Source organism: Methanohalophilus levihalophilus, assembly GCF_017874375.1.
GTDB lineage: Archaea > Halobacteriota > Methanosarcinia > Methanosarcinales > Methanosarcinaceae > Methanohalophilus > Methanohalophilus levihalophilus.
Genome location: NZ_JAGGLK010000003.1, coordinates 57,672 through 288,357, shown reverse-complemented (window position 1 = coordinate 288,357; position 230,686 = coordinate 57,672). Strand labels below are relative to the sequence as shown.

At 42.3% G+C, this 230,686-nt stretch carries 248 protein-coding genes, 5 tRNA genes, 1 other RNA gene and 3 pseudogenes (2 of these 257 only partly in view); 137 read left to right on the top strand and 120 right to left on the bottom strand.

Annotated features, from left to right (window positions below):
* Window positions 1-894, bottom strand: the 5' portion of a protein-coding gene (locus tag J2755_RS08845; protein WP_209682151.1) for a deoxyguanosinetriphosphate triphosphohydrolase family protein. 318 nt of this gene lie to the left of the window's left edge; the window shows 894 of its 1,212 coding nt (coding positions 1-894); its start codon is at window positions 892-894; the stop codon falls past the left edge of the window.
* 373 nt (window positions 895-1,267) lie between these two features.
* Between J2755_RS08845 and J2755_RS08840 the strand changes: the two genes are divergently transcribed.
* Window positions 1,268-1,708, top strand: a complete 441-nt coding sequence (locus tag J2755_RS08840) for an SRPBCC domain-containing protein (RefSeq protein ID WP_209682144.1) — start codon at window positions 1,268-1,270, stop codon at window positions 1,706-1,708.
* A gap of 73 nt (window positions 1,709-1,781) precedes the next feature.
* On the opposite strand, the gene J2755_RS08835 is transcribed toward J2755_RS08840, so the two are convergent.
* From J2755_RS08835 to J2755_RS08815, 5 genes are all read right to left on the bottom strand, one after another.
* Entirely contained in the window at window positions 1,782-2,612 is an 831-nt protein-coding gene (locus tag J2755_RS08835; RefSeq protein WP_209682142.1) for a protease inhibitor I42 family protein, read from the bottom strand.
* A gap of 88 nt (window positions 2,613-2,700) precedes the next feature.
* Window positions 2,701-3,909 carry an ABC transporter permease gene (locus tag J2755_RS08830; RefSeq protein WP_209682131.1) on the bottom strand — a complete coding sequence of 403 codons (1,209 nt, stop codon included), beginning with the start codon at window positions 3,907-3,909 and terminating at the stop codon, window positions 2,701-2,703.
* A gap of 12 nt (window positions 3,910-3,921) precedes the next feature.
* Complete coding sequence (locus J2755_RS08825) at window positions 3,922-5,136, bottom strand: ABC transporter permease (RefSeq protein WP_209682129.1); 1,215 nt, start codon at window positions 5,134-5,136, stop codon at window positions 3,922-3,924.
* Window positions 5,137-5,140: 4 nt separating this feature from the next.
* Entirely contained in the window at window positions 5,141-6,397 is a 1,257-nt protein-coding gene (locus J2755_RS08820) for a COG1361 S-layer family protein (RefSeq protein ID WP_209682126.1), read from the bottom strand.
* Between the two features lie 15 nt (window positions 6,398-6,412).
* Window positions 6,413-7,129 carry an ABC transporter ATP-binding protein gene (locus tag J2755_RS08815; RefSeq protein ID WP_209682124.1) on the bottom strand — a complete coding sequence of 239 codons (717 nt, stop codon included), beginning with the start codon at window positions 7,127-7,129 and terminating at the stop codon, window positions 6,413-6,415.
* Window positions 7,130-7,305: 176 nt separating this feature from the next.
* Between J2755_RS08815 and J2755_RS08810 the strand changes: the two genes are divergently transcribed.
* Together J2755_RS08810 and J2755_RS08805 are read left to right on the top strand one after the other, a co-directional pair.
* The gene (locus J2755_RS08810; protein ID WP_209682122.1) at window positions 7,306-8,394 is read left to right on the top strand and encodes a hypothetical protein; all 1,089 of its coding nucleotides are present in this window, start codon (window positions 7,306-7,308) and stop codon (window positions 8,392-8,394) included.
* Between the two features lie 8 nt (window positions 8,395-8,402).
* Window positions 8,403-9,566 carry an ABC transporter permease gene (locus J2755_RS08805; RefSeq protein ID WP_209682120.1) on the top strand — a complete coding sequence of 388 codons (1,164 nt, stop codon included), beginning with the start codon at window positions 8,403-8,405 and terminating at the stop codon, window positions 9,564-9,566.
* 227 nt (window positions 9,567-9,793) lie between these two features.
* Here the strand turns inward: J2755_RS08805 and cofD are convergent, their stop codons facing one another.
* Window positions 9,794-10,732: a 2-phospho-L-lactate transferase gene (cofD, locus tag J2755_RS08800; RefSeq protein WP_209682118.1), complete on the bottom strand. Its 939-nt coding sequence runs from the start codon at window positions 10,730-10,732 to the stop codon at window positions 9,794-9,796.
* Between the two features lie 61 nt (window positions 10,733-10,793).
* On the opposite strand from cofD, the gene J2755_RS08795 reads away from it, so the two are divergent.
* The 9 genes from J2755_RS08795 to J2755_RS08755 all read left to right on the top strand — a co-directional run bounded on the left by J2755_RS08795 (window position 10,794) and on the right by J2755_RS08755 (window position 15,161).
* Window positions 10,794-11,987 carry an HD domain-containing protein gene (locus J2755_RS08795; RefSeq protein ID WP_209682116.1) on the top strand — a complete coding sequence of 398 codons (1,194 nt, stop codon included), beginning with the start codon at window positions 10,794-10,796 and terminating at the stop codon, window positions 11,985-11,987.
* A gap of 10 nt (window positions 11,988-11,997) precedes the next feature.
* Window positions 11,998-12,354: a prenylated flavin chaperone LpdD gene (gene lpdD / locus J2755_RS08790; RefSeq protein ID WP_209682113.1), complete on the top strand. Its 357-nt coding sequence runs from the start codon at window positions 11,998-12,000 to the stop codon at window positions 12,352-12,354.
* Complete coding sequence (locus J2755_RS08785; protein ID WP_209682111.1) at window positions 12,355-12,906, top strand: UbiX family flavin prenyltransferase; 552 nt, start codon at window positions 12,355-12,357, stop codon at window positions 12,904-12,906.
* A gap of 70 nt (window positions 12,907-12,976) precedes the next feature.
* Window positions 12,977-13,054, top strand: a tRNA-Pro gene (locus J2755_RS08780).
* Between the two features lie 52 nt (window positions 13,055-13,106).
* Window positions 13,107-13,379 (top strand): ubiquitin-like small modifier protein 1, encoded by a 273-nt coding sequence (locus J2755_RS08775; RefSeq protein ID WP_209682108.1) that lies wholly within the window; start codon window positions 13,107-13,109, stop codon window positions 13,377-13,379.
* A 24-nt stretch (window positions 13,380-13,403) separates the two neighbouring features.
* Complete coding sequence (gene crcB, locus J2755_RS08770) at window positions 13,404-13,772, top strand: fluoride efflux transporter CrcB (RefSeq protein WP_209682105.1); 369 nt, start codon at window positions 13,404-13,406, stop codon at window positions 13,770-13,772.
* Window positions 13,773-13,774: 2 nt separating this feature from the next.
* Window positions 13,775-14,137, top strand: coding sequence for a fluoride efflux transporter FluC (locus J2755_RS08765; protein WP_209682102.1), 363 nt, complete (start codon window positions 13,775-13,777; stop codon window positions 14,135-14,137).
* Between the two features lie 20 nt (window positions 14,138-14,157).
* Window positions 14,158-14,490: a DUF190 domain-containing protein gene (locus J2755_RS08760; protein ID WP_245312864.1), complete on the top strand. Its 333-nt coding sequence runs from the start codon at window positions 14,158-14,160 to the stop codon at window positions 14,488-14,490.
* Between the two features lie 50 nt (window positions 14,491-14,540).
* Window positions 14,541-15,161, top strand: coding sequence for a hypothetical protein (locus J2755_RS08755; RefSeq protein WP_209682099.1), 621 nt, complete (start codon window positions 14,541-14,543; stop codon window positions 15,159-15,161).
* Window positions 15,162-15,189: 28 nt separating this feature from the next.
* On the opposite strand, the gene J2755_RS08750 is transcribed toward J2755_RS08755, so the two are convergent.
* The 3 genes from J2755_RS08750 to J2755_RS08740 all read right to left on the bottom strand — a co-directional run bounded on the left by J2755_RS08750 (window position 15,190) and on the right by J2755_RS08740 (window position 16,913).
* Window positions 15,190-15,450, bottom strand: a complete 261-nt coding sequence (locus J2755_RS08750; protein ID WP_209682097.1) for a YhbY family RNA-binding protein — start codon at window positions 15,448-15,450, stop codon at window positions 15,190-15,192.
* A 68-nt stretch (window positions 15,451-15,518) separates the two neighbouring features.
* Complete coding sequence (locus J2755_RS08745) at window positions 15,519-16,223, bottom strand: RAD55 family ATPase (RefSeq protein ID WP_209682095.1); 705 nt, start codon at window positions 16,221-16,223, stop codon at window positions 15,519-15,521.
* Between the two features lie 156 nt (window positions 16,224-16,379).
* A complete protein-coding gene (locus tag J2755_RS08740) occupies window positions 16,380-16,913 on the bottom strand; it encodes a MogA/MoaB family molybdenum cofactor biosynthesis protein (protein ID WP_209682092.1) in 534 nt (177 codons plus the stop codon).
* Window positions 16,914-17,120: 207 nt separating this feature from the next.
* On the opposite strand from J2755_RS08740, the gene J2755_RS08735 reads away from it, so the two are divergent.
* Genes J2755_RS08735 through pheS form a run of 5 tightly spaced genes read left to right on the top strand, consistent with a single transcriptional unit; the run spans window position 17,121 to window position 22,337 of the window.
* The gene (locus tag J2755_RS08735; protein WP_209682089.1) at window positions 17,121-17,639 is read left to right on the top strand and encodes a 50S ribosomal protein L16; all 519 of its coding nucleotides are present in this window, start codon (window positions 17,121-17,123) and stop codon (window positions 17,637-17,639) included.
* A gap of 18 nt (window positions 17,640-17,657) precedes the next feature.
* Window positions 17,658-18,269: a translation initiation factor IF-2 subunit beta gene (locus tag J2755_RS08730; protein WP_209682087.1), complete on the top strand. Its 612-nt coding sequence runs from the start codon at window positions 17,658-17,660 to the stop codon at window positions 18,267-18,269.
* 42 nt (window positions 18,270-18,311) lie between these two features.
* Window positions 18,312-19,502 carry a radical SAM/SPASM domain-containing protein gene (locus J2755_RS08725; protein WP_209682084.1) on the top strand — a complete coding sequence of 397 codons (1,191 nt, stop codon included), beginning with the start codon at window positions 18,312-18,314 and terminating at the stop codon, window positions 19,500-19,502.
* A gap of 52 nt (window positions 19,503-19,554) precedes the next feature.
* A complete protein-coding gene (locus J2755_RS08720) occupies window positions 19,555-20,853 on the top strand; it encodes a tryptophan--tRNA ligase (protein ID WP_209682081.1) in 1,299 nt (432 codons plus the stop codon).
* Between the two features lie 11 nt (window positions 20,854-20,864).
* Window positions 20,865-22,337: a phenylalanine--tRNA ligase subunit alpha gene (pheS, locus tag J2755_RS08715; RefSeq protein ID WP_209682078.1), complete on the top strand. Its 1,473-nt coding sequence runs from the start codon at window positions 20,865-20,867 to the stop codon at window positions 22,335-22,337.
* Here pheS and J2755_RS08710 read toward each other — a convergent pair.
* From J2755_RS08710 to J2755_RS08700, 3 genes are read right to left on the bottom strand one after another with little or no spacing between them, the layout of a single operon-like run.
* Complete coding sequence (locus J2755_RS08710; RefSeq protein ID WP_342591071.1) at window positions 22,334-23,455, bottom strand: DUF362 domain-containing protein; 1,122 nt, start codon at window positions 23,453-23,455, stop codon at window positions 22,334-22,336. The two genes, pheS and J2755_RS08710, sit on opposite strands and share 4 nt — an antisense overlap.
* 11 nt (window positions 23,456-23,466) lie before the next feature.
* On the bottom strand, window positions 23,467-24,024 hold the full coding sequence (locus J2755_RS08705) for a DUF531 domain-containing protein (RefSeq protein ID WP_209682076.1): 558 nt from the start codon (window positions 24,022-24,024) through the stop codon (window positions 23,467-23,469).
* A gap of 3 nt (window positions 24,025-24,027) precedes the next feature.
* Window positions 24,028-24,483 carry a GNAT family N-acetyltransferase gene (locus J2755_RS08700; protein ID WP_209682074.1) on the bottom strand — a complete coding sequence of 152 codons (456 nt, stop codon included), beginning with the start codon at window positions 24,481-24,483 and terminating at the stop codon, window positions 24,028-24,030.
* Window positions 24,484-24,619: 136 nt separating this feature from the next.
* On the opposite strand from J2755_RS08700, the gene hpt reads away from it, so the two are divergent.
* The 10 genes from hpt to J2755_RS08650 all read left to right on the top strand — a co-directional run bounded on the left by hpt (window position 24,620) and on the right by J2755_RS08650 (window position 32,918).
* Window positions 24,620-25,192 (top strand): hypoxanthine/guanine phosphoribosyltransferase, encoded by a 573-nt coding sequence (gene hpt, locus J2755_RS08695; RefSeq protein ID WP_209682072.1) that lies wholly within the window; start codon window positions 24,620-24,622, stop codon window positions 25,190-25,192.
* Window positions 25,179-26,165 carry a diphthamide biosynthesis enzyme Dph2 gene (gene dph2, locus J2755_RS08690; RefSeq protein ID WP_209682070.1) on the top strand — a complete coding sequence of 329 codons (987 nt, stop codon included), beginning with the start codon at window positions 25,179-25,181 and terminating at the stop codon, window positions 26,163-26,165. Before hpt ends, dph2 begins: the two co-directional genes overlap by 14 nt.
* Window positions 26,166-26,172: 7 nt before the next feature.
* Entirely contained in the window at window positions 26,173-26,775 is a 603-nt protein-coding gene (locus J2755_RS08685; protein WP_209682062.1) for an METTL5 family protein, read from the top strand.
* A gap of 96 nt (window positions 26,776-26,871) precedes the next feature.
* Complete coding sequence (locus tag J2755_RS08680; protein WP_209682061.1) at window positions 26,872-27,528, top strand: exosome complex RNA-binding protein Csl4; 657 nt, start codon at window positions 26,872-26,874, stop codon at window positions 27,526-27,528.
* A gap of 20 nt (window positions 27,529-27,548) precedes the next feature.
* Window positions 27,549-27,824 carry a DNA-directed RNA polymerase subunit L gene (locus tag J2755_RS08675; RefSeq protein ID WP_209682060.1) on the top strand — a complete coding sequence of 92 codons (276 nt, stop codon included), beginning with the start codon at window positions 27,549-27,551 and terminating at the stop codon, window positions 27,822-27,824.
* Window positions 27,825-27,844: 20 nt separating this feature from the next.
* Entirely contained in the window at window positions 27,845-29,002 is a 1,158-nt protein-coding gene (gene pscS, locus J2755_RS08670) for an O-phospho-L-seryl-tRNA:Cys-tRNA synthase (protein WP_209682058.1), read from the top strand.
* A gap of 172 nt (window positions 29,003-29,174) precedes the next feature.
* Window positions 29,175-31,130, top strand: a complete 1,956-nt coding sequence (locus tag J2755_RS08665) for a methyltransferase domain-containing protein (RefSeq protein ID WP_209682057.1) — start codon at window positions 29,175-29,177, stop codon at window positions 31,128-31,130.
* Window positions 31,131-31,328: 198 nt separating this feature from the next.
* The gene (locus tag J2755_RS08660; RefSeq protein ID WP_209682056.1) at window positions 31,329-31,562 is read left to right on the top strand and encodes a hypothetical protein; all 234 of its coding nucleotides are present in this window, start codon (window positions 31,329-31,331) and stop codon (window positions 31,560-31,562) included.
* Between the two features lie 60 nt (window positions 31,563-31,622).
* Window positions 31,623-32,348, top strand: a complete 726-nt coding sequence (locus J2755_RS08655) for a hypothetical protein (protein ID WP_209682055.1) — start codon at window positions 31,623-31,625, stop codon at window positions 32,346-32,348.
* Between the two features lie 117 nt (window positions 32,349-32,465).
* Window positions 32,466-32,918: a hypothetical protein gene (locus J2755_RS08650; protein WP_209682053.1), complete on the top strand. Its 453-nt coding sequence runs from the start codon at window positions 32,466-32,468 to the stop codon at window positions 32,916-32,918.
* A gap of 29 nt (window positions 32,919-32,947) precedes the next feature.
* Here the strand turns inward: J2755_RS08650 and J2755_RS08645 are convergent, their stop codons facing one another.
* Window positions 32,948-33,115 (bottom strand): DUF6293 family protein, encoded by a 168-nt coding sequence (locus J2755_RS08645; RefSeq protein WP_209682050.1) that lies wholly within the window; start codon window positions 33,113-33,115, stop codon window positions 32,948-32,950.
* A gap of 120 nt (window positions 33,116-33,235) precedes the next feature.
* Window positions 33,236-33,967: a hypothetical protein gene (locus J2755_RS08640; RefSeq protein ID WP_209682048.1), complete on the bottom strand. Its 732-nt coding sequence runs from the start codon at window positions 33,965-33,967 to the stop codon at window positions 33,236-33,238.
* Window positions 33,968-34,205: 238 nt separating this feature from the next.
* Here J2755_RS08640 and J2755_RS08635 point away from each other — a divergent pair, with 238 nt between their 5' ends.
* The 3 genes from J2755_RS08635 (at window position 34,206) to J2755_RS11380 (ending at window position 37,979) form a co-directional block, all read left to right on the top strand.
* A complete protein-coding gene (locus J2755_RS08635; protein ID WP_209682045.1) occupies window positions 34,206-34,886 on the top strand; it encodes a recombinase family protein in 681 nt (226 codons plus the stop codon).
* 237 nt (window positions 34,887-35,123) lie between these two features.
* Window positions 35,124-35,717, top strand: a complete 594-nt coding sequence (locus J2755_RS08630; RefSeq protein ID WP_209682043.1) for a hypothetical protein — start codon at window positions 35,124-35,126, stop codon at window positions 35,715-35,717.
* Between the two features lie 654 nt (window positions 35,718-36,371).
* Window positions 36,372-37,979: a sensor histidine kinase gene (locus tag J2755_RS11380; RefSeq protein ID WP_245312862.1), complete on the top strand. Its 1,608-nt coding sequence runs from the start codon at window positions 36,372-36,374 to the stop codon at window positions 37,977-37,979.
* A 337-nt stretch (window positions 37,980-38,316) separates the two neighbouring features.
* Here the strand turns inward: J2755_RS11380 and J2755_RS08620 are convergent, their stop codons facing one another.
* From J2755_RS08620 to J2755_RS08600, 6 genes are all read right to left on the bottom strand, one after another.
* The gene (locus J2755_RS08620; protein WP_209682041.1) at window positions 38,317-38,505 is read right to left on the bottom strand and encodes an SHOCT domain-containing protein; all 189 of its coding nucleotides are present in this window, start codon (window positions 38,503-38,505) and stop codon (window positions 38,317-38,319) included.
* Window positions 38,506-38,850: 345 nt separating this feature from the next.
* The gene (locus J2755_RS08615; RefSeq protein ID WP_245312860.1) at window positions 38,851-39,672 is read right to left on the bottom strand and encodes an NAD(P)/FAD-dependent oxidoreductase; all 822 of its coding nucleotides are present in this window, start codon (window positions 39,670-39,672) and stop codon (window positions 38,851-38,853) included.
* Between the two features lie 12 nt (window positions 39,673-39,684).
* A complete protein-coding gene (locus J2755_RS11375) occupies window positions 39,685-40,002 on the bottom strand; it encodes an NAD(P)/FAD-dependent oxidoreductase (RefSeq protein WP_245312858.1) in 318 nt (105 codons plus the stop codon).
* Between the two features lie 78 nt (window positions 40,003-40,080).
* A complete protein-coding gene (locus tag J2755_RS08610) occupies window positions 40,081-40,308 on the bottom strand; it encodes a multiheme c-type cytochrome (RefSeq protein ID WP_209682039.1) in 228 nt (75 codons plus the stop codon).
* Window positions 40,309-40,577: 269 nt separating this feature from the next.
* Window positions 40,578-40,907, bottom strand: a complete 330-nt coding sequence (locus J2755_RS08605; protein ID WP_209682037.1) for a YnfA family protein — start codon at window positions 40,905-40,907, stop codon at window positions 40,578-40,580.
* On the bottom strand, window positions 40,904-41,284 hold the full coding sequence (locus J2755_RS08600) for a YnfA family protein (RefSeq protein ID WP_209682035.1): 381 nt from the start codon (window positions 41,282-41,284) through the stop codon (window positions 40,904-40,906). Before J2755_RS08600 ends, J2755_RS08605 begins: the two co-directional genes overlap by 4 nt.
* Window positions 41,285-41,731: 447 nt before the next feature.
* Here J2755_RS08600 and J2755_RS08595 point away from each other — a divergent pair, with 447 nt between their 5' ends.
* The 7 genes from J2755_RS08595 (at window position 41,732) to J2755_RS08565 (ending at window position 48,783) form a co-directional block, all read left to right on the top strand.
* Window positions 41,732-41,977, top strand: a complete 246-nt coding sequence (locus J2755_RS08595) for a hypothetical protein (RefSeq protein ID WP_209682033.1) — start codon at window positions 41,732-41,734, stop codon at window positions 41,975-41,977.
* A 19-nt stretch (window positions 41,978-41,996) separates the two neighbouring features.
* Window positions 41,997-44,030 carry a heavy metal translocating P-type ATPase gene (locus J2755_RS08590; protein ID WP_394357566.1) on the top strand — a complete coding sequence of 678 codons (2,034 nt, stop codon included), beginning with the start codon at window positions 41,997-41,999 and terminating at the stop codon, window positions 44,028-44,030.
* Between the two features lie 94 nt (window positions 44,031-44,124).
* Complete coding sequence (locus tag J2755_RS08585) at window positions 44,125-45,435, top strand: APC family permease (protein ID WP_209682029.1); 1,311 nt, start codon at window positions 44,125-44,127, stop codon at window positions 45,433-45,435.
* Window positions 45,436-45,679: 244 nt separating this feature from the next.
* Entirely contained in the window at window positions 45,680-45,856 is a 177-nt protein-coding gene (locus J2755_RS08580; RefSeq protein WP_209682027.1) for a YHS domain-containing protein, read from the top strand.
* Window positions 45,857-45,897: 41 nt separating this feature from the next.
* Window positions 45,898-46,086, top strand: a complete 189-nt coding sequence (locus J2755_RS08575) for a YHS domain-containing protein (RefSeq protein ID WP_245312856.1) — start codon at window positions 45,898-45,900, stop codon at window positions 46,084-46,086.
* Complete coding sequence (locus J2755_RS08570; protein WP_209682024.1) at window positions 46,086-47,045, top strand: 2-hydroxyacid dehydrogenase; 960 nt, start codon at window positions 46,086-46,088, stop codon at window positions 47,043-47,045. The genes J2755_RS08575 and J2755_RS08570 overlap by 1 nt, the downstream gene beginning before the upstream one ends.
* Window positions 47,046-47,511: 466 nt before the next feature.
* Complete coding sequence (locus J2755_RS08565; RefSeq protein ID WP_209682022.1) at window positions 47,512-48,783, top strand: multiheme c-type cytochrome; 1,272 nt, start codon at window positions 47,512-47,514, stop codon at window positions 48,781-48,783.
* A gap of 131 nt (window positions 48,784-48,914) precedes the next feature.
* Here J2755_RS08565 and J2755_RS08560 read toward each other — a convergent pair whose 3' ends face one another.
* Complete coding sequence (locus tag J2755_RS08560) at window positions 48,915-50,549, bottom strand: ABC1 kinase family protein (protein ID WP_209682021.1); 1,635 nt, start codon at window positions 50,547-50,549, stop codon at window positions 48,915-48,917.
* A gap of 157 nt (window positions 50,550-50,706) precedes the next feature.
* On the opposite strand from J2755_RS08560, the gene J2755_RS08555 reads away from it, so the two are divergent.
* The 3 genes from J2755_RS08555 to J2755_RS08545 all read left to right on the top strand — a co-directional run bounded on the left by J2755_RS08555 (window position 50,707) and on the right by J2755_RS08545 (window position 51,865).
* On the top strand, window positions 50,707-50,946 hold the full coding sequence (locus tag J2755_RS08555; protein ID WP_245312854.1) for an SHOCT domain-containing protein: 240 nt from the start codon (window positions 50,707-50,709) through the stop codon (window positions 50,944-50,946).
* 2 nt (window positions 50,947-50,948) lie between these two features.
* On the top strand, window positions 50,949-51,191 hold the full coding sequence (locus tag J2755_RS08550) for a hypothetical protein (RefSeq protein ID WP_209682020.1): 243 nt from the start codon (window positions 50,949-50,951) through the stop codon (window positions 51,189-51,191).
* 116 nt (window positions 51,192-51,307) lie between these two features.
* Window positions 51,308-51,865, top strand: a complete 558-nt coding sequence (locus J2755_RS08545; RefSeq protein WP_209682019.1) for a c-type cytochrome — start codon at window positions 51,308-51,310, stop codon at window positions 51,863-51,865.
* A 26-nt stretch (window positions 51,866-51,891) separates the two neighbouring features.
* Here the strand turns inward: J2755_RS08545 and J2755_RS08540 are convergent, their stop codons facing one another.
* From J2755_RS08540 to J2755_RS08510, 7 genes are all read right to left on the bottom strand, one after another.
* Window positions 51,892-52,182 carry an ArsR/SmtB family transcription factor gene (locus J2755_RS08540; RefSeq protein ID WP_209682018.1) on the bottom strand — a complete coding sequence of 97 codons (291 nt, stop codon included), beginning with the start codon at window positions 52,180-52,182 and terminating at the stop codon, window positions 51,892-51,894.
* Window positions 52,183-52,211: 29 nt separating this feature from the next.
* On the bottom strand, window positions 52,212-52,421 hold the full coding sequence (locus tag J2755_RS08535) for a hypothetical protein (protein ID WP_209682017.1): 210 nt from the start codon (window positions 52,419-52,421) through the stop codon (window positions 52,212-52,214).
* 72 nt (window positions 52,422-52,493) lie between these two features.
* Window positions 52,494-52,712: a hypothetical protein gene (locus tag J2755_RS08530; protein ID WP_209682015.1), complete on the bottom strand. Its 219-nt coding sequence runs from the start codon at window positions 52,710-52,712 to the stop codon at window positions 52,494-52,496.
* Window positions 52,713-52,833: 121 nt separating this feature from the next.
* A complete protein-coding gene (locus J2755_RS08525) occupies window positions 52,834-53,280 on the bottom strand; it encodes a PepSY domain-containing protein (protein ID WP_209682011.1) in 447 nt (148 codons plus the stop codon).
* 1,270 nt (window positions 53,281-54,550) lie between these two features.
* A complete protein-coding gene (locus J2755_RS08520) occupies window positions 54,551-56,644 on the bottom strand; it encodes a DNA primase family protein (RefSeq protein WP_209682010.1) in 2,094 nt (697 codons plus the stop codon).
* A gap of 212 nt (window positions 56,645-56,856) precedes the next feature.
* Window positions 56,857-57,126, bottom strand: a complete 270-nt coding sequence (locus tag J2755_RS08515; RefSeq protein ID WP_209682009.1) for a hypothetical protein — start codon at window positions 57,124-57,126, stop codon at window positions 56,857-56,859.
* A gap of 614 nt (window positions 57,127-57,740) precedes the next feature.
* Window positions 57,741-58,742 (bottom strand): hypothetical protein, encoded by a 1,002-nt coding sequence (locus tag J2755_RS08510; RefSeq protein WP_209682008.1) that lies wholly within the window; start codon window positions 58,740-58,742, stop codon window positions 57,741-57,743.
* A gap of 198 nt (window positions 58,743-58,940) precedes the next feature.
* Between J2755_RS08510 and J2755_RS08505 the strand changes: the two genes are divergently transcribed.
* Window positions 58,941-59,015 (top strand) — tRNA-Gly (locus J2755_RS08505).
* A 231-nt stretch (window positions 59,016-59,246) separates the two neighbouring features.
* Here the strand turns inward: J2755_RS08505 and J2755_RS08500 are convergent.
* From J2755_RS08500 to J2755_RS08465, 8 genes are all read right to left on the bottom strand, one after another.
* Window positions 59,247-59,972 (bottom strand): M48 family metallopeptidase, encoded by a 726-nt coding sequence (locus J2755_RS08500; RefSeq protein ID WP_209682007.1) that lies wholly within the window; start codon window positions 59,970-59,972, stop codon window positions 59,247-59,249.
* 319 nt (window positions 59,973-60,291) lie between these two features.
* Window positions 60,292-60,978: an ABC transporter ATP-binding protein gene (locus tag J2755_RS08495; RefSeq protein ID WP_209682004.1), complete on the bottom strand. Its 687-nt coding sequence runs from the start codon at window positions 60,976-60,978 to the stop codon at window positions 60,292-60,294.
* Window positions 60,963-61,895 carry an ABC transporter ATP-binding protein gene (locus tag J2755_RS08490; protein ID WP_209682001.1) on the bottom strand — a complete coding sequence of 311 codons (933 nt, stop codon included), beginning with the start codon at window positions 61,893-61,895 and terminating at the stop codon, window positions 60,963-60,965. The genes J2755_RS08495 and J2755_RS08490 overlap by 16 nt, the downstream gene beginning before the upstream one ends.
* Window positions 61,895-62,782 carry an ABC transporter permease gene (locus J2755_RS08485; RefSeq protein ID WP_209681997.1) on the bottom strand — a complete coding sequence of 296 codons (888 nt, stop codon included), beginning with the start codon at window positions 62,780-62,782 and terminating at the stop codon, window positions 61,895-61,897. The genes J2755_RS08490 and J2755_RS08485 overlap by 1 nt, the downstream gene beginning before the upstream one ends.
* A 6-nt stretch (window positions 62,783-62,788) precedes the next feature.
* Entirely contained in the window at window positions 62,789-63,733 is a 945-nt protein-coding gene (locus J2755_RS08480) for an ABC transporter permease (protein ID WP_209681994.1), read from the bottom strand.
* A gap of 71 nt (window positions 63,734-63,804) precedes the next feature.
* Entirely contained in the window at window positions 63,805-65,367 is a 1,563-nt protein-coding gene (locus J2755_RS08475; protein WP_209681992.1) for an ABC transporter substrate-binding protein, read from the bottom strand.
* 14 nt (window positions 65,368-65,381) lie between these two features.
* On the bottom strand, window positions 65,382-66,140 hold the full coding sequence (locus tag J2755_RS08470; protein WP_209681988.1) for a class I SAM-dependent methyltransferase: 759 nt from the start codon (window positions 66,138-66,140) through the stop codon (window positions 65,382-65,384).
* Between the two features lie 308 nt (window positions 66,141-66,448).
* Window positions 66,449-69,346 carry a PKD domain-containing protein gene (locus J2755_RS08465; protein WP_209681985.1) on the bottom strand — a complete coding sequence of 966 codons (2,898 nt, stop codon included), beginning with the start codon at window positions 69,344-69,346 and terminating at the stop codon, window positions 66,449-66,451.
* A gap of 588 nt (window positions 69,347-69,934) precedes the next feature.
* Between J2755_RS08465 and J2755_RS08460 the strand changes: the two genes are divergently transcribed.
* The 7 genes and pseudogenes from J2755_RS08460 to J2755_RS08430 all read left to right on the top strand — a co-directional run bounded on the left by J2755_RS08460 (window position 69,935) and on the right by J2755_RS08430 (window position 73,881).
* Window positions 69,935-70,192 carry a hypothetical protein gene (locus J2755_RS08460; RefSeq protein ID WP_209681981.1) on the top strand — a complete coding sequence of 86 codons (258 nt, stop codon included), beginning with the start codon at window positions 69,935-69,937 and terminating at the stop codon, window positions 70,190-70,192.
* Between the two features lie 293 nt (window positions 70,193-70,485).
* Entirely contained in the window at window positions 70,486-70,692 is a 207-nt protein-coding gene (locus tag J2755_RS08455) for a hypothetical protein (RefSeq protein WP_209681979.1), read from the top strand.
* A 56-nt stretch (window positions 70,693-70,748) separates the two neighbouring features.
* Window positions 70,749-70,946 (top strand): annotated as a pseudogene (locus J2755_RS08450) (cytochrome b5 domain-containing protein); the annotation flags it as partial.
* Window positions 70,947-71,070: 124 nt separating this feature from the next.
* Complete coding sequence (locus J2755_RS08445; RefSeq protein WP_209681975.1) at window positions 71,071-72,312, top strand: cysteate synthase; 1,242 nt, start codon at window positions 71,071-71,073, stop codon at window positions 72,310-72,312.
* A gap of 26 nt (window positions 72,313-72,338) precedes the next feature.
* Window positions 72,339-72,836 (top strand): sulfopyruvate decarboxylase subunit alpha, encoded by a 498-nt coding sequence (gene comD, locus J2755_RS08440; protein WP_209681972.1) that lies wholly within the window; start codon window positions 72,339-72,341, stop codon window positions 72,834-72,836.
* Window positions 72,833-73,387 (top strand): sulfopyruvate decarboxylase subunit beta, encoded by a 555-nt coding sequence (gene comE, locus J2755_RS08435; RefSeq protein WP_209681969.1) that lies wholly within the window; start codon window positions 72,833-72,835, stop codon window positions 73,385-73,387. Before comD ends, comE begins: the two co-directional genes overlap by 4 nt.
* Before the next feature lie 44 nt (window positions 73,388-73,431).
* Window positions 73,432-73,881: a hypothetical protein gene (locus J2755_RS08430; RefSeq protein WP_209681966.1), complete on the top strand. Its 450-nt coding sequence runs from the start codon at window positions 73,432-73,434 to the stop codon at window positions 73,879-73,881.
* Window positions 73,882-73,948: 67 nt separating this feature from the next.
* Here J2755_RS08430 and J2755_RS08425 read toward each other — a convergent pair whose 3' ends face one another.
* The 6 genes from J2755_RS08425 to J2755_RS08400 all read right to left on the bottom strand — a co-directional run bounded on the left by J2755_RS08425 (window position 73,949) and on the right by J2755_RS08400 (window position 80,553).
* The gene (locus J2755_RS08425) at window positions 73,949-75,232 is read right to left on the bottom strand and encodes a methanogenesis marker 16 metalloprotein (RefSeq protein ID WP_209681964.1); all 1,284 of its coding nucleotides are present in this window, start codon (window positions 75,230-75,232) and stop codon (window positions 73,949-73,951) included.
* A 13-nt stretch (window positions 75,233-75,245) separates the two neighbouring features.
* Complete coding sequence (locus J2755_RS08420) at window positions 75,246-77,255, bottom strand: cation:proton antiporter domain-containing protein (protein WP_209681963.1); 2,010 nt, start codon at window positions 77,253-77,255, stop codon at window positions 75,246-75,248.
* A gap of 67 nt (window positions 77,256-77,322) precedes the next feature.
* Window positions 77,323-78,456, bottom strand: a complete 1,134-nt coding sequence (locus J2755_RS08415) for a hypothetical protein (protein WP_209681961.1) — start codon at window positions 78,454-78,456, stop codon at window positions 77,323-77,325.
* 80 nt (window positions 78,457-78,536) lie between these two features.
* Entirely contained in the window at window positions 78,537-79,490 is a 954-nt protein-coding gene (locus tag J2755_RS08410; protein ID WP_209681960.1) for a tyrosine--tRNA ligase, read from the bottom strand.
* A 55-nt stretch (window positions 79,491-79,545) separates the two neighbouring features.
* A complete protein-coding gene (locus tag J2755_RS08405) occupies window positions 79,546-80,277 on the bottom strand; it encodes a tRNA(His) guanylyltransferase Thg1 family protein (protein ID WP_209681959.1) in 732 nt (243 codons plus the stop codon).
* Window positions 80,278-80,286: 9 nt separating this feature from the next.
* Window positions 80,287-80,553, bottom strand: coding sequence for a PRC-barrel domain-containing protein (locus J2755_RS08400; RefSeq protein ID WP_209681958.1), 267 nt, complete (start codon window positions 80,551-80,553; stop codon window positions 80,287-80,289).
* A 177-nt stretch (window positions 80,554-80,730) separates the two neighbouring features.
* Here J2755_RS08400 and J2755_RS08395 point away from each other — a divergent pair, with 177 nt between their 5' ends.
* The 4 genes from J2755_RS08395 to J2755_RS08380 all read left to right on the top strand — a co-directional run bounded on the left by J2755_RS08395 (window position 80,731) and on the right by J2755_RS08380 (window position 84,530).
* Window positions 80,731-81,483 (top strand): ribonuclease H-like domain-containing protein, encoded by a 753-nt coding sequence (locus J2755_RS08395; RefSeq protein ID WP_209681957.1) that lies wholly within the window; start codon window positions 80,731-80,733, stop codon window positions 81,481-81,483.
* Window positions 81,484-81,501: 18 nt separating this feature from the next.
* Window positions 81,502-83,292, top strand: coding sequence for an excinuclease ABC subunit UvrC (gene uvrC, locus J2755_RS08390; protein ID WP_209681954.1), 1,791 nt, complete (start codon window positions 81,502-81,504; stop codon window positions 83,290-83,292).
* Between the two features lie 75 nt (window positions 83,293-83,367).
* Window positions 83,368-83,790 carry a universal stress protein gene (locus J2755_RS08385; RefSeq protein WP_209681952.1) on the top strand — a complete coding sequence of 141 codons (423 nt, stop codon included), beginning with the start codon at window positions 83,368-83,370 and terminating at the stop codon, window positions 83,788-83,790.
* Between the two features lie 35 nt (window positions 83,791-83,825).
* Complete coding sequence (locus J2755_RS08380) at window positions 83,826-84,530, top strand: YkgJ family cysteine cluster protein (protein WP_209681949.1); 705 nt, start codon at window positions 83,826-83,828, stop codon at window positions 84,528-84,530.
* 7 nt (window positions 84,531-84,537) lie between these two features.
* On the opposite strand, the gene J2755_RS08375 is transcribed toward J2755_RS08380, so the two are convergent.
* The 7 genes from J2755_RS08375 to J2755_RS08345 form a co-directional block, all read right to left on the bottom strand.
* The gene (locus J2755_RS08375; protein ID WP_209681946.1) at window positions 84,538-85,641 is read right to left on the bottom strand and encodes a TIGR04013 family B12-binding domain/radical SAM domain-containing protein; all 1,104 of its coding nucleotides are present in this window, start codon (window positions 85,639-85,641) and stop codon (window positions 84,538-84,540) included.
* A gap of 9 nt (window positions 85,642-85,650) precedes the next feature.
* Window positions 85,651-86,760 carry a site-2 protease family protein gene (locus tag J2755_RS08370; RefSeq protein WP_209681944.1) on the bottom strand — a complete coding sequence of 370 codons (1,110 nt, stop codon included), beginning with the start codon at window positions 86,758-86,760 and terminating at the stop codon, window positions 85,651-85,653.
* Between the two features lie 2 nt (window positions 86,761-86,762).
* Window positions 86,763-87,167 carry a DUF126 domain-containing protein gene (locus J2755_RS08365; protein WP_209681941.1) on the bottom strand — a complete coding sequence of 135 codons (405 nt, stop codon included), beginning with the start codon at window positions 87,165-87,167 and terminating at the stop codon, window positions 86,763-86,765.
* The gene (locus J2755_RS08360) at window positions 87,157-88,347 is read right to left on the bottom strand and encodes an aconitase X (RefSeq protein WP_209681939.1); all 1,191 of its coding nucleotides are present in this window, start codon (window positions 88,345-88,347) and stop codon (window positions 87,157-87,159) included. The genes J2755_RS08365 and J2755_RS08360 overlap by 11 nt, the downstream gene beginning before the upstream one ends.
* 9 nt (window positions 88,348-88,356) lie before the next feature.
* On the bottom strand, window positions 88,357-89,625 hold the full coding sequence (locus J2755_RS08355; protein ID WP_209681936.1) for a UbiD family decarboxylase: 1,269 nt from the start codon (window positions 89,623-89,625) through the stop codon (window positions 88,357-88,359).
* A 192-nt stretch (window positions 89,626-89,817) separates the two neighbouring features.
* On the bottom strand, window positions 89,818-90,315 hold the full coding sequence (locus J2755_RS08350; protein ID WP_209681933.1) for a DUF5806 family protein: 498 nt from the start codon (window positions 90,313-90,315) through the stop codon (window positions 89,818-89,820).
* A gap of 92 nt (window positions 90,316-90,407) precedes the next feature.
* A complete protein-coding gene (locus J2755_RS08345) occupies window positions 90,408-91,208 on the bottom strand; it encodes a sugar phosphate isomerase/epimerase family protein (protein WP_209681930.1) in 801 nt (266 codons plus the stop codon).
* 89 nt (window positions 91,209-91,297) lie between these two features.
* On the opposite strand from J2755_RS08345, the gene J2755_RS08340 reads away from it, so the two are divergent.
* The 10 genes from J2755_RS08340 (at window position 91,298) to mtrH (ending at window position 97,778) form a co-directional block, all read left to right on the top strand.
* Window positions 91,298-92,281 carry a peptidase U32 family protein gene (locus tag J2755_RS08340; RefSeq protein WP_245312852.1) on the top strand — a complete coding sequence of 328 codons (984 nt, stop codon included), beginning with the start codon at window positions 91,298-91,300 and terminating at the stop codon, window positions 92,279-92,281.
* A gap of 23 nt (window positions 92,282-92,304) precedes the next feature.
* A complete protein-coding gene (locus J2755_RS08335; RefSeq protein WP_209681926.1) occupies window positions 92,305-92,682 on the top strand; it encodes a DUF5402 family protein in 378 nt (125 codons plus the stop codon).
* Window positions 92,683-92,858: 176 nt separating this feature from the next.
* On the top strand, window positions 92,859-93,764 hold the full coding sequence (mtrE, locus tag J2755_RS08330; RefSeq protein WP_209681924.1) for a tetrahydromethanopterin S-methyltransferase subunit E: 906 nt from the start codon (window positions 92,859-92,861) through the stop codon (window positions 93,762-93,764).
* The gene (gene mtrD / locus J2755_RS08325; protein WP_209681921.1) at window positions 93,761-94,480 is read left to right on the top strand and encodes a tetrahydromethanopterin S-methyltransferase subunit D; all 720 of its coding nucleotides are present in this window, start codon (window positions 93,761-93,763) and stop codon (window positions 94,478-94,480) included. Before mtrE ends, mtrD begins: the two co-directional genes overlap by 4 nt.
* Window position 94,481: 1 nt before the next feature.
* The gene (gene mtrC, locus J2755_RS08320) at window positions 94,482-95,297 is read left to right on the top strand and encodes a tetrahydromethanopterin S-methyltransferase subunit MtrC (protein ID WP_209681919.1); all 816 of its coding nucleotides are present in this window, start codon (window positions 94,482-94,484) and stop codon (window positions 95,295-95,297) included.
* A complete protein-coding gene (locus J2755_RS08315) occupies window positions 95,294-95,620 on the top strand; it encodes a tetrahydromethanopterin S-methyltransferase subunit B (RefSeq protein WP_209681917.1) in 327 nt (108 codons plus the stop codon). Before mtrC ends, J2755_RS08315 begins: the two co-directional genes overlap by 4 nt.
* Window positions 95,621-95,624: 4 nt before the next feature.
* Window positions 95,625-96,347 (top strand): tetrahydromethanopterin S-methyltransferase subunit A, encoded by a 723-nt coding sequence (gene mtrA / locus J2755_RS08310; RefSeq protein WP_209681915.1) that lies wholly within the window; start codon window positions 95,625-95,627, stop codon window positions 96,345-96,347.
* A 5-nt stretch (window positions 96,348-96,352) separates the two neighbouring features.
* Entirely contained in the window at window positions 96,353-96,580 is a 228-nt protein-coding gene (locus J2755_RS08305) for a tetrahydromethanopterin S-methyltransferase subunit F (protein ID WP_209681913.1), read from the top strand.
* Between the two features lies 1 nt (window position 96,581).
* Window positions 96,582-96,809 (top strand): tetrahydromethanopterin S-methyltransferase subunit MtrG, encoded by a 228-nt coding sequence (gene mtrG, locus J2755_RS08300; RefSeq protein ID WP_209681911.1) that lies wholly within the window; start codon window positions 96,582-96,584, stop codon window positions 96,807-96,809.
* A gap of 12 nt (window positions 96,810-96,821) precedes the next feature.
* Complete coding sequence (gene mtrH, locus J2755_RS08295) at window positions 96,822-97,778, top strand: tetrahydromethanopterin S-methyltransferase subunit H (RefSeq protein ID WP_209681909.1); 957 nt, start codon at window positions 96,822-96,824, stop codon at window positions 97,776-97,778.
* Window positions 97,779-97,821: 43 nt separating this feature from the next.
* On the opposite strand, the gene nth is transcribed toward mtrH, so the two are convergent.
* The 6 genes from nth to J2755_RS08265 form a co-directional block, all read right to left on the bottom strand.
* Entirely contained in the window at window positions 97,822-98,448 is a 627-nt protein-coding gene (nth, locus tag J2755_RS08290) for an endonuclease III (RefSeq protein WP_209681906.1), read from the bottom strand.
* A 57-nt stretch (window positions 98,449-98,505) separates the two neighbouring features.
* Window positions 98,506-99,399, bottom strand: coding sequence for a CoB--CoM heterodisulfide reductase subunit B (hdrB, locus tag J2755_RS08285; protein WP_209681904.1), 894 nt, complete (start codon window positions 99,397-99,399; stop codon window positions 98,506-98,508).
* A 3-nt stretch (window positions 99,400-99,402) separates the two neighbouring features.
* Window positions 99,403-99,885, bottom strand: a complete 483-nt coding sequence (gene hdrC, locus J2755_RS08280) for a CoB--CoM heterodisulfide reductase subunit C (protein WP_209681902.1) — start codon at window positions 99,883-99,885, stop codon at window positions 99,403-99,405.
* An 89-nt stretch (window positions 99,886-99,974) separates the two neighbouring features.
* The gene (locus J2755_RS08275) at window positions 99,975-100,565 is read right to left on the bottom strand and encodes a class I SAM-dependent methyltransferase (RefSeq protein ID WP_209681900.1); all 591 of its coding nucleotides are present in this window, start codon (window positions 100,563-100,565) and stop codon (window positions 99,975-99,977) included.
* A gap of 59 nt (window positions 100,566-100,624) precedes the next feature.
* Window positions 100,625-101,398 carry a CPBP family intramembrane glutamic endopeptidase gene (locus J2755_RS08270; protein WP_245312850.1) on the bottom strand — a complete coding sequence of 258 codons (774 nt, stop codon included), beginning with the start codon at window positions 101,396-101,398 and terminating at the stop codon, window positions 100,625-100,627.
* 61 nt (window positions 101,399-101,459) lie between these two features.
* Window positions 101,460-101,906, bottom strand: coding sequence for a hypothetical protein (locus tag J2755_RS08265; RefSeq protein WP_209681898.1), 447 nt, complete (start codon window positions 101,904-101,906; stop codon window positions 101,460-101,462).
* 422 nt (window positions 101,907-102,328) lie between these two features.
* Between J2755_RS08265 and glnA the strand changes: the two genes are divergently transcribed.
* The 8 genes from glnA to J2755_RS08225 all read left to right on the top strand — a co-directional run bounded on the left by glnA (window position 102,329) and on the right by J2755_RS08225 (window position 111,033).
* Window positions 102,329-103,675, top strand: a complete 1,347-nt coding sequence (glnA, locus tag J2755_RS08260) for a type I glutamate--ammonia ligase (protein WP_209681896.1) — start codon at window positions 102,329-102,331, stop codon at window positions 103,673-103,675.
* Between the two features lie 69 nt (window positions 103,676-103,744).
* Window positions 103,745-104,797 carry a class II glutamine amidotransferase gene (locus J2755_RS08255; protein WP_209681894.1) on the top strand — a complete coding sequence of 351 codons (1,053 nt, stop codon included), beginning with the start codon at window positions 103,745-103,747 and terminating at the stop codon, window positions 104,795-104,797.
* Window positions 104,794-106,305 (top strand): glutamate synthase-related protein, encoded by a 1,512-nt coding sequence (locus J2755_RS08250; RefSeq protein ID WP_209681892.1) that lies wholly within the window; start codon window positions 104,794-104,796, stop codon window positions 106,303-106,305. The genes J2755_RS08255 and J2755_RS08250 overlap by 4 nt, the downstream gene beginning before the upstream one ends.
* A 2-nt stretch (window positions 106,306-106,307) precedes the next feature.
* Entirely contained in the window at window positions 106,308-107,048 is a 741-nt protein-coding gene (locus tag J2755_RS08245) for a GltB/FmdC/FwdC-like GXGXG domain-containing protein (protein WP_209681890.1), read from the top strand.
* A 5-nt stretch (window positions 107,049-107,053) separates the two neighbouring features.
* Window positions 107,054-108,064 (top strand): Coenzyme F420 hydrogenase/dehydrogenase, beta subunit C-terminal domain, encoded by a 1,011-nt coding sequence (locus J2755_RS08240; RefSeq protein ID WP_209681888.1) that lies wholly within the window; start codon window positions 107,054-107,056, stop codon window positions 108,062-108,064.
* A 78-nt stretch (window positions 108,065-108,142) separates the two neighbouring features.
* Complete coding sequence (gene xseA / locus J2755_RS08235) at window positions 108,143-109,369, top strand: exodeoxyribonuclease VII large subunit (protein ID WP_209681876.1); 1,227 nt, start codon at window positions 108,143-108,145, stop codon at window positions 109,367-109,369.
* Complete coding sequence (gene xseB, locus J2755_RS08230; RefSeq protein WP_209681871.1) at window positions 109,359-109,595, top strand: exodeoxyribonuclease VII small subunit; 237 nt, start codon at window positions 109,359-109,361, stop codon at window positions 109,593-109,595. Before xseA ends, xseB begins: the two co-directional genes overlap by 11 nt.
* 73 nt (window positions 109,596-109,668) lie before the next feature.
* A complete protein-coding gene (locus J2755_RS08225) occupies window positions 109,669-111,033 on the top strand; it encodes an ATPase domain-containing protein (RefSeq protein WP_209681870.1) in 1,365 nt (454 codons plus the stop codon).
* Window position 111,034: 1 nt separating this feature from the next.
* Here J2755_RS08225 and J2755_RS08220 read toward each other — a convergent pair whose 3' ends face one another.
* Window positions 111,035-111,277: a transcriptional regulator gene (locus tag J2755_RS08220; RefSeq protein WP_245312848.1), complete on the bottom strand. Its 243-nt coding sequence runs from the start codon at window positions 111,275-111,277 to the stop codon at window positions 111,035-111,037.
* 126 nt (window positions 111,278-111,403) lie between these two features.
* On the opposite strand from J2755_RS08220, the gene J2755_RS08215 reads away from it, so the two are divergent.
* Window positions 111,404-112,261 (top strand): YihY/virulence factor BrkB family protein, encoded by an 858-nt coding sequence (locus J2755_RS08215; protein ID WP_209681869.1) that lies wholly within the window; start codon window positions 111,404-111,406, stop codon window positions 112,259-112,261.
* A gap of 22 nt (window positions 112,262-112,283) precedes the next feature.
* On the opposite strand, the gene J2755_RS08210 is transcribed toward J2755_RS08215, so the two are convergent.
* Entirely contained in the window at window positions 112,284-112,934 is a 651-nt protein-coding gene (locus J2755_RS08210; RefSeq protein ID WP_209681865.1) for a YggS family pyridoxal phosphate-dependent enzyme, read from the bottom strand.
* Window positions 112,935-113,465: 531 nt separating this feature from the next.
* Here J2755_RS08210 and ffs point away from each other — a divergent pair.
* The 3 genes from ffs (at window position 113,466) to J2755_RS08195 (ending at window position 114,206) form a co-directional block, all read left to right on the top strand.
* Window positions 113,466-113,780: signal recognition particle sRNA (gene ffs / locus J2755_RS08205), an RNA gene on the top strand.
* Between the two features lie 53 nt (window positions 113,781-113,833).
* Window positions 113,834-113,918: transfer RNA gene (locus J2755_RS08200), tRNA-Ser, on the top strand.
* Between the two features lie 54 nt (window positions 113,919-113,972).
* Window positions 113,973-114,206, top strand: a complete 234-nt coding sequence (locus tag J2755_RS08195; RefSeq protein ID WP_209681862.1) for a hypothetical protein — start codon at window positions 113,973-113,975, stop codon at window positions 114,204-114,206.
* On the opposite strand, the gene J2755_RS08190 is transcribed toward J2755_RS08195, so the two are convergent.
* Both J2755_RS08190 and J2755_RS08185 read right to left on the bottom strand, forming a co-directional pair.
* On the bottom strand, window positions 114,207-114,521 hold the full coding sequence (locus tag J2755_RS08190) for a ribonuclease P protein component 4 (RefSeq protein ID WP_209681860.1): 315 nt from the start codon (window positions 114,519-114,521) through the stop codon (window positions 114,207-114,209).
* Between the two features lie 17 nt (window positions 114,522-114,538).
* Complete coding sequence (locus tag J2755_RS08185; protein ID WP_209681858.1) at window positions 114,539-115,210, bottom strand: MBL fold metallo-hydrolase; 672 nt, start codon at window positions 115,208-115,210, stop codon at window positions 114,539-114,541.
* 242 nt (window positions 115,211-115,452) lie between these two features.
* Between J2755_RS08185 and J2755_RS08180 the strand changes: the two genes are divergently transcribed.
* Window positions 115,453-115,851, top strand: a complete 399-nt coding sequence (locus J2755_RS08180) for a DUF1699 family protein (RefSeq protein WP_209681856.1) — start codon at window positions 115,453-115,455, stop codon at window positions 115,849-115,851.
* 27 nt (window positions 115,852-115,878) lie between these two features.
* Here J2755_RS08180 and J2755_RS08175 read toward each other — a convergent pair whose 3' ends face one another.
* Together J2755_RS08175 and J2755_RS08170 are read right to left on the bottom strand one after the other, a co-directional pair.
* Window positions 115,879-116,298: a secondary thiamine-phosphate synthase enzyme YjbQ gene (locus J2755_RS08175; protein WP_209681854.1), complete on the bottom strand. Its 420-nt coding sequence runs from the start codon at window positions 116,296-116,298 to the stop codon at window positions 115,879-115,881.
* A 14-nt stretch (window positions 116,299-116,312) separates the two neighbouring features.
* Window positions 116,313-116,510: a hypothetical protein gene (locus tag J2755_RS08170; RefSeq protein WP_209681844.1), complete on the bottom strand. Its 198-nt coding sequence runs from the start codon at window positions 116,508-116,510 to the stop codon at window positions 116,313-116,315.
* Window positions 116,511-116,616: 106 nt separating this feature from the next.
* Here J2755_RS08170 and J2755_RS08165 point away from each other — a divergent pair, with 106 nt between their 5' ends.
* The gene (locus J2755_RS08165; RefSeq protein WP_209681841.1) at window positions 116,617-117,120 is read left to right on the top strand and encodes a hypothetical protein; all 504 of its coding nucleotides are present in this window, start codon (window positions 116,617-116,619) and stop codon (window positions 117,118-117,120) included.
* Between the two features lies 1 nt (window position 117,121).
* Window positions 117,122-118,504, top strand: coding sequence for a single-stranded-DNA-specific exonuclease RecJ (locus tag J2755_RS08160; protein ID WP_209683298.1), 1,383 nt, complete (start codon window positions 117,122-117,124; stop codon window positions 118,502-118,504).
* Here the strand turns inward: J2755_RS08160 and J2755_RS08155 are convergent.
* Together J2755_RS08155 and J2755_RS08150 are read right to left on the bottom strand one after the other, a co-directional pair.
* On the bottom strand, window positions 118,497-119,255 hold the full coding sequence (locus J2755_RS08155; RefSeq protein WP_209681839.1) for a DUF128 domain-containing protein: 759 nt from the start codon (window positions 119,253-119,255) through the stop codon (window positions 118,497-118,499). The genes J2755_RS08160 and J2755_RS08155 overlap by 8 nt on opposite strands.
* A gap of 59 nt (window positions 119,256-119,314) precedes the next feature.
* Window positions 119,315-120,043, bottom strand: coding sequence for a glucose-6-phosphate isomerase family protein (locus tag J2755_RS08150; protein ID WP_209681836.1), 729 nt, complete (start codon window positions 120,041-120,043; stop codon window positions 119,315-119,317).
* 113 nt (window positions 120,044-120,156) lie between these two features.
* Here J2755_RS08150 and J2755_RS08145 point away from each other — a divergent pair, with 113 nt between their 5' ends.
* The 15 genes from J2755_RS08145 to J2755_RS08080 all read left to right on the top strand — a co-directional run bounded on the left by J2755_RS08145 (window position 120,157) and on the right by J2755_RS08080 (window position 136,926).
* Entirely contained in the window at window positions 120,157-121,512 is a 1,356-nt protein-coding gene (locus J2755_RS08145; RefSeq protein ID WP_209681832.1) for a metallophosphoesterase family protein, read from the top strand.
* Window positions 121,509-124,178: an AAA family ATPase gene (locus J2755_RS08140; protein WP_209681830.1), complete on the top strand. Its 2,670-nt coding sequence runs from the start codon at window positions 121,509-121,511 to the stop codon at window positions 124,176-124,178. The genes J2755_RS08145 and J2755_RS08140 overlap by 4 nt, the downstream gene beginning before the upstream one ends.
* Window positions 124,179-124,257: 79 nt before the next feature.
* A complete protein-coding gene (locus J2755_RS08135; RefSeq protein ID WP_209681828.1) occupies window positions 124,258-124,956 on the top strand; it encodes a hypothetical protein in 699 nt (232 codons plus the stop codon).
* Window positions 124,957-124,981: 25 nt separating this feature from the next.
* Window positions 124,982-128,503 carry a chromosome segregation protein SMC gene (smc, locus tag J2755_RS08130; protein ID WP_209681826.1) on the top strand — a complete coding sequence of 1,174 codons (3,522 nt, stop codon included), beginning with the start codon at window positions 124,982-124,984 and terminating at the stop codon, window positions 128,501-128,503.
* A complete protein-coding gene (locus J2755_RS08125) occupies window positions 128,503-129,333 on the top strand; it encodes a segregation and condensation protein A (RefSeq protein ID WP_209681823.1) in 831 nt (276 codons plus the stop codon). Before smc ends, J2755_RS08125 begins: the two co-directional genes overlap by 1 nt.
* Complete coding sequence (scpB, locus tag J2755_RS08120; RefSeq protein WP_209681821.1) at window positions 129,326-130,444, top strand: SMC-Scp complex subunit ScpB; 1,119 nt, start codon at window positions 129,326-129,328, stop codon at window positions 130,442-130,444. The genes J2755_RS08125 and scpB overlap by 8 nt, the downstream gene beginning before the upstream one ends.
* A gap of 77 nt (window positions 130,445-130,521) precedes the next feature.
* Window positions 130,522-131,073, top strand: a complete 552-nt coding sequence (locus tag J2755_RS08115) for a TATA-box-binding protein (protein WP_209681810.1) — start codon at window positions 130,522-130,524, stop codon at window positions 131,071-131,073.
* 4 nt (window positions 131,074-131,077) lie between these two features.
* Window positions 131,078-131,995, top strand: a complete 918-nt coding sequence (aglJ, locus tag J2755_RS08110; protein ID WP_209681808.1) for an S-layer glycoprotein N-glycosyltransferase AglJ — start codon at window positions 131,078-131,080, stop codon at window positions 131,993-131,995.
* A gap of 259 nt (window positions 131,996-132,254) precedes the next feature.
* Entirely contained in the window at window positions 132,255-133,541 is a 1,287-nt protein-coding gene (thiC, locus tag J2755_RS08105) for a phosphomethylpyrimidine synthase ThiC (protein WP_209681805.1), read from the top strand.
* A gap of 196 nt (window positions 133,542-133,737) precedes the next feature.
* A complete protein-coding gene (locus J2755_RS08100) occupies window positions 133,738-134,169 on the top strand; it encodes a peptidylprolyl isomerase (RefSeq protein ID WP_209681802.1) in 432 nt (143 codons plus the stop codon).
* A 21-nt stretch (window positions 134,170-134,190) separates the two neighbouring features.
* A complete protein-coding gene (locus J2755_RS11475) occupies window positions 134,191-134,319 on the top strand; it encodes a hypothetical protein (protein WP_280954402.1) in 129 nt (42 codons plus the stop codon).
* An 84-nt stretch (window positions 134,320-134,403) separates the two neighbouring features.
* Complete coding sequence (locus tag J2755_RS08095) at window positions 134,404-135,210, top strand: DUF166 domain-containing protein (RefSeq protein WP_342591085.1); 807 nt, start codon at window positions 134,404-134,406, stop codon at window positions 135,208-135,210.
* Window positions 135,211-135,212: 2 nt separating this feature from the next.
* Window positions 135,213-135,545 (top strand): CGGC domain-containing protein, encoded by a 333-nt coding sequence (locus tag J2755_RS08090; protein WP_209681801.1) that lies wholly within the window; start codon window positions 135,213-135,215, stop codon window positions 135,543-135,545.
* Window positions 135,546-135,558: 13 nt separating this feature from the next.
* The gene (locus J2755_RS08085; protein WP_209681798.1) at window positions 135,559-135,957 is read left to right on the top strand and encodes an ATP-binding protein; all 399 of its coding nucleotides are present in this window, start codon (window positions 135,559-135,561) and stop codon (window positions 135,955-135,957) included.
* Window positions 135,958-135,963: 6 nt separating this feature from the next.
* A complete protein-coding gene (locus J2755_RS08080; protein WP_209681795.1) occupies window positions 135,964-136,926 on the top strand; it encodes a formylmethanofuran dehydrogenase in 963 nt (320 codons plus the stop codon).
* A gap of 21 nt (window positions 136,927-136,947) precedes the next feature.
* On the opposite strand, the gene J2755_RS08075 is transcribed toward J2755_RS08080, so the two are convergent.
* Genes J2755_RS08075 through J2755_RS08055 form a run of 5 tightly spaced genes read right to left on the bottom strand, consistent with a single transcriptional unit; the run spans window position 136,948 to window position 140,213 of the window.
* Window positions 136,948-137,238 carry a FeoC-like transcriptional regulator gene (locus tag J2755_RS08075; RefSeq protein ID WP_209681794.1) on the bottom strand — a complete coding sequence of 97 codons (291 nt, stop codon included), beginning with the start codon at window positions 137,236-137,238 and terminating at the stop codon, window positions 136,948-136,950.
* A 39-nt stretch (window positions 137,239-137,277) separates the two neighbouring features.
* On the bottom strand, window positions 137,278-137,715 hold the full coding sequence (locus tag J2755_RS08070) for a hypothetical protein (protein WP_209681791.1): 438 nt from the start codon (window positions 137,713-137,715) through the stop codon (window positions 137,278-137,280).
* A 16-nt stretch (window positions 137,716-137,731) separates the two neighbouring features.
* Window positions 137,732-139,726, bottom strand: coding sequence for a ferrous iron transport protein B (feoB, locus tag J2755_RS08065; protein ID WP_209681788.1), 1,995 nt, complete (start codon window positions 139,724-139,726; stop codon window positions 137,732-137,734).
* Window positions 139,723-139,971, bottom strand: a complete 249-nt coding sequence (locus J2755_RS08060; protein WP_209681786.1) for a FeoA family protein — start codon at window positions 139,969-139,971, stop codon at window positions 139,723-139,725. The genes feoB (J2755_RS08065) and J2755_RS08060 overlap by 4 nt, the downstream gene beginning before the upstream one ends.
* Window positions 139,972-139,976: 5 nt before the next feature.
* Window positions 139,977-140,213, bottom strand: coding sequence for a FeoA family protein (locus J2755_RS08055; protein WP_209681784.1), 237 nt, complete (start codon window positions 140,211-140,213; stop codon window positions 139,977-139,979).
* 137 nt (window positions 140,214-140,350) lie between these two features.
* Between J2755_RS08055 and J2755_RS08050 the strand changes: the two genes are divergently transcribed.
* Window positions 140,351-140,767, top strand: coding sequence for an HIT family protein (locus J2755_RS08050; RefSeq protein ID WP_209681781.1), 417 nt, complete (start codon window positions 140,351-140,353; stop codon window positions 140,765-140,767).
* Window position 140,768: 1 nt separating this feature from the next.
* On the opposite strand, the gene J2755_RS08045 is transcribed toward J2755_RS08050, so the two are convergent.
* Window positions 140,769-142,115 carry a PAS domain-containing sensor histidine kinase gene (locus J2755_RS08045; protein WP_209681780.1) on the bottom strand — a complete coding sequence of 449 codons (1,347 nt, stop codon included), beginning with the start codon at window positions 142,113-142,115 and terminating at the stop codon, window positions 140,769-140,771.
* A 310-nt stretch (window positions 142,116-142,425) separates the two neighbouring features.
* Window positions 142,426-142,767, bottom strand: coding sequence for a cupin domain-containing protein (locus J2755_RS08040; RefSeq protein WP_245312846.1), 342 nt, complete (start codon window positions 142,765-142,767; stop codon window positions 142,426-142,428).
* Window positions 142,768-142,900: 133 nt separating this feature from the next.
* Between J2755_RS08040 and J2755_RS08035 the strand changes: the two genes are divergently transcribed.
* From J2755_RS08035 to J2755_RS08020, 4 genes are all read left to right on the top strand, one after another.
* A complete protein-coding gene (locus J2755_RS08035) occupies window positions 142,901-144,055 on the top strand; it encodes a S1C family serine protease (RefSeq protein WP_209681779.1) in 1,155 nt (384 codons plus the stop codon).
* Window positions 144,056-144,133: 78 nt separating this feature from the next.
* Entirely contained in the window at window positions 144,134-144,484 is a 351-nt protein-coding gene (locus J2755_RS08030; protein ID WP_209681778.1) for an ArsR/SmtB family transcription factor, read from the top strand.
* Complete coding sequence (locus J2755_RS08025; protein ID WP_209681777.1) at window positions 144,481-145,596, top strand: SO_0444 family Cu/Zn efflux transporter; 1,116 nt, start codon at window positions 144,481-144,483, stop codon at window positions 145,594-145,596. The genes J2755_RS08030 and J2755_RS08025 overlap by 4 nt, the downstream gene beginning before the upstream one ends.
* A gap of 70 nt (window positions 145,597-145,666) precedes the next feature.
* On the top strand, window positions 145,667-147,751 hold the full coding sequence (locus J2755_RS08020; RefSeq protein ID WP_209681776.1) for an adenosylcobalamin-dependent ribonucleoside-diphosphate reductase: 2,085 nt from the start codon (window positions 145,667-145,669) through the stop codon (window positions 147,749-147,751).
* A gap of 29 nt (window positions 147,752-147,780) precedes the next feature.
* Here J2755_RS08020 and J2755_RS08015 read toward each other — a convergent pair whose 3' ends face one another.
* A complete protein-coding gene (locus J2755_RS08015; protein WP_209681774.1) occupies window positions 147,781-148,851 on the bottom strand; it encodes a hypothetical protein in 1,071 nt (356 codons plus the stop codon).
* Window positions 148,852-149,015: 164 nt separating this feature from the next.
* Here J2755_RS08015 and J2755_RS08010 point away from each other — a divergent pair, with 164 nt between their 5' ends.
* Complete coding sequence (locus J2755_RS08010) at window positions 149,016-149,444, top strand: DUF61 family protein (RefSeq protein WP_209681773.1); 429 nt, start codon at window positions 149,016-149,018, stop codon at window positions 149,442-149,444.
* Between the two features lie 7 nt (window positions 149,445-149,451).
* Here the strand turns inward: J2755_RS08010 and J2755_RS08005 are convergent, their stop codons facing one another.
* From J2755_RS08005 to J2755_RS07990, 4 genes are read right to left on the bottom strand one after another with little or no spacing between them, the layout of a single operon-like run.
* Entirely contained in the window at window positions 149,452-149,859 is a 408-nt protein-coding gene (locus tag J2755_RS08005; protein WP_209681772.1) for a SufE family protein, read from the bottom strand.
* Window positions 149,856-151,037 carry a cysteine desulfurase gene (locus tag J2755_RS08000; protein WP_209681771.1) on the bottom strand — a complete coding sequence of 394 codons (1,182 nt, stop codon included), beginning with the start codon at window positions 151,035-151,037 and terminating at the stop codon, window positions 149,856-149,858. The genes J2755_RS08005 and J2755_RS08000 overlap by 4 nt, the downstream gene beginning before the upstream one ends.
* Window positions 151,034-151,996, bottom strand: a complete 963-nt coding sequence (gene egtD / locus J2755_RS07995) for an L-histidine N(alpha)-methyltransferase (protein ID WP_209681770.1) — start codon at window positions 151,994-151,996, stop codon at window positions 151,034-151,036. The genes J2755_RS08000 and egtD overlap by 4 nt, the downstream gene beginning before the upstream one ends.
* The gene (locus J2755_RS07990; RefSeq protein WP_209681768.1) at window positions 151,993-153,255 is read right to left on the bottom strand and encodes a rhodanese-like domain-containing protein; all 1,263 of its coding nucleotides are present in this window, start codon (window positions 153,253-153,255) and stop codon (window positions 151,993-151,995) included. The genes egtD and J2755_RS07990 overlap by 4 nt, the downstream gene beginning before the upstream one ends.
* A gap of 224 nt (window positions 153,256-153,479) precedes the next feature.
* On the opposite strand from J2755_RS07990, the gene J2755_RS07985 reads away from it, so the two are divergent.
* A complete protein-coding gene (locus tag J2755_RS07985) occupies window positions 153,480-156,272 on the top strand; it encodes a cation-translocating P-type ATPase (protein ID WP_209681765.1) in 2,793 nt (930 codons plus the stop codon).
* A gap of 29 nt (window positions 156,273-156,301) precedes the next feature.
* On the opposite strand, the gene J2755_RS07980 is transcribed toward J2755_RS07985, so the two are convergent.
* The 11 genes from J2755_RS07980 to J2755_RS07930 form a co-directional block, all read right to left on the bottom strand.
* Entirely contained in the window at window positions 156,302-156,517 is a 216-nt protein-coding gene (locus J2755_RS07980) for a winged helix-turn-helix domain-containing protein (RefSeq protein ID WP_209681763.1), read from the bottom strand.
* A gap of 10 nt (window positions 156,518-156,527) precedes the next feature.
* The gene (locus J2755_RS07975; RefSeq protein WP_209681761.1) at window positions 156,528-157,700 is read right to left on the bottom strand and encodes a glycosyltransferase family 4 protein; all 1,173 of its coding nucleotides are present in this window, start codon (window positions 157,698-157,700) and stop codon (window positions 156,528-156,530) included.
* Between the two features lie 350 nt (window positions 157,701-158,050).
* Window positions 158,051-160,009 carry an amylo-alpha-1,6-glucosidase gene (locus J2755_RS07970; RefSeq protein WP_209681759.1) on the bottom strand — a complete coding sequence of 653 codons (1,959 nt, stop codon included), beginning with the start codon at window positions 160,007-160,009 and terminating at the stop codon, window positions 158,051-158,053.
* A gap of 67 nt (window positions 160,010-160,076) precedes the next feature.
* Entirely contained in the window at window positions 160,077-162,011 is a 1,935-nt protein-coding gene (locus tag J2755_RS07965; RefSeq protein WP_209681756.1) for a glycoside hydrolase family 15 protein, read from the bottom strand.
* A 21-nt stretch (window positions 162,012-162,032) separates the two neighbouring features.
* Window positions 162,033-163,235 (bottom strand): glycoside hydrolase family 57 protein, encoded by a 1,203-nt coding sequence (locus J2755_RS07960; protein ID WP_209681754.1) that lies wholly within the window; start codon window positions 163,233-163,235, stop codon window positions 162,033-162,035.
* On the bottom strand, window positions 163,232-164,362 hold the full coding sequence (locus tag J2755_RS07955; RefSeq protein WP_209681752.1) for a glycoside hydrolase family 57 protein: 1,131 nt from the start codon (window positions 164,360-164,362) through the stop codon (window positions 163,232-163,234). The genes J2755_RS07960 and J2755_RS07955 overlap by 4 nt, the downstream gene beginning before the upstream one ends.
* Window positions 164,363-164,439: 77 nt before the next feature.
* Complete coding sequence (locus tag J2755_RS07950; RefSeq protein WP_209683289.1) at window positions 164,440-165,597, bottom strand: glycosyltransferase family 4 protein; 1,158 nt, start codon at window positions 165,595-165,597, stop codon at window positions 164,440-164,442.
* Window positions 165,598-165,650: 53 nt separating this feature from the next.
* Window positions 165,651-166,628 (bottom strand): galactose-1-phosphate uridylyltransferase, encoded by a 978-nt coding sequence (locus J2755_RS07945; protein ID WP_209681750.1) that lies wholly within the window; start codon window positions 166,626-166,628, stop codon window positions 165,651-165,653.
* A 57-nt stretch (window positions 166,629-166,685) separates the two neighbouring features.
* On the bottom strand, window positions 166,686-168,491 hold the full coding sequence (locus J2755_RS07940) for a glycogen synthase (RefSeq protein ID WP_209681746.1): 1,806 nt from the start codon (window positions 168,489-168,491) through the stop codon (window positions 166,686-166,688).
* Window positions 168,492-168,643: 152 nt separating this feature from the next.
* Complete coding sequence (locus tag J2755_RS07935; RefSeq protein WP_209681744.1) at window positions 168,644-169,501, bottom strand: mechanosensitive ion channel family protein; 858 nt, start codon at window positions 169,499-169,501, stop codon at window positions 168,644-168,646.
* On the bottom strand, window positions 169,498-170,277 hold the full coding sequence (locus tag J2755_RS07930) for a DUF432 domain-containing protein (RefSeq protein ID WP_209681741.1): 780 nt from the start codon (window positions 170,275-170,277) through the stop codon (window positions 169,498-169,500). Before J2755_RS07930 ends, J2755_RS07935 begins: the two co-directional genes overlap by 4 nt.
* Window positions 170,278-170,322: 45 nt before the next feature.
* On the opposite strand from J2755_RS07930, the gene J2755_RS07925 reads away from it, so the two are divergent.
* The 4 genes from J2755_RS07925 to J2755_RS07910 all read left to right on the top strand — a co-directional run bounded on the left by J2755_RS07925 (window position 170,323) and on the right by J2755_RS07910 (window position 173,318).
* Window positions 170,323-171,378 carry a calcium/sodium antiporter gene (locus tag J2755_RS07925; protein ID WP_449288782.1) on the top strand — a complete coding sequence of 352 codons (1,056 nt, stop codon included), beginning with the start codon at window positions 170,323-170,325 and terminating at the stop codon, window positions 171,376-171,378.
* Window positions 171,379-171,593: 215 nt separating this feature from the next.
* Entirely contained in the window at window positions 171,594-171,974 is a 381-nt protein-coding gene (locus J2755_RS07920; protein ID WP_245312844.1) for a phosphate-starvation-inducible PsiE family protein, read from the top strand.
* Window positions 171,967-172,905, top strand: a complete 939-nt coding sequence (locus J2755_RS11565; protein ID WP_209681735.1) for an integrase — start codon at window positions 171,967-171,969, stop codon at window positions 172,903-172,905. Before J2755_RS07920 ends, J2755_RS11565 begins: the two co-directional genes overlap by 8 nt.
* A 110-nt stretch (window positions 172,906-173,015) precedes the next feature.
* Complete coding sequence (locus J2755_RS07910) at window positions 173,016-173,318, top strand: hypothetical protein (RefSeq protein ID WP_209681734.1); 303 nt, start codon at window positions 173,016-173,018, stop codon at window positions 173,316-173,318.
* 394 nt (window positions 173,319-173,712) lie between these two features.
* On the opposite strand, the gene J2755_RS07905 is transcribed toward J2755_RS07910, so the two are convergent.
* Window positions 173,713-174,159 carry a hypothetical protein gene (locus J2755_RS07905; RefSeq protein WP_209681733.1) on the bottom strand — a complete coding sequence of 149 codons (447 nt, stop codon included), beginning with the start codon at window positions 174,157-174,159 and terminating at the stop codon, window positions 173,713-173,715.
* Window positions 174,160-174,625: 466 nt separating this feature from the next.
* Between J2755_RS07905 and J2755_RS07900 the strand changes: the two genes are divergently transcribed.
* The 7 genes and pseudogenes from J2755_RS07900 (at window position 174,626) to J2755_RS07870 (ending at window position 180,481) form a co-directional block, all read left to right on the top strand.
* Window positions 174,626-175,105 (top strand): endonuclease NucS domain-containing protein, encoded by a 480-nt coding sequence (locus J2755_RS07900; protein WP_245312842.1) that lies wholly within the window; start codon window positions 174,626-174,628, stop codon window positions 175,103-175,105.
* Between the two features lie 171 nt (window positions 175,106-175,276).
* Entirely contained in the window at window positions 175,277-176,524 is a 1,248-nt protein-coding gene (locus J2755_RS07895; protein ID WP_209681732.1) for an AAA family ATPase, read from the top strand.
* Between the two features lie 22 nt (window positions 176,525-176,546).
* The gene (locus J2755_RS07890) at window positions 176,547-177,146 is read left to right on the top strand and encodes an RloB family protein (RefSeq protein ID WP_209681730.1); all 600 of its coding nucleotides are present in this window, start codon (window positions 176,547-176,549) and stop codon (window positions 177,144-177,146) included.
* A 340-nt stretch (window positions 177,147-177,486) separates the two neighbouring features.
* Window positions 177,487-177,774 carry a hypothetical protein gene (locus J2755_RS07885; protein ID WP_209681728.1) on the top strand — a complete coding sequence of 96 codons (288 nt, stop codon included), beginning with the start codon at window positions 177,487-177,489 and terminating at the stop codon, window positions 177,772-177,774.
* Between the two features lie 184 nt (window positions 177,775-177,958).
* Window positions 177,959-178,210 (top strand): annotated as a pseudogene (locus J2755_RS07880) (type I restriction endonuclease subunit R); the annotation flags it as partial.
* Between the two features lie 43 nt (window positions 178,211-178,253).
* A complete protein-coding gene (locus tag J2755_RS07875) occupies window positions 178,254-179,564 on the top strand; it encodes a restriction endonuclease subunit S (protein WP_209681724.1) in 1,311 nt (436 codons plus the stop codon).
* A 20-nt stretch (window positions 179,565-179,584) separates the two neighbouring features.
* Window positions 179,585-180,481, top strand: coding sequence for a HEPN domain-containing protein (locus J2755_RS07870; protein ID WP_209681721.1), 897 nt, complete (start codon window positions 179,585-179,587; stop codon window positions 180,479-180,481).
* A 229-nt stretch (window positions 180,482-180,710) separates the two neighbouring features.
* Here the strand turns inward: J2755_RS07870 and J2755_RS07865 are convergent, their stop codons facing one another.
* Both J2755_RS07865 and J2755_RS07860 read right to left on the bottom strand, forming a co-directional pair.
* On the bottom strand, window positions 180,711-181,058 hold the full coding sequence (locus tag J2755_RS07865) for a hypothetical protein (RefSeq protein ID WP_209681719.1): 348 nt from the start codon (window positions 181,056-181,058) through the stop codon (window positions 180,711-180,713).
* A 225-nt stretch (window positions 181,059-181,283) separates the two neighbouring features.
* Window positions 181,284-183,029 carry a DUF927 domain-containing protein gene (locus J2755_RS07860; RefSeq protein WP_209681717.1) on the bottom strand — a complete coding sequence of 582 codons (1,746 nt, stop codon included), beginning with the start codon at window positions 183,027-183,029 and terminating at the stop codon, window positions 181,284-181,286.
* A gap of 224 nt (window positions 183,030-183,253) precedes the next feature.
* On the opposite strand from J2755_RS07860, the gene J2755_RS07855 reads away from it, so the two are divergent.
* A complete protein-coding gene (locus J2755_RS07855; RefSeq protein ID WP_209681715.1) occupies window positions 183,254-183,835 on the top strand; it encodes a hypothetical protein in 582 nt (193 codons plus the stop codon).
* A gap of 500 nt (window positions 183,836-184,335) precedes the next feature.
* On the opposite strand, the gene J2755_RS07850 is transcribed toward J2755_RS07855, so the two are convergent.
* The 7 genes from J2755_RS07850 to ilvE form a co-directional block, all read right to left on the bottom strand.
* Window positions 184,336-184,408: transfer RNA gene (locus J2755_RS07850), tRNA-Gln, on the bottom strand.
* A gap of 59 nt (window positions 184,409-184,467) precedes the next feature.
* A complete protein-coding gene (locus J2755_RS07845) occupies window positions 184,468-185,559 on the bottom strand; it encodes an OBG GTPase family GTP-binding protein (protein ID WP_209681713.1) in 1,092 nt (363 codons plus the stop codon).
* Between the two features lie 59 nt (window positions 185,560-185,618).
* Entirely contained in the window at window positions 185,619-186,722 is a 1,104-nt protein-coding gene (locus tag J2755_RS07840; RefSeq protein WP_209681711.1) for an ABC transporter ATP-binding protein, read from the bottom strand.
* 3 nt (window positions 186,723-186,725) lie between these two features.
* On the bottom strand, window positions 186,726-187,394 hold the full coding sequence (gene modB / locus J2755_RS07835) for a molybdate ABC transporter permease subunit (protein WP_209681708.1): 669 nt from the start codon (window positions 187,392-187,394) through the stop codon (window positions 186,726-186,728).
* Window positions 187,394-188,182: a molybdate ABC transporter substrate-binding protein gene (gene modA / locus J2755_RS07830; RefSeq protein WP_245312841.1), complete on the bottom strand. Its 789-nt coding sequence runs from the start codon at window positions 188,180-188,182 to the stop codon at window positions 187,394-187,396. The genes modB and modA overlap by 1 nt, the downstream gene beginning before the upstream one ends.
* Window positions 188,183-188,302: 120 nt before the next feature.
* Window positions 188,303-189,511 carry a molybdenum cofactor synthesis domain-containing protein gene (locus J2755_RS07825; RefSeq protein WP_209681699.1) on the bottom strand — a complete coding sequence of 403 codons (1,209 nt, stop codon included), beginning with the start codon at window positions 189,509-189,511 and terminating at the stop codon, window positions 188,303-188,305.
* Between the two features lie 38 nt (window positions 189,512-189,549).
* Entirely contained in the window at window positions 189,550-190,425 is an 876-nt protein-coding gene (ilvE, locus tag J2755_RS07820; RefSeq protein WP_209681696.1) for a branched-chain-amino-acid transaminase, read from the bottom strand.
* 146 nt (window positions 190,426-190,571) lie between these two features.
* Between ilvE and J2755_RS07815 the strand changes: the two genes are divergently transcribed.
* Window positions 190,572-190,646: transfer RNA gene (locus J2755_RS07815), tRNA-Arg, on the top strand.
* 48 nt (window positions 190,647-190,694) lie between these two features.
* On the opposite strand, the gene J2755_RS07810 is transcribed toward J2755_RS07815, so the two are convergent.
* On the bottom strand, window positions 190,695-192,881 hold the full coding sequence (locus J2755_RS07810; RefSeq protein WP_209681694.1) for a PAS domain S-box protein: 2,187 nt from the start codon (window positions 192,879-192,881) through the stop codon (window positions 190,695-190,697).
* A gap of 239 nt (window positions 192,882-193,120) precedes the next feature.
* Here J2755_RS07810 and J2755_RS07805 point away from each other — a divergent pair, with 239 nt between their 5' ends.
* Window positions 193,121-193,528 (top strand): PaaI family thioesterase, encoded by a 408-nt coding sequence (locus tag J2755_RS07805; protein ID WP_209681692.1) that lies wholly within the window; start codon window positions 193,121-193,123, stop codon window positions 193,526-193,528.
* Window positions 193,529-193,533: 5 nt separating this feature from the next.
* Here J2755_RS07805 and J2755_RS07800 read toward each other — a convergent pair whose 3' ends face one another.
* A complete protein-coding gene (locus J2755_RS07800; protein WP_209681690.1) occupies window positions 193,534-194,172 on the bottom strand; it encodes an HAD family hydrolase in 639 nt (212 codons plus the stop codon).
* A 21-nt stretch (window positions 194,173-194,193) separates the two neighbouring features.
* Complete coding sequence (locus tag J2755_RS07795) at window positions 194,194-194,595, bottom strand: response regulator (protein WP_245312840.1); 402 nt, start codon at window positions 194,593-194,595, stop codon at window positions 194,194-194,196.
* Between the two features lie 228 nt (window positions 194,596-194,823).
* Between J2755_RS07795 and gpmI the strand changes: the two genes are divergently transcribed.
* A complete protein-coding gene (gene gpmI, locus J2755_RS07790) occupies window positions 194,824-196,368 on the top strand; it encodes a 2,3-bisphosphoglycerate-independent phosphoglycerate mutase (protein ID WP_209681687.1) in 1,545 nt (514 codons plus the stop codon).
* Here the strand turns inward: gpmI and fen are convergent.
* The 3 genes from fen to J2755_RS07775 form a co-directional block, all read right to left on the bottom strand.
* Window positions 196,356-197,375, bottom strand: a complete 1,020-nt coding sequence (gene fen, locus J2755_RS07785) for a flap endonuclease-1 (RefSeq protein ID WP_209681685.1) — start codon at window positions 197,373-197,375, stop codon at window positions 196,356-196,358. The genes gpmI and fen overlap by 13 nt on opposite strands.
* A gap of 17 nt (window positions 197,376-197,392) precedes the next feature.
* A complete protein-coding gene (locus J2755_RS07780; protein WP_209681683.1) occupies window positions 197,393-197,710 on the bottom strand; it encodes a hypothetical protein in 318 nt (105 codons plus the stop codon).
* Between the two features lie 132 nt (window positions 197,711-197,842).
* A complete protein-coding gene (locus J2755_RS07775) occupies window positions 197,843-198,166 on the bottom strand; it encodes a hypothetical protein (protein WP_209681681.1) in 324 nt (107 codons plus the stop codon).
* Window positions 198,167-198,303: 137 nt separating this feature from the next.
* On the opposite strand from J2755_RS07775, the gene J2755_RS07770 reads away from it, so the two are divergent.
* Window positions 198,304-199,203 (top strand): presenilin family intramembrane aspartyl protease PSH, encoded by a 900-nt coding sequence (locus J2755_RS07770; RefSeq protein WP_209681679.1) that lies wholly within the window; start codon window positions 198,304-198,306, stop codon window positions 199,201-199,203.
* 23 nt (window positions 199,204-199,226) lie between these two features.
* Here the strand turns inward: J2755_RS07770 and J2755_RS07765 are convergent, their stop codons facing one another.
* The 10 genes from J2755_RS07765 to J2755_RS07720 all read right to left on the bottom strand — a co-directional run bounded on the left by J2755_RS07765 (window position 199,227) and on the right by J2755_RS07720 (window position 208,431).
* Window positions 199,227-199,685 carry a carboxymuconolactone decarboxylase family protein gene (locus tag J2755_RS07765; protein ID WP_209681677.1) on the bottom strand — a complete coding sequence of 153 codons (459 nt, stop codon included), beginning with the start codon at window positions 199,683-199,685 and terminating at the stop codon, window positions 199,227-199,229.
* A gap of 24 nt (window positions 199,686-199,709) precedes the next feature.
* Complete coding sequence (locus tag J2755_RS07760; RefSeq protein ID WP_209681675.1) at window positions 199,710-200,645, bottom strand: methanogenesis marker 7 protein; 936 nt, start codon at window positions 200,643-200,645, stop codon at window positions 199,710-199,712.
* A complete protein-coding gene (locus tag J2755_RS07755; RefSeq protein ID WP_209681673.1) occupies window positions 200,629-201,237 on the bottom strand; it encodes a methanogenesis marker 17 protein in 609 nt (202 codons plus the stop codon). The genes J2755_RS07760 and J2755_RS07755 overlap by 17 nt, the downstream gene beginning before the upstream one ends.
* A 5-nt stretch (window positions 201,238-201,242) precedes the next feature.
* A complete protein-coding gene (locus J2755_RS07750; protein ID WP_209681671.1) occupies window positions 201,243-202,487 on the bottom strand; it encodes a methanogenesis marker 15 protein in 1,245 nt (414 codons plus the stop codon).
* On the bottom strand, window positions 202,484-202,939 hold the full coding sequence (locus J2755_RS07745) for a methanogenesis marker 5 protein (RefSeq protein WP_209681668.1): 456 nt from the start codon (window positions 202,937-202,939) through the stop codon (window positions 202,484-202,486). Before J2755_RS07745 ends, J2755_RS07750 begins: the two co-directional genes overlap by 4 nt.
* Window positions 202,940-202,948: 9 nt before the next feature.
* Window positions 202,949-203,383 carry a methanogenesis marker 6 protein gene (locus tag J2755_RS07740; RefSeq protein ID WP_209681666.1) on the bottom strand — a complete coding sequence of 145 codons (435 nt, stop codon included), beginning with the start codon at window positions 203,381-203,383 and terminating at the stop codon, window positions 202,949-202,951.
* A gap of 2 nt (window positions 203,384-203,385) precedes the next feature.
* A complete protein-coding gene (mmp3, locus tag J2755_RS07735; RefSeq protein WP_245312839.1) occupies window positions 203,386-204,882 on the bottom strand; it encodes a methyl-coenzyme M reductase-associated protein Mmp3 in 1,497 nt (498 codons plus the stop codon).
* Between the two features lie 92 nt (window positions 204,883-204,974).
* The gene (gene atwA / locus J2755_RS07730; protein WP_209681663.1) at window positions 204,975-206,588 is read right to left on the bottom strand and encodes a methyl coenzyme M reductase system, component A2; all 1,614 of its coding nucleotides are present in this window, start codon (window positions 206,586-206,588) and stop codon (window positions 204,975-204,977) included.
* A gap of 221 nt (window positions 206,589-206,809) precedes the next feature.
* Window positions 206,810-207,616 carry an HAD-IC family P-type ATPase gene (locus J2755_RS07725; protein ID WP_209681661.1) on the bottom strand — a complete coding sequence of 269 codons (807 nt, stop codon included), beginning with the start codon at window positions 207,614-207,616 and terminating at the stop codon, window positions 206,810-206,812.
* A gap of 44 nt (window positions 207,617-207,660) precedes the next feature.
* Window positions 207,661-208,431: a thermonuclease family protein gene (locus tag J2755_RS07720; RefSeq protein WP_209681660.1), complete on the bottom strand. Its 771-nt coding sequence runs from the start codon at window positions 208,429-208,431 to the stop codon at window positions 207,661-207,663.
* Window positions 208,432-208,528: 97 nt separating this feature from the next.
* On the opposite strand from J2755_RS07720, the gene J2755_RS07715 reads away from it, so the two are divergent.
* The 12 genes from J2755_RS07715 to J2755_RS07660 all read left to right on the top strand — a co-directional run bounded on the left by J2755_RS07715 (window position 208,529) and on the right by J2755_RS07660 (window position 216,696).
* Window positions 208,529-209,212 carry a matrixin family metalloprotease gene (locus J2755_RS07715; RefSeq protein WP_209681658.1) on the top strand — a complete coding sequence of 228 codons (684 nt, stop codon included), beginning with the start codon at window positions 208,529-208,531 and terminating at the stop codon, window positions 209,210-209,212.
* A 2-nt stretch (window positions 209,213-209,214) separates the two neighbouring features.
* Window positions 209,215-209,553: a methylated-DNA--[protein]-cysteine S-methyltransferase gene (locus J2755_RS07710; protein ID WP_209681655.1), complete on the top strand. Its 339-nt coding sequence runs from the start codon at window positions 209,215-209,217 to the stop codon at window positions 209,551-209,553.
* 150 nt (window positions 209,554-209,703) lie between these two features.
* A complete protein-coding gene (locus J2755_RS07705; protein WP_209681653.1) occupies window positions 209,704-210,087 on the top strand; it encodes a translation initiation factor IF-5A in 384 nt (127 codons plus the stop codon).
* Window positions 210,088-210,091: 4 nt separating this feature from the next.
* The gene (speB, locus tag J2755_RS07700) at window positions 210,092-210,961 is read left to right on the top strand and encodes an agmatinase (protein ID WP_209681651.1); all 870 of its coding nucleotides are present in this window, start codon (window positions 210,092-210,094) and stop codon (window positions 210,959-210,961) included.
* Window positions 210,962-210,992: 31 nt separating this feature from the next.
* Window positions 210,993-211,643 (top strand): HVO_0476 family zinc finger protein, encoded by a 651-nt coding sequence (locus J2755_RS07695; RefSeq protein ID WP_209681648.1) that lies wholly within the window; start codon window positions 210,993-210,995, stop codon window positions 211,641-211,643.
* Window positions 211,610-212,260 (top strand): protein-L-isoaspartate O-methyltransferase, encoded by a 651-nt coding sequence (locus J2755_RS07690; protein ID WP_209681646.1) that lies wholly within the window; start codon window positions 211,610-211,612, stop codon window positions 212,258-212,260. Before J2755_RS07695 ends, J2755_RS07690 begins: the two co-directional genes overlap by 34 nt.
* A 78-nt stretch (window positions 212,261-212,338) precedes the next feature.
* Window positions 212,339-213,352 carry a PhoU domain-containing protein gene (locus J2755_RS07685; RefSeq protein ID WP_209683275.1) on the top strand — a complete coding sequence of 338 codons (1,014 nt, stop codon included), beginning with the start codon at window positions 212,339-212,341 and terminating at the stop codon, window positions 213,350-213,352.
* Window positions 213,353-213,429: 77 nt separating this feature from the next.
* Window positions 213,430-214,065 (top strand): Era-like GTP-binding protein, encoded by a 636-nt coding sequence (locus J2755_RS07680; protein ID WP_209681643.1) that lies wholly within the window; start codon window positions 213,430-213,432, stop codon window positions 214,063-214,065.
* A gap of 4 nt (window positions 214,066-214,069) precedes the next feature.
* Window positions 214,070-214,429 (top strand): DUF2073 domain-containing protein, encoded by a 360-nt coding sequence (locus J2755_RS07675; RefSeq protein WP_209681641.1) that lies wholly within the window; start codon window positions 214,070-214,072, stop codon window positions 214,427-214,429.
* 13 nt (window positions 214,430-214,442) lie between these two features.
* Window positions 214,443-214,949, top strand: coding sequence for a hypothetical protein (locus J2755_RS07670; protein WP_209681638.1), 507 nt, complete (start codon window positions 214,443-214,445; stop codon window positions 214,947-214,949).
* Window positions 214,950-214,966: 17 nt separating this feature from the next.
* On the top strand, window positions 214,967-215,578 hold the full coding sequence (hxlB, locus tag J2755_RS07665; RefSeq protein ID WP_209681636.1) for a 6-phospho-3-hexuloisomerase: 612 nt from the start codon (window positions 214,967-214,969) through the stop codon (window positions 215,576-215,578).
* 11 nt (window positions 215,579-215,589) lie between these two features.
* A complete protein-coding gene (locus J2755_RS07660; protein WP_209681634.1) occupies window positions 215,590-216,696 on the top strand; it encodes a pyridoxal phosphate-dependent aminotransferase in 1,107 nt (368 codons plus the stop codon).
* Here J2755_RS07660 and J2755_RS07655 read toward each other — a convergent pair.
* Window positions 216,674-217,645, bottom strand: a complete 972-nt coding sequence (locus J2755_RS07655; RefSeq protein ID WP_209681631.1) for an NOG1 family protein — start codon at window positions 217,643-217,645, stop codon at window positions 216,674-216,676. The genes J2755_RS07660 and J2755_RS07655 overlap by 23 nt on opposite strands.
* A 114-nt stretch (window positions 217,646-217,759) precedes the next feature.
* Here J2755_RS07655 and J2755_RS07650 point away from each other — a divergent pair, with 114 nt between their 5' ends.
* Window positions 217,760-218,635, top strand: coding sequence for a CBS domain-containing protein (locus tag J2755_RS07650; RefSeq protein WP_209681629.1), 876 nt, complete (start codon window positions 217,760-217,762; stop codon window positions 218,633-218,635).
* Here the strand turns inward: J2755_RS07650 and hisE are convergent, their stop codons facing one another.
* Entirely contained in the window at window positions 218,636-218,932 is a 297-nt protein-coding gene (gene hisE / locus J2755_RS07645; RefSeq protein ID WP_209681625.1) for a phosphoribosyl-ATP diphosphatase, read from the bottom strand. It lies immediately after the preceding gene.
* 150 nt (window positions 218,933-219,082) lie between these two features.
* Between hisE and J2755_RS07640 the strand changes: the two genes are divergently transcribed.
* Window positions 219,083-219,487: a CBS domain-containing protein gene (locus tag J2755_RS07640; protein ID WP_209681622.1), complete on the top strand. Its 405-nt coding sequence runs from the start codon at window positions 219,083-219,085 to the stop codon at window positions 219,485-219,487.
* A 105-nt stretch (window positions 219,488-219,592) separates the two neighbouring features.
* Here the strand turns inward: J2755_RS07640 and J2755_RS07635 are convergent, their stop codons facing one another.
* From J2755_RS07635 to J2755_RS07625, 3 genes are read right to left on the bottom strand one after another with little or no spacing between them, the layout of a single operon-like run.
* Complete coding sequence (locus J2755_RS07635) at window positions 219,593-220,870, bottom strand: 3-isopropylmalate dehydratase large subunit (RefSeq protein ID WP_245312835.1); 1,278 nt, start codon at window positions 220,868-220,870, stop codon at window positions 219,593-219,595.
* 59 nt (window positions 220,871-220,929) lie between these two features.
* Entirely contained in the window at window positions 220,930-221,595 is a 666-nt protein-coding gene (locus J2755_RS07630; RefSeq protein WP_209681613.1) for a YkgJ family cysteine cluster protein, read from the bottom strand.
* Window positions 221,588-223,057: a DHH family phosphoesterase gene (locus tag J2755_RS07625; RefSeq protein WP_209683267.1), complete on the bottom strand. Its 1,470-nt coding sequence runs from the start codon at window positions 223,055-223,057 to the stop codon at window positions 221,588-221,590. Before J2755_RS07625 ends, J2755_RS07630 begins: the two co-directional genes overlap by 8 nt.
* Before the next feature lie 124 nt (window positions 223,058-223,181).
* Between J2755_RS07625 and J2755_RS07620 the strand changes: the two genes are divergently transcribed.
* The 7 genes and pseudogenes from J2755_RS07620 to J2755_RS11560 all read left to right on the top strand — a co-directional run bounded on the left by J2755_RS07620 (window position 223,182) and on the right by J2755_RS11560 (window position 228,168).
* The gene (locus J2755_RS07620; protein ID WP_209681611.1) at window positions 223,182-224,663 is read left to right on the top strand and encodes an NAD(P)H-hydrate dehydratase; all 1,482 of its coding nucleotides are present in this window, start codon (window positions 223,182-223,184) and stop codon (window positions 224,661-224,663) included.
* A complete protein-coding gene (locus tag J2755_RS07615) occupies window positions 224,656-224,838 on the top strand; it encodes a hypothetical protein (RefSeq protein WP_209681609.1) in 183 nt (60 codons plus the stop codon). The genes J2755_RS07620 and J2755_RS07615 overlap by 8 nt, the downstream gene beginning before the upstream one ends.
* Before the next feature lie 26 nt (window positions 224,839-224,864).
* Entirely contained in the window at window positions 224,865-225,338 is a 474-nt protein-coding gene (gene moaC, locus J2755_RS07610; RefSeq protein ID WP_394357565.1) for a cyclic pyranopterin monophosphate synthase MoaC, read from the top strand.
* Between the two features lie 70 nt (window positions 225,339-225,408).
* Window positions 225,409-226,257, top strand: coding sequence for a ribose-phosphate diphosphokinase (locus J2755_RS07605; protein WP_209681605.1), 849 nt, complete (start codon window positions 225,409-225,411; stop codon window positions 226,255-226,257).
* A gap of 16 nt (window positions 226,258-226,273) precedes the next feature.
* The gene (locus J2755_RS07600; protein WP_209681604.1) at window positions 226,274-226,759 is read left to right on the top strand and encodes a hypothetical protein; all 486 of its coding nucleotides are present in this window, start codon (window positions 226,274-226,276) and stop codon (window positions 226,757-226,759) included.
* A gap of 85 nt (window positions 226,760-226,844) precedes the next feature.
* Window positions 226,845-227,381, top strand: a complete 537-nt coding sequence (locus J2755_RS07595; RefSeq protein WP_342591083.1) for an endonuclease III domain-containing protein — start codon at window positions 226,845-226,847, stop codon at window positions 227,379-227,381.
* Window positions 227,374-228,168 (top strand): annotated as a pseudogene (locus J2755_RS11560) (C15orf41 family protein). The gene J2755_RS07595 and the pseudogene J2755_RS11560 overlap by 8 nt, the downstream one beginning before the upstream one ends.
* Here J2755_RS11560 and J2755_RS07580 read toward each other — a convergent pair.
* Entirely contained in the window at window positions 228,163-228,435 is a 273-nt protein-coding gene (locus J2755_RS07580; RefSeq protein WP_209681602.1) for a hypothetical protein, read from the bottom strand. The pseudogene J2755_RS11560 and the gene J2755_RS07580 sit on opposite strands and share 6 nt — an antisense overlap.
* 203 nt (window positions 228,436-228,638) lie before the next feature.
* On the opposite strand from J2755_RS07580, the gene J2755_RS07575 reads away from it, so the two are divergent.
* The gene (locus J2755_RS07575; protein WP_209681601.1) at window positions 228,639-229,847 is read left to right on the top strand and encodes a hypothetical protein; all 1,209 of its coding nucleotides are present in this window, start codon (window positions 228,639-228,641) and stop codon (window positions 229,845-229,847) included.
* A gap of 34 nt (window positions 229,848-229,881) precedes the next feature.
* Here J2755_RS07575 and feoB (J2755_RS07570) read toward each other — a convergent pair whose 3' ends face one another.
* Window positions 229,882-230,686, bottom strand: partial view of a ferrous iron transport protein B gene (feoB, locus tag J2755_RS07570; protein WP_342591082.1) — the 3' portion only. It continues 1,130 nt past the right edge of the window; 805 of the gene's 1,935 nt are visible here — the last part of the coding sequence; its start codon lies off the right edge, out of view — the gene reads right to left on this strand; the stop codon is at window positions 229,882-229,884.

The window sequence follows — 230,686 nt, the reverse complement described above, 5'->3', positions numbered from 1 at the left end:
ACATTGAGAAACCTCTGATGAAAAGGAGATGTGATCACCATCAGAGCTGTTATTGATAACATCCCTAATCAAGGTGTCTAAAATAAGCCAATTTATGTTTTTGCCATACTCGTAGCCAAATAAATTTTTGCAGTTCTCAGGCAGATTAATTAACTCTTTTTCAGTAATCAAATCAACCTCAATTGCATCTTGCAAATCCCTACCTAAATATGCAATTGTGTCAGATATTCTAACTAGACAACCTTCCAGAGTCAATGGAAAAACATTCTTGTCATTTTGTATATCTTTCAGCTTATTTTCAAACGACCCCCAATCAAGTTGACCTGTAGGTTTAAGGCTTTGGTTGTGAGATTCGCCATCATGGCATAAAATTCCATCAAGTGTTTGAAGAGTTAAATTACAATCTTCAATTTGATCCAAAAATTGAATGCTTTGGATATTATGCTTGAATGGCCCAATCTCATTTTCTCTGCATAACTTATCTAATATTTTTTCACCCAAATGACCATAAGGAACATGCCCAATATCATGGCCAAGAGCTATAGCTTCAATTAAATCCTCATTTAAGCATAGTGCTCTGCCAATTACTCTTGCAATTTTGGAAACTAATTGAACATGAATTACTCTATGTGTAATATGATCATTATCCATCAAGAAGAAAACTTGAGTTTTATCAATGTATCTTGAAAAGGCTTTTGAGTGAATAATGCGGTCTGCATCTCTAAAAAAGGGAGGCCTTAAGAAAGGTTCTTCTTTTTTCCCGCCATACCTTCGCACATATTCAGAATTTTTGGTAGCGTATTCTGAATACATTTGTTCTCTGTTTCTAGAATTAAGTTCAATTTGGCTCATTATATCGCTTTGAATCTCCACAAAATCACCTTTGCTATACATTAATAAAATATGAATCAATTTCTTTATTTCGTTTTTTAATTTAGTATTACTATCACCCCTACAATAAATAAATTTATCAGTTGTTGCTAAGAACTTTGATTAATTTACTAGAACGATTTCCTTTGATACAATCACTTTCTCTCATGAATAAATGTACATAATCCAAGTACTCCGAAAGTAATATGAATAAAATGAAATGGGACACTCTACAACCTTCTGCTCTCAGTAATACATCAGCAGATATGTTTCTTTAAACCTATTTTTAGTGCCCTTAGAAATTGTTATATTTCTGTCATATTTCTTTGACCATTTACTTACCAATAGATGGTATATCCCCAAAACAACTAAATCCACCCAAACCCCAGATTAAACCATGAGAGAAATTACAACTGAAATCAAAATCAAAGCCTCCCCGGAAAAAGTCTGGGAAATGCTCACGGACTTCAGCAAATTCCCTGAATGGAATCCCTTTATTCTGGAAGCCCAAGGTGAAATTGAGGAAGGTAGCAAGCTCTTGGTTCGCCTTGCAAGACCCAACAACAAAAGCATGGTTTTCAAACCCAGTGTTTTGAAAGTTGAAAAGGGAAAAGAATTCAGGTGGTTAGGTCACCTTTTCCTGCCGGGTTTTTTTGATGGGGAACATATTTTTGAGATAATACCACTGGATAGCAAGAGTGTCAAATTCATACAGCGGGAAAAATTCAGGGGAATACTTGTCCCACTTTTCTGGAAAAGTTTGGGTACAAACACAAAGCAGGGATTCAATGAAATGAATGCTGCCTTAAAAAAGAGAGCAGAAGAAGTTCAAAATTGACTTCCAGGCAGGTTTTCTGAGTGAAGAGAACACCGATCTCCCTCCAGACCGACGTCCTCCAGAACATCCATCCTCACTCAATAATATTGTCCATCTGTAACTCGAAGGTAGTCTGGACACCATTCACATCTACGGTGTAAGTGCCTTTTTCAATTCCGTACACATCGATGGGTACGTTGACGGTGTAGGGCACAATTGCCTCGGTACATGCCATGTCAGCCGGACGTTTCGTTGGGATTTCTACAGTGTAGTTGAACCCATCACGCTGCTCGTTGATACCGTCCTCGTAAACTTCCGTGCATCCGTCAGGGAGGTAGCCTGAAACCGACAGGTGGACCTGCACAGGGAAGGATTCGAGAATCAATACCTGCACGTCCTCGACAACCGCCGTCCCAGATATGAAATCTCCTTCCTGATCGTCACCAGCGTTCACTGCGATAACCGCCATGCTAAAAGTATCCTCATCTCCGGTGGTGTCCTCCCATGGTCTCTTGTAAATACCATCAATGGACTGATCGCCTGCCTCATTAATCCCGATTGTCCAGACATGAACGCCGCCTGAACCCACAAGCTCTTCTTCCTCGGGAGTCTGGATGAATTCATCCTTTATTATTTCAAGGCCGTCTGAAACCGTCAGCTCCCACTGGTAGCCTGTAGTCGGGTTTTCCTCAAGCCATACCTCAAATGAATCCCCCACTTCAATTGTTATGGTTGAACTGTCATCAGTTTCATTGTAGAATGAAGAAAGAAGAGAATCGTCAAATTCATCCCCATTTGTACCATTGTCATCAACATCATCTATTGGTGAAACCGGTTCAGTGCATCCCGGCAATACCACTGCTGCCAATGCAACTATGAAAACCATCACAATCAGGCCTATGGTTGCATATCCGTTAATCTTCATACATCATCACCTAATAGAAGAATGGAGCGAAAAGCATAAAGCCTTTCCTTAAACTACGAATCGGTTTGAAGCTATCTTCATATCGATTTCATAACTTCCGCAACGATTCCACCGGGTCAAGCTTTGAAGCCTTGTTGGCAGGATACACCCCTGCCACTAAACCAACAAATACGGCAATTCCAATGCCCACCACGAAAAGATATGGCAAAAATACCGCTGGTAATCCAACAATAGTTGCAGCCAGGTAGAATCCACCTAGCCCAAGGAGTGTACCCAGCACTCCTCCTATCAGGCCCAGGACAATGGATTCAATAATGAACAATATCAGGATATTTGATCTGGTGTAGCCGACGGATTTCAGCAACCCGATTTCCTTCGTCCTTTCAGTAACTGAAACCAGCATTATATTCGTGATACCGATAGAACCTACAAGCAATGATATCAATGCAACGGAGATGAACAGGGAAGAAAGCGAAGCTGATAGCTCATCCAGATCATCGAGGACATCCGCTTGATTGATTATAGTATAAGGTTTCACGTCCTCATTTTCCAGCTCCCTTTCGGAAACCCCGAGACTGCGGGCAAGCCGGCTGTCAATCTCATCCGAAACATCCCTCACCGAGCCAGAATCCCTGGCTGATATCCAGAAACCACCATAGTCCTCAACGTCCAGCATCTCGTTCATGGTGTCAATGGGTATGAATATCTGCTCTGAAGCACCGGTATCGAAAAAAAACGAATCCGGACTGTCTATGATTCCCACTATCTTGAAGCTGTGTGACACAGTCGTACCGTCACGGCGCACAAGCTCAATATCGATTGAATTGCGAAAAGGAAGATCCTGATCGAATTTTTCGTGAGCTACATCCGAACCCAAAATCGCTACGTACTTGTCCTTATCCGAAAGGAATTCCCCTTCTTCCATCCTGACGCTGGCGATACTCTCATAGTCTTCCGAAACGCCCTGTATCGTCACCTGTCGCAGGGTCGACTGATACGTCACCCCCGCCAGTTGCTGTCGGAAGGGCGACACCCCCTCTACTCCGGCAACACCATCCACAACCTGAAGCTGGTTATCAAAAAACAGGTTGATGTCCTGACTGAAAATAATAATGAAATCGGAACCAACAGTTCCCAGCTCATCCTCAAAATACTGGCTAAAACTGGCGCCGAGGCTCACGTTTGCCACAACAGCAGCAATCCCTATAATAATACCAAGGGTGGTCAGGGACGAGCGCAGCTTAGCACTCCCAATGCTTCCAAATGACAAACGGAAAGCATGACCTAATTTCAGCATCTTATACCACCCTCATTCATATCTTAAAGACTCCACAGGATCCATTTTTGCAGCTTTTCGTGCAGGATAAATGCCCGAAACAATACCCACGATCATTGCAATGCCAAAACCTAACAAAATAAGGTATGGTGGGAAGACAAACGGAACTTCAAGGAAACCATCCACAAAGTATGAAGCCACAGCTCCAACTATAACCCCGAATATACCTCCAAGCAATCCAATGATTGCAGCTTCTACGATAAACAGAGTCAATATATCCCTGTAAGTGTATCCAAGGGATTTCAGTATCCCGATTTCCTTGGTTCTCTCAGTAACAGTAACAAGCATTATATTTACAATCCCAATGGAACCTACTGCAAGCGAAATAAGGGCGACTCCTGTCAGTATTGAGGTTAATGCACCTGAAAGCTGGTTTAGCTGCTCGAGGATATCCAGTTCCGTGAATACGACATAAGGCTTTGCATCTTCATTGTCTATGTCACGACTTGGGACACCCACAGATCTTGCGAGTCGTTCATCAATGTCATCTGAAACACTTTCAATAGCCTCGACACTTTCCGCTTTTATGAAGAAACCGCCAATATCCTCCACACCCTGCATTTCCTGCATCACGTCAAGAGGAATAAAAACCCTGAATCGCGGGTCAACTTCCTGAGCAATAAACGCTGCATCCGGGTCCTTTATGATTCCTTTTACCCTGAAAGTCTGGGTGCTGACCCCACCTTCAATATTATTGATAGAAACATTGATGAAATTCTTCACAGAGATATTACGATTAAACTTCTCATAGGCGACATCCGTACCTATAACCGCAACAAATCTATCCTGGCTGTCAAGAAACTGCCCCTCTTCCATGAACAGATTCCCTACTTCCTCATATTCAGGTGTCACCCCATCAATAGTTGCACTCCGCTCCGTCGATTGGTATCGAACAATTCCGATTTGTTCATTCACAGGCGAAACTGCCTCAACTCCGGTAGTTGTCCTTACAATCTCAAGCTGGTTGTCGTGGAACACATTATTTTTCTGTGTAAAAATGACAATGAAATTGGAACCTGCAGCACCTAGTTCCTCTTCAAAATTCTGGCTAAAGCTCACACCAAGCGAAATATTGACAATAACGGCAGCTACGCCTATTATGATACCAAGAGTGGTAAGGAAAGACCGCAATTTGGCACTGCGTATGCTACCCAGTGCAATGTTAATTGCCTGCGCAAGCTTTACCATTATTTCAGCGACCCATTATCCCTTTGAAACCCTTCTTCCGGTACAGGTAAAATCCGACAGCACCAACGATAGCTATTACGAGAATAACAGCAAGTGCAGCATTGTTACTCTCTTCCTGAACATGTTCAAACGTAAGGGTTTGTATCTCAAGAACTTCTTCATGCTGGTTCAGGCCATTCCTGTAATCAACGATAACCGTAACATTCACAGGATCCGTGGTGGATAAATCCTCGGCCTTACCATCAATCTCGATGGTGAAAAGCTCATCAGGATCCATGGAACCTACAAAATACTCCTTAGGGAAGAAATCAACGCCTTCTGCCTCCAGCATTACGGAAACCGAGGAAAGGGCGTTGGGATGAATATTTGCAACATCAAACTCAAGTGTTCCTTCACCGTTTTGGAGGATAAGGGATTTGGAAGGGATAACACGAACTGAAGATGAATCCACAACCAGAGGAATCATCCAGTTGTTGTTGAAAGAATGGGAATTGCCTATCATCGCAAGATCAAGGAAATATGTCCCATCTTCAATGGCATCACTGACTTCTATATTATAGGAGACCTGCACCGAGTCCCCTGGACCAAGTACACCTTTACCTTCATATGGAACACTTGTGATTGTAATCATGTCAGTACCGGTAAGGGTTGCAGACTGAACCCTTGCATAGGTATCATAAACCTCATCATCAATCGTAATGGTGCTTGCCTGGGCCGTATTGGTAAGTGTAAAACTGATTGAGCCCTCATCTCCGGGAATAAAAACGGATGGTTCAGCAATTAAGTTTTCAAGCTCAACTGTTCCCCTGCTGTCAAAGGTTGTGGAACCAACCCTTATCTCAAAGCTCTCTTTCTGCCAGCCAAAGTCTTCGCTGGCACGGTAAAGCACATCAAAATCAGCAGTTCCCGATTTTGCATTTTCATCAACATACAGGCGGTACTCATGGATAGCTGACCTGTCAGGAGGCAGTTCTCCGAAATTCTGTAATGCATTGCTTGGTGAATCCAGTGACAACGGGTATTCCGGCTCAAGCATAATGGAAACATCCTCAGCCTCACCTGAAGCAAAATTCTCCACCTTTACCCATATACTGACATAAGCCCCTATCTCCGCAGGATAGGGTTCATACTCCAATACGTCCACCCGCAAAGTGCTGCTTGATGAAGATGATGCAGCGTCTGCAGACATCGGGACTCCCGCTACTGCAAACAGCATCAATGACACCATAAAAAATGACAATGCCTTACAATTGTTTTCCATAAATATCAACCTCGGTTAAACTGCAACATCCATACTTTCTTTAATTGATCCATCCATCAGGTAAACCACACGATCTGCATACTTTTTTGCAAGATTCGGATCATGTGTAATCATTAAAATTGTACGCCCTTTTTTGTGAAGATCGGTAAACAGGTCCATGATCTCTTTCCCGGTCTTTGAGTCAAGGTTTCCTGTAGGCTCGTCCGCAAGAATCAATGAAGGATCATTGATAAGTGCACGGGCAACGGCAACCCTCTGGGACTGACCACCGGAAAGTTCAGTAGGGCGATAATTCATCCTGTCCCCAAGTCCCACAAGCTCCAGCAATTCCTTTGCATACTCCCGGTAATTGACCCCGGTACGACTGTTTGCATAGGAAGGAAGCTCTACGTTTTCAATTGCCGACAGGCGGGAAACAAGATTGAAACTCTGGAACACAAAACCAATTTCCATACCCCTCAATCGGGCAAGTTCATTGTCCGATATCTTGTTTACGTCCTTTCCCATAATGAGGACACTCCCACAGGTGGGCCTGTCAAGACAACCTATCAGGTTCATAAGAGTACTTTTCCCGGACCCGGATGGACCCATTATTGCTACGAATTCTCCTTTTTTTACGGAGAGATTGATACTCTTCAAAACCTTGATTGTCATATCTCCTACCTGGTAATCACGACAAACATCCACAGCCTCAACAACTGCCGTTTCACTGTCATCAGGTAACTGAACCATATCCACTATTCTTTACCACCTTACTAAGAGCAATCATTTCCAATATTTTAGCAACCGGAAAAACCTGTTACCATGAGATTCCGATAAATACAAAATAATACCCGCATTTATTTAACAGTTATCAGAAATGAATTCTGAAAGGACTTATTAAATAGAATCAGAGAAATCTTTAGTAGATGATTGGTCACCACTTATTTCAAAAAGCGCTGTTGATAGCAGTTGTCTTCCTTCTGGCAACAATGCCTGCAAATGCTGCTGACTGCGATGAAGTAGCCATTACAGGTATTTACAGCGATCTGACAAGCTGTGACGTTACCATTGAATATCCTGAAGAGATCAGTGAGTTCGAAGTCCACCTTGATTTAGTGTTTGAGGATTCTGTCATCGACTCACAAACTCTTATTCTTAAAAACCTGTCCGTATCAAAGGAAACTGTTGTTTTGTACTGGGAACCTGCAACTACCGAAGATGGTCCTTATGATGTGGAAGTAAGAGTTTCCAGCGACAATGAAGTCCTGTGCGGGCAGACACATAGTTTTGTCTACGGTAACCAGGTGCTACCAATTATTACAATCGATAGCCTTATACCAAACTCAGAAGGAATCAGTCTTGCAGTTACGCCAAAAAAACCTACCATTGCAAATATCGAGTATATGCTTGTGAAGGATTCCAGAGTTGTGGATGTTTCAGTAGACGAAAAAGTTTCAATTCACACACAAACCTCAACCCACCACAAACAATGGGAAACAATTCTTAAAAGTGGTGAGGAATACAGGGGACGTGCAAAGATCTACCTTTTTGATCCATACGAAGTTGTTATTGTTGATGACAAGGCATTTACCGCTAAAGCCAACGTGGAAATAACAGACACGTATAAGGATGAGATCGGGGCAAGCGTAACCGTTAATGGAATATCACAAGTTCCTTTTGAAGGAGAAATCCGGTTCACACTATATGCAGACAATCAGGCAACTGAGCAAATAACCGTCGATGTGCCCCTACTGCTCACAGGCGATGACGAAACCATTGAAGCAATATGGGAGCAAACCTTGCCTGAGGGCGAATACACATTGGCCATTGAAGTTATCTCAGACACCGGAGAAGTCATTGAAAGAAAAGATACAGTTATAGATGTAACTGAGACAGATACGATACTCGATGACACTAATGATACCTCCGGGCAAACAGAAGAAGCTCCCGGATTCGTTGTCCTCGGTGCAATTGCTACGTTTTTTATCCTATTCCTGATATTGAATCGGAAATGAGGCCTTTCATGAAAGGAAGCCTGGAACTGTTTATTGCGCTAAGGCATATCCGAAAAAGAAAGAGACAGACGTTATTGTCAGTAGGAGCCATAGCTATAGCGGTAATGATTCTTGTGGTTTCAAATGCATTCATGGCGGGTTTCACTGATTTGTTGTACGAGTCTACTGTTAACGATCTCCCACATGTCACGGTGACTCCGCAAGATGGTGAGGAATACATTCACCTCTACCGTAATACAGTTGGAGACATTGCTGCCATAGATGGTGTAACGGCAACCTCTGTATCCCTTGAAAGGGAAGTAATACTCCAGTCAGAAAATAATATTGAGAGTGCAATGATGAAAGGAGTGATCCAAAGAGATGAAGAAGCCGTTTTTCATCCTTCAGGAGACCTGATCGAGGGAGATTTCAATCGCCTTGCATCAACTGCCAATGGTGTTGTTATTGGGGATGACCTCGCGGAAGAGCTGGAAGTGAAATCTGGAGATACCGTAGATGCATTCTTCCCCGAAGCCGGAATATCGTCATTGAAAGTTGTCGGCATATATGATACCAGAACACCAATTGATAGTGTTCTTGTATATACAGATCTGAAGATGACACAGGAATTCTACGGAACAACGGATGTTATAAACAAAATAAGTGTTCGTCTTGATGATTTTAACATGGACGCAGAAGTGGCCGAGAAAGTCGATGCCCTTGGTTATAATGCAGCCGGATGGACTGAAACCAATCCCGAAATACTCCAGACAATTGCAATAGAAGGCACGTCTAACAGGATAATCCTGGGATTCATCCTCCTTATCGCATCTTTTGGAGTTGTCAGCAGCCTTAATATGACAGTTATGGAAAAAACAAAGGAAATTGGAATCCTTAAAGCAATGGGAACCAGCATCCAGCAAATTCGTATGATATTCCTTATCGAAAGCGGAATATTAGGATTGCTGGGAGCTGCCGCAGGTACAATTCTGGGAGTAGGACTGGCTCTTTCAATCGGCAGTTACGAAGTTCCCGGGGAATTGTACCAATTTGATGCAATACCCGTTTTGATCAGGTATTCTGACATTGCCTTAACTATTGCAATTGTTTTTGCACTTAACTTAGTTGCGGGGATTTATCCAGCACAGAAGGCCGCAAAAATGGATCCTGTAGATGCCATCTCAACAGTCTAAAATAAAAAAATGAAACGCAAAGTGTATATACAAGAACAATACTTAAAGTTTAAGTAGATGAGCGGGTAAAAAACCTCTTTTAAGTACCCCCACTCCCCAACCCGCTCATACCACCCCCATTTTGGCACTATTATGATCGAGTAGAGTAGCAATACTATTTTTGTTAAAACCTTATATATACTATACCGGTTGGAATTTTTGACGCAATTCAATTTTTTAATATGATTTCAATTTATGCCATATATATTTAATTCCTTGAATATACGAATGACTGATTCTGAGAGATTTTCGCTGACTTCAACTGATTTCATAAGGGTGTTTTCCTGCCTGACTTCACAGCCGACAGACTCAATATCCTTTATATCCGAAGTGTCAGTCGAATCTATTACCATAACGTCCAGGAAATCAGCATAGCATTCCGCGACTCCTTTTGAAGATACATCATATCCTTTTGCTGCCATAAGCTTCCCTGCGGGCCCACTAACCGGTTCATTCCCGATGATGGGACTTATTGCAACCACATTTTTACCTTTAAGGATATCAACCATTCCCGGCAAAGCAATAATTGGTCCGATACTGGTAATCGGATTGCTGGGCCCAATCAGGACATTATCCTCTTTTTCAAGAAGCTCCAATACAGAAGGAGATATTGAAGCATTCCGAATACCATCAATTGTCACGTCCAGAACATCAGGTTCACCACGTTTTCCCACCCAAAAATCCTGGAAATGAAGTTTTCCTTCAGGGATGCTTATGTATGTTGAAACAGGGTCATCAGTCATGGGATAAATGCCTGCAGAAATACCGAAATGCCTGCACAGCTCACGAATGCTTTCTGTCAACGATAATCCACTTCGCAACAGTTCCGAGCGCATGATATGGGTGGCCCTGTCAACATCGCCTATCATCATGCCTTCATCAAATCCTGCATCCAGCATCGACTGATGGGTCTGGAAAGTGTCGCCATCTACCCCCCACCATTTGCTCCGGTCTATTTTTTCAGAAAACAGATACAATACAGTATCTATGTCCGGAGTTATCAGGTTCCCGCCTACCCAGATATCTTCTGCGGTGTTGACAACCACATGAATATCCTCATGCGGCAAAACACGCTTCAATCCGTCAAGTAATTTGGGAGTCCCGGTGCCTCCTGAAAAAATAATCATAATGAAAATCTCCATTGCAGTAGCAGAAACACCATTATATGAGAAACACTATTTAAACCATATGAAAGTCGTAAGGGATCCTGTACACGGATACATAGAGCTTGATAAACTTGCGGTTTCTCTTATCGACACATCCCCTTTACAAAGATTGCGGAGAATACGACAACTCGGATTCTCGAACCTTGTATATCCGGGGGCAAACCATACTCGTTTTGAGCATTCCCTCGGGACAATGCACCTTGCATCCATGCTTACAGAAGAAATAGAAGCTACTGAAGAAGAAAAAAACGAATTGAGAGCTGCTGCACTGCTTCATGATATCGGACACGGACCCCTTTCCCATGTTACGGAAGACCTTATCGAGAAATATACACGAACAAAACATGAAGACGTGAAATCCATTCTCAAGAAGGATGAAATTTCCTCTATTTGTGATGAGCATGATTTAAGCGTTTCAACCATTGCGGATCACATTATGGGAAAAACAGCTCTCGGCCAGATTATCAGTAGTGAAATTGATGTGGACAGGATGGACTATCTCATCCGGGATGCCCATTACACAGGCGTTGCCTATGGAACAATAGATCATATACGGATGATCCATAAAATGCAGTTCCATGAAAACAAGCTTGTGGTTGCTGAAGGTGGACTCAATGCCGCTGAGTCGCTCCTTGTATCAAGATTTCTCATGTACCCCAGTGTTTACTTCCATCATGTTTCACGTATCGCGGAAACAATGTTTAATCGCGCCGTGGAAGATCTCATATTGAGTGACAAGCTCAACCCCCGAAGGCTGCAGAGGATGGACGATAGCCAGATATTTGAAGTTCTTCGCAATGATAACGGGTACGCCGGAGAAATGATGCAGAGAATTAACGAGCGTCACCTGTACAAACGGGCGCTTTATGCTGGTTTTGAAAGCGTTGATGAGAAAGTGCTCAAGCATCGCAAGAACGTTCACCGGATTGAAAAGGAAATCGCAGAGGATGCCGACCTCGAGGAAAAGGACATCCTGATAGACATTCCCGGGCTTTCACAGATAGAGGAAATGAATGCCCAGATAAAATCCAACGGGAAAATGCTCTACCTTGATCAGGCTTCACACATTGTTGCAACACTGGAAAATGCACATCGAGATAACTGGAGAATGGGTGTTTATACCCCGAAAGAGCATCGTGACAAGGTGAGGAAAGTGGCAGAAAGCTTTTTTGATGTGAAAAAGCAAACCAGGCAATACCGGTTGACTGATCTTTGAGGAGGCCCGTATGAAAGAAATTAAAAAGATAACCTCAAGAGGAAAACTGACTCTTAACTATATGCAGCTTGGGGATGATCTCATTGCAGTTCTTTCTGGTGGAGATGAGCACATAGGAGCGGCGGCTGTTTCAACATACGACAAAAGCAAGAAGTTCGCTTCATCTTCAGTCATCACACTTCCGGGGCACCTGGACGATATTATCAGCCAACCACTATCAAGGCTGATTAGTGAGGCAACCTCAAAAAACGTAGTATTTATCACGGGAATCCATTTTGACAACATTACCAAAAGGGAAATTGAAGAAATAACAGCAGTTTCTTATGAGATGGCAGATGAAATGATCACTATGATGGAGGGAAACTAAATGGAAGTTGCCATAGGCATAAGCGGGGCATCCGGTGCACAATACGGAATCCGTTTACTTGAAGTACTGTCTGAAATGGGAGTCACGACCCACCTTGTAATTACAAACGCGGCAGAGAAAATTATCAACATAGAAACCGATCATGATGTTGAAAACATCAAGAAACTGGCATCTGCAGTTTACGATGAAAGGGATTTTACAGCCCCGATTGCCAGTGGATCCCACAAATATGATGCACTCGTTGTGGCACCATGCAGCATGAAAACTGTTGCAGCAATTGCAAATGGTTTTTCGGACAATCTTATTGAAAGAACGGCTGATGTTTGCCTGAAAGAAAGACGAAAAGTCATTCTCATGGTAAGGGAAACACCATATAACCAGATTCATCTTGAAAATCTCCTCAGGCTCAAACAGGCTGGCGCAGACATCCTGCCGGCATCCCCTGCATTCTACAACAAACCTGAAACCATTGATGATCTTATTAATTTCATGGCGGGAAGAGTACTGGATCTTTTGGGAGTTGAACACGACATCTATAAGCGCTGGGAATAACGCCCAACAAAGGCTTCTTTCAATAGTTAGGTATATTTACTAGAAGGTGTATGTAAGGGTCAGACAAGGCGGGATAGTAGGGTAGCCTGGTCCATCCTCGAGCGTTTGGGACGCTTGGACTGCGGTTCAAATCCGCGCTATCCCACCAAAATATCTTTTTTGTGGATAATTTTATAAGTATCAACTCCAATTTGCCAGCCATGGCTCTGAAGAAGATCAAGCTTTTTGCCAATTTGCGTGAGGTTGCAGGAGCTTCAAGCGTTGAGGTTCCCGGAGAAAACATCAACGATCTCCTCATAAACCTGATAGCAAAATATCCATCACTGGAAGACATGGTCTTGGAAGATGGAAAAATCAGGGGTTACATCAACATACTCGTCAACGGAGACAACATACAGCATCTTGACGGCCTTGAGACCAAAATTTCAGATTCCGACGAAATTGCTATGTTTCCACCAGTATCCGGTGGATAACGATATTTGTAGTGGAGGACTGGTGTGAAAATACCTCTTCCTGTTTTTTATGTAGCTGTAGGCGGATTTCTGGGTTCTGTAAGTCGCTTCCTGGTATTCGAATGGCTGTACAATCCAATAGACACTTTTTTTGTTAACGTGGCCGGGAGTTTCCTTCTTGGACTGCTGATATACTATTTTGAATATACAGGATCTTCCTACTCTCAACTGAAACTATTCCTGGGAATAGGGTTTATGGGCTCATTCACCACATTTTCCACTTTTATTATGCAAACAGTAACGATGAATCCATTGCTGGCAATGGCAAATGTTGCGGGAAACATAGGGATTGCCATGTTTGTCGTATACCTCGCACGCACAGGATCATTCCTTTATCAAAGAAGGGTGTGGTAACAATGGCAATATTAACAAGTATGCTGCTTGTGGGACTCGGGGGAAGCATCGGAGCTTGCCTCCGGTTTCTTGTTTCCGGAGCCATGCCTTCAATCAATGGGCTACCCACAGGAACCCTTACCGTAAACACAATCGGAACCTTTATCCTCGCTTTCTTTACGTATTCCACAATCGGAAGTGACATCATTTACCCGGTAACAATCGGTACACTGGGTTCGTTCACAACCTTCTCCACCTTTGCCTACGAGTCATTCCACCTGATGGAAGAAGGTTCATTTTATCTCTCTTTCACAAACATAGCTTCAAATGTGACATTTTGCCTAATTGGAGCAGGATTGGGATGGTTACTGGCAACCTTAATCTAATCCCAGTGGCATAACAGCAAATGGGTGAGAGATTGCAACATGTCCTCATGATTTTGTACCTGAGTGAAAATGATCAAATTGACGGAAGGCCTGCATACGAAGCAGTTATCGAATTACTAAAAGAGAATAAAATTGCAGGTGCGACTGCTTTTCGTGGAATTGAAGGTTACGGAGTCCACAGCAAGATACATACATCCAGCATACTTCGGCTGTCCAGCGAGCTTCCTGTAGTCGTTCAGGTGGTTGAAAAAGAAGAAAAAATAACAGAGATTATTCAGATTCTTAAGGGACTTCTTCCCAATGAACTAATAATAATCCAGAAAATAGACGTAGTTTCGGGCGAAGGAGTTTAACTGTTTTTTATTAATAATGGACTTTAAAGTGTTCTTTTGTGCAGGACGAAATGAATGAAATAGAGGAAGAAGGTTTTGGAGATCTTCTCAAATATACAATTCCCGGATACCTGATGGGACTGATTGCTGCCATATTTCTTGATTTTCAGGGACAACAGACAAATCCTTTCGGGCAATGGATTGTCAGGACGCTTTCGGGGGAAGGAGAATCAATTCTCGAAGGAGTCTATGCGATACGACAGAGAATGGGCAATATGTCGGGAACCATGGCCCAGGCATATGGATGGGGAAAGCTTTTCGGACTTGCCATTCCATGGATAATCGATATTGCAAGTCGGTTAGCAGGTGTTGATGTTTACGGGATACAGGGATTTTACATCCCTTACTTTTATGCACTAAGTGACCAAATCGGAGCCAATATCTCCGGCATGATTTATCTTAGGCGAAAAGAAGGTTCCTTGAATCAGGCCATGGTTGCATATACAAAGCACCCTGTCATGATGGCGAGTCTGGCCATCATTTTGCTGGTACCTATAGGCCTTCTGTCTGCACGCATACTAGGATTTAGTCCTACTACACAGACATTTACAGCATTTGAAACAATTGCTGCAAACTTGTGTTGGGTTCCCGTGGTAGTAGGATGGTATGTGGGGAAAAGTAAAGCAAATTGATACGGAATCAGATGAAGGGATTCTACCCTCACCTGTAAAGTACGACTGCACGACCTCTGACATCAATAAGTTCACTTGAAGTCAGGCGGCTGAGTTCTTCACCAATTGCTTTTACATCCATCTCTTCTTCCGCGCTGCGAAGAACCTTGATTTTAATAAGCCGGCGAGCCTTGAGTTGTTTCTTTATTTCATCAATAACTGAATCATCAAGTCCCTTTTTGCCAACATTAAGCAGCGGTTTTAGCTGCGAAGCTTCAGATCTGAGTTGCAGCTGTTTAGCCTTATCCATTATGAACACCTAACGCCAGAAAGTGTGATTTGGTATATATAACTGCCCCATTGAGGAAGATAAGGCAATCAATCTCCAGCTTTAGAAAAAGTTATTCCCGAATCCTCTATGACATAGTCAAACCAGGGAGTAGGGCGCGGAGACAAACCCACAACCCGAATCATATGGCCTGATTCATGCTCTTTTATTTCGATCATACCATCAAACAACTGTTTGAGGGTTGCTATTGTTTGCGGATCGTGCATTTGGTCTTCCACAACAAACAGGCCTAGCCCTTTTGCAGCCTTGATCCTTCCTGTAAATACGTGAAGGAAACGGAAAACCGTCTGTAAATTGGAATACATCAAGACGGTTGAAAGGGAATTAATGCACAAGCGAATTGGAGGATTTTCTTTTTTCATCCAGAGTTCCTCAAAATACTGACTGATACGAACACCGATACCTGTAAGATCTACAGGACTCGATACCCTTTTGATGTTGTCAGTATCCTCTGCGGCAATTCCGAGAGTCTTGGTTACACAATCCACTATACCCAGACTGGATGTATCCATATCAGGATCATGTTTCAGGAACCATTCAAGAACATTTTCACCGGGTTCGCGGGTCGAAACCAAAACAGAAGCATTGCTGTCGTCTAATCCGGTATAAAGTATGTTATTGACAATACTATCCTTTCCACTCATAGGAGGACCTAGGAGCATAAGGTTAGTCCCTTCCTTGATGCCACCAATAAGATCATCAAGTTCCTTTATTCCCAGCAAATAGCCTTCCATGCGCATCTTCCAGAATGCTGAAGAGTTAATAAATCCTCATAAATATGATTATCATGACTATATGATAAAATCATTAATAACACTTCCCTATCAATAAGGGAAGATTCTAAAAAATGTTGTGAGTTATATATATAGTTTAAGGACGCTACGTCCTGATCAGTCGGGGAGATGCCTCATTATATGCCCTGCCTCCGGAAGGATAATCTCCTCCATCGCAAGTTCCACTGCCTTTGGCGATCCCGGAAGACAGAAGATTGCAGTACCATCCGATATTCCGGCGGCTGCCCTTGTAAGTATAACAGCTGATCCAATTTGATCAATGCTTTTATACCTGAATAATTCTCCAAAACCAGGCAGGGATTTACTGAATAATGGCGTCAAGGCTTCTATCGTTACATCAGATGCTGCAAGTCCGGTCCCCCCGCTTGTTACAATAACATCCGCAGTGCCCAGATAACCCCTTACTGCAGCCCGAATTAGATCAATGTCATCAGAAACAAGAGAGTAACCTATCACGTTGTTACCTTCTTTTTCGATGGATCGTATCATCTTTTCCCCGGAAATATCTTCAGCTTTTGCGGGAGAATCCACTGATCCGTAATCATTGTAGCGTGAAGTGGAAACCGTGATTACTGCAAACTTATATGAGTTCAGGGTTCCCTTCTTATGTTCTTCAACAACTGAAGTCATGGTCATGAATATTACCTTGAAAATATTAAAGCCATTTGTCGTGTGTTCGGCCCAACCACCAATAAGGCTTATAAACCCCTACGTAATAACGGAGCCCATCTAAAGGTAACAAACCACCAAATTAAAATACGAAAATCACAATAGGTAGCAGACCGTTTCAGAGATTAAATTTCTGCTATACCAATTATCTAAGGAGGCCTATATTCCATGGTAAGAAAACCAGCAAGCATGTACAGGAACATTAAACAGCGCTCATACACCCGCAGGAAATACATGGGTGGTGTTCCGGGAAGTCACATTATTCACTACGACATGGGTAACAAGACTGCCGAGTTCCCAATTAAGTTATCACTTTTAGTAGAAGAGAAATGCCAGATCAGGCACACAGCTCTTGAAGCCGCACGTATTACATCTAACAGACACATGATTGCAGCGGCTGGCCGTACAGGCTATCACCTGAAGCTCCGTGTTTATCCCCATGAAGTCCTCAGGGAAAACAAGCAAGCAACCGGCGCGGGTGCAGACCGTGTGTCCAGTGGTATGAGAGGAGCGTTCGGCAAAGCCGTAGGCACCGCAGCAAGAGTATCCGTAGGACAGAAAATCTTCACTGTTTCCGTTAACAAAAATCACTTTAAAGAAGCAAAGGATGCACTGCGCAAGGCAGGACAGAAGATTCCCAGCCCTGTAAGGATCGTTGTTGATCAGGGCGCGGAACTTGTTCAGTAAACCCATGAAGGAATTTAAATGGAAGATTACGAAGCCCTTCTTGACAGGGCAATCGAAAACCTACCTGACATAGAAACGACGGATGCAAGGTTTGTAATTCCGGATCCCAAAGTATTCATTGAAGGGAAAACCACAGTCCTTGATAACTTTGGCCAGATAGTCAGCGTTCTCAACCGGGAACCCGACCATCTTATGAAATACCTGACCCGCGAACTGGGTACTGCGGGAAAGATAGAAGGTGCGAGAGCCATCTTCCAGGGTAAATTCCCTTCAAACGTCATCAAATCCAATATTGACGCCTATGCTGACGAGTACGTGATTTGTTCAGAATGTAACCGTCCTGACACACAACTCGTTAAGATGGACCGCGTCATGATGATGAAATGTGCGGCATGTGGTGCCCACAGACCTGTTAAGAAAAGGAAAGCTACTGCTGCTGCTCCTGTAGCCGCTCTTGAAGAGGGCAAGGAGTACGAAGTTAAAATCGAAGCAGTCGGTTCCAAAGGCGATGGAATTGCCAAAGTGGCCAAGTTCACAATCTTCGTGCCACGTGCTATAAAGGGCGATGTGGTAAAAATCCGTATTAAGAAGATCAGCGGAAACATTGCTTTTTCCGAAGTCGTACAATAAGATATCAGGGGATTACCAAATCCCATAACAGGATGAAAGGATATGGGAAATGCGGATAGCGGGAAAACAATTCCGGTGGTTTCGCTTCCTGGCCTTTCCATAGAACTGGACAGCACTGAAAGTTTCTCACAACTCAAGGCGAAGGGAAAACTCAGTGCCGTCTGCAAGCCTTTTTTGAAACGTATTAATGATCGCCTGAGAGAAGAAAAGCCTGCTCTTGTAAAAGAAGATAGTGTTATAGCTTCCACATGGTTGCCCCCTATCCCCAGCGGGCCATTCAAAAGACTTGTCGCAGCAGAAGTGCAAATGGCACTTGGAAAACGAATTCCTGAAACGGTTTCTTTTGAAATTACAAGGGAATGCGGCTGCAAGTGCGATCATTGTTTCATGAGCAACGGGGAAGGGGAACTCGAGACTCCTGTCCTCAAGAAGGCAATTGATGAAGTCATTGAAATGGGTACAACGGTGATTGTTTTTACAGAAGGAGATCCACTGCTCAGGAAAGATATCTTTGACCTTATCCGGCATGTTGATCAGGAAAAGGCTGTTGTCAACATGTACACACCCGGAACCGAGATGACTCCGGAAGTCGCACAGAAACTCAAGGAATCCGGCCTCCATAATCTCCTGATTAGCATTTATTCAACTGATCCTGAAAAACATGATTCAATCCGTAAACTTGAAGGCGCCCACAGGATGGCAATCGAAGCAATGAAAATGGGACTTGATGCGGGATTACTCGTAACAATGTGCACCCACACTTCTCCCTCCAGCTTCCACGAACTTCCCGGGCTCTATGAGCTTGCAAAGGAGATCGGAGTTCATGAATTCTCAATCTGGGAAGCTGTCCCGAAGAAGAAAGACGACCCTATCCTGAGTGAAGCTGAGAGGGTAAGCATTCTTGAAATGTACCAGCGGATTAATTCAGATCCGCAAGGACCTCGTATTTTCGCAAACAGCTATTTCGAAGGGGAAATGCTGGGATGCATGGCAGGAGAACGATGGATGCATGTTTGTGTTGACGGAGAAGTCAAGCCATGCCCATATATTCCATTCAGCTTTGGAAACGTAAGGGACAAATCAGCAAAAGACATCTGGAAGAAAATGAAGGTGCTGACACACCCCAGACATGGAACAGGATTCTGCGTTATGCAACACCCGGATTATCTTAACATGGCTGCAAAGATTCCCGACGATGCGCCAATTCCATATCCCTTCGATATGATAAAATAACAGGACTGCCATAACGGGCAGGGAAGCAAGAAAAGGAAACCAGAGGCTACCTATGAATTCAAAACTTGATCCGTGGGGTTCATCAAACATCGACGATTATTCAAAGCTCTTTGATGAATTTGGAATTCTCCCTTTTGATGATATTTACAACAATGTACCTGAACCAAGCCACTATATGCGCCGCAAGATTATTTTCGGCCACCGTGGATACGACAGGGTGACAGAAGCCATGGCAGAAGGCAAACCATTTGCAGTAATGAGCGGATTCATGCCTTCCGGAATGGTTCACCTCGGCCACAAAATGGTTATGGAAGAGATCATCTGGCACCAGAAAATGGGGGGAGATGCCTTCGTAGGTATTGCGGACAGGGAAGCCCATGCTGTAAGAGGTTTTTCATGGGACAAATGTCGGGAAATCGGAGTTGAGCAGTACATACTCAGCCTGATAGCCCTTGGTTTTGAACCAAGTGGTCACATTTATTTCCAGTCCGAATCAGACAATGTTAAGGATCTTGCCTTTGAACTCGGGGTCAAGGCAAACTTCTCTGAACTAAGCGCTATTTATGGATTCAACGGTCAAACAAATGTTGCACATATGGTGAGTGCACTTACCCAGAGTGCCGACATATTGCAACCACAGCTTGGAGAATTCAGCGGACCGAAACCCACAGTAATTCCTGTTGGTTCTGATCAGGACCCACATATTCGCCTCACAAGAGGACTTGCCAACAGCATGAACATGTTCCGTATCGAGAAAAGGGAAGACCTGAAAGGAAATCCATACATGAGCATCCGCAGCAAGGCTGCACCTGAAGGCGCTTTGCAGGAAGTAGCAAAAAGGATGCCATGGAAGACAAAGGTCTTCGAAGGACATGTCGATGTTTTCGGAGTTGATGACAAACAAAAACTCAAGGAAATCGCCAGACAGGCTGAACTAGATCTTGGAGGATATTCATTCCTTCCACCTGCATCCACATACCACAGGTTCATGTCGGGTTTGCAGGGAGGGAAGATGTCAAGCAGCATTCCGGACAGCGTAATTTCCCTTACCGAGGAACCAAAGAAGGCTGCCAAGAAAGTCAAACGTGCAAAGACCGGCGGGCGCATGACTCTGGAGGAGCAGAAAGAGCTTGGCGGAGAACCAACCAACTGCTCAGTTTACGAATTATTCATGTTCCATCTTATTGACGATGACAAGGAACTGGAGGAAATCCATTCCGAATGCGTTGAAGGTACACGCATGTGCGGCCATTGCAAGGTTTATGCCGCCGAACTAATGTCCGATTTCCTTACTGAACATCAGGAACTCAGGGAACAGGCACGGGACAAACTTGACGAATACGGACTCTGAAGGTAATATCCATGACTACCAATCTCACACTCAATGAAAAGAAGGTTTTACTCGCACTTAACGAGCTAAAGGAAACAACCCCTGAAGCGCTGGCAGGAAAAGCAGAACTGAAAGTGGAAAATGCAACACAGGCTGCATTTCTGCTTGAGGAAAAAGGACTTGCCGGAGTAAAAGATGAGACCTCGGAAAGCTTCAGTTTAACCAGCGAAGGTAAAACATATGCATCCGAAGGCCTTCCTGAGAGACAGGTGCTAAATGCAATCGATGCACCAACCCCAATTCCTGAATTGCAGAAAAAATTATCACCCCATATGGTGGGAATTGCTACTGGATGGCTCAAGAGGAAAGGATGGGCAAACATCGAGCAGGGAAAGATTGTCCCGAACGCCGATGTACCGGAAGGTGATGACGAAGTTTTCCTGAAAAATGCAGGTGAAGGGGATTTTTCAGTAGAAGACACAGGTGCTTCAAAGAAAACAATTGATGATTTACTCAAACGCAAACTTCTCGAGAAAATCGAGACAAAACAGCGTACAATCAGTATCTTAGAGGAAGGTCTGGATCTTGCCGCTGAAGGTATCAGCCTTGAGGAAGATATTACACAGCTTACCGGCCAGATGTTAAAAAGTGGAGAGTGGAAAGGCAAATCATTCCGTCCTTACAATATCGAAAAACCCCCGAGGAAGATTTACGCTGCAAAGGCACATCCATACCAGCGCCTGATTGATGAGATGAGGCAGATTTTCCTTGAGATGGGATTCACTGAAATCAAAGGTGACATCATCCAGAGTTCATTCTGGAATTTCGATGCCCTTTTCCAGCCACAGGATCACCCAGCAAGGGAAATGCAGGATACATTCCACCTTGACACAACTTCCGATCTTCCGGAAGATTATGTTAAAACCGTGTGTTCCATGCACGAGACCGGAGGAGATATCGACTCCATCGGGTGGGGAGGAAAATGGAGCCCTGAAATCGCAGAGCGTAATGTACTCCGTACACACACTACAGCTGTCACAATCAAGTACCTTTCAGAACATACCGAACCTCCGGTAAAAGCATTCTGTATTGACAGGGCATACCGCAGGGAAACCATTGATCCTACACATACACCTGAATTCGAACAGCTTGAAGGTATAATCATGGACAGGAACATGTCCTTTGCCAACCTTCTGGGATGCTTGAAAGAATTCTATCACCGTATGGGATTCGAGAATGTCCGATTCAGGCCCGGTTACTTCCCATACACCGAACCCAGTGTGGAGCCGGAAGTATACGTTGATGGTCTTGGATGGGTGGAACTCGGCGGTGCAGGTGTATTCCGGAAAGAAGTCACAGAACCTCTGGGAATTGATTATCCGGTACTTGCCTGGGGTCTTGGCGTCAGCAGGGTTGCCATGCTTAAAATCGGTCTCAAGGATCTGCGTGATCTGTACCAGTCCGACATAGAGTGGCTTCGTTCAAGTCCAATTTGCAAGCTTTAATCCCTTGACAAAATCTTCGCAAGCAGTGATTTCTTGATATCCACTGCCTCGTAGGGGCATAGCTCGCGACAGCAGTAGCAAAGGATGCACTGCTTGTCATCTATTTTAAGTGAAGACCCTTCTTTTTTGATGGCATCTGCCGGACAATTGGATACACAGGCTCCGCACAACTGGCATCTGAAGGTGTTGATTTCTGGATTTACTTTATAGGCTCGTCCTACTATTGAGGTAATCCATGGAGGCAAAAGACGAAGAACCCCTCGGGGAGGGCGTTTGAAAGATACTGTCACATCCTCAATAGGAATACCCGTAATTTCCAGATCCGTATCCAATCCCTTTCTGGCAGCAACCCGATTTGTAGGAATATCCATTTTGTCGAATCCCATTACCTGCGCTGCAACAATGTCCAATGCAAACGAATTGGCGGAAGCAATGATTGCACCGACATGTACCGGGGAACCCCGGGACGGACCATGCCCTTCCATACAGAGAACAGCATCCATAATTGAAAGCTGCGGAGTTGCAGCGGAAAAAATCTCAAGAACTGCCTCACTGAAAACATCAGGATCTGCGAGAAGGTGAGATTCCTTGCGTATCTTCAGGGGGACGGTTCCGAACATGTTCTTGACAGCCCCGGTCATGAGTGTCAGCTCATGGGTTTTTAGCTTGGGAAGATTGATAACAACATCTGCGTCCAGAACATCCTTGCTGATGTAAAGTTCAGGAAAGTGTTTTGCGCCCGGAACTTCAACCTTTCTGAAACCGTTTTGCTGGAAATTGACAACATCCCCGCCAGTGTTGAGCGTAGACTCGCCAATTCCTGATACTTCGAATGCTTTGGCGGTTGCTCCCGGATGAGTGATTCCTGCACAGTCTCCCACCATGGGAATTCCACCGGCTTCTATCACAAGATCACAAACTGCCGCCACAACTTCAGGATGGGTTGTAACTGCATCTTCCGGCACATGAGCAGCAAGCAGGTTGGGTTTGATCAAAACACGATCTCCCGAATTCACAAAACGTTTCATCCCACCAAGTTCTGCAACTGCTTCCCTTACCGCTCCTTTTGCAGCGGAATAATCCGGACAGGAAGCAATGACCACCCTGTTATCCATCATCAAGGACAATATTATTCACGTCTGTTAAAAGCGTTTTGGGATGCCTGCTTCGCATAAACAATACCCATGAGGTGTGAAGGAATTGCGCCGATTGCTGTGCAGGTTTCACAGGAAATTCCCTCGTTTGTGATATCAAGATGTAGTGGAGCACGTTTTATCAGATCCCGCGGAAGTCCTTTCCGCCCCAATCCCACAAGGAAAAGGAAGGAATTGCGATTCAGGATTTCGTCTGCCATTTCAAAAGTAGTAATCTTGAAGGAAGGATCCGGTTTGGAAGTAGTTGCCACAAGCTTGCCGAAATGGGAAGGGAAGCCTTTTTTCGGTAAATCCCCAACGAAAAAGTGCCCTTTTTCATTGAGTTCTTTCAGGTAAGATCCGGATTCGCCTATTGTGGTTTTTTCCACAACATAATCCACAAGCTCATCTTTTTCAATCTTGAATGGAAAATCAAAAAGAGCAAGACTAAATCCATATGCTTTGCACATAGGAGCAGCTCTTGCAATGGCACGATAATGAGCATCAAGCACCTTTATTTTATCATATGTGTTGACAATTCCAAGTGTCAGCATTCGTTATTCTCCGCCTTTTTTGAAATAAAGGAAATGTTGCCTGCATGACTCGAGGCGACTGCAATTGCGACAATCTTCCCACAATTCTTCTTTTCCTTTGTCTTCAACTTCCTTAAACCCCTGCTTCAGGAAAAAGTCAGGAGAGGTTGTCCTTACGTATGTTGTGCCGCTCATACGGTTCATTGCATGAAGCAAAAGTGATTTTCCAATTCCTTTTCCCCGGTAAGAAGCATGAACTGCTACAGAATGGATTTCATTGAATGGCTCTTCCAGACAAGAGATTACACCTATGACTTTGCCATCAACTTCTCCAATTATGAAGTTTGAAATATCCACATCATCCCGGTCAAGGAAATAGGTGGAAAGTAAAACATCAACAGCTTTTTCATCAGCTTTTCCTGCATTTCGAACAAGAACCTTTTCTGGATCGGATGAGGCAGGAGCTTTCTGTGCATTCATTGTAGTACTCACATGTAAAGCGGGTATAAAGAGATATGTAATTATCCACCATGCTTAAATAAGGACAAACTTTATCTCCCAGCATTCTTTCAATACATCATTCACATATTCATATTAACACACAGGAACATTTGAAATGCCTGAAATCCTCGAAGAATCCCTTTCTAAAGCCCCGATAATAAAGAGAGGCGAATATTCCTATTTTATCCACCCCATCGCAGATGGAATCCCAATGATTGAACCCGAATTGCTGGAGGATGTCACTGAGAGAATAATGAATATAGCAGACATGGACGTTGATCGCATCGTGTCCGTGGAAGCCATGGGAATACCCATTGCAACCGCCCTATCCCTGAAAACAAGAATACCGTATTCTATCATAAGGAAAAGGGAATATGGCATGGAAGGGGAGGTTAAATTATCCCAGAGCACCGGCTACTCAAAGGGCGAATTGTACATCAATGGTCTCAAAAAGGGAGACAGGATTCTTATTGTAGACGATGTTATCAGCACCGGGGGAACTATGAATGCCCTTGTAAAAGGACTCCAAAGTATGGGTGTTGAAATTGTAGACATTGTAGTCGTAATTGGTCGGGGGGAAGGAGCATCAAAACTTTCCTCAGGCGGAGTTAAAGTCAAAGTGCTTGTCACTATTGATGTAAAACCAGACGGAGTAGTTGTAACGGAGGTCGCAGGTGAGCGCAACTGAAGACTTTGATCTGGAAATCCCAAGGATTATTGACGAGATAAAAAAACGTGATGCCCACAAAGTTGGGCTCCAGTTTCCCGAAGGCCTCAAAAGGAGATCTCTTGCAATTGCATCTGAGATTGAAGAAAAAACCGGTGCAGAAGTCCAGATTTCAGCAAACCCCTGCTACGGAGCCTGCGACCTTGACAGGCAACTCCTTGAGGAAATGGACCTTGTATTCCATTTTGCCCATTCTACAATCGGAGAAGATGACGGAGGGAAAGTTATCTACATCGAAGCACGATCTTCAATAGATCTTGAAGATGTGGTTCGCAAAGCACTTCCCCTTCTTGAAGGAAAGCGCATTGGCCTGATCACAACTGTTCAGCATGTCCACAAGCTGGAAGGATTACACAGGTTGCTTGAAGAAGCTGGAAAAGAAGGTATAATATCTGAAGGAGACAGCAGGATAACATATCCAGGGCAGGTATTGGGATGCAATTTTTCCGCTGCGTTTGCCGAGGATTGTGACGAGTACCTGTATATCGGCGGCGGCAACTTCCATCCAACCGGAGTGGCCCTTGGAAGCGAAAGACCAGTAATTATTGCAGATCCATACCTGAATGAAGTCAGAAAAGTTGAAACCCGCATAATGATGAAAAAACGATATGCTGCCATTGGAAACTCAATGGATGCAAAAACTGTGTTGATTGTAGTATCCACAAAAACCGGGCAGGAAAGAATGGAACTTGCAGAATCCCTTATGCAGAAAGCAAAGGAAAAGGGAATGCAGGCTTACATTCTGACAATGGATCTGGTTACCCCTGAACAAATGCTGAACTTTAAGGTTGATGTTATCGTTAATACCGCATGTCCACGAATTGCAATCGATGACTCTGGAAGATATCCTGCCCCCGTGCTCACCCCTCCTGAATTTGAAATAGTCCTGGGGGAGCGGGAAGAACTTGTTTTTGATGAAATAAGAGGTGAATAAAGCACCCATGAAACAGCGCAAACTTGAGATGCTGTTGCAAAAGGTGGAGGGATTTGAGAGACCCGACATCACTCTTGAGCAGTATCCAACACCTGCAACGCTTGCAGCCGAAATATTGCATTTTGCGTATATGCAGGGAGACCTTGAAGGCACGGTAATTGATCTTGGTTGCGGGACAGGCATGCTGGCAATAGGTGCAAAACTGCTGGGAGCTGAAGAAGTAATTGGCTATGACATCGATCCCGGGGCACTCATGATTGCCTGCAGGAATGCAGAAAAACTGGGCGTTGAAGTTGAGTTTGTGTGTTCACCGATTGATAGTATTGATAAGCACGCTGATACTATCCTCATGAACCCTCCTTTTGGGGCCCAGTGCAAAGGAAATGACAGGCCATTCCTGAAGAAAGCTCTGGAAATTGCGGGAACAATCTATTCCATACATAATTGTGGGAGTCGGAGTTTCATAGAGAAGTATATAAGGCCTGCCATTGTAACAGACACGTACTCTGCAAATTTCCCGATAAAAAGAACATTTAAATTCCATAAAAAGGATGTAGAACAAATTGAAGTGGAAGTATACAGGATAAAGTCCGGTTCTCATTCAAATTAATAATAACCTATATGAGGGATTTTCATTAGACTCAAAAGCACTAAGAAGAAAACCACGAGAAGAAAGCTCAAAGGGGCATCTTCCGAAGAACAGGAAATGAACTCAGAAAATGCCGAAGGGGATGAAACAATCAAGGAAATCGAAGAAGTGGAAGAAACCGAAGAAACCCCTGAAGAGGAAGAAGAGGTCGAAGAGGAAGAACAATTTGTCCTTCCGGGAGAAATAGTAGGCATCACTGAAGAGTTCAAAGCAGGTGACGGAACATATACTGTGCGCGGTGACATTTTAGCCAGCCGCATGGGAACAGTCCAGATCAACAAGAAGAGAAGGGAAGTATCAGTTAAGCCTGCTTCAACCATTCCACCTGTTGTCAAGAAAGGAGATACTGTTGCTGGAATGATAATCAACCTCAGGGATTCCATGGCGCTTATGAAAATTGCAGCAATAAAAGGCCACGGCGAACGTGAGATAAACGATCCCGGCGTTGCTGCCATCCATATATCAAATATCAGGGAATCCTATGTGAAGAACATCGCTGATGAATTCGGACTTGGTGACATAATCAAGGCAAAGGTTATCGATGTTGAAAACATGAGATTGTCCACTGCAGAAAAAGAACTCGGTGTCATGTCTGCAATGTGTCCAAAATGTGGAACTGTGATGCAGAAAGATGACAAGCGTCTTAAATGTCCAAATTGCGGCAATGTTGAGAAACGCAACCTTGCTTCCGGCTACGGTACCGGTGAAATCTAAAATCACGCGGGAGAATACTTATGGAACTGAAAATCCTGGAAAAAACCGATAATGAAATCAGACTTGAAATCCGGGGAGAAAGCCATACCCTTCTGAATTTACTCAAGTCTGTTTTACTCGAAGACGAACATGTAGAGATAGCAACATACGACATGAAACATGTCACAATAAGCGATCCTGTACTGTTTGTTAAGACTGATGGCGAAGATCCAATTGCAACCATCCGAAAAGCAGCAAGTAGCCTTAATGAAAGGTTTGACGATTTCATGGAAGTATTCCAGAAAGCGCTTTCCTGAATTCATGAGGGGGTTATCGCATGACATTGGATCCAAAAAAGCTCGCTAAATTTGCTTCTATCGAGAGAGGACCGAGAGATTTCATTAATATTGATCCTCTTCAGACCGGCGGGAAACTTACTCCAGAAGCTCAAAAAGCCATTGTAGAATGGGGTGATGGTTATTCAGTCTGCGATTTCTGCCCGGGTTGCCTTGACAAAATGAAGCAGCCTCCTGTAAGTGAATTTGTGCATGAGGTTTTACCTGAATTTCTTGGAGTAGATGGTGCACGCATTACCAACGGGGCAAGAGAGGCCAAGTTTGCAGTAATGCATTCCATTGCCAGCGAAGGAGACTCAGTGGTAATGGACGGACTTGCACATTATTCATCCATTGTCGCCGCCCAGAGAGCAAGATTGAATATTGAATCCGTAGGACATTCAGGAAATCCTGATTACTATATTGATCCGGAAGGCTACGGCCAGGCTATCGAGAAAGTAACCAGCGAAACCGGCAAGGTTCCAGCCCTTGCATTACTGACATATCCTGATGGAAATTACGGGAATCTTCCGGATGCAAAGAAAATTGCTTCTATCTGTCATGAATACGATGTCCCACTCCTGCTAAACTGTGCATATTCCGCAGGCAGGATGCCTATTGATGCAAAAGCCATAGGTGCTGATTTTGTTTCAGTCAGCGGTCACAAATCAATGGCTGCATCGGGACCTATTGGAATTGTAGGTGTCAACGGGGACTATGTTGATACGGTATTCAGGAAATCCCCCACCCACAAAATTAAGGAAATTGAATTCCTCGGCTGCACCGCCAGGGGTGCCACCCTTATGACATTGATGGCATCATTCCCTGCTGTTGTGGAGCGTACCCAGAGATGGGACGAGGAAGTCGCAAATGCACGCTGGTTTTCGGAGAAACTTGAAGGAATGGGACTTATTCAGGTTGGGCAAAAGCCACATAACCATGACCTGATGTTCTTTGAAGCTCCGATTTTCTATGAGATTTCACAGAAGGTCAAGAAAGGACGCTATTTCCTTTACAAGGAACTGAAAGCCCGCCAGATTCACGGAATCAAAGCAGGCCTTACAAAATACTTCAAGCTCAGTACCTATGGTGTGGGCAAAGAAGATCTTTCATTTGTTGTCGATTCCTTTGAGGAAATTATCGACAAGTACAACAAATAAAACACCTTCCGAATACGGCCTTATGTATGGGTTGGATTATGTCCTAAAGGCCGTTTTCTTTTTGAACCCTTATCTAATTCTGGAATCTGCTTTTTATATTTGTAATTACATTTGCGTTTTTTAATTCTTCATGAAATCGAAGTGAAGAATAATTCCAAGAAGGTAAATTGTAATGAAAAAGCCCGGAATCTCCGAGTGTCGTGAGAATTCACGACATAACACAGCCCAAAGGACTTTAGGCCCGGTCTCGCATCTGGAAGAACATGTGCGTCCGGACTGGTGGAGACATATTTTCAACTCGTTGTACCTGAAGACAGATGCAGACGTCGTAGATGATGAAAATATAACGAAGGATGAAATTGATTTATTTGTTTCAGCTCTCAAGCTTGATCAGAATGAAAGGATAGTGGATCTCTGCTGCGGGCAGGGACGCCATACCCTTGAACTTGTCCGGCGCGGATATAAAAATGTAGAAGGACTGGACAGATCACGTTACCTTATCCAGAGAGCAAAAACAAAAGCCCGGAAAGAAAACCTGCATGTAAGATTTCGTGAAGGTGATGCACGGAAAACACCCTATGCGCCTGATTCTTTTGGTTGCTTGATGATCCTTGGGAACAGTTTTGGCTACTTTGAAACCCCTGAAGAAGATTTGAGAGTTCTTAATGAGGCAAAACGCATTCTTAAACCGCATGGAAAATTGCTTCTGGATGTTTCAGACGGATCATATCTGAAAGAACATTTCCAGCCACGTTCATGGGAGTGGATAGATAAGAACAGTTTTGTTTGCCGCGAGCGTTCACTTTCCATTGACGGACAGAAACTCATCTCCAGGGAAGTAATCGTTGATGACAAGAAAGGCGTTGTTGCAGACCAGTTTTATGCCGAACGCCTCTACACTGTGAAATCATTGACGGAACTACTTGAGAATGCAGGTTTTACAAACGTCGAGCTTGTGGGAGAGGTAGGATCAAATTCCAGAAGAGGCCAGGATCTTGGAATGATGGAAAAGCGCATCATTGTGGCTGCAACGATAAGGAAGGAATGGACTCCTGTCAGGAGCAAAAACAAAGCCAAAGCAAAGAAAGTTACAGTCCTCCTTGGAGATCCTGCAAAAGCAGATCCTCTTAAACCTTCAGGCATTTTTGACGACGATGATTTCTACACCATTGATTGTCTCAAGGGCGCATTGAGGGAAATAGAAGGCTATGAGTTCAGCTATCTTTCCAATCACAATACTCTCATAACAGATCTAGCCAGAGTATCCCCAAAAACTGATATTGTGCTGAATCTCTGTGATGAGGGATATGCAAACGATCCACGCAAAGAGCTACATGTTCCGGCAATTCTGGAAATGATGGATATTCCATATACCGGTTCCGGACCACAATGTCTTGCATACTGCTACGATAAATCTCTTGTAAGAGGTATTGCACGCGAGTTGGGAGTACCTGTACCCGAGGGCCTGATGGTAAAACCCGACGATACTTTGTTTGAACTTACAATGGATTTCCCCGTCATAGTAAAACCCAATTTTGGAGATTCCAGTTTTGGGCTTAACAGGAACAGTGTATGTTATACACATGACGAAGTCGTAAGGGCAATTTATGCCATCCGTGAAGGGCTGGGATACGATAAACCGATTCTTGTGGAAGAGTTTTTGACAGGGAAGGATCTGAGTATGGGGATAATCGGAACACCGCCGGAAAAGTACACAGTGTTGCCCATCTCTGAGGAAGATTACTCTGCCCTGCCGGATGATCTTGTGAAAATTTGCGGCTATGAAGCAAAATGGAAGCCAGATTCACCTTACTGGAACATCAAATCGGTTCCTGCAAACCTTTCTGCAGATGTGGAAGAAACCATTGTCGAATGCAGCCTGAAATTATTCTCAAGGCTGGAATGCAGGGATTATGCGAGATTCGACTGGAGACTTGATGCCAGGGGGAATCCGAAACTGCTGGAAGTTAATCCTAACCCGGGCTGGTGTTGGGATGGACATCTTGCGAAAATGGCTGCTTTTGCGAATATCACTTACCCGGATATGCTTGATCGAATTATAAAAAGTGCAGAAGAAAGAAATTCTGATCTAACGAGTGAAGGTGAGGACAGGAGCTGCAAAAACTAACTTTGTTAGGGGCATCATTGCCCCGCGTTCCGTTAACACAAGAACAAATTTATATAACTCCAAGGTCTATAATGAGGAATGCAGGATGTGTAGTTGCATCCCAGCAATCCGTTTTTTCTATTTGCGGCTGTGGTTTAGTGGCTATGACCTGAACTTCTTAGAAACTTTGGTTGCTATCAAATTTAGAGAGTGGACAAAATGAGCAACAAAAGCAATGAAAGTGAAAATAATAAGAAACCCCAGTTTAAATTCTCACCAATAATTAAGGAATTTAAAAATGATGAAGCTGTTATTCATTGGTTTGATGCAAGATTAAGTGGAAAAGCAGCTTCCACAAAAAAGAATGCACAAAAAGCAATGGGTATTTACATTCATTTTCTTCGAAATGAATATGGTGACGATACCTTAATGCCACAACAACTTATTGATTAGGGAACTAGAGAACAACGTAATGCTGATCTTCCAGCATACGCAAGATCATTGCCCAAACACATGAATGGAATAGTTAATCATATTTTTTACAATTATAAATCATCTACACAGGCACAAATATTGTCGAATATTAAAGCATTCTACATATCAAATGGAATGATTATCGATCCAAAAGCATATTCACCAAGAATATTAGATGATGATGGTGAAGAAATAGAAGAAGTAGATAACACATATTTCTTATCAAAAGATGAAATCCGATTAGGTTTAGGTGAATGTCAAAAATTCCTAAAAGCGTTTGCATTGTGTGAATTATCAAGTGGATTATCCAAAGTTGATATAACACAATTGACTGTTCGAAAATTCAGAGAAGGGTATGATCCAAAATATAAAATCTGCAAAATTGAATTTATACGACAGAAAATGAAAAATAAGCCGAAAAAGGCACATGTTAAACATCATACATATATTTCAACAGAAGCTTGTGAAGCAATCATTGATTATTTGGAATACCGTATGGGCTATGGTATTGATTACGATGATTTATCAAATAATATAAAGAAACAATATATCTATTCTGAAGATGATGCATTATTTTGTAGACCTGAACCACGAAATGAATTTCTGAAATATGTTGCTGATGGTGAATATACAAGAATGTATGAAGTTAAAAATAAAAGTGGTGTTAAAGGAAGACGTGTTAAGAAAAAGCAAATTTCACCTGATACTAGATTCCGTAAATTTGAACCAAAGGAATTGGATCGGTTCTTTGAGGATGCTTCATAGGGTTGTGGATTATGTGAAGAAGATCGATATGTGTTCTTCAGGTCGCATAATCTAAGGCGTTTTTTTTCAAATCAGTTGCATAAATCAGATAGTAGACAGGATTATAAAGATTACTGGATGGGACATTCAGCAAAATCTGCTGATTTCTATACTCAATTTGATGAAGAAATATCAATGTTTGAATACTTAAAGGGTATGAAATGGGTCACAATTTCTGCTGCTGCTGAAGCACAACACTACAAGAATACAGAACATCAAAGGGAAATTGAATACCTTGATAAGAAGATTAATTTGGTGGAATCAGCAGCTAACGTATTCATTGAAGAACTTAGTCTATCAATTGATGGTGATGAATATGAGTTGCGAGAAGTAGAAAATCAGCTTGAAAATAATGATATGCTATCTCTAGCGGATAAATTAACATACAAGCAACAAAAGCGCAAACTTGAAGATCGCATTTCGAGAGGATATAAAACACTTGAAAACAAAAAGAATGATCTTAAAATCGAGCTTGAACAATTGGAATATGAACGTCAATTAATCAATGAAAAGTATAAACAAGCGGATTGATGGAGTTTGAAATTCTCCATCATCTCTATTCATTTAGAACTTAACAGAATATCACTAATTTCTGCTATTACTTTTCCAGAATCAGTTAATTTTATTCCTTTTTCACGACCACTTCTGTTGGTTGAAACAAATCCATTTGTTTCTAATTTTTTAATAATTTGAGAATACTTATTTCGGTTTGATCCTGTGTATTCCATTTTAAGGCCATTTTTCACAAGTGATCTAAGTGAATTGTACTTTTATTTTCAGTAGCATTAATTGTTCCCAAAACATCCAATTCTATTTTGCTGGGAGGTTGCATTTTGAGTACCGGAATCTCATAAGCTTCCTTTACGCCCACTCAGCAAAACTGGTACCATGTTTTTCCAAAGCTGGAAGAATTGTAGATCCAGCCATAAATGATTCTGATAATAGTGGTTAGCAAGATTCTGTCGTTTCTCCATTCTTTTTTCATCATTATGCTTGTCAGGCATTTGTTGGCTATTGTCACTTGCCTTATCTTCAAGTGTGCCTGGATTTGCTTTGCTGAAATATTTAGCATTCAAATTACGAATTTCTTCATCTTTCTTTGCGATTATATTGGCAACGATCATTTCAGCCGCTGAAATTGGTTCATTACCTATATTGGTTGTATTCACATTACTGCTCAAAAGATTTGCAACATTCGTTTCAATGATGTCCATTCTGTTTGCAACTTCGTTGTCTACAGCTGCTGTAAATTTATTATCATCATTCAGTATGTCGTTTACAGTTGCAGCGATTCTTTCCGCTTTCAGTTTTTGATAGTAGTCTGGATTTAATCGATGGAAATCTCCTTTTTTAGTCAGGATATACGTCTTTACCTTCTTATTCTTTGATTCATGGGAAAAACTGAGATATCCACGACGCTTGAGACCATAAATTTCTGATTTGAAGTTGGATTTAGATCCATTGTATTTGATGAAGGTGCGTATATTCTTGGAAGTAGCTCTGGGCGCATTAGATCCATTTAGGGTATAAACAGCATTTAGTATCTGATTTTTCAGAAAATTGTCTGGATAGGTTTTCATAATTTTTTTCTCTGGTCTATACATAGTGAAGACTTATGAGTAAAATTTATTTTAAACTATAAATATTTTTAGTTTGAACTGTGTTTTGCTCCGTTTGCCCATTCATCTGATCAACTACAAGACTTCTTACAATAGTGTTTGGTGGAGAAATCGTCACGCAGAAAGCTCAAACAAAATATTCAAATCAACAAGTCAACCTTAATGTTTATATATACACATTTTTATATAAATGTTTTATATGAATACAAAAATAATTAAAAATGTCTGTTTATACATAAGGACATCAACGGATAATCACAAAGAATCGCCAAAAATCCAAGAAGAGCAATTACAAGAATATTGTAACCGTTGCGGATATGAAATTGTTGACAAATATGTTGATTTTGGATATTCGGGAAAGAACACTAAGCGACCCGCTTTTGAATTAATGATGCAGGAAGCAAAAGAAAAGAAATTCGATATGGTTATAGTCACCAAGATTGACCGATTTGCGAGATCCAATCTTGATCTACTCTTCCATGTTAAAGAGCTTCAGGATTTAGATATTGAATTTGCTTCTATAAGTCAACCCTTCGATACTTCTTCACCTTCCGGTACATTAATGCTTCAAATTATGGGTGCTTTTGCTGAATTCGAAAGATCCATGATTGCGGAAAGAATGAGAGAAGGAAGAGAAAAAGCAATTGCTAATGGTGTAATTTGCCATAGACCTAAAAAAGATATTGATTCAAAAAAGCTGATTGAATTGATTGATAAAAAGTTATCAGCAACTGCAATTTCAAAGTACTTTGGTGTTGCTCCTAATACCATTACATCAAGGCTTGATGAACTAGGTTATGTATATGAAAATTACAAATGGATCAAATTTGAAGAATCAATGGAATTCAAGCTAAAACAATATGAAGAAGCTGAAGCCTGAAATTGATGCATATAGGGATGGTGATAGGCTTCACATAGGGAATGTGTTTCAGGGCTTCAAACTATCCCTATATGGCGACACCCACCCCGAAAGAAATGTATCATTTCGTTTCTCGTACACCTGTCACATCGAAGATGTATCCATGCCTACATGTAATTAAAGAGTAAACATAAGAAATTCGACTGATAGCGATAATTCAAACAATAGTGTAAAACACACAATAAAAGAGGTGAATAATTGAACAATTACGAGCTAATCCAACATGAACCAATAAAAGAAGAAATATCAATATGTCCTGCATGTGGACACGGAAAAGATCCAGATAAAGAATTGTGTGTATACTGCTACACTAGATCCACAATTGGAGCTAGTAAATTTTTGGTCTTCAAAATAATGTATGAATCCGGTAACAAGTATAGGACAAGGCAAGAAATTCATACACTTGTAAATGAATGGAGAAAAGAAAACGGCAAGCCAGAAGTCAAGCTTGGAGCCGTCTATAATATTCTGAATCGATACGCACCACCAAATGGCTATAAAGATAAAAGCAAGAGGTACAGAAGGCGCAACCCAAAAATGTTGGTCAAGGATGTAAAAAAGAAAGGTGTAAATAAACCTATCAAAAAATACAAGCTGTCAGCAGGATTGGTAAAGCGATTGAAATATTTTGAAAATAATTGGCTTAATGGCTTCCACTTGAATGAAACGATAAAGAAAAAATTCTGCTCGCAAACAAATAATAGAATCCGCATTCAGGGAATTAAAAGAAAGATTGCAGCAGGGGAATATGAACCATACAAGTATATGGTGCTTCCAAGTATTGTTTATTGATTATCCCGACACATTTCACATCCTTTTTGAAAGAATCATTTCTAAAACAGACTTGCGATTGCAACTTCAATTAAAATTATAGTCCCAAACTCGATAGGTCAATAACAAAAATACTAGCATCAAAGGTGTTCAAGATTATTGGTGCAACAATCGCAACAAGAAATATGGTTCCGAAACCTTAATTTCATTTTCCATTTATACAGCAGTTATTTTTTCAAAGTGATGAAATATGATCTGTAGAAAATATTGAACGTTCCAAATTCACTGGATATCTCATCATGGATCGTGGAAAACTTATATATAAGGCTAGATATAAGCAATTCAAGGAGCAATCATCCGACTCTACAAGGTTGCAGTACATACGTGTTCTTGTGCAGGCGTTGCAGGCACACAACGCCCTTCTGAAAACTGAAGGGTCACATAAAAAGCATGCTATTTGTAATCGAACCTTCTATTTTAGCCCTAGCAAAAGCATAAAGCAGAAATATTAATTATCATCATACCATTGACTTCTAATGACAATTGAATAACTAAAGTTCCACCTGCTCACTAATTTCAGAGCGCATAATCACCTATTCATGGGAAAGGGTTTACTTATAATCGAATTAAAGAGAACAGTACCAGAAATTGAATTTGAAATAAGGAGTTTAACTAATGAAAACTCTGCTTAGCCTCATTACAATTCCAGAAAATAGAGTTCTCAATCCGCATCGAAGCGCACTGCTGGGTGCACTGTTTGCTCTGATATTGCTTATTCTTGTCTGGTGGCAAGCTGGACTCTGGTATGAAGAACAGTTGCTTGCTGAGCAAAGAATAGAGGAAGCAATCGATTTATCTTTACATGGAAATGCATTGTCATCAAGCCTTACCCACCGGTTTGCCATACTGGAAGGCTTGGCCTCATTTGTTCACTTTGATCCATCAGAAGAATCCTTGGATAATAATTTCGATGATTTCACAGAAGGGCTCTATTCCAGTACTGAAGGAATTCTTTATTTTTCAGTAGCTCCTGCTGGAATTCAAAAATATGTCTACCCGATTTCTGGAAATGAAGATGTGCTGGGTTATGATCTCATTAATGATGAACATCCTGATGTAAGAACCGATGTGCAGCGAGCAATCCAAACTCGCCAAATTGCCTTAAGTGGTCCATATGAATTGCAATCAGATATCCACAGTATGGTTGCAATAAAGCCTATTTATATAAATGATACTTTTTGGGGATTAGCAGTCATGGCTGTGGACATGTCACTTATTATTGAGGAAGCTGGACTTATGATCCCGGGTCATCCTAATATTGCAATAAGAGATGATACGGGCAATGTATTCTATGGAGGAAATCAGGTATATGACAGTGATCCTGTTATACAAAGCATCGAACTACCTGATGGTAATTGGGAGTTGGGAATAATTCCTACAGCGGGGCATACTACAATTCAAGATAAAATTATTGTATTCAAAAGTGCAGGTTTGATTATTGTAGTACTGCTAACTATGATGGCATATATGGCCATCAATCGCCAAAAGCGCCTGACACTTGCAGTTAAAGAAAGCACGAAAGAACTCTCAAAGGCAAACGAGGAACTTGTTTCGCTTACAAAAATGAAAGACCTCTTTACCGACATCATGCGTCATGACTTGCTCAACCCTGCAAATATAGTTAGGGGTTTCACTGATGTTTTACTCGATATGGAAAATGATGAGAAAAAAAATCAAGCTCTTCAAACAATTAAACGCAACAACGAAAAATTAATCGATATGATTGAATCTGCATCTAAATTTTCAAAATTGGAGAGTGTTGAAGAACTTGAATTTGAAGAAACGGACATTAGAGCTACTATTAATGAAGTTATAGAAAACTTCAAACCACAACTTGAAGAAAAGCAGATGCTTGTTGAGTTTGCAGCAAAGAAGGAATATAATGCAAACGCAAATCCTATGATAGAGGAAGTATTTGCAAATTTGATATCCAATGCCATAAAATATAGCCCATCCAAAAGTAAAATAATTATTGATGTACTTGATTCAGAAGATTACTGGAAAATAAAAGTGACAGACTTTGGGGAAGGGATTGCGGATGAGGATAAACCGAAGCTGTTCGAGCGTTTCAAGCGTGTAGACAAAAGTGGCGTTAAAGGAACAGGATTGGGGCTTGCCATAGTTAAAAGGATAACTAATTTACATGGAGGAAATGTCGGCATCGAGAATAATCCAGCCGGGCAGGGGAGTGTTTTCTGGGTAACTGTGAAAAAGTCACAATAATGTAAGATTATTCGACGCTGTTAAACATTTGTTCTCGGAGATTGGCAAGATTGGTTTAATGATCTGAGGATACTGGCGGAAAAGCTGAAATGAAGCTGCAGATGGAAATTGGAGACTTTATCCTATTATAACTCTGTTCAGAGACTATTCAAGCGGCTTATACAGTCCCTATTTTAAGTGGATAAAAGTGTTACTTGGACTAGCAAATACCTTGAACTTTGGAATATAGCTTGTGGAGCACGTGTCAGATTATGCAGGCTCGCTATCTATATAATATCCCCATAAGTACATTAATGTAACAAAGAGACGGCCTTTAGTAGTGGGACTGTCTCTAAAATTAAATAAGATGTTTTTTCATCTCTTCAAATTCTTCTTCGGTTATTTCACCATTGGCATATCTCATTTTTGCAACATCTAGTGCAGATAGTGTTTCTTCATCTGATTTTTTATTTTGCTCAGAAAGCCATTTCGCTAGCAAAACGATACCTATTATTATTAAAATCCAGAGAATTGATCCAAAGACCATATGGCCAGAACCATAATACCCTGTAATCCCATCTATGCTAGTTACCCCCCAAAAATTGTGACCATAAGTAGTTCATTTTTTATTTGTTATAGCTTTTACCACAACATATTTTTTAAATTTACATGCAACATGGAAATCGATTAGAGCTTCTGTTTGTGCATAATAAAAATGAATCTTAGCCTATGTAAAAAATATTGAACTATTCAAATTCTAGCAATCATATAGATCCCCATCTAGTCAAAAGTAATCAATATTGGAAAAAGTATATCTTTTTTATTGGTTTTTATGCCGGCTTTCATGTAAAGTAGTTGCTTCAGATAAATGAGCAAGAAAACTGTTTTTGGATCAAGGTCTCCAAAAAAGTGCTTTTAAGGCATAGTATGGAAGGCGAGGAGCCACCCACATCATGAATGACAAATACCCAAATCTTCCGGTGGAAATATATAGGAACTTGTTCAGCACGGACTCGTTAGTTGTCAGTATCCGGGCAGAAAAATTATCATATCGATGAAATAACCTAGAGAATATCAATGAGTATTTCAGGTTGCTTCCAAAGTCATCGTCGCATTTCCCCTGATAGGATGAGAGGAACTTTTGCGAGAAATCCTTATTCTGATGCGCCTCGATTGCAGTCTCCGCCGCAAAGTTTCCTGATTTTATGGCATAGGCTATACCCTCACCTAGGAAAGAATCAACATAACCGGCAGCGTCACCTGCAAGCATTATACGGTCGGCACACGTTCTCCTCTTAGCACCTCCTATTGGCAGGAAATGTCCTCTGGGCTTCACGTGATCAAAACCGAGTTTGTCGACAAAATTGTAAAAGATGCCCATCGGGTCCGATACACTGGAACTTATTCCACCAATACCGACCGAAAGATGTTCTTCTTTTGGAAATACCCATCCATATCCATTCTTGACATCACCAAAATGGAATTCACACTTGTTTGAGATGTAGTCGTCAACAAACTCATTTGAAGCATGGATCTCAGCCTCAAGCAAAAACGCAAGTTGTTCCTTACTAAAATTCTGCCTGACATTTTTGGCACATGAACTATGCACACCGTCTGCACCTATCACAACGTTGGACTTGAATGAACCTTCTGCAGTCTCTACCACAGCATAACCTTTTTGGACGTCCACTGATCTGACATGGGCGTTTTCCATGAGTTCTGCACCCTATTCTACGGCACACATGGTGAGATAACTATCGAATTTTTCCCTTGAGACCATCAGGGCAAGACACTCATTTGCCTCAGACTCGAGACACATATTCTTGTATCTCACTCTGGCACCAAAACATTTCCTCTCAATCAATGACTCGGGTATACAGATTCCAAGATTTGAAACTGTTTGCATGGATACCCCTCCGCCACATACTTTTACCCTTGGAAGTCTGCTCTTCTCAAGAAGCAGTGTCTTAAGTCCTGCTTTTGCTGTTTTCCGTGCTGCCGTTGCACCTGCTGGCCCCGCACCGACCACAATTACATCGTACATAAATCCTCAAAAATAACATTTAATTAAAAACAATTAAACATATTGACTTGAGCCAGATGAAAGGAAGGAAGGAAAATGTTAAAGATCCTTGGTAATAACAACTCTATAACCATCATCTTCCAATCCATCTTTACTGTCTGTAGCATGGCATGCTTCACATTGAATGCCTCTGAATTCCCATGAACCATTTATCCCTGGCAGGTTGTCCATCTTCCCATCATAGGATGCCCCTGTAGTATGGCAATTCTGGCAATCATATTCCAGTAGCTCTCCTGCATGAAAACAAATAATAGTTTTATTAAGCAAATGAGGAAAAATTTATTTGCATTCATGCTTCTGAAACCTACAATGTGTAAAAAATATGAATGAAGGATAGCAGCTTTTAATAGTAAAAGGGTGGACTTTTTTTGGTAACCGATTCTACCCGACAGTAACAATCTTTGTCACGTATGGACATTGAGAGTATTGATTTCTGAGGCAGAAACAATACTACAAAATTTGCAAAAATCAACTTGCTAATGAAGATTTCTAGATCATACAGGATCCATACACAAATCAAATAATGGAATAAAATGTTATCGTGGAGTGTAAAATATTACAAAAACCCCAATGAGTGCAATTAGTGCTCCAATCATTTCATACCTATCTGGATTTTCCTTTTCAACAAAAGCTCCCCAAAGAATGGATAAGACTATAAATATCCCACCATGTGCAGCATGCACTCTTCCAAAATGTGCCGGTTGCAAAGTTGAAATGATTCCGTAGATGGACAATAGTAATCCGCCTAACAATCCCACTACTAATCTTTTATTTTCTCGCAGCCACAACCATATTAAATATCCACCACCAATTTCAAATAACGATGCTAGAAAAAATAATGATATGGAAACCTTTGTGTCAATCATGCTACATCATCTTTCCTTGGCCAGTAGAATATTATCGCTGCACCAATAAGAATTGCCAAGATTCCCATTGTGTCATAGATATCAGGAGGAGTTTTATCAAATATCCAACCCCATAAGAGCGCCAGAACGGCAAATATCCCTCCATAAGTTGCATGTACCCTATGGAAGCGAGAAGGCTGAAAAGTCGGAACTATGCCATATAAACACATGGCTACAACTCCAAAAAATACAAAAATAAACTCTTTACTCTCACGTAACCATAACCAAAACATATACACGCCCCCAATTTCAAAAAGACCTGCAAGGATGAACAAAGGAATAGTAGAGAGAACACATCTGCTTTTGGAGATGCATCTAAATTCAATTTTTATCTTCATAGCAATTAATGATCGTAATGAACAATATAATGATTTGTTTTTTAGGAAAAAATACGAACTTGAAGTTATTCTAATTAGTTAATGGTAAGCAAATTAATCTTATTGCTATAGGTTCAGAATATTAACAAAAACCCATAACATTGGTTTTCCATTCAGATACTCAAAGAGTACATGTTGATAGCACCAATGTTGGGTCTTATCGAATCCAAAGCATTTTAGCAACTTAGTTATTTTTAAAAGGATCTGAGCTACATCTTGCGAAATTTTATTTACGATCCTTGTAGAACTCAATTACAAACTTTCACTGAATAACTTTTTATAAATCAAAGTAAGATTTGATTGTGGAAAGCAGTCTGCAAACATGGAAAGTATGTTTTTTGCAATACAAAACTCTGAAACACCATGATTCAGCAATTTGAATGTTATTAATCAAGGGGGAGGGAAAAAATGACACAACAATTAAAATCATTAGCTTTCAGCTTGGCTGCAGCAATAGTTGCTGCAATAGTAATGCTTTTACTCGGAATACTTGGAAATTTTGGAATTTACACGGGTGCTTTCGAGATGATGCAACAATGGCATATGTTCTTCTCATTAACCCCAACTGGCATAATTGCCGGGATGATCGAAGCTGCAATCATTTCATTTATTTTCGCATATTTGTTCGGGGTACTTTATAATAAATTTGCTTAATTAGAGGAGGCGTCAAAGGATGAAACCAGAAATGAGCGCAGCAGAAAATTACGATTCAGATGACAACATGCCTCATGATCACGAAATGCACGAGATGGAACATGAAGGTAAAAACCATCATGCAATGATGATGGAAGACTTCAAAAAGAGATTTATTGTTTCATTTATTCTCACGTTTCCAGTTCTTATCCTATCACCTGCAATTCAAACATTTTTAGGATTTGAGTTTAAGTTCTTTGGCTCAATTTTTGTTCTCTTTATACTTGCTTCAGTAATTTATTTTTATGGAGGATATCCTTTCCTTAAAGGGATCATTAGCGAACTAAAAACTAGACAGCCGGGTATGATGGCGCTTATTGCAATTGCTATAAGTGTGGCCTACTTCTACAGTTCTGCAGTAGTTTTTGGATTACCAGGGAAGTTCTTTTTCTGGGAACTTGTTACATTAATAGATGTCATGCTTCTAGGTCACTGGACCGAAATGCGTTCTGTCTTGGGCGCTTCAAGGGCTCTGGAAGAACTGGTAAAGATAATGCCATCCGAAGCTCACCTTATAAAAGATGGAGATACAGTCGATATTCGTGTGGATGAACTGAAGATTGGAGACAGAGTACTTGTCAAGCCTGGTGAGAAGATACCCATAGACGGGATTGTGATTGAGGGAGAAACCAGTGTTAACGAAGCAATGCTGACAGGGGAATCCAAACCGGTATCCAAGAAAGGCGGGGACGAGGTTATCGGGGGAGCAATTAATGGCGAGGGATCCATGCAGGTAGAAGTCAAGAAAACTGGGACGGATACATATCTGAACCAAGTTATTGAACTTGTTAGGACTGCACAGGAAAGTAAATCCAAGACACAGGATTTAGCAAACAAGGCTGCTCTGGTGCTTACAATCATAGCCATAAGTGTTGGTACAATAACTCTTTTGGCATGGTTGTCTTTTGGTCAGGAATTTGTTTTTGCTCTTGAGAGGGCAGTTACTGTTATGGTAATAGCATGTCCACATGCTTTGGGTCTAGCAATTCCCCTTGTTGTTGCAGTATCCACATCGTTGGCAGCAGGGTCGGGACTATTAATCAGAGAAAGACAAGCTTTTGAAAGAGCAAGGAATCTTCAAGCTATTGTTTTTGACAAAACCGGAACACTTACAGAAGGTAAGTTTGGAGTCACAGATATAGTGCCTCTTGCAGATACAGATATAGATGAAATATTGAAATTGTCTGCGTCTATGGAATCCAATTCAGAGCATCCCATTGCCCTTGGGGTAGTAAACAGTGCAAAAGAACAAAACTTTGAACTAGTTAAAATTGAAGATTTTAACTCAATTCCAGGAAAAGGTGTCGAAGGTTCGGTCCAAGGAAGAAAATTGAAAGTCGTTAGTCCAGGATATCTTAAAGAAAATGGAATTGAAATAAAAAATGAACAAGTAGAAAAGATTGAACAACAAGGTAAAACCGTTGTTTTTTTGCTTGAAGATGATAGACCACTGGGTGCGTTGGGACTTGCAGACATCATAAGAAAAGAATCAAAAGAAGCGATTGAGAAGCTTAAATCTATGGATATAAAGTGTATGATGCTTACTGGGGACAACCGGTTCGTTGCTCAGTGGGTAGCTGAAGAAATCGATCTTGATGATTATTTTGCTGAAGTTTTGCCTCATGAAAAATCTCAGACTATAAAAGAAATTCAGGAAAAGTATACTGTGGCAATGGTGGGAGATGGGGTAAATGATGCCCCTGCCCTTGTCCAGGCAGATGTAGGAATGGCCATTGGGGCCGGAACTGATGTAGCTATTGAAAGTGCAGATATAATCTTGGTCAGGAATGATCCTAGGGATGCGGTAGACATCATTACCCTTTCAAGAAAAACTTACTCAAAGATGTTTCAGAATCTTGTCTGGGCAACTGGATATAATGCTTTTGCTATTCCCTTGGCTGCTGGCGTTCTCTTTAGCTATGGAATATTACTAACTCCTGCATTTGGAGCTATTCTTATGAGTCTTAGTACAGTAATAGTTGCCATAAATGCAAAATCTCTAAAAATGAACTAAAAATGTTTTCAATCATAGATTGGTGAGTACTGAAATCGAAAATTAGGAAAATTTCGAGTATTTTACGGATATTTAGATTTTTAAAGAACCAAAAATGAATCGATATAAACCAAATAGTTTGACGCTAACTGGTGCTGTGTCTTTAGGCACTGGTGTAATGATTGGTGCAGGTATATTCGCAATACTGGGACAAGTCGCAGAATTAGCTGGGACATCATTTCCCATCATATTTTTTATAGGCGCAATTGTGGCTGCTTTCAGCGCATATTCTTATATCAAATTTTCCAATACCTATCCATCAGCCGGTGGAATTGCCATGTACTTGGAAAAAGCATATGGAAAAGGTGTAGTAACTGGTTTTGGTGCTTTATTGATGGCTTTTTCGATGGTGATTAATGAAAGCCTTGTTGCTCGTACTTTTGGGACATATACAATTCAATTGTTTAATATCGATCAAGGGAGCTTCCTTGTGCCACTTTTAGGTGTTGGACTACTTATCTTTGCATTCGCAATCAATATCTCTAGTAACCGCTTGATAGGAAAAATTTCATTCTTTATGTCTTTAGCCAAAATAGCCGGAATCTCTATCTTTGGAATTATTGGGCTGTGGCTTGCAGATTTTTCTTTTACTAGCACGTCTCTAGGGTCAATGGAAGCAACTACAGAGGGATATTTAGCAGCCGTAGCATTGGCTGTACTTGCTTACAAAGGGTTTACAACGATCACTAACAGTGGCTCAGAGATTGTAGATCCTCATCATAACGTAAGCCGGGCAATAGTTATTTCCCTAGCAATTTGTGCAACCATTTATCTTTTAGTGTCATTTGCAGTGGCAGGTAATCTTGCACTTCCTGAAATCATTGAAGCAAAAGACTTCGCACTGGCGGAAGCAGCAAAACCGGTTTTTGGCACCTATGGTTTGTGGTTTACCGTAGCATTAGCAATTATTGCAACTGTTTCAGGTGTAATTGCTAGTGTCTTTGCAGTGTCTCGCATGCTTGCCATGCTAACAGATATGAATTTAATACCACACAGACATTTTGGCATGCCAGGAGACATCCAGAAGCATACTCTTGTATACACAATTGTTGTTGCCATCCTATTAACAATCTTTTTTGATTTAAGCAGGATTGCATCCCTTGGAGCAATTTTTTATCTAGTAATGGATATTATTATGCATTGGGGTCTTTTGCGCAATATGCGAAATAAAATTAAGATCAGATCATATGTTGTTATTACAGCGATCGTTCTTGATGTAGTTGTTCTCGGTGCATTCTTGTTGATAAAAGCATCCACTGACATATTATTGGTTGTTGTAGCACTAACCATGATGGGTCTTATTTTTATTGGAATGAAATTATTTTTACAAACACATGCGATTGGAAGTACTCATAAAGTAACTTGATATAAGCCTATTTTTTTGCATTTTCAGCGTGATTTAACTATTGGTAATCTCAACATGCACATCCCAACTGATTTAAAATAATTTTCTTTATTTTAAGTTGTTAACAAACCTAGTTAAAAATTATAGTGTTGGCATACATCGTAGGAGAATTTTTACGGCCATTAAATTCAAATTTGGATTTCTACAAAACAGAATATTTAACAAATGGTATAATCATATACTGATATTGGGGAATGATGGTATAATGATGGATATAGACACAAAGGTGATTGAAGTTAAAGATCCTGTTTGTGGCATGAAAATTGACAAAAGAACTGCAAAATTCAAAAGTGAATACGAAGGAAAAACATACTATTTCTGTTCCCTTTCGTGCAAGAAAAAATTCGATGAAAATCCAGAAAAAGTGCATTTAGTTAGTTAATTGTCAGAAAATCTACATTGATATTGGGAGATGGTGATATTATGGGAGTATTGGATCCGAGGTTGATGGCTGTTGTGGACCCTGTGTGTCATATGAAACTTGATGAGCAGGCTGTGAAGTTCAAAAGTGAGTACAAAGGAAAAACCTACAATTTTTGTTCACTTTCATGCAAGAAAAAATTCGATGAAAACCCGGAGAAATACATTGAGTTTTTCTCAGGAGGGGACTGATGAAAATTGTAGTTGCTGATCCAATATACCTTCCTGAAGAATATAAGGGGAAATTAGAGGCGCTGGGAGAGCTTAGTATCTTTGATACGATGCCCCCATCCATGAGTGAATTCATTGATAGGATTCATGATGCAGATATAGTTTTGAGTGGTAGGTATGGTTTTTCAAAAGAGGCATTTGAGAAGGCTACCAACCTCAAGATGATCTCTGTATGGCAAACGGGATATGATCATATTGATGTTAAATCAGCAAATGAACACGGAGTCCTGATCTCCAATGTGCCTATTTATGCCTTTGATGCTGTAGCAGAATTCGTTTTTGCTGTTGCACTCAATATGTTCAGAAAATTACACGTGGCAGATGCCAAAATCCGAGAAGGTTTATTCGATTGGAGGGATTATATCGGCAACCAATTAATGGGCAAAACAATAGGAGTCATAGGTACTGGGAACATTGGTATAAGGGTCATACAGATAGCGCATGGTTTCAATATGAATGTCCTTTCTACAACTGCTCATCCAAATGCAGAAAGGGAAACACGATTGGGAACAAAATTCGTTGATCTAAATACACTCCTCTCAGAATCTGATATTGTTACTTTACATGTACCACTGACGGAGTATACAGAAAAAATGATCGGTGCAGAAGAACTATCAAAAATGAAATCGTCTTCAATATTAATCAACGCTTCGAGAGGCAAGATTGTTGACGAAGCTGCATTGATTAAAGTCCTTAAAGAAAAAGGAATTATGGGCGCAGGTTTGGATGTTTTTGAAGAAGAACCTCTCTCAGCAGATAATCCACTCATGCAGTTTGACAATGTTGTTCTAACTCCACATGTTGCATTCCTGTCGGAAGAGTCCATTGAAGAGTGCACATACACATGCGTAGAAAATGTGGAGAACTTTTTGAAGGGCAATCCTCAAAATGTTGTTAATCCAGAAGCGGTAGATCGGTAATAATTGTAGAAATTATGAATCTGATTACTATGGACTTCGATTACAAAATAGAGATAGTATCTTTATCTATAATTAACATGGGGGACGTATTATCAAAAAAATAAAACTTAATTTTCTGATAGAAGCCTTGATGTTCTTGGATCTGATGGGTTTAGTCGGAATCGGACTTTCCTTGTTACTCGAAATGCACCTCTATGGAGATCTCCATCTCTATCTTGGATTGCTGTTGGTTTTCTTAATTTTAGCCCACATGTATTTGCATTGGAAATCAATACTGAAAATTTATGAAGCCTTAATGCCTGATCACAAGCAGAGGAGATTGTTTAGCGTACTCTACGTACTAGCTTGCTTGTTACTATTCTTTGGGGTGATACTCCACCACATCATTTTTCTTAATTAAAGGTGTCATATTTTGATATGTTTCAACAAAAGTTAGTTAACAAAAAGCATTTTGTGGGGTACTTCAATGAATAAAAAATACAATACGATTCAGATAGCAATGACAGCCGCTTTAATCACTATCATTCTTTTTTCCATGCCTGTAATTGCAGAAAACTATGTAATTGGTGATCAAAAGACGCCAGTTGTGATGCCAGTAGAGGGGGCCATGTATATCGGAGCTGATGAATGCAAAGTATGTCATCAGGAAATATACGAAGAATGGAACGCATCAGGTCATAAATATAAGATTATGACTCCCCAGGAAGCTCTTGGAATTAGGCCAGATCTTCCAATGCCGGAAGGTTACGCAGAAAGTGACATACTTTATGTTATTGGTGGTTGGGGCTGGAAAGCCAGATACATGAACGACCAAGGATACATCATAACAAAGACAGGAGAGAATCTAGAGATCAATGGTTCAAACCAATATAACCTTGAGACTGATGAATGGGTGGATTATCATGCAGGAGAGCTACTGGAATATGATTGCCAGAATTGCCATACTACAGGGGCATCCTATGATGGGAAGATGGACAACCTGCCAGGGATAAATGGTTCATGGGAATTCAGAGGCATTCAATGTGAAGCATGCCATGGTCCCGGTAGTGAACATGTAGAAGAAAAGGGGATACTGGGTGTTGCAATTAATGTAGATGAAAGTGCTGCTTTCTGTGGCCAATGCCACAGGCGTGGACCCGACGATGACAAGATTCCTGCAAGTGGAGGTTTTGTAAAGCACCATGAGCAGTATCAGGAATTACTGGCATCGGGAAATATGTCTGATCTAAATTGTACTACATGTCATGATCCTCATAGACCCGTACATGAAGGTGCCACTAACCAGATAGAAGAATTTGGAATAATTGTTCATTGTGACGACTGTCATCCCTCAGCTGCAGAAATACAAGAAGAATCAATTATGGGAATTGCAGGTGTTGAATGTGGAGACTGCCATATGCCTAAGAACGTAAAATCTGCAGTAAACACATCACCCTATTTAGCAGATGTAAGTTCACACTTATTCAGGATCAATAGTAGTGAAAATGCCGAATTTACTTATCTTGATCAAAAAGATGGGAATGAATACGCTAATCCATACATTACCCTAGAATATGCCTGTCTTTCCTGTCATGTAGACAAAGACAAGGAGTGGGCTGCACGAACTACACCGCTTGTAGTACGCCACAATGTAAAGGAGCCAGAGACTCCCGTGCCGCCTCAAGAAGAAACGCCTGGATACACTGTGCTTATTGCAATTGCAGCGATTTTAGTGGGATATGTATTTCGGAAAAAATAAGACAAAGAGTCTTGTTTTTCCCTTTTTTCTAAGGTTTTTGATTTTGTCGGATAAAGAGCATTTTTAAACAAAACCATCATTTTACGTATCATCGTTTTAAGCAAAAATAGGCAAAAATAGTGAACAATAATTCAATGCCGCATAAGGGAATACATTCCCATCAAAAGCCCACTGGCAAACCCAGCAATGCCAAGTAAAGTGAAATGTTCACCCCCATTAATTATTAGATAAGCTGAGGTGATGAGTATTATCCCAAAAAAGATATTTCTTGACATTTCATCGAGAAGATGATATTTTTTTGCAATGCCATCTTTTCCTTGTAATTTTTCTATCCGATATCCACGAATAGTTCTGATAACGTCATCTATTCCTGCAGGAAGGTTTTTGAATATGTCCATATACTCATCTGCTTCAAACTGGGCGCCTTCCGCCAATTTTTTAGGAGAATAATGATCTTTCATTGCTTCACTTATTATTGGTTTTGCTTCAGAAATGATATTATAGTTGGGATCCAGCTTGAGGCAAACTGCTTCAATAATCAAAATGGCACGCTCAAGTGTAGAAAACTCAGGTGGCAATGACATGTCATATTTCAAAGCAAGCATGGCGTATTTATCACTCTTTCTTCCTTCCGGCCCATAGTACTGATCTGCTATTAAATCATCAATATCTTGCCTTAAATTATGAATGTCAACATCTTCTTCAGACAAGCCACTCATTTTTAAGAGAACATCTGTTGCCATCTCGGTGTTCTTTTTATATGTAGCATAAAAAAAGCTCAACATACTCCATTTTAGCTCTTTATTAATTATCCCAACTGCACCGAAATCAATGAATGCTATGGAATCGTCCAGAGCTATAATATTTCCACTATGAGGATCTGCATGATAGAAACCATCTAAGTACACCTGCTTCAGATAGCTTGAACCTATAAGATGGGCATATCTAGACTTTAATTTCTGTTCTATGTCCACAAGGTCTTTGATCTGGGTACCTTCTACAAAGTCCATTACCAATACATTTTCACGGCAGTAATCCATGTATGCGCCTGGAATCTCTACACCTTCAAACCCTTGGAAATTTTCTTTCAGCCTTTGCATGTTAATGGCTTCAAATCTGTAATCAAGTTCTTTGTGCAGCATTTGTTTGTATTCATGCAAAAACGAGTCAACATTGAAATTTTTGCCCACTCCCAGAACTTTGATCAGGATGGGTTTTATGTCGTTAATAATTTCAAGATCCAGATTTATTGTATCAAGCAAATTTGGGCGTGCAATCTTGACAGCTACCTTTTTGCCGTTTAGTACTCCTTGGTACACTTGTCCAATTGATGCACTTGCAATAGGTGTCGTATCAAATTCTTCAAACATTTCTAAGATATCATTGCAATGATAACAGGTGGGGTGGTGAGCGTGGCGATTTTCCGATATGCTACAAATACAGTCGGTTTCAAATGATTCACGCATCTTGTCAAAATTAATGGGATTGACTTTATCCTGCAAATTTTCCAGTTCCATTATGTAAGTCGGTGGAAGCAAATCAGAACGTTTACTTAGCATCTGGCCGAGTTTTATGAAGCTGGGCCCGAGTTCTTCAAAAGCAAGTTTCAATTTTACAGCATGACTTCGGTCTTCTAAATCGAGAGCACAGGTGCATTGTTTGTTTGAAATATAATCTCTATGTATGTCTTTATACAAAAGTGAAAACAAATTGTATTTGAAAAACACTTTTGAGATTACAAAATATCTTTTTGTTTTTTCAAGCATTTGAAGACCTTTAGCGAGTGTAGAGTATTTCTTGGATGTTGCATTTCAAAAAAATGGCAATATTGTGTTTCAATATACGTATTTTTGCGCATTCACAAACTATATATGGTTCCGTGCTAAAACTTAATAAGGGCTTTGGAGAGTGAGGTGAACCCTCATGAACAGTATTGGATATTACGACGGAAGTCATATGTTCTTCGGAATGCTATTTTGGGTTTTAGTTATAATAGCGATAGCTTTGCTCTTTAGGTGGTCTAACAACCAAAGTCAAAACAATGGGGAAGATCAACTTTCTGCATTTGAAATTGCTAAAATTCGGTATGCTAAAGGCGAGATCACTGAAGAGGAATTTGAAAGGATAAAAACTAGTCTGTTTAGTAAAAAAGAGGAGGAGTAACTATGGGGGAACTTAAATCAGCGGCATTGGCAATTGCTTTGGCAATAGTTTCAGCATTAATAATGCTTGTCCTAGGTATCTTGGCCCGGGTTGGAATTTACACTGGTGCTGCAGAGATGATGATGCAGTGGCATATGTTTTATTCACTAACTATACCTGGGATAATTGCAGGAATGGTAGAGGCTGGAATTATATCATTTATCTTTGGATATATCTTTGCCGTATTATATAACAAGATGACCTAAATGGATCTACTTGTGAGTACGCCAAGATTAAACACGGAATAGAAAGGCAAGTACTGTTTCCTCTGTTTCAATGAAGATTCAGTTAATTAATTAGTGATTCAATTGGGTGACAATAAATGGCAAGAACTGAGATTATTATTCTGGTATTAATTGGAGTTGCATTGGTTATGGTTGGGCTTATGAGTCAGTTACAAACTTCGAACGTTCCCCCATACCACCAATATGGATGGCAGGAACCCGGATATATGTATCCTGATGATTATGATCCGTCTACAGATGCAAATATTGTCCCCGATTTTAATTCCAATGGCGAGTTGATTTACTACACGGGATTTAATGAAAATGGTCAAAAAATACCGGTTACTGGAGGTCCTCACTGGCTATATGTTCACGGGGGCAGCTGCGTTAGTTGTCACGGAGTTGATGGTAAAGGTGGAGTTCCTATTATGATGGGAACTAGCATTCCTTCAGATATCAGGTATGAAACATTGACTGCTGAAGACGAGCATGAAGATGAACATGACGAACATCCTCCGTATACTGATGAAACAATTAAGAAAGCAATAAGAGATGGCGTAAATCCGGCAGGAGAAGATCTGGATTATACAATGCCTGAATGGGATATGTCTGATGAGGATCTGGATGATTTGATTGAGTACCTGAAACTGTTATAAGCAAGCAGGTTTCAGGTTTTTAAAGATTAGAACAGCTCTTTCAAATCATCAATATTAATAGAAACGTCGAAGCCTTTGAGCCGAAAGAACTTCTTGGCTCGCATATCGTCATCTTCAAGGCGAAGATCACTTTCCACAAAGCCTGCCTTTTCAAGACGCTTTAAGTGGAGGTAGAGCACCTGGCGTGAGACATTTAGCTCTTTGGCAAGCTCGTATACATACCATTCCCTTTCTGAAAGCATGCATAGAAGCCTAAGCCTCAGGGGATGCGAAATGGCCTCCCCTATCGATACTATTTGCTGCATTGTTTTTGGCATAGTGGTACAAAAGCGAGTTTGAATCGTGTTTAGATTTCTTCCAGTTTTTCCTTGATTTCGTCTACAGTCTTCTTGATTTCAGAAATGTCTTTTTCCATTGCAACAAGTTTTTCATTATTTCCGGTATTCATAAGGCCGGATCGACTGAGGAGTGCAATAGCTACTCCCAAAATCAACAATATTAGAAGGATTTGTACGACAAAATCCAGAATTCCAATGGTGTTGTAATAGTGCATCATGGTTCTTTCTAATATGTTTTTATTTTCATATTAAGCTTTACAAGTGTTTATCCTGAGAAAGATACAAAATTTTCATTCCAGTTTTTTAAGTAGCTTGTCCAAAGATTCTCGATTATTTTCGATCTGCCTTTCAATACTTGTGAGCCGCTCATCCGAATTGTTGCTGCTGCCTGATCTCTTATCGAAATATGATGACACTGCCCAGATCAGGATAACCAATATTATCAAATTGAATATCATGCTAAAAACTCGAAAACTTCCGTATCCTCCATAAAAACTGTATCCCATCATGTTATCATCCTCGGTATCAAAGAATTAGAGAAAGAGTAAGCTTGTGGAAGTCCCTACCATCCATTGGTGGTGGTAGTGGATGTTTTTGATAAATGACAGGGACTTCTCACAATTTTCATCGTTAGCGATACATGCCTCCATAACCCATTCCAGGTCCATAGCCGAAGCCATGCACCATTCCATACCCACGTCTTGCAGGTGCATAATTATAGGTCTGGCTTGTGCCATCCAGAACATCTCCTGTAAAAGCATCAATGTAGCTCTGTATCACAACACCGTCATCGTTTGCGTAATATACTACCCACCATTTACCCATCTGGTAGATGTTTTCAGGCTGGATATCAATCCCAACTTCAGTTTCAAAAATTTCAAGTGCATCGTCCATAGAAAGGGTTTCATTCCCACTTGCATAATTGTCATAGTATGCGGAATTTGTACCATAATTTCCACAATAGCCAGAACTGTACCCCATCATACCGGGTACATTCCAACCAGCAGAAGCAAGACCCACAAATACAATGCCCACAATTGCTACAGCAATTGTAACCACGCTAAGTTTTTTCATCATTTTAACAACTCCAACATAGTATTTTTTCATATGTATCAGATATGCTACATATTCATTGTTTGGGTTACACATATAAAAAGCATACCAAGTACGGATTAATAATCCCAATGAGAACAGTACTCTGGTGCTTAATACCTAAAATCGAGAGAAGTTATGTAGTGGTCTATTTGATGGTAAGATTTGAAATCCTTGAAAGGAAGTTCGCTGCTGAAATATCAAAATTGACATTAACTTTCTTTTCTCTGATCGTTATCGGTGTGGATGCCATCAGGTACAACGCCTGATATTTCACTGCTATTTTCCGCTTGTAACCCATATCATTTATCCTGTCAAGATAGAAAACCGCTTAAAACGCAAATTTGACTGCAAATAATTTGTAATTTGAATGGATTAAGGGATAATTTCAAGCAAGGATTGAATTATTGATTTGAAACATTAATTCCAGGCACTATATAGAAATGATCTATCCGATTTCTTCAGCAGCAATTTCAATCAAAACCCTGTGCAGTTTAAAAATCAATTACTGTCACTATGAAATTTTCACATCGAAATTATCTAAAATAATTAAATTGATTACTGCGGATACTGCACAGGGTTATTATACCATTTTAGACCCTGTGCAATCTAAAATTAAATACTATTAATCTTGCTGCACACGGTTAAAAAACCCTGTGCAGTTAAAAATTGAATACTATTTACCAATTGCACAGGGTTGACTATTTTTTCCTATTAAAAGCTATATAACCAAAAATAATTTTTTTCAGAAACTTATATACTGTTAATCTGTAGTTGTCTGTTATTTGATTATTTAATTTGAATACTGTTAATATTGTTGCGTAATAGGTGTCTGGTATTTGATTATTTTATTTGAATACCATTAACTTCTTTTTATATGGTTATCTGGTGTTTAATTAATTGATATATTGAAAAACAGACAACTATAGGTGCTATGTGTAAGAGGTATACAATTTAAAATATTGAATAACAGACAATTGCAGATTAGTAGTATTCAAGTCTTCAGAAAAAAATTTATTTTTATATAGGCAATATAGGTGATTTTGATCAACCCTGTGCAGCAGCTTCATGAAAGTATTAGTAGCATTTAATTTTTTTAATTGCACAGGGTTTATTATCAACTTCAAATTTATTTCATCCTTATTTGATTTATAGTGTAAAAACAAACCCAGTGCAGTTTGGAGTTTATTTAAAGGTGTTTGAAATATAAAGGGTAAAAAATCTGTTTTTGAAAATGAAGAATAATAGAGATTTATTATCCTTCAGTACCGTTCATGAATGCGTGACAATAACCTTTATCGGAATTTGAATGTGCTTTAGGTTTTTTAACTTCATTCTCAAAATGAATATTTAATTTGTGTGAAGGTTCTTTACTATCTTCATCATATGATACGAATTTTATATTTTTCCAAACCCTGACCCTTTTACCTGCAAGTGTTTGTTGTGTATCTCTAATATATTTTGTTTTCTTCATCTTTAAAGAAAGTGCTTTTTCTGTCACTGGAATTGTAGAATTCTTCTTACACCATTTACAGTAGAATTGGTAAAATGTTTGTTTTGGAATTGCACCTTCAACATCTGATCCATAGTTAATACAATCATCAAAGAATGCATTTACAGAATCCATATTAGCTTTGTACATTCTTTCAACTTCTTCTGTTGTCTTCTGATGTGTCAACCTTTTATTTTTCAGTACATTAAGCAATCCTTCAAGACATAAATTAAGGAAACCTGATAATTCATCATCCGTTGTTAATTTCTTGATTAAATCGGGATCTTCCCTGCCTTCAAAATTGTTTGGGAATTCAATAAGCTCTAATCTTCTGTAAAATGCATAAACGTCTTCAACATCACCTGCTGGTCTAGGCATTTTGTTAGCATTGAATACTAATCTTGCAGTATTTTTGAATTTGAATTGCTCTTTGAACTTTTCTTCAGCACAAATTGTATCACCTGAAATTAACATCTTAAATACTGAATCATCTGCTAATTTCTTAGATGGAAGATCTGCACAAATATTGACTAATTTCCCGAATAATCCGGCAACAGCAAACTTTTCACGGTCAAATTTCTGAAGTGGAACTGCACTTATATTTTCTTCTCCAATCATCCTTTCAATAAGGAATGTTGCAACAGACTTTCCATTTTTACCCTTCCCGAATAAGAAAAGTGCTTTATGAAGTGCATCTGTATCAGGAATTAAACAATATCCAGCGAATTCAATTATGTTTTGTGCATCTTCAGGTGATACAACTTCTGACAGGAATTTTTCAATTTGTGGACATTTAGCTTTAGGATTATAGTTTACAGGAATGCGGATTGTTGAATAAACATCTGGATCATGCTCCATGAATTGACCAGATACAGTATCATATAATCCATTGTTAAGATTTATCACATACTTGTTGTTGTTTAACTGCTCTCTTTCAATAGCGGTGACATCTTCAATGTGGTGTATTACTTCACGTTTTGCTTTTTCAGATGTACGTCTATCAAGAATGTCAATAATTGCATTTCTGATTACTTTTCTACCCTGATTAACATAAATTCCATCCTGATAAACATAAATGTCCTTCTTTCCAAGTGTACCAATTGACAGGAATTTATAGAAGCTCATGATGTGATTAGCTAGCGATTTAGGATCAAGTCCATGTCGTGTAAAAAACATTTCAGGTTCACAACTGACCATTTCAGCATGTTTAAAAAATAATGCTTCTTCAGCTATTTCCTTTGCAGCATCATATGTGATGTCAAAATTACCGTATAGGAATTGACTAATGTATACCTGGGAATTTCCCATTCTTGCAAGATCAGTTGAATATTGTTGTATTTTCTCTCCATCAACCTTTGATAATTCATACCTTTTGCAGAAATCAATGAATAAAGCGTGTTCTAGTTGCGTCAGCTCTTGCTTTTGTTTTTTAATATGTATCTGCTTTAAACCTTCAAGTATTTTTTTATTTTCTTCAGTACCTAAGCCTTTGAAGAATTTATTAGTGATTTCTTTCAGCTCTTTTGGTTTAATTTTCCCTTCAGCTATTTGTTTTAAGTACCTGGTGAATCTTGAATTCCTTTCATCATTGTATCCAATTAATTCATCTTCAGAAAGTATGAAAGGCTCTGATACATGTTCATTGTAGATTGCGAAAATTAAATAATTTGAATCATTATATTCAATCTCTATCCTGAAGTTTTTAAATCCGGTATTCACAACCATTGAATTGATTTCAGGTTCATTTACTGTATTATTTTTTTCATCGATATTATTATATATTTTAGTATACATATTATTATTTACATTAATGTGACTTGGCGCAGACACATTTTTATTTTCACTTATTTTTTTCATTTTTTATTACCTCTTAACTTTGTTTTTATTCATTACATTTTTGATTTTTCTGATTGCTCTCGCCTCTGTTTTTGTCATATTTTCACCTCCAAAAGTCTACATCATTATTTGATAATCGATATGTGCGACCTTCTCTCTTGATAGACATGCTTGTTTTTTTGAAGTCCCATTGTTTGCAATTTATCTTCAGTCATTGTTGTATCTCCTGAAAATTAGTTGCGTGGATGTACCCTTCTTACACTTGAATAAATTCGAGTGAGGATGCTTGCTTTTTCATCATAAAGGATGTCATTACATTGTGAGTCAATTAATGCAGATAAACATGCAACCGTTGTTAATTTCCTTGCAATTTTCCTTCGTGCTTCCTCATATTCATCACCTTGAAGAGAGTTCATTTGGTGATTTAGGACCTTAAGATCTGCATTAAGTTCAAGTATGCCACTTGTTAGTTTTTTTACGTTCATTATCTTTTCATCATTCATTTTTTTCAAATACCTCTTATTTTTATATTTATACCCAGATATAATTAAATCTGAAAAACCCTAAACCTTTGGATAATAGAAAGATAAGGAATAGATTATTCAGATTCGTCCCATCAAAAATAACTGTAGATAGAATGGATTCAGGAAGAAAGTTTATTTCATTGAATTTGTTATTTGCAATTTCTCTTATAGTATCATCCTGTACCCCTTACTTAAAGTTTGACAGAATGGTTTTCTATTATCATTGCAGCATACAATTTTTATTAATTTTATCATTTCGTCACTTTTAAATTCTGGTACAAATTATTTCTGAATGTAATTAATAATAACATTGACTTTTATATAAACATTTCTATTGTAATGTGTGGATGAAACGACTCGAATAAGAAAAGCTGAATGAAAAGGAACAATATTTAGTTTTTCAATTTCCATTTATCCGTTCAAAAATTGTATTTGAAAATGTCTATTGATAATGATAGATTTGTAGGCTTACAGAGAAAGTGGTGTACCAGACCAAAGTGACATTGCAAACCTACACATCTATTACTTACTTTATCATATATTTAGAAAGTATATAAATATTTTTACTGTTTGTGTAGCTTTCTTGCTTATCATTATATTCGAACATTTGTTATTGCAGCAAACTCAAATGAATCAAGAATATTTAATTCTGCACCCTTCCCAGGATTGTAACATCTGATATCAAAACTGCATTCTTTTGGCTTTTCCCACATTTCACTAATTGCTTGCCATTCTTCAGGTGTAAATTGTTGGAATGCGATAATGTGCATGTAAGAATAATCTTTGTTATAATTGATCGGAATGTTGAAGAGTCTTATATTCGGATTCTGCTTCATCAAAATATTGACTAAATTGTCCCGTGCACCTTTCATCAATTGATATATTTCTTCATCCTCTAATTGTTCCGGCAAATTACACCTTTTCATTGTAACTATTGTGAATGGTATTTGAGATAATAAATGATCAATATCTGTAGAATCATTTTCTTCCTTAATTATTCGAATTTGCTTTCTTATCTTTCCCTGAATCCGCTTAAGTTTCCGTTCAAGTGAACCAACTTCATTTGTTAGTTCCTTAATGCGCTTCTGAATTGATGATGATTCAGGATTCAAGATTGCTTTCTGCCTATGAAGAAGATCTAACTCTTTGCTCTTTAGTTCAATGACTTTTTTATATCTTCCAATCTCGGATCTGATTTCTGGATTAAAGGATACTGATTTATTTTCCAATTTTCGTATATTATGCTCTATTGTTTTAATTTGCTTAGCTAATTCAATTATTCCGACTTCAACATCCTCAATTGAAACATTTTCATCTACTTCAATTGGTTCAATATTTTCATCTTTTAGTTCTGCAATTCTAATTACATGATCAAGATTCTCTTTTGCACTTTCCAGTTGTTTTATTATGTCATATTCCTTAATTTTCAATTTTGAGACATTGTCATTGTATAATTTGGCAACCTCTTTACATTCATTTACATGTGCATTTGCTTTTTTCACATAGAAATATCGGGCATCGTTGACAGTTTTCTTTATTTCGAGTTCTAACTTTTTGGTATGGAAACAATCCATAATCATTTGCTTCTCTTTCATACTATTATATTTTATTTATTTGTATATAAATATATTTAACAAAGTTGGATGATGTCAAAGATGCTTATTTGGTGGCATAATCCAATTTTGGTCCCTTAAACTCTTTTGAATTTCTTCATATCTTTGTTGCAGGAATGCTATAGTTCATCACATTCAGGAATTGTGTTTAAATATCATCAATACCAAAATTGTATTAGTGCGGCTGTGATCTAGTGGTCATGATATGGGCTTCCCAAGCCTATTACCGGAGTTCGAATCCCCGCAGCCGCACCACTTTTAAAATTATTCTTTTTTGTGAAATTACACCAAATTTAAATACTTTAACTCCCTAAAGTTGATAGCACCATAAATTTTAAAGAAGCTTTGACCTGAGCTTCCCAAGCTTAGAACCCGGGTTCGAATCCCGGCAGCCGCATTGACTTATGACAGAGATTTTTCGAGATTTGTGAGTCTTTTTTCAATGCTGCTTAGCACTTCTACTAAAATTGAAAACAAAGTGTGATCTTATATATTCAACAGATTTCCATGAACACGCAACCACTTTCTCTTCTCCCCATAGTCTGGAAGTATAACTTGCACAGCCTTCCAGTAATCTTTTGAATGGTTCTTGTGCTCCATGTGACATAGTTCGTGAACAACCAGGTAATCAATGATAGAGGTCTTAGCCATCACAATCTTCCAGTTAAAACGCAACTGATTGTCCTTGGAACAGCTTCCCCATTTACTTTTGTATTCCTTCACCAATACACCAGAAGGATGCTCATCAAAATACTTCAGGTATCTGTCAATTCTTTCATTGATAACCTGCTCGGCTTTCTGCTGGTAGTAATCCATGAACAGAGGCCTCAGGTGCTTTCTGTAATCAGATTCAGGAATGTATGCCGGAATAGTTGCAATGAACCTTCCGCTTTTCATTGTCAAAGATGCTTCAGTAGCCTCTTCCGATTTGAGCACCTTCAACCGGTATCTGCGGCCCCGTAGCAGGAACTTCTCACCACTCACAAACTCCTTAGATTCTTCTTCCTGAATCTCTTCCATCCTTTCAAGATGAGTAATGATCCATTTTGCCTTTAGGAACAGGTTTGTTTTGACATCATCCTCTGACAATTTCTTTGGTGCTCTTACCGTCAGTTTCTTGTTGTGATCAATGGATAGACCAATGGTCTTCTTCCTGTTAGAAAAGATTAAATCGTATTCAACAGCCGTGTTTCCGATTTGTATGGATCTCATTACAAGATGTTCCTGGCAAGATTGAGTATATTGCTGCTTTCTCTGGAAGCAGTTTCTATATCATAATCCAACTTATATAACTCCCTCTTGATCTCCTTCAGCATTTTTCTGAAAAAAAAGCTTGGCCATAAAAAAAGATAAATTTTTTAGTGGAAGAAATAAGCGGTGGTACACCACCCATGAGGGGGAAAAGAAACTGGGAGAATTTGGCTTAAAGTAATCTTTGAAAAGAGGCACAGACGACAAATGCATCTGGCGCACACAAGCAGCAATAAGTGACGGGTTCGAATATCCACACAGCATTAGCAGGCATCCGAAATCAGACATCCTCAATATAGGAAATTTGCCCGTCTTCAAGATAACCAATTCTGTCACATACGGTTTGTAAGACATCGATATCATGGGAAATCAGGAGATAGGAAATGCCTGTTTCATCCTGTATTTTTTCCATAATTCTCAATACCTGCGCCTGCACGGATACGTCAAGCATTGAAGTGGGCTCATCGGCAACGATGAATTCCGGCCTGATGGAAAGAATACGGGCAAGTACAATTCTCTGTATTTCACCACCACTAAGGTGAGCCGGATATCTGTCTAGATGTTCCCCCCGAAGTCCCACAAGTTCAAGAAGCTCATCTACTCTTTCAGGGATGGAAGACGAAACCGGACGTTCGTGGATCATCATCGGCTCGACCAGACTATCAAAAGCCTTCATTTTCGGATTCAGGGACATTTCTGGATGTTGGAAAATCATCTGTATTTTTGGCCTTATGCGACGCATTTGCCCCCTATTCATCGTGAGAAGGTTGTCGTCCCTGAATAGGATTTCACCCCCGTCTGGCTTTTCCAGACCTACGATACTCCTTCCAATAGTTGTTTTCCCGGAACCACTGTCCCCGAAAAGGCCAAATGTCTCCCCTTTTTCAACCGTGAAATTTATATCATGTAAAACCTGATGACCATCAAAATTTTTGGACAGGTTATTCACTCTCAATAAAGGTGACATCTTACAGTACCTCCGTTAAAATCCCTGATATCGGGCCGTTCCGCGTGGCATCTGTCCGAACTATGGCCGCATCTTCTGGAGAAAAGACAACCTGGTGGCAGATCAATCCTGCTTGGGGTTTGGCCTTCAAGAGGAATAAGCCCATTGCGTGGCAGGGCTTTCAAAAGCCCTTTCGTGTACGGATGAGATGGATTGTGCAACACCTTTGAAGCCGAACCTATTTCTACAATTTCACCGGCATACATAACAGCCACCCTGTCACATATTTCCAGGGCAAAATCAAGATCATGTGTGATCAACAGCATCGAATATCCATGATCGTCCTTCATATGCCTGAAAAGATCAAGTGAACCGGCCCTTGCACCGGAATCCAATCCTTTTGTAGGCTCATCGGCAATGACAAGTTTCGGTTTGTACGAAAGGCACATTGTAGCAAGAAGCCTTTGTTTCATGCCACCTGATAACTCATGAGGGTAAAGTCTTAGCAATTTTTCAGGATTTTTAAGGAGCAGTTTTCCCATCATGTCCGTCACTAATTTCATTCCTTCCCTTTTCCCAACACCGATTATCTCAAAAACCTCACTGATCTGAATCCCGTTTTTAAGCAAAGGATTCAGGGAACCTGCCGGGTTTTGCGGGATCAGGGATATTTGTTTACCGCGGATTTGCCTCATTTGACCGGCATCATGGGAAAAAAGATCCTTCTCCTCAAAAGTGAGTTCTCCTGAAACAGAAGCATTGGAAGGCAGAAGCCGCATAATTGATTGCCCTATCACCGACTTGCCTGAACCGCTTTCCCCGATAATCCCGAATGTTTCCCCCTCCTTTATACTAAAAGAGGCGTCATTAACAGCCTTTACGTCTCCGTGGTCAGTAATAAATCCTACACTAAGGTTCCTTACTTCAAGAACATTCATCAGAATTCACCTCCTGTATCCCTGGGATCAAAGAGATCCCGCAACCCTTCACCTATTATGCTGAAAATTATGACAACAAGGGTTATTGCAAGCCCGGGGAAAATCGTCTGGTAAGGGGAAGTCCGCATAAATTCCTTTCCGGCACTCAACATTGCACCCCATTCCGGAATATCGGCTGGCAAACCTATACCAAGGAAATTAAGGGCCGCAATGGAAAGGATTACATGCCCGATATCTATTGTTGCAAGAACAATTACAGTGGCTATGGAATTGGGAATCAGGTGTTTCCTCATAATATGAACATCACTCGCACCGATAGTCCTTGCCGAAAGGACGTATTCGTTTTCCTTGATTGACAAAACCTGACCCCGCATCAGGCGGGCATATTTTGCCCAATGGACGATGGACAATGCAAGCATCAGGTTAAACACGCCGCTTCCCAAAAAACCCATTATTGTCAGTGCGAAAATTATTCCCGGAAATGACAGAAATATATCGATAAGCCGTGACAGGAACTCATCAACTGATCCGCCATAGTAGCCGGAAATACAACCGATTCCCACACCAAATACAAGTGAGATCAGGGTAACACCTGCAGCAATTGAAAAGGACGTGGATGTGCCTGCAATCAACCTGATGAGGATATCTCTCCCCAGATAATCGGTGCCAAGGGGATGCTCCATTGATGGAGAGAGATTTTTACTCTTAAGTTCGATGGCATTGGGGTCTGAGGAAGACAACAGTGGAGTTATAAGTGCAACTGCCACGATTAATGACAGAAGAATAAATGCCACTGTCATGTCTTTTCTCTTCAGGATTTTATTCCCCATTCCACCTTTGCTGGAAAATGTCTCCCTGAGACTTTTCTGTGAAAATGAAAAACCCATTCCAAATCACCCGTACCGTATCCGTGGATCAAGATAGATATACACAAGATCAACAATGAAATTTACAACCAGAAACAGCAGGACAATTACGATGATACACGCCTGCACCACCGGCAAATCCCGGGCAAATATGGAATCCACAAGCAAGCTCCCAATCCCCGGCCATGCAAAGACTTTTTCTATTACCACGGATCCTCCCAGCATAGCTCCCATCTGGAAACCCAGAACCGTGACTACCGGAAGCAAGGAATTTTTCAGGGCGTGCCGACTTATGATCTTGCTTACAGGCAGCCCTTTTGCAGTTGCAAACTTGATATAATCCTCTCCAAGAGTCTCAAGCATGCTTGTTCTTGTTACCCGCATGATAGATGCAAGGGAGTGTATCGAAAGAGCAATGGCAGGTAAAATGAGATTCCATATGCTTCCGTATCCGGCTACCGGAACCAATTTCAGGTATACTGAAAAAATAAGGATCAGCAGCAGACCCACCCAGAAACCGGGCATTGATACACCGAAAAGTGTCAGGATCCGCAGGAGATGATCCGCAAACCTGTTCTCCCGGAGTGCAGCGTATACCCCAAGTGAGACCCCTGCAATCGAAGCTATCAGCATGCTGGAAAACGCAAGCACTATTGTCGCCGGAAGCCGAAGCATCAGCAGATGCAAAACAGGTTTGTGATATACAAATGATGTCCCCAGATCACCTTCCAAAAGCCCTCCTCTTATCCATTCAAAGAACTGCAGGTAAAGGGGATCATTGAGGTTATACCGTTCCGAAACCTGTGCAAGCTGCTCATCAGTCGCAGATTCCTCCAGACCTATAAACGTGTGTTTGAGGATCATTTCAGAAGTGCCACCTGGTATCACGTTCATAAGGAAAAATGTCAGCGCAAAAACCGCAAAAACGGTGATGACCATGAAAACAATTCTTTTAAAAATGTACCTGTACATGGGAGCACATCCTTGGAAAAATCAGGAAAAGAGAGAGGCAAACAACTTGCTCACCCCTCCCAGGAGGAAAATCACTCTTCCATATACATTGCCGCATTGATCCTGTAGTCATGTGCAGTAGGGTCGAAAACATAACCCTTCACTGAATCTTTCTTGACGATAGCGCACCCGTAGTAGGCAACAAGGATCATTGGCTGTTCTTCGTAGACAATTGCCTCAACTTCGTTGAATTTCTGGTACCTGAGATCCAGGTCCTTAATAGTCCTGGCTTCTTCAACAAGTGCATCAACTTCCGGATTGGAGTATCCGGGACCGTTATCCGGCCCTGTGGTAGTATACCAGTTGCTCAGGACATATTCCGGATCAGGAACCATCGCAATGTTATAGGCTGCCAGAAGGAGTTCCCAGTCTCCGTTTTTTTGTTTGTCGGAAATTGCACCCCATTCCAGCACTTGAGGGGAGACAGAAATTCCAACATCCTTAAGCTGTGCTGCGATTGCTTCTGCCATGGGAGGAAGACCCGGACGTGCCGAATATGTCAGCAACTCGAACTCAAGTGCCTCGCCGTCCTTGTCACGAATGCCATCACCGTCCGTATCCACCCAACCAGCTTCGGTAAGCAGTTCTTTGGCTTTTTCAAGATCCTGATCGTATGGTTTTAGATCCTTATTTGTCCATGCCATCACCGGCAGGAAGGGACCAGCCGCCGGTTCACCTACATTATACAAAACGTGTTCCACAATGTCATCCCTGTTTATGGCATAGGAAATCGCCTGCCTCACCCTGACATCAGCAAGAGCTTCGTTTTGAAGGTTGGTGTCCATCTTGTAAACACGTGGCGTGGAGTATTTTTCCACAATAATGCCTTCAATGGAATCGATGTGGTCTGTTTCACTGTAAGGCACATCAACGGTGAAATCAAGTTCCCCGTTCTCAATTGCCATAGCTCTTGTGTTGGGGTCAGGCATGCCTTTAAGGATCATTTTCTCAAGACCTACTTCTCCTCCCCACCACTCATCATTCTTCACGACAGTCAGCACGCGGGTCTGTTCATCGTAGGATTCAAACACATAAGGACCGGTACCTATCGGTTTGACGAATTCCCCGTTCTCATTAAAGGAACTTGCACTTATGATACCAAGATCGGGGTAATGCAGGATACCGGCAAGAATCGGATTTAGATCAGTTGTTGTAATTTCAAGGGTGTGATCACCGATAACATTAATCGAATCAATTTTCAGCATGGATTCGACACGGGTATTTTCTGCGATGGTTCTTTCAAGTGAGAACTTCACATCCTCCGCTGTCATCGTGCTTCCGTCATGGAATTTTACACCTTGTCTGAGAGTAAATACCCAGGTATAATCATCGGTTTGCTCCCATGACTCTGCAAGTTCAGGTTTGAGTGAAAAATCCGAATTTGCTCCCACAAGTGTTTCGGTTACCGCTGCTTTTTCACCGATTACGGTACCTTCAACCGCCGGGTCTATTCCATCGATATCCCACATTTCTCCGAGTACAAGTGTTTGTCCGCTTGCGACAGACTCTTCACCGCTGCTCGTACACCCGGACATGAAGACCGAGCCGGCGAGCACCAGAATGACAAACAATATTGACAGATATTGGTTTTTCATATCAGTTTCTCCTTTCATTTTGTTCCGTGAATCATGTAGTAGTTGTAATTGTAGCAAATGCGCCTCCTGAATGGCATGAACTTTTTCTGCACTTCCCTGATGTGAGTCAGATCAAGATGACCAATGTCCGACAATCCGGCAGAATGCATGTATTTTCGCGCGTTTTCAAGGGATGTGCCACCCACATTCGGAAGCTGGGATTTGAGTGTATCAGAATAGTATTCCTTCCACGGATTCTGCCTGTCCGCAATCAAAGAGCAGACGTTGCTTACAAAATGCCGCGCTTTTGTATCAAAGGAACCATCATCCCAGACACCGTCAATTACAACGGCTCTTCCTCCATCATTAAGAACCCGTTTCCAGTTGTCAAGCGCCGTCTGTGGATGAGGTAATGTCCACAGGAGATGGCGATTGATAACAAGATCAAAAGAACCGTCATCAAACGGGGGATTTTCGGCATCTCCTGTTTCAAAACGCATATCAAAACCTCTCGATTCCGCTTTTGAAATAGCCCGTGATAGCATGTTTTGTGAAAGGTCGATACCGGTGACTTCGTGACCCATTTCTGCAAAAAGGATGCTTAATTCACCTGTTCCGCACCCAACATCAAGCACTTTCAGGATACCTTCCCGAGGAAGCACTTTACTGAAGGCCTGTTTCCATGAATCACGTTCAACAGCGCTCTTGATGCCGTGCCCATGGTGGTCATCATACGTAACCGCAGATATGTCCCATCTACCTGCAATTTCTGTTTTAATATCATTTCCAGTCATATCTTGGATGTCAAATGAGTTATTTAGTATTAATAATTTTCTAATTAGTAATACTTTAAGTTATTATTTGTATTTTAGTAACACTAAAAATAACAGATTAATAGAAAAGCTCTCATCAGCTTAGAGGAGAGAAAAAAACAGAGATTTAAGATTTTGAAATCAGGCAGATACAATGGGATCTGATAGGTAAAATATATTTTAAAAAAACAAAGAAGGGGAAAAAGGTGAAAACAAGTTTTACCGCTTCCCCATTAAAGCATTTGAATCCCAGATCTTAATTTAAACCTTTTAAGATACGGGATTTCAGGTCACTCATCTTCAGATTTTCTCTTTTTCCAGAAGACAAAGAGCAACAATCCTGCCAAAAGTATAATTCCTGTAATCTGCAGCAAATTGTTTCCCTTATCACTGGTACTCACGTATGAGGTATCCAGATTTTCTGAATCCTGATCTGAAAGTGGATCGACTACTTCCTCACTGACAGGAGTAGAATCCGCATCTTCAATGATTTCAATCCCGGATTGCGCTTCTACTACTTCTTCATCACTCCAGAACAACAGCTTCTTGAGATAGTAGGGAAGGCCGTCACTTCCTGAGCTGGATGAAGAACTATACTGGTAGTCACAGGTCACAGCATATGGTGAAAATCCTGAAACATTTCTGACAATGAAGTAGGAATATATACCGTCATTTCCTGTAAGTTCAGGAGTATATGCCTGCCACGACGGGTTTGCCCAGTGTCTCAGGTACACGGTGCTGACTATCAGTGTTCCCCCGTCCTTTTCATTCATAACCCTGAATTCGATATTGCGGCTGTGGCTGTCATTGTTGACAAGTGTTTCGTTGTTGAAACTAATGTCAAGGTACTGGTAGATCGAAGATGCTGAGAAATCAATGCTTGATTGGTTTATGGAAGAAACATTCAGGACTTCCACCTTGATCTCTATGCCATCAGTATTGTTGGAAGTATTGAATGAAGCTCCGGTGATACTGCAGAGAAGGCCGTTATCATCCGTATCATTGTTGTTGGTTGTATTGAACACCAGATATTTTTCACTGCCGTTTATGGTGATATTTGGAGTGACATTTACAAGGATCTCAATATCTCCACCATCGGAAGATGAATTTGTCACGGTCCAAAGCCAGTAGTGTGTATCAGTTCTTCCAATGCTTTCGTTGCTTGCCTGTACTGACACATTGTAAGTACCTAAGAAGAAATCATTCTGGTTTATGTACTGGCTGCTGTTAATCATGCAATATGAAAGCTGTTCTGAATCATTCGTATTGTTGAACAACGTCACTCCTGTGCCATTAGCAGCGCTTCCGTCAATAAACCATTCAAAGCTTGAATAAAGTGTACTCTGGATGGTGAAATTCTGCTCTTCCCCGTATGCTGAAGTTACTTCCGAGCTGGAAGGTGATCTGGTGTATTCCGGTTCATCAGCACATCTGATGTTGTATAAAGTGCTGGATGTCCCGTTGGCATTAATTACAGTGAGGTTTACTGTGTAATTTCCAGATGTGAACGTATGCGTGATATTTTGATCTGTTGAATTGCTCCCATCCCCGAAGTCCCAGAGCCAGTTCTCCACAAGCCCTGATGAATTGTCAGTAAAGTTAACATTCAGTGGACTTATGCCTCTGCTCTGGTTTACACTGAAGTTTGCAATTGGAAGGATGGATACATTCAGAAGTACATTTTCTGTACTGTTGACATGCCCGAAGAGATCACCAAAACTGCAGTTATACGTCATTGAACTTACAAGAGTGCCGGAATCACTTGCCGGGATGGATATATTATATGAATAGTTTCCTGAATTGCTATTCATTTCATATTCCTGCCCATCTACCGTTATGTTGCACCAGTCAACTCCTACAACATCAGTAACATTGATCTCTACGGTGATAGTTTCTCCTGTGCTGGCATTCAGGACTTTCTCAATCCAGCTATAATCAGGTGCAATGGAATCAATTGTGAAGGTTACATCCCTTGCAGAAGAGTTATCCATTGTATCATTTGCATAAACACGGAACATGGCATTTTCCGTATTGTCCTCAGGAAGGGTATATGACATGCTGTTGGTACCCAGAAGGTTTCCTATCTGTGCCCATGTGCCGTTGAAGAACCAGAGATCGTATTTCACTGCATCTCCTTCAGCAGGATCCGTTGAGGCCCCCCAGCCAACAGTTAGGGACTGGCCACCCTGTTTGATCTGTGAAGTTGTTGGATTTGTGAATGCACCTGGTGTTGTTGGTGCGTCATTTACAGCATTTACATGCAATGTGACAGTAGTACTGAGTTGTGGGGTAGCATCACCTGACATCCCTCCATATTCAAGTAGATATCCACTTAGACTCGTACCGGTATGAGGAAGGTCGTTCCAGGTACCATAATTACTTGAATACATCTGGCCTGCATCTTCATTTGCTCCAGAATCATTTGGTTCATGACCGCCATAGCTCAAGGCAGGCCCGTTCCACTTATTGTACTCGCCCGGTATTGCCGAGCCCGTATAGCCATCTCCCTGATAGAACTGTCTTCCATTCCCGCCATCTTCTGTCCCCTCTGGACCGGTAACCCAACGCCATTCTCCTTCAACGGCATTGTCACTTGCTCCTATCCATGCATCAGCTTGTATCTTTTCCATGAGAAAATTATTTTCGGCTTCTGATGTGATAGTTGCCAGATACCCCTGTAGTCCTTCCATCGTTTTTGTATCTGCATTTGCTTTAGCTGCTGTCCAATCTGAAGTGTATGATACATACTCGTAATAATGTCCAGTATCTTCAAAATACAGTGTATTTCCACCCAGTACAAAAGTGATATTCCTGTCTGCAGTATTTGGATTTTCATTGGTATTCTCATATCTCACATTCCTGAAAGCTGCCTGATATGCGGCTGCATTTCCGCTTCCTGAAAGTGTAAGAATTCCGGTAGCTGTACTGAAACTTCCTGTAATACTGCCTGTAGTTGAATATCTTAGATAGTCCTGTCCGCTGACATAGCCATCTCCGATCTGAACTTTGGCCGACGTGTATGTTTCAGTACTACTGATAGTCAGTCCGGGATCAATGTACATGTCATCATTTTCAGTATAATTCACAGAACTGTTCGAAGCTGTTACTGTTGTTGCTGCCTGCGCAGTGGATATGCAAACAATACCGGTTATTAATAAGAATATAAACAAAAATGTTGATTTAGCCATAAAATTTCCTTCTTTTGCTACTATTATTGACTCAATGAGTTTAATGAAACTCCAATTTCCTGATATCGGAAATTAGAGGATGAAAAGTAATTGTGTTTGAGACACTGACATAAATTGAAATATTTTTCAAAATTAATCAGATGTTGGGGCTACTTTATTAAAACGCATCATCTCCCTCGTTTCATATCAAATATGTTAAAATTACTGACAACTTATTTTTTATATGATAATATGGAGTTATAGAATTTATAGGATTGCACTAAATAATCTAATTTGTGCCGCTCTTACTACCCTTTTTATGAGGGAAATATAATTTTATTAAATATATTAAAATGATATTTCTTGAAGCATTAGACAGTAATTTCTGGAAAACATGAGATTAAAGTTGTTTGACATGGAATGTTTGCCTGCTTTCAGCTCATTACAGTCATTACGACACTGTTTTTCGTAACTGTTTTCAGAATTAATCGTTCAAAAGCCATATCAAAAAGAAATCCTAACTTTAAATTGGTTGATAGAAAATACTCACTTGTAGAGTGGAAATGTTTACACTGTCATCAGATAATAAATTTTAAGGGGAGATGGCTTATGAAAAGAGGACGTGACTTTTCCTGGAAGGATTCGGATCATTTACAACAATTGAAAGACGAAACTATTGTGCCAATCCCACCTGAAAAGGAAGGATGGGACCCTCAGAAATATGCTTTTGTAGAGAGAAATCTTGAAAGGGTGAAGTGTGATCCACACAAATACGCCTTTGTGGAAAAGAAAGATGAGATTGAAATTGACCAATTTAAGGAAAAGGTTTCAAAAGCAATCTCTGACAAGCGGGCTAATAATGAATAAAAAAAACCTGTATTTCTTTAGCTAACATAGGACTTGAAAGAATAGAACACCACAAGTGCTTCAGATAGTATGCCCGGCAGAAAAGCCGGTATTTTTCTTCTTTAGTTTAACGTTTTTCAATAACTTGTATTTCTAAAGTCAGGCACTGAGGCAATGAAACTTCCAGCTTTCAAAAAGTTAAGATTCAGATCCTCCTTTTAGTAAACTTCCAAGCATAAATGGACTGTTTCATCCACAACCATTACCAAAACCTCATAAACCCTTAGTACAATATCAATATCGGAGGGAAAAATATGCAGTGTACCGTTTGTGGAGAAGAAAATGAAAACGAATACTGTGATGAATGTGACAAAATACTGAAAGAGATTATCAAGAGAGTAGGAGAAGAACGCTGGAGCGCCATTGATGACTCTTCGTATATCTACCCCATGATACAGAGAGCTGTCAAAGGGGAACTGACAGTTAATGACATAATTAATGCAATGGAAGTTGAAGATTAAAATACAAGAGAGCAGGGAACTTTATGGAATTTACAATTGAATAGCTTGCAAAATACAATGGTGTAGACAACGAAAAAATCTATATTGCCTACAACGGCAAGGTCTACGATGTGACCAACAGCGATCTCTGGATGGATGGGGAGCATCAGGGACTCCATGAAGCAGGAATGGATCTCACTGAAGAAATGGAAGATTCCCCTCATGAAGACGATGTCTTTGATGACTATGAAGTAGTGGGTACCCTCGTAGAGTAAAATTGTATGACAGAGAGGCTATTACAACCCACATATAGCCTCAAAATTATCCTTTTTTTGCCTTAATGGGTATTCCAATTGGCTTATGCAACAAATATATAAATGAGCCTGTTGATTCCAGACCATGGACAAGTATAGCCTAAGATGTCCTATTTGCGGAAAAGTCTACGGAAAATACAATATGACATGCCCTGCGGACGGGGCACTTCTAAGGACTGAATATTCTGACCGCCAGCTAAAAACCCTCGACCTTCCCGGAATCTGGAAATATTACAACTGGCTTCCGGTAAATGGTACTATTTTGGAAGGAAGCGGCAGGACAGTTACATACCGCAGCGAAGAACTTGCACGGGAGCTTGGCCTTGAAAAGCTCTACATCAGTTTTAATGGTTACTGGCCCGAGAAAGAGGCTTTCATAAGGACTTGCAGTTTCAAAGATCTTGAGTCCTATCCTACAATGCAGCGCCTGAAAGAGCAACACAGCGATGCTACAATGGTAGTGGCATCGGCAGGCAATACTGCACGTGCATTTGCGCACGTGGCTTCCCTTACAGATACACCGCTATTGTTGGTTGTGCCGGAAAGCGCAAAAGAAAGACTATGGATACCTGCAGAATCTACTGAATCCATATCTGTTGCAGCTGTAGACGGGGATTACTACGATGCAATTGAGATTTCATCACAGATTACCGAAAAAGACGGATTTGTAGCTGAAGGCGGTGCAAAAAACGTAGCTCGCAGGGATGGCATGGGAACTGTTCTGCTGGACGCAACCCTCACAATGAAACATCTTCCTGATCATTATTTCCAGGCAGTGGGAAGCGGAACCGGTGGAATTGCAGTGTGGGAAGCTGCCATGAGACTTATCGGAGACGGACGCTTCGGTGACCGCCTACCAAAACTTCACCTTGCCCAGAATATTCCTTGTGCACCCCTTTTGAACTTGCATGACGGAACACCAATAGACATAACATGTCCTGATCAGATGTGGGACGATGTACTTTTCAACCGTAAACCACCATACACCGTCGGAGGGGGCGTAAAAGATGCACTTGACGACACAAATGGTGAACTATACGGTATCAGCAATGCAGAAGCTGAAGAAGCAAAAAAGCTGTTTGAGGAACTTGAAGGCATTGATGTCCTTAACGCATCATCAGTTGCCGTTGCTGCTTTGATTAAAGCTGTGCATGTAGGAAAAATCAACCCAGATGAACTTGTTATGCTAAATATCACAGGGGGAGGTGTCAAGCGGGCAATGGAAGAATTGCCTATAACTTCCCTTGATATTGACATCACTGTCTCTCCAGACAAGAATGACAGTGTGCAAAAGATCCTTGATGTTACAAGTGAAAAAATCCTGTAAATACCAGCTTAACCGCGCGGGGAAAAATGGATCCTACCATTGAAGTTTTCAACTCCATGAAGGAAGAGGGAATTGATTTTGTGGTCAGTGTACCATGCATCAACCTTCAGGAACTTATTCCCATGGTGGATGCTGATCCTGATATAATCCATGTTCCTGTCACAAGGGAAGAGGAAGGAATCGGTATTTGCGCAGGAGCGTACATGGGAGGGAAAAAACCTGCCCTGCTAATGCAAAATTCCGGCCTTGGTAATTCAATTAACGCACTTGCATCACTCAACAGTCTTTTCAAAATCCCAATTCTGATGATAATCAGTCACAGAGGAGTTGAAGGAGAACCAATCTGTGCACAGGTCCCTATGGGAATAAAAACCCCTCCACTGCTTGAGACAATGGATATCCCGTATTTTAACCCCTGCCTTGAGGGAACAAGGGAAACGATTGCAAACGCCATGAAAACAGCTTACGAAGACAAGACACCTGTAGCAGTGCTGCTTGAAATCTGCTTCTGGAGCGAACAATGAAACGCATTGAAGCGATCGAAATCATTGCAAAGCGGGCCGAAGATGTGAATGCCCTTCTTGTTGCAAACATCGGTTTTCCATCAAGGGAGCTCTATTTCATATTTGACAGGAAAGAAAATTTCTACATGCTTGGTTCCATGGGACTTGCATCATCCATCGGGCTGGGACTTGCTCTTGCAAGACCTGATAAAAGAGTCATTGCAATTGACGGAGATGGTTCCGTCCTTATGAACATGGGCAGTCTCGCAACGATTGCCAACCAGCACCCTGAAAATTACATTCTTGTAATAATTGACAACAGCAGTTACGGGTCCACCGGAAGCCAGCCGACAGCCACATCCGGCAAAACAAACCTCGCATCTGTTGCAAAGGGTGCAGGGATTGAAAGCGTCTACGACATCTCAAATCCTGATGAACTTAAAGAAACTCTCAGTAAAGTCGATTCAGGAGTAATTCTTGTAAGAGTGCCTCCGGGAAATGAAAAAGTTCCAATAATACCCCTTTCACCTGAAGAAATCATTGAGAGATTCATGGAGATCTCCAGCGATTAAATTTCCCGGCTAAAAGTTTATTATGTGTCATATACACATTCTAAATGATGAAAAGCAGTGCTTTGTTTCTCGCATTTTTGCTGGTTATGACATTGCCACTTATGGCAGGTTGTGCTGAACCAGCTGAAAAAAGCACAACTTCATCCCGGCTTCACGACCTGAATAACGTTGATATTTACAAACTGACTATCGATGAATCGAATCTGGTTCTTTATTACAGCGTCAAAAGTGAACCCAGCACATTTTATACAAAATACGTAATCGAGGGGAATGTTTCAAATATAGGTGATACCGGCTCCGTATACTGTGAAATAAACACTACATTCCATACCAGCACCGGAGAAAACCCCCTGGCTATAGACAACACTGTGGAACCCTGGATTAAAGAGAAATTAAAACCCGGTAAAACGGAAGATTTCATGTTTGAGAAAAGCTTCCTCCAATCATCAGGTACTGTTGTCCAAAAATACCGTATTAATGTTGTACACGGATGACCTGTTGAGGGAGAATAAAATCCAACTGGCATAAAAAAATTGATGCCAATCGGTAGCAAAAATTTGGTTATGAATATATCCGCTCAATCATCCCGTTAACCTTGAAATTGCCTTCTTCTATCTGCTTCTTTAGATCATCGGCCATTTTCAGGGCGCGTTTTCTATCAGATTGCCGGACCACAATCGGAATGTCCATTGACTTGTCCTCGTACTCAAACTTAACAGAGCCGAGATTTGCTTCAAACACTTTCTCCGGACAGTTTGTAGAGCATAACCCGCAGTTAAAGCACAGGTTCCTGTCCAGACCGACTCCTTTTTTGGCAAAGAAAATGGCTTCTGTGGGACAATCTTCTTTTGACCTGCATGATTCACATTCCACACATCTTGATGGATGGAAAGAAACTTCCAGATCAACGCCTGACCAGGCATCTGCATAGCTTGTAGTGGCAACCTGAACTCGTCTGTCGGCATCCATCACAGGCATTGGAGTATTAGAATCGGTTTGCGTAATCGCTTCAAAAACGGAATCATCAACTACGGGAATTGCAACTGCCCATGAAGCAATACATTCCGGACCAGCTGAGGTTATGAATCCGCCCATATATTCCGGAACCATGGAATGCATATCCGCCATGGCAATGAGATTTGGTTTCTGCGGACTGCTGCGGGTACCGCTGCCAAGAACAAAACCTTCTGCACCATTGAATAATATGCGTGTACCAATACCAATTCCATGAAGTAGAGGATCGTTTTTGACCGGACTTATTTCCCCGCATCCAGACAATGTAGCTTCGGTTGCATCCGGCCCGAACTCAGTGGCATGGAAAATAGTTGATACTGGATATGATGCCAGATTTGTAAATGCACTGTAATTCTTGAATGTGTTCCTTGTTGAAAACAGGCGTGCAAAAGGCATGTCGTTTATTGAAACTGTGGATCTGAACTCATGCCCTTCATCAGTACGAACATGGACTTTGATCTCCTTTCCCGCTACTATGTCCCGGAAAAGATGACCTCCGCCGTAATTCTCAATTTCATGGCTGTGGGATGTGCCGAAAACCATTAAATCAAGGATTCCGAGACGTTCGTTTGGACATGGACCGACATGTGCGGGAACCCCGTTAAGATGAACATCGACAGCCCTTGTAAACTCTTCAGGGGCTTTCACAGGAAAAGAAAGAACCGCATACGTTCCACTCATGACACCGCGGGTTGCAGTGGTTACCACATCAACATCTTCAAAACCAATTTCTTTCCCCTTTTTAACAAGTTCGCATACCTGCTGCGATGTTAATACTTTGGCTTCTTTTCTATCCAGTTTTTCGATTATTTCGTTTAGCGAAGATTCCATTGACCAAACCCCTTTAGCCATCATTTATGTTTATATTTACAAAAAGATCCCCTAATTGTTCCATTTCTTCATGTTTACCCATAAGTACAAGGATATCCCCTTCCAGCAGTTTTACATCACCATCAGGGCTTGTCATAACATTAAGTCCCCGCCTTATGGCAAGTACGGTAATTCCAAGATTGCGACGTAAGTCCAGTTCTTTCAAAGTCTTACCGACAACTTCCGATTCCAGCGGAACACGCAGGGAAATGATGTCCACATCCGGGATATCAAATTGCATATCTGCCAGTGAGAAATGCTCAGGTGATATGCTGCGCAACATTTCATAACTATCCGATCTGACATCCGCTATGAATTGCTTAATCTGATCTTCCGGAACAAGATACCGACGAAGGAGTCTAACGAATATTTCCACGGATGTTTCAAACTCTTCCGGAATAACCTCATTTGCACCGAGTTCGTAAAGCGGCTCAACTTCCTGCAGGTAACGGGTTCTTGCAATAATATGGATATTCGGATTCATGGAGCGTGCCATCCAGGTTGTTCTCCTTGTACCAGGCGCATCTGAAATACCTATTACCATAGCCTTTGCGGTGTTTATAGAGGCATGCTCAAGCACTGATTCCTGTGAAGCGTCACCATAGAATATAAGATGGCCTTCTTCGAGCCCATCCCTGACACTCTGCGGATTGCTTTCAATAACAACATAGGGAATTCCGGCAGCTTTTGCGGCCTTTGCAACCGTATGTCCGTTAAACCCAAATCCCACGATAATCAGGTGTCCGTTTAGCTGGACATTCCTGTCCGGCAGGAAAGACAATTTGTTCGATAGCATGCCCTTTTTAAGACGTTTTGGAATGGGCAACTTTACGACATTGTCCGCAACCTGCGGGGAAATCGCAATTGCAACTGATGTTGCTGCCATTGTAAGAATGGATATATCAAGGAAAATCTGGTAGGTATGGCTATCAAGAATCCCGGCGTCCAGACCGAATTTTGACAGGACGAATGAGAATTCACCTACCTGTGAAAGAGCAATACCTGTAAGAACTGATGTTCTCATCGGGTAACCCATCATTGATGACACAAAACCGGAGATGAACGATTTACCCAGCATCACAAGTGCTGCCAGAGAGATCATCATAAGTGGCCTCTCAAGGAAGAAGCTTATGTCAAGCAGCATTCCCACTGATACAAAGAAAAAGCTCAGGAAAATATCACGAAACGGAAGGATGTTCCCCAAAGCCTGGTGACTGTACTCAGATTCGGAAATAATCAGACCCGCAAGGAAAGCACCCAGAGCAAGGGATAAGCCGATACTTGCAGTGAGCAATGCGACAGCCAGACAGATTACAATGATACTTAGCAGGAATAATTCAGGATTTCGTGTCTTGGTGATCTGGAAAAGAAGGTATGGGACAACCCATCTGGCAGCAACCAGAACAAACACGATGATACCAAGTGCCATAGCTACAATCTCAAGAATGGCACCTATTCCTGATTCACCGGTGCCCGCAAGGATAGGGGTGGCCACAATCATCGCAACCACGATAACGTCCTGGAAGAGCAAAATTGAAAGGATGTTTTTCCCGTGGAGAGAATGCAATTCGGCACGGTTTTGCATTATTTTCAGTACTATTGCAGTACTGCTAAGGGATATAAGGAAACCGAGGAAAATGGCCTCGTTGTACGAATAACCCAGATATACTGATGCAATAAACGTAACTGCGCAGGTAATGAAAACCTGAAGAAAACCTCCAACGAAAACCATTCTTTTGAGCTTCCATAAATCCTTGATGGAAAGCTCTACACCAATGCTGAAAAGAAGCAGGATAATACCGATCTCCGCAAGAAGTTCAACTTCCTCTACTGCGGCAATCAGACCCATCCCGTAGGGACCTACAAGGATACCTGTGAACAGGAAGCCCACAATTATTGAAAGCTTGAGCTTGTGGGATATATACAGGATTGCAATAGACAATCCGAAAATTATTATTAAATCATTTAGAAGAATGGCTTCCATAAATTAATCTCCGGCAAGCTTCAGAACAAAGTCCAGATAAGTCTGCTTTAGATGTTGATTTTTATTTTTATTTCAAACCCAGCACACCTGCAATTTCAAGCCCTTCACTGCCAAGTTCGGAAAGTTCGTCGAAAACCTCTGTTTTTGATAGATATTTTTCAGTGCGAGTACCATCCTGTTGCTCGATTTTTATGGTAATTTCCCCATCAACATAGCCACGATGGAGACATTCCCTGATGATATCCGAATACTGTTCAGCTACCAGCTTCAGGCAATCAAAGACTTCCGTATTGCGAATAGCATCTTCCCCACCAAGAAGAAGTGAAGTAAGTCTCTGACTCTTAATATGAGACCGTACATAGTCAATTGTAGATGTAAGAAGGGAATTAATTTCTTCAAATTTGACTGAACGGACAAGCATACCGTCAGCAGTAACATCAACATCATCCAGGAAAATGTTGAGATTTTCATCCTCAGAGAGGATTTTCATTGTCTTATCTCCCTTCTTGCTTTTGAAAATCACTTCGGTACGGGCTGAACCATCATAATCAAAAGTTGAAAGCAAATAATCAGAGACCTCTTCCATTTTTACTTTTGCTTCTTTGGAAATAAAACCTGTTTTCGCCCACCTGGGTAAGAAAAGGGAACCCATAAGGTATTTTACTGTTACAAAGGAACGATCGAATGTGAGATCACACTGGTATTCCATGAGACCAAGATCTGCTATCAGGACGCCTTTCATATTATCAATGGATTGTGAAGCAGAATAACGTTTTTCAGCACCATAAACCCCGCCTTCAAACATTGGGTTTAGCATTGAAAGTATTTTTCTCGTAACAGAAGTCATTTCGTCATCGAGTTCTTTTGATGCGGAATCCAATTGGGAGGTTAAATCTGTCCTCCCACTTTCTGCAGAAACTTCACATGTTTTGGTAACTGCTTCCCGGTACTTCAGGACTTCAGTATTTTCAGTATCCCCGATAACCGAATCTATACATTCAAGCATCTTTTCATGGGCCACATCGAGTTCTTTTAGCTGCGATTCCAAACTCGCAGTCATTTCCCTAATCTGTTCGGTTTTCTCAATTGCACCACTTTCTACCGGGAGAACCTGCTTGCAAGTTTCCATGAAATCACGCATATCTCGAATAAAATCACGTTGCACCGGTAACTCCGTTGAATCCTGAAAAGTGTATTTCATAAAACCCCGCCTATAGCATTCGCTTATGTGAATCTGTATTGCAACCAATAAATAAATTGCTACAACAGGAGATGAAAAGATTAGAGAAGAACCTCTCTAACCGGTTCAAGAATCATATTCATGTACTTTGCAGCACCGTTTTTAAGATCCATCGGGTGAAGTGTACCATCTGCAAATACGGATTCAAGATCTGCATAGTTTTTGCATTCAAGATCCCCGCCAAATTTTTCCGGCCTTTCAAAAACAACCGTTTCGTAGCGTGGGATGATATGATAGCGGAATAATGCAAGAACCGGATTATCCTGCACTTCACCTGCAGGACAGAATGCTTTTTTCAGTTTCTTCTTGATTGCAGCTTCATCATCGTCAACAGAAATGTAATTTTCACTGGAGGAAGACATCTTTTTCCCGTCAAGCCCCAGCAATATCGGCGTGTGTATGCAGATAGGAGCTTTATAACCAAGACCAGGAAGTCCTTCCCTTGCCAGCATATGGATCTTACGCTGGTCAATTCCACCAACAGCAACATCCACACCCAGCATAGCAATATCAACTGCCTGCATAATAGGGTAAACCATCTGGGATACTTTTGGATCATCCATTTTCCTTCCCACTTCATCCATGCTCCTGCGGGCACGGTTCAGGGAAGAAGAGCAAGTAAGTTTCAGGACATTCAGCATGTAATCGGGACTCAGCTGAAAATCCGATCCGTAAACAAAGTTGGTCTTTTCAGGATCAAGACCAAGAGCAAGGAAACATCTCTTATTGTAATCTGCAATCTTGCGCACTTCTTCGAGAGTGCCTTTCTGGTTGAGGTAAGCATGCACGTCAGCAAGCAAAACAGTTACCTCAAACCCTGCATTTTGTAAATCCAGGAGTTTGTTGACAGTAAGTACGTGCCCAAGATGGATTTTACCGCTTGGCTCATAACCGGTATAGACAGATGGTGCTTCTTTGGATTCCAGCAGCTCTGACAATTCCTTCTCGGTTACGATTTCCTGTACATTTCTTTTGATAAGATCAATTCTCTCCATAGATTCACCGCACATCGATAATGTGAAACAGATATAAAGATATGAACACCCTTATTCAATCTAACGTTATATACCTTTTGAGATAATCCGCTCCTTCCTCAGTACTAAAGAGAGGGAGCTCCCACTGTTGCGTAATGCGGCTACGTGTAGAGACAGTAGGTTCCTGCCTGGAAGGATCAAAGCCTTCTATAGGATATTCTTCCCGATGGACAGCAATTCCACGCCTTTGCCATGCGGAAACCTTGGCAATATTAATTCCCCTCTGGAATAGCAGTTCGTGAATGTCGCTGGACTTTTTCCCATATAATTCATGGAAGGCCTGTTTTTCGGTGATCCCTTCCGAAACAAGTGTGTAGAAACCATATGAAAAAACACAATTCCGCCAGGCTTCAGCCTGCCTCCATTCCATATAGGATGAAATTTGATCCGGTTGTATAGATACGATCCTTGAATCAAAGGATATCGGAATGTCAAGTTCCATTAAAAGAGTAAAAGCACTGCTTAAAAAACTGGGGATAATGGAATCCAGTTTCTCAACCCGGCCGTTAAACGGAAGATCGGCAAAAACAATGCTCGCTTCGTCTGAAAAAGTGTACGCAAATGAGGGATTAAGCCCGCTCTTTGTGAAAAGAAGCTCCAATGAATGTGCCATTGAAGAAGCAAGTCTCTTATCGTAAGGTTTCTCGCATCCGAGTTCATTAAGAGTATTCTTAAAGTTCCTTCCGTCAATGCGAATGATAATGGGAGGCGCGCAACGCAAATCAGAATAGATCTCCCGGTCTTTCATAATGGAAGATCATTCCTCTTCTTCTGGCTCTTTTTTCTGGAACCGGTTAACAACATCCCTGATAAGGACAATGTCGCCGCTGGTAACTACCCAGCGATAGGGTAAAATGACACCACGGGTAGGAACATCGAACATCTTCCTGTTTATATCAGTAACAGCAAGGCCGCTTACTTCCCCACCCTCAACATTGAGTACAACGTCATTTACTTTTCCCACATGGGTACCGGAAGTGGTGTAAACATTAAGACCGAATAATGATGTGATATCTGCGCGCATGTTATTCCCTGTCAGCTTTGTTATTTAGAAGTAAAACGTAAATTCTACCTATAAATACATTTTCTTAAACAATAAATAGTTTAGGTAAAAGCTTACTTAACATTGGTTTTTTAGATCATTTGCTACCAACAAGTATATATTATTTTCATCACAGCCTCCCTTTCACAGTGATTTCTCATGCTAACAAGTACCTATATTCACATTCCGGGCATCGGTAAGTCAGTTGAAAAGAAAATATGGTCAACTGGCACCCACTCGTGGGAGGATTTCCTCGAGAAAAAAGATATAATCCCGATTGCGGCTTCAAAATCCAAAAAGATATGCCAGGGAGTAGAGGAATCAATGGAAAAACTTGATGCAAATGATTCGGAATACTTCGCCTCCCTGATGCCTTCTTCAGAACACTGGAGGGGATTTCGATCTTTTTCCGATTCCGTGGCATATGTGGATATTGAGACCACCGGACTATCACCATCAAGTTCGAAGATCACTGTTATTGGAATATACAATGGAAAAGAAGTGAAGAGTTTCGTTCACGGAATAAACCTCGATGAAGTCGTTGAAGAACTCGCGAAATACAAGTATCTGGTAACCTTCAACGGGGCCAGATTTGATCTGCCTTTCATAAAAAAAGAATATCCTCAAATCGAGTTTAACCAGATGCATGCGGATATCATGTACTCTCTGAGAAGAATCGGATATTCCGGCGGTCTCAAGAAGATAGAAGTCAATCTGGGAATTTCAAGAAGCGAGGATACAACCGGAATCGATGGTTTTGAAGCGGTGAGACTCTGGAATCGCTATGAAAGAGGAAATGAGGATGCTCTTGACCTTCTTCTTGAGTACAACCGGGAAGATATCGTGAATCTGGAAAAGATCCTTGAACTCACATATGAAGACCTCATGGAACACACTTTTGGAAGCCGGTAAATTCAGATAAGGACAAAAATGAAACCTGATATTTCAAAATTCCCTGATCTCCCCGGCGTTTACCTGATGAAGGACGTTGACGGGAATATAATTTACATTGGGAAAGCAAAAGCCCTTAAAAAGCGAGTCAGCCAGTATTTCCATTCTCCTTCAAATCTTACAACAAAGACCCACCGAATGGTGGAAAAAATATCAAGCATCGATTACATCATCACCTCTTCTGAAATCGAAGCTTTGATTCTTGAAGCAAACCTAATCAAGAAAAACCGGCCGCATTATAATGTAGACCTAAAGGATGACAAACGCTACCCCTACATCAAAATTACAGTGAAAGAAAGATACCCCCGGATTTTCCTGACCCGCCGGCGCTTAATGGACGATGCTGTTTATTTTGGACCTTACACAAGCGTAAAACCTGTCCGGAAAACGCTTGACATGATTAACCAGCTTTTTCGCATCCGAAAATGCAGAAAACGTCTCAATGAAAAACCGCAGCGAGCCTGCCTGAATATGCATATTGACAGATGCATGGGGCCATGCACCGGGAAAGTGGACAGGGAAGAATACAGGAAAAATGTGGATACTGCCGTAAGGTTCCTGAAAGGTGATACGAGAGAACTGCTTGGGATGCTCACCCGACAAATGGAAGAATATGCCGACAAACAGCAATATGAGGCGGCTGCAACCACAAGAGATCATATAGAAGCATTGCATGATTTTGAAAAACAACAGAGAAGCACTGCCGGAATTGACGATCAGGATGTAATCGGGGTTGAATGTGACGAGAAAAATGCATTTGTTCAACTGTTCTTCGTCCGCAACGGAACCATGGTTGGACGGGCGGATTTCATACTGAACCGTGGAAAAGCGGAGATTGGAGAAATTATTTCAGGATTTGTGGAACAGTATTACAGGGATTCACCTGTACCTCCAACAATAATTGTCCAGGAAGACCCTAATGAGAAAGAAATCCTTGAAAAATGGCTCACAGCCCGTGCAGGAAAAGGAGTTTCCATTAAGACACCTGTAAGGGGAGAAAAGAAAAAGCTTATTGAAATGGCCAAAATGAATGCCTCTATGGCAATGGAAAGAGAGCATTCATTGAAGACCACAGGCGCATCTCCGGACAAAGCGCTGCTTATACTCAAGGAAAAAATCGGACTGGACACAATTCCCGAACACATTGAGGGATTTGACATATCCAACATCTCCGGAACCGATGCTGTCGGTTCCATGGTAGTTTTCCGTAAAGGAATGCCTGCAAAGGCAGATTACAGGCTTTTTAACATAAAAACCGTCGAAGGAATCGATGATTTCTCAATGATGGCTGAAGTTGTGGGACGCAGGTATCGGCACGCAAATGAGGATAAGAAAAACAGACCGGATCTGATTCTCATAGACGGAGGGGAAGGGCAGGTCAATGCGGCACAGCAGGCACTTGACGATCTTGGTGCAAACATTCCTCTTGTAGGCCTTGCAAAGAGATTCGAGCACATTGTATTTCCCAGAAATGCAGAGAAAAAAGTACTCATCCTGCCACACACATCCCCGGCACTTAAGCTGTTGATGCAGGTAAGGGATGAGTCACATAGGTTCGCTGTTACATCACACCGCAGAAAAAGAAGCTCACGTCTTTCACATTCTGAGCTTGATGCGGTGGAAGGCCTGGGGAAAGAAAAGAAAAAAGCATTGATCCAGCATTTTGGATCTGTTGAAAAAATAAGGCGGGCATCGGAAAAAGAGATAATGGAAGTCCCGGGAATTGGAAAGAAACTGGCTTCCAAAATCATATCCCATCTTAAGGGCTAAAACAGCTAAAAACACGACAGGTATTTAACGCATATCACCAGATTTCCTATTAGGGATTTACCCTGGGGGATTTAGATGAAATGCAGCAAAATACTGATAGCTGTGGCTGGTTCAGAGCATTCTAAAGAAGTGCTTAAACAAGGCCTTTCGACTGCAGCAGTTCTTGGTGCAGATGCACAGATAATTTATGTCATTCAGCCTCCTTCGCTGCTCTCCGGGCAGTCTTCATGGACGCCTCCACGAAGGATACTTGAGGAAGTGGGGAAAGATGTGTTCAACAAAGCCCGGAATATTGCAGATGAAAAGGGCGTTTCCATAAAAACAACAATCGCAGAAGGCAATGCTGCTGAGGAAATAATGTCCTTTGCGCAGAAAAGAGACATGGATCTTATCGTAATCGGAGCTGTGGGCGAGGGCGGATCTTCCATTGTCCGTGTTGGAGGAATTGCCGGAAAAATAGTCCGCAACGCAGGAAAACCTGTTCTTGTTGTCCACTAACAGGTTTTAAATATAATGCATTCCCACGCCCAACGATGAAAAACTCCCCTCACAAAGAGATAATGCGGGAACTGGATTTTGCCATTAATGAGCTTCAAGAACTGGAAGCATATCCACTTGAAAAGCTGGCAGAAATCGTTAAAGATGTAGGATTTGAATGCGAAAGATGCACGCGTTGTTGCACCAGAGAGTACAACGACCATGTGTTCCTGCTGGAAAAAGATGTGGAAAGGGTTCTCTCCATTGATCCTGATTGCACCGCTCCTGCCCCCTACTTTGATTTTTGTGACAAAAACGGAACATTTTATGTTGAAGGATATGCACTCCGATACAAAGATGATGGTACATGTAAATTCCTGAAAAACGGCCTCTGCAGCATTTACAATGAAAGACCATCCATCTGCAGGATTTACCCTTACATGCTCCACAGGGAAATGGACGAGGAGGGTAATCTTGACTGGAGGCAGGTTTCAGGACTTAACGAGCATGGGTACTACCATGTAGAAATGGATGATGAAACAAGCCTTGATATTGCGCGGCAGGTCAAGGAATATGAGGCTTTGTACCTGAAACAGAGAATTAACTTTTTCAAAACCGTACTGAAACACTTTGAACAAAACAAATTGCGTCATGTACAAAGGCAATATGATTTGCTAATGAGGAATTTTGATAAAGGGGAAGACGTTGGTGTGCTTGTTTACCACAAAGGTAAACTGCAGCCGCATAAACACAAAATCTGAAAAAGCATTATTCCCAGCTTCCGGTTACTTTTCCTTTCTGGGCAAGCCTTCCAAGAACACGATTAACTTCTTTTGAAACCGGCGAAGGGTGCGTGTTTTCATAAGGAGTTGATGGCAGGGGAGTCAAGTAATGGGCACGCACTTTCCCACCCTTCTGGCTAATCCACTTGATCATATCCACCGTGAGCATCTGATCCTCTTCTGATTCTTCAGGAAAACCAATTATGAAATCAACTGCCGGAACGATCCCGTGGGAGAAACATCGTTCAACTGAATCGATTACATCAGAAGTAGTGTGTCCTCTCATAATTGTTTTTAATATTCTCTCGCTACCCGACTGGGCACCGAGACTGAGGGTTTTGTTGGTGCAATATTGGTTGATTAGTTCGAGGGACTTGTCCGTAATAAATTCAGGGCGCACTTCCGAAGGGAAAGTCCCGAAATAGATTTTTTTATCTCCAAGAGCTGCGAGCGTAGACAGGAGTTTTTCAACTTTGTCAAACTCAGGTTTTATTCCATTGCCCCCGTATGCAAATGCATTGGAAGAAGTGAATCTCAGATCATCGTATTGCTTTGCAAACTTAACAATAGCATCAATGCTTCGATGCCTAACCTTGCTTCCAAAAAGCCGTGGAGTCTGGCAATACTTGCACCTCCAAGGGCATCCGCGGCTTATTTCAATCGGACCCCTCAAACCATCGGGATTAAAGCAGGGAAATTTGTCAAGATTGGCATGCGGTCTTGCAGGAGTTCGCACCACTTCCCCGTTTTCCACATAAGCTATTCCTCGAACAGCACTGACATCACCACCTGATTGTATTGTACTTACCAATTCCGGAAGTGTTTCCTCCCCTTCCCCAATGACTACGTAATCAAAGTGCTTCAAAGCATCTTCCACTGCTCCCGACGGATGCGGACCACCGGCAATGTAGATTGAATCGGTTTCGGAACTGTCAACTTCAGAATAAATCTCATCTCTCTGGGAAGTGCTGAAACTGTACATCATAATTCCACCCATCGGTTCCCGCACAAAGTCTGATTGTGAAATTAGAGGAGCAAGTACGGCAAGACTATAGGTGTTTTTCTTGTTCCATCGAAAATGAACATCCATATTGCAACCTCAAATCGTAACCAGTGAAAAAGGAACCAGGGTAAAGCAAAGTGCTCCCAGAATGAATGTAATTACTCCAACAGCCATGCGCCTGCTATCCAGCTTGCTTGAGTCGTCAAGTGGCGTAGGGTGGCCTGCTGCAGCGAAGAATAGCAAGAAGAATGACCAGAATATCCAAACTGAAGCATTCGCATCCATGATATATGCTACATAAAGAGCTACCAGAGCCAGTATAATTGGCATGGATGAAGAGATATGCTTTGCTTTTTCACCCAGCATTGCCCGCATTGCATGACCCCCATCAAGCTGTCCCGTTGGAAGCAGGTTCAGCAGCGTGACGAACATTCCCACCCAGCCAGCAAAGGCAACCGGGTGCAATATTTCCCCATCATAGCCAACCATCCATCCCAACAATTCAAACAACAGCGGAAGCTGGAGATCGATAACAAGTGAACCAGGTTCCGGTGAAAACTCAATGGGAGGTAGCATTAGTCCTATAATGGTAACGATAATTGACACCGCCAGACCCACCAGCGGACCTGCGACAGCTACATCAAATAGCGACTTCCTGTCAGGAATCGGCCCCTTGTGCTTGATTACTGCACCCATAGTCCCGATAATTGTGGGAAAAGGAATGAAGTAGGGAAGAGTGGTTTTCATGCCCCTGCGTTTTGCCATGAGGTAGTGACCCATCTCATGGGAACCCAGAACTGCCATTATTGCTATTGTAAAAGGCAGACCCTCAAGAATTGCAGAAGGTGATGAAAATACATCTGCACCGAACATGCTGGCACCTGCAAGCATAGTGGTGAAAATTGTGATTATTGCAAGTATGATGTTGGTCAGCGGGAATTTATCGTTATCCTGCGCAAAGGGTGTTGCTACAAGGATGTCCTCACCAAGGTTCGAGGTCAATTGCATCTGGTAACCTTTTGATGCAAATACAGGCCACAGGGATTTCTGGAGTACAGGTATTTCCACACGCGGAGTCCCGTAGAAATAAACAGCACCCTCATAGTAAGCTACTTCATAAACCTTGAAAAAAGGATGGACCTGTGAATATAATAGCTGCAACTCCTGCGGATTTTCCAGATCACTTTTTGAGCTTTTTCCTGACATGTTTACTTATCTTCAATTTCAATTGAACCTGAGTTGCCGTCCACTTTGACAATATCCCCATCCTTCAATATCATATAAGGGTCTTTCTCCAACCTGTCAACAAGGGGAATTTCGGAGATGATTGCACCCACTGCAACGATAGGCTCCGAATCGAGATTTATCATGGCTCGGGGAGCAACATCATTTTTATGCAACTGGTAGATGACATAAGAACCCACAGTGGAACCTTTACCGTAAGGAAAAACCAGAACCTTCCCGGAAATGGATTTACCGTAAAGCATGTGATCAGGGTCTACTATTTCCCCGGATTCAGGATCAACATTTCCGAGGAAAGAAATCGGATCTTTTGAAAGGAGGACTTCTCCTTTCCCAACTCCCCGTGATATTTTCCTGCCCTTAATTATCATCAGAAACCACCTTTTTGATGCAGTTTTCCACAGAGCAAAGAGTTGAATTTATCCTGCACATTCCCGGCACATAGTTATAGGCTTTCCCGGAATTCACAGCCATATGCTGGAAATTATTCGCAGCAGGGGAGACAACCATGCATGTATCACAAAGGACTTTTGCACCGCTTTTCTCAATCGTTTCGACAAGATCAGGGTATTTTTCAGCTATTTCCCGGGATGTGAACACCCAGAATTCCTTTTCTAATGTTTTCCCCGCAACCATATCTGCAATTGATTGAAGTTCTTCAGGAGAACAGTGTGGACATCCAACAGCAGCAATATCGCATTCTGAATTGCTGTCACTTCCTCCAACGGTTGCGTAGACTTCCTCAATATCGGATCTTTCGACAACGGAAACTTCCTCAGGGAACTCATAATTCATTTTCTGGGCTTCAAGAGTCACGTTTTCAATATGATACAATGCAACCGCACCCGATGCTGCCATAGCAGCACCAAGGGATTTGAGTTCATCCTTTGTGGGAACTGAAGTTAGTGAAAATATTGGAACCCGATTCCCGCTTATTTTACCGGCAACATACCCCAGTGCTCCGTAATCTGCGCCATGGAGCTCGCATTCCACACGAATCCCTACATTAGGAATCCGGTTCTCATCAAGATGATAACCGTAATTTGCAGTTTTACCCACAAGGGCAGCTGACAGGGCTGAAGGACCACCCTCACGGTTAGTTCGGGCACCTATTACCGAATTTGCGTAGGAAACCGCAGAGGATTCGCTCCATGCCAGATGATCACCATAGCCTACGGAAAACCCCTCAAGATAATATGGAGTGCAGGTACACATTGTGTTAATACCAAGGCTGCCGTATGCTTCTACAATCTGCTTCTGTTTTTTGGCAAATTCCTCGGAAATACCCATCTCATCCCAACGCACCATATCCATGCCTGCGGGATTTAGCACTGAAGGAACCTTCACCTGACCTTTGAGATCGGAAATCCATTCCAGACCCGCATCTCCAATGGTCTTATAAGATACGCCTGCAATCTGGGCGCTCTTTATCGGGATAAGCCCATCGGCACCGTAAATATCCCCGAGTGCAACCAGTATTTCCATTGCTTTTCGGAGGGTTTCACCTTCTTCACCCTCAAGAATGCATTCTTCTTCAGCGGTAAGATACATGAAACAGCCTCAATCGAGGGGCATCTTTGCCCTTTCGAATTTCTCGGATTCAGCAAGGACCTTGGTAGCATCAATACCCACTTTTGTGGTAGTTCCATCCTCAGCACCACGAGGATCAAGGGAGCTGCCCCTTACGTTGGGTATTATCATAATATCGGAATCACCTTTAACACGGGTTGCAAATGCAAATTCCACATCTTTCATGTCAAAGATGTCAATATCCTCATCCACAACAATCACATGTTTAAGGCTTGTGTGAGCTGCAAATGTCGCCATAATTGCGTTCTTCGCGTCACCTTCGGTCTGTTTCTCAATCTGGACAATGGCATGCAGATAACAGCATCCGCCTTCTGTGAGTACAACATTTTTAACAGTTGTGACTTCAGATACCGCACGGAATATGCGCGGTTCGTAGGGAACGCCCATCATAAGCAGGTGTTCCGAACCCGCAGGCAGGATCCCGTGATAAATAGGGTCCTTGCGGTGCAGAATACGTGTAATGTGGATTACAGGCTCCTTGCGAACCAGATCGTATGTGCCGGTGATGTCCACAAACGGCCCCTCATCAACCCTTTCCTCAGGGTCAATATAGCCTTCAAGTACAATTTCAGCATGCGGAACCTTTACACCGTTGCTGCATTCAAAAAGCTCAACCGGCCTGCCCAGAAGAGCGGAAGCATAATGGAATTCCCTGCCTTCGGGAACCCGGGTTGTTGATGCGAATGTAATAGCAGGATGAGGGGCGATTACAATAGCTACAGGCAGAGGCATGTTTTTTTCGGAAGCCTTTTTGTGAAGTACATAGGTATGCCTCGGTGGCACAAGGCGGGCGGCTAATTTGTCCTTTCCCACTACCTGAAGCCGGTGGATAGCCGCATTCATGACCCCTTCAAACTCAGAGACAACTATACCAGCTGTGATGTAGGGCCCACCGTCCTTCTCGAAATGAGTCATAATCGGCAATGAAGACAGATCGACTTCGTCTTCGATGACTTCCATCGTGGGCGATTCTTTTACAATCTGCACTTCACCGTCAGGCTGCACTTCGGAGAGTCTCCGGATGATGGAAGTGCGATCAACTCCCAGCATTGATGCCAGTTCTTCGCGGCTTCCAAGAACATTCATGATAGCTTTTGAGCCATCCACATCATGGAAAAAAACAGGACCCTCGGTGCTATGTGCAATTGAAGGCGCTTTGTATTTGGCTGATACAGGATCTTTAACTTCGGTCAGCCTGCCGGAAGAGCGAAGTTGTGTGATGAACTCTCTGAAACTCATTACAGATACTAATCAGAGAAACATTAAATATGTTATTCTTAAATATGTTATTCCAGGAAAGGAGGTCAGTCCCTCATTTAGATGAAATGGGAAGGAAAGGAGGTTTTGAGGGACTTTCCGTCTGTTGCAATAGTACTAAGTAAGTATAACTTGTATAAAAACAATTTTGTTTGATTTACAGGTATTATCCTTTCAGGTAACATACTCTTCATATTCATCGTATTCTTCTTCCTCTTCAAGGGATTCATTAATACGCTTGAGAACCTCGGCAATGAGCATCTGCACCTCTTCCGAGTGTTCCTCGGGAACCTCAACTCCTTCCACTTCCACCAATTCCCTGATGTCCGAAATAACATTGTGGATTACTGAAATCATCTGTTCCGTATCGAGAAGACCTGCATAATACGCGTAAAAAAAAGTGGCTCCACTACGGCGGACCTTCTTCTGGAATGCTGAATGTGCGTTTGAGACTTCCTGCCTTGAATACGGCCGCTCCACAAAAGGAGCCAGTTCAGGCAGGTTCTCACCAATCCAGGTCATTTCAGCCCGGTTGGAAGTGTTCCTGAAATCAGCGCAGAGACGGGCAATAACCCATTCCCTTGCCGTTAGATGAGTGCGTGATTTCAGGTAGCGGGTAACATCAGAATAGGACTTCCGTTCCATTTTCTTGAACTTTTCATACTGGTTCATTCGGACACCTTTACAACGTATTGCAACCAGTAATATACATTGTTACAACTGATTTAAGGTTATTCCCGCAAAAACAAGATCATAAAGTCAGCTCAAAGAATTCGCTTCAAAGCTTTCTTTCCCTCAAGCACATCCTCAAGGGAAAACACTTCCAGATTATATATTCCTTTAAAGCCACGAAGCTCTTTCAAAACACTGTAATCGATGCAGCCGCCACCCGGCGCCATGTGTATATCACCACAGTATTCGTCAGTCCAACACCCATGATTATCATGAAGGTGAACGTGGACCACGTGTTCCGACAATTGCCTGGCAAAGTGATTCAGCAATCCCTGATCACCCCTGCATGTAAGGTTTGCGTGACCAACATCAAAAGTAACTCCAAGAGCCGGAGAATCAACTGCATTTACCGCCCTTAGAAGTTCGGAATAGTCACAACACAGGTTCTCTGCATCTGTTCCTTCCTTGTTCTCAAGACCAAGAACAACATTCCTGTCCTGAGCAAAATCAGCAAGATGTTTGAGATTCTCAATCATTTTTCTGAAAGAATGCTCACGATCAGTATGAATCCTGCCCGGATGAATCACAACTGCCCTTGACCCAAGTTCAGATGCGAGCTCAATAGATTCTTCCATGAGTCTGAAATGGAGTTTTTTCATTGCGGAAAGATCGACTACGATTTCTGAAGGATAGTTCGGAGTATCGGCAAAATACGGAGCATGGATTGAAGTTTCAAGATTGCATGTGGAAAGCTCATCAATTATAGACTCAATTGCTTCCCTGATCAACTCATCAATATTATAGACATTCAACTTGGGAATATACAATTCCACAGAGTCAACGTGTTCATCCAGTACAGACAGGGAGGCAGCAAATGACGATGCTCCAATCATACAGAGTACGTTCCGGTATTGTTTAATAATAGTTTTGGTGGAAATTGAGACCAAAATCCTTATCTAAAAAAACCTGTTATGCCACAAAGATGAAACTTTATGTTCCACACGTGGGCCATATGGAAGGTTTACAGGATTTGCTTGAAGGATCCGATAACATTTATGCAGTGTACATGGCCGGTTCCCCTGATTATATTGGAACGGGACGTACAAATTTAAGTGCACCATCCCTGGAAGACATAGCAGAGCAGGTCGACTATGCCCACAGTAAAAACGTTAAACTTGAGATTGTTCTCAACAGCTCCTGTATGGGAGGACAGCAACTAACTCCCGAAGGATACAACGCAATTGCCTGGTATTTTGATCGACTCAGTGACATGGAAGTTGATTCAGTTACAGTAGCGGATCCATATCTTGTGGAAATGTTGAGTAAGGATTATGACATGGAAGTCGTGGTTTCCGTACTGTCATTCGTGGATTCGCCACAAAAAGCCATGTTCTATGAAGAGTTGGGAGCGGACACTATTGTAATAGACCCGGTGGTAAACAGGGACTTCCAGAAACTTGAAGCCATCAAGGAATCTGTGTCCTGTGGCCTGAAATTGCTGGTTAATGAGGCCTGCCTCTACCAGTGCCCCTTCAGATATGCTCACTTCAATTTCTTCTCCCACGCCAATGGACCCGGCCCAAAACCAAACGTGCTGGATGACTATTATTACTACAAGTGTCTTTCAATCAGATTGAGGAACCCGGAACAGATTATCAAATCCCCCTGGATTCGTCCGGAAGATATACCTCACTACCTACCTATAACAGACACATTCAAAATCGGTGGAAGAACACACTTTGTGGACTGGATTTTGAACAATGTAAACGCATATTCAAATCAGAAATACGACGGAAACCTGATGGATTTGCTTGACAGCATTCGTGACCTGCGGGAAGCTTTTGAAATACCGAATTCTGAACTTGAAGGTGCAATCGACCAATGGAAAAACTGCAGTAAGAACTGTAAGAAATGTGGCTACTGCAAAAAGCTGTCAGAGAAAGTAGTTCGGGCCATACAAAGCTAAGTGACAAATTTTGAGGAAATACAATGACAATTGCCGAATCTCTCCTAACTGTCAGGAATGATCTGGAAAAAAAACTAAGGGAAATGCTTGGAATTCCCGTGTTTCTTACAGAACTTGATGCTTTTGCCCTGCCCTGTGGGTGCAGCGGTGCCACCATTAATATACGTGGCCTCCGTACTGACGATGTGGAAGTGTTTGAGGAATACGTCCTGAAATTCATTGATGAAGCCGCGGAAAAAATGGAAATGGACCCATCTTTTGTTTTTGCCCGATTAATCCCCGGAACCGCAGAAATTGCATCCCTGAACATACGAATGCTTTGTGATCGCTGCTATCAGGAGTTTGGCCGTAGCGAAGGGAAGCAACCCAGACCTGATATTTACATCCTCAGGGCAGCCTGAGGACATGCTCTTTTGTAATGAATTTCCGAAAGCTTTATGAATTATATAATATAATCCCATGCATCCCTGTATTAGGTAATCTTATATTCATAAACTGGAGAACATGACTCTCCAGGAATTGCTCTTTATTATAATACAAGGAGCTAAGTGAACTAAACAAAGGAGGAGAAAAGCGAATGGAACCACTCATGGGTATGGGTGTGCTTGCAATCATAGGAGCTGCAGCAACTATCGCTGGCGCATCTGAAGATCTTGAGTCTGACGTAGGGTCCCAAAGTAACCCTAACTCACAGGTCCAGCTAGCACCCCAAATGAATTACCCTCATAGGATTTTCAACAAAGCTATTTCTGGTGAGCCTCCCTCTAACGCAATGTTAGGCGCTGTTGGTGGTACAATTGCCGCCGTGCTTATGAGCGCATTCAGTCTTTCTGTAGTATTTGCAATTGCTATAGGAGCACTAGTTGCCGCACTCATTCACGGAACATACTGTACATCTGCGTATATGGGAAGAAGTGCAAGTCAGAAACGTTTCAGACAACCAATATACCTGGACATAATACGCTCCCATGTCCCGGTAATGATGGGATTTGCATATATTACTACATTCTGTATTCTTGTCGTATCCTATCTTATGACCACAGTACTCGGTCACCCCTTCTCTCTGCCACTTCTGGCATTTATCTGGGGAATCACTGTTGGTGCAATCGGTTCTTCAACCGGTGACGTCCACTACGGTGCCGAGCGTGAATTCCAAAACGTAGAATTCGGATCAGGTCTCAATGCCGCAAACTCCGGTAACATTGTCCGTAAGGCAGAATCCGGTTTAAGGAATGGTATTGACAACTCATGGTTCTGTGCCAAATTCGGTGGACCTGTAACAGGTATCGCCTTTGGTATGACAGTATTCCTGAGCGGCTGGATTACAACTGTTTTCGATCCTTCAAAAGGAATAACTGCAGGATGGCTTTCTGTTATTGCAGGCGCCGTAATTGTACTTGCTCTTGTTATCTGGAACTGGAGAATTGAAGTATCAGCACGCAACGCCTACGGACCATACAAGGAAGATGAGGTGGAAGCATGATCGACATAGCCGGAATTCTTATTGACAACATCATGTTTGTCGCCTTGATTACTCTTGGTGGCGTACTGATTTCATGGAGTGTTCACTTCGTGCCTGTAGGCGGTGCACCTGCAGCTATGGCACAGGCAACTGGTATCGGAACCGGAACCGTGCAGCTCGCTGCCGGAGCAGGTTTGACCGGATTGGTTACAGCCGGTGCAATGCTCAATGCAACTGACAGCCTTCCACTCATCCTTGCATCTGGTGCAGTGGGAGCAATGATCATGATTTCTGTTACAATGATTGTAGGTGCCTGGGTATACGTTTATGGCGTAGGAGTACCCCCTGCCTCTGCAAAAGTCGACTATGACCCAATAACCAAGTACAGGCAGGACATTTACGTATCACAAGGAACAGAAGGACATGGAATACCAACCGTTTCTTTCGTAAGCGGTGTGATCGGTGGAGGCCTCGGAGGTCTTGGCGGTGCAATGATTTACTATTCTCTTGTTAACGTCACCACCGGCCTTTCAGCAACTAACCTGATTGGCCTGGCAAGTATCTTTGCAGTAGGTATCTTCTTCGTGAACGCGGTAATTCCATCCTATAACATTGGTGGTACCATTGAAGGTTTCCACGATCCTAAATTCAAGAGATGGCCAAAGGCCGTAATCGCATCACTTATTGTCACATTCATGTGCTCAATTGTTGGTGTACTCGCCATAGGAGGACTATAAGATGTCTGCAGGCGGAAGTGGAGGAGGAGCCGCAGAGGCAATTCCCCAGAATAAACTTATTGCATTCGGCGTAATCGCCGGATTAGTGGGTGTTTACCTATCCCATTATCTTGTAGCATATGTCAGCACTGCATTCTCCTTCGTAGGAGGACTTGCTGCAATCTGCGCAATCGTATGGGGTGGAGCAGCAGTAAGACGTGTAGCCAGTTACGGTCTTGGTACCGGAGTACCATCCATTGGTATGCTAGCACTTGGTATGGGTGTCGTAGCCAGCATGTTTGGCCTTGCAGTCGGCGGCATTGCCGGCCCTGTAATAGCCCTGTTAAGTGCAGCAATCATCGGCCTTGTAATCGGAGCACTCGCAAACCGTGTGATCGGAATGGGAATCCCAATCATGGAACAGTCCATGACAGAGATTGCCAGCGCAGGATGTCTTGCAATTCTCGGACTCAGCGCAGCCATGACAGGGACTTTCCTGTTTGACGCAGTCCTTAACAATGTTGTTGCAACCGGATACATAGCAGTGATTTTCATTGCTGGCGGTCTTGCTATCCTGCACCCATTCAACGCAAACCTCGGACCTGATGAAAAACAGGACAGGACCCTTATGACAGGAGTTGAAAAGGGAGCTATCGCAATGATAATAGCAGGTATTGTAGCTACCACAACTGATGGTGCAGCAGCAACACCTACCATCCTGATTGGACTGTTCATCTGGTACATTGCATTCGAGCAGTACAGGAAATATGTCGACAGGGACGCATACGAAGTCACTGGAGTCGGCCTCTTGCCTGCCGATGAGGAGGGATCAGAATGAGTATGGTACATGTTGCCCCTGAAACACATCTGGTCATGGATCCTATTGGCGGACTTGTAGCTGAAGAGCGCGAAGATGTTATCAGCTATTCCATGGACCCGGTGATGGAAAGAATCGATGAATTAGACAAAATTGCCGATGATTTGGTAAACTCACTTGCCCCTGACAGGGTACTGCTTAACTCTTTCGATGGAAGGGAGAGCTCTTCATACAAAGCAGGTATCTACGGAAATTCATTCTACGGAATAATTGCCGGGCTTGTGGTTGCCGGAATAATGGCATTGGTTCTCTACATGATGAGCCTGATTTCAATAGGATTGTGATATTATGGTTGACAAAAGAGAGCCTGCAGAAGGATGGCCAATCCTGAAAGGTGAATATGAAGTAGGAAATCCAGAAAACTGTGTTGCAGTTATTACACTTGGATCACACCTTGACGGAACACCCCAGCTTGATGCCGGAGCATGTATTACAGGTCCCTGTAAAACAGAAAACCTCGGTCTCGAGAAGGTAGTAGCCCACATCATTTCAAACCCGAATATCAGATTCCTGTTAGTAACAGGTTCAGAAGTAAAGGGCCACATTACCGGAGAAGCATTCCTTATGCTTCACAAGAACGGTATCAGTGAAAACCGTATTGTAGGCGCAAGTGGTGCTATTCCTTATGTGGAAAACCTTACAGATGATGCTGTAAAGCGATACCAGGAACAGATCGAGTGCATTGACCTCATCGGTACTGAAGACATGGGGCAGATTACTGCTAAGATTAAAGAAGCAGCTGCCAAAGATCCCGGTGCTTTTGACGCCGATGCCATGGTTCTTGAAGTAGGTGAAGAAGGCGAGGAAGAAGTAGAAGCTGGCGGTCTCAAACCAATGGCATCCGAACTCGCAACTATCAGGAACAGGATTCTTGACATCGAGAGGGAAATGGTCAATATTGGAAACCTGAACAAATTCCACGCAGGTATCCACGCGGGTAAGATCGAAGGAGTGATGGTAGGACTTGTGATTACCCTTTCACTTCTGGGACTTATATTGTTCGGGAGGTAAGTAAAATGGCAGAAGAAGAATCCGGACAAGGCGTGCCAATGGTTATTGAACCTTCAATGGGAGCCATTGATGCCAAAATTGACAGCATTCGCTACAGGGCACAGCTTATCGCAAGGAACCAGAAACTTGATTCCGGTGTCTCCGCAACAGGAGTTATCGGATTTGCTGCTGGTTTTATCTTTGCCATATTAATGGTACTGGTACTCCCTCTCCTTGTATGGGGGGTGATGTGATATGAGTAGTGCACAAGAAAATATCCCGGCAGTTGTAGTGGACACTGATGACTTTAATGAGGTCCTCAAACGACTGAACGAAATCGACGAGAAAGTCGAATTTGTAAACAGTGAAATCGCACAAAGAATGGGAAAGAAAGTAGGAAGAGACATTGGTATCCTCTACGGAGCCGTAGCAGGTATCATCATGTTCTTGCTCTACATTTCAATATCACCAGTACTCTTCTGAGAGGGAAATAATATGTTCAAATTTGATAAGAAACAGGAAGTTTTCGACATTGGTGGGATTAAGTTCGGCGGCCAGCCTGGCCAGTACCCCACTATACTTGTCGGTTCCATGTTCTACAACAGGCACAATATTGTGACTGATGAAGACAAAGGAACATTTGACAAAGAAGCTGCAGAGAAACTCTGGGACAGCATGATCGAGATGAGGGATATCACCGGAAACCCATGTGTCAACCAGATTGTGGGTGAAACACCGGAAGCCATCAAGAACTACATCGATTGGTTCATTGAATATGATGACAAGACTCCTTTCCTCATTGACTCATCCGCTGGAGAAGTACGTGCTGCAGCAGCAGACTACGTTACAGAGATTGGTGTGGCAGAACGTGCCATCTACAACTCTATCAACGCAAGTATCCACGATGATGAAATTGAAGCAGTAAAGAGAAGCGACATCAACGCTTCAATCGTACTCGCTTTCAACGCTGTCGATCCAACCGTCAACGGTAAACTCGAGATTCTCGAAGTTGGTGGAGCAGGACACAGCAAAGGTATGCTTGACATCGCAAAGGAATGTGGAATCACAAAACCACTTATCGATGTTGCGGCAACACCACTCGGAGCAGGATCCGGTGCATCAATGAGAGCAGTTATCGCTGTCAAAGGTCACCTTGGTCTTCCAGTAGGCGGTGGATACCACAACCTTGCATCTGCATGGGACTGGATGAAAGATTACAAGAAACAGTTCGAGACAAAAGAGCAGCGTAAGGCAGTTTACATGCCTGCTGACATTGGAACAAACCTTGTCCCACAGACACTCGGTTCCAACTTCCAGCTCTTTGGTCCTATTGAGAACACACCTCTCGTCTATCCTGCTACCGCAATGGTAGACATTATCCTCGCCGAAACTGCAAAAGAACTCGGTCTGGAAATCATGGACGAGAACCACCCTGTGAACCAGCTGGTATAATCCGGCTACGTTCACTTTTTCTTTCTTTTTTTCTTTTTTTAACTCAATCTGATTTCTTCAGGTAGAGCTTTGCGCACATATCCTCAATGGGACATACACCGCATTTCGGGGAAATAGGTCTGCAAATTTCTTTCCCGAAACTCACAAGCAACTCGTTGACGTCCCTCCACATATCCTCGGGAAGAACAGCCTGAAGTGCAATTTCAGTCTGATCAGGATTGGAAGTATCAACAATACCAAGACGATTGGATATCCGGTGCACATGCGTATCCACCGCAATAACATCTTTGGAAAAAGCGTAAGCCAGAACACAGTTTGCCGTTTTTCTCCCAACTCCCGGAAGCTCAAGAAGTAAATCCATATCTTCGGGAACTTCACCACCATACTTTTCCAGCAAAATTGAAGCTATCTGTATAACCCGGGGTGCTTTCATCCTGTAAAAACCAACATCCTTGATTAGATTCTCGATGGCTTCTGCATCTGCTGCAGCGAAGTCTTCCGGCGTATCATAGTGTTTAAAGAGACGGCGAGTAGCTACTTGAGTGACTTCATCACGGGTGCGCTGTGAAAGCACCGTGGAAATCAGGACATAAAATGGATCATGCCTGTCCAGAAAGAATTGCGGAGTGTAGTTTTGCTTGAGTTTTGCAAAAATAGTAGGTGCTTCCATACAGAAGAATACTAGTTACTGACAGAAATATTGTGCGCAATCTTGCAGGTTGCAAAATTAGTCTTCGCTAGGGAGCTTTTTCTGAAGTGAACTGCAATCAGTTGCATTGAATTGCAGACCAACATCCTCAGGAGAGTGCCCGAAAGCAAGAGCCAGCAATTGCGTGAAATGAAGCACAGGGATTCCGTAATCGTTTCCGCCTTTCTCTTTGATCTCCCTCTGCCCGTCATCAAACTGCAAATGACAGAACGGGCAGGCGTTTATGATGCAATCCACATCTGCTTCTTTTATCCGGGAAAGCTTGTGATTTGTAATGGAAAGTGCACTTTCGGACAAACCTGATCGAACACCTCCACCAGCTCCACAGCATTCCATCTTGTCGGGATAATCAACACTTTCACAGCCTGTTGCCTCAACGATTGCATCAAAGAAAGTTGGCCTTTCTATGCTCTCAAATTCCCGACCCCTGGATGGTTTGAGAAGATGACATCCATAGTGAACAGCGACTTTCAAACCAAGGGGATTTGTTACATTGAGCTTGATTGTTTCAACGCCGATTTCCCTGAACAGGAATTCGGTTATGTGCCTAACATCAATGCTGCCTTTGTATTCCTTTCCGATTTTTGAAAGGTGCTCATTTGTCATTTCCTTGAGCTTTGAACTTTCCTTGAGTTTGTTGTTGGCCTCTGCCAGCGAACCATAGCAGCCGTTGCAGAGAGTCAAGACATCCCTTTCCATTTCCTCGGAAAGGACGATGTTGCGGGAAGTAATTGCAAGCCATGCGGGTTCGTCAAATGAACGAAAAACACCCGGTGCGGGACAGCAGGAAGCGCCCACAAGGTCCGCGCAATCAATATCCAGCTTTTCAAAACAAAGTTGAGTAGCCTTTTCAATCCCGGGATAGCGGTTGGGAATCAGGCAACCAAGGAACAATGAAACTTTATCGGACATTCTTTATTCCCCCACAATTTCCTCGAAATCACAGCTTTTAAGCAATTCTTTGACTTCATCCAGAGATTCCGGTTCGCTGTGTACCGTGGAAGGCAGTTCTGAAAGTCCCAGTTGTTTACGTTTTTCAATATTATCATCATCAATTGGGACAGCATGACCGGTTTCAAGAAGAAGACCTGCGACTTTACGATGAGTATCAAGAATGATGCCCTGATGAACAGCAATTTCCCGAATCCTGAGCACTGCGTCAACAATCCTGATTGCACGGGGGCAGCGCTCCTGACAATTGTAGCATGTGGTGCACATCCAGAGAGTTTCATCTCCCATGACCTCTGGGTCACGTGCAGCCCTGCGTACAAGTCTCCTGATGTTCAGCACTGTGTGTCGCCCCGAAGGACAGCTACCGCTGCAAGTTCCACATTGCATACATTTCAGGATGTCGAAATCCCCAATTGCAGATTCAAGAGAAGCTGTACCTTCCGGCATCTATTCACCACATACAGTAGCGGGTTTATCGGTAATAAAACATGGGTTTTCCGCTTTTTCGGATATCACGATAGCCCCGATTCGAGTAATCAATCGCAGGGAATTGGCTGGAAAACAATCATCTCAAATGTAAAATCGGCCTCTTCGCCTTCAATTTTAGGCACATCGTTAATCGTAATTTCTTCCAGCAAATTCCATTTGTAACCTATGGAGTTTAGCACACTTTCAAAATACCCTGCTTCCATATCATCAGGGAAAACAATAACCATTACACCGTTTTCTTTCAAATAGCCAGCGTATTTCCTGAGTAACTCCTGCTGTTGAGGTTTGTCAAAGGAGTGAAGAATCATATCAAACAGGATAACATCAAATCTCTGCTCCAGCTCTAGACTCAGGACATCGCCTGCAATGCCCTTTATTTTGAGTCCTTTTTTCTCAGCAGCATCCATCATTTGATCAACGCCAACCTGAGAAATATCAACCGCTGTGACATCGTAGCCCAGTGATGCAAGGAACAGGGAATCCCGACCCTGACCACATCCCAGATCTAAGAGAGTTCCTTTTACAGGGTTGGAAGAAAAGTAATCCTGCAATTCCTGATACGGGTGACCGAACATCTCGGTGTTTTCCCTGTAAGTGTCATCAAAGGAGTCGTCAGATTCGGGATGATCGTGTTCCATAATGGATCTGAGGATCTATTGGTATTAACAATTGATGATGGCAGGATTCGAAAGAAGGGTTAAGCCCCGCTTTCTTGTTCCGGCATCAGGACATCGGTAACTCCGGTTCCTTTTTTGAACATCGTACGCCGATTCAGGACAACGATGACAACTGCCGCGAGAGCGAGAAGTAGGCTGTCCCAGGGTTGGGCATCGGGAAAGATGGGATTCATTACCTGAAAGTGGAACAGGTAAGCTATTAACAGGCTGCCTTTAGCGCTATTGAAAATGGGGGTGAGGATTATGGAGAGTACAATCACACCGCCAAAGTATGGCAAGACTGACCAGCTTTCAAATTGGAGTCCGCTGATAAAGAAAGCAGGGATATGCCAGGCTGCCCAGACGACACCCAGAATCAAGCCCGCCCAGAAGGGAGAGTATTTGCGCTGCAACAGGGGCAGGGCGACTCCACGCCATCCGAATTCCTCATTTGTGCCCAGAAGGAAAAGGGAGAATGCTATCGCCGGAAGCACCTGATACCATGGGGAAAAGGGGAACGGATCGCTGATGGTACCATTGATTGCGGCTCCAAGGTAAATGATAGCCGGAAAGCCCACGATTAAGAATAGCCACCAAACCCCGGGCATCCTCCACAGGGTTAGTCGCCTGAAAAAGCTACGCAAGCCTTGCGTTCCGTAATATCGCCAGACCAGAAATATGCCGACAATACCGGGAGAATACACTGCAAGGAGAAATACAGGAGTGCTAAATGATACGAAAACCAGCACAGCAGCGAGACCCCAGGTCAGGGCGAAGGAAAGCAAGAAGAAAGGAATGAGCGTTTTTACCGTCATTCCTTCAGCGTTTGGTTCTGTTTGCATCGTATTCTCCTTTTGGATTTTGAGTGGAATCGTATTACCAGTAATGATCTCCATAATTATGTTCAGTTTTATTTTTCATTAATATCCTTAAGTAAATTCCGATTAAGACAGCGATGAAAGCAACTACCATCCCAATAACAACCGAAGGTGCCACACTCCACAATACACCTCCTAGTATTGTAACCATAAATAAAACGCCACAAATATATCCAAACGAAAAGGAAATTTTATCCAAAAATCCAATCAAAATACCTTGAATAATCCCTCCAATTGTAAGTAAAAAGATCATGGAGTAATAATTAGAAATAGCTAAATTTGTTGTATCGGATGCTGGAAGAGAGTTGGAAAGTGCTTCTATAATCATGCTTCCAACGAAAAATTCCATTTCAATTCCAAAAACAGCTATTCCCGCAACAATACCTGAGATAAACAGCCCTACATGAAATAAAATACTGTCATGTATTTCTTGTAATTCCCCCATATTTAACCCTAGCCAAATTTGAAGATCTGGAAGATTGAGTTTAGTTCATCTTAATGTCTTCTGGCGTCTCTTTAAATGGGCAAGAATCGTCATAGCCATCGCATTGCATTCCGGTTAAGCAAACATGACCTCTTTCTGTCATTCTATCAAAAGTACACCATCCGTTTTGAGAGTGGTGGCACTTTAGCAGTGAACTCGATAGCCCTTCATTCATTTTATTACCTCACATTTCACGATGTAACTTATTTTTCTATCTGGTTAAACCAAGAAATAACTTTCTTTTCAAATCTTGAAACTTCAAAATTTAGTTGAAAAGTTATCTTTTCTCCGTACTCCTTAGCTTAACAGAAGCAAATAATGCAAATCTTTATATAATATTAAGTCGGTAAAGGGTTACTGCCTGCCATGTGGAGGGCAAAACTATGAAAATTGAGAACAAGTACCAGACAAAAGAAGACGTATTGCAAGCAGTAACCGAGAACGATGTCAAATTCATCAGGACCCAGTTTACAGACATCATGGGCATGATCAAAAGCTGGGCTATTCCATCCGAGGATTTGGAAGATGCCTTTAATGACGGCGTCATGTTTGACGGATCTTCAATCGAAGGATTTGCCCGTATTGAGGAATCTGACATGATCCTTATGCCGGACCCATCTACATTCAGGGTGCTTCCATGGAGGCCATCCGAAGGTGCGGTTGCACGTATCATCGGCGACATAAAGATGCCTGACGGCACACCCTTTGAGGGCGACCCACGATACGTCCTGAAGAAAACGATTGCTGAAGCTGCTGAATTGGGATACAATATGGATGTCGGGCCTGAGCTCGAATTCTTCCTGTTCAAACTGGATGAGCATGGCAATCCTACCACTGAGCTTACCGATACCGGAGGGTACTTTGATTTCGCGCCACTTGACAAGGCACAGGATGTCAGAAGGGCAATTGATTTTGCGCTTGAAGACACTGGCTTCAAACTTGAGGCATCACACCACGAGGTTGCACCTTCACAGCATGAAATTAACTTCAGGTTCGGCGACGTCCTGACCACTGCTGACAATGTCATCACATTCAAATACGTGGTGAAATCCATAGCAACCCACCACGGGTACTATGCAACCTTCATGCCAAAACCACTGTACGGAGTCAACGGATCAGGCATGCACAGCAACCAGTCACTGACTGATAAAAACGGAAACAATGTGTTCTACGACCCTGAAACTCCAAACGGGCTTTCAGATACTGCAAGATACTACATCGGCGGACTGCTGGATCACATCAGTGAATTTACAGCAATCACAAACCCGACTGTTAACTCATACAAGAGGCTGGTTCCCGGTTATGAAGCCCCGATTTACATAACCTGGTCTGACAGCAACCGCAGTTCACTCATCAGGATTCCGGCAACAAGAGGCAAGGGGACCCGTGTGGAACTCCGCTGCCCGGACCCGGCATGCAACCCCTATCTGGCATTTGCACTGATGCTGTCTGCAGGGCTAAACGGAATCAAGAATAAAACTGATCCCGGGGACTCAGTTAAAAGAAACATATTTGAACTTACAGAAACAGAAAAGAAAGATATGGGGATTTACTCTCTCCCGGGGAATCTGAGAGAGGCAATCGATGCAATGAAGAACAGTGATTTCGTACGCCAGACTGTAGGTGATCACCTGTTCGAGAATTACCTGTGTGCCAAAACAAAGGAATGGGACAATTACAAGGCAAGGGTACACCAGTGGGAACTGGACACATACCTTGGCATACTCTGAAAGGGATGTGAAAATCACATTCCTTTTCGGAAATTTGAATCAAATTAACAAAAGTGCTTGGTGAAACTTATGTGTGGAATAATAGGCGTAATAGACAGGAAAATGAACAAAATGGATGGCTCCAGTATCCGTGATGCATTAAGCCTCATGAATGAAAGAGGTAGCGGAGAAGGTGCCGGCTATGCTGCATACGGGATATATCCCGATTTTGCAGACTGTTATGCCCTCCACGTATTCTTTGACAACCTCGTTGAGCCAAAATCAACAGTAGATGATATGATCCAGAAATGGGGCAGGATTGTCTACCAGGAAGAAATACCAACCTACCAGCAACCGGGACTAAAAAGAGCACACGTACCATGGAGATATTTCTTCAAACCCTACAGTGACCTCATGACAGGAAGCAGCACACCTGAAGATGATATTGTAAAGCACCTTGTCATGCATATTAACTCTGACATAAAAGGTGCACTTGTATTCTCTTCCGGCAAGAACATGGGCGTGTTCAAGGCAGCAGGATGGCCCGAGGATGTCGCCAACTTCTACAGGATTGAAAATTACGAAGGACACATCTGGATCGCACATAACCGCTATCCAACCAACACTCCCGGATGGTGGGGAGGAGCACACCCGTTCAACCTGCTCGACTGGGGAGTTGTCCACAACGGGGAAATTACATCTTACGGAACCAACCGCAGGTTTGTTGAGAGCAATGGATACACCTGCAGCATGTTTACCGATACTGAAGTAGTCGCATACCTCTTTGACCTGCTCGGGAGACACCACAAGCTTCCCGAAGAAGCAATTGTGAAAGCACTTGCACCGCCTTTCTGGGATGAAATTGATTCAATGGAAGACAAGGAGCACGAACTCAATAAGGCAATCAGGCTTACATACGGCCCTGCGCTGATGAACGGCCCCTTCGCAATCGTTGTTGCAACCCAGAACTGGATGGTAGGATTCACCGATCGTATCAAACTCCGACCTCTCGTAGTCGGGGAAAACGGGGATCGTTTGTACATTTCAAGCGAAGAAGCCGCTATACGTGTAATGGACCCAAATGTCCAGAAAGTTTACATGCCAAAAGCAGGCGAGCCTGTAATCGGGAGGGTTATAGAATGAGCCTTGGCAGTATCCCTATGCGATACCGAGTAAAAATCGACCGAGAGCAGTGCATGGAATGTATGCGCTGTATCGACAACTGTTCCTACGGAGTTTTCCGGGAAGAAAACGGGAAAATCCACATCGATTCCCGAAACTGTACTGTATGCCACCGCTGTATTTCCATGTGCCCCAGAGACGCAATCGATTTGCATGAAAGGCCTGTGGATTACCGCAGCCACCCCCTCTGGACACCTGAAGCCCGAGAGGACATCATAAACCAGGCAAGAGGCGGAAAAATCATACTTTCCGGAATGGGAAATGCAAAGCCATATCCAGTCATTTTCGACAGGCTTGTACTGGATGCCTGTCAGGTTACAAACCCGAGCATTGATCCGCTGCGTGAACCAATGGAATTGCGCACATATATCGGGAAAAAACCCAAACAGCTTCATATTACGAAAAACGAAGCAGGGGATCTCGAACTTGAAACTGAGCTATCACCAAACCTCAAACTTGACACACCCATTATGATAGGCCACATGAGCTATGGTGCAATCAGCCTAAATGCCCAGCTCAGCCTTGCAAAAGCGGCTGCCAAAGTGGGAACTTATATGGGAACCGGGGAAGGTGGGCTGCACGAGCATTTGCATCCCTACCAGAACAACATGATTGTACAGGTTGCATCCGGAAGATTTGGTGTCGATATTGACTATCTTGAAAGAGGAGCTGCCATTGAAATTAAGATCGGGCAGGGAGCAAAACCCGGAATTGGAGGACACCTTCCTGGCGAAAAAGTGTGTGCAGACATTTCATGCACAAGGATGATCCCGCAGGGAAGCGATGCAATCAGCCCTGCACCACATCACGATATTTACAGTATTGAGGATCTTGCCCAGCTTGTGAGAAGCCTCAAGGAAGCCACCAACTGGGAGAAACCGGTTTTTGTCAAGATTGCAGCAGTCCACAATACTGCAGCCATTGCTGCTGGTATTGCCCGTTCATCTGCTGATGCCGTTGTAATTGACGGCTTCCGCGGAGGTACGGGAGCTGCTCCAAAGGTATTCAGGGACAACGTGGGAATACCAATCGAAGCAGCCATTGCAAGCGTGGACCAGAAGTTGCACGATCAGGGAATACGCAACAAGCTCTCAGTGATTGCAAGTGGAGGAATCCGTAACAGTGCCGACATCGCCAAGGCTATCGCTCTTGGTGCAGATGCAGTTTACATCGGTACTGCCGCCCTTGTTTCGATGGGATGCAGGGTTTGTGGAAACTGTTACCGCGGACTCTGCCCCTGGGGTATTGCAACCCAGCGCGAGGATCTTGTGCAGCGGCTTGACCCTGAAATTGAGTCCGAGCATGTGGCAAACCTGATCAATTCATGGACCCTTGAACTGAGCGAAATCATGGGAGCTGCAGGAATCAACAGTATCGAAAGCCTTCGCAGCAACCGCAGCAGACTTCGTGGTTACATGCTTGATGAAGGAACTCTTGAAGTACTGGAAGTCAAGCCTGTGGGGGCCTGAACATGACAAGCAGAACCATTAATGCAAAAAATATGCATTACACACCCCTGAACAAAAGGATTAAGGAACTCGTCAAAACAGGAGTTCAGGAAATAGTCCTTGAAAACGTTCTTGGGCAGCGGTTTATCGCAAACGGACTCCGAGGCAAGGTTACAATTCATATTCACGGGGTACCTGGAGGAGATCTGGGAATGTTTATGAGCGGACCCACATGCATCGTTCACGGAAACTGTGAGCATGCCCCCGGAAACACCATGGCAAAGGGAAAAATAGCCATCCACGGAAGCGCAGGTGATGCCGTAGCCCACAGCATGCGTGGCGGGAAAATATTCGTGAGGGACAATATCGGATACCGCGGAGGTATCCATATGAAAGAATATGGAGACAATCCTGCAGTCCTGATAGTCGGAGGATTAGCACAGGCATTCCTCGGGGAATATATGGCAGGAGGAAAAATCATTGTGCTTGGCTCAGGAAGCGATCGAGCTGTGGACGGAAGGGAAATTGGAAGCGGAATCCACGGCGGAGAAATCATTGTCCGGGGAGATGTTGATGAAAAACAGCTTGGCGTAGGAGCAATAACCGAGGATTTCGGGAAAGAGGACCTGGATGCAATTAAGCCACTCATCCTTGAGTTCTGTGAAAGCTTCAGTCTTGATCCAAAACAGTATCTTGATACTAAATACACACGCATAGTCCCTGCAAGCAGCAGACCCTTTGCGGGCAAATATACCTGGGAGTGAGCATCATGGGAAACTACCTCGATCTTAAAGAGAAAGTCTGGGAAACCGGACGTTGTAGCGGTTGCGGAGGCTGTACAGCAATCTGCCCGGCAGATGCCCTTTATTTTGACAATAATGAGACCGAAGTCAGGCCGACAACCACAGGCTACTGCAAGGAAGTCTCCGACGGAGTTCCCTGTGGCGCCTGTTATGAAGTCTGTCCACGCCTTTCCGGCGAGGAAACAAAAGAGGGAGAGATATTTGAAATTCTCGCTGCCAAAGCCGGGTTTGAAGTGGAAAAGAAACAGAGCGGAGGAGCGGTTTCTGCAATTCTTGTTAACGGGATTGAAGAAGGATTACTCGATGCAGTCGTCACGGTGGAAGAAAATCCGTGGACACTCAAACCTTCATCTGTTGTCCTCACATCCTCAGAAGCCCTTATTTACCGTGCAGGAAGTCGATACAGTTGGTGGGTACCCCTCCTGTCAGCCCTGAAGGAAGCTGTCGTTACAAAAGGATACAGGAAAATCGCCATTGTGGGACTCCCATGTGTGGTTGAAGCAGTAGAAAGGATTCGCACAAGTGAACATGAACTCCTGAAACCATATGGAAAATCCATATCCCTGGTCATCGGACTATTCTGTACCGAAAGTTTTAGTTATGACAAATTGATGGACACCAAAATCAAAAAGGAAAGGAACATCGAACCCTGGCAGATCCGGCGTATGGACGTAAAGGGAGCACTTGAACTTGTCCTTCAGGACGGGAAAGAAGTAATACCCATTGAGGAACTGGATGACTGCATCCTGCGGGGGTGCCATCATTGTGATGACTTTGCGGCTGAGAGAGCTGATATTTCGGCCGGTTCAATTGGAAGTCCGGAAAATCATACTACCCTGATTATTCGCAATCCAGTTGGTGAGCGATTTGTCAGCAGCGCTAAAAATTCCGGAAAGCTGCTAACCTCAGATGATGTTGAAAGGAGCATCATTGAGAAAATGGCTTCCAGAAAAAAAGAGCGTCTGCATGAAAAGTAACTTTTAATAGTTTCAGGGAGCTTGCGCCAAAGTATAATACCCATGGCCTGATATTTTCCTTTTAGGAGCACCGACTTAATGGCCATCTACACAGTTTCCGAGCTGAACAAACACGTACGTGAAGTTATTACATACGAACCAACCCTCCAGCAAGTGTGGCTTCAGGGAGAAGTTTCCAACCTCACCAAACACAGTTCGGGACATTACTATTTTACACTAAAAGATGAAAACAGTCAGATCAGCTGTGTTAGTTTCAGGTCTGTTAATCGTAATCTTCGTTTTGAAGTTGAAAAAGATATGAAACTCCTTGTTTTCGGCAATGTGGACCTGTACACTGTAAGGGGACAATACCAGTTTCAGGTTCTTGACCTGAGACCTGACGGAGTCGGAGAACTATACAAAGCCTACGAGCAATTGAAAAAGAGGCTTGATGAAGAGGGTCTTTTTGATCCTGCAAAGAAGCAATTCCTGCCGGATTTCCCCCGGAAAGTCGGAGTTGCAACATCCCCCACAGGAGCCGCCGTTCATGACATCATAAATGTCCTTAAAAGACGTTATCCAGTTGAAATGCTACTTGCACCAACCGTTGTGCAGGGAGAACAATCTGCTGATAGTATCGTGAAGTCACTGGAAATGCTTGACCGCGCAGAAGTGGACGTTATCATTCTGGGGAGAGGCGGCGGTTCCCTTGAGGACTTGTGGTCTTTTAATGAGGAAAAGGTTGCACGTGCTATTTACTCCTCAAAGATTCCAATCATTTCTGCAGTGGGTCATGAAACCGATTACACAATTGCAGATTTTGTTGCTGATGTAAGGGCACCCACGCCATCCGCTGCTGCCGAGATTGCAGCACCTGACAGGGAAGAAACAAAAAGGTGGGTGGAAAAGCTCGAAAAAACACTTGGCAGCGAAATTATTCACATTCTTCAGAGACATCGTCAGTCTCTGGAGAGTCTCAAAAGGCACATCGAGCCTTCCAAACTGGAACGTCTATACATGCAACAATGGCAGCATGTAGACGAAATTTCAGGACGATTACCCGGAATTATGAGGTACAGAATCGAAGCAAAGGGAGCCATGCTTTCGTCCGCTGCCGGGCGATTGAATGCGGTTAGTCCCCTTAATACATTAGCAAGAGGCTATGGGATTGTGCTTGATGAAAATGGAGTTGTCATTAACACGGTAGCGAAACTTAGCAAAGGAAGTTCTATTGAAGTGTTGTTAAGGGACGGAAAAGCCGATTGCATAGTAGAAAATGTTAAACCTGAATCACCAAAAACAAAAGGTGAAGATAATGGCAAATAAAGAAAAACCCGATGAACGCAGCTTTGAAGACAATCTCCATGAACTCGAGGAAATTGTCTCAAGACTTGAAGAAGGAGAACTTTCCCTTGAAGAAAGCATGGAAATGTTTGAGAGAGGAATGAAACTCTCCGCTGCCTGCAACACAAAATTAAGCCAGATGGAACAAAGGATCAAAGTTCTCGTGGAAGAAGGCGACAGGCTTCTGGAGAAGTCATTCCTGGAATAAAAAACAAAGTCAATTCCATTGCATATCGAAATCAAGAAAGTATAAGTAATCCTAATTTCATAAGGAAAATGCAATGAGTGAACTGCAGAACGTTCCTTGTTATATCGAGGGAATGGATGATATCCTGGGGGGATTTAAGTCACCGGCCGCCATTCTCATTGCCGGCAGTGCTGGCGTGGGAAAGACAACAATGGCCTTACAGATGCTGGCAAATGCCGCTAAAGCCGGAGAAAAAGCCCTGTATATTCCTCTCACTACAGAAACTGCCGAAAGGTTCAGGCTTTCTCTTTCAACATTCAAGTTTCTTGACGATTCCGTAGAAGTACATGAAATTAATAGGGCAAATGCCGAAAAGGATCCCCTAAGCACGCTTATTGATATCGGGAATGTCATAACTTCCGTAAATCCTGACAGGATAGTAATTGATCCAATAACACCTATCGGTTTTGGTTTTGTTGAACAGGAAAGAAGACGCTTTTTCTACACCCTTGATTCTATGATCCGGGAGTCCAATGCATTGACTTTCCTTATCGGTGAGCTGGAGAAAGAAGAAATCCACAAAAATGTAGCAAGCCACCTGACGGATGGAATAATTTACTTATCCAGATCCAGCCGGGAATCCCGTTCATACCAGGAAATGGAAATCCTGAAAATGAGAGGAGTTGAACCACCATACAGCATTGGATGTATGATCCAGAGTTTCAATTATTCTGTAAATCCAGAAAATTTCAGGGTTTTTTCTGATATCAAGGCTAATGGTGAAATTATCAAAGGTGAAGTCATCTCTTCAGGAATCGAAGGCTTTGACGAAATGATTTCCAACAAACTACAATCCGGAAGCTCAATCCTTGTTGCTGGCGAACCCGGGAGTGGAAAGACTGTTTTTGGGTTGCAATTCATAAATAAGAGCCTTGAGAACGGCGATAAATGTGTTATTTTGACCTTTTACGAAACCGTTGATCAGATAATTGAAAACGCTGCCTCCTTTGGATGGGATTTCAGGAAGCACGTTGATTCCGGGAATCTGGTTATTGTGAGTGACGGCCTGCAAGACATCTGTTTTGCAAAATATTCCAACCTTATCAAGGAAAATATTGAGCAATCCAATGCCAAACGTGTAATGATTGATGGATTGCCAAATATTGAACTTTCAATTACTGATCCCATGAAACTCAGGGGTTTCCTGCATTCCCTCACAAATTACCTTAAGGAAAAAGGTGTAACCTCACTTTTCACCACCGAAATGACAGGTGCAGGATGGGAGAAAGTAAACAGCCTTGAAGCATCCTTTATAGTGGATATTCTGTTGGTACTCAAAATGACCGAGGATGCAGACACTACAAAAAGACTCCTTCAGGTAATGAAAGCAAGAGGGATACCCAGCAATCTTACGCTGAAAGAGTTCCAGATAGATGAAAAAGGAATAACGTTAGGATAAATCAGATATTCTGGATTTTCCTCTCAATGGCAGTACCTTCCTCAGTGAGGGAATACAAGCCATTGTTCCCGGAAAGAAGACCTTTCTCCTCAAGTTCGGAAACCATTTTTTCAACCGAAGGTTCGATCACATGCATGAGTTTAGAAATGTGTTTTACATCCAGTTCCCCTTTGGAACCCAGAAGAGTCAAAAGTTTCTGTCTGTTATTGTTTCCTGTAACAAAACCCATGAGTTCTTCTTCCATAAATATCACCAGTTATCGATATGGGACGCATACTATAAACCACTTGCTTAAGGTTTCCGAAAAAACCTTAAGAAGCCAGATTGTACGACGAGTAAACTAATTGTAGAAATAAGGTAATTGCATGTTATGGTAAAGCTCAGGAAGATTGCAATCCAGACAATCAAAAAATGGAATGCTGACAATGGAACTTCGTTCAGCGCAGCCCTTTCTTTCTACCTGATCCTTAGCCTGCCTTCCCTGTTTTTATTTTCGCTTTCCCTTGGTGGAATGTTTCTGAAAATGGAACGGTTGCAGGGTGCGATCATCAATTATATTTCACCCTTTGCAGACGAGCAAATAGTAAACTCCCTGAATCTACTTTTTCAGCAATTACCGGAAACCGGCTCTCTTACCATTGGGTTGTTGAGCAGTTTTGTGTTGTTCCTCTGGAGCGCCGGCAATATTTTCATCCATTTGCAGAAGACCATCAACATCATGTGGGGATTGAAAGAATCCAGAGAAAAATGGTACCGCAAATTGTTGCAAAAACGCCTCTCTTCTTTTATTGCGGTTTTTATGTTTAGCTTGTTGCTTATATTAAGCATCCTTGCAGAAATTTTCCTGGCAATAATCTCAAAATTCCTTAACGAGATCCTGCCGTTTTCCCTTGATTTGATACAATACGGATCTGCTGTGATTAACTTCCTGGTACTCACCGTATTTTTCATATATATCTACACACTACTTCCGGAAAAGAGCATTGAAACAAAGTTCATTGCTGCTGGTTCAATACTAACAGTTGCTTTCATAACCCTTGGAAAATACCTTTTTAGCCTCTACCTTTCGTATAGCAGTCTGACAACGGTCTACACGCAGATTGGAGCTTTTCTGGCAGTGTTTTTGTGGTTGTATTATTCAGCTATTATCGTAACGGTAATGATTGAATTCATTAAGGTGTATTCTGATACCTTGAAACAAACTGTGAAATCTTCAAACTCACAATAAAATGGAAAAAGTAATGGGAAATTCAATATTTCCTATTCCCGAAAATTCCGGAACCGACACGCACCATCGTAGCCCCTTCCTCAATGGCCACCCTGTAATCACCGGACATACCCATGGAAAGTTCCTGAATATCGATATTGCCGCTATTCTCCCCTTTCATCTCATCAAAAAGCGCTTTCATTTTCCTGAAATACAAACGAGTTTCCTCAGGAGACCCATACGGAGGTATGCACATAAGACCTTTCACAAGGATGTTGTCGTATGAATGAATTTCGGATACTACAGAGTTGATTTCATCGAGATCAAAGCCATATTTCTGAGGTTCATCTCCGATATTTACCTGAAGAAAAACTTCCTGTACTTTTCCAATTGCTTCGGCTTTCCCGTCAATGTCCTGAATCAGCTTCAGGGAGTCAACTGACTGTATGATATCAAAATACTGGACAGCTTTTTTGACCTTGTTGGACTGCAAATGACCAATCAGATGCCTTTCACAGGGCAGGATTTCAGCACACTTGTCTTCAAATTCCTGAACCCTGTTCTCCCCTATGATTGTTGCACCTGCCCTGATAGACTGATTTATCCGCTCAGCGTCCACGGTCTTGGTGACGGAAACGAGTTTAACATTTCCGATTTCCTTCAGAACTGTTTTTGTGTTTTCATCGACTGACATTCGTAATTCCGGAGATTTTGGTGTTGAAATAAAATGGATTTGTAATACAATTCAAACTCGGTATGGATTAAGTGAAGTGATTTGTATATAAGAGGTTCGTTTGGATTTCAACTTCTCAAAAGAATCAAAAAGGGAATAAGTGTGCAGGATAAGAATTTGTGGGGTGGAAATGCTGTTATACAAACCACCGACGTCCCATGTGTTTAAACGAGATGGGCAGACGGCCCATGAAGGCGATGCTTTTTGAACCATCTGCCTCCGTCGGTACCACCCCACTATGTTACTCCTTTTTAAGGCTTCAAAGTATAAAATAATTACATCTACAAAACTTTGCCACAGATATGACCGCTATAGATTTACTAATAAATTCCCATTAAAATTTGTGAATCATGGTTATTCCTTAGACGATTTTGTTAAAATAAAAAATGACAGCTGTGTTAATGATGCATGACCCATCAAAAATCATAGCTAAACATGACGAGAAAAACACAAAAGGAATACTTTTATAACCCAGCGTGCCCATTTAGGGCATGGCAGGCTAGTCCGGGTAGCTCGGCGTTATCTATAACCCGAAATCGTCGATAAGCGGGGGACGAAGCCGAAGGAAGGTCTCTGGATCATCTTCAAACCTGTGATCTCAACTGCGAAGCCCCGTCCTGTCTGGATGGTGGTGATATGGGGACTGGTTGGAGAATCAGTTTCTGCATCTTCATCGTGGAGAACGGCCGAGGCCCGGAAGGGAGCAGGCTTACCGTGAGCATACATCGCTTTCAGGGTTGCGGAGTGGAGGAGAGATTGCAGACCACTTGTTGGTGTGAAGGACATCGACCCAAGGCGTGCCTGTCAACTTATACCTAGAAAAACATTAAATATCTGTTAGTCTTTATGGACTGATGCGTGACGAGATAGCCAAGCCCGGTATGGCGCAGGATTGCTAATCCTGTGGTGCTATGCGCCTCGGGGGTTCGAATCCCCCTCTCGTCGCTTCAACACTTTTTTGTCGTCACTTATATCTATAAGAATCACAGAGGTTGTCACATGTCAGAACACATGAATGAACTTCCGGTCATTCAAAAATCATCTCAAGATGAAAAAAAGTCCTCCGCTTGCGACGGATGTGAAACAAAAGGATGCTGTGGCGCCCTTGGGATTCGTGCAGGCGCTGAAAAAGAAGAGGTCTATCGAAATCTGACAATTTATCTCATACTGCTGGTTGTCATAGTTGTCGGGGCCTATATTCTCAAAAACCTTATGTCACTGGTTTTATCCTGATCAACGCTTGTAAGGATAGCGCATTATTCTTCCGCATTTAAGGCAGGTAATGCAAACATTATTTTTCTGCAATCTGACCCTTGAAGTACTTCCGGGAACAAGATAAGAATCACAGCTTCTGCATACCTTTTGGCGCAAATCCCGCGGAAGGCGGACACGGTGTCGCATCCCCATCCTGCGTGCAAGAGCAGCATACCTTGAACTTCTTTCAGGATGAGTTTCAAACTCCGCTTCCGCAAGCTCGAAAAGACGGCGTATGCGCTGTGCAGCCATTTCTTTAATGAGAGATTTCTGTTGTTTGCGGGAGCGTGACATATTACACCTGTTATTCTTTATCCTTCAACAATGTTTTCGAGAATGACTACTTCAACATCCTGCGCTTTTTCTTTTACAAGGGAAATAAAAAGATCGAGATCCCCATCCATTCCTTCCAGAGTTCCATAATGCATTGGAATTACGACTTCAGGCCTAATCCAGGAAACTGCTTCTGAAGCTGCTTTCTCATCCATTCCGTATCCTGCAATGGGCAGGAGGGCAACATCTGCATCGATTTTTTTCATTTCCTCAATCAGATCGGTATCACCTGCGTGATAGATCCGCTTTCCACCAATTTCAACGATATAACCAACACCCATTCCCTTTGGATGATTGGATTTCTCAATGTTATAAGCAGGAACAACTTCTATATTGAGCCCTTTAATGGAAAGCTCATCATGCAAAATGTCTCCTGCATCAATCCGTCTTGCATCACCACGGAATTCAAGATTACAGCTTTCCGGGATCAATGTTGTAGCCGTACTTTTCCTCACTTTTGTGATTGATTGCGGAGAACAATGATCATGATGTTCATGGGTAATCAGAAGAAGATCCGCCTGCAAATCGTGGCCTACGTATGGAGGTACTTTATACGGATCAATGTAAACAACATGCTCTCTGTCCTTGAGAACAAAACCTGCATGGCCCAGCCATTCAATTGTAACGGATCCAGTTTGAAAGCTTTTCATGAACAACCTTCCTGCTAGCTGTGATAGTTATCAAGGCGTATAATCTTTCTGATTCAGATGAAAAAATGCATTCGAAAGGATTTTTCTGCCTGTTATGCAGATGATAAAAATACTCCAAATTAATCTTTTGCCGTTTCGAATAAATTTTATATAGAATAGATTCTGTATATACACTTTGGTGGAAGATCTGAAAGATTTTTTCCTCACAAATTAGTCTTGAACAAAGACAGAAGGGACCAACAATGAAAATACGTGTAGTTAGCTCAAAAGAAGAAATAAACACATTAAATGAAGATGAGGAAATTGTGCATCTCGCATTCCGTCCTTCAAACACGGACATCTTCACCCTTGTGCTCAAATGCCCAAAGGTGAAAGCATTGCACATACCCAGCTCTTACAAGAGAACAATATCCTCTTCCGCAAAAATGTATCTTGAAATGCAGGGAATAGAGCTTCTTGAAGGCGATGTCTGGGGACACAGGAAGGATATCAACGAGTATTCCGAAGTATCCAGGAACGTCTATGACCGCATTGACGAATACAGGAAGGAAGGGCTTGCAGAAGACAAAATTGCCGATAAAATGGTAAAAGAAACCAGACTCAGCCCTGATTTCATCAACTTCATAATGCAACAGCAATAAAATCGAAGTCCTGCCAGGGCTTCTTTTTTATTCACCGACTACCTGAACTATTACTTTTCTCGTCCTTGACCGGTTGTCAAGATTCAGGCAGATAACCTGCTGCCATGTTCCCAGTGGAATTTCACCGTTTATCAGTGGAAATGAAATGCTTTGCCCGATAAGTGATGCACGCACATGGGAATGTCCATTCCCGTCATGCCAGCGCTCATTATGCCTGTACTCAAGAAATTCAGGAATTATTCTCTCAAGTGCATTTCCCAGATCATGAACTAGACCCGGTTCATACTCAATTGTCGTCAATGCGCCGGTGGATCCCGGCGAGAATACGCAGACAATGCCGTTTTTTACAGAAGAAGATTCCACGGATTCCAGAATCCGGGATGTTATGTCAACAATATCAGTGCCTTTGGCCATTTCAAAAGAAAAATCATCCGAGTAAACGGCCATTTGGAACACCTAGTTTACTTCACATCCACAAGCTTGAGGCCGGCAGCTGAAACGCCAAGAACAAACAACATTAAGACAGCCACATAGCCGTATCCTTCATAATTGGTAGCGCTTTCTGAACCGCCAAATGTTGAATGTACGATAACAAGCATCAGGGTGAAAAGGATAATGGATCCAATTGCAAGAAGAATTTCAAGTGGTTTCTTGTCCATGCTAAATAGAATTGCATATCTCATACATGAAACTAACGCAGTAAGCTTAAGGCAACATTTAAGGAACATCCTGATAAAACTACAGTAAAACACATTCAGGATACATATGACCGAATTTGAAAGAACTCTGGTACAATCATTTAACCAGTTTTTTGAGGAAAAGAATATCCGGGCTGTTGCACACCGTATCAAGCAACACCGCTTTACACCGCAGTTTCTGGACGTTCTTGTTGATTCCCTTAACCCGGATTACTATCTTGGCATCGAGTGCAAAAGTATCTCTGTAGACAAGGGAGCTAATGCATTATATTTCAGCCAGCATTTTACTGTTGACAAAAATGGGGTTCATCAGGTGGAAAGAATAGGAGATTATATTAATAAATCCGGCAGAAATGGATTTTTAGCGGTTGAGCTGCGCCACGGGGTTGGGAAAACAAGAGAAGCCTATGCAATACCCTGGGCAAACATAACCGAGAAATATACCAGTGGAAAACTGAAATACACGATATCGGAAATACAGGATTTTCCCGAAATCAAACGAAGCGGAAAATTCTATTTAATAGAGCCGGAATGCTGGGAAAAAGGAGACTGCAACATTGGAAACAAGTGATATGAACACTGTGTTTGCGCAGATGAAAGAAACTGCGTATTTCTGTGCAACTGAAATACAGAACCATGATTCTGTATCCGTAGTCTCACATATTGATGCTGACGGATTGACATCTGCAGCCATAATATGCACCGCACTGGAGAGAGCAGGACTGGAATACGACATCCGGTTTGTGAAGCAACTCGATGAAACAATAATTGAGGAAATTGCTAACATCAATCCTGAAGTAGTGATTTTCACCGATCTGGGCAGTGGAATGCTGGAAACTATGAACAAATACGGGATTAATGCAGTCGTGTCCGATCATCACCAGCCACAGGGAACAGGGAAATTCCACCTCAATCCCCACCTTTTCGGGATTAACGGTTCCTACCAGTTAAGCGGATCGGGTACCACCTACATACTTGCAAATGAACTTGGAGATAACCGTGATCTTGCCGGCCTTGCAATCGTGGGAGCTGTGGGAGATCTCCAGCACCTCAAAAAAGGGGAACTAACCGGAATCAATCGCATAATACTGGAGGAAGGCAGCAAAAACGGTGTTGTAAGCTACAATAAAGACATAACACTTTTCGGGAAGCAAACGCGACCCGTCTTCAAATTATTACAATTCGCATCTGATCCATATCTCCCGGGGCTCACAGGAGACGAGGATGCATGCATTAAATTCCTTGCAGATATAGGAATCCGGTTTAGCGGGGATGAGCGCTGGAGACGCTGGATAGATCTCGAAATCCCGGAAAAACAAAAGATAGTGTCGGCACTTGTACAGCATTGCGTTCAGTCCGGAATTCCATCCTACAAAGTGGAGAGAATGATAGGTGAAGTCTACCTCCTGCTAAATGAAAAGGAGGGACAGGAAATGCGGGATGCGTCCGAGTTTTCCACACTGCTGAATGCCACAGCCAGATATGAACACGCTGATGTAGGGCTGGCCGTTTGTATGGGAGATCGCGGGGAAGCTTATGATAGCGCTAAAACATTGCTTTACGAACACAGGCAAAACCTTGTAAAGGGTCTGATGTTTGTAAAAGAAAACGGCATCATCCAGATGGAAAACCTGCAATACTTCGATGCAGGAAACAACATCAAGGAAACAATTGTAGGCATTATTGCAGGAATGAGTACTACAGCCATCGGAAACCGGAACAAGCCTATAATAGCGTTTGCAGATGCGGATTCCGGCGTAAAGGTTTCAGCCCGGGGAAGTCAGGATCTTATCCGCCGTGGACTTAATCTTTCAAAAGCAATGTCTGAAGCTTCAGCCGAAGTCGGGGGAGCAGGCGGAGGACATGATATCGCAGCCGGTGCCACAATACCAGCAGCTTCAAAACAGGAATTTGTAACCAGACTTAACCAGATAATCGGCCAGCAGGTCAGATGAAGTCTTCTATATGACCCATGGAACCAATGTCAACAATGCTTGACATTGCATTTGTTTTTATGTGCATGCCCTGCTCTTTCACAATGGCCATTGGGTTTGTCCCGCCTATGACCACCAGACCAAGGTGATCACGTTCCACCGGCACATCCAGCACACGGCTATTGGGCTCGCCGACTTCCAGAATTCCGCTGATACCGACTTCCATCATCTCGTAGAGAATCCTGTCGATCTCATCCCTCGCAGACATGTGCACTTCTCTCAGGTTTGCGAGGATTTTCCCGGAACCGGTATGCAACATCTGCAAAACCGAAGTAATATCCTGGGACATCAGGACTTCAAGCGGATCAATGGTAGTACTTGCGTAGGTCAACACATCGGTGAACCTAACCGGTAAGCCGTTATGTATCTGGACAACTCCTCCAAACTTAGGATTGGCCAAAACACCTGATTTCAACAGAAGTCCATCAATTGTAATACTGCACATGGTGGCAATACCGACTTTCCCGGAAGGTACTTTAAAGCCGCCGATCGTCTCACCAGCATGCAATAACTTAAGAAAAGGACTGATTGACAGGCCACTATTGAAAGCCACGCCCATCACTTCAAGAACACGGTCAAGATCAACTTCATCCACAAGGGAAACATTTACAATAATGTCCCCTTCCATTGTACTGAGATCAAGAGTTGTCTTAAACATCATGTTCTCAATCTTTGAAGACATGAATAAGACAGGGTTGTTATATTCCTGCATCCCTACACCTGAATGTGTTTGTATAGGGAATGAAGCCCATTGGATATATGTTTGATGTCTCAGGAAATAAGCCGGGACAAAGACCCCATAAATTCCTGCGGCCTTGTCAGGAAACGGAGTTTTTCCGGATCTTTGACAAGCTCATACATGTCTTTTCCATGAACCAGACCAAATTCAGGCAATTCACGAGGCTTTACATACCTGATTTCAGCCGCACTGTTATAGGAAGGATTTCTCACAAAACCATCCTTAAGCAGGTAGTAGGCAGCCCCTGCCTTTTCCTGTATTGGGCGGTATATGGAAGAAAAACTGGTACAAACCCAGTTAGCCATTTTAAGATCTTCTGATGAAGCATTTATTGTAATGTGCCCGTAATCTGGAGGAATGACTACAATGTCCCCTTTTGAAGCACGTATGACCACCACATCGGAAACATCCGTTGAATCATCATGCTGCAGAAGGTATGTTGCTTCCCCTTCAAGAACCTGATAAACCTCTGGATAGGCAATAATAGTCCCTGGAACTACCGGATGAAAATGCCCTGCTGTCTTAATGTATTCGTCCCCAAGCATCCCGGCAGGAATTATAGTAATATCATATCTCAAATCATATTCAGAGATTACTGTGTGATCATCTTCTGTAAGGTACAGGTCACGATACATATAGTAAAGTTCCCTGTCTTCGGCATTTTCCAGCCATTTGCGATCATAGACTACTTCATCCATGTCGCTGAGCATACGAACATTGGGCGTATGCTTTTTTCCTCCGAATGTAATCTTATTATCCATCAAATCCCTCATTTCTACCCCTAAATAACTATAGGTACTAAAAGTACAAAAATGTTAAACGTTTCCATGAAAATGCTTAAGATCAATGACCCCTTCATAAGAAAGGAGAGACGATGGCAGAGGAAATCAAACTGATACACACCGCTGATACACACATTGGATACAGGCAGTATCACAGCGATATCCGAAGGCATGATTTCCTGAAAGCTTTTGAAAACATTGTCAATGATGCAATTGAGATGGATGTTGCTGCGATAATCCATGCCGGCGACTTGTTTGACTCAAGGAATCCAACTCTGGAAGACATTCTACAGACAATGGAAATTCTTTCCCGCCTAAAAGCTTCAAACATTCCTTTTCTTGCAATCGTCGGGAACCACGAAAGTAAACAAAATACACAGTGGCTGGATCTTTTCCAGAGCATGGAACTTGCAGCAAGGTTAGGAAGCGAGCCGTATGTTCTCAGCAACTGTGCAATCTATGGAATTGACAGCATCCCGAAACCAAAAATTGCAGGATTTGATTATTCTGTTTTTTCCAACCCTCCAGAAAATATCAATCACGTTTTTCTTGCGATGCACCAACTTGTAACTCCGTTTCCGTTCGGGGAGTGGGATACCGAAAAACTCATCTCATCAATGCCTTTTTCGATAGATGCCTTGCTTCTGGGGGACTACCATAAGTATGAAAAAACAAAGATCGGTGATACATGGCTTACTTACCCGGGCAGTACCGAGAGAAACAGTGCTGCGGAGAAGGAGACGCGTGGCTACAACCTGATTACAATAAGTGACATGGACATTGATATTGGAAGACGTAATCTCCAGACAAGGGATTTCCTGTACCTCAAAGTAAGTCTCAAACCGGATTCCGAAACCTACAGGGATATTTTTAACGCAATTAAGGAAAACGATGTCCTTGATAGTGTCGTTTTCCTGGAAATCGATGGAGACACATCCCAGGATGTTTCCTATAACCAGATTGAAGAGTTCATTCTGAAAGAAGGAGCAATTGCCTGCAGGATCAATGATAAAAGAATTTCAGGACAGGAAGGAGATGAAGAGAGACCCAAAATCAGTTTTGCAGATCCTGATTTAGCCGTAAAAGAAGAAATCAGGAAAATGGGACTTACCAAAGGTGGCCTCCTGATAGATGAAATTGTCAGGGACTTAACAATTCCTAAATCCAATATCGATCACGCTTCCGAAGATGCTTTCCGAAAAATGCTGGAGGAGATGGACTTCAGCAAGCTTCCAGAAACTGCAAGCAAAACGGATGAAATCGAAAAGGAAGAGATACCTGAAAAAGTGGAGGAAACCATCCATACTGAAATTCAGGAAACACCGGAATTTCTTCCACAAACTCCTGAAGATGATAGCGTTGAACCCGAAGAACCAGCTGTCAGTGAAAGAGAGGAAAAACAGAAGGAAAGGAAGCCTCGCCAATATAACCTGGGGGATTACCTGTGAAAATCAAGCGACTGCAGGTAAACAATATCCGAAGCTATGAGGAGATGGAACTCGATTTTGACGACGGGGTAACGGTAGTTTCGGGCGTCAATGGAAGTGGGAAATCAAGCCTTCTTGAAGCATGTTTTATTGGTTTATTCGGCAGTAAGGGAATCCCGAAAAATTTTGTCCTTTCCGACATGGTTAGAAAGGGATCTGATAGCGCATCTATTGTCCTTGAATTTGAGCATCAGGAGCATAACTACGAAATTGCACAGCAATTCAGGAATAATCCGGAGACCGGGAAAGCAGCTACTTCCCAAACGAGTCTGGAGAAGGATGGGGAACTTATTGCAGACCATGCTAACCTCACATATGACAATATCCGGGCACTGCTTCGGATGGATGAAGAAGCTTATAGGAATTGCGTCTACATCCGGCAGGGAGAAATCGACATTCTGATCAATGCCAAGCCAAAGGAACGGCAACGTATGATTGATGACCTGCTCCAGATAGGCAAGCTTGAGGAATACAGGGAGCGTGCAAAAGGAGCACGGACCGGGCTCCGAAGGCATATTACCGAAGTGGAAGCAAGGATTGGCGATCATAAAGACGAGATTGAGAAAATAGAATCCCACTCCCCCATAAAACAGCTAAATACGCTTAAAGAAAAGATCGGCAAGTTTGACCTCGAGTTAAACGATATGCGTGACAAAAGGGAACGTGCAAAAAGTGCAATTGACCTCATCCTGAAACAAATTGAAACCTATACTGAAATGGAAAAGCAGAAAAACAAGTTGATGGGTGAAATTAAGGAACTTCAGGGGCAGAAAAGCACTGTATTGAAGTCAGGAAGTGATTCCCGCAGCAGAATTCTCGAATTGGAAAAATCCTGCCACGATCTTAGTGAAGAGATCGGAATGCTCCAAAGAGAAATCGAAATTGAAACTGACTCGGACATTGATGTGTTGCTGGAAAATGCAAGGGATGAGGAGAGAAAAGCCTATACTTCCATTGAAAACATCAAAACAGATGAAAAAACTACCCTTCAAAGCCAGCAAAATGCTAAGCAGCAAGTTGATAATCTGCAAAAACGCCAGACTGATATCACTGCAAAAATATCCCGATTACAGGAGCAAATTCGCGAAAAGGAGAATGCCTCTTCAAGTTCAGAAATGCGAATTTCAGAGCTGCAAAAAGAAATTGACAGCATCTACCGGCAACTTGACGAAATCGGTTTTGACCGGAAAAAATCGGAAAATCTTGATGAGATTGATGACCTGATAGTAAACCGAAGGCACCAATTCCACGGCAAGCGTGTGGAATTGGAGACAAACATCACCAGATTATCGGAGCAGATTGCCAAGAACTATGCGCTTATTGACAAGGGTTTTTGTCCCACCTGCGGACAGGACATGCACGGATCTCCTATTAACGAAAGCACTGAAACCGAAGAAAAAGAGCTTGATGGACTAAAGAAGCAGTTTGGTGAAGTGGAAGCTGAGGAAAAGGAGATTCTTGCCAAAGTGGAACTGGTGAATCTGGCAAAAAAGTACCGGGACAAAATAACAGGACTAGAGCATCAGATTCAGCTTGCTGAGAACCAACTCACCACTTCGAGAAGTACCATTGCAGACTACTATTTTCAAATTGAAGAAGAAACAAAGATAAGAGAACAGCTACAGGAACAATTGGAAAAATCCAGTCAGGACATTTCCAGTTTTGGAATACAACTGGAAAACCTGAATGCTGAAAAAGAGAAAGCAGAATTACAGCATAAGCTGCTTGAAGGAAAATTGAACCAGATGAAAAGGCTTTCCCGGAACATGCTTGAGTACAGGGAAATGAAAGCCGAGACAAAACACCTGCATGAAAAGGAAAAAGAGTTGCAGGAAAAAGCCGATCTTATTGAGAAGCAGATCCTGTCCCAGAAAAAACATGTGGATGAAATTAAGAGAAATATGGGGGAAAATGACCCGATCCAGTTGCGGAAGAATCACAAAAAACTGGAAATGGCTTACACCGGCCTGTCAGGGGAAATAGACAGGACTCGCAGCCAGAAGGATGAAGCATTGGTGGAGATGGGGCAGGTTGAGAGTGCAATTGAGAGACAGAAAGAACTCAAAGATCGATTAAAGCTGTTCCTCAATAAGAAAACATATCTTGATGGCGTTTACAAAGAAGCGGAAGAACTTGAAGAGATGTACCTGAGACTGAGGGCAGATTTACGTGCACGCAATATCGAAGCTCTTGACAGGTTGCTCAATGAAATCTTCTCTTTCATGTATACCAACAATGCATATTCCAGAATACAACTGGACAGTGATTACGAGCTTACGGTTTACGAGAAAGACGGAACACCTCTGGAACCAAAACTCCTTAGCGGAGGAGAGCGGGCAATATTTAATCTGGTGTTGCGGTGTGCAATTTACCGTCTGCTTTCAAGGGGACTGGATGGCGGCGCCTACAATAATGAGATGCCTCCGTTGATACTGGATGAACCAACTGTATTCCTTGATCGAGGACATGTTCACCAGCTTATCAAACTTATTGACCTAATGCGGGAAACCGGAGCCGGACAGATTATTATTGTATCACACGACGAAACGCTTATTGATTCGGCAGACAATGTGTTTGAGGTTGAAAAAGATCCAACAACGAATATTTCCACAATTAGTTCCCGGTAACGAACGAAAAGCAATAAGTTATATAGAATTGCCTTTTAAATAAAACAAAGAGGGAAAGACAGGTTTGCGAGGTGCAAAATTGGAAGCGGGCCAAAGGGATTTTGTAATAGAAAGGCTTGAAAAGCAGCTTTTACAGAAGAGCGAAGAAGTGGAACAGATCAAAACCACACTCAGAGACTCTATTATTCGTGAATTACGCGATGATCTCCGAAGCGATCTGGAGATTAACAACCGCCTTATAAGGCTTGAACAAAAAGTTCAGGAACTTACCAATACTGTTAGTGGAGTTATGGATGAACTGCTTGATCAGAAATCCATGATCCAGAAAATCAAAACTCCTGAACGAGAAGACAATACTCCAGTGGAACCCAGACCACACACCGGAATCTCCGACAATCTATTTGTTAGAAGGACACCTCCACAACCTCCGGTTATTGAAAGAATTGAACCTGAAATACCGCCCACGCCTGAGCCTGAAGAAGCCACAATACCTGAGCCAGAAAAACCACGACGCACCATGAGTTTTAATATAAGGGATATAAATGAAAGTGTTCCGAAAAGCGAATCAAGCGTCGTGAATGAAGCACAGGATGATTTACTGATCATACCAGAAAATACCACCACATCCAGACCTTGCAACGAAAGAGCGGGCGACGATTGTGAGTATATAGTTGCCGAAGAAAAAAGCCGCATCAGAAGAAAACAGGAAACTGAATTCGAAACCGTTGAAAACAGGGAAGATGAAGACACGGTTATAACCACTACCCGCAGGAAATAATCCTTCCAAGTTAACGAGGATTGACGTGTACATTAAGGAAATAGAATTTGTTAATTTCAAATCCTTCGGCAAAAAAGTGAAAATTCCTTTTTTTGACGATTTTACAACGATTTCCGGCCCTAACGGGAGCGGTAAATCAAACATCATAGACGGTGTGCTCTTTGTTCTCGGTCTTTCAAGCTCACGTACTTTACGAGCTGAAAAACTAACAGATTTAATTTACAACGGCGATAAAAACAAAAAACCCGATTATGCACAGGTTACAATCCATTTTAACAATGAAGATCGGGAACTGCCTGTGGATGCTGATGAAGTCATAATTTCCCGAAAAGTCCGAAGTACGGAAAACGGCTACTACAGCTATTTTTATTTTAACGGGAAATCCGTGAGCTTAACGGATGTCCATAATTACCTTGCAAAAGCAAAAGTGACCCCTGAAGGCTACAATGTGGTAATGCAGGGAGATGTCACCCGTATCATTACAATGACACCTACAGAACGCCGCAAGATTATTGATGAGATTGCAGGTGTTTCTGAATTTGACAGCAAGAAGGACAGGGCCCTTAATGAGCTGGAAATCGTCCGTGAGAGAGTTGAACGTGCGGACATCCTTATTGATGAGGTTGAAACCCAGCTTAACAAACTCAAAGGCGAACGCGATCAGGCTGTCAAATACCGCACCCTCAAAGAAGAGAAAATGAAGTATGAGGGATTTGTTCTCCTCGCAAAACTCAAGGATGCCAAAACCGAGCTTAGTCGCGTGGAAGAGGAATTCTCTGAAAAAAGCGAGAAAATAGAAGGGCTGGAGCAGGAACTTGAGAACAGGAAAGAGAAACTGGACTCCATCGAAAAAGAGCTCAAGGAACTCAATGCCAATATCCAGAAAAAGGGTGAAGACGAGCAGATATTGATCCGCAAGGAAATCGAAGGTATACGCGGGGATATTGGAAGATGCAATGATCGCATCGAGCTTTCCGAAAAAGAGATTGAGGAGATCGAAAGCAGAAGGCGCAGGACTTTTGTCGAGATTGATGAAGCAAAAGGGAAAATTACAGCTCTTGACTCTGAAATAGAGGAGCGTAACGCTCAGAAAGAAGTTGTGGAAGCGGAAAGTTCCGACAAAAAAACCCAAAGGATGATCCTGCAAAGCAGGATTGCTGACGTTGATGAGAAATTTGCCCAGACAAGGGATCAGCTTACGTCTCTAAGGGATGAGCTTGAGAAGACGAAAAGCGATAAAAACGAACTAATGCGACAGGAAGATCGCATTCTTGATGCCCTGAGGAGAAAGTCTGCAGACGCCATGGATATCCAGAAAGAGATCGAAGAAGCAAAGCAAAAGGCGGAATCAGCAGAAAGCGATACAAAATCCGTCCAATATGACATTGATAAGCTCAACGAGCAGGTTGAAGCCCTCACCAAAGATATTGATGATCTGGAAAGCAACCGTCACCAGGTAAAACAGGTGATGTCCGAACTCGTTGAAGAAGTTCGCAACAAACAGCACTCTTATGCTATGCTTGAAGCCCGGGTTCGTGCCGCAGAGGATTCTAGCGGATATTCAAGGGCGGTTGAAGCCGTTCTGCAGGAGAAAAAACATCACGGTTTACCCGGTATACACGGAACTATCGCACAACTTGGCAGGGCGGACCAGAAGTATTCCACTGCACTTGAAATTGCGGCAGGCGGGAGAATGCAGGCTGTTGTTGTTGACAGCGACGAGGACGCCTCCCGAGCAATTGATTTCCTGAAAAGAAGACGTGCGGGAAGAGCTACATTCCTCCCGATGAATAAGCTGGAAGAAGGACGGCCTTACAAGAATATGTCTGATAGGAAGGGAGTTGTAGGCTATGCAATTGATCTCATTAATTTTGAATCCAAATTCGCAGGTGCTTTCTGGTACGTATTCAGGGATACCCTTGTAGTGGATACCCTTGAGAACGCTCGCAAGCTCATGGGCGGTCTTCGAATGGTTACCCTCGAAGGAGAACTAGTCGAAAAAAGTGGTGCCATGACAGGCGGTTCCCAGAAAAAATCAGGATTATCATTTGCCGCATCTGAGAAGGGAAAACTTACCAAACTTGCAGAGGAACTCACGGAGCTTGAATCCAGAAGGGAATCAATGATTCGCAAACTGGATTCTGTTGAGGGACATATTTCTTCCATAAACAGGGACATGCAGCAGTTTGAGAAGGATATTTCCAGAAAACAGATGGAACTTGAGGAAATAGCAAGTCGTGGTGAAAGACTCAGTCAGCTTATTGCAGGCCGTGATGAAGACCTGAAAGAAATAGAAGCCAGCAGAAAAGAGCTCAAGGAAGAGATGGAAACTGTCGTCTCTGAAAAGGCAGAGAAGGAAACTCTTGAGAAAGACATTTCCGGCCGCATTCGTGGTCTGGAAGAAGAACTGGAAGGGTCCGAAATTCCAGAACTTAACCGCCAGGCAGAGGAAATGGATGAAGAAATGCGCAGGCTTGACGGCAGGATAAGGGATATTGAAGGGCAGATCAACGCTCTGAATCTAGATAGGGAATATGCGGACAAGGGTATTCAGCAGCATCGTCAGGACATTGAAGAGCTTGACAGCAAGAAGAAAGAGAGCCAGGGACGTATTGCTGAACTTAAGAACCAGATTACAGATTTCGAAAAACTACTTGAAGAGAAAAGCAACCGTGAGCAGGAGCTTGAAGGAGAGCTCAGGCAATTGCAACAGGAACGCAGTGATAAGGAATCACAATACGAACTGTTCAGGAAAGATTTCGAAAATGCCCGCGAAAGGCATGAGAAAGCTCTTACTCAACTGGAAGCTCTTGAAGCCACCCGCAAGGCACTCGATGAACAGGCAGAAGAACTCAAAACCGAGCTTGAAAGACGCGGTATTGAAGAAACCGACGAGGTTCCGGGATATGAAACAGTGCGCACACGTATTGCTTCCATTGAAAAAGCAATGGAGGCCATGGAACCTGTCAACATGCGAGCTATCGACGAATACGAAGACGTCGAAGGCAGGCTTGTGGATTTGAAGAGTCGCCGTGCTATCCTGTTCAATGAAAGGGAGCAGATTCTTGAGCGTATTGATCAGTATGAGCAACTCAAGAAAGACACATTCATGGAATCCTATAATGGTATCAATGAAGCATTCAAGGACATCTTCCATGAACTCTCAGATGGTGAAGGAGAGCTTGTACTTGATGATCCGGAAGAGCCGTTCTCCGGAGGTATGACCCTCAAAGCTTCACCAAAAGAAAAAACACTGCAGCGTCTTGAAGCCATGTCAGGTGGTGAAAAGAGTCTAACTGCACTTGCATTTATTTTTGCAATCCAGCAATTCCGCCCGGCTCCATTCTACGCATTTGATGAAATTGATATGTTCCTTGACGGTTACAATGCTGACAGGGTCGCACAACGCATCCGAAAATCCGCAGATAACGCACAGTTTATTGTAGTATCCCTGAGGAAACCAATGATTGAAAGTGCTGCACGCACCATCGGTGTTACAATGCAGCAGAAGAACATTACCAGCATCACAGGTGTGAAAATCAGGTGATGGAAGGACAGGAAGAATCCGCCCATCTCGTAATCGAGAATGGAAATGCCGTTAATCCTGAATTTATAGAGACCTTGAGGAGTCTTGGGGTTGCAGAAGAAGATATCGAAATTCCCGAAGACATTCTCTGTGAGCCTGTGGAAATCCTGGTTAATTTTGCAAAAGGCGGAAGCATTAATCCCTGGGACATCGATATCGTTCAGGTTACTGACAAATTCCTCGAAAAAATCGAAGAAATGAAAATGATGGACCTGAGAATTTCAGGAAGAACACTACTCTATGCTGCTATTCTCCTGAGAATGAAATCAACCGGAATCGTACAGGAGGAAGAAGATGAACTTGAAGAGCCTCTTGACGATGACCTTGATTTTCAGGATGTTGATGATTATCCCGTACCGAGCCTGCCTGTTCGCAGAAGCGCCACCCGTCCTGTAACCTTGCAGGAATTGATTAACGAACTCAAGAAAGCTGAGAGGGTTGAAACAAAAAGGACGGAAAGAAGGAGAAAAAATGCCGAACGACAGGCGGAGATCCCTTCAACCGACGATGTTCTTGAAATTGCACACGAGGAAGACATAAAAGGAAGATCGGAGAGTCTTCAAGAGATGATTGAGGAAATGCTCCAGGGAAAGGAATGCATTACGTTTTCCGAAGTTACCGAGCAACTTCCCGAGAGATCCGAGCGAATTATGACATATTTATCCCTCCTTTTCCTGGCTGCCGATAAAGGAGTATGCCTTTGCCAGAAAGAGCTGTTCGGCGAACTATACATATATCCGCGAAATGGGATGAGCGCGCTTACTGAAGGAGTGAACGAGGTAAATGAGTGAAAAGAACGCTATCGAAGCAGCGCTTTTTGCAGCAGGGGAAGCAGTAGAACTGGACAAACTGGCAAAACTTGTAGGTAAAAAGCAAAAAACAACACTCACAATCGTAGAGGAACTTATTCTCGATTATGAAACCCGGGATGCAGGCCTTGAAATAATCGATCTTGGCAAGCGTTATGTGATGCAGGTCAAGCCTCAGTATTCGGATAAAGTACGTCCCTTTGCTCCAAAGGAAATGACTGCGCCCCTCTTGCGAACTCTTTCAATGATTGCCTATCACCAGCCGGTCATACAATCCGACATTGTTGATCTGAGAGGAAATACAGCCTACGATCACATCAAGGAACTGATTGGAAGGGGATTGGTGGAAGCAGAACCACAAGGGCGTTCAAAGATACTGACCACAACACTTCTTTTTGCCGATTACTTCAATCTGGAAGAAAACAATCCTGAAGCTATCAGAAAGAAGATCATGGAACTTTCCAGAGAGCAAAGTGGCAAAGAAGGACTGGATCGCTGGCTTGGGCGCAGGTATATCGGATTTACCCCTATGTACGAATCCCTGGCGGAATTGTGTGGAATAAAGGATTTCAAGGTTGTAAATGCTTACAGCCCCACCGAAGAAGATCTGGACACTCTGGACACTGTTTTCAAGCTAATTATTTCAAAGGGTTACACTGAAAAGGTTTCCACCAATTATGCAGGGGAAATTATTGAAGCTGGCTCCACGACATTTGATGATATTATTGGAATTATGGAAATCCTGAAGGAATCAGGTGACCCTGAAATTACGGAACAAAATATTTCCCGTGTAAAGGAACTTCGGGAAGAATATGTATCAAAGGCCATGACAATTGAACTCAAAGCCTATCCTGCAACGGAAATGGTTTCGAGGATTCTTAATGATCTCCATATAGGCATCTCTCCTGAAGGAGTGAAAATAGCACCTGATTACGGCACCACAAGCGATAGCACAGAGATCGATTCTGATGCTGCTTTGCTTATCCCAACCCACAAATCCATAGATGGAAATATAGTGGAAAGAGTATCTAAAAAATACGAAACCATAATAAATGGGCTCAAAAATGTAAAGGCTGAAGGTAAAAGCATTTAAATAGGTTTATAAATGAAAAGGGTGCTTATATAAGCTACATCAATACTTATATTTTTTAAATACAAGGAATAGAAATCATGGCTGATTATAACATTAAAATCGAAAATGTGGTGGCTTCCACAAAACTTGCCGAAGAATTTGATCTTACTAAAATCGAAGCAGAGTTTGAAGGTGCGGAATACAATAAACAGAAGTTCCCCGGACTTGTTTACCGTGTGTCTGATCCAAAGGCTGCATTCCTTGTTTTCACTTCAGGTAAAGTAGTATGCACCGGTGCAAAAAACGTTGATGACGTACACACTGTAATTGCAGACATGGCAAAGAAACTCAATGGAATTGGAATTGAGACAATCAAGAACCCTGAAATTACAGTGCAGAATATTGTTGCATCAGCAGACCTGAAAGCCGTGTTGAACCTTAATGCAATCGCTATTGGCCTTGGTCTTGAAAACATTGAGTATGAGCCAGAACAATTCCCGGGACTTGTTTACAGGATTGACGAACCAAAAGTTGTTGTCCTTATTTTCAGTTCAGGGAAGCTTGTTGTCACCGGCGGAAAATCACCTGAGAACTGTGAGCAGGGTGTTGAGGTCGTCAGGCAGCAGCTTGAAAATATGGGATTGTTGTAATTAAATGATTGATTTTGATAAGGATAGTGTTTGCATCCTCATTCCAACCCTGAATGAGGAAGCAACTATCCAGCAACTTATCCGGGACTTTCATGAAGAAGGGTTCCACAATATTTTTGTCATTGATGGTAATAGTTCCGACAAAACCCGTGAATTGGCAGAAGCCGAGGGTGCGCGTGTCGAAGTGCAGCATGCAAAGGGAAAAGGTCAGGCTGTTCAGCAGGCTTTCGAGATGATTGACAGCCCCTACGTAGTGATGACTGATGGGGACAGGACATATCTTGCAAGTGATATTTATACGATGATTGAACCACTTGTTGAAGGCAAAGCAGACCAGGTAATTGGAAATCGGTTTGCTAATTATGAAAAAGGTGCTTTCACAAAACTAAATCTCCTGGGAAACCAGATGCTTAACAAGCTTTTTGGCCTGGCATACGGGATCTGGCTTGAAGATATTTTATCAGGTTACAGGGGATTTACAAAGAGGGCAATAAAGGATTTCCACCTTAATGAAACCGGCTTTGAGATTGAAACGGAAATTGCCGTTGATAGTGTAAGGAAGGAGCACAGGATTGAAGTGGTCCCCATTACCTACATTACCCGGCATTCAAGCGGAGCTACAAAGCTCAATCCCTTAACAGACGGATTTAAAATTGGCACTACCATCTACAAGCTGGCAAAACTACATAATCCAATGTTCTATTTTGGAGCCATAGGCGGCGGATTTGTAGTTGCTGGAACAATAACAGGCATTTTTGTCATAAGTGAATGGCTGCAAGGTGTCACACGTATTCCCATGACAATCCTGACAGCACTGTTGATTATTTCGGGAATTCAGATGCTGATTTTTGGTATGCTAAGCGATCTGGTTGTTTCACTTCACAGGGAAACCATGAGAATGATGCGTAAAAACCAAAAATGATGCAAGAGTTTTCAATCAGTTTTATTTGATTTCAAGTTAAATCCCATTGTTTTTTGCACATAGCAAACTCTTCACACTTCATATTATCACGCCTAGAAAAGCAGATCCTAAGAGCGATTTTTCTCTTTTATCTGAAACAATACAGAAGCATTCTTCTGAGGATTAAACAATTTCGTTGGAGAACAACTAAAGTTGATTTTTTGAGAACCTTTAAATAAAATCTGTTTCATCTCACGACCATACACAGTGAGGTATAATCATGTCACTCGTAGAAGATGCAAAACGTGGTGTAATCACCGAAGAAATGAAGATTGTGGCAGCAAATGAAGGCAAAGATCCTGAATTTATCCGCCGCGGAATCGCTGCAGGAAGAATTGTAATCCCGGTAACTCCATACAGGGACATCAAACACTGCGGAATTGGTGAAGGATTAAGGACAAAAGTGAACGCATCCATTGGTGCTTCCTCCGACATCATTGACGAAGAAGCAGAAGTTGAAAAAGCAAAGGCAGCAGAAGCAGCCGGTGCAGACACCCTCATGGAGCTCGGAACCGGTGGAGATTTCCTCGGCATCAGGAAGAAAGTCTGTGACGCAATTTCCCTGTCTGTTGGTTCAGTCCCACTGTACCAGGCATTCATATCAGCAGCCAAGAGAGACGGCTCTATTGTCCACATGACAGAAGACGACCTCTGGAACGCAACCGAAGAACAGGCAAAACTCGGTACCAACTTCATGGCAATTCACACTGGTATCAACAACATTGTTCTCGACAGGCTCAAAGCACACGGTCGCTATGGCGGACTCTGTTCCCGTGGCGGTGCTTTCATGAGCACATGGATGCTCCACAACGAAAAGGAAAACCCACTTTACGCAGACTTCGATTATCTCTGTGAAATCCTCAAGGAACACGAAGTTACCCTTTCCACAGGTAACGGAATGCGCGCAGGTGCAATCCACGATGCTACCGACAGGGCACAGATTCAGGAATTGATTATCAACTCAGAATGTGCACAGAAAGCACACGACAAATATGGTCTTCAGGTCATTGTCGAAGGTCCAGGCCACGTTCCACTCGACGAAGTAGAGATGAACGTTAAACTGATGAAATCAATGAGCGATGGAAAGCCATTCTACATGCTTGGTCCACTCGTATCAGACATCGGCGCAGGTCGCGACCACATCGTAACAGCAATCGGAGCAGCCACATCCGCATCCGTGGGCTGTGACTTCCTCTGCTACGTAACACCAGCAGAACACCTTGCACTTCCAAACAAAGAAGATGTAATTGAAGGTGTCAAGACATCAAGGATTGCAGCACACGTTGGTGACATGGTAAAGTACAAGGAAAGCCGTGACGTTGACCTCGCAATGGGCAGAGCACGCGCAAAACTTGACTGGGAAGCAATGTACGAGCAGGCACTTGACCCAGAACTCGCAAGAGAAATCAGAAACAGTCGTGCCCCAGAAGACACAGATGCATGCACCATGTGCGGTGACTTCTGCGCACTCAAGATCGTTAACCAGAGTTACGACCTCTGCAAGTAATGCCTCTGGCATTACTTATCCTTTCTTTTCTTTCTTTTTTTACGGATTTTCCGTGTTTTCTTAGTTCCTTAAGTTTTGTGTTTTGCAAAAGGGTAAATACTAACCACCTTTATTTACTATAAGGAATAAAAACAGCCGTAAAGCGAAAGCTAAAAAAGCCAGACGTATTTTAATCTTATATCTATGGAGTCTTAAAATGAAAAAAGCAATTATCGAAACTGAGAGTGGCGACATTGTTCTTGAACTATTTGAAAAGGATGCACCTAAAACAGTGGCTAACTTTGAAAAACTTATCAAGCAAGGATTCTACAATGGCCTTACATTCCACAGAGTAATTTCCGACTTCGTGATCCAGGGCGGTTGTCCAAAGGGAGATGGCACAGGCGGACCTGGATGGACAATTAAATGTGAAACTAAAGGAAATCCACAAAAACACGGAACCGGTGCACTTTCAATGGCACATGCAGGTAAAAACACCGGAGGAAGCCAGTTCTTCATAACCCATTCCCCACAGCCCCATCTTGATGGTGTTCATACAGTATTCGGGAAAGTCATTGATGGAATGGACGTGGTCCATAAAGTCAGACAGGGAGACGTAATGACCAGGCTTCGGATAGAAGAAGAATAAAAATTAAGAAAAAGGTATGATATGGGATTCTGGTTAAGGCTTGGAAATGCCATAGGAAGGAATTATTCAGAGCTTAAAAAGCTCTTCCTCATGGTCATACTGGTATTGATTTTCATACTCACGTACAACGTAGTTTTTAGCCTGTTATAACAGGCGTTTCTTTTTTTAAGTACTTGGTAGCAGACCACAGTCTATATATAGCGGTATCTATAATATACTAGGTATACAGAGTATATTCTGCCTGCCCGGAGGGATCATATAACAGAGACAGACGTTGAAAAAATCAGAATTAGCATTTGTTACGGCGATGAGTTTGGAAGGAAGGTTATCGGTAATCTCATCAATGACAACGGATTCTGTACTTCCTGCGGAGAACTCTGCGATCACTGCAGGGAATTCCGGCCCTCTTATGCAATGGATATTGTTGAGTTGCATGAGTTTACCTCTGATCTCCCGGAGTTTATTGAAGAACCAGAAGAGTTCCTCCCGGAAAAAATGGCATCATGTGACCTCCTGCTTGCACTCAACCTGCATCCGGACATTCTGGCTGCACTCCCGGAACTTGCAAAAAGGTCAAATGCAAAAGCTGTAATCGCTCCCGGAGAAAATCCCTCTCTTGCACCGGCAGGGCTAGTAGGGCAGTTGAGGAAAAAACTTGAAGACATGGGAGTAGAGTGTGAATTCCCAAAGCCTTTCTGCAGCCTGCAAAAAACCGGGAAACATTATATTGATTCCTTTGTGAACCTCGGGTTTGGAAGACCAAAACTCTATCTGGAGCTTGATGATTCAGGAAAAGGAATTGCCCTTGCAAGGGTGATAAGGGATGCCCCATGTGGATGCACATGGTACGTTGCAAGGAAACTCTCACATTCAGATGTGGAAGAGTTCAAGGAAACTGTCTCAAAGGCACACCATGCATACCCATGTACTGCAAGTATGCAGCAGGATCCGGAGATCGGGGACACAATTCTCCACGAAGCAGGATACATAATAAGAGAAAGCGTTGATTCCGCAATCAAAGAAGCGCAAAATGAGGGTTGATTATGGAAGGCAAAAGGAAGATAGCCGTAGTTCGCTGTGACATCACAGCGGAAGCCTGTCCCGGAACCGGTTGTTTTAAGGCTTTCAACGGGCGGAAAGTGAAATTTAGCGATTATGACGATGATACGGAGATGGCGGCCTTTTTCACCTGTGGTGGCTGCCCGGGAAGACGAACATACCGGCTTGCCAAATCCCTGAAAAAATCCGGAATAGATACGGTTCACCTGAGTTCCTGCATGCTGATGGAAAATTATCCGGAATGCCCGCATGTGGATTCTATCAGGAAAACTTTCGAAGACGCCGGGTTTGAAGTTGTTGAAGGTACACATCACTAATGGAGGTTTGTGAATGGTAAAGAGAATGATAGTACATATCGATGAGGAAAAGTGTAACGGTTGTGGAAAGTGTGTTTCGCCCTGTGCTGAGGGAGCTATCCAGATAATCGATGGTAAAGCAAAGGTTGTATCCGAGGAGCTCTGTGACGGAATGGGATTCTGTATCGGAGTCTGCCCACAGGATGCAATTTCCATTGAAGAAAGACAAACCGTGGATTTCAGTCCGGAAGCCGTAGCTGCTGCTAAGGTGAAAAGGGATGAAGAAGCAAAAGAAACAAAGCATGAAGACACATCAATCCACTGCTTCCAGTGCGGCCTCAGCGAAAATGAAAGATACCTCATGCCACTCAGGCATGGTAAGGAAAGCATCTGGGTATGTACCCGCTGTCTCCCTGCACTTATTCACGGATGAGAATAAATGATCCTGCTTGAACTTGAAAACCCGGTTGATAAGCTGTGTGACTATACCTTTGACTTCTGCTGGAGCAGCAACTTTGAGCGGGATACCGTCATTCCAGGCCAGAAAGGATCCACCCATACTTACAGGGAAATTGTTGAGGCCCTGAAGGCCGGGGAAACCGTGCACATAAAAGGAGACACCGGAGAGCAGCTTGCACATAGCATGGGAGCAAGCATTGAGCATCTGGGAGGAAACGGCGGTGTCGAGAAAGCAGGAACAATTATCGTCGACGGGAATGTAGGCATTGAAGCCGGAATGGGCATGGTTTCCGGTACGATGTATGTGAGCGGGGAAATTGCCGAGCCTTTGGGGAACATCATTGAAGTTGAATCAGATAGTGAAGGCTACAGGAAATTCGTATCCATCACGGATTTATTATGCAATAATCCGGACGAAACTCCGATTTCCAACAAGCTGGAAGGGCATAAACTTGTTCTTTCCGATAATGTCCTAAGAGGCACTATCGCAGCTCGTTGCAGTTGTGATGTCGAAATCCAGGTCACAGGTAATGTGTACAATGGTTCCGGCTTGCTGATGCAAAAAGGAACTCTCATTATTGAAGGAAATGCAGGGATGAATACAGCATCCCATCTTAACGGTGGCACTGTTGTTGTAAAGGGTAAATGCGGGGAATTTGCAGGCGCTTTCATGAAAGCCGGTTATTTGATTGCTGAGGAAATGCAGGGATATGTTGGGGCAGACATGAAAGATGGCACCATCCTTTCTCACAAGAAAGCAAGTATTAGCCCACCTGCCCAAAAAGGAAAACTGGAAAAACAGGACATTGAGTTACTCAAAAAATATCTCGATGCCGGAAGATTTGCTTCCCTCCAGTACAACAAATATGAAGCTTCGGATGAGGGGAAATATATCACCATTAAGATGCGTGATGGATCCCTTGTCAGAAGAAAAGTTGAGTGATTTTTATTAAACAAAAAAGGTTTATGCTTCTGCACAAACCTTTCTACCTTTTTCTGTAAGCCGGTATGTGACACCAAGAAGAGTTGGAGACATGCCGCTTCCACAGCCGGAACTATGGCATTTGGAACATCCGGAACCTGAAGCAGAACACGAGGTTTTTACTTCTTCAATGTGACCCATGCGTTCCATCATATCAATCATACCTTTTAGCTGTCCTGAACTCATATTCATTTTTGCAGCCATCTCATTAAATGAGAAGGAACCGGTTTTGCTGAAATCATCAAAATTCTTCAGCACTGCCTTGTATCCCATTACCAGAATTGCACCTCCTTTTTATTTTCAAGTATTAATTCAGGCGGAGAAGGAGAATTTTTCCTTCCACCCGAGATAAGCTCCAAGTGCAGCCAGACCCAAATATACAGCCGGCTTCAGGTCTGAAAGCGGAGTCCAGTTTTCAAATCCTTCTGCTGAAAGCAGGTAGGCTTCCATACCGTTCGCAACCATTGAGAGCATGTAAACTGCTGCAAAGATCAGTGAAAGCAGAATCCCTACATAAACATAAGCAATTCCTTCCTGCTGATCTGCCCGGAAAGTATTCCATCCAGCGATAAACACGGCACCCACTACCAGAAGCACAAATCCACCTGCTGTTTCCCCGGGAATAAACAGACTCTCTGCAAAGGCTGAATTCAGGAGACCAATACCCTTTCCAATCTGCACAATCCCAGCCAGTGAATAGCTCAGACCCAATATGAAGGAAAACAATTCCATTGTTTTGTGATTTTCCATTTTTAACATCTCCTTTTTATCCGAGCACAAATCCTCCAAACTTCACTGTGATGAATGCAAGCATCCAGGCAACAAATGTTGTATAGGCCGCAGCGAATCCCATCCATCTCCATGAGCCGGATTCTTTCTTAATCACAGCCACTGTACCAATACACGGCACATAGAGCAATGTGAATACCATCAGTCCGAGGGCAATTGCCGGAGTGAATGTCGGATCTGCAAGAAGTGCGCCTGAAAGAAGAGCTTCGTCCTCACCTGAGCCATAAAGGACACCAAGTGAACCAACTACTACTTCCTTGGCAACAAATCCAAACACAAGAGAGACTGCAATCTTCCAATCGAAGCCAAGTGGTGCAACCAGAGGTTCGATGAGATGACCGAGTATCCCGATGAAACTTTGCTCACTACCGTATTCCACACCCGACGGGAAGGAAGCAAGCAACCATATGATGGTGACACCACCAACAATGACTGTCCCAACTTTCCTGAGATACAGGTATCCCTGTGCCCACATGTGCAGAACGGATGTCTTCAGTGATGGACTTCTGTAAGGGGGTAATTCCATGATGAACGGTGATGATTCACCTCTGAGCAATGTGCTCCTGAACAACTTCGCTGATGCTATTGCAACAAGGATTCCCAGCACATAGAGACCGAAGATGATTGTTCCGGCCTGCCTGCCGAAGAAAGTTCCAGCAAGCAGTACATAGACAGGAAGTCTGGCACCGCAGGACATGAACGGAGCCACAAGCATGGTTACCAGACGATCCTTTTCATCTTCAAGTGTCCGCGTAGCCATGATTGCAGGGACAGAACACCCAAATCCCATAAGCATGGGTATGAATGATTTACCCTGAAGGCCCACAGAATACATTATCCTGTCCATGATAAACGCAGCTCTTGCAAGGTATCCGCTACCTTCCAGAAGTGCAAGGATGAAGAACAGAATGAAAATGTTGGGGACAAACAGTACAACTGATCCAACACCTGCGACTATTCCATCACCAAGCAGGGAAGCAAGCCATTGTGTCTCAATGTTTGCTGCTACAAACCCTCCAAGCCAACCAAAGAACATGTCAATCATGTCCATGAAAGGAGTGGCAAATGCAAATGTAAGTTCAAACATTCCCCACATGAGTGAAAGAAAAATTGGAATTCCGAGATACTTGTTTGTCACAACCTTATCGATAAGGTCGGAAGCTGTTACCTGTTCAGAGCAACCGGTGCAAACCTGTGGGAGAAGACTACCGATGAATTCGTACCTCTTATCAGCCATTTCGGCTTCATAAATATCAGTATCCAGACCTGAAAGCAGATTCTGAACATCTTTCCCCACTTTGCTTTCCCTGAGTTTTTCAAGAGCGTCTGCATCCCCTTCAAGGAGTTTTACACTTAGCCAGCGCAGTGGATAAAGGGAGGAAAAGACTTCGTCCTTTTCAAGGATACTTTCAAGTTTGCAAATGATATCTTCGAGTTCCTTCCCATAACCAATTTCATGTTCCGGCTGGCCCGGATTCTCGAATTGATTCACAATTTCATCCAGAAGGAGAGTTATTCCTTCCTTGCTGCTTGCAACTGTTTTTATTGCAGGGACTTTCAGGAATTCCTGAAGTTTATCATGATCAACTGATTCCCCCCTCGATTCTGCGAGATCAGACATGTTGAGTGCAAGCACAAGCCTTGAACCAAGTTCCAGCAATTGGGTTGTCAGATACATGTTTCTCTCAAGATTTGTGGAATCCACAACCTGAAGTACAATATCCGGTTTCTCGTTTATGATGAAATCCCTGGCAACAACCTCGTCCATGGAGTAAGCAGTAAGACTGTATGTTCCGGGCAAGTCAACTATTTCGATTTCATAGTTGCCGTGTTCCCTTGTACCTACCTTTTTCTCAACGGTTACTCCTGCCCAGTTCCCGACCTTCTGACGGGCACCTGTAAGCGCATTAAACAAAGTTGTTTTCCCAACGTTAGGATTACCGGCAACAGCTACAGTGATCTTTTGTTTCAAGTTGCTTCACCACCTGCCACTGGTTCAACTATTATTTTCATGGCCATTCCGCGCCCAAGGGCATACTTGCTCCCATTAATATGAACGACGACAGATCCTCTTTCACTGCCGACAACCTTCAGGCAGGAGTGCTGATTGAATCCAATTTCAGTTAGCCTGTGGCCCAATGCTTTACCCGCACATATTTCGCATACCTTGCAGTCCTGTCCTTTGGGTGCCATGCAAAGCGGCATTTTTGACCCCATTCAGATCACTCCACAGTTTCTACAACAATCAATCCGGATTCCTGTTTTCTGAGGGAAAGGTTGTAGCCCTTTACCTTAATGTCAATGGGATCTCCCAATGGTGCTTTTTTAGTAATGTGGACTATAGCACCAGGAATCATCCCCATATCAAGAAGCCTTCTGCGTGCACTACCACGGCCTTTGACTTCAATTATACGCCCGTTTGACCCCGTTTCCAGTAAATCTAATGTATAACCTGACATTTTATCCACCTTTTTTAGGTTTTCCTAATTTTATTAGTGAATAACTTGCTTTGATATATAGTTTTCGGCAACCCTAACTTTTTGTCGTTTGACAGAAACATTAAATAAAGAAAAACCAATCCGGAAATGGTGTTAAAATGGACTGTCTGTTTTGCAAAATTGTTTCAGGGGAAATTCCATCATACAAGATCTTTGAAGATTATTTCACGCTCGCATTTCTGGACATAAATCCGGTTTCAAGGGGTCACGCCGTAGTAATTCCTAAAATTCATGTAAGTGCCTTTACTGAAATGAAACCTGACGATGCTGCCCTTCTTTTTTCATCCGTGAATAAAGTAACGAAAACATTACTGGAGACCCTTGGTGCACCTGCGGCAAATATAGGACTCAACAACGGGGAACTCGCCGGACAGGTCGTGCCACATGTCCACGTTCACATAATACCACGCTACGAAAATGATGGCGGAGGCTCCATGCATTCAATAGTCAGCAGTGAAGTGGATACCGGGGATCTGGAAGATTTGGCAAAACAGGTACTGGGCAATTTCCAATAACTTAAAACTTAGGTCCGCTAATCCAGAAGATGCTACCACCCTCCGGGTTATCAGAAACACCAGCTTCGCCGTTGCTTAATTCCATAACACGTTTAACAATAGCAAGACCCAGACCCGTACCTTTTATCGCACCCTTATGAGCCCGGCTAAACCTCTCGAATATTTCGCCTTTATCTTCATCAAGTACCCCGGGCCCGTTATCCAAAACATTGATTTTCCAGTAGGTGTCCATATCTTCAATGGAAACTCTTACTGTACTTCCATCCGGTGAATACTTAATAGCGTTGGAGAGGAGATTTTCAAAAGCATTTTTGATAAATTTTGAAGATTTCACAAGAACCTCATGTTCTCCGAAAAAATTGATATGTATCCCCTTTTCATTCCACGCAGGCCTCATTTCATCAATGGTTGTTACAACAACCCTTCGGAGATCTATACGTGTAAATTCGACATCTTTCTGGGATTCAACTTTTGCAAAAGAAGATGCGTCAGTAACCATTTCCACCAGCTTTTTTGTGCTCTGGATTATCCTTTGCAAATACTTTTTTGTTGCCTCGTCATGATCTCCCTTGGAAAGGAGTCCCGCATAGCCCTGAATCACACCGATGGGGTTTAGCAAATCATGCCTCAGGATGTCAACAAACATTTCCCTTAGCTCTTTGGAGCGAGTTAAATCGTCTTCAGCATGTTTTTGTGAGGTGATATCAAGGCATATACCCACAATCTTGTGGGAATAGTTACTTGAATCCGTTGAATCAAGGCCCAATCGCATTCTTATCCATTTCAGATTGCCGGAGAGATCAATTATGCGAAGGTTTATCTCCGCAGGGTTTCCGCTTTCATTAAGATTGTCAATTGTAGAAGACATCAACCCGCGATCATCCTCATGAATAAGATCCATCCATGTGGAGTAATTGAATGGTCGTCCTGAATCATACCCCGCAATTTCCAAACAGCGTTGGCTGAAATATGAATCCTTTGTATCCGGATCATATTCCCATACACCCTGATGGGAGAGCTCATGTGCCAGTTCAAGCCTATGATTGCTTCTTTGCAAGGAAGATTTCAGGGATTGTAATGAGTCATACTCGCGATAGAAGCCTACAGCAATTATAAGAAGGCCTGCAGCTGTGAGAAATCCCTCAAGGTGTACGCTAAAAAGATCAGGTTCTTTTGTGAACTCATCCAGAAAATCAAAAGTTAGCCCGTAAATAAAAATAAACCACCCAAGCAAGAGTGAGAAGCTTCCAAGCCTGTATATCATGTAAAGTGAAAAAAGAGCAAACAAAAGATATATTCCTTCAATAAAAACATCCTCGATATCAAAAGGAGATTTCAGCGGAAACAAGAGAAACCAGAATGCAGGAATCAGCACAAGAATTGCTAAAAAGATGATTAAATGTCTTTGGAGAAAGACCTCTTTTCGTATCATATCAACCAGTAACCTGAGAAGACATAGCTACATATAATACTTTCTAAAATTGTGGAGAGTATTGCATAATAGTAGATCTTTATAATATAAATTTCGTAAAAAATGAAACATATGCCCATTCAAAAAATGAATCTGTACTAGCAGTTGGAAACTACAAAAGAAACTGCTGCCCTGCAACTATTTTACAGCTGCAGGGCTGTTTTCAAATAAAAATAAGTGTTTTCCATCAGGTTGTCAGGCAAAGCAATATTGAAAGGTCTTCATCCGCTTTCAGGGAATGAGGAGCATTTTTCGGCATGAAGATAAAGACACCCTCTTTCATTTCAATATCCTGATCAAAAAGCCTGAATTTACCCTTGCCTTTCAAAACCTGAACAACACCATTTTTTGTTGAAGTGTGCTCGTCAATATCAGAGCCTGCAGCAAGGCACATAAGAGTGTAATTGTAATTTTCTGATTTCGCAAGAACAGTACTGAATATACCTTCCGTAGGAAATTGCATTAATTCAGTTAAATCTCTTGAAAACCCCTTATCCATTGAAGCCATCCATAAATTTTCTTTACTCATTTGTATTTCCCCCATTGCATAGTTCCGGAAAAACAGGAATTACCCGTAATAATAGTCCAAGATGTGCTTCCAAAAATAAGTAATTGTGCCTGAAAGATAGGACTAAATAATCCCAGTAGATATAATTGATGTGATGGCCTCGGGAAAAGGATTCGTAAGAAGCGAAGAAGCAAACTATGCAGTCGCCTTTGCAATCCTCATTCTTGGTTTTGTAATTGGGATTACCTTTGCTGCAATGTTCTATAATTCAGGAACACAGGAACCGCTGGGTACTGATGCAAATTGCGATATCGAATCCACGATTCAATTCAACACAAGTTCATTTGAAATCTATGAAATGCTTTATTCCGAAGTCCAGGATTCTGTCGTGTCCGTAAGAGTTGAAGGGGAAGAAGATGGTACAGAGTTTACCTCTGGTGGATCCGGTTTTCTCTACGATTCTGCAGGCCATATTATTACGAACCAGCATGTTGTTGAGAATGCAAAGACTGTGGAAGTTCATTTTAACAATGGAAAGGGCGGAAAAGCTGAGATCATAGGAGAAGACAAATTTTCGGATATTGCCGTATTGAAAATTTCATCCATCCCATCGGATGAGAGCTGTTGCCCCGTTCCACTGCCGCTTGCCAATTCATCGGAAGTGCGTCCGGGACAAATTGTGCTGGCAATCGGAAGTCCTTTTGGACTTGAGGGAAGTGTTACCCAGGGAATCGTAAGTGCAACCGGAAGAACCCTTTCAACTGAGGATGGGTTTTCAATTTCCGATGTAATCCAGACAGACGCGGCCCTGAATCCGGGAAATTCAGGTGGGCCGCTGCTTTCCCTCTCAGGTGAAGTAATAGGTGTAAATCGCGCTAAAAGCGGAGATAATGTTGGCTTTTCCATTCCCTCAAACCGTGTACGTGAGGTAGCGGATTCCATAATTGAAACGGGTAAATTCGAACACGCATGGCTTGGAATAAGAATGCTGGCAGTAGATCCTCTTGCTGCCGAGGACATGGGGCTCAATACAGAAGCTGCGAGCGGAATTATGCTTATAGTGGTAGTTGAGGACGGACCATCGGATAAAGCGGGCCTGATTGCTGCGGAAGAAAAAAATATCGCCGGAGAAACTGTTTTTGTTAATGGGGACATCATTGTTGGAGTCGATGGAGTTCCAATATCCGCAATCAATGAGATCATTGCATACGTAAACTCCAAACATCCCGGAGACATAATCAGCATTAGCCTCTATCGCAGTGGAGAAAAAATCACTGTTGATGTTGAACTTGGCATCCGTCCCGAGTGATTTGCCTGGTTTTCTGACTAGTTTCATAACTACGTTGGAACCATAATACTAAATATATGAACAGTTGTTCATACATTCATGGAAGAAAAATGCGATCATATTGATGAGACACTCATCAAACAGATGATGGAAATAATTCCATCGGATGAAAACATCAGCCGGATGGGCAATGTTTTCCAGGCCCTCCAGTCGGAAACCAGACTGAAAATTTTGTTTTTGCTTACAAATAAGGAAATGTGTGTTTGTGAGCTCAATTACGCACTGGACGTAACACAATCGGCTATCTCTCATAGTCTGCGAACCCTGAGGCAGCTTGACCTTGTAAGGGTAAAAAAGGAAGGCAGGTATGCAGTATATCACATTGCAGACGATCATGTGAGACTGCTAATCGAAATGTGCAAGCAGCATGTAATTGAGGAGGGCAAATGACCCTTAAAGAGACAATAATTGAAGTATTCCTCGGAGTTTCAATAGAAACATGGCGCCTCTTTGAAGAAGCTGCCCCCTATCTCTTCCTTGGATTTGGCATCGCTGCACTCTTGGAAATGGTCGTTTCGGAAGAGAAAATTGTAACTCATCTGGGAGCAAGTGCCGGGAAATTCAAATCCGTACTTAAAGCATCCCTCGCAGGAGTACCCATACCCCTCTGTTCATGTGGAGTTATTCCTGCTGCTATATCGCTCAAGAAGAGGGGAGCCAGTGATGGCGCCACACTTTCATTTCTGATATCCACCCCGGAAACAGGGGCTGATTCTATTGCAATCACATATGCACTTCTCGATCCAATAATGACTGTGTTCAGGCCACTGGCAGCTTTTGTAACAGCACTGGGAGCAGGTGTTGCAAATAATTTCCTGATCCGGGAAGAAAAAAAACCTGAACAGAAAAATCTTATTAGCCTCTCGCTTTCGACAAAAACTTCCGATTGTGGAGCATCATGCAGTTGCAGCATTGAAAAAGGCAATGCAGAAAAAGGATTCACACAAAAGATAACCGGAGCCCTCAGGTATGCATACGTTGAGCTACTGGGAGATATTGCTAAATGGCTGATTGTGGGACTTGTCCTCGCTGGAATAATTTCCTTCATGATCCCCGAAGATCTCATCCGTAACTATCTGGGTGGAGGAGCCGCATCAATGTTCCTTATGCTGCTAATAGGAATTCCGCTCTACATATGCGCCACAGCATCAACACCCCTTGCTGCAGCCCTTATTGCAAAGGGAATGAGTCCGGGAACCGCCTTTGTGTTCCTGCTTGCCGGGCCTGCAACCAATGCAGCTACAATTACAGTTGTGACGAGATTCCTCGGAAAAAGAGCAGCTACCCTGTACCTTGCAACCATCGCGATATTTGCCCTTGCATTCGGACTCCTGCTTGATTTTATCTATTTCCGACTGGGAATTGAAGCAACATCCATAGTGGGTACTGCAAGCGATGTCCTGCCTGATGACGTGAAAACCTTCTTTGCCCTACTTCTCACAATCCTGATTGCTTACGCTTTCTATCTCGGAAAACAGGAAAGCAAATGCTGTGAAAACTGAAGACTAACAGTAATTCAAGGCAAATAATAATTTAATCCAGAAGATCAATAGATCTTAATGGGGATAGTTAGTGGAAGAAATCAGGAAGCGGGACGGAAGGATTGTCCGATTTGAACCCGAAAAGATTGCTATAGCCGTACATAAGGCAATCCTGGCAGTTGGGGAACACGATGGCAAACTTGCCGAAAACATCGCGGGACAGGTTGTAAGGCGGATAGCAGAGAATTTTGGAAGTTCTATCCCGGGTGTTGAAGATGTGCAGGATATTGTTGAAGAAATCTTGATTTTGAACGGGCATGCAAAAGTTGCAAAAGCCTACATCCTTTACCGACAGAAAAAAACCGAGGCAAGGGATGCAAAAAAACTCCTGGGCGTTGAAAAGGATGAACTGAAACTCTCACTTAATGCGATAAGGGTGCTGGAAAGAAGATATCTCCTGAAAGATGAATCCGGCAGGATTGTGGAAACCCCTGCTGAAATGTTCCGACGGGTTGCAAGGGAAATAGCCGCAATTGATGATAATTACGGCGGCGATGTGAAGCATACCGAAGAAGAGTTTTACGAGATGATGACGAATCTGGAGTTCCTCCCAAACTCACCCACAATTATGAATGCCGGAACAAATATGGGACAACTGAGTGCCTGTTTTGTCCTGCCGATTGAGGATTCACTGAAAGGTATTTTCGGAACCCTGGCAAACATGAGCCTTATACATCAATCCGGTGGAGGGACGGGTTTTTCCTTTTCGAGACTGCGACCAAAGGGTGACATGGTGCAGTCCACAAAAGGAATAGCATCAGGACCAGTGTCCTTTATGACTATCTTCGATCAGGCAACTGAAGTGGTTAAACAGGGAGGGAGAAGAAGAGGAGCAAACATGGGCATCCTCCGGGTTGATCATCCTGACATAATTGAATTCATAACTTCCAAGGAAAAAGAGGGATTTCTCAGGAACTTCAACATTTCCGTAGCTGTTACAGACAAATTCATGAAAGCCGTAGAGGAAGATCAGGAGTATGAACTCATCAACCCCCGGACCGGAGAAATTACCCAAAAGTTAAGGGCAAGGGATGTATTCGACCTAATTACCACAATGGTATGGCAGACCGGGGATCCCGGAATGATTTTCCTAGATGAGATTAACCGAGAAAACCCGTTGCAGCATATAGGAGAAATCGAAAGCACAAACCCATGCGGTGAAATTCCACTACTGCCGTATGAATCCTGCAACCTTGGATCAATCAATCTGTCTGCAATGGTTGATGATAGCGGAATTGACTGGGACAAACTGAGGGACACAGTCCACAAAGCTATCCATTTCCTCGACAATGTCATTGATGCCAACAACTACCCACTGGAAGAAATAGAAACAACTACAACGCAAAACCGTAAAATCGGCCTTGGGGTGATGGGATTTGCGGAGCTTCTTGCAAAGCTTTCCATTCCCTACAACTCGGAAGAAGCTCTGGGTATTGCAGAACGCATTATGGATTTCATCAAAGTTGAGTCAATGAAGAAATCGGCAGAATTGGGAACTGAAAGAGGCAGTTTCCCGAATTTTGATGGAAACGTTCAATCAAGAACATACAGAACAATGCGTAATGCGACACTCAACACTGTTGCTCCCACCGGAACCCTTAGTATCATAGCAGGCACAAGTCCCAGCATAGAACCTATTTTTGCAATTTCTTTCGTACGAAATGTTATGGGAACCCAGCTGCTGGAGATCAATCCGGTTTTTGAGGATATTGCCCGGGAGAGAGGATTTTACAGCAAAGACCTGATGATCAAGATTTCCAGATCTGGTTCCATTCAGGATATTCCTACAATTCCGGAAGATATCAAGGCGTTGTTTGTTACAGCACTTGATATTTCCCCTGAGTGGCATGTAAGGATGCAGGCAGCGTTCCAGAAACATGTGGATAATGCAGTCTCGAAAACTGTGAACCTGCCTGAGAATGCCACGCTTGAGGATATCAGGAAGATCTACATGCTGGCTTACAAGCTTAAATGTAAGGGCATCACCGCATACCGTTATGGCAGCAAGGATGAACAGGTATTGGTTCTTGGCGGGCTTACCGGAGGAAAGCAGGAAAGCATCGTTGCGGATTCGGAGTTTTCGGGGGAATGTTTGAGGAAAGAGTGCAACATCTGATTCCTGCCTCTTTCCCATTAACGGCTCATTTATCCTAATTTTTGCTTCCACAACTCTAAAGCATCCCTTGCATTCCCATTTCCATCATACAGGCCACTATCTTTCCACAAACGTATCGTGGGAGCCATTGGTGAATCCTTCAATTCATCATCCCAGAATTCGTCAAAATCCCTTGAGAAAAACCAGACGATAAATTCACCTTCGCCAAATTCATCAAATATCCTATCAAGATAGATGTATTGATCTTCCTCACTTCCGGCAATCAAAACAGGATATGGATCTGCAATATCCTCTGCTGGCCAGGAAGTTTCAGATATTGCGTATGGTTTTGAATTATCGAGTGCCTTTATATCCGCAAAGTAATTGCCCGGGATACCGAATGCCGTATAACTTCCTGCAAATGGATACGTGCTGATGGCAATGATGTCGGAGTTCGGAAGTACAGCCTTAAGAGCTTCAGTCTGCCCTGCCTTATCCGCATGATAGGTTTCCGCCTGAATTGTAAAGAAAACCGGAAGATCAGGATGTTCTGCTTTTATTTCAGCATATACTGATTCAGACAGAGTGGAAAACTCGTCCCATCGTGCAGGTTCCCTGAAATAAAACAAATTTGGTTCAATGGCATAGGCAAAGTAATCCGGTTCAAAAATATCAATCATTGTAAGCGCATGATTGGTGTAAGCCCGAATAACATCTTCATCATCCAGAGTAGAGCGCCAGACTCCGTTTCCATCCAGATTTGTCGCTAAATCATCCCTCTCAAAATTGATGGGAGTTATTGCGAGGTATACCCTATGGGACTTCGGGATTGCATCGGATTTGGCCTGCATCAAGCCAATATAATCTTCGCTGTATTCACCACTTAGTGCCTGCTCCCATGGAATGCCATCATCAAAATGCATTGCAACCATATTGCCATCATTTATGATTGTCAGAAAAGTGTCCTGATACCCTTCCGAGGTTCCTGCATAAGGAAAATCAGTAAATCCGAGTCCCAGTGAATCATCATTGACTATATTCTCGCCATCTTCAGCTGCTTCATCACCTGTGCATCCGGAAAACAGGAGAGCGAGCATGATTAGAAGGACAATTTTTTTCATATGTAGTCACTTGCACCGTTGTATATAGTTATTCTTATCCAAAGGAATTAAACTGAAGTTAGCAAAACAAAGGAAAATGTGATTTACAATCAATTTCAGATCTATTTTTAAATCACACAGAATGCGAAATCCAAATATGGCGCTGTGAAATGGGGAAGTGCAATATGACAGGAAGAGCTCCCGGAGAAGATTCTGTTTTCACAAGATGGGTTCGGGGAGAAATCAGTAAAATCAACAGGGGAATTGTAGCAGACAGGAAAACTCTTGCCACACTGCTAAAGGAAGAAAAACCATCCTCAAAGACAAAGGATGGCGATGATTATGTATTTGATACAAAAATAATCAAAGCACTAGGAGACAAGCTCCCATGGGAAGTTAGGGAAAGACTGAAACTTCCAATCCTGTTTTTTACGGACATCAAAGTTGATGATAGCTGTTTCCTCAATGACAAAACTGCATTAAAGGCATTCCAGATTCTTGGAGAACTTGGTGAAAAACGCGAGTTCCATGACGGCAAAGTTTGGGTCGGAAAAAGCATTGCATATTCAATTCTGAAGAAGTACCCCACGGTTGTCCAGATTGCAATGCGATGACAGGAAATCAATCTGCCTTCTCTTTAGCTATTTCCCTGATCCTGCTAATAATCGACGCCAGACCGTTTGATCGGGCAGGTGATAGATTTGACTTCAAGCCAATATCATCAATGAAATACAAATCGAGATCCAGAATCTCCTGGGGAGACCGATTATTTATCACTTTCATCAAAAGGGAAATTATTCCCTTGGTAATCATTGCATCACTATCAAGGCTGAAAACCAATTTTCCGTCATTAACTAAACTATTGATCCAGACTTTCGACTGGCATCCGCTGATTGCATTTTCTTCTGTTTTAAACTCAGCATCCATCGGTTCGAGAACTTTGCCAAAGGAAATGAGGAGACCGTATTTGTCAAACCATTCAAGGCCGTCGAATTCCTTTATTATTTCATCTTGAATAGCGTCTCTCAATTGTGAATCATCTCTACTTTCTGTATTCCTTCAACAAGCATGTCCACATCTTCTTTTGTGTTGTACAATGCAAAACTTGCCCGAACTGTTCCTTCCACGCCAAGGAATCGCATTAATGGCTGGGCACAGTGATGACCGGTCCTGACAGCAACACCCATCTTGTCCAGTATCAACCCTGCATCATAGTGATGAATATCTTCCAGATTGAATGAGATAGCCCCACACATCTCATCTGCGGTTCCATAAATCCTGACAATGTCCATTTCCATCAGTTTATCCCTTGCGTAGGAATAGACGTCATGCTCATGCTTCTTTACTTTGTCCATTCCTATTTTCTGCAAATAATCAATTGCAGAACCAATACTGATTGCTCCTGCAATATCCGGTGTCCCTGCTTCAAACCTGAGGGGAGGTTTCAGGAAGGTTGTTTTTTCAAGCTCAACTTTTTCAACCATGCCTCCGCCTCCTATTGCAGGCATGACATCGCTGAAACGCTCGCTTGTATAAAGCACTCCGACACCTGTTGAGGCATACATCTTGTGACCTGAAAATGCAAGGAAATCGCACCCAATGTCTTTGACATCAATGGGTATGTGTTGTATTGACTGGGCTGCATCAACCAGTACAGGAACATCGTGCTCCTTTGCTATTTTCACAACTTCCCTGATTTCATTAATGCAGCCAAGTACGTTGGAAACATGGGTTATGGCAACCAGTCTGGTTTTATCTGTGAATTCCATCGAGTCCAGAAGAAGATTACAATCATCGTCAACCTGTATTGCCCTTAGTTTTGCTCCTGCGAGCTGCCAGGGAACGATATTTGAGTGGTGCTCCACGCCTGTTACGAGAACCTCGTTTCCCTTCAATGTAGGTTCGAGAGAACGAGCAACCTGATTGATTGAGCCGGTTGTTCCGGAAGTGAATGTCACTTCGCTCTGTTCTGGCGCACCTATGAAATCACTCACTTTTTTGCGTGCCTCTTCGTACTTCTCACTGGCAACCTCACTAAGGTAATGAACACCGCGATGGATGTTACTGTTGTCTTTCCTGTAAAAATCAGATATTGCATCAATCACACAATCCGGTTTTTGCGTAGTTGCAGCATTATCAAGGTAAACCAATCGTCTCCCGTATACCTCCTGTGCAAGTATAGGGAAGTCATTTGCAAAACCAGTCATTTTTTCACCATTTCAACAAGAGAGAACCATCTTTTATCATCGGAAAAAATCTGTGCTACGGAAAGCCCCGCAGCATCTGCCATCTTCCGGATTCCTTCAACGGTATACTTATGGGAATTTTCAGTGTGAATGGTCTCGCCTTTTTTGACTCTTATAGCCTCATTTAACAGGGGACTTGAAACTTCAAGATCCTTTTTTGCTCTCAAGTGCATCTCTATGCGGGAATATTCCTTATTGAAGAAAGCAACGTGTTCGAAGTCATCCGGATTGAAATTGGTTCCAAGATGGTTGTTTGTAACAATCAGTATGTTCTTATTAAATTCTGCAGTTACACCCTTGCTGTCATTATAGGCTTTCTCGAGCACGTCGATGTCTTTTACCATATCCATCCCGAGAAGAAGCCGGTCATTTTCATTCATCTCTTTTCCGAGGTTGCCCATGAATTCTATTGCCTTTTCTTCAGACAGGTTGCCTATTGTGCTTCCAAAAAAACAAAAGAATCGTTTTCTGTCCCCGGGTATTTTTTCAATATGCTTGAGGAAATCAGCAGTAATACCATGAATTCCCATTTCAGGATACTTTTCCTGAAGATTGCAGGCAGACTTCTCAATTGCGTTTTTGCTAACGTCAACCGGATAATAAACTATAGTCCGGCGAATCTTCTCGGGAACCTCATCCAGCAGCACTGAAATCTTTGAGCAATCCCCGCTGCCAAGCTCCACTATATCGCAGTCTTTCAACTCGCTTTTCAGTTTCCGGGCTGTTGACCTGAGTAGCGGAATCTCTATCTTCGGGGGATAATACTCATCCAGCCGGGTTATTTCTTCATATAACTCAGATCCGTGATGATCATAAAAAAACACCGAAGGGAGTGTTTTCGGATTTGATTTCAGACAGGACAGCAGTAACTCCTGTGTTCCGTTATCCCCAACCTTGGGCATGTAATCTTCAATAATCATTCTTCGGGAACCCCTGTCTCATACGGAAGATCATTGTTGCTCCATTCAAACCAGCCGCCGTCATAGACTGCTGCTTTATCCCAGCCCATGAGCCAGGCGTTGAAGAAAGCCTCGCTTCCCCTCCAGCCGGTTCCGCAATAGAAAGCATTGCGCTTTTCCGGGGTAATCCCAATCTTCTTCCAGCTTTCCTCAACTTCCTGATACTCACGCATCGTATGATCAAGATTCCGGTAATTTTCCATGTGATAAGCATCCGAACCGCAATCCCCGAATACACATCCCGGAATCCGGCCTTTTTTCTCAATATAATTATAACCGCTTACCTCACCAATGTACTCCCTCCAGCTCCTGACGCATACAAGGTTCTTGTCAGGGGATGCAAGAATTTCTTTTGCTTCTTCGAGATCTACTGCAATTTCAGGTTTCTGAGGAATATCAACTCCAAAGGATACCCTCTCTTTTTCAGCAGGAACTTTGGTAATCTCGTATCCAGAATCAAGCCAGGACTGGAGACCGCCGTTCAGGATGCGAACATCCTTGACACCGGCATAAAGCATGATGAATGCAGCCCTAATTGATCCCAGATGCCCGGCACTGCTTCCGGGGAACGGATCATCGTTGTTCGGGGAGGAGAATCTTCCATAGAGAATTACTGTTGTGTCGTGACTGATGCCTGCATTCTCCAGGGTTTCTTTGATTTCCTCGGGAGTACGACGATTCCAGGTTTTAGTCGATTCAAGGGAATTCGTGTCAATTGGAATTGAACCCGGGATATGACCTTCATCATAGTCCGCAGGGTTACGGTAGTGTCCATGACAAACCACGAACTTGTCATTGCCATATTCAGGAGCATCACCGGTTGTAATCAGCTGGTTGAGCCAGTCTGCCGATACCAGCTGGCGATATCGTGCAAGATGTTCCATGGGCAATCCGTTTTCCGCCCATTCCAAAAAAGAGTTGTAAACACTTACATCCGGATAGCCGGCTTTTTCAAACTGCTTTGCCACTTCTTCAGTCTTGTCGGCCTCATAGCCATAGATGACAAGGGAATCATCTGGATGGATATTCTTGTCCATTACAATTTCTATCCAGTCAATAAAATGTAACCATTTATAGGGCAGCGATTTTGCACCCCTTATGTGACCGCCCCTTGTTTCCCCACCTTCTTTCCACCCATTATAAGCATCAACAGACCTTACATCAATCACCTTATACTTATTCAGGTTTTCAGATAATTCTTCAGTTAAAATTTCTTTCATGTGAATACCCTTTGAATTAATGGTTAACTACTCAACTCACGGCATGCCAAAATAAGGATTGAATTCCATAGCACACCTTCGTTTTCGTAACGGAATCAAACTATACTACCAAACCCTTTACCGAAGTAAAATATTATTGGAGTCTCATATAAACGTTTGGGATTTCCAGAGATACAATTTCTGTACTGATAAATCCAAAAATAGTGATGCACTCAGACTGTTAAATGAACTGTATATCCTGGGCCAAGACCATCGATGCCCTTATTATCTTGCAAGACTATGAACTCCTTTGGGGAAATAAATTGGGGGAAAGTGGTAGATCATTCCAGCTTCCCGAAAATGTTCATACAATCGGGATAGATGAGCTATTCTCAAAACTTGAAACGAATGAGCACGGTCTTTCAAAAAAGGAAGCTCTTCAGAGGCTAGGACGAATTGGTCCGAATGTACTGAGTGACATCGGTAAGACATCACCTGTCCGCATGTACGTAAAGCAGTACAGAAACTTTTTCTCCATCCTTCTGACAATTGGTGCACTTCTATCCCTTCTTGCCGAGTATCTGAGTCCCGGCCAGGGGAATATCTACATCGGAATAGCACTTCTGGGAGTAGTTATTCTCAATGCGACTTTTACTTTTATTCAGGAATACCAGGCAGAAAAAATAATGGCAAGCTTCCACAAACTACTGCCACCGCATTGCAGGGTATTGAGAGACGGCGAGATGGCGGACATACTGGCCCACGATCTGGTTCCCGGGGACATAATGATTGTTGAAGAAGGAGACAAAGTACCTGCGGATGGGAGGCTCATTGATCTAAGTGCCCTGAAAGTAGATAACTCACCATTGACCGGGGAAGCTGAACCCCAATTAAGGTCACTTGATTGCACTCACCCAAACATACTTGAATGCAGGAACATGGTTTTTTCCGGCACCCTTGTTCAGACAGGTAATGGAAGAGCAATAGTTACCGGAACAGGAAGCAATACCCAAATAGGACAACTGGCCGCATTAACTCACCAAACTGAATCCGTCGAAACACCACTCCGGAAGGAACTGAATCATTTTATACACGTGATTTCTTCCATTGCAATGTTTCTGGGAATATCTTTCTTTGCTGTTGGTTATTTCCTTCAGGAAATCTTTCTTGCAAACCTGATATTTGCAATCGGTATCATTGTTGCGAATGTACCGGAAGGACTACTTCCGACAGTCACCCTGGCCCTTAGCATCTCTTCCAAAAAAATGGCAAAAAAGAATGCTCTCATTAAGCAACTTGAATCCGTTGAAACTCTGGGTTCTACTACGGTTATTTGTACTGACAAAACTGGCACCCTGACACAGAACAAAATGGCTGTGAGCTCTATAGTAACTGGTTTTGAAGAAATAGGCCCGGATCAATATCCGGATAGCGGAAATATTCTAACCCGAATTATGGGACTTTGCAATAATTCCAGTTTATCCGATGAATCGCCACAAGGTTACATAGGGGACCCTACTGAAGGTTCATTGCTGGTTTATGCAGGAAAATATATTGATATAGAGAACTTGAACGAAAAATACCCGAGGGTTGAAGAATTCCCATTTGACTCCCTCACGAAGAATATGCAGGTAATTTGTTCTACACCCGAAAAGAAACTTGAATCCTATCTTAAAGGGGCCCCCGAAGTTGTAATTGAGATGTGCGATTCGATAATAACGGAAAATGGTGTTGTGAAACTTAGCGGGGAAGACAAAAAGCAATTGATTCAAAAAGACATTGAACTTGCCGAAAAAGGAGAAAGGGTCATCGCCTTTGCCTACAGACCAACTACAGAGATTAAGGAACACAATGAAGGGTTCATTTTCACAGGCTTCGCTGGAACAGTAGATCCTCCACGTCCGGAAATAAAAGATGCAATCTCCAAATGTCACAGTGCCGGAATAAAAGTTGTTATGATCACAGGGGATCATCCTGTTACCGCCAGATCAATAGCAAAGAAAGTTGGTTTGAATGAAAACGGTGAGAATCTGGAGATCATCACCGGATCAGAACTTGAAGAACTTTCAATGGGAGATTTGTCGGCCAGATTGAAGAAGAGAAGTATCGTATTTGCCCGGACATCTCCTGTGCAGAAATTAAAGATCGTACAGGCATTCCAAGCAGAGGGCGAAGTTGTTACCATGACGGGGGATGGTGTTAATGACGCACCTGCAATAAAGAACGCAGACATGGGTGTTGCCATGGGAAGTGGCACGGATGTTGCCAGGGAGGCAGCCGACATGGTACTTCTGGACGACAACTTTGCATCAATAGTAAATGCAGTTGAAGAGGGAAGGCGTGTTTTTGACAATATCAAGAAGTTTATAGCCTACATCCTGACAAGCAATACACCTGAAATAATACCCTTTATAGCATTCGTTCTTCTTGCCCTTCCACTTCCAATGCCTGTACAATTGATACTGGCTATTGACCTCGGAACAGATCTTATCCCGGCCCTTGCCCTTGCTATGGAAAAAAGCGAAGGAGATATTATGAACCGCCCCCCCAGATCAAGATCTGAAAAACTCCTGACAGCTCCGATGCTCTTAACATCCTACGGAATAAAGGGACCTATTGAGGCTTTGGCCGGATTCGTCTGCTATTTCGCAGTTCTTTTTGAAGGCGGATGGGTATGGGGACAACAGCTTGCCTTTGATAATCCCTTGTACCGGCAATCAATAACAGCCTTTTTTGCCGCTGTAATCATTTGTCAGATTGCAAATCTCTTCATATCCAGAACAAGAAGGGATTCGGCATTTTCAGGGAATTTTTTCAGCAACAAATACGTATTTGTTGGAATTGCAAGCGAACTTCTCATTCTTTCATTCATAATGTGGAATCCGGTTGCAAACCTGATATTCAACACGGCACCTCTTAAGCCGGAATATATATTCCTTGCAATCCCCTTTGCAATGCTTATATTTTCCATAGACGAGATCCGAAAATACCTGATAAGGAAAAATGTTTCAATCGTGAACAAAACATTGGGTTGGTGATATCAATACTTCCTTTTCCCAATGAATGTTCACCTGAGACTTATAGACCACTTATTGTTGGTTTTTGAGATATTGATTTTGCCTTCCCTTGCAAGCCATCCTATAGCCATCAAATAAGTGTTTGAATCGTATCCCTTTGCAAAGAGGTGTTGTTTCAAACGGGAGAGGTTACACTCCCCGTTCTCAAGAAAATGATATATCACTCCGGCGGCATTCCCGATTTTGATGATGCTATCTTCAACCATAAACCCCGCCTCACTTACCCATAGCATTGTTGTAGGTATCAAGAGTGGATTTTGCGATTTTTTCCCAGCAATATTTTGCTTTTATCATTTTCTTACCGTTTATTCCCATCTGTTTTGTAGAACTATTCAACCCGTCCAGTGCATAATTAAGACACCAGCCAATTGACTCCGGGGTCTGGTATCCCACAATTCCGTTTGAGAAATTGTCTATCAGGTGTATGGCGTCGGTTGCAATGACAGGTCTGCTGGCATCCCATGCTTCAAGCACCACTATTCCAAAAGGCTCGTTGCGGCTTGGGACACAGGCAATGTCCGCGGTGTTCATCCAGTCAGTCAATACATCATTTGGAGCATATCCAAGAAAATGGCACGAGTCCTGCACTCCCATTTCATAAACCAGCTGCTCACAATGTCCTCTCATGTCACCTTCGCCTATAAACACAAAATTTGCATCCCTTTCATTGTTAAGCACCCATGGAATTGCCCTCGCCAACATGTCAGGACCCTTCTGGTAGTTCATACGGCCAGTAAATAATACCACCGGAGAAGAGGGATCAATACCGTTTTGTAACTTAATCTCCTCAGGCTCAACATCTTTCTGCATCTTCCCGTCGTATATCCCGTTTGGAATGACTGAAATCTTGTCCTCAGGTATCTGATAAAGGTTCATAATCTCCTTTTTGAACTGCTCCTGCGTTGCTATAACCTGAGAACTTTCATAACCCCCAAGCCATTCCCGGTGTGAAATCTCTTTTGAGCCCCACCAGTTACCCTCATTATTCCCGTTTCTTCCCCACTCGGTGCTGTGATATGTCAGAACGAAGGGATTTCCATGATCTTCCTTAATCTTACACAATGCCTTTACAGGATGCCAGTCATGACCATGCAGTACATCGAAGTCGCCGTATTTTTTCTTAAAAGATGTCAGCCTGTCATACATTGAACCGCACATACTGTCCATCTGCCAGATTATATCCCCGGAATTATCATTCCCACAGCGTTCGTAGTGTACACCATTAATCTCATCATAATCCCTGTACCACCCCTTACGCGTGAATATATGCACTTCGTGGCCCATTTTGGCAAGTGTTTCTGAAAGTTCCGTTACGTGAGGAGATATGCCGCCTACTTTTACAGAGTGCGGACTCTCCCATGAAAACATTCCTATCCGTAAAGATTCCATTATTCTACTTCCCCATTACCCATTCAATTCCCAAATCCCAAGCTCTTTGAGAATTGGGCGACAGGGAGACATATGCAATTGAGAGCATCGTTTTTTGTACCCAAATTATGTCATAATTCATCCCAACTCCCCCCGGAGAATCCAGCTTAGCGTCTGGTAACAGGATGAACTACTATTTCCCCACCAATCAACGATAGTTCGATCTGCTATATTAACTGATTTACATGGGAAAATAAAGTTACATAGTAAATTATAATCGTAAAATAATATGCCATCCGATTAAATAAAATCACTAGTATACAGCTGTTTTAGATAATATTTGGCAACCGATTTATGGACGAACTTGTATATCACAAACCATCCAGGTCCTCGACCCATGCACGCAGTATTTCTGCCACACTCCATGCCTGGGAAATGCATCCACCGGGTTTGTGGGGATAATCGCCATCAAAAAGTTCTGAAATTGATCCTATTCCAGCGTCATCAAGATGTGGGTCAAAATTAAGCAATAATTCCCGGCAATGCTGTATGCTTGGTTTTGATTTGTTATGCACTTTTGTATGTGCACTCACATAAGGGCCCATAAGCCATGGCCAGACTGTTCCATTGTGATATGCCATGTCCCTTGAGACCTGATCTCCCCCATACTTCCCCATATATTGGATGTCATCTGGAGATAACGTCCGGAGACCGCATGGAGTCAGGAGTTTTTCCGTTACCTTTTTGAGAACCAATTTCTCCTTTTTGTGTTTGAGCATTGTAAAGGGCAGGGACACTGCGAAAATCTGGTTTGGACGGACCGAAGCATCCTTTTCATTTCCATTGCTTTTGGTTATGCCAATGCAGTCATAAAGGCATTCAGCAGCCGGATTCCAGTATTGCTTTTCATAATTATCCCTGACAAGCTTTGAGATTTCGTCATAAGGAATGGGATCTTCACCAATTATTTCCGCCAGAAGAGAAGCAGTACAAAGGGCATTGTACCACAGGGCATTGATCTCGCAAGCTTTCCCTCTTCTTGGGGTAATTTCATGCTCACCGATCTTCGCGTCCATCCATGTAAGCTGTCCACCGTGACCAATGAGGCCGTCATCATCCATGGCAATTCCAAAGGAAGTACCTTTCCTGTAGTTTTCGATTATGTCTTCAATTGCCGGAAAAATCTCCCTGACAAATTCGGTATCCTCTGTATAGGAATAGTATCTTCCAACCGTGTGGATAAACCAAAGAGAGGCATCGGCGGAGTTATAGGAAGGAAGATCAACGGGATTATCCGGGAAACTATTAGGAATCAAGCCCCTTGAACGGTTTTTGGAAAACGTGATAAGGATGTTTCGGGCATCATCAAACCTGCCTGTAGCAAGGGTAAGACCGGGAAGGGAAATCATGGTATCCCGACCCCAGTCTGCAAACCAGTGATATCCTGCAATTATAGAGCATTCTCCTGTTGTGCCACGTTTAACAATAAAAGAATCCGAGGCCTTTACGAGTTTTTGCAGAAAGGTAGTAGCAGCATCAAAGCTGGTAATCAGGTTTTTCTGCCTCTCAAGCTCACGGGCAAATGCCTCCTTTACGTATTCCTCATTTATGCCATCTGAAAGTTGGGTGGAAGCCACTACATATAAGTGGCTGACATCCTTCTGCAGTTCAAGATCAAAATAACCGGGATTAAAAAGGTCTTCCTCAAAAGCCTGTCCACGCTCGCGTTCAGCACAATACTCAAAATTGTAATACCATTGAGGCATTTCGCAATAGTGCAAATTTGAATCCAGCTTCAAATCAAGGGTATTGCTTCCTATGTATACACCGCTTGTATATGAGGACTGGGGAAAAGAAAGCTCACGCTCTCGCTTTACGGCATGGAAATCACGATCTGTTACCAGAGGAAAAATTCGGAAATTAATTTTCTCTTTCTCAGGATTGAAAACTGCGTATTGGACTACTGTTGTATTCTCCCCATGTACCATGAATATACTTTTTTCCACCTTGATATTCCCTGCATGATATTCAAAAACCGGAATAGGAGACGATGAAAATTTGTGCAGATGTCTGAAACCTTCGGGGTACACAACACCCGGATATTCATGGACAGAAAAGCGATAAACCTCGTTTCCACAGGTGATCTCCTCATCAAGGGAAGACAACAATACTCTCCTGTCAACAGGAGGCTTCAGGGAAGCCACAAGCAGACCGTGGTATTTCCGGGTATTTGAGCCTATTACTGTGGAGGATGCATAACCTCCGATGCCGTTTGTGACAAGCCATTCCCTTTCGATGCCACAACCATAATCATATTTTTCCCGATGCATAGAAATCCACTCACCAAAGTAACACCCTGATGCAGTTGAAATACGGATTTAGTCTGGAATATACGGTTTATTCGAGTTCATCAAGAAGTATCGCATTGTTAACCATTAAGGCACAACTCCAGCTTAACGGAATCGCCCATGCCGGACGGCCGGATTCCCCATCAACCTGTTCCGGCAGAAGACCTGTATCGGTGGCACCTTTAACTGACCACATTATGTATTCCACTGCCTTGTTTACCATCACATCGCGCTCATGTTTGTTTTCTGAATATTTCGCAAGATTTAAAAGAGCAGCAGAAAGCCATAATGTCGTAACAATCCAGGGATTCCCCCCGACATAATTGTCATATTCATAGCGTCTGATTCCGGAATAACCGTTAACAGGAACTTTAAGTTTTGTTTCAATATTCCGAATCATGGACAGAATCATAGCCTTTTCCTGTGGCTCCTGAGGAGAAAGCATCCTGAAAGGAATAAATGCCCCAAGAATGCTGGCATCAACCCGCGAATCAACACTGCCTTCAACAATCCCCTTTGCGAAATATCCATCCTCAAGCCACATTTGCTCAAGGGTGTTTTTCTTAATTAGAGCCGCTCTCTCAAGCCATTTTTCTGCAAGCTCCTTTTCACCATAATCCTCTGCAAAATGGGAGCCGATTATCAGTCCTGCATAAACCGCAGCATTGGTGTAACAGAAAATACCTTTTTCCGATTCCCAGAGACATCTGCAGGTATCATGGACTCCCTTTGAGGAGCGATTGAACAGGTAACCTGCAGCATTGCTAACGGTTTTCCATGAATCCTGCAGGAATTCGGTTTTATTTGCCCCTTCCAGACTTGAATAGTATTTTTCAAACGCCTGGAGAGTTGAACCGGTCTCATCAATCTGGGTGGAATCATCAAAATTACCCCATGATGGAGCTGCCTTGCCGTCAAGCCAGTAGCGCTGGAACCAGGAACCGTCTTTCATCTGGGTTTTTTTACACCACTCTATAAAATTCCCACAATATTGCGGATAACTTGCATTGAGAAGGGATTGTGCAACCTCGGCTGAGTCCCTGTTCCAGCAAAAACCATACCCTCCACACATCTCAAAATCAGGATCGAACTCGGGGGCTGCGATTAACGCACCTGAGGCAGGGTCTCCCAGAAGAGTAAGGCACAGCAATGAACGATTGTATATAGCGAAGATCTGCCGCTGCAAAGTTGGATTCCCGGACAACACAGGAAGTTTCAGGATCCGGCTTTCTGAAATCCAGTCCTTCCAGTATTTGGCAGTCTCATCCATGAGAACGTCAGGATGTGTTTCCAGAAGATCTGACATCGCATTGTAAAGCCCTGATTTATCCTGTGATACTCCTATTAATATTGTGTAATTGACACGCTCTCCTGCTTTCAGATCAAGGTTCCACCCTATTGCATTATCAAGGTTTCCTATTTCTTCCAGATTTCCCTGGAGTTTGCCGTCAGTCATATCACTTTCAGCAGCTTCCACCCAGCCTTTTGCAGATATTTTACCTACCTGCCATTCCTCAAAGTCTGGTTTTGATGCAACTCCAACATGGAATTGCCGATTGTACTGGATAAGCAACCCTGCATCCGTATCACAGAAGGCGGAATTTTGATTCTGCTTACCTCCTACCTGAAAATCAGAATAGTAGAAGAATTTGCCTTCAATACCATTTTTCGCACTGATTTCATAATTACGTATCAGAACATCCTTATCAGGATGCACAAAATCATGAATCGAAATCCCAAGGCCGGATGTGTGGTCAAGTATGGTGTTCACTATGTTCGTGTTTTCCAGATACATTTGTTTTCGTGACCAATGTTTTGAATCCTGGGAAAGCAGGTTTCCATCGAAATACAAATAGCCCTTCGAACCAGACAAATGCTGCTCCTGATCCCTGCCGGGGTAAAAAAGTGAAAATAATTCACCCCTCTCACCCATAGTCACGAGCATTTTGCTGTTTCCGATTATAACATTGGGATGGCGTATCAAATGCCTGTCTCCTGTTAACTCTTACAAATTATTAATCTCAGATAATTTCCTGAAAACCCGGGCTTTAAAATCCATCATTACCGCCATGAAATTTATCGCTGCATCATAGGGTGAAGTATGAATACTGAAGTAGGAATGCACATCACCGTCACCTAACCATTTGGTAGACATGTAGTAATAGTGATCAGAGGTCAGCAAGTGCTTCCAGATTGAGATCAATTCGGGATCCCGGGTTTTTTTCACGTAGGAACCCAACAGTTTTGCTTCCTCAAAACACCGTCTTTGCATGTCATTTCCAAGCCATGCGCTTGTATCCCGTTCCATGTCCGCCCAGGAAATTGTACTGAAATCCCCCACATCTATTTTTCCTGCTGGTTTGTAATCATCAACCACTTCAGAGGGTGTTTTAAAATCCATATCCCTGTCCAGGACTTCTGAAGGTAACGCCCGAAGAAAATCAAAAATGCCTGTATCCGCCCATTGGTGTTCTCCGAAAGTCTCGAAATCCATGAAAATATTTATTGAATCCCCTTTTTCAAAGGATGCCCACTTAGCCCATTTATCAGCAGTAAGAGGATATTCTTCCCACCATTTTGCAGAGAAGCGATAACCTATGTCATCGCTTAGTTTGTAGTTCCTGAGAAGTACGGCAATATCGCAGTTATTAGCCTCATAAACGTAGTTTGATGACCGTGATTCCAATAAGCTGTCAACCCCTTCGGTAAGTATTGCCTTGTATCCCATCTCAGATACTGTTTTGGCAATACTGTTATTGTAAAGAAGCTCAGTGTTGCGGAAAACCTGCGGTTTCATACCCAAAAGGCCAGTAATTGTTTCATTGTGAGCCTTAACTTCTTCAATGAACTCTTCCTTATCATCGAAAAGGCCTGCAAGAGAATGATAATTTGTTTCATCAAGGAATTCCACATACCCCGAATCCGCCAGATCCCTGAAACACTCAAGCACCTCAGATCCCCATTGTTCACACTGGCTCAATAGCGTTCCGGTTACCGAAACACTGAATTTGAAGTCCCCACCATTTTGATCAATAAGCTGCAATAAGGTATTTGTAGCCGGAAGATAGCATTTTTCAGCTACTTTTTCAAAAATGGAACTGTTTATTGCAACATCAAAATACCTTTCAAAGCCTTTTGATTCATCCGGCCAGAACCACTTCAGCCGATATGGCTGATGTAACTGGAAATACATGCAAACTGACGTCATGTTCCATTCTCCAGTATTGCACGCTTAAGATCTGAAATGATAGAAAATACATTAACCGCCCTTTCGGGCCCGAAATGTTTGTTTTCATCATTCATCTCAAGTAATATCTCGCTTTGCTGGAGACAGCGATATATGTGCTTCAGATGTTCGTATTCTTTCCCGCCTTGTATCTCCTGAAGGGCTTTCCCAATCCCTACCAGTTCATGAATATAGAGATGCTGTGAATGATTACCCAGGATATTATGCATTCCATAACGCGCAGTTGATTTGTTCCAGATGGAAGGCAGATATTTTGGTTCAAATTTCTTCCTGGCCTGCTCAGGAGTTATCATGTCTATACCATGTTTTTCAAGACTTTCCGGCAAATCTGCGAGAAATTGCAGAATCCCACCATCGTTCCTGTGATGTGTTCCAATCGAACCGTATTTGAAGTATAATGTTGTAACATCGCCCTCCATACTTGCTATCCAGGAAGCAAACTTGTCAGCAATCAGAGGATAAGCCACCCAGTCTTTATTTGAAAAGCGGTGCTCGATATCTTCACTTAATGAAATGTGGCGAAGTAAAGTCGGGACATGATCGCCATAAACATACGCCGGTTCACTGCCATGTAAAAGATTTTCTGAACCCTCTGACACAAAACCTTTGAATCCCATATCTTTAATGGATTCTCCAAGCCCTTTTGAAAGAATCAATTCCGTGTTTATGAAAGTATCAGGCGTATAATCAAAAAGCTCTTTTATCCTGTTCCGATGCATATTCACCTGTTCCCTGAACTCAGTGTCATCGGGAAACAGGGAAGAGACGGAATGAAAATAAGGAGAGCTGGCAAAAACACTTCCCCTATCCCTTAGTGTTCGGAATGATTCTATTATTGATGGATCCCATTTACATTGTTCCAGGAAAATTCCGGAAATGTCAAAAGTGTACTTTCCGCCGTTATCAATCGAATCCAGTAAAGCCTCGTTTGCAAGAAGGATATCTGAAGCGAATTGTTCAAACGCTGAATATATTTTTTGCTGATCAAAATATGTTTCAAACTCAGGTGACCTGTAGCCCTCTCGGGGATAATACCATTTTACAACCCATGGAAGATGAACTTCACAACATACACAAACCGACTGCATCCCGGAAATTCTCCGCTTTTTAATTTTCAGGTTTTCAATTTACTCTGTTCTCTGGAACTGTACATTGCAAGCCGTATTTATGTTCCTGATTGAGCCGAAAGGGCACTTGCATATACTTCGGCTGTTTTCTCTGCTATCTTGTACCAATTATATTTGTTTTTTATAAGTTCTCTTCCGGCCTTCCCGAATTTGTCATCATGAAGATTGTCCAGCACATAATTGATACCTCCTGCAATTGAATCAGGGTTTTGGAACACCAGTACACCATCGAAAAAGTTATCAATTATCGTAACGGCGTCCGTTGCAACAATGTTCTTTTCTGCATCCCATCCTTCAAGAACCACTATCCCAAAGGGCTCATTTCTGCTTGGGACGCAAAGGATATCACATGCATTAATCCAGTCTTTGAGCGTTTTATCATTTACATAACCCAAAAAGTGACAACTGCCTGAAACCTGTGCCCTGTCTGCAAGATATTCACAATGAGGCCGGAGTTCACCCTCACCGATAAACACAAATTTTGCATCCCATCGGTGATCAAGGACTTTCGGAACCGACTCCACGAGGATATCCGGTCCTTTCTGGAAGTTCATCCTTCCAATAAACAATATTACTGGTGCAAAAGGATGAATTCCAAAGCGTTTTTTCACTTCTCCCGCATCAACGTCCCTTTTCATTTTACCGCGAAAAATACCATTTGGGATAGTAGAAATCTTATAGTCAGGAATCTGATAGAGATATTGGATTTCATCCTTGAAATTTTTAGATGTGACAATTACTCTGGATGATTCATATCCACCTTTCCATTCCCTGTGTGATATTTCTTCGGCTTCCCACCAGTTCCCGTGAATATTGCCGTTTCGTCCCCATTCCGTACTATGATATGTAATGATAAAAGGAATTCCCAGCTCAGATTTCAGCCTTGAAACAACATTTATCGGATGCCAGTCATGCACGTGAAGCATGTCAAAAGAACCGTATTCAGCTGATATTTCCATGAAGCTGGAATACATGGCATCACACATGCCGTCCATTTGATGCACGATACCGCCGGAAAGGTCGTGATCAACCCTATGATAGTATACTCCGTTTATTTTTTCATTGGGAGAAAGCCCATTATTACGTGTAAATATGTGTATGGAATGACCCATGGATACAAGAGCTTCAGAAAGCTCGGAAACATGTGGTGCCAACCCCCCCACTTTTACGGAATAAAGACTCTCCCACGAAAACATTGCAATTTTCAAATTTACCCCCGCTAATAATTCGTTATAATGATTTCAGTTAATCAATTCCCTTCTCCTTTGAGATGCTTCACCGCCTCTTCGGGAGGAAGTGTGTTTATGTAAATATCTGTATTCTTTTCAAAACCCGCCGCAATCGAAGTTCTTGGATGCAATTTCAGATTGAAATGGTATTCCGGATCATCCTGAAGCTGGTAGAACATGTAATTGTAAGCAACTCCCCCGAGACAGTCATGAAGACTTGAGATTGAAAATCGAATCACATCACCTAAAGAATTCAGAAGCTTCTCATCGAAACCTGCTATATGGTTAATGTGCTTTTTTGGCAAGATCCATAGTTCATATGGTACTCTGGAAAAGTAAGGAGCTATAGCAATAAAGTGATCATTCTCATAAAGCAGCCGTTCCCCGGAAATCTCTTTTTCCAAGATGGCACAATATGGACATCCGTCCAGTGCATGTATCCTGTCCAGTTCCCTTACAAAAAGAGGAGGTTTTATGGGTAGTGCTATTAACTGGGTATGTGTGTGGGCAAGGGAAGCTCCTGCTTTTTTCCCCTGGTTTTTGAAAAGGGATACGTATTCAATACCGTCCATTGAACCATAGCGAGTGATCCTATCCTGATAGACCTGCATAAGAAGATTTATCTCTTCATCCGAAAAATCCTGAATTTCTTTTTCGTGGAATGGTGTTTCCACAATTACCTCATGGAAACCATAACCCGGAATAACGTCGATATTTTCACCTGTTTCCACAGGGTTTGGAGAAAGTGCAGGATACAGGTTAGGAATACATCGCACATTCCAATCCTTTATTCTGGACTTCTCCGAATCCATCAGGATTTTGTTATCCTTATAAACAGCTGTTGCTGCAGGTGTTTTGTCCTCATTGCCTGCGCAAAATACACATTTTGAATCATTCTTTTCAGGCAATTCCGCTGAAAAATCAGAAGGGCGGCGCTTCCTTGCGGATGCGATTATACAATATTCATCTAAGAAATAATGTTTGCGTATTTCTGACATTTTTACCCCACCGCCCCTAAACCAGATGCTTTTTTTAGTATCAGCAACCTTTTCCTATCAAATGGCTTTTTTACCCGTAAGCATCTCATAGTATTGCTTGACAGGTTCCCTCCAGTTCATATCCCTGGCAAGAAGGTTGGCTTCCTGACACAGGAGATTGTATTTTACCTTGTCATACGTGTAAGTGTCTATGAAATAATCCATTGCAAGAGCGTAATCAGCAACTGTTTCAAGATACGACAAATCAATGTTGTCCACGACTACAACACCCCCCATACCCATTACAAGACGCTTGAGTGTCTGGAGAGCGTCACTGAATCCGCATACTTTGCTTACAACACTGGGAGTTGCCTCTTTCCCGGCTTCCAGCCCGGTCAGAAGGAATGGCTCATATCTTGACGGGAAAATACCTGCAATGCAGCCTGCCATAAACTCATCAACTGACATATCGAACCCCCCATCATTTTTTGAAAGCCATTGGGGGTAAAGAACAGCAGAAACATATCTTTTGCCTGTTGATAGCTTGGAACATTCAAGACCCCTGTCAACGATCATTTTTTGAAGCCTTATCTCTTCACCCATCAATGTTTCCTCCGGGAATTGCAGAGGGAAATTTCCAGGCAAATTTGTTTTGGGACCGTGCGCAGTGATTATGAAACAAATAACCCTGTAGTCTTCATCAAGCCTGCCACCTTCTATTTCAATTTTCACCATCCTGTCTAAAAGAACAAGAGAATCAAGCAAGTCAGGATAACCTTTGTTCTCAATTTCAATACGGGATATGGAAAATATTGGAATGATTTTTTCCGGGGAAAGAGCTAATCCATCATATGCATTGTACAGTTTCTCAACTGCGATTTTTTGCATTCTTTCACGGCACTGCTTTTTCTTTTCCCACAGTTTGTCAAATTCAACAGACTCGAGATCGATTCCATTTCTTACAATGATAGAATCAATACCGTAGAACAATTTTATTTCCTTTTTTGTAGAATCGCCTACCGCCGTTACAACATCAGCGTATGAAGACAAAGATTCAAGCGCCCCCATGTTGAGAGAAACATTTTCTCCCCATGAACTGTCGTTATCGCGGATTTTTTGAATGGAACGGTGCCCTGCAGCCCTGCCTGGAATTGTGGCATGATGAGTGGCCACGGAATTAATTGTTACACCAAGTTTCTTGAGCCGGGCAATTGAGTAGAAAACACCGAACTCATGGCAGTGTAATGAAACATATAGTGTAGGCATCAGGGAAGCCACAAATTCCGACATTGCCTTGTCTTCATATTGTTTGGACTTATCTGTCCGAATATCTACGAGCGCATTGACAAATTCGGATATTGCATATGAAAGGTTCAGGTAATGGGAATATTCATTCCGGTTGGGCAATTCTTCATAGGTTAAGGAATCAAGACCTACAAGATCGTAAGCTTCGGCCTTTATTTTATTTTCCAGACATATAGTTTGCCCTTTATACTCAACGGACTCCCTGCAAAAGTTGTTGGTTTTGAACATCAGGTGTACTACTTCTATGCCATGCAAGTTTCTGGATCCGATGACTATTTCTATGCCTTCTGCATTGAGTTTCTCAAATATCGAACTCAGTTCCTCATCTGGTTCATACTCATCAAACTCGCTGAGATCTGTAATCCTGTTTAAGCCTTTGTTCCAATCGGATCCGCTATGGCCGAAGTAAGGACCAGCTACAAAAATACGGGGGACGTTTTCTTCCTTTAGGGTTCCGTCTGCAAGCATCGAGGCAAGAGTATTTACCTCTGCGTCAATAACGTTCCATATTCCGCCCATCTTGTTGGATTTCGGACCGGCTTCCTCGCCGGCAATAATAATGCACTTCCGCTTAAGCATTTCAGTAAGTTTCCCCCTTGATCATAAAGATCAGTTTATTATTCCCCAATAGCGATATGTGAAACTAGCTATAAAAACTAAATCCTTGGTTTGACTTGCATTGATATTAACAGGTGGTGTGAAAAGTAGCTGCAAAAACCCAATTCGGGAAATTATTTCCCGATTGTATTGTCTTTTGAATCATAGCTTTTTTCTTTGAGAGAAAGTTCATTTGCAAACCAAACCGTTCTCTGTGGAAATGCTATTTCTATTCCGTTTTCTTCCAGTGTTTTCTTTATTTTCCAGAGCATTTCGGTTTTAAGGGAATACCACTCTGTTGCAGGACTCCATATCCTTACAACTATTGTCACCGCATTATCCGCCAGCTCACTTACAAAAAGCTGGGGAGCAGGATTTTTCAGAGCCAGGGGATGATCGTCAATCATTTTTTTGACAATGCCAATAGCCCGATCGGCGTCATCGCTATAACGCACCCCTACTTTATATTCAAATCTTCGTGCAACGTTTGCAACGTAATTTGTGATATCACTTGTGAAAACTTTCTCATTGGGGATTCTAACGTAAAGCCCGTCATAAGTCCTGATTATCGTAGAAATGATACTGATATCCTCAACTATGCCAACATTCCCGCCAATATCAACCTGCTGCCCTATTTCAATGGGTCTTTCAATAATCAGGAAAAGTCCTGAAATCAGGTTTCCTACAATACTCTGACTAGCAAATCCGATAATTATACCGAGGATTCCACCGGCTACCAGGAAACTTGAGGCTTCTATCCCCAAGGCTGGCAAAAGCACGAAAACAATAGTGAATATGATTACGGAATAGTAGACTGCCTTGCTGATAATCTCGGCATTGCCTTCACTAATCCTGTCAGAAAAAGTCCTTTTCAAATAGAAACCAAGAGCCTTTCCAATGATCACAGCTGCAATTACTATTATAACCGATAGCAAAATAGGCAGAATTGAAGGATGACCAACAAGAGAAACAAGTGAAGTGCTACTATTCATATTCCTTTTTCCATAACATATTTTGTTGAATTAAGATGAATTTTACTCAGGGAATATAATTCCCTTGATCTTAACATATCTCCAAGAATAGGATGATCAATAAACTTTGTTTCGGCTATTTTCTTGCTATTGATTTCCATATTTGCCTTCATTGAAACAAGAGCTTCATCATAATATATTTTCATACCATAAGCACTCAGAACAATTTTGTTTACCTCGGCAATCTGTTCACTTTTGTTGTCGATAGTCAACTCAATTACGCCCATTTCAAAGGAAGACAGAACCGGAATTTCAGAATATATAGCCGATTTATGATATCTGCATATAATTCCATCACTGGAAGTCCCGTATAAGGTAAACTTCGGTCGAACGATTGAAACAATGTCAATTACTTCAAGGCTCTTTTTTGTCTGAAGAAAAATTCCGATTTCTATCGGGAAAGTAACGTATATTGTCTTGTTTGATAGCGAAGGGACAAGCAAAGGAGATTCAAATTCGACCAGCAGGTATGAAGAAATATCTTTCGGGAGGTTGACAGGTTCAATTGGATTGATTACAATATCCGCATCAACCGATGAAAGGACCTTTTTGACTTCCACATCCTCTTGTATCCGCTTATAATAGGAAATTCCATTCTCTTCAAAAACTGATATTTCCAAATCACCCAATGTCAGGTCTTTCGAAGAACCGAATGAACCATAATTATTTTTCTGGATGTCCCCCGTCATATCGCTCTCCAAAGTAAATACATCGTTGGTATAATAAAGCATTATCATCGATGATTGCTTATCTCAAAAATAATAAATATAAGTTATTTCAATGTGCTTTTGTTGCTCATAAACATACTCGTCCTCGTAACAGGACTTATTCTTCTTGTAAAGGGCTCAGATTATTTTGTAAAGTCCGCGTCGTCCATTGCAAAAAGCCTTGGGGTTTCCGAATTTGTAATAGGATTGACGCTGGTGGCAGTGGGGACATCGATACCTGAGCTTGCCTCTTGTGTAGCTGCTTCTCTTGCCCAGTCAAGCGGTATCGTAATAGGAAATATCGTTGGTTCAAACATCGCAAACATTGCACTTATCGTTGGATGTGCCGCCATTTTGTCAGTAGTAAAAACAGATACTGAAATGCTGAAAAGAGACGGGTACATAATGATGTTTGCTGCGATTCTTTTTTTAGTTCTCGCTTTTGATTTGCAGTTATCAAAAATAGAAGCGGTTATCTTGATTCTGTTTTATGTTGCATATGTTCTCTTTTTGTTTGAGGATAAATCAAAATACGAGGGCAAGTTCTACTTCAAGGAATATATTGACTATTTTTTCAGGTTCAAATACGTGAAGTCAATCAACCAGCGTGTTAAAAACGGAATTAATAACAGATCTTCCGGAAAAAAACAAAGTAATGAAATTGCTGCAAATGGAATCAGCAGAGATGTCCTGATTCTCGTATTTAGCGGAATTGCAGTAATAATCGGAGCCAGGTATTTTATTGAAGAGGCAATCTTTTTTGCAGAACTATTTCAGGTTCCGGATACTTTTATAGGAATAACACTTGTAGCAGTCGGGACGTCCCTTCCTGAACTAATGGTCACGATATCCGCTGCACGTAAAGGCTATGGAAATATTGCAATCGGAAATGTGATTGGGTCAAATATAACAAATATTTTCCTGATTCTGGGTATTTCTGCCCTGATATTTCCCCTTGAGATTACACGAATCAGTTTGTCGCTTACTATTCCCTTTATGATTTTCATTACTGCTGTTCTTCTCTGGTTTATCAACACGCACTGGGAAATAAGGAAAATTGAGGGAATTGCACTAATTTTTCTTTATGTGATATTCCTTATCTTGTTGTTTACTCTCAATATACCTTCATGAAAAAGCCGTTCCCGGCATTTTCTGTTTTGTCTACCAATATCTGGTTTAGTTAATATACATGAAAGTAGATATGGTGATATTTGGAGAAATTAAATAATTCTCTAAGAAAACAGCCGCAATATGGGGAGTTCGTTGAAGCGGTGTGTGATAAAATGAATCATACAAAAGTATTTAATTCTGTCATAGACTATGTCACCATAGTTGTTCTTTACATATTGTTGGTAGCCCTGCTTTTAGCCGTCCTGAAGATTTTAGCCAGCACAGCCATAATTATTATAGGAGCAATCGACAGCAGTATAGCCCTGATTAATTTCAGCACGGTGGTCTTTAGCGTCCTGACGGTCTTTGTTCTTATTGATTTGATAAAGACCTTTGTTGATTACCGCGAACATGAAAGAATCAGACTCACATTCCTAACCGATGCTACAATTTTGATCGTAATGCGTGAGATTGCGGCTGGTATTTACGCCCAGAAGATAGAATATGAGTTCATCCTGAGCCTGTCCGTCTTGTTGATGGTATTAGGCGCAATCAGGATTATGGCTACGAAATATCCACCACATGATAGCTGTAGTGTAAGCGATAGCAGTGAGTGAAATTCTTGTCTTAAAAAAGAATCTCTTGCTAAAATATCATTGGCAGAAATGTGCAAAAAAGCAAATAGTCCCGGGCGGATTCGAACCACCGTCTTCGGCTCCAAAGGCAAGAGCATTTTCAAGTGCAGAAGCCACTTTAAATGTACTAAATTACACTTTTGAGAGAGAAAAGTTTACACGATGGATTCATGGGAGGGTGAGTGAAGGTACCGCAAAGTGCTATGTCAAGTACTTAGATCAGCATTTGAGAGGTACAGAGATATCGGATATTGATTCACTACTCGATGTTTCAATGGGTGTTGATAAAGGTTGGAATTGGTATGCCAAAGCAGTCCGCAACTTGATCAATTATTACGTTGAAAAGCGTATGATATCAGCCTACTTTGCAGCAGAGTTAAAAAATACATTAAAGATCAGAAAATGTGGCACTGATACTTATGTTCCCAGTGATGAACTCGTTTGTAATGTTTTTCAGAGAACTACAGATGAGGAGATGCAATACCTGATACAACTTGTCTATTACAGCGGAATACGCATTGTAGAAGCGGTTAAAGTTCTTACCGAGTTTGATCCTAAGAAGATGCATTATGAAAATGGCATAGCGTATTATGACATCGATTGGGAACGTGGTCAGAAAAAAGCGTTTAAAGCATTCATGCCTGAAGCTTTTGCCAGGCAACTCTACAAAATGTATATTGACATTGAAGCATCACGAATTTACTTCAGAAGGCGTGGACTGGGATTGAAATATGGTCGCAACTTTTTCATAGACAAGTGTGTTAAAGCTGGAATTCAAGAATCTTTCATAAAATACATGGTTGGACATTCTAATGGTTCAGTTTTGATGACTAACTATTTAGACAAGCTCAATAACTGCATTCTCAATTATGGTAAAGTGGTGCCATATATTGATTCCGCTTTTGGAGATTAAAATAATCAAAAATATGGATTTCATTATGGTTTGGAGACAATACTGCATACTTCTTCAATTATTGTGAATCATTTTTATATACATTGCTTGTATTTGTCTGATGTGATCATATGAGTTTTATTAAAACAGTTGGAATTATATTGATATTATTCGCATTGTTTGGTCTTTTGATGTCCGATTCTCAACACTCCGAAGCTCAAAGACAAATCAAGATTATGGAACTTAATAATCAAATTGGATTGGCAAATTATGATAGTAGTTGGATTGATATGATGGAATCTGAAGCAAATAATTTATACTTCATGAGTATTCTCACATCTCTAATTACTGGGGCAATTGGATACGGTTTCATCCTAATAGATAAAAAATTCAAAGCAATTCAAGTGGACAATGATGTTTCTTCAACAAAGTAAAAAAATTGTGAAGTACTTGGTGTAAACCATTACTTCACTGTTTGTATGGTAGCCTTTAACATTTGACAAAAGCAAAAGTTGTAACGCGCTTCAAATGTACAATTCTTGTTGAGCAGATTTACTCATTAATTCACTACTACATATTCTTTAAAATTAGTTGAGCCTTAGTAGCTCAACTATTTGAAGCGTATCTTTCAAGCAGTACCCCCTCTCCATCTATGCTTAAAGTTATTTTATCTTCAGTTAGTTCAATTATTTCAAAATCATCTTCACTTAATTGTCTTTCACCATCGGAATAGTATCCAGCATCAGAGATTATCTTTAAATTGTTATCTGATAATTCATACTTAAAAGTGCCATAATTGTATATAGATTCATCAAATGCTTTGATTACCTATATGCCATTGTCATAGAAAGTCAGGTAAAAGTCGATGTCATATTCATCTTCTGTAAGAAATGAGATTGTCCAATCCCCGATTATTTTTTCAGAATTTAGCACTGGCTTAGTCTCTACTTTCTCAAGCAACATTGATTCAAGTTCAAGACCATCATTAGTAAATTCATATGTGAGTCTAGAAATATCAGATCCGTGATATTTAATTATTGTATTCTCTTCAGAATCAGATGATCTGTAGGCTGAAGCTGAATATGGCATTCCGGATTCATCACTATAGACAACCATACCATCTTCATAGAATGATAAGAAAGTGTTTAATTCTGGAGCATTTTCATCTGAATAATACCAAGTTCCTACTATTGTATCTTTGCTCTCTGTACATCCAAGTGCCGCTATAGTCACGATCAATAACATCAAAGTTACTAATACATACTTTGTACTCATTTCCATCCCCTTCATTAAATTAATGTAAATGTCGCTCTTTAATCCATTTCTAAATATTTAAACTTAGTGTCCGATTTACAGGTTGAATTGCATATTATATTTAGAAATGGGTGAGAAAAATTAAGATTCCATAAACTCTTTTGATGGTACTGTATTGGCATCCATCTCATGTGAAAATACTCAGCCATGATGGGGTATAGTCTATTAAAATTGCAAACCTAGTTATGAAAAATCTATAAAAATGCGTCTTTAATTACATGAAAACATGTTTCTACTGAGAATTTAAAGATGCTGAGAATTCGATCTTCAGTAACAAGCATTTCACAAAATCGATTATGGTCATTGATGTGGTAGATGGAATAATCCCTATTGAAAGGCACGAATTCTATAAACAATTTGAAAAAGCCAAGGAAATGGCCCTCTTCCAATTTCACGTAACAAGAACAAACTTGGAAAGGTTGGAATCTTGTTACAATACGAGGAAAATAAACTCAAAGCCGTATATCCTCATGTAAAGAATCAAAAGAGATATGATATTATACCTCACCTTAACAAAGCAATTGAATCAGAAGACATTAAAGATATCGTTGTTTCCGAGAGTATTTCGGAAGGCGATATTTCAAGGATAATTTCTACTTTTCCTGAATTTCTGGAAGAGAAGTTGACTTTTGAGGATACTGAAGTTGAAGTTGAGGGTGGAAGAATTGATGTCGTTTTCAAGACTCAGAATGACGAAACACTCTTGATTGAGATAGAAATTGAAGCGCGAGATAATGCTATCGGACAAGTTCAAAGATTCAAAATCCCTTATTCGGAAAAATTCGGAATTCCTTTGGAAAAAATAAGGCTTGGAATTGTTTGTGCAAAGATCTCAGATAGCAGAATTACTGCTTGCAAAGGGGCAGGGATAGAGGTTTACACAGTTTGTTTTGACAAAAAAGCCTAAGTTTACGTATATCTTTAGAAATGGTTTAAACATGAATTTTCGCAAGTGTTTTGCAGAAAATAAGCAAAAATAGCGAATATTGCTTCCAAATAGACTGAATTATAGAGGTTTTATGCATTATTACAGCAAATCTAGGATATACTTATCAACTAGAAGTTCATAGTCCAAAGTATGTTAATAGAATTTTCTGTTGAGAATTTTCTTTCATTCAAAGAAAAAGTTACCTTGAGTATGGATTCAAGCTCAAGTAAAAAAATACCACAGAATCTTATTGAATTAAATAAAAAAGAAAAACTTCTCAAATCAGCTGTCATTTATGGAGCGAACTCTTCTGGAAAATCTAATTTTATAAAAGCAATGTATTTCATGCAGGGCCTAGTGCTAAACTCTCACAATTTTAATATAAACTCAAATATTCCCGTATCTCCATTTAAGTTGAGCGAAGAATGCAAAAAAAAGCCTAGTAACTTTGAGATCAAATTCATCCAAAATAATAAAACCTACAAATATGGTTTTTCATGCACATCAAAGAAGATTGTTAGTGAGTATTTGTATGACATTTCAAAGCAAAACCCAAAACCAATCTTTACAAGAGAAAAAACGAAAAAATTCGTTTTTCCAATTGATGAAGAACAACAGAACTTGTTGAAATCGCAGACTATTGATAATACTCTCTACCTTTCACGAGCAACGCAGTTGGGCTATGATAAAACAAAGGATGCATACGATTTTTTCTCTAAAAAAATAATTGTAAATATTGATCTTGTAAATATTAATCCGAGTTGGGAAGGATATACAATTAATAAAGCCTATGAAAATAGTGACTTTAAGAAGAAGATACTCGATGTGCTGAAAAAAGCCGATTTTGGGGGCATTGAAAATATTCGGATCAAGAAGAAAAAGATTCCAGTAAAAGAATTTACTTTTAATTTTTCACACGAGAACTCTTCATTTGAAAGTAAAGATGGTACTGATGATGTGTTTAGTGTACAGACAATGCACAAAAATGAGGATGGAAAAATTGTTTATTTTGATTTGAACGATGAATCCATGGGTACAAAGAAAACTTTTTTAATTTTGGGCCCATTGTTTGATATAATTGAGAAAGGCAACATTGCATTCATAGACGAGCTTGAGCAAAGTCTCCATCCTGAAATTACAAGACTACTTGTAAGGATGTTTAACAGTAAAAAGAACAAAGATGCACAAGTTATCTTTACAACACATGATACGACGCTTCTTGACAATGAGGTTTTCAGAAGGGATCAAGTGTATCTCTTCTCAAAAGAGCAAAATAGTTCCACAGAATTAAGTTCACTTTTGGATTATGACATTCGGCAAGAGATAGACTTTGAAAGAGCATATCTCAATGGAAGGTTTGGTGGAGTCCCTCTTATTGATGAGACTTTGTTTGATTAAATATTTTGAGGGGGTACCATAAATGGTCAGGGGTGAAGGGAAAAAATCCATAAAAACAGTTTGGATATTCTGCGAAGGAGCAAAAACAGAAAAATACTATTTCGATAAATTGAAGGTAGATCTAAGATTGAGATCATTGAAAATCAAAGTAAATTCTTCCAATAACAAAGATCCTGTAGGCATTATAAAGCATATTCTAAATTTTAAAAAGCATACCCGAGACTTTCTAGAAGGCGATTTAATTTTCTGTGTATTTGATCGAGATGCAAATTCAGATCAATCACTTTTAGACGCGAAAAAAATGTCAGAATTGAATGATATAAACTTAATATTTTCAAATCCTTGTTTTGAATTTTGGATACTTTCACATTTTGAATGTTACATGAAGCAAATTGAGCATGGTGCTCTTAAAAGTAAATTAGATACCCATCTTGGAGGATACAAGAAAACGGATCCTGAACTTTATACGAAAACAAAGCAAAAAATCGGTATTGCAGTAAAGAATTCAAAGCAAATTAATGATATGCATTACTCGAATGGTATGGAAATAATTAGCAGGAATAGTAACCCTTCTACATTAGTTTTCGAATTAGTGGAAACCCTTCAAACTTTCAACCCATGAACAAGTTTCTTATATTTCATTTTTTCTAAATCTAGCTTATTTCTGTGAGTTGCTCTTTGTTCATATTTTCTCACTCGTTATGGCAGAGGTATTAAAAAAGCGGAGTGCTTAAGTGGTACAGGAATTTTCATAGTGGACTTCAAGAATTCCTAGTTATCACCTGTATCACTTAGAGCTATAACGACTTCATGAAAAGTATTCAAGGGCTACAAATAAGAAGTCTTCACATAATACATAGCATTATTCAAATAGCGTTCTCTTTATGGAAAACAAAGTAAACAGTTTAAACTAGTGTTTCTCCAATTTGTTTAAATCTAAGGGGAGACACATCTAATCAAATATGGCTTCAAACGCAAAAGATATTGCACTTCTCATTGTTTTTGTATTTTTTGCACTACCGTTTCTAATCAAAGTAGCTATTTTTGCGCTTAAATCTGCAATACAACCAGAACAAGCAGATATTGCAACTGGTGTAGAGTTAGTGGCAGAAAGTGCAATTCCTTGGTGGTTAGGTCCACTTGAATGGTTAGCAGGACTGCCTGGAGAAATTGCAGGATTTTCAATTGCAGGTGTTGCAATCATTCTTTTCTTTTTGTTCTTGAAATGGATTGGTGAAGTAAAAATATGATGATTAACAGATGACTCTACGCAATTTAATTGATGCGATGGTTCTACTTAGGAGTAAGACGAAGATTAGCTAATTTCTTTTTTGAAGATTTACTTGAATTAATTACTTATATCAAAATTTATATTTTAAGTTATAAAGTTAGCTATTGAGTATTATTCTGACACAATTAATGGAAAGCTGGAATATGGATGAAATAAACAAATATGATCTTAGTGAAAGGGACGTTTGTACTAAATTCATTACCCCAGCTATCGATAAAGCAGGATGGAATCTTCAAACGCAAGTACGTGAAGAGGTTCAACTTACCGATGGAAGAGTAATTGTTAGCGGCCAAACAGTCTCTCGTGGTAAAAATAAGCGTGCTGATTATATCCTGTACTACAAACCAAATATTCCAATTGCTGTAATTGAAGCAAAGAAGAACACCTTTTCATTGGATTAAAATTTCGGATATAAGGAAATATGCTGATGGGTGGGTATTGAAAGACACCGATGAATTTCTAACTAAAGAAGGGGCAAAAAAGAGTGTTTACCTTGAAAAAGGAACTTTTGTTCTTTCTAATAGCGCAACCATAGGGGTTCCAACTATATTAGGAATAAATGGTTGTATCCATGATGGCTATTTAGCTTTTCCTTATTTAAATAAAAATCAAATCTCTATTAAGTATTTGTATTATTTCTTTTTATATTTCCAAGGAGAGCTCAAAAAAAGAGCCTTTGGTGGTGCACAATTAAATTTAAACACCGGTATCGTAAAAAATATCGCTTTTCCTCTTCCTCCCTTTGAAGAGCAAAAACGCATCGTAGCTAAAGTTGATCAACTTATGGCAGTATGTGATCAGCTTGAATCACTCCAACAAAAGAAGAACGAAAACCGCAACCATTTGAACAATTCAGCACTTAGCAAGATGCTCGCTGCCGCCAGTCCAGAAGAATTCGCAGAGCACTGGCAGTTTGTTTATGGGAACTTCGATTTGCTCTATGAAGATCTGGATAATTTAAAGAAGCTCAGACAAACAATATTGCAGCTTGCAGTGCAAGGGAAGCTTGTGGAGCAGGATGCTAGTGATGAGCCAGCGGAAGTTCTCTTGGAGAGAATTAAGGCTGAAAAGGATAGGTTGATGAAAGGAGGGAAGATTAAGAAAACCAGCAAATCTCTTGAAATAGACGAGTCCAAAACTCCTTATGAAATTTCTGATAAGTGGAAATGGGTTCGACTAATAGATTTGTGCGATGTCGGAACGGGAAGCACCCCCTTGAAGACTCAGGCAGAATATTATGAAAATGGCACAATTCCATGGATAACTAGTTCGGCTACTTCACTTGAGTTTGTTGATAATGCTGAAACACATATAACACAAAAAGCAGTAGAAGAATGTCGTTTAAGACTTTATCCTCCTGGAACCTTAATAATTGCACTATATGGACAAGGAAAAACGCGAGGACAGGTTGCAGAAATTCAAATAGAAGCTACTATTAATCAAGCATGTGCTGCGTTAGTTTTTATCGATTCTCTTGAGATCAGCAAAAGCTACGTAAAGCTTGTTTTAACAAAACAATATGCTGAGTTACGAAGTTTAGCTGCTGGAGGAGCTCAACCAAATCTCAATGTAGGGATTATAAAAAATGCAATTATTCCACTTCCACCTCTAGAAGAACAAAAACGCATCGTAGCTAAAGTCGATCAACTTATGATACTATGCGACCAGCTTGAAGCAAAGATTAAGCAAGCACAGTCAGACAATGAAACACTGATGGAAGCGGCTGTGAATCACCTTCTTACAGCTTAATGTTTTAGGGATGAACTACGATGAACTTAGCCGAAGAGTTGTTGGAAATTGCAGAACGGGATCTAGAAGCTTCCAGAATTCTTCACAAAAACAAATTATATCCTCAAGCGGCTTTTTATTTTGCTCAGAGTGTGGAAAAAGCGAATAAATCACTTGCTACGTTACTTAACAATCACAATGAAAAATACCTTTCTGATAAAATCGGGCATGAAGCAATCATTATTCATCAGAAAAGCAGTCGTAGAGCTCAACAAAAATTCGGCAAGTTTCTAAAGCAATCTGAAAAGCATCCAATATATAAAGATCTACCATTTTTTCAAAAAGAAGAGATTAAAAACATTGTTCAGCAATCTAATCTTGCTATTCAGACTATTGACGAAATAAAAGAGCAAAGCGATGATCTGATTTTCATAAAAGCAACAGCCATCAATCAGTTATTAAAGGAAATACAAGATGAAAAAAATCAGATTACTGAAGAAATGGACACATTTCTTAAATTGAATATTGATAAAAACGAATGGTCACAAAATGTCAATCAAATTGTGGAGTGGGTGGAGAAAAATAACTTCCCTCAAGAGGCTGTTCTTAAGTTCAAGGAAGAAGCTGAAAATATAAACTTTGATGATGCATGGGATGCACTAAAAAATTACTACATAATTAATTATAAAAATGCACTCTTAACCATACCTCTTTTTTATTTAGCAGTAATAACTCTGCCTCTTGCTAATATTGCAAGATATCCGGAAAAAGGAAAAAGTCCTCTGGAAATTTTTACTTGGAAATCTCCTCTGGTTAGAAAGCTACCTAGTTTATTTGAAGTTCATTTGCAGGTAATACATGAACTTAGAGAGTTCCATGAGTTGTGGAACAATACGGGTGACAAATTATATTCTGACACTTCTATCGATGAAGGCTGAACCTTTTGAATTCCTTATTTAATTGCCTCTGTACCCCCCTAAAAAAGAAAAGTTAACTCTTTAAAATGATGTCATCCAGGTAGTTTCGCGCATAATTGATGCAGTTGCTTTAGGTGGTACAGGAAGTTTCACAAGGATCTTCAAAGAGTCTTAGGCATCACCTGTACCACATAAGTATGAATAAAAAAACAAGAGGATTGATGCAAAACCTCTTGTATCCCATATATTCTCAAATCGAACTGGCTACTAAAGAACTTGATATCAGGCCATTTTGAAAAAAGAAATCCAGTTGATTATTTGAATCTCTTTTTTCCATCCTTCCCTTCTTGTTCGGCGAATCATTCCAATGAACATATAGCAAGTCTGGTTCAATTTCGCATTTCAGATAGGGCATGCAGAAATAATATTCAATGAAATCTGCAGTTGCATAAAATCGCTTTTTAATGAATTGAGTGATTTTTGCAGTTCCTTCTTTACCAGCTTGCCTAAAAAGGTTCTTTGGCCAGCCTTCGTATACAGGGCATTTGCCCTCTTTTGTCCAATTATCGATACACTTTTTAACGTTTTGATTTATCATTTTAATCACCAATTATCATAAAAAATCGCGTGTCTGCGACTCTGTCTATTGTTTAAGACAAGAAAAAGTGTTTAGCAGCGACAAATACAAGTCTACATAGCACTTCTGTCACAAATGTCACAAGTGTCACATATTTAATATATATAATTAATTTTATTATAATTGTCCATATTTATTATTATATATCTAAAGCCTGTGACAGTTGTGACAATGTGACATACCCGCTTATTCCAGATACTCCCTCATTTTCTCCAAGTTAAACCTATATACACCAATTCGTGGGCTTCCACCATTGCCATCAGAATGCCTTGCCTGAAAATCCTTTCTTCCAGCACTAAGAGTAATGATGCCATCTTTTTCCCAAGAATCCAGAACACTTCCAAGATTTATGTTTTGCATTTTCATTGCATCTTTCAAAGTGGAAGTAATGATGTCCAGATATCCATTTCGTGTAATCCAACCATACTTCACAGCGTGCTTGTATGAGTCCATATCATCATTTACAACGAAATAGCCTCTATTCTCTTCAAACCAACCGTTTACGGCACGGAGGGCTTTAACTGGATATGGTACAATCGGTTTCTCCTTCACAGTTTCGTTGAAGAAATCTTTCACTAACTCAAGATGATCTATAACTTCAATTCCAATTTCATCAAAGACTTCCTCCAGCAACTCGCCTGCAACTGCAATAGCTGCAAAGTAGGTTCCAGCCCGATTCATTGTAGATGATTCGTTATTTGTAAACATGTCTCTGTAGTATGCAAATCTTGAACGAAGTTCATCTTTGTGCTCGAATACTTTCCTGATAAACAACTCACCTACGTGCCCATAGTTTCCTGCAAGAGTATCTTCGGTAGTTTTGACAATTTCAGGCAACTTTGGCAACTCCCTCTGGATCTCAACTACTCTTACCTGTTGACCACCAAAACCATCGGCGTCAGCAATTGGTTTTTCACCAGTCGTGAATGCAACACTTTTCCAGCGTTTCATTTTTCTCACTCCGCCATCCTTTTTTCCACGCCCTTTTCCAGAACCGTTGCCGAACATGTATATTATAGTTGTAAGGATTTCAGATGATTGTAGACTGGTTTCATCAATGCACAAAGCAAAATCATCATAGTTACTTGCCATCTCTTCTAAGTAAGTCGGTGTAGATTGTCCGGAAAGCATGAGTTCTTCTGGATTTCCATACATGCTGAAAGCAAATTTAGTACTCAGAGTCTTGCCAGTACTTGTGTTTCCATTGTGATCCACTATGTAAGGTGGCATGTCCAATAGTCTCAAAATATTTGAAGACACAGCACAATAGCACTTAAACCGAATGATAGGTTCGGCAATGATGTCTCTAGTACCTGCCACCCAATCTTTCAAGGTACCCTTCTTGGTTAGTCCTTTTACTGACTCTTCATTAACATGTCTAACTGGACCTATATGTTCAGAGGAGTAATACTGATTTCCAAGCACAAAAATTTCATTATTATTCTTCCAACCATTTTTCGAGACAAACATGTTGTGTTTCAAATTTGTTGCATTATAATCAATTGAATCTGCTAAATATTCACACAACTCTGCACCCTTTTTTTCATCAACAAGGATGCCCTGGTTTGTTATCTTCATCAATTCATTTTTCTTTATTATCTGCTCATGCTTTGCATAAATCTCCTGAATTCTTTCAAGAGGATCCATGAAAGTAATTTTATACCAAAACTCACCGCTGTCAATGTTTTCTCCGATTGCAGATAATACTATAGGCTTTCGGCAAATTGGATATTTTCCATTCATTTTGCACAGTTTGTTATTAGTAATCTCATACCCAGGTGGAAGTTCAATCCCCTGCCAGCAATTTGCAGATGTTACATGCTCAATGGCATTACGGATTTTTAACTCATCTGGGGTTGTGTCAAACTCTATTCCATTTACTGTTCCTGTCTCATATAAGAGACTATTTTGAAAGTCAATTTCTGTAGGCATTTTTATGTCTCCGTTTTTTCAAAAAGCTTCGTTGAAATCGTGATCGTTCAACTACACTTTTTGATTTATATCCATATCGGATACTTTTTTAGGAAGTTCATTATTCCCTACACCATAATAATCGTCGGTTTTAACCAACATATATAAATTTATTGGATGTTATAGAAACAGCGGGTAGTTATTTGCTAGATATTAGATATCAAAAATTATGAGTTTGGTTTGATATGAGTGCGAACAATATTCGGAGATTGGATAAACAGTATGGCTACATCACAGCAGATGAAACTGCTACTGAGAGAGAGGTGCGTGAGTTTACAGAATCTCTTTTATCTGCACTAGAGATACACAAAAGTCAACTTGATTATATCTTTATCCTTGCTAGAAAAGTATGGAAAGACCGACAAACTCTCTTTGGAACAAATACTCGATATGAATACATAATCATAGCAATTGCAATGAAAACTATGAAAGATGGAGTAAGGAAAAATGATATTGATTCATCTCATGAAAAGGTCTCAGAGCTTGTCAAAGACGTGTTCGAAAAAAATTATAGAAAGCATATAACTTCAATATATGTCGTTTACGACAAAATACAATATATTTTCGAAAAAGATCCTGATACTATAGATTTCTTAAAAAAAATAGATGAACTACTTCGGTCAGGTCAGGTTCCAGGATATGAATTCATATGTAACGCTGAAGAATTCTATGAATGGATTGCAGAGGATTCCGAAAACATGCTTGTTGATCTAGTTTTTGTAGAAAAGCTTTACTTTGATTCTATGTCGCAAGAAGATTCTGATTAATTTGTATTGCCTTAGAAATTTAGGAAGGGGCTCGAAAGTGAATTTTCTAAACGTGATGTGATGGTGTTACCCCCCTAAGAAATAAAAATTGCGATTCCTATATACCGTCACCCTAGTCATTACAGAGCTTTTTTGCTTAATACAGTAAGGGTGGAATGCGAGTTTCTACTTTATTGGCTAGTACGCAATGTATTTAACGTGTAAACACATAGTTTAAACTATGTCAGAACAACCATTTACAACTAAAATTACAAAATTAAGTGCAAGCAAAACAAGGGCGTATCCAACTCTACGCTTGCCGAAAGAATACCTGCATCTCGTTGGTGAGAAAGCAGAAATTCACCCTACTGAGCATGAAGGAAAACAGGCATTTCTGGTAATTATTGATCAAAAAAGTGTAAACTATTCTCCTGAAACCCAACTAGAGCAAGTTCTGAATAACATCGAAAAAAGACTCTCAAATCTAGAAAAATCGCTCTCAACAGACGATAAAGATAAGATAGTCCCGGGCGGATTCGAACCACCGTCTTCGGCTCCAAAGGCCGAAAGGATTGACCACTACCCTACGGGACTGCTTAAAATTGAAACTGCATAATCCTACTTATATTTATGTCATTTTTGAGGATTAGGTCTTACTTCTGGATAATAACAGTCAGGATGTCACCGTCTTCCAGCGTATGTTCGAGTCCTGCACGCTGTCCGGGATGTTTGGCGGAATCGCCCCAAATCTGGGCGTACCTGAACTTGTTTCTGAAATCACGATGCAGGTGATCACAAACATCTCCAATCGTACTGCCGTAAGTGATAATCAACGGCTCATCCATATCCGCAGCTTCTCCCTGAGGTTTCAGGTACACACGAATAAAATCAAGTGAATCGTAAATGAGATCCTTGACCTTTTCAACATTTTCCCCTTCATTGGCAGAGATAAGGAGAGCATCGGGGAAGTTTTCCCTGCATTTCTGGATGGTTGCCTCATCCGCCAGATCAACCTTGTTGATTACAACAACAGACGGAATGTAGACACGGTTAAGCATGATAACATCGATGAGCTCGTCAAGGTTAATGTGATCCCTGATAAGCACATGGGCATTGTGAATTTTGTACTCACCAAGTACCGCTTTTATGAGATCATCTGGCAGTTCGAGATCAAGCGTTGTGCTGATAGGAATGCCACCCCGATCCTGTCTTTTGATAACAACATCCGGCGGGGTTGTATCAAGCCTTACACCGGCATCATACAATTCCTGCTTGAGGACTTCATAGTGCTGGGTCTGGAAAACATCAAGAACAAAAACAACCAGATCACTGTTTCGCACAACTGCGATTACTTCCTTACCGCGACCCCTACCACTTGCTGCACCCCTCACAAGTCCCGGTACATCAAGGATCTGTATGGTGGCTCCATTGTGCTCCAGCACACCGGGAATAACATCAAGGGTTGTGAATTCGTATGCACCAATTTCGGATTTGGCACCTGTGAGCTTGTTGAGTAATGTGGATTTACCCACTGATGGAAATCCAACTAACGTCACTGTAGCATGCCCGGATTTCTTGACAGAATAGCCCTCACCTCCACCTTTCGCTGAAGCTCGTTTCTGCAACTCCTCCCGAAGCTTGGCAATCTTGGCTTTCAGCTTGCCAATATGGTGGGAAGTAGCCTTATTATATGGAGTATCCCGGATTTCCTTTTCGATAGTTGCTATCTCATCCTCAACGCTCATTGGCACCAATCACCACTTCAATGTTAAAAAGATTTTTCCCGGAAAGGGGAGTCGGGAAATCACCGGGTAAAAACAAGTATATCTTCGGGAGCAATTTCAACAATACAGCGCGAAGATGGCATATCCACAGAGAGTCGGGTCGGGATTTCACAAAGCAATATGAAATCACTGCCATCAAGTTCAACAGCCACAAGTTTACTGCTTCCTTTATCGGTAATTTCAATTGTGTTACCTGCAAAAGTATTGAGACTACCTAAACTGGATTTTTCTCCATAAGGTTTCAAGTGTACATTTTCCGGCCGAACCCCCCAGGATAGGTCGCCTGAATCTGCAATCTTACTGCCTGTAACAACCTGTAAACCTCTGCCCTCAAGAACTGTACCCTCAGGTGCACAACCAGCCACTTTTGCATTGTCAAAAATGTTGCTGACACCCACAAGTTCCGCCACTTCCCTGTCAGCCGGAGAATAAAACACATCCCTCGAACTCCCTGTTTGATGAACTTTCCCATTATGAAGAACAACAACCCTGTCTGCAAGGGAAAAAGCCTCATCCTGGCTATGGGTTATGAATACCACAGGAATCCCGAGCTCCTTCTGGATGATCTTTATTCGCTCCCTCAGGCGCATCCTGACAACCATATCCAGAGCTGAAAATGGTTCATCCAACAGCAGTATTCCGGGTTTGGGTGCAAGGGCACGTGCCAGTGCAACCCTCTGTTTCTGGCCGCCTGACAACTGTGAAGGATACCGGTCTTCAAGCCCCTCTATGTGCAGAAGCTCAAGCATTTCACGCAACCTTTCATCCTTCTCGCTTTTGCCCCAGCCCTTGAGTCCGTAAACAATATTCTGCTTCACATCCATATGCGGAAAAAGGGCATAATTCTGGAACACGTAACCAGGTCTGCGGTATTGAGGCTGCAGGTTTATTCCGGATTTGCTCTCGTAATAGGTCTGCCCGTTTACATCTATGTAGCCGCTGTCAGGAGTTTCAAGTCCGGCAATACAGCGTAAAGTGGTGGTTTTCCCCGAGCCGGAGCGACCAAAAAGTACCACCATTTCATCCCCTGCTTCAAAATCAATGTCCAGCAGGAAACTGTCTTGATCTTTACCCTTCCTGCTTCTGGAATTGTACTCCTTTGAAACATTTACTGCAATACCCATAGATTACACACTCCAGCGATCAATTAGTTTTGCAGTCAAACCCATAGCAATCAATGAAACCAGAACAAGAGTCACCACAAGGATGTTCGCAAGTGTATCATTACCTGACTGGAATGCCGTATAGATGGATAGGGACATCGTATTAGTCTGCCCGGGAAGATTGCCCGCAACCATTAATGTAGCCCCGAATTCACCTACAGCCCTTGCAAAACTCAAAACGAGTCCTGCCAGAATTCCTTTCTTTGCCAGAGGAAGTGTGACAAAAAGCATCGTTTCCAGTTCACTATGACCCAGGGTGTAGGCAGCGTACTCAAGTTCCCGGTCAACACCACTGATTGCAGCTGCTGTTGTCTTAACCATGAGCGGGAGGGATACGACAAAAGCCGCAATTACCGCAGCCTGCCATGTGAAAAGGATTGCCCAGCCGGTAAGATCAAAAAGAGGTTGACCTATTATTCCGTTTTTCCCCAGCAATACAACCAGCAGGTAACCAGTAACAGTCGGAGGCAGTACAAGAGGAAGGGTTACCAGAGTATCAGCAGCCCATTTTCCCCGAAATTCCCTTCGTGCCAGAAGATATGAGATGACAATTCCAAGTATAGCTACAAAAATAGTAGACAATCCAGCTACTTTTAAAGTAATTAACAGGGGAATCCATGCATCTTCAATCATCAATTACCATCTACTATGAATCCGTGTTCTTCCAGTATGGTTTGCCCTTCCTGAGAAAGAACAAAATCAATGAACTTGCCTGCAGCTTCCTTTTCAGGTGAGGAGGAGACTACGGCAATTGGATAGCTTATCGAAGAATTTACAGGTACTTCTGCAGCCATTTCAATCCGATTCTTGTCTGCCGCCATATAATCACTTGAATACACAAATCCCGCATCCACTTCAGCTTTTTCAACATAAACAATTACTTGCTTCACGTTTTCTGCGTAAACGATTTTCCCGCTAATTTCATCCCAGAGAAAAGCATCTTCAAGTGCTTCTTTTGTGTATTTTCCAACCGGAGCAGTATCCGGATCCCCCATAGCAACTTTCCCAACTTCTTCGCTTGTGAGATCTGCCATGGACACCCCATTGGTTCCACTTCCTGAAGGCACAATCATAACAAGGGAATTGCCTGCAAAATTGGATCTTGTACTGTTAAGGATTAGACCTGATTCCGCGAGAAGGTCCATGTGCTTCTGGGAAGCTGATGCAAAGACATCTATCGGGGCACCACCTTCAATCTGCATCCTCAGTGTGCCCGAACCTGCCAGATTCAGGACAACATCAATATCTGGATGTGCTTCTTCAAATTCTTCTTCAATCTGAAGGAAACTTTCAGTCAAACTGGCAGCTGCAGAAACTGTAAGTTTTGTTTTGCTATCCTCTTCCTGCGGATCATAAACCGTATACATTACAACAGCAAGCAGAAGAAAGGCCAGAATTAGTCCACCTACAGGTTTGTACAAACAAATAACCTCCAATCAAACTCATTAGTGATATGTACCACTGTACATAACGCTAATGATACGGATTCTAGTATAAAAGAGTGCCGAATTGCATGCAAGAAAACAATTCAAAAGCCAGTATCAGAAATCATCAAAAAGAGTTACTTCAACCTTTGAACCTGCCGGAAGAAATGTAACTTCAGGATCGATGGATATGAAACCATCCGCATCTGCAAGAGTTGTAATGGCAGCGGAAGTTTTGTCAGCAGGGTATACACTACCCCCTTCCAACCTCACAGTGTACAAATCGAGCCTGGTATCAGAATAAATATCAGCCATTAATTCACCTTTAACCTTCTTTCGGAAAGGAACAGTGATACCAAGTCCACTGCAAATCAACTCTGCAACCAGTTCATTAAAAATCATAAGCGCAGATGTGGGATTCCCCGGCAAACCCATAACAGGAATATCATCTGCTTCCGCAATAATCACCGGTTTCCCGGGTTTGAAGTTGACTCCGTGAACCAGAATTCGTCCGTATTGTCCGATAACATCATACATGAAATCATCCTGCCCGGCGGAAGTGCTGCCTGTAGTCAGAACGATATCACACTCATCCAGTGCCTGAAGAAAAACATCTTCGGCAACCCTGCGATTGTCCTTCACGATTCCATAGGAGACTGGAGTCGCACCCAGACGCCTTACAGCTGCAGAAAGCGTATAGGTATTGGTGTTGTAGATGCTTCCCTCTGCAAGAGAAGTTCCGGGATCAGTAAGCTCATCACCTGTTGCGATGATGCCCACCCTGAGAATCCTGATCGGAGCCGATGATTTGCCAATAGCAGCGAGTACACCTATTTTTGCAGGAGATAAGCGCTCGCCTGCATTCAAAACACACTTCCCGGAAGAAATGTCAGCACCGGCAAGAAGCACATTTTGCTCTCTGTTAACAGCTTTTTTTACAACGACATTCCCATCCTTCAATTCGGTATCCTCAACCATGACAACGGCATCGGCACCATCAGGCAGGGGTGCTCCGGTGGATATCTCATATGTTTCCCCGGAATTAACAGAAAGACTGTCGCCTCTTCCTGCGGGAATGTAATCTTTCAAAACAAGACTAACAGGATTAGAAGAAGCATCTTTTGTGTCGGAGGCATGGACTGCATAGCCATCTTTGAGGGATTTGGAAAACGGAGGGACATTGATATCTGAAATAATATCTTCTGCCAGCACGAGTCCAGCAATGTCAATAATTGGCAAAGCCTCCACAACAAAGCCGGGAGACAGGCCAAGCATTATTTGCCTGGCCCTGCCAAACGGTGTCAAGTCCCTTAGTATCTTTCTCATCCTGGCCCTCATCCTGCACCTGCAAATGCGCAAGAATATCAGTAGATCGGGGTACCGGTTGTGGTGGTAATTTCTTCAAATGCTTTTATCATTTCTTTGGTTACCGGACCAACCTGTCCGTCACCAATTATCCTGCCATCTACATTTGTGATTGGAGCGGATTCGGCAGCAGTGCCGGTGACAAAGATCTCGTCAGCGGTATAGAGATCAAACATACCAATGTTCTGCTCGAATACTTCGTAATTCCTCTCGTGGAGAAGCTCAATAGCTGTGGCACGGGTGATACCCTTGAGATTGGAAATTGTAGGAGGCGTGTATACCTTGCCATTCTTGATAACAAAGATGTTGTCACCTGAACCTTCAGCAATGTGTCCACTGTTGTCAAGGAAGATTGCCTCGTCTCCACCTTTGTCATTTGCCTCGATTTTTGCGAGGATGTTGTTGAGGTAATTCAATGACTTGATGTTTGGAGAAAGGGCATCTGGAGCATTGCGACGAACCGCAACAGTAACTGCTTTCAAACCTTTCTCATAGAGGTCACCATACATTGCACCCCATTCCTGGCCAATGATGAAAACATTGCGTGTTGGGCATTTGCGTGGATCAAGACCAAGATCGCCTACTCCACGTGAAACGATAAGCCTGATGTATGCATCCTTCAGGTTATTTTTCCTGAGAGTTTCAAGGACTGCCTCTGTCATTTCTTCCTTTGACATAGGAATATCCATTGCAATTGCTTTTGCAGAATCATATAACCTGTCAAGATGCTCTTCCAGCTTGAACACCCTTCCGTTATACGCCCTTATCCCTTCAAAAACTCCGTCTCCATACAGGAAACCATGATCAAATATTGAGGTGGTTGCCTCGGATTTTGGCACAAATTTACCGTTGCTGTAGATAAGTGGCTCTGTCATATCAAATCCTCGTTTTAATTAAATTAATAAGTTGATGCAAAAAAGATGTGATTATAATATAAATGGGTTATTAGTTATTCAACAAAAGGCTTTTATGCATAAAATGCAATGTCCTACTTCACCCCCGTTTTAAATAAAAGCATCGCGGGCCCGTGGCTTAGCCAGGATATAGCACCGGGCTTCTAACCCGGGGGTCGTGGGTTCAACTCCCACCGGGTCCGCATAAATATTTTTGAGATAAAAATCGCACTTATTTCGAAGAAGGGAAATCAATCGCTTTCAAGTGCATCTTTCCTGATTCCTGTAATATCACGAGCAACCCCAAGAACCGAGATAATCTTCCCATTTTCAGAATACTCGGGTATAAACTTCCAGTCCAAAAATAGTGACCCACCCACACATTTCCAGTCAAACTGGCCATGGAATATCTCACCTGTTTTAAACACACCTTTTATAGCTTCATTCCAGGGAGCTCTTTGCTCAATTTCAATGCCAACCTCATCGCACGTTTTACCTATAACTTCACTTTCTTTGAAACCCATTGTATTTAGCAAGGCAGGATTCGCAAAAATATACCTGCATTCGCTGTCATAGAGAGCAACAAAATCAGAAGTACGTTCCACAAAGGAGCAAATCTTAATCTCGCTTTCAATCAGTTCTTTTTGTGCATTTTTAAGAGCAGTTACATCCTTGCATGTAATAAGAGCAGCACGTTTTCCATCCAGAATAACAGGAGCAGAGACGGCTTCCAAAAATATTGGGGAACCATCCTTTTTGCGGAACCGTACGTTAATGTGTTTATTCTTTTTACCCATTGCGATGTTCTTCATTCTTTCCTTAATTAAATCTACGTCCTCAGGGAAAACCAGCTCAAAAGGAGACATTTTCTCAAATTCTTCCGGAGAATAGCCCACCATTCTGCAGAATTCAGGGTTTGTAAAAATAAACTTTGTATCACTAATGGCATAAATGCCCGCAGGAACCTCATCAAGAAGGACACGATGAAACTCTTCACTTTCTTTGAGAGCTGATTCTGCCTTGACGCGGGCGGTTACATCTTTGCCTTCAACAAGAATAGTGGGTTTTCCGTCCATAAAAACCGGAACAGATACATACTCAACATAAATTTTTGAGCCATCCTTCTTTTTAACCTGTATTGAAAGTGGATCGTTTTTCTTCCCACTGAAAGCATTTTCCATACGTTCTACTATCAGATCGTGATATTCAGGCTCGAATAGATCCAGGGGATTTATGCCCACAATTTCGTCCCGGGAAGAAATGCCAAAAGCCTTGAATGCTTCCGGATTTGCAAAGAGAATCTTGTCATCACGAATAGTTAGAATTCCCACAGGAGATTCATCCACAAGAGTCTGGTACAATTCTTTGCTTTCACGTAGTTCTTTTTCCAGCTTTTTCCTTTCGATAAGTTCCCGGGCAAGTTTTAGGTTGCTATAACTGAGATTTGAGAACAATTTTGCGAGATGAATGTAAAAATGCATTGTGGAAGCGACTTGTTTCCTGCTCCGGCGCGGAACCCTTGAAAGGGCTTCAAAGAAATTGCTTTTGTTGAAACCATATTGTTCTGCCTGTCTTGAAAACAGACTATAGTCCGGAACTTCATCGTCATAGAAAAACTGTCCCAGAAAAATATTACCCACATGTTTACCACCAATGAAAATAGGTGTGGCAATATCCCACATATCATTCATGCATTTATAGCCCCGGATTTCACCTTCTTTCAAATCCCGGGTCAGGATCAAATCACTTTTAATGCATTTTTCATGGGTTTCCGGATGAACCCTGTAAAAATGGGTGCAGACATCCTGCCAGCCTGCGCCAACCAGAACTTTCCCTTTCAGATCGATAATTCCAATACCAATGTGAGTGAGGGAGTAAAAATCATCCATTAGTGTCTGAAGTTCATCAACATCAATAATTTGCTCAAGCTCAAGTTCTCCAAGATCATAATCAGGAGACAAAATACTGGAAAGTTTTAACCGAAGATGTTCTTCCTTCTCCTGGATTTCATTTTCCAATTCCCTGATCTCCGATATATCATGCAAAGTCACAAAAACCTGATAGGGATCTGTTTCACCTTCCTTAAACTGAGGTATTGCGTTTATGACTACCCAGGAGTAATCCGCTTTTTTTGGATTGTAGATGCCTATTATGCGATCTTTTACAATCTGGCCTGTTGTCAATGCTATCTCAGAAGGATAATCTTCAGTACGAAGTTCACGCCCCTTTTCATCAATAACATCCCACAGTGGATCTCTTACAGTTCTCCTGAGAAACTCATCATAGGTTAATCCAAAGATTTCGAGAGCTGCTGGATTTACGTCAACCAGAGCACCATCCTTGCGATGCCAGAAAACACCCTCAGCCATTGTCTCAAAAAGTTGCTGATATCGTTCAACAACATCTTCCAGAAAAGCAGTCTCATTTTCGTCCCCCATATGTACTCCCCCGATGCAGTCCCTATAGTAAATTACTGTTGCACTCCTATAAATAGATCTTTGTAAAAATTTTTGAGATACAGGGACTCCAGAAGAGAATAATAGCCCATATGCTGCATGGGGTGTCATTCGCTAAATGATAATAACAGTCGAGGGAAGGACACTTAAGCCACAGCTCCAAATATAATGCACTCCTTTCAAGGAGTTGGCATTGCAGCAAAACTTCGATGGTGAAGCAGATGGAAGATCTAAAAAAATTCTTCGAACGTGACAAATTCGCGGCCTTGTGCGGAATAGAGCTACTGGAAGTATCGGAAGGATATGCAAAGGCAAGCATGAAAATAACGGAAAATCACTATAATGGAGTGAGAACCGTGCAGGGTGGAGCCATATTTACACTTGCAGACCTCACTTTTGCGGCGGCCTCAAATTCTCATGGAACTGTTGCAGTTGCCATTAATGTAAATATATCATTTACAAAGGCAGCTCTGGAAGGTACCCTTTATGCCGAAGCAAAGGAGACAACCAGAAATCCAAAGATTTCAACTTACACTATTACTGTAACGGATGATTCCGGCGATATTATCTCCATTTTCGAAGGGATGGCGTACCGCAAGAAACAAAAACTAGAAGAGTTTGCAGACTGAGCCTATCATAGTGAATGCAGGAATTCAACCAATTCCGAATGAGTGTCAAATAAAACATCTGCACATGATAACAGGGATGCTTCAATATAAGTAGGAACTGCAACACAGTACATTCCGGCTCGTTTTGCAGCTTCAACTCCCATTATTGCGTTTTCAATGACAATACAGGATTCGTTTTCGACATTCAGCATTTCCGCAGCTTTGAGGAAAGGATCCGGATTTGGCTTTGCATATTCGACATCATCACCTGTTATAACTACGTCAAAAACAGAAGGGAAAAGTGAATTTATGGCGGAGTGAACAATGCTCCCATCTGCGCCGGAAACCACTGCAAGCAGAAACTTTTCCTTGAGTAAAGGGAGAATGGAAGCAAGATTTTCAAATGGGGTGAAAGAAGCCCTTTTTTCAAACTCAAGCCGGTATTCTGCCAGTATTCCATCCAGATCGAGTGTGGAAGGATCTGTCCCATCCTTTTCAATGAGCTTATTAACGATATCAATTGTCTTTGCCCCTTCCATCTCATATATGATCCTGGCATCCACTGATACACCAACTTCTGCAAGCAGTTCTGAAATGATGGAAACATGGGATGGCATGGAATCTATAAGAACACCATCCATATCAAAGATTAATGCTTTGAACATACAGGATCATAAACTAAATTTTCAATTGCCCACGGAATGCTTATAAAGGGCCAATTCTACATTGTTTCTAAGATTCGAGGCACTAAGGGATTTTGGCAGGAAACACTCGGGAAGCGTATATTTTGCCCTTTCAATTGTGTTTCTATCCATATGGGAGAATAAGTATATTACCGGCAGGTTGAATTTCTCACGAAGAATCGAAGCAGCTTCAATGCCATCCATACTTCCCTTAAGATCCATATCCATTAAAACAAGATCCGGATAAAGGAGATCTGCTTTCAAAATCGCATCATCTCCACTTGAAGCTATACATGGAACGTTATAGCCAAGATTTTCAAGCATATCTTTAATAGTTGTCCCTAATTGTTCTTCATCCTCAACAACCATTATTCTGGCATTCCCCATTGCTAATACTCCTTTCATTAGCTATTGTTCAAAAACAAACACGTTTTCCAATTAGCCTACTGAGTAGAAATCATCCAGTAGTCTTTGCCACCTATATCGTCATTGAATATAAATTTATTGTGTTGTCCAATTACATAGTGTTCCACAACAAGTAGCAGAGGGCAAAAAAGTTACATGCATGGGAATCAAGAACCCGCGCAAATCCTAAGGATACCGTTAATATATGATCAAGGCATGTCTGCCAACATGGAAAACACCGGAAAGCCTCTTTTATTAATGATACTCGACGGGTGGGGATATTCACCTGAGAAAGAAGGAAATGCAATAGCATCTGCCAATACGCCAAATCTTGACAGGCTTATAGCAGAATACCCAAACTCACTTCTTAAGGCGGCAGGGGAAGCAGTGGGCCTGCCTGAGGGGCAGATGGGAAACTCGGAAGTTGGCCACCTAAATATCGGTGCCGGAAGAATTGTTTACCAGGATTTTACCCGCATTAACCTCGCCATTCGCAATGAAGACTTTTTCAGTAACAAAGAGCTTCTAAAGGCAATCCGGAATGTTAAAGATAACAAGTCAAGCCTTCACCTTATGGGGCTGTTTTCCTACGGAGGTGTTCATAGCCATATGAACCATCTGCGTGCGCTTATTGAAATGGCAAATAGGGAAGGACTGGAAGAAGTTTTTGTCCACACATTCCTCGATGGGAGGGATGTTCCTCCAAGGGCTGCCCTTGAGGATATGAAAGAACACGAAGAGTATTATGCAAACAGTATTGCAAAAATCGCTTCTGTTGCTGGAAGGTATTATGCAATGGACAGGGACAGGCGATGGGATAGGACACAGCTTGCATATGATGCCCTCACAAAAGGAGAAGGATTAACGGCCAACAGCAGCGTGGAAGCCGTACAAAATGCCTATGACAGGGGAGAAAATGATGAGTTTGTCAAGCCAACCGTTGTAGTTGATGATAATGGAGAACCTGTGGCTACAATCAAAGACGGTGATTCGGTAATCTTTTTCAATTTCCGACCCGATAGGGCCCGCCAGCTTACCTATGCTTTTGTGGAAGACGACTTCGAAGGTTTTGAAAGAGACTTCAGACCTGATGTTCACTACGTGTGCATGACACAATATGATGAAAAGCTTGATGTTCCACTAGCCTATCCTCCGGAAAACATCAAGAATACGCTGGGAGAAGTTTTGAGCAGGGAAGGAAAGAAGCAGCTGAGAATTGCTGAAACCGAAAAGTATGCCCATGTTACATTCTTTTTTAACGGTGGTGTGGAACACAAATTCGAAGGAGAGGAACGATGTCTTGTACCTTCGCCAAAAGTTGCCACCTATGATCTTAAACCGGAAATGAGTGCATATGAAGTAACAGAAGAGCTTGTCCAGCACATCCGTTCAGAAAAATATGATGTGATTATCCTCAACTACGCAAATATGGATATGGTAGGTCATACCGGCTTCTTCGATGCTGCCGTGAAGGCAGTGGAAGACGTTGACGATTGTATTGGAAAAGTGATAGAAACATTGCAATCAGTGGGCGGGGAAGCACTGATAATTGCCGACCATGGAAATGCGGAAAAAATGGAAGATCCAAATACCAATCAACCGCATACTGCCCATTCGAACAACCCTGTGAGATGCCTCTGTATTTCAAAAAGGATTTCCAAAATTCATGACGGAATTCTTGCGGACGTTTCACCTACAATCCTTGAAATGATTGGATTGAAAAAGCCCCCGGAGATGACAGGCAATTCCCTGATTGAGATTCAGAACCACTGATCAAGGGTCTTCTGGCCACTTTTTTTAGCGGCTGCCTCAAGCCTTTCAATTGCTTTCAAGACCCTTTCTTCTGAAAAATTGTGTTCACCGCAAAGGAACGAAACAATTTTTTCCTTATCCGGAGGATTCCAGATGAGCTGGTACTCGTCAGTTACAGGAGGAGAGAGGAAAAATGCTTTCTTTTCATCAAGATCTTCAATAAACTGATCCTTTGCCTTCAGAATATCCTCGATGTTACCGTGTTCATGTACCAGTTTAATTGCAGTCTTAGGACCGACTTTGTCAAGACCCGGATTATAATCTGTGCCAACACACATTGCAACATCAATGAGCTGCTTGCGATCAACTTCAAGTTTCTCCAGGGTTTCTTCCAGATTAACAATTTCAGGCCTGACCTCAACGTAAATATTCTTCCGTGGAAGTTTCCGTTTACCCGTAATAGTCAGATTTCGTACAACCCTTGAGGCACCAAATAAAAGAGAATCATAATCCTGTGAAGCACTATAATCCGCGTCCCCTTTGATGACCATGTAAGCAGCCTGGGCTTCACCTTCTGATGGTGCATTTACAATGGGGATCCCCATATATTCCAGCAAACGTTTGGAGTCATCCACCATCCCCGGTTCAAGTGAGGAAGATGCCTGAGCATACTTATAAGCTTCCTCCATGAGCCCTGCAGCTTTCGCTTCATCCCGCTTAACCGCAGCCTCCTCACGGATTTTTCTGCGCTCATCCAGTGTTCCCGATTTGAATGATGGAGGCTTACCATCAAAAACCATAATTGGACGAATTCCCGCCTCCAGAAGATTTGTAAACCTGTAGAGAAGACCGGAAAGATGGGATGTAACCCTGCCTTTTGAGTCCTTAAGAGGAGTACCATCGCGCTGGCGTATGATACTCAGAAACTGATAAAGCGTATTGTATGCATCAACTGCAACAATCTTGTTAGAAAGATCTGACAATTCCACCGGGGTTTTTTCCAGTAATTCCCCGATATCCGTGCCCATAAAAAAACCTGCAAAAATTATTCGTTAGCAATTGCAATAGATTCTGAAACATCCGGGCGAATGTCAATTACTGAATCGTCGTTGGCATTGATTTTTCCTATTTTGAGGATATTCCCAACCCTTCCAATCACTTTTGCTCTTGAAATTTCAACCTGGTGAACATCATCAGTATTCCTGCTTTTATGAACAACAAGAACATCCTTGCCTTTAAGAGATGTTTTCCCTAATTTGGAAACAAGGCTCTTGACAACTTGTTCGAATTCTGAATAAATCAGGATTTCCGAGTTTTTACCTGATTTTTTGATAATACCTATTGGTTCAAGATCGATGCGCATAGGACGCACTCCAAAAAGATAATCGCTTAGTATAACACATTCATACTGGTGAACCTATTAATATGTGTTTCGGCAGATGTCGATAAATACTGTGATTAATCGTTAATAATTCGACAAAAAAAGATAAGACAATCACCGGTAGTTCCGGCGATTGAAGCTTTCCAGAGCGTCTTCGACGACGCCGGTAACTTCATTCATCCTGTGGTCAATATTTTCCTCTACACTTTGCAGGCTGATGCGCATGGAACGATCCCTTGAATCAATCGATTCCTCAATACGACGAAGTCTCATGTCCACAGAAAGAATCATGGCTGCCAACGCCCCTACCATCACAATGGCAGAAAGAACTATCAGGGAGTTTGCAGGGCTATACTTGAATCTTCCAAGCCATTCATAGGTGAGTACAAAAGCCGAAACCACCATAACAACAGAAAAAACTATATCCCTCGTCTCCATTTTAGGACCTCATCCGCTTGCAATATGTTTCAATGTAAGCGATGTTACTATTTAAGGCTTACATAATATTAAATAGTGTGCCGGGAATATGAGCATTAAATATTTACTTATTTTCCAAAAAAAAAGGTGAAGGATACTTGGCAGAAACAGAGAAAGGCGCTAATGCTTTTTTACCGATAATTGCAATGGGAATAATTATTCTCGTCGTGCAGTTTATGGCCCTCGTTCTTGCAAAACCGATGGATTCACTGGGAATGCAGGCAGTCGAAGACCCACAATCCGCTGCAAATTCGATTTATTACATCGGGTTTATTCTGCTGTTTACACTTTTTATCCTGATAGCAATCAAGAAAAACATAAAGTGGATAATCCAGCTGGTTATCCTTGGAGCAGTTGCATCCACCCTTTATTATGGATTTTTCCCTCTGCTTTACCTTTGGGGAATTAGCGAAACCACCGCGATGATACCCTCAGTAGTGCTTGCAATCGGCCTTACTGTATTGCTCTACAAGTATCCGGAATGGTATGTAATAGACATTATCGGAATAGTAATAGGCGCAGCAGCAAGTTCCATTTTCGGGATCTCATTTGGTATTATACCGGCCCTTATTTTGCTCGGACTGCTGACAATATATGACGCAATTTCAGTTTACAAAACCAAACACATGATTGATCTTGCAGAAGGCGTCATGGATTTGAAACTTCCAATCCTGTTTGTAATCCCAAGAAAAAAAGGTTACTCATTCATTGAGGATACCCCTACCGCAGGAGGGGAGCGGGAAGCATATTTCATGGGATTGGGAGATGCGATTATGCCAACGATTCTTGTAGTTTCAGCAAACATATTCACCGAATACAACGGACTCATTTCACCATCTGCCGCCGGAGCAATGGTTGGAACATTGATTGGATTCATTGCGTTGATGGTGCTTGTTATGAGAGGAAAGCCACAGGCAGGATTGCCTTTCCTTAACACCGGTGCAATTTTAGGATATTTCATAGGTGCTTTGGCTACAGGAATGCCTCTTTTAGGATAAATGATAAAAAGATTCGGACACCATCAGTCCACATCTTTTCTGGCACTGATAGTACAAATATCACAATCTTCATCTGATCCAGAGTTATCTCCACGGATTTCCGAATCAAGAGCACGGGTTCCCTCTGCCAGCACTGAAGCATTTGAAAGGGCACCGCCAATTAAAATAGAATCAAATATCTGCTCCTTACTCAAACCAAGCCTACGAGCCACACGGATATGCATTTTCAGGCAGTGATCACACCTGAGAGCAGAAGCAACACCAATACAGATTAGTTCCATAGTTTCGGGCTCCAGGCGCTCAAATTCCCTCATGATAGAATTATCATACATCACTTTCGGAACCAGCAATTCAGGCATGTCTTTCATGAAATCGAGAATGTAGGGAATCTCACCGTAGCGTTCTTCAACCGTTGAAAGCACTTCGGACACTGCTTCATCCTCGTCCTTTTCAAGTATCTTTTTGATGTTTTCCAGATCCATGTGTACATTCCCTGTATATTGAAATTATAGAACAAAACCAGTCTCAGATTTACGTTTTATCTTTACAAGAATATAATCTTTCATCCTGGAAGGTGTTATGTTAGCCACATCTGAAAGAACAGTGGATTCATCCAGTTCAAGATTTTCAACTGCCTCGTGATACCTGTCAAAAGGAAGCTTGACTCTTATCCCATCAAGCTGCAAAGTCAAAGGAGCCGGTGTCAGAACATCATGGATATCCGGAATCTGCTCCTGTACCTCTTTCATAACCCTTGCAGGAAGCACTGCAACAGGATCCCTTGAAAGATCTTCACGCATTTGATCAACGATCTCCCCGACGACCTTATTCATTTGTCCGAGACTGTCGATTTCCTGCCCCCTGCGCATACGATGGGCAATCCTTCCAATATTCCCAACATATGCATCCGCACCGGGGACATCTTCTGTTTTGAGATCAGGCCCTCCGGTCACAACAATGGGAATAGTTATGCCTTCAAACAGCTTGGGTTTCTTGTTGATTATGCAGTCACTGAAAGTACCAAAAGTGAAAACAGCTACATCATGCTCGTTAATAAGCCTGCGTTCAAAATCAGCTGAAAGTGCAACCCTTCTACCCATTCCTCTGGCCAGACCAATCATATTTGTATTGGCTCCATCCCGACGGAAGTGCTCCGCAACGTCACAGGCAGAGTGGGGTAAATGGTGATAAGCGAGTGTCGGAGAAACAACTGCGATTTCAACTCCAGTCAGAGGAGCCTTGGTAAGCTTTCCAAGAAGTTTGGATGCAAGTTTCTCCATTAAGGGAACATCTTTTTTCGGGATCAGCATATTGAGAGTGACTTCAGTAGCTGCAGGAGTCCTCTGTACAAGGTACCCCCCAAGATCCTCCAGAAGTTCGACAAGCAGGCTATGTTTATGCACACCGCCTTCGTAAATATAAGGTTCAAGAACTGCTACCATCAACATCATCCCTTTTTAGTTCTTCAAGAAGCAGATTGGCTTCCTCTATCCATTCCGGTTTCATCTGATCTTCTGTCGCAACAAAAATGAAATCCGTTTCATTCAGCGAATGATACCTTACCCTGAATCCTTCCGGAGAAGCGCGTATTGCCATGTCTGCAAGATTCGCCTTCAACGTCTTGTGAGGGTCATCAACAACCATTTCCTTGATTGTATCTATTTCGACAGAATCTCCGGTGTTTACTATAAGAGTCCGTCTTTCAGGCTGATCAACACTATTTCGGCCATATTTGTCCCACAACAATCCAAGAAGCGTTGGAAGGGGTTTTTCCTCATTTAACTCGATTAAAACAGTGCCTTCTGCTTTTCCAGCAGAAACCTCGGCAATATCAGACACCCTGACAAGTGGTAAAACTGTCCTGAGAGTTGCCACCATAAAAAAAAGAGTCTCTTCAGGCCTTATAACCACACGGATACGAGAGATTCTTCCCACCATTCCAAGATCCGTCAGTACGTCCTCTACGATCTTTCGGTAGGGGCCTATTTCCGCTTCAACGGTTGTTTCAACCACAAACTTCTCGATTGTTGCCACAGGAATCACTCCTGTTCTATGTAACCGGATACAAGGAGCGCAGCACCTACTGCCCCAATCAACTGTGAATGCGGAGGTACCAGCACTTCTACTTTCAGGAGAGCTTCAAGCGCCTTTGGTACACCCGCAATCAGGGATGAACCGCCTACAAGGATAAGGGGTTCCTTGACTTCGACTTCCTGCAATTGCTGCTCGAATATCTGCTCGACGACGCTATGACAGGCTGCGGCTGCCACATCCTCTGGAGCAGCACCTTTTGCAAGGGAGTTTACGAGGGACTGGATACCAAACACAATACAGTAACTGTTCATATCCACATTCTTGTCGATTCCCTTTACTGCCAGATCCCCGAGTTCGGTTATTTCCACGCCGAGCCTTTTTGCAGTCATTTCAAGGAAACGGCCGGATGCACCCGCACAAATACCACCCATGGTAAACATGCCCGGAATACCATCCTGTACGGAGATTGCTTTGTTATCCATTCCCCCAATATCAATTACTGTTGCACTTCCCCTCTGGGAATCGGCAAGATAAACTGCTCCCTTGGAGTTTACAGTGATTTCTTCCTGCGCAAGCTGTGCATCAAAATGGTCACCGATCAGGAAACGACCGTAACCTGTTGTTCCGATTGCCTGGATGTCTTCCTTTTTAAGTCCAGCCTGATCGAGAGCCTGCTGGAAAGCTTTCTCAGCACTTTCTATAACCTTAATCGTAGGAACCCAGCCCTCACCAATTATTTCATTATCACGCATAATGACAGCTTTGGTGGTTGTCGAACCTGAATCCAACCCTGCTGTGATGCCGGTCTGCTTTTCACGGGCAAGCAGATGCTTGCGACGTGCAATTGTAGTAAGGGCTTCCATCCTTGTCAGGAGGGTCGCGGCAGCAGTGCGTTCAGTAAATGAATAACTTATAACAGGAAGTCCGGAATTCTCAAAAATGTACCTGCGCACTTCATTGCGCACAATCGCGGCTTCAGCACACCTGAAACAGGTTGCTACAAAGACACCATCCACGTTTGCAATACCTTCTACAACCGCTTTAGCCCTTGCCATCATGAGTTTTAAGTCGGGACTTGCAACCTCAAGACCAAAATCCTTCCCGATTGTATCAAGGGCGGTAATTTCCATTTCCGGATAAACGAGTTTTGCATTAAGTGATTCCGCTGCAGATTCCAGCTCTTTCTGGACACCTGCAAATTCTGATCCACAGGACACCAGGGCAATCTTTACCTTCCCTTCTTCTTTCATGCTTCAGCCTCCTTTTTTGGAAGGGATTTCAGGAATTCTGCTATCTTGTAAACAAAATCATGACCTTCATCTTCAGTCCGTGGATAGGTCAGCTCAAGAATCGGAACATCCCGCTTTCTAATAAGGAATTTAGTGAGCTCATTGGTTCTGGCACAACCCATACAACCAAATGCAGCCACACTCTCCGATACAATGATTGCAGCTTCAGCATTATCAATCATTGGACCTACCAACGCCATCCTACCCCTTACACCCGCAGGAACTTCAACTGCTGCATATTTGAGACCATGCTTGGGATCCTCGGGAGTTATGTTCATAGGGGGAGAGTCAACTCCAACCGTTGAAATCTTCTCATGTATTTTCTCCATCATCGCAAGTGGAGTATGTCCAAACCTTTCCACGAGATCAGAAAGGATCAGGCTGTTTGTAGGATAAATGAAAACTTTTGCCAAAATAACACCTCATAGTTCCGATTCGGATATCTCCTTTAGCTTTGAAACGGAGAGTTTCCCGATTGATTTCGGTTTTTCTATTTCTTTGCCCTTCTCATAATCGTCAAGTGCCTGCCCTATGGTAGGCAGCATCTGCACTTCCTGACGCAAATAATGGAATCCCGGTCGCGGACCGCCGCCCCTGCTTGCACGACACCGCCTTTCATCACCGGGTTTGAAACCTCTTTCCTTTACGAATATGTGATTACGATCGAGGGAACGTACTTCTTCGACTACCCTCTCCACAGCTTCCCGGGGACCGGTAACCATAGTACCAAAACAGGTTTCTTTAATGGTAATATCAGTTTCAGAAGCATAGATTTGCATTGCAGCGTCTGAAGGAAGAACACTTTCTGAATCGATAACAACAATCTTGGTCAGGTTGTCCTCAGCATTTTCCGCCATTATTACACCCTCCTTTCCAGAATGTACATGGTCTCCCCTTCTTTTAAGCTTTCAAGCTTTTCTGGTTCGAGAATTTTCCCTATAATATTAGTGCTTGTGAATTTTTCACCTGTAGGACCGAAGAGATCATCATCAACCATCCTAACGCCAATCAAACCCGCTCTTTTAGCCGCCTGGTTTGTTACCCCAATTTCCATGGCATTGGCCTTTTTATCAGGGGTGTTTTCCGGAAGAATTTCCTTGTATTTCTCAGCTTCCTTACCAGCCTTAAACAGGAAAGTGTTTTCGTATTTCATCATCACACTCAAAGAGCCGACAGGTTTGAAAGTCATGGAAGTCGCATGCCTGAAGAAATCAAGTGTCTTCGGAGCAAGATCATCGTACAACTCCACTTCCACAACACCATTCTTTGGAACTCCTGTTGCTTTGACAGAAGCCTTTGCAAGAATCTCAATTGTTGTCTGTGGCTCAAGGGAGACAATGATTGCGTCATCTTCCTGATATCCTTCAGGGAGCAGTTCAACCCCTCTTGTTTCAAGCTTCTGTTTTGCTTCTTCAAAGCCCAGACCAAGTATATCCAGAGGCTCAGGAGATGTTCTGACGAAAAGATGATGACCTTCTTGTGCCATTTTCACAAGTTCTATTCCACTTGCTACATTTCCTATGACCGAATGCATGATACTGGCTGCACGGGAATCGCGGGATATGAAAAACTTACCTGTACCGTAGCCTACAGTACGTACCCACACTGTGCCTGCATCCCTTGGTTCGAAGTTTTCATAGGTACATGCTTCACCAAGTAGCCGGCTGTCTGCAATAAAGGAACTTGAAGCATAATCAATATTGAATGTCCCATCTTCTATCAATGTAAAGAAATGGTCAACTCCCTCCGGAGCTTCAGGGTTCATTTCAATCCTGACGTAAGTGTATAGCTGATCACCGTCTTCAAGTTCAACACTCATATCGGCAGTCAGGAGATGATCGCCTTCCTCTGCCCATTCAACAACAGGTTCAATGGAAACAATGCTGTCTCCCGCAGATAATTCAGAAAGAAGCTGCTTTCCAGCTACGATTCTTCCAAAAGCTCCTTCTTCCGGAGTTCCGTAAGTTGAGCTATGAGGATTTAAAGAAAAAATCAGGTGATAATTGGAAGGATCAAATCCTCCTGCACCAAAAAATACCTCATCCCGGTTGGCATGGATTTCTTCCCTCGTGGGAACCAGATCCTCACTAAAAGGTCCAAAAGAGATGGCATTTTTAGTATCCCATCTAAAAGGTATTCCTTCATAATTCCTGTAATTGGAATGCCATTGTTTTGCTGAAGGAGATTCAGAATTTATTAATTCTATCCTGAGTTCACCTTTAGTGGTTTCCAGAAGGTATTCCCTGACTTCTGAAGCCTGCACGCTTTCCGTGCGTTTCATAATACCAACAGAAGCACCGGGGGAATGCGGAGCACCTGACGATTCGATGGCATCCAGCACCGTGGATCCTGCCAAAACTGTGCAGTTCTCGCCGTTAACTATGATGTGGATTTCATCGCTCGTGTTAACTCCTCCAAGGAATGATAAAGGAAAACTGGCTGATAAAGTTACTCCTTAGCAGCCTCGATGAGTTCCTCTTCACTTAGCTGGGAAAGGACAGCTGCAGGCTCACCCACATCCACTATTTTTGAGTCACGCATTAACGCTACCCTGTCACATATGTCTTTAAGGAAATCCATGTCATGTGATACAATCACAAAAGTGTCACCCATTTCATCCCGTGCCTTAAGGATAGATTTTGTAACTTCAACACGGGTTATTGGGTCCATTGTACCCGTAGGCTCATCCATGACAATAATAGTTGGTTCTTTCATCAGGATCTGTGCAAGTGCCACCCTATGGCGTTCACCTTCACTTATTTCATCAGCCATTTTTGGCAAAATCGAGCGTGCCTTGTTTTCGGAGAAACCTGTTGTAACAAGGGTCTGGATGGCTTTACGCACTGCAAGCTCATAGGGCAGATCAATACCAATAGACTCAGTCAGATTATCAATAATGGTTCGGTGAGTGTAAAGTCCATATTCCTGATGCAGGATGCCCATGTACCGGACTGCGCGCCCCCTGTTGTCCGCACCCGGCACAGTCATATCGACCCACTCATCACCTACTCTCACACTGACGGAGCCACTTGTCGGCTGGACATTACCCATAAGAATTTCGGATGTAGTGGTTTTACCTGCACCACTGGTACCTGCAAGACCGAAAATTTCCCCTTCCCTCACATCAAAGCTAACACCGCCAACCGCATAGACAACACCCCTTGAAACAGAGATGTATTTCTTGACAAGATCATCTACTCTTATGATTGGTTCACCGAGAACTGTTTCACCCTTGCTGTCAAGAGAAGTAACGCTTTTCATGAAGTCTCCTGCAACCTTACAGGAATCTCCCTGACAAACAATTTCACCGTCTTCAAGAATAATGGCCTTGTCAGCCAGATCTTCGATAACCTCTGACCAGTGGGAGGTTATAACCATGGTCATATTGTGAGATTTGACAGTATTTTCTATTACGTCGTGAACGACTTCTGCGGTACGTGGATCAAGGGTTCCTGTGGGCTCATCTGCCAGAAGCAACATTGGATCCCTTACAAGTTGGCGGGCCAATACAACTCTCTGTTTTTCTCCACCGCTCAGGTCACGAGCGACGTGCATCATACGATGAGTCATACGCACTTCTTCCAGCAGCTCAACAGCTTTTTCCATCGCATCAGGACCGGCATATCCGATTTCCGTGAGGGAATTCATGACATTAGCAATTACCCTTTCATCACCATAGAGTGCAAATGTACGCTGGAGCATGATTGCGATTCTTTTCACAACGGATTTCCTTTCGTGATCATGTAATGCCAGTTGCACAAAATCAGCTTCAAAAGGCTGGAGAGTGCCGCTGTCACAGGACGGGCATTCCGTGCCCACCATGCTTGGAGGCTCCATATAACCACATTTGTCACAACGTGCAAGGTGATACAGAATAGATCCGGAAATATCTTCGTAGTCTTCAGTACCCCTTAATGCATGCATAAGAACGGTTTTTCCTGAACCGCTTTTTCCCAGTATACCTACTATCTCGCCTTCATTTATGTCGAGATTAATATTTTTCAGGACTTGTACCCCTTCATAGGATATTGTAAGATCTTTGACCTCAATGAACAGTGGCATCAAAGTTTCCTCCGGCACGGAATGTGAATCGCACCATTTTTGTTAGATGTTAATTTACCTACCAAATTGTTCGGCATGCATAAAACGTTTATCAATCTTCTGTGATAAACATTATCAAGATTTTGCCGTTGAAAGGCACATCTGCATTAAATGAAACCATACATAAACATAACGCATCGGGGCATCACTGTTAACATTTTAAAATAGGCTCTCGGTAACGATTAAGCCATCAGGGGCAATACAATGTCAATGACTTCAGCAATGTCATCTATAACCCTGTCAGCGGCTTCCAGCAGAACATCTGGCCTCCTGTCACCCTGCTGTCGCGTGGCGACTCCAACATCTGCCGCACGTAAAGCCAGGATGTCATTCAACCCATCCCCTACCATTACGACGTTGGCATATTGTTTTTGAAGATCCTTTACTATACGCTCCTTATCTTCAGGAGTTGCAATGTCAAAGACACCTTCAAGAGGGATTTCTAAACATTTTGCAAGTCTCCTCAGATTGCGCATGCTGTCGCCGGAAGCTATGTAGGCGTCAACCCCGTTTTCCTTGAGCCATGACAGCACTTCACGGCTCTTGGGGTAAAGCCTCCCCCCGGTGCTTAATACATGACTTATACCACCCAGATCCTTATCCACGATCAGTCCTGCAGCCAGGTAAAAGATGTTCGGGCAGCGTTTGCGAATCCTGCAAATCACTTCCCTGAGATCACTAAGGGGAACATTACTGTTTTCCACGAGGTCACGTGTCTGCTCAATAGTGAGGTTCCCGTTGCCACATACGATATCAATTTCAATTTCATTGCCGGATATGAAATCAGCGATTGTGGCATCCCCGCTTCCATTGAAAATCTCCTCGGAATCCGTATGCATTACAACAAGAGCACGGCCGGGATACCCTGCAACCAGCATGGTGGTTTCGATATCCTCGAGTAGTTCGCCGTCAGCTGTTGACTTTGCAATCCGGTACATGTTCAGAAGAGTCCCGGCACTGTCAAACACAACAGCCACTTTCTTTTCCATGCTGGGTAATCGGGGAAGGGGAGATTAATAGTTTGTGTATGGCTTCAATCCACAATCTCAATCTGGGACGGATCACGCACAATAATCTCAGGATTGCCGGAGTATTCCTGAATCAAACCACTTACACGAACTTTCCGACCCTCGTAATAAACCTCTGGCGATTCCTCAAAGTTATCCCAGTCATCAGACCATATCAGAACCGACAAATATCCTTCATAAGGATCATGGAAATTAAGGAAAATAATCCCCTTATCTTCCCTTTTTGAAGTTGTTACAACTATCCCTTCCACGGTTTTTACTTCACCTATATAACGCCCAGCATCAAGGTAGTTGATCACTTCACCTGAAGCTTCTAACTCAATCCCCCAGATCCCGAGATCATGAGCCTGTGCATATCCTTCCGCCTCCTCAAAAAGCGGCTGGTATCGGGTATCCGGCTCATAGGCTTTCTCTTCAGCAAATCCTTCACGGACAAGTTGCTCGTTTACAAATATACCATTAACCCGGACGTATCGCAGAAGCCTGCCGTATTTATCACGGTTACTTGTATCACCTTCAAGCAGGACTTCTTTTCCCAGAACCAATTCTGAAAGGAAGGCAGTTGCTTCATCGTAATACAATTCCCCGACCTCAGGAGTATTAATTCCTATAAGACGGACTTTCTCGCCTGAAGTCAGAACAAGTGTATCTCCATCCACTACTCTCACCACAGTGTCTGTGCTGTTTGGAATTCCGGAATCCGAATAAGAGGCACAGCCGGAGAGTGCAACTCCCGATAGCAGGAGAAAACACACCAAAAACGTCGTGTATTTCATTCAGTTAACAAAAATTGCTCCTTTCTATAAAGCTGTTCTGAATCACCAGCCGTTAATATTTACTAAAGGTACGGAGATATTGCCGACTAGATAGAAAATGCGCATTTCAAAATATGTAATTCTTATAGCCGTCCTGATTCTTTTTTTGCAGCCAGCTACAGCCCAGGATATCGAATATATATCCACACAGCCATGGGACCACAGTCCCATCACAGTCTTCATAGACGAAGTCAACGTTCCTGAACGCTACAGCCCAACCTACAAAGAACAGGTAGACATTGCCCTTGAATACTGGGAGCGGGGAGGAAACGGAAAACTATTCTACACCCCTGTTTTTGAAGTTGTGGATGATCCTGACGCAGACATTTACATCCGCTGGATAGAAAACCTCGAGGAAGTGGAAGGTGCGGACGAAGGGGTTGCCGGATATGCTGCCCCCACATTTGTAGGAGATAAATTCCTTCATGTGGATATCGTGCTCGAGGTTGGCAACTATCAGGGATTTTCCTGGGTCCAATATGGTGATGCGAACATGCAGGAATTGGCCAAGCATGAACTCGGACATGCGCTTGGCCTCGGACACAGCTCGGACCAGAGCGACATAATGTTTCCCACCTACGAACAGCGGGACAACCTCAATCCCATTCTTCTCAGCAGGACACTGCCCTACATTGCAGCAATCAGCGTTGTAATTATTTCAATAATTGTTTATCACACAATTAGCTGGAGAGTAATGAAAAAGCGAAGGGAAGAAATCGAAGAGGAGGTTTTCAAACGGTAAACATGGAAACATCAGGCATTTGCAAAGACATTCTTCGCTATCTTTCAGGAGAAAAAATTGATTTTTCAGACTATGAACTTGATTTCTCGGAACTTTCAGACTTCGAAAGAGCTGTCCTTGAACGTACACGCCTGATTCCCTATGGCAAAACCCTTACCTATTCCGAACTTGCAGAAGCTATTGGAAAACCCGGAGCTGCAAGAGCTGTAGGCACGGCACTCTCGAAAAATCCATATCCCCTGATAATCCCCTGCCACAGAGTTGTTAGAAAGGACGGTATCGGAAATTACACCGGGGGCGGAACAAAAGTGAAAAAGAAACTGCTTGATATGGAAAAATGAAAGGCTGTATAATGAAAATACCAGTCAAAAAAGATACAACCAGTTCATAAACTACATATATCATTGCTTCCGTTATTTCGTTAATTTGATATAGGGACAGGTTATTCCCAAAGACAAATTAACAAATTATTATCCCCTGGAGGATGTTACATGAAACAGCAGGTTGAAGTGAAAGAACTTAAGGAAGGCAAATACGTAATTATCGATGATGAACCCTGTGTAATTAAAAGCATTTCAAAATCAAAGCCCGGAAAGCACGGTTCCGCAAAAGCACGTATCGATGCAATCGGACTCTTTGACAACCAGAAACGCTCTATCGTCAGTTCTGTATCTTCCAAGACATATGTACCAATTGTAGAGAGAAAATCTGCACAGGTGCTTTCCATCTCAGGCGATGTTGCCCAGTTAATGGACATGGGTGACTATTCCACTCTTGAATTAAAAATTCCTGACGAATACAAGGACAGGGTCAAGGAAGGAGAAGACATTACTTACATTACTTCCCTTGGCAAAATGAGAATCGATCTCAGATAAACGTATGTTTTACCAGCCTTTAATGACTGATGCTCTGGCGGAGTACAGGGACGCCCAATACGTGATATTCGGTGTTCCCTTTGACCGCACTTCATCCTACAGGGCTGGGAGCAGGCATGCGCCCGATGCCATGAGAAAGGCATCGGAAAACTTTGAAAGCTATAACCCTTTTTTTGATATTGACCTGGCAGAACTCGCTATTCATGATGCCGGAAATCTTGAAGTCTACTCAAACGTTGACGACACTCTCAGCGATCTCTATTATGACGTACGGGAAATCGTAAAGGAAGGGAAAATCCCCATTATGATGGGCGGGGAACACTCACTATCCCTTTCCTGTATAAAGGCATGTGCAAAAGATGTTGAAGATCTGGGAATTGTGGTTCTTGATGCACACCTTGATCTCAGGAGCGAGTTTGAAGGTGTGAAATACAGCCATGCATGCGTTTCAAGGCATATCATTGAAGAAGTCACGGACAATTACGTGAGCATCGGAGTCCGCAGCGGCCCCAGGGAAGAATGGGATTTCGCAGAAGAAGCAGGAATCAAATATTACACACCTGAAGACGTCTTCGAACTCGGAACAAGAGAAATTATCCGGGAAACAATGGATTATCTGGGAACAGAAAACATCTATCTTTCCCTTGATATGGATGCACTTGATCCTGCATATGCGCCGGGACTCGGAACACCCGAACCATTCGGCCTCCAATCCATGGATGCACGGGATTTTGTCAGAGGATTTGCACCTTACGCAATCGGCTTCGATGTTGTGGAAATCTCGCCTGTTTTTGATAGTGGGCAGACTGCAATCCTTGGGGCAAAACTGTTGAGAGAATTCATTGCAGCACACGCAGGCAGAGGCACTAAGTAAATATATGCCTTACAACCTATTTCCGATCATAATGAACCAGGAAATTGAAATAGAGTGTCCGGCATGCTCACCGGATGAACCGGCATGGCACGAGATTATTAAAGGCGGGCAGAATCCACTGGCTAAATGCAGCAATTGTGGCGACATTCACCCTTTTGAAGAAAAAAAGCCAAAAACAAAACTATTGAGGGCCATTGTCAGCCGTGAGGATGAATCATTCACCATGCACGTTTCTCTGGAAGAAGAGAAAATGATGTTTGTGGACGAGGAAATTGTGCTTGAAGACGAGGAATCAGGTGAAGCCTGTCCTGTAGTCATCACATCCATTGAAGCTCTGGAGAAAAGGGTTGAGGCTTCAAAGGTTTCTTCAATCGATACCCTGTGGGCCAGGGCTATCGATCAGGTAATAATCAAAGTTGCGATACAGCGCGGGGGTCGTACTGTATCCCAAACATTGAGTGTTCCGGGAGAACAGGAATTTGAAATCGGACTTGATGTGAGAGTGGGGGGCGAGAATTTCCGTGTGACTCACATAAAGATCCGGGATGGACAGTTCCTGTATCGCAGGGGGAAAAAGGTTGAAGCAAAATATATCAAGAGGATATATGCAAGGCCTGCCAATAAGAAATGGGGAGAGGGAAGAACTGCATGGAGCATGAGGAGGAACGACAGAGACTACTGAGTTCACTCAGGGAACAGGGTATTGGAGAGAAGGTACTTGAAGCTATGAGTAAAGTACCCAGACATTTTTTTATACCTCAAAAACTCCAAAGTGCTGCTTATTATGATTCTCCATTGCCCATCGGAGACAAACAAACAATTTCTGCACCCCACATGGTCGCCATCATGTGCGATCTCCTTGGAATCCGAAGAGGAGATGTTATTCTGGAACTCGGAACCGGATCCGGATACAATGCCGCAGTGCTTGCGGAATTAACCGGGCCTGAAGGCCACGTGTACTCTATTGAGAGGATTCCGAAACTGGCAGAATCTGCAAAAGAAAATCTCCAGAAGGCCGGATATAATAACGTTACAGTAGTCATTGCCGATGGCTCCACCGGATACGAGAAGCATGCACCATACGATCGCATTTGTGTAACATCAGCTGCCCCCTCGATACCAAAACCACTTATAGACCAGCTCAAAAATGAAGGCATAATGGTCATACCGGTAGGCCAATACACACAACGTCTGCTACTTGTTAAGAAAAACACAGAAGGCTCCATTGAAGAAACGGATCAGGGCGGAGTTATTTTTGTACCACTCGTGGGAAAATACGGATTCCATATACGTGAGTGAAAAAGCAATTCTTTTCGATGCACATATATATCATCATGCATTCTATATATCCATATATAGAACTTGATTGCGTGAGGGATTAACATCGAAACAAGAAAGGTTCAGCAAACAGGCGGTTCTACATACATAATTTCACTGCCTAAACAATGGGCTGTAAACGCAGGAATACAGGCAGGTTCAAGAGTTGCGGTTAACAATCAGCCCGATGGCAGCCTCAGCATTGCAACACTCGAGACATCATCCCAGCCAAAAAGGATGAAAATGGACATTAGTGATCAAAGGGGAGCTGCTCTTGTCCGGAATCTGATTGCTGCTTATGTTGCAGGATATGATATCATAGAATTAAAATCGAGTCGTATTCTAGCCGAACAAAAGAAGGTAATAAGGGACATATGCCACAAACTGATAGGACCTGAAATTATTGAGGAAACATCAAAAAGCGTCCTTATTCAGGACTTGTTGAACCCGGAAGAAGTTTCCATAAAGAAAAGTATACGCAGGATGTTCCTGATCTCTAACTCAATGCAGAAAGACGCTATCTCTGCCCTGAAGCATGCCGAAAAAGATCTTGCGCTTGACGTCATGTTAAGGGATGATGAAGTAGACAGGCTTTTCCTGCTGATTTCGAAACAATTCCGATCCCTTTTCAGAGGAACACGCCTTGCAGACATGAGAGAAACAACGGTTGATGAATACCACGATTTCAGGATGGTTGCCGCTTCCCTTGAGCGCATTGCTGATCATGCGCAAAGGATTGCATCTGTTGCTAAAAGATTGGAGGAACCGGTCCCGGAGGATTTGATGAAACCTCTGGAAGAGGCCAGCAGTGAAGCAAGAATCGTTGTTGAAAACAGCATTGATGCATTGTATGGATCTGACGTCAAATTGGCAAACAAAGTCCTCAACGAAATGGAAGACTTCAAAGCAAAAACAGACCGCTTGAATGTTGGTTTCCTCAAAATGGATAACGTGGAAATGGCAATTGGACTAGGTAGCGTTGTTGATAGTATAGAGCGTACTGCAGACTATGGAACAAACATTGCCGAAACTGCCATTAACATGGCAATCGCCATGAAATCAGAAGAAAATTAACTATAAACAAACGATTATTTATACAATAATAGTGTCTTCATCAATGGTTATCTCCACATCTAAATGGAGGACAGAAATTGGGTGTAATAAGGTCATTAAAAAAGAATTTTTCCGGATTTTTCCGTAAGCTTTTCAACAAGAAAAATGCACGGATAGGAATATACGGTCCGCCAAATGCCGGCAAGACAACTCTTGCAAACCGTATTCTCAGGGATTGGACCGGAGATGCAATGGGTTCAGTATCAAATATTGCCCACGAAACCCGTCGTGCCAGAAGAAGGGAAGGAGTAACCATACAGGCTAACGGTAATTCCCTCACATTGGACGTAATCGACACTCCAGGCCTGGCTACTAAAATCGATTTCCACGAATTCATGGAACAGGGCATGAACGAAGCGGACTCCAAAAGACGTGCCAAGGAAGCTACTGAAGGCGTAATTGAAGCCGTCAAGTGGCTGGAGAATCTCGATGGAGTTATCCTTGTAATGGATGCTACAGAGGATCCTTTCACACAGGTAAACGTTACAGTGATAGGAAATATGGAGGCACGCAACTTACCCCTATTGATTGTTGCCAACAAGATAGATTTGCCGGAATCTGCGCCCTCTACAATAAGAGATGCATTCCCACAACATCCACTTGTGGCGATTTCCGCACTAGAAGGAAATAATATTGATACACTCTATGAAGAGATAGCAAAGAGGTTCGGGTGATAACATGCAGGGCATCCAGATGGATCTTTTATCCGAAGACAGGCTATCCAGAATGACCACCGTAGAAAAAGTCAGGTTTATCCTTGACGAAGTCAAAAGTGGAAAAATCCTTGTGCTCGAAAGAGGACTCACCCCACAGGAAGAAGCAAGCCTCATAGAGATGACCATGACACTTATAGAACCTGATGACTTCTCAGGTATTGAAATGGAAACCTACCCTGCACATGAAGACACATCTATCATGGGCAAACTCTTCAAAAAACAACCAAAAACACGTCTTACAGTAATTGGGCCTGCAAACAAGATCAAGACCCTCAGGAAAGACAGGGATATGATCACTGCACTCGTATCTGCAACGAAGTAATTGACGGATACCTATGGAGGATATTGAACCGTTAGAAAAAACTGTCCCTCCCACACATCAGCTATCATCTTTTGAAATGGGCAGGGATGACGTTAACGTAGTTTGTACCTACGGGAAGATATCTGTTTGGTTTGGCAGGCAAACACCCGAAGTTGTAGTCGGAAAAGTCCTTATTGGAATTTCAACTGTGGACCGATCGGCAGTTCACGAAGTTGAGATTGTCTGCCCTTTTGAAAGAATAACTGAATACGAAAGCCATGGCTACACTCTTGTATCCTATGCAAAGTGTAGCAAAGGTTACAGATCTACATTCCATATTTCATTTAACAATAACAAAGCTTTATTCCACCTTGCTGAGCACATTCTGCAAAAGCTCAAAACCCGCGATATGAACATTGATGTATACTGGACCGGAGACTATTCAGACATCATCAAATTATCAGAACACCTTCAGGAAGAAATTGACGGATGGGAAGTCAAAGAAGTGCACTACAAAGAGGCTGGCAGCAAGGAAAACTAAGATAAGAGGAAGATCATATGAAAGAAAGAACATCCTGCGACGAATGTGACCATCTTATATCATCCATGGAACTTATGGCTAACCACCTTCTTGATGTAGCAGGTGGACTGGATCAGGATAGCATCAAACAGGCAATTAATAATATTTTTGACGCCCGAGCCATTTTTGTAATGGGTGCAGGAAGATCAGGCCTTGTCGGGAAAGCGTTTGCAATGAGGCTGATGCACCTTGGATTTACATCATACGTTGTGGGAGAATCCACTACTCCTGCTGTGCACAAGGAAGATCTTGTTGTTGCAATATCCGGGTCCGGGGAAACACGTTCCATATCCGACCTCGGCCACATAGCAAAAGAAATCGGCGCAACCCTTTTGACAATTACATCTAACAAGGATTCCACACTCGGCAGGATATCCGATACCGTTGCAGAAATTGCCGGCCGTACAAAGGACGATGCCGGCGGATATCTTGAAAGGCATATGAAGGGAGAGTATACTCACCTGACACCTCTGGGGACTTCCTTTGAAATCACGTCACTGGTATTCCTTGATGCCTTGATTGCAGAACTTATCTACATTACCGGGGCATCTGAAGCGGATCTTAAGTCCCGTCATGCAAAGCTTGAGTAAGGTGATGAAAAATGGAGAGCAATTTTGCTGAAAGAGTTCAGGGCATTGACATCTCCGGAATCCGGAAAATGTTTGAAGGTGCAGGGCCGGGTGCCATCAACCTCGGACTTGGCCAGCCGGATTTTGACACTCCGCAGCACATCAAGAAAGCTGCTATTCAGGCTATTGAAGAGGGATTTACCGGATATACCCAGGGACCTGGAATGCCTGAATTAAGGGAGGCATTAAGCAGGAAATTCAAGAATGAAAACTCAATCGAAACCTCTCCTGACAATATCATCGTCACGGCAGGGGCATCCGAAGCTCTTGAAATTGCCCTTGGAGCTTTTGTGAACTCTGGCGACGAAGTTCTCATAGCAGATCCCGGATTTGTTTCATACAAAGCTTTGACTGAAATCATGGGAGGACATACAACCGGCGTACCTCTTAATGAAAAGCTCTGCATGGACCCGGAAACGGTAAATGAGATGATTACACCAAAAACCAAAGCTTTCATTGTGAATTCGCCTTCGAATCCAACCGGAGCAGTGCAGACAAAAAGTGATATGAAAGCATTTGCAGAGATTGCTGATGACAATAATGTGAAACTTATTTCAGACGAAGTGTATGAGCATTTCATTTACGAGGGTGAACATATAAGCCCTGCCATGTATTCAGACAATGTCATTACTGTCAATGCGGCATCCAAAACCTATTCTATGACAGGCTGGAGATTGGGATATGTGACAGCTTCCCCTGAGACCACGCACCAGATGCTCAAGATTCATCAATATGTACAGGCATGTGCAACCTCTATTTCTCAGAAGGCTGCTCTTGCAGCTATTGATGGCCCGATTGAACCGGTTATGGAAATGAAAGAAGAGTTCATGAAACGCAGAGATCTCCTCCTCTGGGGCCTGGGTAAACTCGGAATGAAATGTACAAAACCAGAAGGAGCATTCTATGCATTGCCTGAAGCGGAAACAGGCACCGCAGAAAAACTCATTTCAGAAGGAGTTATTGTTGTTCCCGGAGAAGCCTTTGGAGAAAACGGTGCAGGCCATATCAGGATTTCCTACGCAACTTCAAGGGAAAACATCAAAAAAGCATTAGCCATCATGCAAGAGGTTCTTTTATAACCTCTTGATTTAACATTTTGACAAGCTCATCAAGTGCCTCGTCTACTCCTTCACCGGTCATTGTGGACATCTGGACAGTTGCTTCGGATTCAACATTATTCAGATCTATTTTGTTTGCGCCCACCAACATAGGAAGAGGGAATTTTTCTTTTACTTCATTCATCAGTTGCAGCTGATCCTTCATTTCATAGCCGCAGTACTCGCTCGGATCAAGGATAAAGAAAACAATAGCATCAAGATGTTTCAGAGCTGCTATAGCCTGCATTTCCGCTTCATTCCTGTCTGCCATGGGCCGGTCAAGCAAACCCGGAGTATCGATTACCTGGTATCTTACATCATCGCGTATGAAATGACCTATCGATACGCCTTTAGTCGTAAATGGATATGATGCGATTTCAGGAGTTGCTCCCGTGATGGAGGATACGAAGCTTGACTTTCCAACATTTGGATAACCGGCAACTACTATTGTCGGCTCATCCCGCACATCCGGAAGTGTACGTAATTTATTGCGAACCACATTTAGATAGAGGAGATCATCTTCAATTGAAGCCATGATTGAAGCCATTCTGCCAAAAGCCTGTTTACGAACCTGCTGAGGGGATTCGCTTTTACGGATCTTTTGCACGTACTGGCGGGATATTTCATGGATTTTGGATGAAGCCCACCCAATCCTGGAAAGCGCCTGCCTGAGATCGTCAACGTCCGCTATGATATCTACCATATCATAATAGAAAGGTGGAAGGTGTTCAAAACTTGGAAAACGTCTTACGATATTTCCAAGATTATCGGAAAGAATGTTTGCTGCGGTCAGCATCATGGACTCGTTTGCCTTCAGGAGTGCCTCACGACCACGCAAATCTTTCCCTGCCATTGCACGGGTTCCCCTCCTGAAAGCCTTATCAACTAATTCATCAGATGTAGGAACAGTATTTATTTTCTCAAAGATCATGATATTGTAACCTTCCGAACATGCAAAACATGATAAGATATATATTATTATTGCCAGAGCTAATTACTTATACCAGTACTACTGAACATTTCCAGATAAGAATAGGGTGATTGAATGGAACTTACGCCAATCCAAAAGGAAATACTGATTGCTGTCATTAATATACAGAGGCAAAAAGACGGGGCAGTGAAGGGTGAAGAAATAGCAGAGCTCATTGACAGGAATCCTGGTACCGTCCGAAACCAGATGCAATCCCTGAAAATGCTTGGATTGGTGGAAGGGGTGCCCGGACCAAAGGGTGGTTACAGGGCTACCGGGGATGCATATGAAGCTCTCAGCGTAACTGCAATGGATCATGAAGCTGTTGTTCCCCTCTACCTCAATGGTGATATTGTAAAAGGCACAACCGCCTCTGAAATCAGTTTCACAACTGTAAGACATCCCGAAATGTGCAGCGGTAAAATCAGAGTCATTGGAAACATTCGTGATTTCCAGAGCGGGGATCAGGTGCAGGTCGGCCCTACACCGGTAAACCGTTTGATTGTCAGGGGAGATATTGTCGGAAGGGATGACACCGAAAACTCACTTTTATTCTCAATTACGGAAATGGTATCCCTGCCAAAAAAATCCGTCAAACAGTACATTACACACAAACCAGTTACTGTAAACCTTAATTCATCAATACAGGAAGCTGCAAAAGTACTTGTTCATAACAATATCCACGGTGCAACTGTGGAAGACGGCGGGAAAATAGTCGGTATTGTTACCTTTACAGATATCGGGGAAGCCCTTGCTGGCGGGGAAGTGGGCCTCAAAGTGAAAGACATAATGTCTGCAGATCTGATAATGATAGATGGGGAAGCTTCACTTGTTGATGCTGTCAAAATGTTCAATGAACATGAGATTGGCAGGCTCGTGGTCACAATTGACGGAGTTCCAAAGGGACTGCTTTCAAGGACAGATGTACTTCATGAGCTGGTAGTCTATTGATTAGTGACGACGCCCCTTAAATTCCTCAGCAATCTCCTCAAGGGGAATATCATTTGCTGAAAGCATTACAAGTAAATGGAAGAGAAGGTCGCTTGTTTCGGAAATGATCCTGTCCTTTTCACCATTTTTCACAGCCAGGACAGTTTCAAAGGCTTCTTCACCAACCTTTTCCAGGATTTTATCCATGCCTTTACGGTGCTGGAACAATGAGCAGACATAAGAACCTTCAATGGGATTTGCTTTTCTATCTTCTATTACAGCATAAACGTCTTCCAGCACAGATAACTTGTTTTCCATAAAGATTTCTCCCTTAGACTTAGTGTGGCTAATGACACCATGCATCTTATTGTTTTCCCTTTTACAAGTCTTATATATAGAATCGGAGACAAATGTTTTTCCGGGAACTATTGACACAAGAGTGTTAGCTTTCTCGCGGAGTGAAAAATCATGATAGGTGAGGATACACAGGTAAAAGACATAATGACCAGGGGAGTAGTCACAGTGCCATTCGAAATAAATGCCGCAGAAATGGCAGAAACAATGGCAAAAAACAATGTCTCAGCTGTAGTTGCCGTTGATGAATCCGGAGAAACATTCGGGGTCGTCTCTGATATGGATATTCTGGAGCATATCCAAAAGAAAAACTGGGAAATTGATTCAGTTGAGGATATTATGTCCCCAAGTGTAGAAACTCTGAGACCCAGTATGACCGTTAAGGAAGCAGCAACAATAATGGCTGAAAAGCATGTTCATAGACTCATAGTCATGTCTGAGGAAAGCGTGGGAGCATCTTACAGACCGGTCGGAATACTCAGTGCCAGAGATATAATCCGACACCTGTTTGAAAAATAACTATATTGACGTTGACAGAAAACCAATATGACGGTAGACCCTTAGCTTTCTAGCCAACGTCTGATCATGAGATAAACAAAGCTAAATATATGCTTTGTGGTCACTTTATATTTTTCTTGGATCAGTTATTTCACCATAAAGGGCAGCTGCTGCCGCTGTTGCAGGTGACCCGAGATATACAAATGACTCAGGGCTTCCTTCCCTTCCACGGAAGTTACGGTTGGACGTTGCAAGACCTACTTCACCGTCTCCCAGAAGGCCGAAAGAACCACCCATACATGGACCACAGCATGCAGATTCCACAATTGCACCTGCATCCATAAGCTGTTTTACATAGCCTGCATCCAGAGCTTTCATGTATTCAGTCCTTGAAGCCGGAATTACAAGCAGCCTTACGCCCGGAGCAACCGGTTCGTCACCCATGAGCTGTGCAAGAATCTCAATATCCTCAAAGCGACCGTTGGTACATGAACCTACAAATACCTGATCAACTTTTGTGCCTTCCACTTCAGAAATTGGTTTCACGTTATCAACATTGTGTGGGCATGCAACCTGTGGTTCAAGATCGGAAACATCATACTGGCGAATATCATAGTAAGATGCGCCTTCATCGGACTTCCATTGAGGATCAAGTTCAAATCCGGGAATCCTTTCCTGAAGATATTTTTCAGTAGTTTCATCCTGTTCAATGATACCTGCCTTTCCACCCATTTCAATAGCCATGTTGGACATGGTCATCCTTTCGGAAATGCCAAGGGCTTGGACTGTTGGTCCTGCATACTCGGCTGCCATATATCTGGCACCTTCTGCACCCACATCACCGATGAGATGGAGAATCAGATCCTTGGAATATACACGATCCTGCAGTTTTCCGCTGACTTCAAAGCGAATGGTTTGAGGAACCTTAAACCAGAGTTTTCCTGATGCCAGAACTGCGGCCATATCAGTTGAACCGACACCTGTTGAAAATGCACCAAGTGAACCGTAAGCGCATGTGTGTGAATCGGAACCTACCACGAGGTCACCGGGTTTTACGTGACCCATTTCAGGAATAACCTGATGGCAGACGCCTTCGTAAATATCATAGTTTTTGATACCCTGCTCGGAAGCAAACTTCCTGAGTTTGATATGGTTTGCTGCTGCATTCAGGGAATCCGCAGGGACCTGGTGATCAAAGATAATTACAATTTTTGAAGGATCCCATACTTTCTTCTCTTCCTTATCCCTCATGATTTCATAAAAGCCATCAACAGCCAGAGGCCCTGTGATATCGTGAGTCATGGCAAGATCGATGTCTGCAAGAACAAACTCACCTGCCTTAACATCTTTGCCGGAAGCTTTTGAAAAGATTTTTTCTGCAATAGTCATTGGATTATCGGACATGGCAATCAGGGAGGTTTAATGCACCTTTCATAAATAAATCAATCGCTGACAAAATGAGCCTATAACCTGTCACTCATAAACTCTGAAATCCCTTTCGTATCATGTACAATTATCCGGAAGATTTCAGATAACGCAACTGAATCTTTTTCTTCAAGAGTAATACCGGATTCAAGAAATTTCTCATAGATTGTGATTGTATCCTTCAATTCCACGGATTTCCTGTGAACAATAAGAGTAGCCAGTTCCTTTGCCGCTTCCGAGGAGATGGATTTTCCAAGACCTTCGCACTCACATACTTCCAGAGTACCTTCATTCAGGAAAAAAGGATAGGTACGGCAAAGATACGGCCGGGAATCATATATTCGGCATCTGTAATCCTTTTCAAGAAAAATACAATCCATATTTTGCTTTCTTTTCAGCATCCATCCAAATGTATGAACAAAGCCATCTTCATCGACTAGTTGATAGCCATTCATATCAGAAAAATCGATCATCGGGATTACAAAATCAGCTTTCAAGGAATCCTTTTCAAGGACATCCAGATCTTCGGAATTCAGGAGAACTGAATTGTCTCCGAAACTTCCCCGGCAGCATTTCCCGCAACGTGTGCATTTAAACCCGATGGATTCGATTTGGCTGGCAATTGAATCAATATCGAGATTTTCAACTATTTCCAGCTCTTTGTAAATCGGGGAAAAAAGAGTCGAAGACGTGGATTTACTCATCCACTTCCTCTACACCAACTGCATTCAGGAATTTTTTGACCACAGCTTCATCCACAAGACGCAGGAGAGTCTGGCGGTCTTTTATATCACTGAAAACACCAAGTGATATCTGGGCTGCTGCCGCTGTATTGTGACCACCTGCAGAACCTTCACCAAATGCCGTCTTCAGGATTTCACCAAGGTTTATGCGAATGTCATTGCTTCTGCCGGATATAAAAATCCGCTCCTCTGTGACACCAAAAACAATGGTCGTAAAAACACCTTCCAGATTCAGCAGGTAATCCGCTGCCTGGGGAAGGGTATCCCTGTCCCTTATAGTTCCCACATTTGAAAGGAGATAGCTTCCGACAACCTGGCGGTTATTAATTGCCTCCCCTAAAACATCAAGGGTTTCAATGGACATTGATGGTCTTTCAAGCTGCTCAAGCACCTCGTGATCTGCCAGAGGATACAGGAAAGACGCAGCCGATAAGTCAGCTGATTCGGTATTCCTCTTGAAATCCATGGTGTCAGTCCTGATGCCATAAAGAAGAGCAGTGGAAAGCACATCATCTATTTCAATATTGAGTTCCTGCAGGTACTTTGTCATGATAGTTGACGTGGCGCCCACATTCGGACGAACATCAATAAAATCAGCATTAACTTCAACTTCACTAACGGGATGATGATCGAATATCAGACCAATATGCTGGCCTTCTTCAAGAATATTATTTGCACCTGGTACAGCGCAATCCACAAGGGCAATTTCATCGAATTTCTCGACGTCATGATCTTCCATCCTGTTGAGATCAATACCTAACAGGTTTACAAATGCCTTGTTTTCCTGATGACCAATTTCACCATGGTATAAAATCTTGGATCTCACTTCATGATGATCTGCAATTTTTTGCAGGGCAAGAGCACTTGCCATCGCATCCGGATCCGGATTATCGTGAATAACAATTCCAAGAGTCCTGTTGGCAAGTTTCTTGAACCACTCTGAAAGCTTGTTTCCAAGCATCATTGATTCAGCTCTTCCAAGGGATCTTGAAATTGATTTTGCAACAATCTTGGAAGGCATGAATACAAAATTTGCACCCATCTCTTCCATTTCTTGCTTGTTTATAACATCTGATGAACGAGCTACACAATAAGTATCCGGCTCGAAAAGTTCCCGGACATTCTTTATTGCCTTTTTGTTAGCTTCATTATCAGAACTGACTACAAGGACACCACTGAGTTTCTTGCCAACAAATTGTTTCAGCGTTTTTAGTTCAGCAATATCGCCTTCGGTTGCTTCATAGGCTTCTTCACGAAGGGTCTCTACCTTTTGGGAATCACGATCAACAATAATGAGATCTTTTCCCATTTCCCTGAGCTCTTTAGCAATTGCAAATCCTATGCTTCCGCTTCCAAGGATAAGATAAACGGGTTTAAAACGTGTCTTTTCAGGAGCTTCTGAATCTTTTGATCCGGTGGGTATAACCACACCTCCCTGTTACAATAGAAATACTATCTGATATTAAGAGATTTTGGAGAAAGTATTTGAAGAGATCCACATCAAACAATAAATAATAATAGCAACAGAAGATGAATACAGGGATATCATGGATTCTATAACATCTTCCCGAATGAACGCAATCGATGCTAACTGTTCATACCTCGGATTAAAAGGCATCCAGCTAATGGAAAATGCAGGTGCAGCCATTGCAAGGGAAGCTGCTGATGTTGTCAGCGACGGAGAAGTGCTTATTGTCGCAGGAAGAGGAAACAATGGGGGTGACGGGTTTGTGGCAGCAAGACACCTCTCCGCATACCAAAATCTGAAAGTCAAGATAATCCTGACGGGAAAGCCCGATACTATCCGCACAGAAGATGCCAGAGCAAATTTCAATTTGCTTAAGCACTGTGACATTGGAGAAATCCGTGTTTTTGATAACTCACCTGCAATATTTGATTGGTTTGGTGACGCAGATGTTATAATTGATGCCCTTCTTGGCACCGGCGTAAAAGGAAACATCCGTGAACCTGAATCAACCCTTATAGATCTCATTAATTCCAGCAATGCAAAAGTAATAGCAGTTGATACTCCATCCGGAGTTGATCCTGACAGTGGCAACGTTTCCGGCAAGGCTGTAAAAGCCGATACTACACTTACATTCCATCGAATGAAAACCGGACTTGAAAATCCGGATGCAAAAGACTTCACAGGAGAAGTTAAAGTAATCCCGATAGGCGTTTGCATGGATGCGGAATCCGACGTCGGAAGAGGTGACCTTAAACTTATTGCTAATCGAAAATCAACAAGTCACAAAGGCGATTCAGGACGAATCCTGATAATTGGAGGAGGTGCATATTCCGGTGCTCCGGCACTCGCAGCTATGGCAGCTCTTCGAACCGGAGCAGACATTGTTACTGTTGCAGCACCAGCGAGTGTTGCAAAAACAATTGCTTCTTTTTCCCCCAATCTAATCGTGAGGGAATTGACCGCAGACAGGCTGTGCCCGGAAGACATTCCTATACTTGAAGAGCTGATTTCAGCACATGATGTTACTGTAATGGGAATGGGATTGGGCAGGGAAAAACGAACACTTGAAGCCGTAAAGCAGATTATCCCGCTATGCAGGAAACTTGTGCTTGATGCAGATGCGTTGTATGACCTTGAACTTCCAGCATCATTAGACTACATGATACTCACACCGCATGCCGGTGAATTCCGAAAACTTGCAGGTACTATTCCTGAAACCCTCGAGAAAAAGATAGATTTTGTAAACGAGTTTTCCATCCGGGAAAATGTTACAACGCTCTTAAAGGGCAGTTCAGACATTATTTCAGATGGAAAACAATACAGGATAAACAAGACCGGCAATCCCGGCATGACAGTCGGTGGGACGGGGGACGTCCTCGCAGGAATTGTGGGAGCATTATTTGCACTTTACGATGCAATTGACGCGGCAGGCAACGGAGCTTTTATCAACGGTGCTGCCGGAGATCTTGCATTTGTGGAAAAGGGCTACGGCCTTGTTGCTACGGACATAATTGAAAAAATCCCAAAAGCAATAATGGGGAGAGGTACAAAACATGACTGAAAAAGACAGGAAAATATCAGTGGATATCGAAAGGCATCGCCTTAGAGTAATCATTAACCATGCCGAAGGCGAGGAAATCATAAAGCTTAATGTAACCGAAGCACGCGATTTGATTGAAGCACTTGATGCGACACTAAAAGATTACGAGCAAAGGCAGAACCTTCGAATCGACTGAGTATATTGACTATTTAAGGTGATTTGTTGAAAGATTTTACCCATATCAAAAACGGCCGTGCCCAGATGGTGGATATTGCCGAAAAGGGAAGAGCTTACCGCAGGGCAACTGCCTCCGGTAAAATCTTTTTATCTGAAGACAGTTTAACCCGAATTCGGGAAGGTGAAGTGGAAAAGGGTAACGTTCTGGCAACCGCCCGTGTAGCTGGCATCATGGCAATTAAGAAAACACCGGAATTAATTCCCCTGTGCCATCCACTTCCCATTGACGGAATTGAAATGGATTTTAAAATTGACGACGACGGGATTACAGCGGAAGCTACCGTGAAATCCATCGGGAAAACCGGGGTTGAGATGGAAGCTATAACCGGAGTTAGCTGTGCACTTCTTACAATATGGGACATGGTTAAAGCCATTGAAAAGGATGAAACCGGGAACTATCCTGTGACTTCCATTAGTGATATCAAAGTACTTGAAAAAGTGAAGGAAGAACTTGAATAACCCAATCCCTTATAAGTCACAAACACATTTCTAACCAAATCTTACCATAACTCCTAAGAGAGGGAATGTTGTGAAAATAATAGCCGGACCAGCATCACAATTACTCGCTTCAAGAGTTGCCCAGCAACTTGGAATCCAGCCTACAATCTGCGAATACAAACAATTTCCTGACGGTGAATACTATACACGTATTCTTGACGATGGGATCGATGATGTAACGATTATCCAGAGCACACCACAGGATAGCGACCTGATAGCACTTCTCCAGCTCATCGATGCATGCGAGAATGCGCCAAAAATCAATGTAGTGATTCCCTATATGGGATATGCGCGACAGGACAAGGTTTTCAAAGCCGGTGAGCCGGTCAGTGCACGTGCAATTGCCCGCACAATCAATGCGGACAGGGTTTTTACTGTAAACATCCACGAGAAAACTGTTCTTGAACACTTTAATGCCGATTCCTTTGATCTGGACGCATCACATTTATTCGGAAATTACATCCGTTCGCTGAACCTGAAGGACCCGCTTATTATCTCCCCCGATGCAGGAGCATTGGAACTTGCAAAAAGCGCATCTTCAGACGTGGGAATCCCTTACGACTACTTTGAGAAAACAAGGCATAGCGGGGACAGTGTAACCATAAAAGACAAGGAAATCGATGTTGTAGGCAAGGAAGTAATCATCCTTGATGACATGATTGCAACCGGCGGAACAATGGCAGAATCCATTCGCATGCTTAAGGAACAGGGAGCTGCAGAAGTATATGTTGCATGTGTACATCCGGTCCTTGCAAGGAATGCCGTCGTAAGACTTTATAACGCAGGAGTTACAGAGATTATTTCAAGCGACACCCTTGAAAAAGCACAGAGCAAAATTACTGTTGCGCCGCTAATTGCAGATGCAATAAAAGAACTCTAAAAGGAGACTGACCTCAATGCCCCTTCCACAAAATTGCCCCCTTGACAGCTCAAATGGATGCAGAGGCAAGGATTGCCACCTGTTCCATATAGACTGGAGAACCGGAGAAGAAAACTGTTCCATCGGATATCGCTATACTCACAAAACAAAAGGTTCTTCCCAAATTGTTGAGGATACATACGCACGGGATGTCAGGTTACGCAGGACACACACACACGCAAGGAAAGAGGAAGTTGAAGAGTCTCCAAAGCCCGTTACCCGTCAGGAAAAAATAGTGGCACCAGAGGTTGAAGTTGTCCGTGAATCAATCCCCGAGGAACAAGTGGAAGTATATACTGAAACCGTGGAAGAAACTATTGAGAGCAGCCCCCAACCTGACAATGAGGAAGAGCTTCAGGATATTACTGAGGAAAAGAAGCCATCAAAACTTGATTCACTAATGGACAACCTCCCAAAGGACTATGAAGAGGAGTTCTGGTCTGATGAAGGAGAAAAAACCTGAAAAGATTCTTGTTCCAGGAATCTATAACTAGCTCCTGAATGAATTCGGAAAACAGAACTGGTGGCCTGCTGACACCCCTTTTGAAATAATCGTTGGTGCACTCCTTACCCAGCAAACCAGATGGGAAAATGTAGAAGAAGCCATCAGGAATCTTAAGGAAAGAAATCTGATGGATGCTGAAAGTATCGCATCATCAGAAATTGAATTGCTGGAAAAACTGGTTTATTGTACAGGTTTTTACCGGCAGAAAGCAAAAAGATTAAAAAATCTGGCCATCTTTTTTTCTGATAACAGAATGGAAGAACTGTTCTCCCTTCCTCTTGGTGATCTGCGCAGTACTTTGCTGGCACTTGATGGAGTAGGTCCCGAAACCGCAGACAGCATTGTGCTCTATGCTGCAAAAAAACAAAAGTTTGTTATAGATGCTTATACCAAAAGAATAATGAAATGCGTTGGCATCGAAGGAAATTATTATCAATTACAGGATTTGTTTGAGAACAATCTTCCTGATGATGTCGATATGTATATGGAATACCACGCACTCATAGTGGAATACGCAAAGAAATATTGCGTTAAGAAAAAATGTAATTTGTGTCCAATTGCCGGGGAATTCAATGGATAAAAAAACATATGACCAGATAAGTGAGTCCGTTAATGCTATTGATGATATTGAAAATCTCTCACTTAAATTTGGCCAGCCAAGAGGCGTTATAGGGACAATTCTTAATCAGAAAATAGTCGATCATGTGAAGAAGAACTTTCACAACATGGAGAAGCATACTGAAAGAAACCTGCGTCTCTGGAAAAACGGCAAGACTATAATGGAAATCTCTGACATCTACCAGCTCCCACCTACTCTTGTGACATCCAATCTCCTGCAGCAGATGGGATACCCAAAGAAGCGCACACTTAAGCATCTTGATGAACTCCCTGACAGGAGACTTGCATCTGAAATTTACGAAGCAATCGAATTGGATCCCTTTTTCTCACCCTGGGCTCACCACATGCAGGCCCACAGGGGAGAGATGGGCGAGGAAATTATTGCTGAATGGCTTGACGGAAAAGACATTGTGTATTAGACTGAAGACGATTTAAGGGACACTAATTCATCTAAAACGCCTGATTTTTTGCTTGAAGAGCCGATGGAAGTTGATGGAAAAAAGGTTCTCTGGATTGAAAGCAAGGCGGTTTTTGGAAACCACTCCGAACATGAGCATTATATTCGAAAGCAGTTCATCGAGTATGAGAAACTCTATGGGACCGGCCTTGTAGTTTATTGGTACGGTTATCTTGACGACATATCTCTGGATAATCACGTGATAAGAGACTATGGTCTTGAGGAAGAAGTTGAAGGCAAAACTTCACGAAAAATAATTGAGCTTTTGAACTTCGTCCCGGGAATTTCATAAGCGTTTGTCTTTAGTAACTGCCTTTTTTGTATGCACATGGGATAATTCAGATCCGTTGTACACCGCAGTTTTGCCTACCAAAGAACCATGAGTTCCAAGGGATTCAAGTAATGAGTTTACTTCAGTTGCTTCAGGATCCCGTGACTTATCCATTTCAAAAATGTCTTTCATAGCAGAGATTGCATTTTTTTGGTGTGAATTGGTCATCCGGGTCATTACAATAAAATGAAAAGCTAAATAATAAAAAGCTGCCGATTTTAATTTCATATTATAGCCCACACCATTGTATCACTACTATTCTAATTTTTGCGTTCTCTATCACTATATCAATGAAATTTTTCATAATGGTTAGAGCAAGTATATAAGCACAAAATGAGATTTCTATATATGAATTAAGCTATGATAGAGACGAGAAAATGCCCTCTTTTAGATATGATAAAACTCTTAGCGAACGAATGTATGGTTATGAAATGTCTGGTTATGAATATAGCCTGTTTTTTGAACATGAGAACATGGGGTTTGTCAGATACACTGGCCGTAGCCAGAGAAAATTTCGTCTTGATCCATCTCCCTTTTGGAAAGATGGGAGGGAAATCTATTATGAGATTGAAAATGGGAAAGCCCCGGAAAAAAACCGCCTTATAAGGGTTTACGTTAAAGAATCTGAAAGAAATGTGACATCTCTAAAAAATGGTTTTTTGTGGAATGATACGAAATATGTTAGTAGATGGGAATATGTCGACCCTAGCAAAATTACACATCGAAAAATGATGGATTTGGAGGAATATTTAGACTTTTTTAAAACACCGTTTGTAGCAACAACTGATTATCTAGAGAACATCAGCTACAGCGTTGCAATGTACACAGCTTCAACACCAATTCTGGGTAGTAATATGAAAGGCGGTATCGATGCAGCTGCTTTGACTAATGAACCAAGATGGAGCATGTTCAAAAATATGATGGGACTTATCCCACGTGAATTCAACCAAACAAAATCAAATAACTTCTACAGCTATACCAAATCAAAACGACAATTGAATCCTTTGTTTAGTTCAGAAGTGAATGTTACATACAAAAATCCAGACAATATATCTGTCCACATACCATTTACCCTAGACACTGAATTAAAGTCTGCTGACTTCTATCGAGATAAATTTTTTGATCAGGCGCCTCTTGCCAGAGGATATATGCTCGATTCCCTTTTGTATCAACCACAAATTCCTAAAAAGCTAGAATCCCACATTGAATTCAAGGTACAGGAAATGTATGAGGATTTTCGACAAAGCGAATATGCAAGTTATAATCAAGAATTGGGTAGCGCAGTTCCAAAATTAGCATCTGCAGTTGCAAGGCTTAATTTTAGAGAAAAGGTAGAAAAAGAAGATGTTGATACAGCATTTGATACATGGGGTGAAATGTATAATCATTCCCTTTTCATACAAAAAATGAATTTAAAAACTGAGCTCCTTTATCGACTATCAGACGATGAAAGGATATTTTATACTGATTTAAAAAAGGCATTTGGCAAGGAAAACCTAATCCCTATGAATCAATTATTGGTTTCTACAGCGGTTCCAGAATGGAAATTTGAAGCAATCGTGGCACAATTAAGTCATGCTGGATTAATATACTTTCCACCAAAAGCAGGGGGATTTAAAATTCTGGACATTGAGAAATGAGCAGATTTACCACCACTTTCAGAAGATTTATCGATCAAATAACACCTGACCAATTTGATCCAACATAATTGATAATCGCACCTACCGTGAATGCAAGGATTATCGTAAATGAGGATAATGCTATCGTATCCCTTGTGCCAAGCTCATGTTTGAGTATTGCAATGGTTGCAACACACGGTACATAGATAGTGGTTATTACCGCAAACACATACATTTGCAGAGGCGTCAGTATCATCAGGAAATTTGCAGTTCCCGCAAGCACTGCAAGGATTTCAAGAGCCATTTCTTTTCGCAGTATCCCGAAAACAAGAGCAGTTGCTGCAAATGCCGGCAAACCCAGAAGTCCTACCGAGATAGGAGACACAAGTTCATCAAACGAATCCAGAATGCCTGTAACTTCAAGCGCCCCGAGAATGGCGCTGCCTGCAATCAGAAGGGGGAAAGCAACATAGATGAATTCACGAACTCTTATCCATGTTTTCTTCAGGGTAGCCACAGCATCTGGCGTTCTCAACGGGCTGATTTCCATGATAAGTCCTGTGCGCTCCCCGGGAAGGGCTCGCCCCAGCAGCCAGCCAACTGAAAGTATGATGACTAGCTCAAGAACGTAGATAGAAACTGCTGCCCAGAATCCCACGAATGTTCCCACCAGACCAAGAATGATGATGGTTCGGGCAGAACATGGTATCAATGAGATGAGTACTGAAGCAATCCTGCGCTCCCGCATTGTATTGAGAGTCCGGGTAGCCATTATTGCAGGAACACTGCAACCAAATCCCAGTACAAGAGGAATGACGGAGCGCCCGTGCAGTCCCAGTTTATGCGTTACACGATCCATA

Bases quoted from the DNA above. Each gene is read 5' to 3' on its own strand.
- J2755_RS07930 (WP_209681741.1), bottom strand. From the start codon at position 170,277: ATGATAATGCTTTATTATACCAACGATGTATTTACTTTGGAGAGCGAT.
- J2755_RS07795 (WP_245312840.1), bottom strand. From the start codon at position 194,595: ATGAAAGGAGTATTAGCAATGGGGAATGCCAGAATAATGGTTGTTGAG.
- J2755_RS08335 (WP_209681926.1), top strand. From the start codon at position 92,305: ATGACAATTGCCGAATCTCTCCTAACTGTCAGGAATGATCTGGAAAAA.
- J2755_RS07725 (WP_209681661.1), bottom strand. From the start codon at position 207,616: ATGGAAAAGAAAGTGGCTGTTGTGTTTGACAGTGCCGGGACTCTTCTG.
- J2755_RS08165 (WP_209681841.1), top strand. From the start codon at position 116,617: ATGACCGAATTTGAAAGAACTCTGGTACAATCATTTAACCAGTTTTTT.
- J2755_RS07975 (WP_209681761.1), bottom strand. From the start codon at position 157,700: ATGGAATCTTTACGGATAGGAATGTTTTCATGGGAGAGTCCGCACTCT.
- J2755_RS08025 (WP_209681777.1), top strand. From the start codon at position 144,481: ATGACCCTTAAAGAGACAATAATTGAAGTATTCCTCGGAGTTTCAATA.
- J2755_RS08585 (WP_209682029.1), top strand. From the start codon at position 44,125: ATGAATCGATATAAACCAAATAGTTTGACGCTAACTGGTGCTGTGTCT.
- mtrD (WP_209681921.1), top strand. From the start codon at position 93,761: ATGATCGACATAGCCGGAATTCTTATTGACAACATCATGTTTGTCGCC.
- mtrE (WP_209681924.1), top strand. From the start codon at position 92,859: ATGGAACCACTCATGGGTATGGGTGTGCTTGCAATCATAGGAGCTGCA.
- J2755_RS08785 (WP_209682111.1), top strand. From the start codon at position 12,355: ATGGAAGTTGCCATAGGCATAAGCGGGGCATCCGGTGCACAATACGGA.
- J2755_RS08085 (WP_209681798.1), top strand. From the start codon at position 135,559: ATGGTAAAGAGAATGATAGTACATATCGATGAGGAAAAGTGTAACGGT.
- J2755_RS08215 (WP_209681869.1), top strand. From the start codon at position 111,404: ATGGTAAAGCTCAGGAAGATTGCAATCCAGACAATCAAAAAATGGAAT.
- J2755_RS07970 (WP_209681759.1), bottom strand. From the start codon at position 160,009: ATGCATCGGGAAAAATATGATTATGGTTGTGGCATCGAAAGGGAATGG.
- J2755_RS08210 (WP_209681865.1), bottom strand. From the start codon at position 112,934: ATGTCAGTCGATGAAAACACAAAAACAGTTCTGAAGGAAATCGGAAAT.
- J2755_RS07855 (WP_209681715.1), top strand. From the start codon at position 183,254: ATGAGTGCGAACAATATTCGGAGATTGGATAAACAGTATGGCTACATC.
- J2755_RS07825 (WP_209681699.1), bottom strand. From the start codon at position 189,511: ATGAGAAAGATACTAAGGGACTTGACACCGTTTGGCAGGGCCAGGCAA.
- J2755_RS08600 (WP_209682035.1), bottom strand. From the start codon at position 41,284: ATGAAGATAAAAATTGAATTTAGATGCATCTCCAAAAGCAGATGTGTT.
- glnA (WP_209681896.1), top strand. From the start codon at position 102,329: ATGAAAATTGAGAACAAGTACCAGACAAAAGAAGACGTATTGCAAGCA.
- J2755_RS08035 (WP_209681779.1), top strand. From the start codon at position 142,901: ATGGCCTCGGGAAAAGGATTCGTAAGAAGCGAAGAAGCAAACTATGCA.
- J2755_RS08590 (WP_394357566.1), top strand. From the start codon at position 41,997: ATGAAACCAGAAATGAGCGCAGCAGAAAATTACGATTCAGATGACAAC.
- J2755_RS11475 (WP_280954402.1), top strand. From the start codon at position 134,191: ATGGGATTCTGGTTAAGGCTTGGAAATGCCATAGGAAGGAATTATTCA.
- J2755_RS07740 (WP_209681666.1), bottom strand. From the start codon at position 203,383: ATGGCGGAAAATGCTGAGGACAACCTGACCAAGATTGTTGTTATCGAT.
- J2755_RS07620 (WP_209681611.1), top strand. From the start codon at position 223,182: ATGGATTCTATAACATCTTCCCGAATGAACGCAATCGATGCTAACTGT.
- ilvE (WP_209681696.1), bottom strand. From the start codon at position 190,425: ATGACAGAGCCACTTATCTACAGCAACGGTAAATTTGTGCCAAAATCC.
- J2755_RS08270 (WP_245312850.1), bottom strand. From the start codon at position 101,398: ATGACGGTAAAAACGCTCATTCCTTTCTTCTTGCTTTCCTTCGCCCTG.
- J2755_RS08055 (WP_209681784.1), bottom strand. From the start codon at position 140,213: ATGTCAGGTTATACATTAGATTTACTGGAAACGGGGTCAAACGGGCGT.
- J2755_RS07760 (WP_209681675.1), bottom strand. From the start codon at position 200,645: ATGGTAGCAGTTCTTGAACCTTATATTTACGAAGGCGGTGTGCATAAA.
- J2755_RS07870 (WP_209681721.1), top strand. From the start codon at position 179,585: ATGAACTTAGCCGAAGAGTTGTTGGAAATTGCAGAACGGGATCTAGAA.
- J2755_RS08830 (WP_209682131.1), bottom strand. From the start codon at position 3,909: ATGCTGAAATTAGGTCATGCTTTCCGTTTGTCATTTGGAAGCATTGGG.
- J2755_RS07600 (WP_209681604.1), top strand. From the start codon at position 226,274: ATGCCCCTTCCACAAAATTGCCCCCTTGACAGCTCAAATGGATGCAGA.
- J2755_RS08250 (WP_209681892.1), top strand. From the start codon at position 104,794: ATGAGCCTTGGCAGTATCCCTATGCGATACCGAGTAAAAATCGACCGA.
- J2755_RS07905 (WP_209681733.1), bottom strand. From the start codon at position 174,159: ATGAGTACAAAGTATGTATTAGTAACTTTGATGTTATTGATCGTGACT.
- J2755_RS08090 (WP_209681801.1), top strand. From the start codon at position 135,213: ATGGAAGGCAAAAGGAAGATAGCCGTAGTTCGCTGTGACATCACAGCG.
- J2755_RS08565 (WP_209682022.1), top strand. From the start codon at position 47,512: ATGAATAAAAAATACAATACGATTCAGATAGCAATGACAGCCGCTTTA.
- J2755_RS08150 (WP_209681836.1), bottom strand. From the start codon at position 120,043: ATGGATAATAAGATTACATTCGGAGGAAAAAAGCATACGCCCAATGTT.
- J2755_RS07720 (WP_209681660.1), bottom strand. From the start codon at position 208,431: ATGAAATACACGACGTTTTTGGTGTGTTTTCTCCTGCTATCGGGAGTT.
- J2755_RS08125 (WP_209681823.1), top strand. From the start codon at position 128,503: ATGGAAGGACAGGAAGAATCCGCCCATCTCGTAATCGAGAATGGAAAT.
- J2755_RS08420 (WP_209681963.1), bottom strand. From the start codon at position 77,255: ATGGAAGCCATTCTTCTAAATGATTTAATAATAATTTTCGGATTGTCT.
- J2755_RS08580 (WP_209682027.1), top strand. From the start codon at position 45,680: ATGATGGATATAGACACAAAGGTGATTGAAGTTAAAGATCCTGTTTGT.
- xseB (WP_209681871.1), top strand. From the start codon at position 109,359: ATGGCAAATAAAGAAAAACCCGATGAACGCAGCTTTGAAGACAATCTC.
- fen (WP_209681685.1), bottom strand. From the start codon at position 197,375: ATGGGCACGGATATCGGGGAATTACTGGAAAAAACCCCGGTGGAATTG.
- J2755_RS08275 (WP_209681900.1), bottom strand. From the start codon at position 100,565: ATGGAACACGATCATCCCGAATCTGACGACTCCTTTGATGACACTTAC.
- J2755_RS08575 (WP_245312856.1), top strand. From the start codon at position 45,898: ATGGGAGTATTGGATCCGAGGTTGATGGCTGTTGTGGACCCTGTGTGT.
- J2755_RS08835 (WP_209682142.1), bottom strand. From the start codon at position 2,612: ATGAAGATTAACGGATATGCAACCATAGGCCTGATTGTGATGGTTTTC.
- J2755_RS07690 (WP_209681646.1), top strand. From the start codon at position 211,610: ATGGAGCATGAGGAGGAACGACAGAGACTACTGAGTTCACTCAGGGAA.
- J2755_RS08645 (WP_209682050.1), bottom strand. From the start codon at position 33,115: ATGGAATACACAGGATCAAACCGAAATAAGTATTCTCAAATTATTAAA.
- pheS (WP_209682078.1), top strand. From the start codon at position 20,865: ATGACTACCAATCTCACACTCAATGAAAAGAAGGTTTTACTCGCACTT.
- J2755_RS08405 (WP_209681959.1), bottom strand. From the start codon at position 80,277: ATGAAAGACCGGGAGATCTATTCTGATTTGCGTTGCGCGCCTCCCATT.
- pscS (WP_209682058.1), top strand. From the start codon at position 27,845: ATGACATTGGATCCAAAAAAGCTCGCTAAATTTGCTTCTATCGAGAGA.
- J2755_RS08605 (WP_209682037.1), bottom strand. From the start codon at position 40,907: ATGATTGACACAAAGGTTTCCATATCATTATTTTTTCTAGCATCGTTA.
- J2755_RS07955 (WP_209681752.1), bottom strand. From the start codon at position 164,362: ATGCAGTCGGTTTGTGTATGTTGTGAAGTTCATCTTCCATGGGTTGTA.
- J2755_RS07990 (WP_209681768.1), bottom strand. From the start codon at position 153,255: ATGAAAGAAATTTTAACTGAAGAATTATCTGAAAACCTGAATAAGTAT.
- J2755_RS07780 (WP_209681683.1), bottom strand. From the start codon at position 197,710: ATGCGCATCGATCTTGAACCAATAGGTATTATCAAAAAATCAGGTAAA.
- J2755_RS08395 (WP_209681957.1), top strand. From the start codon at position 80,731: ATGCTAACAAGTACCTATATTCACATTCCGGGCATCGGTAAGTCAGTT.
- J2755_RS07865 (WP_209681719.1), bottom strand. From the start codon at position 181,058: ATGATAAATCAAAACGTTAAAAAGTGTATCGATAATTGGACAAAAGAG.
- J2755_RS07935 (WP_209681744.1), bottom strand. From the start codon at position 169,501: ATGAATAGTAGCACTTCACTTGTTTCTCTTGTTGGTCATCCTTCAATT.
- J2755_RS07895 (WP_209681732.1), top strand. From the start codon at position 175,277: ATGTTAATAGAATTTTCTGTTGAGAATTTTCTTTCATTCAAAGAAAAA.
- J2755_RS08115 (WP_209681810.1), top strand. From the start codon at position 130,522: ATGGCTGATTATAACATTAAAATCGAAAATGTGGTGGCTTCCACAAAA.
- J2755_RS08190 (WP_209681860.1), bottom strand. From the start codon at position 114,521: ATGTCACGCTCCCGCAAACAACAGAAATCTCTCATTAAAGAAATGGCT.
- mtrC (WP_209681919.1), top strand. From the start codon at position 94,482: ATGTCTGCAGGCGGAAGTGGAGGAGGAGCCGCAGAGGCAATTCCCCAG.
- J2755_RS07630 (WP_209681613.1), bottom strand. From the start codon at position 221,595: ATGAGTAAATCCACGTCTTCGACTCTTTTTTCCCCGATTTACAAAGAG.
- J2755_RS08520 (WP_209682010.1), bottom strand. From the start codon at position 56,644: ATGAAAAAAATAAGTGAAAATAAAAATGTGTCTGCGCCAAGTCACATT.
- J2755_RS08340 (WP_245312852.1), top strand. From the start codon at position 91,298: ATGAAACTTTATGTTCCACACGTGGGCCATATGGAAGGTTTACAGGAT.
- J2755_RS08245 (WP_209681890.1), top strand. From the start codon at position 106,308: ATGACAAGCAGAACCATTAATGCAAAAAATATGCATTACACACCCCTG.
- J2755_RS08815 (WP_209682124.1), bottom strand. From the start codon at position 7,129: ATGGTTCAGTTACCTGATGACAGTGAAACGGCAGTTGTTGAGGCTGTG.
- mtrH (WP_209681909.1), top strand. From the start codon at position 96,822: ATGTTCAAATTTGATAAGAAACAGGAAGTTTTCGACATTGGTGGGATT.
- J2755_RS08570 (WP_209682024.1), top strand. From the start codon at position 46,086: ATGAAAATTGTAGTTGCTGATCCAATATACCTTCCTGAAGAATATAAG.
- J2755_RS08475 (WP_209681992.1), bottom strand. From the start codon at position 65,367: ATGAAAAACCAATATCTGTCAATATTGTTTGTCATTCTGGTGCTCGCC.
- J2755_RS07845 (WP_209681713.1), bottom strand. From the start codon at position 185,559: ATGAGCGTTGAGGATGAGATAGCAACTATCGAAAAGGAAATCCGGGAT.
- J2755_RS07800 (WP_209681690.1), bottom strand. From the start codon at position 194,172: ATGTTCAAAGCATTAATCTTTGATATGGATGGTGTTCTTATAGATTCC.
- J2755_RS08700 (WP_209682074.1), bottom strand. From the start codon at position 24,483: ATGAATGCACAGAAAGCTCCTGCCTCATCCGATCCAGAAAAGGTTCTT.
- J2755_RS07580 (WP_209681602.1), bottom strand. From the start codon at position 228,435: ATGAAATTAAAATCGGCAGCTTTTTATTATTTAGCTTTTCATTTTATT.
- J2755_RS08735 (WP_209682089.1), top strand. From the start codon at position 17,121: ATGGTAAGAAAACCAGCAAGCATGTACAGGAACATTAAACAGCGCTCA.
- J2755_RS07655 (WP_209681631.1), bottom strand. From the start codon at position 217,645: ATGATCTTTGAGAAAATAAATACTGTTCCTACATCTGATGAATTAGTT.
- J2755_RS07910 (WP_209681734.1), top strand. From the start codon at position 173,016: ATGAGTTTTATTAAAACAGTTGGAATTATATTGATATTATTCGCATTG.
- thiC (WP_209681805.1), top strand. From the start codon at position 132,255: ATGTCACTCGTAGAAGATGCAAAACGTGGTGTAATCACCGAAGAAATG.
- J2755_RS08535 (WP_209682017.1), bottom strand. From the start codon at position 52,421: ATGATGCACTATTACAACACCATTGGAATTCTGGATTTTGTCGTACAA.
- nth (WP_209681906.1), bottom strand. From the start codon at position 98,448: ATGGAAGCACCTACTATTTTTGCAAAACTCAAGCAAAACTACACTCCG.
- J2755_RS08220 (WP_245312848.1), bottom strand. From the start codon at position 111,277: ATGGAAGAAGAACTCATGGGTTTTGTTACAGGAAACAATAACAGACAG.
- J2755_RS07980 (WP_209681763.1), bottom strand. From the start codon at position 156,517: ATGGTTGAAGATAGCATCATCAAAATCGGGAATGCCGCCGGAGTGATA.
- J2755_RS08040 (WP_245312846.1), bottom strand. From the start codon at position 142,767: ATGAGTAAAGAAAATTTATGGATGGCTTCAATGGATAAGGGGTTTTCA.
- J2755_RS08465 (WP_209681985.1), bottom strand. From the start codon at position 69,346: ATGGCTAAATCAACATTTTTGTTTATATTCTTATTAATAACCGGTATT.
- xseA (WP_209681876.1), top strand. From the start codon at position 108,143: ATGGCCATCTACACAGTTTCCGAGCTGAACAAACACGTACGTGAAGTT.
- J2755_RS08375 (WP_209681946.1), bottom strand. From the start codon at position 85,641: ATGGATGTTCATTTTCGATGGAACAAGAAAAACACCTATAGTCTTGCC.
- J2755_RS08370 (WP_209681944.1), bottom strand. From the start codon at position 86,760: ATGTCAGGAAAAAGCTCAAAAAGTGATCTGGAAAATCCGCAGGAGTTG.
- cofD (WP_209682118.1), bottom strand. From the start codon at position 10,732: ATGATTATTTTTTCAGGAGGCACCGGGACTCCCAAATTACTTGACGGA.
- J2755_RS08720 (WP_209682081.1), top strand. From the start codon at position 19,555: ATGAATTCAAAACTTGATCCGTGGGGTTCATCAAACATCGACGATTAT.
- hpt (WP_209682072.1), top strand. From the start codon at position 24,620: ATGCCTGAAATCCTCGAAGAATCCCTTTCTAAAGCCCCGATAATAAAG.
- J2755_RS08265 (WP_209681898.1), bottom strand. From the start codon at position 101,906: ATGGGGGAATTACAAGAAATACATGACAGTATTTTATTTCATGTAGGG.
- scpB (WP_209681821.1), top strand. From the start codon at position 129,326: ATGAGTGAAAAGAACGCTATCGAAGCAGCGCTTTTTGCAGCAGGGGAA.
- hxlB (WP_209681636.1), top strand. From the start codon at position 214,967: ATGAAAGAAAGAACATCCTGCGACGAATGTGACCATCTTATATCATCC.
- J2755_RS07750 (WP_209681671.1), bottom strand. From the start codon at position 202,487: ATGAAAGAAGAAGGGAAGGTAAAGATTGCCCTGGTGTCCTGTGGATCA.
- J2755_RS08445 (WP_209681975.1), top strand. From the start codon at position 71,071: ATGGACAAGTATAGCCTAAGATGTCCTATTTGCGGAAAAGTCTACGGA.
- J2755_RS08185 (WP_209681858.1), bottom strand. From the start codon at position 115,210: ATGAAAAGCTTTCAAACTGGATCCGTTACAATTGAATGGCTGGGCCAT.
- J2755_RS08675 (WP_209682060.1), top strand. From the start codon at position 27,549: ATGGAACTGAAAATCCTGGAAAAAACCGATAATGAAATCAGACTTGAA.
- mtrA (WP_209681915.1), top strand. From the start codon at position 95,625: ATGGTTGACAAAAGAGAGCCTGCAGAAGGATGGCCAATCCTGAAAGGT.
- egtD (WP_209681770.1), bottom strand. From the start codon at position 151,996: ATGATTATTGAAGATTACATGCCCAAGGTTGGGGATAACGGAACACAG.
- J2755_RS07705 (WP_209681653.1), top strand. From the start codon at position 209,704: ATGAAACAGCAGGTTGAAGTGAAAGAACTTAAGGAAGGCAAATACGTA.
- J2755_RS08460 (WP_209681981.1), top strand. From the start codon at position 69,935: ATGAAAAGAGGACGTGACTTTTCCTGGAAGGATTCGGATCATTTACAA.
- J2755_RS08060 (WP_209681786.1), bottom strand. From the start codon at position 139,971: ATGGGGTCAAAAATGCCGCTTTGCATGGCACCCAAAGGACAGGACTGC.
- atwA (WP_209681663.1), bottom strand. From the start codon at position 206,588: ATGCCACTGTTCATTGAGGTCAAAGATCTTACAATATCCTATGAAGGG.
- J2755_RS08480 (WP_209681994.1), bottom strand. From the start codon at position 63,733: ATGTACAGGTACATTTTTAAAAGAATTGTTTTCATGGTCATCACCGTT.
- J2755_RS08525 (WP_209682011.1), bottom strand. From the start codon at position 53,280: ATGATGAAAAAACTTAGCGTGGTTACAATTGCTGTAGCAATTGTGGGC.
- J2755_RS08365 (WP_209681941.1), bottom strand. From the start codon at position 87,167: ATGATAATTAAGGGCAGGAAAATATCACGGGGAGTTGGGAAAGGAGAA.
- J2755_RS08665 (WP_209682057.1), top strand. From the start codon at position 29,175: ATGAAAAAGCCCGGAATCTCCGAGTGTCGTGAGAATTCACGACATAAC.
- J2755_RS07775 (WP_209681681.1), bottom strand. From the start codon at position 198,166: ATGGAGACGAGGGATATAGTTTTTTCTGTTGTTATGGTGGTTTCGGCT.
- J2755_RS08050 (WP_209681781.1), top strand. From the start codon at position 140,351: ATGGACTGTCTGTTTTGCAAAATTGTTTCAGGGGAAATTCCATCATAC.
- J2755_RS07810 (WP_209681694.1), bottom strand. From the start codon at position 192,881: ATGGGGGACGAAAATGAGACTGCTTTTCTGGAAGATGTTGTTGAACGA.
- J2755_RS08015 (WP_209681774.1), bottom strand. From the start codon at position 148,851: ATGAAAAAAATTGTCCTTCTAATCATGCTCGCTCTCCTGTTTTCCGGA.
- J2755_RS07765 (WP_209681677.1), bottom strand. From the start codon at position 199,685: ATGGATCTGGAAAACATCAAAAAGATACTTGAAAAGGACGAGGATGAA.
- J2755_RS08765 (WP_209682102.1), top strand. From the start codon at position 13,775: ATGGCAATATTAACAAGTATGCTGCTTGTGGGACTCGGGGGAAGCATC.
- J2755_RS08500 (WP_209682007.1), bottom strand. From the start codon at position 59,972: ATGAGATCCATACAAATCGGAAACACGGCTGTTGAATACGATTTAATC.
- J2755_RS07940 (WP_209681746.1), bottom strand. From the start codon at position 168,491: ATGCTTAAGCGGAAGTGCATTATTATTGCCGGCGAGGAAGCCGGTCCG.
- hdrC (WP_209681902.1), bottom strand. From the start codon at position 99,885: ATGCCGGAAGGTACAGCTTCTCTTGAATCTGCAATTGGGGATTTCGAC.
- J2755_RS07805 (WP_209681692.1), top strand. From the start codon at position 193,121: ATGGAAGATCTAAAAAAATTCTTCGAACGTGACAAATTCGCGGCCTTG.
- J2755_RS08080 (WP_209681795.1), top strand. From the start codon at position 135,964: ATGATCCTGCTTGAACTTGAAAACCCGGTTGATAAGCTGTGTGACTAT.
- J2755_RS08685 (WP_209682062.1), top strand. From the start codon at position 26,173: ATGAAACAGCGCAAACTTGAGATGCTGTTGCAAAAGGTGGAGGGATTT.
- J2755_RS08180 (WP_209681856.1), top strand. From the start codon at position 115,453: ATGAAAATACGTGTAGTTAGCTCAAAAGAAGAAATAAACACATTAAAT.
- J2755_RS07650 (WP_209681629.1), top strand. From the start codon at position 217,760: ATGGAACTTACGCCAATCCAAAAGGAAATACTGATTGCTGTCATTAAT.
- J2755_RS08305 (WP_209681913.1), top strand. From the start codon at position 96,353: ATGGCAGAAGAAGAATCCGGACAAGGCGTGCCAATGGTTATTGAACCT.
- J2755_RS07890 (WP_209681730.1), top strand. From the start codon at position 176,547: ATGGTCAGGGGTGAAGGGAAAAAATCCATAAAAACAGTTTGGATATTC.
- gpmI (WP_209681687.1), top strand. From the start codon at position 194,824: ATGGAAAACACCGGAAAGCCTCTTTTATTAATGATACTCGACGGGTGG.
- J2755_RS08640 (WP_209682048.1), bottom strand. From the start codon at position 33,967: ATGAAAACCTATCCAGACAATTTTCTGAAAAATCAGATACTAAATGCT.
- J2755_RS08155 (WP_209681839.1), bottom strand. From the start codon at position 119,255: ATGCAGGAATATAACAACCCTGTCTTATTCATGTCTTCAAAGATTGAG.
- J2755_RS07860 (WP_209681717.1), bottom strand. From the start codon at position 183,029: ATGCCTACAGAAATTGACTTTCAAAATAGTCTCTTATATGAGACAGGA.
- J2755_RS08010 (WP_209681773.1), top strand. From the start codon at position 149,016: ATGACAGGAAGAGCTCCCGGAGAAGATTCTGTTTTCACAAGATGGGTT.
- J2755_RS08740 (WP_209682092.1), bottom strand. From the start codon at position 16,913: ATGACTTCAGTTGTTGAAGAACATAAGAAGGGAACCCTGAACTCATAT.
- J2755_RS08545 (WP_209682019.1), top strand. From the start codon at position 51,308: ATGGCAAGAACTGAGATTATTATTCTGGTATTAATTGGAGTTGCATTG.
- J2755_RS08345 (WP_209681930.1), bottom strand. From the start codon at position 91,208: ATGATTGGAGCATCGTCATTTGCTGCCTCCCTGTCTGTACTGGATGAA.
- J2755_RS07840 (WP_209681711.1), bottom strand. From the start codon at position 186,722: ATGGGTATTGCAGTAAATGTTTCAAAGGAGTACAATTCCAGAAGCAGG.
- J2755_RS08430 (WP_209681966.1), top strand. From the start codon at position 73,432: ATGATGAAAAGCAGTGCTTTGTTTCTCGCATTTTTGCTGGTTATGACA.
- J2755_RS08660 (WP_209682056.1), top strand. From the start codon at position 31,329: ATGAGCAACAAAAGCAATGAAAGTGAAAATAATAAGAAACCCCAGTTT.
- lpdD (WP_209682113.1), top strand. From the start codon at position 11,998: ATGAAAGAAATTAAAAAGATAACCTCAAGAGGAAAACTGACTCTTAAC.
- J2755_RS08075 (WP_209681794.1), bottom strand. From the start codon at position 137,238: ATGGGATACAAGGCAGTGCTGAAGAATTTTGATGATTTCAGCAAAACC.
- J2755_RS08195 (WP_209681862.1), top strand. From the start codon at position 113,973: ATGTCAGAACACATGAATGAACTTCCGGTCATTCAAAAATCATCTCAA.
- J2755_RS08680 (WP_209682061.1), top strand. From the start codon at position 26,872: ATGAACTCAGAAAATGCCGAAGGGGATGAAACAATCAAGGAAATCGAA.
- J2755_RS07575 (WP_209681601.1), top strand. From the start codon at position 228,639: ATGTCTGGTTATGAATATAGCCTGTTTTTTGAACATGAGAACATGGGG.
- J2755_RS08550 (WP_209682020.1), top strand. From the start codon at position 50,949: ATGGGGGAACTTAAATCAGCGGCATTGGCAATTGCTTTGGCAATAGTT.
- J2755_RS07985 (WP_209681765.1), top strand. From the start codon at position 153,480: ATGAACTGTATATCCTGGGCCAAGACCATCGATGCCCTTATTATCTTG.
- J2755_RS08485 (WP_209681997.1), bottom strand. From the start codon at position 62,782: ATGGGTTTTTCATTTTCACAGAAAAGTCTCAGGGAGACATTTTCCAGC.
- J2755_RS08255 (WP_209681894.1), top strand. From the start codon at position 103,745: ATGTGTGGAATAATAGGCGTAATAGACAGGAAAATGAACAAAATGGAT.
- J2755_RS08400 (WP_209681958.1), bottom strand. From the start codon at position 80,553: ATGCGCGCAGATATCACATCATTATTCGGTCTTAATGTTTACACCACT.
- J2755_RS08495 (WP_209682004.1), bottom strand. From the start codon at position 60,978: ATGTCACCTTTATTGAGAGTGAATAACCTGTCCAAAAATTTTGATGGT.
- J2755_RS11375 (WP_245312858.1), bottom strand. From the start codon at position 40,002: ATGTACGATGTAATTGTGGTCGGTGCGGGGCCAGCAGGTGCAACGGCA.
- J2755_RS08225 (WP_209681870.1), top strand. From the start codon at position 109,669: ATGAGTGAACTGCAGAACGTTCCTTGTTATATCGAGGGAATGGATGAT.
- uvrC (WP_209681954.1), top strand. From the start codon at position 81,502: ATGAAACCTGATATTTCAAAATTCCCTGATCTCCCCGGCGTTTACCTG.
- J2755_RS08635 (WP_209682045.1), top strand. From the start codon at position 34,206: ATGAATACAAAAATAATTAAAAATGTCTGTTTATACATAAGGACATCA.
- J2755_RS08240 (WP_209681888.1), top strand. From the start codon at position 107,054: ATGGGAAACTACCTCGATCTTAAAGAGAAAGTCTGGGAAACCGGACGT.
- J2755_RS08070 (WP_209681791.1), bottom strand. From the start codon at position 137,715: ATGGAAAATCACAAAACAATGGAATTGTTTTCCTTCATATTGGGTCTG.
- J2755_RS08515 (WP_209682009.1), bottom strand. From the start codon at position 57,126: ATGAATGATGAAAAGATAATGAACGTAAAAAAACTAACAAGTGGCATA.
- J2755_RS08145 (WP_209681832.1), top strand. From the start codon at position 120,157: ATGGCAGAGGAAATCAAACTGATACACACCGCTGATACACACATTGGA.
- J2755_RS08705 (WP_209682076.1), bottom strand. From the start codon at position 24,024: ATGCTGACACTTGGAATTGTCAACACATATGATAAAATAAAGGTGCTT.
- J2755_RS07960 (WP_209681754.1), bottom strand. From the start codon at position 163,235: ATGACGTCAGTTTGCATGTATTTCCAGTTACATCAGCCATATCGGCTG.
- J2755_RS08360 (WP_209681939.1), bottom strand. From the start codon at position 88,347: ATGTATCTTACCGCTGAAGAAGAATGCATTCTTGAGGGTGAAGAAGGT.
- J2755_RS08415 (WP_209681961.1), bottom strand. From the start codon at position 78,456: ATGAAATACACTTTTCAGGATTCAACGGAGTTACCGGTGCAACGTGAT.
- J2755_RS08350 (WP_209681933.1), bottom strand. From the start codon at position 90,315: ATGAACCAGTATGAAAAGTTCAAGAAAATGGAACGGAAGTCCTATTCT.
- J2755_RS08755 (WP_209682099.1), top strand. From the start codon at position 14,541: ATGAATGAAATAGAGGAAGAAGGTTTTGGAGATCTTCTCAAATATACA.
- J2755_RS08540 (WP_209682018.1), bottom strand. From the start codon at position 52,182: ATGCCAAAAACAATGCAGCAAATAGTATCGATAGGGGAGGCCATTTCG.
- J2755_RS08555 (WP_245312854.1), top strand. From the start codon at position 50,707: ATGAACAGTATTGGATATTACGACGGAAGTCATATGTTCTTCGGAATG.
- modB (WP_209681708.1), bottom strand. From the start codon at position 187,394: ATGATTGAAGATGCATGGATTCCCCTGTTAATTACTTTAAAAGTAGCT.
- J2755_RS08410 (WP_209681960.1), bottom strand. From the start codon at position 79,490: ATGGAGAGAATTGATCTTATCAAAAGAAATGTACAGGAAATCGTAACC.
- J2755_RS07945 (WP_209681750.1), bottom strand. From the start codon at position 166,628: ATGTCAGAAATACGCAAACATTATTTCTTAGATGAATATTGTATAATC.
- J2755_RS08730 (WP_209682087.1), top strand. From the start codon at position 17,658: ATGGAAGATTACGAAGCCCTTCTTGACAGGGCAATCGAAAACCTACCT.
- J2755_RS08595 (WP_209682033.1), top strand. From the start codon at position 41,732: ATGACACAACAATTAAAATCATTAGCTTTCAGCTTGGCTGCAGCAATA.
- J2755_RS07640 (WP_209681622.1), top strand. From the start codon at position 219,083: ATGATAGGTGAGGATACACAGGTAAAAGACATAATGACCAGGGGAGTA.
- J2755_RS08840 (WP_209682144.1), top strand. From the start codon at position 1,268: ATGAGAGAAATTACAACTGAAATCAAAATCAAAGCCTCCCCGGAAAAA.
- J2755_RS08825 (WP_209682129.1), bottom strand. From the start codon at position 5,136: ATGGTAAAGCTTGCGCAGGCAATTAACATTGCACTGGGTAGCATACGC.
- J2755_RS07615 (WP_209681609.1), top strand. From the start codon at position 224,656: ATGACTGAAAAAGACAGGAAAATATCAGTGGATATCGAAAGGCATCGC.
- J2755_RS08810 (WP_209682122.1), top strand. From the start codon at position 7,306: ATGATTGGTCACCACTTATTTCAAAAAGCGCTGTTGATAGCAGTTGTC.
- hdrB (WP_209681904.1), bottom strand. From the start codon at position 99,399: ATGTCCGATAAAGTTTCATTGTTCCTTGGTTGCCTGATTCCCAACCGC.
- J2755_RS08380 (WP_209681949.1), top strand. From the start codon at position 83,826: ATGAAAAACTCCCCTCACAAAGAGATAATGCGGGAACTGGATTTTGCC.
- hisE (WP_209681625.1), bottom strand. From the start codon at position 218,932: ATGGAAAACAAGTTATCTGTGCTGGAAGACGTTTATGCTGTAATAGAA.
- J2755_RS08775 (WP_209682108.1), top strand. From the start codon at position 13,107: ATGGCTCTGAAGAAGATCAAGCTTTTTGCCAATTTGCGTGAGGTTGCA.
- J2755_RS08530 (WP_209682015.1), bottom strand. From the start codon at position 52,712: ATGATGGGATACAGTTTTTATGGAGGATACGGAAGTTTTCGAGTTTTT.
- J2755_RS08490 (WP_209682001.1), bottom strand. From the start codon at position 61,895: ATGAATGTTCTTGAAGTAAGGAACCTTAGTGTAGGATTTATTACTGAC.
- J2755_RS08160 (WP_209683298.1), top strand. From the start codon at position 117,122: ATGAACACTGTGTTTGCGCAGATGAAAGAAACTGCGTATTTCTGTGCA.
- J2755_RS08615 (WP_245312860.1), bottom strand. From the start codon at position 39,672: ATGGAAAACGCCCATGTCAGATCAGTGGACGTCCAAAAAGGTTATGCT.
- speB (WP_209681651.1), top strand. From the start codon at position 210,092: ATGTTTTACCAGCCTTTAATGACTGATGCTCTGGCGGAGTACAGGGAC.
- J2755_RS08560 (WP_209682021.1), bottom strand. From the start codon at position 50,549: ATGCTTGAAAAAACAAAAAGATATTTTGTAATCTCAAAAGTGTTTTTC.
- J2755_RS08655 (WP_209682055.1), top strand. From the start codon at position 31,623: ATGAATGGAATAGTTAATCATATTTTTTACAATTATAAATCATCTACA.
- J2755_RS08170 (WP_209681844.1), bottom strand. From the start codon at position 116,510: ATGGACAAGAAACCACTTGAAATTCTTCTTGCAATTGGATCCATTATC.
- J2755_RS08820 (WP_209682126.1), bottom strand. From the start codon at position 6,397: ATGGAAAACAATTGTAAGGCATTGTCATTTTTTATGGTGTCATTGATG.
- J2755_RS08470 (WP_209681988.1), bottom strand. From the start codon at position 66,140: ATGACTGGAAATGATATTAAAACAGAAATTGCAGGTAGATGGGACATA.
- comD (WP_209681972.1), top strand. From the start codon at position 72,339: ATGGATCCTACCATTGAAGTTTTCAACTCCATGAAGGAAGAGGGAATT.
- J2755_RS07715 (WP_209681658.1), top strand. From the start codon at position 208,529: ATGCGCATTTCAAAATATGTAATTCTTATAGCCGTCCTGATTCTTTTT.
- J2755_RS07675 (WP_209681641.1), top strand. From the start codon at position 214,070: ATGCAGGGCATCCAGATGGATCTTTTATCCGAAGACAGGCTATCCAGA.
- J2755_RS07660 (WP_209681634.1), top strand. From the start codon at position 215,590: ATGGAGAGCAATTTTGCTGAAAGAGTTCAGGGCATTGACATCTCCGGA.
- J2755_RS08750 (WP_209682097.1), bottom strand. From the start codon at position 15,450: ATGGATAAGGCTAAACAGCTGCAACTCAGATCTGAAGCTTCGCAGCTA.
- mtrG (WP_209681911.1), top strand. From the start codon at position 96,582: ATGAGTAGTGCACAAGAAAATATCCCGGCAGTTGTAGTGGACACTGAT.
- J2755_RS08725 (WP_209682084.1), top strand. From the start codon at position 18,312: ATGGGAAATGCGGATAGCGGGAAAACAATTCCGGTGGTTTCGCTTCCT.
- J2755_RS08030 (WP_209681778.1), top strand. From the start codon at position 144,134: ATGGAAGAAAAATGCGATCATATTGATGAGACACTCATCAAACAGATG.
- J2755_RS07695 (WP_209681648.1), top strand. From the start codon at position 210,993: ATGAACCAGGAAATTGAAATAGAGTGTCCGGCATGCTCACCGGATGAA.
- J2755_RS08650 (WP_209682053.1), top strand. From the start codon at position 32,466: ATGGGACATTCAGCAAAATCTGCTGATTTCTATACTCAATTTGATGAA.
- J2755_RS08510 (WP_209682008.1), bottom strand. From the start codon at position 58,742: ATGAAAGAGAAGCAAATGATTATGGATTGTTTCCATACCAAAAAGTTA.
- J2755_RS08425 (WP_209681964.1), bottom strand. From the start codon at position 75,232: ATGGAATCTTCGCTAAACGAAATAATCGAAAAACTGGATAGAAAAGAA.
- comE (WP_209681969.1), top strand. From the start codon at position 72,833: ATGAAACGCATTGAAGCGATCGAAATCATTGCAAAGCGGGCCGAAGAT.
- J2755_RS08000 (WP_209681771.1), bottom strand. From the start codon at position 151,037: ATGACTGGTTTTGCAAATGACTTCCCTATACTTGCACAGGAGGTATAC.
- J2755_RS08455 (WP_209681979.1), top strand. From the start codon at position 70,486: ATGCAGTGTACCGTTTGTGGAGAAGAAAATGAAAACGAATACTGTGAT.
- J2755_RS07950 (WP_209683289.1), bottom strand. From the start codon at position 165,597: ATGTTTTCGTGGGAGAGTCTTTATTCCGTAAAAGTGGGGGGGTTGGCA.
- aglJ (WP_209681808.1), top strand. From the start codon at position 131,078: ATGATTGATTTTGATAAGGATAGTGTTTGCATCCTCATTCCAACCCTG.
- J2755_RS07710 (WP_209681655.1), top strand. From the start codon at position 209,215: ATGGAAACATCAGGCATTTGCAAAGACATTCTTCGCTATCTTTCAGGA.
- J2755_RS11380 (WP_245312862.1), top strand. From the start codon at position 36,372: ATGAAAACTCTGCTTAGCCTCATTACAATTCCAGAAAATAGAGTTCTC.
- J2755_RS08315 (WP_209681917.1), top strand. From the start codon at position 95,294: ATGAGTATGGTACATGTTGCCCCTGAAACACATCTGGTCATGGATCCT.
- J2755_RS08100 (WP_209681802.1), top strand. From the start codon at position 133,738: ATGAAAAAAGCAATTATCGAAACTGAGAGTGGCGACATTGTTCTTGAA.
- J2755_RS08620 (WP_209682041.1), bottom strand. From the start codon at position 38,505: ATGGTCTTTGGATCAATTCTCTGGATTTTAATAATAATAGGTATCGTT.
- J2755_RS08175 (WP_209681854.1), bottom strand. From the start codon at position 116,298: ATGGCCGTTTACTCGGATGATTTTTCTTTTGAAATGGCCAAAGGCACT.
- J2755_RS08385 (WP_209681952.1), top strand. From the start codon at position 83,368: ATGAAATGCAGCAAAATACTGATAGCTGTGGCTGGTTCAGAGCATTCT.
- J2755_RS07885 (WP_209681728.1), top strand. From the start codon at position 177,487: ATGGCTTCAAACGCAAAAGATATTGCACTTCTCATTGTTTTTGTATTT.
- J2755_RS08795 (WP_209682116.1), top strand. From the start codon at position 10,794: ATGAAAGTCGTAAGGGATCCTGTACACGGATACATAGAGCTTGATAAA.
- J2755_RS08760 (WP_245312864.1), top strand. From the start codon at position 14,158: ATGGGTGAGAGATTGCAACATGTCCTCATGATTTTGTACCTGAGTGAA.
- J2755_RS08805 (WP_209682120.1), top strand. From the start codon at position 8,403: ATGAAAGGAAGCCTGGAACTGTTTATTGCGCTAAGGCATATCCGAAAA.
- J2755_RS08355 (WP_209681936.1), bottom strand. From the start codon at position 89,625: ATGAGTTTCAGAGAGTTCATCACACAACTTCGCTCTTCCGGCAGGCTG.
- J2755_RS08745 (WP_209682095.1), bottom strand. From the start codon at position 16,223: ATGGAAGGCTATTTGCTGGGAATAAAGGAACTTGATGATCTTATTGGT.
- J2755_RS07635 (WP_245312835.1), bottom strand. From the start codon at position 220,870: ATGTCCGATAATCCAATGACTATTGCAGAAAAAATCTTTTCAAAAGCT.
- J2755_RS07670 (WP_209681638.1), top strand. From the start codon at position 214,443: ATGGAGGATATTGAACCGTTAGAAAAAACTGTCCCTCCCACACATCAG.
- J2755_RS08710 (WP_342591071.1), bottom strand. From the start codon at position 23,455: ATGATGGATAACAGGGTGGTCATTGCTTCCTGTCCGGATTATTCCGCT.